Genomic DNA, 194,169 nt, shown 5'->3' with positions numbered 1-194,169 from the left:
GGATTTGAACCTGCGACCTCTGGGTTATGAGCCCAGCGAGCTACCGAACTGCTCCACCCCGCGTCGTTGTGTCTCCATTCAGGGGCTCGCACCCCCGGGAGTGAATCGGCCTTCCTCGCGAAAAACCGCCGGAGACTCCCTGACCCGCCAGTTTCCCGACCGGCCTTCAGCCACCCTACCAGGGCCTGAGCCCTGCTCCGCCCACCCGGACGCCCTCCTTGGAAGACATCCGACCGACCGGCAAAGGAAGGTGGCAAAAACCACCGGACCCGGGATTTCTCCCGAGTCCGGGTCTAGTAGCGGGGACAGGATTTGAACCTGCGACCTCTGGGTTATGAGCCCAGCGAGCTACCGAACTGCTCCACCCCGCGTCGTTGTGTCTCCACGTTAGCGCGCTTCGGACGAGAACCCAAATCAACGGATCGAGACGTGGACCACCCGGCTGACGAGCGTACCCGGACCGGGGAGAACGAGCGGGGCGGAGCCCGAAGGCCCCGCCCCGCGCCGTCCGGGACGACGAACTGCTCCCGGAATGAGGAACTACTCGTTCATCTGCTCCTCAAGGGCCTCCAGAGCCTCACGCAGGCGCTCGTTGGCCTCCTCGTTCGACTCCTGGGCCTCCTCCCAGGCCTCGACGGCCTCGTTGAGGGCGTCGGTGAGGTCCTGGTCGCCGCCGCCCTCACCCTCGCCGGCTCCGGCCTCCGGGGTCTCCTCAGGGGACTCCTCGGCGCCCTCCTCGGGAACCTGGGCCTCTCCGTCGAAGAGGTTGCTGAGCGCGTCCGGCAGACTGCTGCCGATCGCGACCTCCTCGCCGAAGCCGACCATGACCTGCTGCAACAGCGGGAAGGATGCGGCTCCGCCGCCACCGGCCTGCACGTACAGCGGCTCGACGTAGAGCAGGCCGCCCGAGAACGGCAGCGTGAGCAGGTTGCCCCGCGTCACCTCCGCGTTGGACTGCTCCAGCGGCAGCAGCACCTCGCGAACGTTGGCGTCGGCGTCGAAGGCGTTCTGCACCTGTCCGGGACCGAAGATCACCGTGCTCCTGGGCAGCTCCAGCAGCTTGAGCTGTCCGTAGTCGTCCGAGCGCGGATCGCTGTCCACCGCCATGAAGGCCGCCAGGTTCTCACGGCCCCGCGGCACGAAGGTGCTGGTCAGCGAGAAGGTGGCCTCTTCCTCGCCCGGGTAGTTGATGGTCTGGCGGTAGGGCGGCTCGGGAGCCTCGGTGCCGCCGGTCGGGTCGTTCGGAACCGACCAGAAGTCCTGACCGCCGTAATAGGCGGCGGCGTCCGTCACGTGGTACTCGCGCATGATCTCGCGCTGCACCTTGAACAGGTCGTCCGGGTAGCGCACGTGGTCGGTGAGCTCGTCGCTCATCTCGTCCTGGCTCTTGACGGCCCCCGGGAAGGCGTCCATCCAGGTCTTCAGGACCGGGTCCTCCTCGTCCCAGGCGTACAGGGTGATGGTGCCGTCGTAGGCGTCGACGGTGGCCTTCACCGAGTTGCGGACGTAGTTGACCTCGTTGCCCGGCAACGCGCCGACCTGCTGGGCCGACCCGTTGGTGAAGGAGTCGGTCACTGCCTGGTTGAAGTCGATCCGGTTGGCGTACGGGTAACCGTCGGACGTGGTGTAGGTGTCCACGATCCACTGGAGCCTGCCGTCGACGACCGCCGGGTAGGGGTTGCTGTCCACGGTCAGGAACGGTGCGACCTTCTCCACGCGCTCCAGCGGGTCGCGCTCGTAGAGGATGCGCGAATCGCCGGTGATGGCGCTGTTGAGTAGGATGTTCGGTTCCTGGTACTTGATCGCGTACAGGACACGGTCGAAGAAGGAGCTCAGCTGGACGCCGCCGCTGCCCTCGTAGCGGTTGTAGGCCTGCGAGCCGCCCTCGGCGCCTCCGCTCTCGGCAGGGGCCTCCTCCTCGGTCTGCTCGGTGCCCTCCTGGTCCGCGCCTTCCTGGTCCGCGCCCTCCTGGTCGGAGTCGGCCGGGGCGCGCGCCTCGTCCGGAGTCGGACTCACCTCGGGTTCGACGGCGTCCTCCAGGGTCGGCACGTCGCCGGTTCCCTCCTCGGCGTCGAGGGGGTAGTCGTACTCCTCCTCCGCCTGGACGATGGCGTAGTCGGCGCCCTCCCGGCCGTAGTAGACCCTCGGCTCGTACTCGCCGACGGCGTCGCTCAGCTCACCGCGCGGCGGAATGTTGTACTCGGTGAAGACCGGACGGCCCTCGGCGTCGATCTGGGTGCCCGCGGCGGCGACCATGCCGTAGCCGTGGGTGTAGATCAGGTGCCGGTTGAGCCAGTTGTCCTGGTCCGAGGGCGGCCCGTCCAGCTCGCGGACGGCCACGACCGTGTCGATCAGGTTGCCGTCGCCGTCCGGGTAGCGGTCGACCTCCAGCACCTCGGGGAACTGGTAGAAGCCGCGGACCTGCTGCATCTGCTGGAAGGTCTGCGAGACCACGGAGGGGTCGACCAGACGCACCGTGGTGCCCTGGGCCTCCTCCACCAGGTCCTGCGCGCTGAGCTCGGTGGTGGCGTCGTAGGCCTGCACATCGGCGTCGGCGATGTCGTAGGCATCGCGTGTGTACTCGATGTTGCGCTCGATGTAGGGGCTCTCCAGGCGCTGCTCGTTCGGGTCGACCTGGAAGTTCTGCACGACCGCGGGGTAGGCCACACCGACCAGCACCGCTGACAGCACCAGCAGACCGAGGCTGGCCATGGGAACCATGGTGTTCTTGAAGTAGATGTTGGCGAAGAACAGCACGGCGCAGATGACCGAGATGACCGTGAGGATCAGCAGGGCGGTCTTGACCGCGTTCACGTCGGTGTAGGAGGCACCGAAGGTGTAACCGCGATCGGAGAAGACCAGGCCGTAGCGGTCCAGCCAGTAGGAGCAGGCTCGCAGCAGCACGAACAGACCCAGCAGCACCGACAGGTGTACGCGGGCGGAGGGTGTGGCGCGCTGGCCGGAGTCGTTCTGTAGGCGCACGCCGCCGTACAGGTAGTGCACGATCACAGCGGCGATGAACGCCAGGATGACGGCCGCGTACAGATACCCGAGCAGGACTCGCAGGAACGGGTAGGTGAACGCGAAGAACGAGATGTCCATGCCGAACTCGGGGTCGTTCACCCCGAACGCGGTGCCGTTCATGAACTGTAGGTAGGAGCGCCAGTCACCGCTGGCCGCGGCTCCGGCCAGCAGGGCCAGGGCGCCCACGGCGATCCAGAAGAACAGCTTGCGGTGCGGGTCGATGGACTGCCGGTAGCGGTCCAGGCCCTGCTGTTCCAGACTCATCGGCCGGATACCGGGCCGGGAGCGGTAGGCGAAGAAGATGCTCGCGCCGACGATGACGGCCATGACCAGGCCGGCGATGGCGAACAGCAGCACGCGGGTCCACAGCTCGGTCAGGAAGACCGAGGTGTACCCGACGGAGCCGAACCATTTGTAGTCGGTCCAGAAATTCGCGGCGAGCATCAGCCCCGCGATGATGACGACCACGGTCGCTGCGACTGGCGCGAGCAACCTTGATCGGCGAGGCATACGCGCAGGTGGTGCGCCGGGCGATCGGAAGCTCACGCCTCTCCCTCGGTTTGCTTGGTAGGTGCGTTCGGTGCGCGGGTTAGCGCTCTGTCTCTGAAAAACTTAAACGGAGGCCGTCAGGTTCCCGGAACTGCCCTCGTTCGGGTGACAAGGCTGCATCGTTGGTGTATCGGAGCGACATCCGGGTCCCTATGGCGACCCTACTGTCCAAAAACGGAGACGGAAGGGCTCCCGCATCGGTCACTATGGAAACGTGTCGAACATTCGCGAAGCCGTCATGGACCTCGAACGCCACGCCGCGGAACAGGGCTGGGACCGACCAATCGGGCTGTATGCCCTGGTCCCCACCGCCGAGCTGCTGAAAGCGGAGCCCGCGCTGGCCGAACTGCTGGGGATCGACTCCCCCGAGGATCCCGACGAGTTGACCCCAGTCGAACAAGAGCAGTTGTCGGACGACGTCCCGCTGGAGGAGGCGTTGGGCCGCATCATGTGGCCGGAGGGCGTCGCCGGGTGCGCGCTGGTGATGGAGCGCCTGGTGGTGAAGGGCTCGGACGAGACCCTGGCCCTGGGTGAGGACCCGAGTACCTCCGACAAGGAGACCGAGGAGATCCGCATGGTCGCCGGGATCCTGCGCGACGGTTCACGGCACTGCGCGATGCGCATGCGCAGCCACGACAGCGACTCGGAGGTGCTCAACGGCGCGGACCTGGTCCCCGCGCTGACCTCGGCGCTGGCTCTGACCCTGGACATCGAGGAGGAGCCGGGGCAGGACTGACGGGGCGCCCGAGCAAGGAGGGGCTCCGCGCCGCAGGCGTCCGTTGAGGGTGGCGGAGGGCGACGGGCGGGCGGAGCGGAGCCCGAAGAGAACACCGCCCCGAAGACAACACTCCCTACCCCCTACTCGCAGCCGGGCAGCTCGCCCTCACCGGCACGGATGGTCCCGAGCGCGTCCACCGCGTCGGTGAGGGTCTCGATCCGCACCACGTCCAGTTCCCCGTAGGCGGCCGACTGGGACACCTGGGAGCAGCTGTCGGCGGCCACGAAGAAGTACTCGGCCCCGTCGCGCTGGGCGCTGACCATCTTCTGCTGGATGCCGCTGATCCCACCGACCTGGCCGTCGGCGGTGATGGTGCCGGATCCGGCGACGTGCGCCCCGCCGGTGAGGCCCTCCTCGCTGAGCCGGTCCATGATCCCGAGCGCGAACATCATGCCCGCGCTGGGTCCGCCGACGTCGCCGATGGTGATCTCCACGTCCACGGGGAAGTCCATCTCGTCGGCGATGAGCACGCCGATCGCCGCGCCGCCCGACTCTCCGTCCTCGGTGGTGACCTCCACGTCGACGGCCTCACCGCCACGGTCCAGGGTGAGCTCGACCGGCTCGCCGGGCTCGCGGTCGCCGACCATGTCCACGACCGCGGTACTGCCCACCGAGGTCCCGGCGTCGCCGCCCTCGGTGGGCAAGGGCTCGCCGTCCACCGCCAGGATGAGGTCGCCCTCCTCCACCACGCCGTGCGCGGGCATGCCCTCGACGGTGCTGTTGACCACGGGGACGGCCTCGTACCCCATACCGAGTTCGTTGAGCGCGGCCGCGGTGGCGTTGGTCTGCGAGTCGTTCATCTGCACGGTCTGCCGCTCGCTGACCTCCTCGGGCGTGCGTCCCGCGGGGAAGAGCAGCTCCTCGGGCAGGACCGCCTGGGTGGGTGAGAGCCACGCGGTGACGACGGTGAGGAAGTCGAGCCGGTGCTGGGGCCCGCCCGCGTACTGAACGGTCACCATGGACAGGGAGCCGTCGTGCTCGTAGTCCTGCGCGCCCTCGATCTGGATGACCGGCTCTTCCTGGGCCTCCCCGATCGTGTTCGCCGTGAGGCCGGGTGCGGCCACCAGGTAGGGGACGGGGAGGAAGAGGCTGCCGATCCCGAGCCCGACGAGAAGGACGAGAGCGACAACGAGGGTCATGACACGACGAAGCATGCGCACAGCCTATTGCGGCCGGAGACCCGGGGGCGTCCGTCCACAGCCCTGCTTCACGCGGCCCGCGCCGCGCCGCCCGTTCAGGGTGAGCCCACCCACTCGCTCTCGCCGTCCCCGAAGTCCTGCTGCTTCCAGATGGGCACCTGGGCCTTGAGGTCGTCGATGAGGCGGCGGCAGGCCTCGAAGGCCTCCTGCCGGTGCTCGGCGGCCGCGGCCACGACCACGGCGGTGTCGCCGATCTCCAGCCGGCCGACCCGGTGCGCCGCGGCCATCCTCACAACCGGGCGGTCCGGAACGGAGGTGTCACCGAGCACCTTCTCCATGACGGCGCGCAGACGCTCCTCCACCGACGGATGCGCGGTGTAGGCGAGCCGGGCGACGTCGCGGCCGTGGTCGCGGTCGCGAACGGTGCCGACGAACACGGCCGTGCCGCCCGCGCGCGGGTCGGAGACCGCGGCGAGGACCTCGTCCACCGAGAGGGGGGTGTCGCGTACGGACGCGAGAGTGATCTCTTCCACGCTATGACCGTACCAATCGGATGTCGTCCCATGTCGGAACGGGAACGTGCGGAACGCGCTCGCGGCGGCGCTCCGGGGTCAGACGCCCTTGCGCTTGCGCAGGTGGCGGATGGCGGCGGCGGTACCGATGGCCGCGGCGGCGGCACCGGCGGCACCGGCCGCGGTGATGGTGGCCTCCTTGCGGCCCAGGCTGCGGCCCACCAGAGCGGGCTTGCCGCTCCTGGACTCCAGGAGAGCCGCCAGGGCGGACTCGTTGTCGTATCCGGGCTTCCATCCGGCGTCGCGCAGCGTCGAGCAGTCCACCACACACGGGTAGACGAGGAACTGCAGCTCCCCCTCCGCGGCCGGGGTGATCCGAGCCTGGTGGAGGCGGCGGACGGCGCCGAAGGCCAGGTTGGCGGGCACCTCGAAGTGCTTCATCCCGGCGGTGCGCTCCACCTCGCCCTGTGAGAGGGAACCCTCGCTGGCCACGGCGACCACACCGTCGGGGCCGTCCACCCCGTGCATGGCGCAGAAGGCCAGGGCGCTGGCCAGGTCGTCCTCGTGGCAGAACTGCCAGTGCTGTTCGTGCCTCTTGACGGTGAGCAGGCGGGGCGCGGAGAAGTGGCGGCTGAGCAGGGTGTCGCGCTCGGGTCCCACGAGCGCCGCCGGGCGCACGACGGTCACGGCGAGGCTGGGGTGTGCCCGGCGGGAGCGCTCCGCGAGGGCCTCGATCTCGGCGAAGTCGCCCATGAGCCCCTCGCTGTTGTCGGACACGCGTGGGGCGTTCTCAGCGAGCGGCACGGGGTTGTCCGGGGCCGCGCCGTAGACCATGGTGCTGGTCACGAGGATGACACGCGGGACCCCTGAGGCGGCCGCGGCGGTGAGGACCGTCTGGACCGCGCGGATGTTGTGCGCACGGCGCCGCGCGGGACGGGTCTCAAGGGAGCGGTCGTCGGCGGTGTGCACGAGCACGTCGACCCCGTCGAGCCGGGAGACCAGTCCGGGGTCGCACACGTCGGCGATACGCCATGTGACCCCGCGCAGGTCGGCGAGCTCGTCGTCGATGGCGACAACCTCCCGGGGGAGCGCGGAACCTTCCGGCGTGGCCAGGCGTTGCACGAGGAGTCGGCCCACACCGGACGCGGCACCGGTCACAGCGATCACGCTGTCCGTGCCGCCCGGGGGGCTGTGCTCTGGGCGAACCTGGTTGCTTTCGGTACTCACTCCGGGCGACTCCCAGCTAACGTGACAGTGGAGACTAAACCTAATCCTGCCTGAGGTCTGATTGTGAGCGACCTGCCTTTCGGTTTCAGCATGCCGAACGATCCCGATGACGAGTCCGGACGCCACTCTGGCGACTCCGGCTCGGGTGCCGGCAGCGGCGGCCCGGGCGGAGGAGGCTCCGGAATGCCGGACGGCTTCCCGTTCGGCGACCCGCAGCAGATGGCCAACATGCTGCGCCAGTTTGCCGACATGATGTCGACCCAGCCCAGTCCTGGCACCGGCGGCGGGGACACCTCGTCGTCCTCCGGGGTGAACTGGGAGATGGCCAAGGACGTCGCGCGCCAGACGGTCGCCCAGGAAGGCGATCCGAGCGTGCCGGCCTCCGACTACGCCAAGGTCGAGGAGGCACTGCGCCTCGCCGACCTGTGGCTCGACCAGGCTACCGACCTGCCGTCGGGTGTCCACACCGCCCAGGCCTGGAGCCGGTCGGAGTGGATCGAGCGGACGATGGACTCGTGGGTCCAGCTGTGCGACCCGCTGACCAACAAGACCGTCCAGTCGATGGGGCAGAACCTGCCCGAGGAGATGCAGTCCGTGGCGGGCCCGCTGCTGGGCATGATCCAGCAGATGGGCAGCATGATGGTGGGCCGCCAGGCGGGACAGGCCGTCGGCGAGCTGTCCCGCGAGGTGGTCGGCACCGCCGACATCGGGATGCCGCTGGCCGGTGAGGGCAACGCCGCCCTGCTGCCCTCCGGCGTGGAGCGGTTCACCGAGGGCCTGGAGGTTCCCGAGGACGAGGTGCGGTTGTACCTGGCCGCGCGCGAGGCCGCCGTACACCGGCTGTACTCGCACGTGCCGTGGCTGCGCTCCCACGTGTCCCGCCTGGTCAACGAGTACGCGGACGGGATGTCGTTCGACGTCAGCGGGTTGGAGGACCGGCTCGGTGAGATCGACCTCACCAACCCCGAGGCGCTCCAGGAGGTCCTGGGCGGCGCCGGCGGCGAGGGACTGCTCCAGCCTGAGGACACCCCGCAGCAGAAGGCGGCGCTGAAGCGGCTGGAGACCGCCCTGGCGCTGATCGAGGGCTGGGTGGCCACCGTGGTCTCGTCCGCGGTGTCCGACCGGCTGCCGCAGGCGGGCGCCCTGGCCGAGGCGACCCGGCGGCGCCGGGCGACCGGCGGGCCCGCCGAGCACACGTTCGCCGCGCTGGTCGGCCTGGAACTGCGCCCGCGCCGCCTGCGTGAGGCCACCGCACTGTGGTCCGCCCTGGAGGAGGCCCGCGGCGTGGAGGGTCGCGACTCGGTATGGCAGCACCCGGACCTGATGCCCGGCAGCGACGACCTGGACGACCCGGACGCGTTCGTGCACGGGTCCGGGGAGTTCGGCGACGCCGACTTCGACATCTCCTCGCTGACCGGGGAGGCGCCCGGGCAGAGGAAGGACGAGGGGTCCGGGGACGACGACGGCGACGGGTCCGGGGACGGCCGCGGGGAGGACGCGTAGGTGTCACTGCACGCGGACGCCCGGGCGGTGTTGGGCGCGTGGACCGCGCCCGACGCCCGGCAGGAGGAGCTACGCCTCTCCTATCTCGAGCACTTGGAGACGCACGAGGACGGGATGTGGCGCGGGTGCCTGCCCGGTCACGTGACGGCGAGCACGGCGGTCATGTCCGCCGACGGCTCGCGGGTGGTGCTCACCCTGCACCGGATCCACCGGATCTGGTTGCAGACCGGCGGTCACTGCGAGCCCGAGGACTCCGCCTTGGGCGAGGCCGCCCTGCGCGAGGCCACCGAGGAGTCGGGGATCCGGGGGATCACCCTGCTCCCCCAGCCGGTCCGGCTGGACCGGCACCCCGTGCCCTGCGGCGGCGGGAGTCTCCATCTGGACGTGCAGTACGCCGCGGTCGCCCCGGAGGACGCCGTGCTGGTGCGCGACCCCGACGAGTCGACCGACCTGGGCTGGTTCCCGATCGACGACCTTCCGGAGCCGTCCGACGACGCGTGCCGCGCTCTGGTCCGCGCCGCCGCCGAGGCGGTGGCCGCGCACCGCGGAACGGGACGCCGGCTCACTCCCTGAAGGCGACCTCAGCGGTGTCGAGCTCCTCGTCCTCCTCGGCGGCGGAGGGGTCGCAGGCATCGAGGCGCGAGGCGGCGCTGAAGCCCTCCAGGTACCCGCGGGCACGCTCGGCCTTGGGGTAGCGGCGTACCAGGTCCCAGAACTCCCGGCCGTGGTGCGGGATGAACAGGTGTGCGAGTTCGTGGATGAGGACGTAGTCGACCACCCATGAGGGCATCCCCGCGACACGGCGGGAGATACGGATCGTGCGGGTGTCGGGGCTGCACGAGCCCCAGCGGGAGTTCTGGTTGTCCACCCAGCGCACGCTGTCGGGGAGTTCGGTACCGCCCAGGTAGCGCCGGGCCAGTTCCAACGCACGCTCGTGGAGTTCCCGGTCCCCGGGGTGGCGGCGCCCCTCGCGGGCCTCCAGCCGTTGCAGCATGCGGCCCACCCAGCGCTTTTCCTCGGCGCGGGAGAACGTGGCGGGCACGAGGACGACCGTGGTGTCCCCGTCCCTGTAGGCCGACACCGTACGTCGGCGACGAGGACTGCGTCGTACCTCGACTTTGGTGTTCGAGGGCACGAACTTTACGGTAGCCGAGCGAGGCGCTCCCGCACAGGTGTACCTTGTTCGGTTATGTCACTGGTTCTACCGGACCTCTGAATCTCGGAACGTAGCCGAAAAATCCGACCCCGTAGCACATTCCGCTCTGACCAGCGCCGTTTTTCGGCTGTGGAACAGGCCACCACCGGGGTTTTCGTAGCCCTTGGTTTGTCGTTTTGATATACGAAAGAGGCCAGACGGTTACCCAACAAAAGGGTCCCGTCCGGCCTCGGTCCGGGTCAGGTCAGGACGCCGGGCGCCCCGTCGCCGCTACCGGGCGAAGCGTCAACACAGACGTGACCACGCGATTTCCATGAGCCCCCGTCCCATCCGGCGTTCCTCGCGCTGGCGGGCGCGCAGCTGCCGGGCGGTGAGCTTCCTGTCCTGCACGTGCCGCGTCTCGACGTCCGCCATCTCGACCACACGCATGATCTCCAGCATCGTCATCCGTCTTCAGTCCTTCGGGGTTGTGTGCTTCGGAGGTCTTCTGTCCGGGCTCTGTCAGGCCGCGACCGGAGCGGGGTTCTTCCGGGGGCGGCCCCTGGGGCGCTTACGCGCCACGACCTGCCCGGAGACGAGCAGCTGCCCGCCCCAGACACCCCACGGTTCCCTGCGCTCCAGCGCGTCAGCCAGGCACTGCTCACGGGCGGGGCACGAGCCGCAGACGGCCTTGGCCGCCTCGACATCGGCGGGCGCCTCGGCGAAGAACAGGTCGGGCTCCATGCGGCAGGGAACTTCGGTGTCGGACAGCCAGGGCGTTTCCAGGACCGACGCAAGCATCGGTGCCCTCCAAGATCTTTGATCGTTTCGTACAACGCGGTCGGTGATCGTCCACCGGAACCGGTCCGGTGAGGGACCTGGACTTGCGATGCCGCCGTCTTCCCCCATCCCTGGGGGACGAGGAAACGAACGGAGATACAAAGAAAGCCGCGGCCCCTGTGTCGGGGTCCGCGGCCACGGTCGAAACTCTCGGCCTGTCCTGCTCTAGGCCGGAATCCTCCGTGGACACTCCCCCGATGCGCCGTAACGGCGCCGGGTAGCTTCTGCGTGTTCCGCCATGGACTTGTCGCGGTCAAGGACAAGCTCGAGCTCGGCGGGCACACCACTGCCGTTGCCGGGCTGCTCGACCCGGGACCCCAACAGCGGGAGACGGAAGCCGAGGCCTCCGAACCCACCGGTGGTTCCGCCGGTGCCCACGCCGGTACCAGTGGTGGCGCACTCGCCGGACGCGGCGGAGCCACGCACATGACCGTCCAGGGCGATGCCCGAAACAGCCGTCAGGGACAGCTGGCGCGACGGCATGGCAGAGACGGCATTGAAGCCGGTGGTTGCGATAGTGCTCGTCATTGGATCAGGCACCTCCTTCACGGTCGGGCGGCGGGAATCTCTCACCCGCGCCGGGAGCGGTCATTGCGACGGTGTACAGACTATGACTGCCCCAGAAAGTGAGCAACCTATTTTTGACCTGCGAAAACGTCCGCATCCGGCCACGGGTTCACGGGAATGGAGCGGCCCCTGGGAGCGTTGCCACACGGCAACCACGCCTCCATCTCCCCGTGGGTCCGGCCCACGAAGCGCACGAGGTCCCAGCCACCCGCGGTGGCCGGGGCCTCGTGCGCGCCGGGGGATCGTGTTCCCCGCGGGATCGCGTCAGCCGAAGCCGTCCGGATCGGTCAGGGCGTCGGACCACCCCTCGGCGTCCACCACACGGATCAGCCCCTCCTGCACCACCGAGCACACGAGCTCACCGTCGCGTGTGTACACCAGGCCGCGCGCCAGTCCGCGCGCACCCTGCGCGCTCGGGGCCTCCTGCGCGTACAACAGCCACTCGTCGGCGCGGAAGGGCCGGTGGAACCACATCGCGTGGTCGAGGCTTGCCATGGAGATGCCCGCGAAGGACCGGCCGTGCCGCAGCAGCACGGTGTCCAGCAGGGTCATGTCCGACGCGTAGGTCATCAGGCACACATGGGACAGCCGGTCGTCGGGCAGCTTGCCGTCCACCTTCAGCCACACCGGGTTGTTCGCGGTGCGCAGCCGCGGATCGCGCTCGGCCTCATAGGACATGGGGCCCACCGGGCGCAGCTCGATGGGATGCCAGCGCACGAACCCGGGCACCTTTCCGAACGAGTCCTGGAGGCGTTCGCGCGTGCTCGGCAGGTCCTCCGGCGGCGGGACGTCGGGCATCGGGATCTGGTGGTCCAGCCCCGGCTCCTCCTTGTGGAAGGAGGCTGACAGGGTGAAGATCGGCTTACCGTGCTGGATGGCCACCACCCGGCGGGTGGTGAACGAACGCCCGTCGCGGACCCGGTCCACCTCGTAGACGATCGGCGCCGAGGGATCGCCGGGGCGGATGAAGTAGGCGTGCAGGGAGTGCACGTAGCGCTCGGCGGGGACGGTGCGCCCCGCCGCGACCAGCGCCTGCCCGGCGACCTGGCCTCCGAAGACACGCTGCGGGCCCTCAGTGGGGCTGCTGCCCCGAAAGATGTTGTCCTCGATCTGCTCCAGGTCCAGGACGGTCAGCAGGTCGGCGAGGGACTGTCCCCGCAGCTGTGCGTCGGCGCGTTCACTCATCCGCTGTTTCCTCCCCGTTCTCTTCCGCCGGATCGTCCATGAGGTCCGCCGGGTCGGCGCCGGCCACCAGCGCGAGTACCGCATCACCGTAGCGATCGAGCTTCATGGAGCCGACACCGGACACGGCCGAGAGCTGGGTGAGGCTCGTGGGCTCCTGCTCGGCGATGGCCTGGAGGGTGGCGTCGGTGAAGATCACGTAGGCGGGCACCTTCTGTGCCTGCGCGCTCGTACGGCGCCAGTCGCGAAGCCGCTCCAGCAGTGCCTCATCGTAGTTGGACGGGCAGTCCAGGCAGCGGCCCAGCTTGCGCTCGGCCGCGTCGGTGAGGGTGGTCCCGCACACCCGGCAGCGGGTCACTCCGCCCTTGCGCCGCTCGGCACGCCGTGTGGAGGTGGACGGGGAGGCGGGCCGCAGCCCGTCCAGGAACCGTGAGGGCCTACGGGTCTTCCTGCCCCCGGGCGACCGGGCCAGCGACCACGACATCATCAGGCGCTCACGGGCCCGGGTGACGCCCACGTAGAACAGGCGGCGCTCCTCCTCCACCTGCTCGTCGGTCTCGGCGTAGATGATCGGCATCATGCCCTCGGTGAGGCCGACCAGGAAGACGGCGTCCCACTCCAGGCCCTTGGCGGAGTGCAGGGAGGCGATGGTGACTCCCTCGAAGCCGGGCGCGTGCTCAGTGGCCATGCGCACGTCCAGTTCGTCCACGAGGTCGGCCATGGTCACCGGACGGCCGTCGGGCCGCGGTTTGGCGGCCATGTCCTCGGCCAGCTGGGCGAGCGCGGACAGCGACTCCCAGCGCTCGCGGGCCTGGCGGCCCTCGGGCGCGCTCTCGGTCAGGCCGAGCTGGCCGAGCAGCTGGCGGACCGTGCGCACCAGGGGTTCGGGTTCCTCGCCCGCCGCTCCGTGCCGGGCGCCGCGCAGGGTGTGCACGGCCTGTTTGATCTCGGGGCGCTCGAAGAAGCGGGCGCTGCCGCGCATGGTGAACGGCACGCCCTCGTCGGCCAGGGCCTGTTCGTGGGCGGCCGACTGGGCGTTGGTGCGCACCAGCACCGCGATCTGGCTGGCCGGGGTGCCGCCCTCCATCAGGACGCTGATCTTGCGGGCGACCCCGGTGGCCTCGGCGGGTTCGTCCTCGTACTCCTGGTACATGGCGTCGGGACCGTCGGGGCGCTGCGCCTGGAGGGTCAGGTGCTGGGCGGAGGCGGTGCCGCGCGCCTGGGCGATGACGTGGTTGGCCACCCGCACCACCTGGGGGGTGGAGCGGTAGTCGCGTACCAGCTCGACCACGGTGGAATGCGGATAGCGGGCGGAGAACCCGGTCAGGTAGCTGGGGGTGGCGCCCGCGAAGGAGTAGATGGTCTGGCTGGGGTCCCCCACCACGCACAGGTCGTCGCGGTCACCCAGCCACGCGTCCAACAGGAGCCGCTGGAGCGGGTTGACGTCCTGGAACTCGTCGACGACGAAGTACCGGTACTGGTCGCGCACGCGCTGGGAGATGGCCGGGTACTCGTTGATCATGCCCGCGGTGAGCTCGAGCATCGACTCGAAGTCGAGCAGGTTGTGCTCGCGGCGCAGCTCCTCGTAGGCCTCGAAGACGCGGGCCACCTCGCCCACGGGCATCGGGGCCTGGCGGCCCGCCTTGACCACGGCCTTGTCGTAGTCGGTGGGGCGCACCTGGGTGACCTTGGCCCACTCGATCTCGCTGGCCAGGTCACGCAGGCCGGCGCGGTCGGGTTGCAGGCCCACCGAGTGGGCGGCGCGGGAGACGGCCTGGATCTTGCTCTCGATGAGAGTGGGTTTCTCACCGCCGACGACCTGCGGCCAGAAGAAGGCCAGCTGCCGTAGGGCGGCCGCGTGGAAGGTGCGTGCCTGCACACGGGGAGCGCCCAGGCCGCGCAGGCGTCCGCGCATCTCACCGGCGGCGCGGGCTGTGAAGGTGACCGCGAGGACCTGCTGCTCGGAGACCACCCCGCTGGCGACCGCGTACGCGATGCGGTGGGTGATGGCACGGGTCTTCCCTGTTCCGGCACCGGCCAGGATGCACACGGGGCCGCGCAGGGCGCGCGCCGCCTGGGTCTGCTCCGGGTCCAGTCCCTCCAGGACGCGGTCGGGGTCCATGGTGCTCCTGCATCGGGTCGGGGCGTGTGGGTCTGGCGGACCAGTCTCTCAAGTATCGGCCGTGCCGGGGAGCGGATCGGCCTCCGCCCCCGACGAACCGCAGGTCACGTGACACACCAGAGTTTCCGGAACCAGTTGGGCTTGTGAGGCGTCACACGTTGTGTCGCACGGCCGCGGGAAGCGGTTCGGTCCTCTCGGTGTTGGGATGACCGGACGCAACCACCGACCGTAGACGGAAAAGGACGTGAGCGAGATGACGAGCACTGCGACTGGACAGTTCACGATGTACACCACCCCGTGGTGCGGGTACTGCAAGCGGCTCAAGAGCCAGCTCTCCCGTGAGGGGATCACCGGTCGTGAGGTGAACATCGAGGAGCACCCCGAGGCCGCGGAACTCGTGACGGAGGTCAACGGAGGGAACCAGACGGTCCCGACGCTGGTCTTCGATGACGGGTCGGCGATGACCAACCCGTCTCTCGCTCAGGTGAGGCAGAAACTGGCCGAGCTGTCGTAGGACGGACGCGGACCACTGGTCGTGCCCTTACCCGGGCGCGACCACCGTTCGCGTCGTGGGGCCCGCCTCCGGCGGCGCACCTCCGACGGCGCTCGGGTCGTGAAGGGCTCGGATGATGACGACGGGGAGTGTTGAGTTGGGGGAGGACATGAGGTCCCATGACATAGCGGTCGCCGACACTGTGGACGTCGGCGTGGTCCGCCGCACCCCGACGGGGTGGCGGGTGGACGGCGGCGAGGAGCTGCCCGACCTGGTGAGTGCGATGGTCCTGGCGGACCTGTTGTCCGGGGAGTCGGCGATCCGGCTTCCGCGCGCGCAGGCGCCCGGCCGCGCTCCGGAAGGGGCCTCCGAGGTGGACCGGCTGCGGCACACCATCGCTCAGCTGGAGCACGCCCTGCACTCGCGCGTGGTGGTGGAGCAGGCCATCGGGGTCCTGGCGGAGCGGCACACGATGGAGCCCCGCGAGGCCTTCGAGCGGCTGCGCTCCTCGGCGCGCTCGCGCGGCAGGAAGGTGGCCGAACTGGCGCGGGAGGTGGTGGAGAGCAGCACGAGTCCCCTCACCGCCCTGCCCGAGGAGCTGAACTCCTCGTCCGAGACGCCTTAGGGGGATCCACCACGGCACCAGCGGTTCCCCGTCGCCCCCCGGGAGGTCGGCGAGCGCTCACCGGGCAGGCGCTGGGCAGCGGCCCGGCCGGACCGGTCACCAGCTGCCGGGGAGCTCGGCGCCGTACCAGTGCTCGATGAGGGTGCGGGCGATCGACACCCGGCCGGGCAGCGCGACCTCCTCGGAGTACACGGCCTCGGCCAGCTCGGAGCGGGTGAACCAGCGGGCGACGGCGATCTCGTCGTCGGTGCGCTCGGTCTCGCCCACGGCTCGCGCCGTGTAGCCCACCATCAGGCTGCGTGGAAACGGCCAGGGCTGGGACGCCAGGTAGCGCGGCCGCTCGACCACGATCCCCACCTCCTCCGCGACCTCGCGGACCACGGCCTGCTCCAGTGACTCCCCCGCGTCGACGAACCCGGCCAGCACGGAGAAGCGGTGGGCCTTCCACCTGGGGTTGTTGCCGAGCAGTATCTCCTCGCGCCCGTCGCGTTCGCGGTGCACCAGCATGATCACCGCCGGATCCATCCGGGGGTACTGCTCGCTGCCCTCCTTCTCGCACACGCGCACGTGCCCGGCGGCCGCCTGGACGGTGGGTGAGCCGCAGCGGGGGCAGAAGCCGTGGGTGGCGTTCCAGTTGGCCAGGGCGACGGCCCGGGTCAGCAGACCGGTGTCGCGGTCGTCGAGCAGGGCGCCGACCTCGCGCAGGGACGCGGGCTCGGCGTGCGGCGCGGCGGGCAGCTCCCGGGTCGAGCGCACCGCGAAGTAGGCGTGCTCGCCGTCGGTACCGAGCAGGTAGCGATCGCCCTCGGGCGCCTCCTGGGGCGAGGTGAACACGAGCTCGGGAGCGGGACCGGTGGTGACCAGGGCCCTGGACTGCTTGGCCATGAGCGCCCGCCAGCCGTGGCTGCCGGGATCGCCGCCCTCCAGAACCAGGACCCGCGATCCGGGGTCCGCCCACACCTCGGCCAGCCATGAGTCGTCCAGGCGCCGGTGCGCGACGGGATCGACGGAGAAGCGGGACAGGGAGGGAGTCGCGTCAGCGTCCATGGGTCCTTCCGGGGTTGGCGAGCCGCCGGGCGCGGTCCGTGTCTACAGGAGTAACACCGGTGGCGACCGCGCGCATCCGGTCCTCGGGAGCGGCGTACGCCCCTCGCCGTCCTCCGCCGCTCCCGACGGGCGTGTTCAGCGGGTGGGCTCCGTCAGGCCGACGGTCCCGAGCTCCTCCCACAGGTAGGCGGCGCTCTCGGCGCCCTTGAGCAACAGGGGGATCTCCACCTTCTCGTTGGGGGCGTGGATGCGGTCCTCGTCCAGGCCGACGGCGACGAACACCAGCGGGGCCCCGAGGATGTCGGCGATGTCGGCCTCGGGGCCGCTGCCGCCCTCGCGGGTGAACAGGACCTGCGTGCCAAAGGCGCGCTCCATGGCCGAACGGGCGGCCTTCAGGGCGGTGGAGGACAGGTCGGAGGCGCAGGCGCGCACGCCGGGGCCGCTGAACTCCGCCTCGGAGCGCATCCCCTCGGGGGTGTTGGCCTCGACGTAGGCACGGACGCGTTCCTGCACGTGCAGCGGCTCCTGGCCGGGGACCAGGCGGAAGCTGACCTTGGCGTGCGCGGAGCGGGGGACGATGGTCTTGCCTCCCGAGCCGGTGTGGCCGCCCCACATGCCGTTGATCTCGGCGGTCGGGCGCAGCCAGATACGCTCCAGCGTGGTGTGCCCCTTCTCACCCCAGGCGGCGGTGGAGGCGGCGGTGGCCAGCCACTCGCGTTCGTCGAAGGGCAGCAGGGCGATGAGGTCGCGCTCGGCCTGGCTGGCCTCGACCACCCCGTCGTAGAACCCGGGGACGGCGATGTGGTTGTCCTCGTCGTGCAGGCCCGACAGCAGATCGCTCATGGCCTTGAGCGGGTTGGGGACCGCACCGCCGAAGGAGCCGCTGTGCAGGTCGCGCTCGGGGCCGTACAGGCTGATCTCGACGTCGGTGACACCGCGCATGCCCACGCACATGGACGGGGTGTCGGCGGCCCACATGGTGGTGTCGGAGATGACGGCGACGTCACAGGCCAGACGTTCGCGGTTGGCCCGCATCAGCTCGGCGAAGTGCACCGACCCCGACTCCTCCTCACCCTCCACGAACAGCTTGATCGTGACGGGCGGGGCCTCGGCCCCGGACGCGGCCAGGGCGGCGCTCACTCCGAGGGCGTGGAAGAGCACCTGTCCCTTGTCGTCGGAGGCACCGCGCGCGTGCAGGGAGGTGCCGCGCTCAGTGGGCATGAACGGGTCGGTCTCCCACTCCGCGACCGGGTCGACGGGCTGGACGTCGTGGTGACCGTAGACCAGCACGGTGGGGGCGGCGGAGTCGGCGGCGGGCCATTCGGCGAACACGGCGGGCAGCCCGGGGGTATCCCACACCTCGACGGTGGGGAACCCGGTGGCGGTGAGGTGGTCGGCGAGCCACCGCGCGGATCGGCGCACGTCGCTGTGGTGCGCGGGGTCAGCGGAGATCGAGGGGATTTCCAGCCACTCCTTGAGGGAGGAGAGGAACTCGTCCCTGTGTGCCTCGATGTAGGCGCGTGCGTCCATATGGCCCGTCCTTCCTTGACGTCCTTGTCGGAATCGAGCCTAGAACCTGGACGAACCGTCCGAGACACCGCGTCCGACCTCACCGGATGGATGTCGGTGGGAACCTTTTCGGCCGCGGAGGACTCGAAGGGCACGGGGCGGGGCGCGCCCGCCCAACGACGAGAGGAATCCCCGTGGACACCGTTCCCGCCGCCCCGATCACCGAGAGGTTCGGGCGGCTCTTCGACGTGCTCGACTCCGACAGCGACACCTTCGTGACCTGGTCGGACTACCAGCGGCTCGTGGATCGCTACGTCGCCGGGTACGGGCTGGACCCGCAGGAGCGCCGGGCGCAGGCGGTCCAGGCGTCGTACCAGATGCTCTGGCAGGAACTGCTGCGCCACTCGGGTGTGGAGGAGGCGCGCCTGGAGCGGGAGGAGTTCGTCAGGGCCATGCACGCGGTGTCGGAGGACCGGAGCCGGTTCAACGCCGCGGAGAGCGTGGCCGAGGCGGTGTTCGACCTGCTCGACATCGCCGGCGACGACCGGATCAGCCTGGAGGAGTTCCTGCGTTACACGGACGCCCTCGGTGCGGAGACCGCCGACGCCGAGGAGCGGTTCGCGGGGGTGGACACCGACGACGACGGGTTCATCAGCCGCCAGGAGTTCGTACTCTCAGCACGGGAGTACCTGTTCGGGGACGACACGCGCTCCCCCGGAGGATTCGTCTTCGGCGTGGTCTGAGCCGGAGCACCGGTCAGCGGTTCCGCCGGCACGGCGGAACCGGTGACGGGGAGGGTGCTGGGAGTGGTCCCAGCGCCCTCCCCCGGACGGATCGACGCCCCGCTCTCCCGCCGGGTCCGGTGCCCCGCCCTCACCCGGGTTCGGGGACGGCCTCGATGAGCGCGGCCAGGCCCTCGGCGTCGAGCAGGTCGGCCGGGCGCACGGTCAGCCCGGCCCGCACGTAGTGGAAGGCGGCGCGCACCTCCTCCAGCGCCACCCCGGCGAGGTCCGCCCAGGCCAGGCGGTAGGCGGCCAACTGCACACCCACGGCTCGGCGCTCGGCGTCGCCGGAGGGCGGACTGCCGGTCTTCCAGTCCACCACGTCGTAGCGTCCGGTACCGGGATCGTGGAAGACCGCGTCCATGCGGCCCCGGATGAGCCGGTCGCCGATGACCGTCTCGAAGGGCACCTCCACCTCCGCCGGGACACGCGAGCCCCACTCGCTCTCCTCGAAGCGGCTCTGGAGCTCGGCGAGGTCCTCGTCCTCCCCCGCGGTCTCGTCGGCGGCGCCTGGGAGCTCGTCCAGCAGGGCGGCGCGTTGGCCGAACCGCTGCTCCAGCCAGGCGTGGAAGGCGGTACCGCGCCGTGTGTGCGGCGCGGGCGGGCGGGGCAGCGGCCGACGGATCTGCCGGGCCAGGGCGGAGGGGTCGCGTGCCAGCCACACCATGGACGACACCGACAGGTGTCCGGGCAGCTCGACCTGGATGGGGCCCTCCCCCCTGTCGGCCTCCTCGGTGCGGCGGTGCGCGAGCAGCAGTTCGGTGTCGCGTTCCCAGCCCCGCAGGCGACGGCGCAGCCCGGAGGGCGGCGCGGCCTCCTCCTCCGGGTCGGTCTCCCCCGCCAGCAGGCGGGCGCGGGCACGCTCGACGAGGTCGGCGCCGGCGAGGATCTCGGCACGGCGCCCGGAGGGCCCGTCCTCGGGGGCGGCCTCCTCCTCTGGCGGCCACACGGCCGTGTCGTCCTCTTCCTCCTCATAGGGGTTGTCCTCGGGATCGGGACGGGGCTCCCAGCGCACGACCTTCCCGGCACCGTCCTCACAGGCCTGCCGGACCTCCTCCAGGAAGGACGAGGGCCCGCGTTCGCTCGCGGCGTCGCGCCCCCACCAGTGGCCGGTGCACAGCAGGGCGAAGGAGGCACGGGTGACGGCGACGTAGGCCAGGCGCCGCTCCTCCAGCAGGTGGCGCTCCTGTTCGGCCGCCTTGAACTCGTCGATGCCCGACTTGTCGACCGTCAGGAGTTCGGGCAGGTTCTGGCGGTCGCCGCGCAGCCGGTAGGGCAGCAGGTGCTCACCCTTGATCCACATGTCGCCCTCGGACAGGCTCGTGGGGAACAGTGGGGCGTACTTGCCGCCGCTGACACCGGGCACGACCACCACGGGCCATTGCAGCCCCTTGGCGGCGTGCATGGTCATGAGCTTGACGGTGTCGCTGCCGCCGACGCGCTCCCCGGGGGCCAGACCGCTCTCCCGCTCGGCGGCGGCCCTGAGGTAGCTGAGGAAGCTGCCCAGCGTGGGGTCCTCGCTGTTGCCCGCGAAGCGGACCGCGTGGTCGACGAACGCGTCCAGGTCCGCGCGCGCGGACAGCGGGTCCCGGCCGATGCGGGCGCCCACCTCGATGTCCAGGCCGAGCATCCGCTCGGTCTCGGTGACCAGGTCCGGCAGCGGCTGACCGATGAGCTTGCGCAGGACGCGCAGCTCCTCAGCGAGCCGGCCGAGCCGTTCGCGGGCGGCCTCGGAGTAGTTCTCGGCCGGGCCGGGGTCGTCCAGGGCGTCCACCAGGCTGCCGCTCTCAGCGGTCAGGTCCAGGACGGTGCGGCGCAGGACGTCGTCCTCGGGTGCCGCGCCGGGGTCGGGTGAGGTGAGGTCGCGCCGGGTGTGGCGGGCCAGTTCGGCGGCCCGGGCGCCGAGCGCGGCGAGGTCCCGCGGTCCGATCCGCCAGCGCGGACCGGTGAGGATGCGGGCCAGCTCGTTGCCCGCGGAGGCGTCGTGGACCACGCGCAGGGTCGCGATGATGTCGCGCACCTCGGGCACCATCATGAGCCCGCCCAGGCCGACGACCTCCACGGGGACGTCGAGTTTCTCCAGGGCCTCGCGCAGTGCCGGGAACTGGGAGCGCTTGCGGCACAGCACGGCGACGTCGCCCGGACTGATCCCGCCGTCCTCCGCGCCGCCGGACTCACCGGGGGGCCAGGGCAGCCCGTCCGGCGCGGTCTCGGCGCCGCCGGGTCCGCCGGGGTCGGCGCGAAGGTATCCGAGAACCTGCTCGGCGATCCAGTCCGCCTCCTCCTGCTGTCCGGCGAACAGGCCGGTGCGGACGGTGCCGCGGCCGCGCCGGGACGGGCCGGGGTGCAGGACGGGCACCTCGGGGCTTTCGGCGCGCAGGGGTTCGGAGATGTGCTTGGCGACCTCCAGGACACGCTCACCGTTGCGGAAGCTGGTGGCCAGTCGACGCACGGGGGCGGCACGGCCCGGGGCGGCCGGGAAGTCGTTGGGGAAGTTGCTGAGGTTGGCCGCGACGGCTCCGCGCCAGCCGTAGATGGACTGGCAGGGGTCGCCGACGGCGGTGACCGCGTGGCCCTCGCCGAACAGGGCGCGCAGCAGCACGAGCTGGGCGTGGCTGGTGTCCTGGTACTCGTCCAGCAGGACCACACGGAACCGGCCCCGCTCGATGAGGCCGACCTCCGGGTGGTTCTGGGCGATGCGGGCGGCCAGGGACACCTGGTCGCCGAAGTCCATGGACTCGCGGACGTGCTTGGCGTGCTGGTAGCGCTCCACGAGCGGCAGGAGCTGCTCACGGCGCAGCTGGGCGTTGAGCAGGTTGCGGGTGGGCACCGCGGGCCTGCGCGGCAGGGCGTCGACGGATGCCCGCAGCCACCGGCCGATACCGCGCACCTGCTCGGTGGTGGTGAGGTGGTCGGCGATCTGCCCGGACAGGTCCAGGACCCGGCGGGTGACGGTGTCGGCTCCGACCGTGATCAGGTCCATGGGGCCGTCGTACTCGCCGACGATCCGGGAGGCCAGTTGCCAGGCCTGCCCCTCACTGAGCAGGCGGGAGGTGGGCTCGACGGCCTCGCGCAGGGCGTGGTCGGAGACGATGCGCCCGGCGTAGGCGTTGTATGTGGACACGGTGGGCTCGCCGTCGAGCAGCTCCTCGGGCAGCTGTTCCGTGGCGCGCAGCTGGTCCAGGCGCCCGCGCACGCGTTCGGCCAGCTCCGCGGTGGCCTTCCGGGTGAAGGTCAGGCCGAGGACCTGCTCGGGGCGCACATGGCCGTTGGCCACCAGCCACACCACCCGGGAGGCCATGGTCTCGCTCTTGCCCGACCCCGCGCCCGCGATGACCACGCCGGGTTCCAGGGGGGCGGAGACGACCTGGGACTGCTCGGCGGTGGGCTCCGGCTGACCGAGGAGGCGGGCGAGTTCCGACGGGGAGAAGCGGAGGGGGTGCGGGGGGCGGGGCTGGGAGTCCGGTCCGGGGCGGGGGTTCGGTTCGGGGTGGGAGCGGGGTTGGCGGGGTTGGGTTTCAGACATGTCTGCCCTCGTCCTGGATCGGGCAGCAGGCGCGGACGGCGCACGACCTACAGCCCTTGTTGCGTGTGGCGGTGAAGCGGGACCCGCCCATACCGGTGGCGACCTCGCGCACCAGGGTCCCGGCCCACCCGGGGTCGGGGTCGTCGCCCAGGGGCGGTTGGGGTTGTTCCCGTACCTTCTTGATCTTCTCGCCGACCTGCACGAGCGAGGCGCCGCCGGGCTCGGTGAGGTCGAGCTTGGCGAAGGCGCCCTTGAGGACCGCCATCTGGTAGACGCCGAGCTGGGGGTGGCGGGCCAGGTCGTCGGCCTTGTTCCTGCCGGTCTTGATGTCCACGACCACGGCGCGGCCCCGGTCGTCGCGTTCGAGGCGGTCCACGCGGCCGGTGATCTCGATGCCGCCCACGTCCACCCGGAACCCCTCCTCGGTGACGACCAGCTCGCGGTCGTTGGTCGCTTCCCAGTCGACGAGCTTGCGGACCATCGTGTCGGCGCGACCGCGCTGGGCCCTGGACTGCCAGGGGCCGCCGAAGTCCAGGTCGGCCCAGATCTCGTCCATGCGTCCGTTGATCTCCTCGGGAGTACTGCCCTGTGCGACCAGGACGGCGACGGCGTGCACGACGGTGCCCAGGGCCGAGGCGGAGTCTCCGGAGGAGGCACCGGCCGCGCGTTCGAGGAGCCAGCGCAGCTGGCAGTTGGTGAAGCTCTCCACCTGGGACGGCGAGACGCGGATGGTGTCCTCCGCCTCCGCCAGCGGGCGGTCGTCGGTGAAGGGGGTGAGCGCGTACCACTCCGAGGGGTCGGCGCCGCGCACACCCTCCTCCGCCAGGCGGGCCAGGTGGGTGGCGGCGGCCTCGCGCAGCGGTTCGGGTGCGCCTAGGTCGGTGACCACCGAGCGCAGGTCGGCGACGAGCGAGGGCAGGGACAGCCAGCGCAGGCCGGTGCTGACGGGCTCGGGGTCGCCGACGCCCATCTCGGCGAGGAAGCGCGAGGGACGCTCGTCGGTGTCCTCACCGCCCACGGCGGTCACCACCAGGGTGCGGCGGGCACGGGTCAGGGCCACGTAGAACAGGCGGCGCTCCTCGTCCAGGAGCTTGGAGGCCAGGGCGGCGCCGGAGGAGTCCGCGGAGTGCGCGTCGGTGTCGACGAGCTCCTCCACACCGAGCAGTGAGCCGCGCAGCCGCAGGTCGGGCCAGTCGCCCTCCTGGACCCCGGCGACCACGACCAGGCGCCACTCCAGCCCCTTGGAGCGGTGGGCGGTGAGGATGCGCACGGCCTCGCCCTCGGGCGCGCGCTCGGCGAGGCTGTCGCCGGGGATCTCCTGTGCGGCGAGGTCCTCCAGGAACCCGGCGGGGCTGCCCGGGGGCAGCCGGTCGCAGTAGCGGGCCGCGCTCTCGAACAGGGCGACCACGGCGTCCAGGTCGCGATCCGCCGACGCGCCCCGGCGGCCCCCGGCCAGACTGGCGCGCAGCAGCCGGTCCGCGAGGCCGCTGCCGCGCCACAGCTCCCACAGGACCTGTTCGGCGTCGGCCCCCTTGGCGGACAGGTCGCGGACGGTGCGCAGCGCCTCGGCGACGCGGGTGGCGGGCGCGGCGATCTCCGGCTCGACGAGGGTGAGCTCGGCCGGATCGCGCAGGGCGTCCACGAGCAGCTGGGAGCCGGGCCGGTAGGCACCGGCGCCCTCCCCCTCCCCGGGAGCGGCGCCCTGGGCCCGGTCCAGGTCCAGACGGCGCAGCGCCCGCACGAGCCTGCGCAGCCGCACCGTGTCGGCCTCGCCGAAAGGGCTGGTGAGCAGTTCGCGCGCGACCTCGTCGTCCAGTTCCTGCGGGGACAGGCCGTAACGGATCAGCGCGAGCATGGGGCGCACGAGGGGTTCGGCCGCCACGGGGAGGTCGTCGGCACCGACCGCGACGGGGACCGAGGCGGCGGCCAGGGCGCGGCGCAGCACCGGCAGCTGGCGGGCGGAGGAGCGCACCAGCACGGCCATGTCCGACCACGGGACACCGTCGACCAGGTGGGCGCGGCGCAGGGTGTCGGCGATGGCCGCGGCCTCCTGGGAGGCGCTGTCGGCCAGCAGTACGCGGACCTCGCCCTCGGGGAGGCCTTCGGCGGGGACCAGGTCGCGGTGCTCGTTGACGTGGCCGCGGGCGGAGGCGACCGCGGGCAGTCGCCGTGTCAGGCCGCGCGAGGCCGACAGCAGGACCGGACCGCTGCGGCGGCAGGTGCGCAGCGCGACCACGGGGGCCTCGGTGCGCCGCGCGGTCGGGAAGCGGCCCGGGAAGTCGAGGATGTTGTGGACCTCGGCGCCCCGGAAGGCGTAGATGGACTGGTCGGGGTCGCCGACCGCGACCAGGTCCCGGCCGTCCCCGGCCAGGGCGCGCAGGAGCTCCTCCTGGGCGGGGTCGGTGTCCTGGTACTCGTCGACGAACACGGCCTCGTGCGCGGCGCGCTCGCGCTCCTGGACCTCGGGGTCGGAAAGCAGGTTCGCGGCGACCCGCACCAGCTCGGCGTAGTTGAGCGTGGGCACGGGGGCGATGTCGAAACGCCCGGTGTAGCGGTCCAGGAATCCGGCGGCGGCGACCCAGTCGTCGCGGTCGCGCTCGCGGCCCAGCCGCTCCAGCTCGGCCGGTCCCATACCGCGCTCCTGGGCGCGCATGAGGAAGTCGCGCAGCTCCTCGGCGAACCCCCGGGTCTCCAGGGCGGGGCGCATGCGCTCGGGCCAGTCCGCGGCGCCGTCCAGGGATTCGCCGGTGAGGAGCTCGCGGACCTCCATCAGCTGCTCGGGCCCCGAGAGCAGGCGCGGCGGCAGGTCGCCCATGCGCTGGAACTCGCGGCGGATCAGGGCGTAGGCGTAGCTGTGGAAGGTCAGGGCCAGTGGCTCGCGGGTGGTGCGGCGCAGCCTGGCGGTGATGCGCTCGCGCAGTTCCTGTGCGGCCTTGCGGCTGAAGGTGAGCACGAGCACACGCGAGGGGTCCACGCCACGGTGGTCGATGCGGTCGACGACGGCCTCGACGACGGTGGTGGTCTTGCCGGTGCCGGGCCCGGCCAGCACCAGGAGGGGGCCGCCCCCGTGCTCGACCACGCGCCGCTGGTTGTCGTCCAGCACCGGCGGCGGCTGCACCTGGTGGGCGCGCCGCACGAGACGGTACGGAGATGTGTTCACCCCACCAGTTCACCAGAGGCTGGCGACCATCCCGCACGTCATCCTTGCCACAGGGACCTGCTCAGTCTCCGCTTCCCCCGCCCCACCGGGCCCGCCGCATGTCCACGCGGTCGCTCCCGCGGCGCAACGGGGTGCCCTCCGCCGCGTAGCGGGACAGCGCGCGGACCTCGTGCCCGGAGGCCGGGCGCCCGTCCGCGCGTACCACGCGCCACCAGGGCACTCCCCCGCCCCAGGAGGACATGACCGAGCCGACCTGGCGGGGCCCTCCCCTGCCGACGTACTCGGCGATGTCGCCGTAGGCCATCACCTGTCCGGGCGGGATCCGCTCGACGAGCGCCAGGACCTCCTCGGCGTAGTCGTCCGGCCCGCCCTCCTCGTTCGTGAACACCCCCGCAGCCTAGCGGCGGCCGCCGACAGGGTCCGGGCCCGGCGGAGCCTCGGAGAACGGGCGCCGGGTCAGGCGGAGGCGTCGTTGGCGTGCGTGCCCCAGACGAGTCCGGGATCGCGCCTGCGGGCCTGGGCCGCCTTCATCAGGCCGAACACCCCCAGCGCGACGAGGCCCACGCCGAGGATCCACGCCGTCCAGGCGGCGGCGGGCAGGTCCGCGAAGCCCAGCAGCCACGGCAGCACGAACGTCAAGGCACCGATCGCGAGGACCCCCACCTCACTCGACAGCGCGCCCGGACGGGTGATGGAGATGACGGCGGCCAGGATGGCCCCCAGGCCGAGGACGAACATCGCTCCCCCGCCGAAGCCGTACATCCCGTGCCAGAGCCAGCTCAGCCCAAGGGCCAGACCGACGAGGATCGCCGCCCAGTCCGCCCAACGTCCCTTCCGTCGCATGGAGCCACCTCCCAGCGTCAGAGCCGCCGCCCGCGGTCGGTCGGCGGCCTCTGAACGGTCCTTACCCAGTCGCGGGCCGAACCAGGCACGCGAGGAGGAGCGCGCAAAAGCGCGGGGCGGCGTCGGGAGAAGTCTCCCGACGCCGCCCCGCGCTCCTGTGCGGAACCCCGGAACGACCCGGTCCGGTCGAACGGCCCGGCCTAGTAGGAGGGCAGGCTCGGGTCGACCTGGTTGACCCAGGCCAGGACGCCGCCGCCCACGTGGACGGCGTCGGAGAACCCGGCCGTGTGCACCGCCGCCAGCGCCTCGGCCGAGCGCACGCCCGACTTGCAGTGCAGGACGATGCGCTTGTCCTGCGGCAGCTGCTCGAACGCCTTGCCGTTGAGGAACTCCCCCTTGGGGATGAGCGTGGCCCCCGGGATGTTGACGATCTCGTACTCGTTCTTCTCGCGAACGTCCACGAGGAAGATGTCCTCGGGCTTGTTGTCCAGCAGCGCCTTGAGCTCGGCCGCGGTGATCGTGGCGTCGGCGGCGGCCTCGGTGGCCTCCTCCGACACGGCTCCGCAGAACGCCTCGTAGTCGATGAGCTCGGTGACCGGCTCGGTGTCGGGGTCCTTGCGGACCTTGACCTCGCGCCAGGACATCTCCAGGGCGTCGAAGATGAGCAGGCGGCCCACCAGAGGCTCACCGATGCCGGTGATCAGCTTGACGGCCTCGTTGACCATGACCGAGCCGACCGAGGCGCACAGCACGCCCAGGACGCCGCCCTCCGCGCAGGAGGGCACCATTCCGGGCGGCGGGGGCTCGGGGTACAGGTCGCGGTACTGGGGCCCGTACTCGTTCCAGAAGACGCTGATCTGGCCGTCGAAGCGGTAGATGGAACCCCACACGTACGGCTTGTTCAGAATGACGCAGGCGTCGTTGACCAGGTAGCGGGTCGCGAAGTTGTCGGTCCCGTCCAGGATCAGGTCGTAGTCGGCGAGGATCTCCAACGCGTTGTCCGACTCCAGGCGTTCCTGGTGCAGGACCACGTGGGTGTTGGGGTTCACCTCCTTGATACTGTCCCGGGCAGACTCGGCCTTGGGACGGCCGACGTCGCTCTGTCCGTGGATGATCTGGCGCTGGAGGTTGGACTCGTCCACGACGTCGAAGTCGATGATGCCGAGCGTGCCCACACCCGCGGCGGCCAGGTAGAGCAGCGCCGGGGAGCCCAGGCCGCCCGCGCCGACGACCAGGACCTTGGCGTTCTTCAGGCGCTTCTGCCCACTCATGCCCACGTCGGGGATGATCAGGTGACGCGAGTATCGGCGCACCTCGTCCACGGTCAGCTCGTCAGCTGGTTCCACCAGCGGCGGCAGCGACACGGTGACTCCTCATGTCTGTTCGGTTGCTTCACACCGCCCCTACCGAGGGAACACCGGGCGAGGGGACGGAAGGTACGAAGCGTGCTTGCACTCATACCCAACCTAACGGGTGGGGTTTTCCATTCCCACCCCTGGGAGGTGTGGAGCACACACACGCTCACGCGTCCTGTCAGCAGCAACCAACACCGCCCACGGGTTCATTCCGCCGGGTTCCGCGTACCGGGCGGTGGGTAGTGGTTGTCTGTACGCTCGGCGACGACGTTGGGAGGCCCTGTGGCACAGGAGAACCGTTCCGCGAGGCAGCGCCCGGGCAACGGCGGGGGCCCCGCCCCGGAGGCGCCTGGGACCGACGAGGTGCCCGAGGCCGACGCGGCCGAACAGCGCACACCGGCCGGGGACGACGACACCGGGAACGGATGGGACGACCCGTCGGCGGAGAGCTTCGAACTGGCCTCCGAGGCGGACGTGGTGGAGCAGGCGCTCGAGGCCGGCGGCGATGACGACGAACGGCGGTGACCGCGCCCGGATCTGTTTCCTCGCTTTTGTCCGGCCTCCGATCACACCGCTGACCACCTGTTCGGCGGGTTCCCCGAGTGGGGCGCGCGGTCCCCGGACGGACCGCACCCTGCCCGCGGGGAACTTACGCCGGAGTAAGATGAGGGGAAAGCTGTGGAACGCGCCACTGGCCGCGTCCGGCAGCACTAGCCACGCAGATGTCCGGTGATGGCGTGCATCTGCCATGCCGAGTTCGGAGGGTGTGGGTGTGACAGCTCCTTCAGACGCCCGCGCCCGGGGCACTCGCCTGCCCCGGGTCAGGCGCCGCCGTCAACTCCTGGCCGCGGCGCAGGAGATCTTCGTCGCGCGCGGGTATCACGCGGCCGCGATGGACGAGATCGCCGATCGCGCCGGGGTCAGCAAGCCGGTGCTCTACCAGCACTTCCCAGGCAAGCTGGAGCTGTACCTGGCTCTGCTCGAGGAGCACTCCGAGGTACTGGTCGAGAAGCAGCGCGAGGCTCTGGAGAGCACCGCCGACAACCGCCAGCGCGTCATCGCGAGCTTCCGCGCCTACTTCGACTTCGTCGCCGGTGACGGCGAGGCCTTCCGCCTGGTGTTCGAGTCCGACCTGCGCAACCTGCCCGCCGTGCGGGAGAAGAGCGAGAAGACCTTCCAGCGCTGCGCCGAGCTGATCGGCGCGGTGATCCGGCAGGACACCAGCATCTCCGACGAGGAGGCGCACCTGCTGAGTATAGGGCTGGTCGGCATGGCCGAGACCAGCGCCCGGTACTGGCTCAACAACCACGGCTCCGTACCCAAGGACGCCGCGGAGCAGCTCGTGGCCCGCCTGGCCTGGCGCGGGATCAGCGGTTGGGACCTGCACCGCAGACCCGGGGAACAGGACTGAACCCTTCCACGAAAAAGGACCCCCGGGCGCCGAGCGCGCCCGGGGGTCCTTTTCGTCACGGAGCGAAGGGAAACACCCACCCATAATTTGGCAAGGAATTTCCCAAGAAAAGGTAATCGCATCAACGTATGTGGGACAAGCGATTCAATTGCCGCCCTCCGGGTATCGGCGGAATGAGAAGTAACGTGCTTCTCTTCGCCGTATCCGCCTGGTTCTTGTTCGGATCCCCGGCGGAGCAAGCGATTTGGGGGTGAAGACGTTATGGACATGGGTCAGGGACTGATGACGGCCTGGCAGGCGGTGGCAAGCTTCGTTCCGCTGCTGATCGGCTTCCTGGTGATCCTGGTCCTGGGTTGGCTTATCGCCTGGTTCGTGGGCAAGGCGGTCGCCAAGGGCCTGCACAGCGTCGGACTGGACCGTGCGCTGCACCGCGGGGGTGTGGGCGAGTACTTCGAGCGCAGCAACTGGAGCGCCAGCGAGCTGTGCGGAAAGATCATCTACTACGTCGGACTGTTGTTCGTGTTCACGCTCGCGTTCAACGTCTTCGGGCCGAACCCGGTCAGTACGCTGCTCAACGACGTCATCGCCTGGATCCCGCGCGGCATCGTCGCGTTGGTGATCGTCGTGGTGGCCGCGATGATCGCCAAGGCGGTCCGCGACGTCATCTCCGGTGCGCTGGGCGGGCTGTCCTATGGCCCGGTCCTGGCCAACGTGGCGGCCGTGTTCATCCTGGCCCTCGGTGTCATCGCCGCACTGAACCAGATGGGCGTCGCCGTGAGCGTGACCATGCCGGTCCTGATCGCGGTCCTCGCCACGGTCGGCGGCATCCTCATCGTCGGCGTCGGCGGCGGCATGATCGAGCCGATGCGGTCGCGCTGGGCCCGCTGGCTGGACGTGGCCGAGCGTGAGACCAGCCGGATCAGCGAGGAGAGCAGTTACCGCGCCGGACGGGAGGCGGCCATGGAACGCCCCGCCGCCGAGCGCGCGGAGCGACGCGAGGGGGCCACGTCCCAGTCCGCACGCCGCGGCGGGGGCGGCGAGCCGACCGTCCCCTAGCCGGACCGCGCGGCACGGCCGCGGACACAAGTGAGGGCGGGGCCGTCCGGATCCCGCCCTTCGTCGTGCGCGGCCGTGTGCACCGTACCCCGCCCCGGAGCATTCCGCCGGCGTCCCGGGGAAGTATTATCGCGGATGCTTTCCCGTATCGACGGGGCCGGCCCCGGCAGCGCTCCGAGAACGGCCTAGAGAAACTCGGAGTCGCGCAGTTCCAGGCGGGCGAGGTGCTCAACCCGCCGGAAGGCCAGTACCACGGAGGCGATGATCGGGAGGAAGGCCAGCCAGAAGGCGACACTCCCCGGCCCGGTGAAGACCATCGACGCCAGTGCGACGACGAAGATCAGTGCGAAAAGCGCGAAGTCGACGCGGTCCTGTTGAACCAGGACGCCGACCGGTGGGCGCGCCGCCCCATGCCGACCGCTCCTCATTCGCCTTCCTTTCTTGCGGCTCTGCGGGCCGCTCCGCCAGTTACAGCGCCTGCCGGTCCGATTTCCGGACCTCCATAACGCCGTCAGTCCCACGTTGCATTCCGCAGGGCCCTGGTTCGGCCACGAAGCGTCGGGCCGGCCTCGGCAGCTGTGGAGTCGCCGGTACGTTCTCAGCGTACGCCCGGCGCGGAGTTTCCACCGGAGAACCGGCAGGGCTGGTGGCCGCGAGGGGCTCGGGTTGTGGGCCACACCGGCCTACGGACGTCACCAACCTAGCGGACGAAACCGCGATCCCTGGCCAGTCGGCAGATGGCGAGGACGCGGAGGGTCTCCCAGTCGTACTCGACCGCTTCGGAGTCCCAGCCCTGTTCGAGGCAGCCGTCGAGGAAGCCGTGGAGATAGGTACCCAGGGTGCGGGCGTTGAGCTCGCTGCCGGAGGCGGCGATGCCCTCGCACACCTGTGCGGCGTGCTGGTCCAGTTCAGCGCACATCCAGGGCTCGACCGGACCGTCGAGGGGGCCGATCCGGTGAAAGTCACGGGTGAGTCCGGCCAGCGGATGGCGCACGGAGGTCCCACTGGGCATGGAAGTACCTACTCGCGTGGTCAGGAGACGGAAGCTTCATCGATTTTACGGGCATCGACCAATGGATCGTCACGGAAGTGTTGGATATTACCCGCGCTTGACCAAGGCACTCCAAGTCCGGGTCAAAGGTGCGTAAGTTCTGGAACCGGTCCCCGGCGGGCTCAGCCGGTCAGTCCCATCGCCTCGAGCCGGTCCGCGTGGCGATCGGTGAGTGAGGCGAACATCCTGCTGACCGCGGCGAGGTCGCTCAGACCAGTACCGTCGGCGGAGGTCCGGGAGCCCTTGGCCAGCAGCGTGGCGAGTTCGGGGCGTGCCACCGCCACCGACTGCGCCTGGCTGAGCGCCTCGCCGACCAGGCGACGGGCCCACAGGGACAGGCGCCCGGCCAACTTGGGGTCCTCCTCCACCGCGGCGCGCACCGTCTCCGAGACGAACTCGGCCCGGCCGCTCTCGGCCAGCACGCCCTCCACCAGGTTCCGCGTCTCCTCGTCGGCCAGCGCGGCGAGCTTGCGGTAGAAGTCCCCCGCGATGCCGTCGCCGACATAGGTCTTGACCAGGCTCTCCAGCCAGCTCTGCGGCGCGGTCCGGGCGTGCCAGGCGTCCATCGGGTCCACGAACGGCGCCATGGCCCCCTCGGGGTCGGTCCCCAGCTCCTCCAACCGGCCCCGCAGCGCCTGGTAGTGCGCCTGCTCGGTGGAGGCGAGCGCGGCCAGCTGCCCCTTCGAGCGCAGGGACGGCGCCAGCCCCGCGTCGTCGGCGAGGCGGAAGAAGGAGCCGAGCTCGGCGTAGGCGAGCAACCCGAGCAGATCGATCACGCCGGGGCTCGCGGAGGGGCCTTGGGTCATGACGGTCAGAGTATCGCCCGGCCGCCCGGACACCGAACCGGGGACTAAACGAACCGCTGACACGGTTGTACTCGCTGGGAGCGGGTACGGTCCACGCCGTCCACAGCCCGGTGAACTGCTATGTCCACCTGGCGCGTCACCAGCTAGACTCTGTGTGATGACCGGCGTGTGCGTCCGACGCGAACTCTCCTCACACACGCGGGGATCTCCCACGCGACGACGTTGCGGAGATGGCGCCCACACAGGTGCGGCCCCCACCACGGTGGCAGGGACCGCGCGAGAAAACGACGAACCACGGATGCTCCCCGTCCAATACGGGGACGGTCCCTATCCGCGGCGGGGAATCCCCGCGCCGCACGGATCCGGCAGGGCTGCGCCACCCGCAGCGCTTCGAGAGAGGCGATCGGTGAGCCGCGCCCGCGCGGCGGCGAGGGGCCGACCGCGACCGCATCCCGCCGCGGCCACGCCAACGTTGCGGCCCGCCAAGATGGAGGCTTGAGTCCTGAGCAGCACAGAAGAGACCACGAAACCAAAGACCACCTTCCGCGATCTGGGCGTGAGCACCGAGCTCGCCGACGCCCTGGAGGCGGAGGGGATCATCGAGCCCTTCCCCATCCAGGAGCTCGCCCTGCCGATCGCACTGAACGGCAGCGACATCATCGGCCAGGCCCGGACCGGTACCGGGAAGACCCTGGCCTTCGGCCTTCCCCTGCTCCAGTGGGCGCAGAAGGCACCTGGATCGAGCAAGCGGCCCCGCGCCCTGGTCGTGGTTCCCACCCGTGAGCTGGCCATCCAGGTCGCCGCGGACCTGACCACCGCCAGCAAGCGCAGCGGCGGCCGCATCCTGACCGTCTACGGCGGCCGTTCCTACGAGCCGCAGGTCAACGGCCTCAAGGAGGGCGTCGACGTAGTCGTCGGCACCCCGGGCCGCCTGCTGGATCTGGAGAACCAGAAGCACCTGCGCCTGGACGAGGCGTCCGCGGTGGTGCTGGACGAGGCCGACAAGATGCTCGACCTGGGCTTCCTGCCCGACATCGAGCGCATCCTCACCAAGATCCCGGACGAGCGCCAGACCATGCTCTTCTCGGCCACCATGCCGAGCGAGATCGTCACCCTGTCGCGCAAGTACCTGAGCCGTCCCACCCATGTCCGGGCCGGCGACGACGACGAGATCGACGGAACGGCCATCACGGGGCAGATCACGCAGCACGCGTTCCGCACCCACCAGATGGACAAGATCGAGATGCTCTCCCGCCTGCTCCAGGCGGAGGACCACGGCCAGAGCATGGTGTTCTGCCAGACCAAACGTGCCTGCGACCGGGTGGCGGGCGACCTGAAGACCCGCGGCTTCGCCGTCGCGGCCGTCCACGGCGACCTGGGACAGAGCCAGCGCGAGCGCGCCCTGCGCGCCTTCCGCAACGGCAAGATCAACATCCTGGTCGCCACCGACGTGGCAGCCCGCGGGCTCGACGTGGACGACGTCACGCACGTGGTCAACTACGAGACGCCCGAAGACGAGAAGACCTACACGCACCGCATCGGCCGCACCGGCCGGGCCGGGCGCAGCGGCACCGCCGTCACCTTCGTGGACTGGCAGGAGATGCCGCGCTGGAAGCTGATCAACGGCGCCCTCAGCCTGCCGTTCTTCGAGCCGGAGGAGACCTACTCCACCTCGCCGCACTTCTTCGAGGCGCTGCGGATCCCGGCTGGGACCAAGGGCAGGCTGGCCGCGGGCAAGCGCGACGAGCACGCGGGCCTGGAAGCCGAGGAGATCGAGGACATCGGCGACACCGGGGTGTCACGCGGCGACCGGAGCGACCGGGGCGGCCGGCGCGGCCGCGACCGGAGCCGCACCGAGGGCGGACGCGGTGAAGGCGGGCGCGGCCGAAGCCGCAACCGTTCGCGCCGCCGTACCCGGGGCGGCCGGGAGACGGCCGGAGCCGAGGGCTCGGCGGAGAAGGCGGGCGGCAGCGCCCCGGCGTCCTCGGACGCCTCCCACGGGGGCACCAGGTCCTCAGACGAGGGCACCCGCAAGGTCCGGCGACGCCGCCGTACCCGTGGTGGTGCCAGCGCCGCCCGACGGGACCCCGAGAACACCTGACCTTCTGGGCGCCCGCACGGATGGGCGCCGCTGTCGGCGCGGGGTGGGCACCACGCCTCCCCCGCGGTGCCGGTGGCCGTGGTTACGGCCACGGCCCGGGTTCGACCGGCCCGGGTCACCGATCGTCTAGGGTGGCCCGACGTGAGTACACCTCAGTTCATCGATCTGCCACCGGGCGTGCGACGCGCGGACCTGACCCTGTCGTATGGTCCGGTGGCCGCCCTGCGGGCGCTGCCCACCTCCGGCAGCCCCGAGCTGGCCCCCGCTGTCCTGGTGCACGGGTTCACCGGCAGCAAGGAGGACTTCATCGCCCTCTTCCAGAGCCTGGCCCAGGCCGGGCGGGAAGTGGTCGCTATCGACCTGCCCGGCACCTACCAGTCACCGGGCCCGGAATCCCTCATACCCCCGTCCGGCGTACGGCGGCCGGACTACCGCCTGCCCTCCCTGGGCGCGGTGGTCGCCGAGGTCCTGGACCAGATCGGCGACGGCGGCCCCGTCCACCTGCTGGGGCACTCCTTCGGCGGGCTGGTCTCGCGCGAGGCCGCGCTGGTGGAGATGGCGCCGCTGGTCTCCCTCACCCTGATGTGCTCGGGTCCCGGCGCCCTGAGCGGACCGGGTGCGGACGAGACCCGCAACCTCATCGCCGCCGTGTCCAGGAACCCCACCCCCGAGCGGCTCCGGGAGCTGTGGGAGGAACAGTTCGACGCCATGGCACAGGCGCGCACCCCCCAGCACGAGATCCGCGGCCTCCTGCGTGAGCGGCTGCTGTCCAGCAGCCCCGTGGGCCTGATGCACATGGCCGAGGAGCTGTTGGCCGCGCCTGACCGCGTGGACGAGCTGGCTCGGGTGGACGTCCCCAAGCTGGTCCTGTACGGCGAGAACGACGAGGCCTGGCCGCTGGAGGAGCAGGATCGGATGGCCGAGCGGCTGGAGGCCAAGCGTCTGGTGGTCCCCGGCGCCGGCCACTCCCCCAACGTGGAGGCCCCCGAGACCACGGCGAGCGCGCTGACCGCCTTCTGGAACGAGACGGAGTCGGTGGGCCGCCGCTGACCGCACCGCCCCGCCGCGCCGCCGGAGGACGGTGGCGCGGCGGGGATCCGGATGCCGGATGGTTCCCCGCCGTGCCCGGAGAACCATCCGGGAGGCTCTTGCTCCCAGTGGCACCGTCGGTGCTCCGCGGTGCCGCCAGGAGCCGGATCACCGGGGTTCTCGCACCGCGGCCAGCACACTAGACCCAGGAGTCGAAGTTCTTGCTCTCGGCGCCCGAGGTGGTGGCGGGGCCGCGGTCGGGCAGGATGCGGGTGTCCGGCGGCAGGGACAGCAGCGCCTCGCCGATGGAGGCGAGCTGCGTCGTGTAGTCGATGTAGGTGTTGCCGACCATGCCGGGCTCACCCTTGCGCAGGGTGTCGCCGCTGAAGACGACCCCGAGCTGGCTGATGTAGTAGCCGACGGTGCCGGTGGAGGTACCGGGCAGGGCCAGGACATCGATGTGCAGGTCGCCGATGTCGAGGGTTCCCTGGCCCTCCACCTCGATCTCGGGGCGGTGCTCGGCACCGTGGTGGCGGCGCCAGGTGCGCATCTCGCGCGGGTGCAGGGCGATGGGGGCCTCAGCCTCCTCGGCGACCGTGATGGCCGACTCGATGTGGGGGCCATAGGCGTTGGTGCAGGCCACGAGGTAGACCTCGCGCTCACCGACGGCCTCCATGATGGCCTCGGCATCGTGGGCGGGGTCGATGACGACGACGCCCTCGTCGTCGGCTTCGACGATCCAGGTGTTGCTGACGATGTCGCTTTTCTCGCCGTCGAACTCGAAGGCGCCGGCGGTGCGCACACGGGTGATCTTGTCAACGTCGGGACCGGTCACCCCGATCTCCTCACCCTCGTCGGCGAAGGTGTCGGCGGGCTTGTCCTCCTTGGCGGAGTCCTTCCCGTCCTCGGAGTCATCCGCCCCGGCGGAGTCCTTCTCCTTCTCGGAGTCGTCCGCCCCGGCGTCCGTGTCCTCGGTCCCGGCCGCCTTGTCGGTGCCCTCGGAGGCGCTGGTGTCCCCGGCCCCCGCGTCAGCCGTGTCGGCTCCGGCGGAGTCCTCCTCCGCGGCCTCCTCCTGGTCCGCCGCGGCCTCCGCAGCGGAGTCGGTGGCCTCCTGGCCGTCCTGCTTCTTCGGCTTCCGCTTCCAGAACACGGCGTCAGACCTTTCGCTTTCGTCCGGGTATGAGTGGGATCACGCTGCGACCATTGTCGCGCTCCCGCACAGTGATCGGTACCGTACCGGACTCCGGGGACCGACACGCGGTTCACCCCCGAAGAAGGGCCATCCCCGTCGCGGGCCCCACGAGCTGGTCGAACGCCTCCGGGGCGGTGGTCCTGCACCCCAGCCGACGCCCGGACAGGCTTCCGTGGTCGTCGCTGGAACCGGTGACCACCACTCCCAGGTCCCCGGCCGCCCCACGCCAGTACCTGGCCTGTGCCCGGTTGTGCGAGGGATGGTCGGCCTCGATCCCGCCCAGGCCCGCGACGGCCATGCGCTCCACCAGTTCGAGGGGGACCGCGCCGTTGAGGGAGCCCTCCGCCCGCGCCGGGTGGGCCAGCGAGCACACCCCGCCCGCCGCACGTACCAGCTCCACCGCGCGGACCGGGTCGATCGCGTACCGCGAGGCGTAGGCCGGGCCGCCCGAGCCGATCCACCGGTCGAAGGCGTCCTGCACGTCCTTGGCCGCACCCGCCTCCACGATCGCACGGGCCAGGTGGGGGCGGCCGATCGTGTTGGCGTCGGCGTACTCGTCGCGGCCCGCACCGGCGATCTCCAGCACCCGTTCCCAGGTGAGGCCCACCCCCTGCTCGCGGAGCTTGCGGACCATCTCCTCCGCGCGGGTGGCCCGGTCGGAGCGGACACGGCGCAGTTCCTCGGCCAGCCCCGCGTTGTCGGGGTCGAACAGGTAGGACACCAGATGCACGCTGGATCCGGCGTAGGCGCAGGAGAGCTCCATCCCGGGAACGAGGGTGAACCCCGGGGGCAGGTGTTTGGCGGCCTCCTCGATCCCGCCGACCGTGTCGTGGTCGGTGAGGGCGAGTACGTCGAGACCCGCGGCGACCGCGTACTCGACGACTTCGGCGGGAGTGTCGGTCCCATCAGAGACCGAGCTGTGTGAGTGCAGGTCGATACGTGTCACCGGGTGATTGTACGTAAGCCCCGGTTGCCACGCCCCGCGCGGGTGGGGCCGCACGGCCGGGATCAGTCCGTTTCGTCCCGGGGCGCCAGACTCCGGGCGAGGAAGGGGCTGGGCGCGCCGAAGGGCGGTTCCAGCGCTACACCGCCGCCCCCGATGTCGCGCAGGTCGCGCAGCGCGTTGATCTCGCACATGAGCATGCCGGTGTCAGCGGCCGCGAAGACCAGCCACAGCCAGTGGGCGAGCGCCTCGCCGGTGTACACGGCCCGGTCGCGCCCCACGTCCAGGTTCCACAGCGCGACCTCGTGGCCGTCGAAGCGCACCTTGGCGTCGGCCGCGGAGGCGTCGAAGCCGTCACCGGGATCAGGGCCCTCCAGCCCGGCGAGGCGCGCGCCGAGGCCCACACCCGGGTCCTCGGCGACGATGGCGATCTCGCCGACGCCACCGAGCGGATCGGGGCCGGACAGGGCCACGGCGGTGGCGACGGCGCCGCTGCGCTCGTCACCGCACTCGGCGAAGCCGGTGACCACCCAGTTGGTGGGCAGCGGCCAGGGTATCCAGACCGGAACGTGGGCCTGGGGTAGGAGTACCTCCAGGGTCGCGGTCCCGGGGGCGCGCACCGGCTGTAGGGGCGCCACCGATCCGTGAGCGTCACACTGCCAGGCGCTGGTCCACAGCCCCGGAGGCTGGACCGCGCGCCCGCAGCGGGGACACGTGGGCTCGGACTTCATGCTGATTACGGGTCTACCCGAGGCGTCCGGCCCGAAAACGCGTCGTGGGCGGACCGCACAAGCGGCCCGCCCACGCTCGGACTCGGCGGTGCTACTGCTGCTGGCGCTTCTTGTTGGCCGTCATCCGGCCGCGCTCCTTCTGGTCCAGGACGACCTTGCGGATGCGCACGTGCTCGGGGGTGACCTCCACGCACTCGTCCTCACGGCAGAACTCCAGGGCCTGCTCCAGGGAGAGCCTGCGCGGCGGCACCAGGCGCACCAGCTCGTCACCGGTGGACGAGCGCATGTTGGTGAGCTTCTTCTCCTTGGTGATGTTGACGTCCATGTCGTCGGCACGCGAGTTCTCGCCCACGATCATGCCCTCGTAGACCTCGGTGCCCGGCTCCACGAAGAGCGTGCCGCGCTCCTGGAGGTTGAACATCGCGAACGCGACGGCGGAGCCGGCGCGGTCGGCCACCAGGGCACCGCTGGGGCGGGTGCGCAGATCGCCGAACCACGGCTCGAACTTCTCGAAGACGTGGTGGGCGATACCGGTGCCGCGGGTCTCGGTGAGGAACTCGGTACGGAAGCCGATGAGGCCGCGGGAGGGCACCAGCCAGTCCATGCGCACCCAGCCGGTGCCGTGGTTGACCATGTTCTCCATGCGGCCCTTACGGACGCTGAGCAGCTGTGTGATGGCGCCCATGTACTCCTCGGGGGAGTCCACGGTGAGGCGCTCGACGGGCTCGTGCACCTTGCCGTCGACGACCCTGGTGACCACCTGCGGCTTGCCGACGGTCAGCTCGTATCCCTCACGGCGCATCTGCTCGACCAGGATGGCCAGCGCCAGCTCGCCGCGGCCCTGTACCTCCCAGGTGTCGGGACGCTCGGTGGGCAGGACACGCAGGGAGACGTTGCCCACGAGCTCCTTCTCCAGGCGGTCCTTGACCAGGCGCGCGGTGACCTTGGCGCCCTTGACCTTGCCGACCAGCGGAGAGGTGTTGGTACCGATGGTCATGGAGATCGCCGGCTCGTCCACCCGGATCAGCGGCAGCGGGATCGGGTTCTCCAGATCGGCGAGGGTCTCACCGATCATGATGTCCTCGATACCGGCGATGGCGACGATGTCGCCGGGGCCGGCCTTCTCGGCGGACTTGCGCGCCAGGCCCTCGGTCTTGAGCAGCTCGGTGAGCTTGACCTGCTGGACGCTGCCGTCGGTGCGGATCCACGCGACCTGCTGGCCCTTGTGCAGCTCGCCCTGCTTGATGCGGCACAGCGCCAGGCGGCCCAGGAACGGGGAGGCGTCCAGGTTGGTGACGTGGGCCTGGAGGGGTGCCCCGGGGGTGTACTCGGGAGTCGGAATGGTGTCCAGGATGGTGCTGAACATCGGCACGAGGTTGTCGCTGTCGGGCACGGCGCCGTTGTCCGGGCGCTCCAGGGAGGCCTTGCCGTCGCGGGCGCAGGCGTAGACGATCGGGAACTCGATCTGCGACTCGTCGGCGTCCAGGTCCATGAACAGCTCGTAGGCGTCGTCCACGACCTCGGCGATGCGGCTGTCGGGCCGGTCGACCTTGTTGATGACCAAAATGACGGGGAGCTTGGCCTGGAGGGCTTTACGAAGCACGAAACGGGTCTGCGGGAGCGGGCCCTCACTGGCGTCCACGAGCAGCACGACACCGTCGACCATCGACAGGCCCCGCTCGACCTCGCCGCCGAAGTCGGCGTGGCCGGGGGTGTCGATGATGTTGATGACCACGTCATCGCCCTCAGGCGTGGTGTAGTGGACAGCCGTGTTCTTGGCGAGAATGGTGATGCCCTTCTCGCGCTCCAGGTCGTTGGAATCCATCACCCGGTCGTCGACGTCCTGGTTCTCGCGGAACACTCCGGACTGCCAGAGCATGGCGTCAACGAGGGTCGTCTTGCCGTGGTCCACGTGGGCCACGATCGCGACGTTGCGGATGTCGCTGCGGCGTGCGGAGCCCTCGACGGGCGTAGCGCTGGACATGGGAAAGTCTCGATCTCCTGATGCTTGGAAGAGACCGCAGAGTGCCACGGCCCGTTACCAGTTTATGGGGTCAAAGCGGCCCCTTGGGGAAACGTGCAGGCCAACCCGTCTCAGGGCCGTGTGACGGCGCCCGGCGCGAGCAGGGGCTCGACGAGGTCGAGGAAGGGCACGTCGGCGGGCAGCCAGTTGAGAACGCGCAGGTCGGCGGCGGTGAGCCAACGCAGGGAGAGGTGCTCCAGGGGCTCGGGCTCCCCGGAGACCAGCTCCGTGTGCCACAACCGCAGCACGGCGGGACGCGTGTGGCCCCCGCCGGGCGCGGGGAAGGGCGCGTCCGCACCGAGCCGGCGCAGGGGCCGGATGAGGGCGCCGAGTTCCTCACTGCACTCGCGGACCACGGCCTGGGCCGAGGTCTCCCCCGGGCCGACCTTGCCGCCGGGGAACTCCCACCAGCCGCGCAGTGCCTCGGGTTCCGCGCGCTGTGCGGCCAGGACGCGGCCGTCGCGGATGACGACGGCGCCCACCACGATCAGAGTCTGCTGTTCCACGGTGCCAGCGTAGCGACGCCCTACGACGTTCCGGGGACCGTGTCCGGCTCGGTGGCCCCCCGCGGCGTCCACTGCGCGGACCGCAGCCGGTGCGCCAGTGCCGTGTACCTGCGCCCGGAGGAGGCGTTGCGGACCGCCTGGGCCAGGGCGCGCCGGGAACCGATGAGGACGACCAGCTTCTTGGCCCTGGTGACGGCGGTGTACAGCAGGTTGCGCTGGAGCATCATCCAGGCGCTGGTGGTGACGGGGACGACCACGGCGGGGTACTCGCTGCCCTGGGAGCGGTGCACGGTGATGGCGTAGGCGTGGGCGAGCTCGTCCAGTTCGGCGAAGTCGTAGGCGATCTCCTCGTCCTCGTCGGTGCTCACCAGGATCTCCTGGGCCACGGAGTCGATACCCGTGACCACACCGAGGGTTCCGTTGAAGACCCCGTTCTCCCCCTTCTCGTAGTTGTTGCGGATCTGGGTCACCTTGTCGCCGACGCGGAAGACGCGGCCGCCGAAGCGGCGTTCGGGGATGTGCTCGCCCGAGGGGGTCACGGCGGCTTGGAGCTTCGTGTTGAGGTTGGCCGCCCCCGCCGGGCCGCCCTTCATGGGGGTGAGGACCTGCACGTCCCGGCGCGGGTCGAGACCGAACCGGCGCGGGATACGGCGGGCGACCACGTCCACGGTCATCTCGGCGGCGTCCTCGGTCTCCTCGCAGGGAAAGAGGAAGAAGTCGGCCATGCCCTGGAAGTGCGGCGGCTCACCGCTGTTGATCCTGTGGGCGTTGGTGACCACGCCGGAGTGCTGGGCCTGGCGGAAGACGTGGGTCAGGCGCACGTTCGGAACGGGCGAGTCCTCGCCGAGCAGGTCGCGCAACACCTGACCGGCGCCGACGGAGGGCAGCTGGTCCACGTCGCCGACGAACAGCAGGTGCGCCCCGGGCGGGACCGCCTTTACCAGCTTGTTGGCCAGGAGCACGTCCAGCATGGAGGCCTCGTCCACCACCAGCAGGTCGCAGTCGAGCGGATTGTCGCGGTCGTAGGTGGCCTCGCCTCCCGGACGGAGTTCGAGGAGCCGGTGCACCGTGGACGCCTCGATCCCGGTCAACTCGGTGAGGCGCTTGGCGGCGCGCCCGGTGGGCGCGGCCAGGATGACCTTGGCGTGCTTGACCGCGGCCAGGGTGACGATGGAGGCGACGGTGAAGGACTTGCCGCAACCCGGCCCGCCGGTGAGCACGCACACCTTCTCGGAGAGCGCCAGGCGCACGGCCTCGCGCTGGGCCTCGGCGAGTTCGGCGCGGGTCCGGGCGCGCAGCCACTCCAGGGCCACGTCCCAGTCCACCCCCGCGAACGCGGGCATGCGGTCCGCCGGGTGGGAGAGCAGGGAACGCACTCCGGAGGTGAGGCCGATCTCGGCGCGGTGCATGGGCAGCAGGTAGACCGCGCGCACGGGCTCGCCCGCGGGTCCGGGGACGGTTTCGCGGACCACGCCCTCGGTGGCCACGAGCTCGGCGACGCACTCGATCACCAGGCCGGTCTCGACCTGGAGGATCTTCACGGCGGCGGAGATGAGTCTCTCCTCGGGCAGGTAGCAGTGCCCGTCACCGGTGGACTCCGAGAGGGTGAACTGGATCCCCGCCATCACCCGCTGCGGGCTGTCGTGCGGGATACCGACGGCCTGGGCGATGGTGTCGGCGGTCTTGAAGCCGATCCCCCACACGTCGGTGGCCAGTCGGTAGGGCTCCTTCTGCACGACGTTGACGGAGGCGTCGCCGTACTTCTTGTAGATGCGCACGGCCAGGGACGTGGTGACCTCGACCCCCTGGAGGAAGACCATCACTTCCTTGATGGCCTTCTGCTCCTCCCAGGCGTCCGCGATGAGCCTGGTGCGCTTGGGACCCAGGCCGGGGACCTCGATGAGCCGTTCGGGGTGCTCCTCGATGACGTCCAGGGCCTCGGTGCCGAAGTGGCCGACGATCCGCTCGGCCATCTTCGGACCGATGCCCTTGATCAGTCCGGAACCGAGGTAACGGCGGATGCCCTGGACCGTGGCGGGCAGGACGGTCGTGTAGTCGTCCACGTGGAACTGGCGGCCGTACTGGGGGTGGGAACCCCAGCGGCCGCGCATACGCAGCGCCTCGCCGGGCTGGACGCCCATGAGGGCGCCGACCACGGTGAGCAGCTCATTGCCGTGGCCGGTGTCGACGCGGGCGACGGTGTACCCGGTCTCCTCGTTGGCGTAGGTGATCCGTTCCAGGACGCCCTGGACGACGGCTGGTCGGGCGATCTTGTCGGACACGTGGTCGTCCTTTCCGGGGTCACACCGTCTTCGGGCCCTCCGCCTTCGGGGCGTCCGCGACCGCTCCGCCGATCCGCGGCACGTCCTCGCCCAGGGCGGCGAGCACGCGGTCGCGGTCGGCCCGGCGCAGGCTCCGGGCCGCCAGGACGTAGGAGTGCCTGAGCATCTCCAGGATCTCGTCATCGGGCACCGAGCCGTCCAGGAGCACGGAGTTCCAGTGCTTCTTGCTCATGTGGTAGCCGGGCGTGACGGCCGGAAACCGGTCCCGCAGCTCCAGGGCCAGCTCGGGGTCGCATTTGAGGTTAACCGTGGCCGGCCCGTCCCCGGTGATCAGGGCGAACATCTTCTGTCCGGCCATCTTGAAGACCAGGGCGCCCGGGCCGAAGGGTTCGCTCTCCCCGGCCTCGGGAAACCACAGGGCTGCGTCGACGAACTCTCCCGGGGTCATGGCGGACTCCCCTTCCTGTCACCTTCGACAGTGCCAGAGACCGCCGACGTTCGGGAGGCCCCCGCACCCGCCTGTGGACGGCCTCGGCCGGGAGGGGAATCGCGCATGCGCTCCGTCTCCGGGGCCGGAGCCGGATATGATCCGGCGTAGAGCCCCCTTGTGTCCCCCAACGAAGCGGGAGCCCCATGAAGGCGCGCGGCGTGCGCAGACTCGCCCCCCTGGAACCGGACGACCCGCGCGAGGTCGGCGGGCACCGGATCCGGGGGCGCATCGGCTCCGGCGGCATGGGCACGGTCTACGCCGCCGACTCCCCTGGCGTGCACGGCTACCTGGCGGTCAAGGTCGTCCACGCCGAGCAGGCCGCCGACCAGCGCTTCCGGGAGCGGTTCGCGCACGAGGCCCGCCTGCTGTCCCGGGTGAACAGCCCTTCGGTGGCGCGGTTCGTGCGCGCCGACGTGGAGGCGGACCCGCCGTGGATGATCACCGAGTACGTGCCGGGGCCCACCCTGCGCCACCACGTGGAGCGGCACGGCCGCCTGCGCCGGGGGATGCTGCTGGGCCTGGCCGTGGGCACCGCGGAGGCCTTGCGGGCCATCCACGCCGCCGGGGTGGTCCACCGCGACCTCAAGCCCAGCAACGTGGTGCTCTCCGACCGAGGTCCCAAGCTGTTGGACTTCGGTATCGCGCACCCGGTGGAGGACCCCGACCCGACCAAGTGGATCCGGCTGCGCAGGATGCGGCGCGCCTACCGGGACCTCAGGCTGCCGTCACCGGACTCGCTGCCCGACGAGCGGGTCGCCGGGCAGGTCGACAAGCTGGGCACACCGGGGTGGATCAGCCCCGAGCAGTACCGGCGCGAGCCCACGACTCAGAAGGCCGACGTGTTCCTGTGGGGGGCGACGGTGGCTTTCGCCGCCGCCGCGCACGACCCGTTCGGGCGGGCCGGGATCAAGGAGATGGCCCGGCGCGTGATGTTCGAGGAGCCGGACCTGGAGCACCTGCCGTCCGGCCTGGAGCGGTTGGTGCTGGCGGCGATGGCCAAGGAGCCCGATGACCGGCCCGACGCCGGGGAGCTGCTGCGCACCGCCCTGTCCTTGGACAGCCCCGCGGGCGGGGTGCTCCCGCCGGAGGAGGCCGCCGAGTCCGGGGCGGCGGCCGTGCGGCGGCTTCTGGAGCGCCGGTGGACGGAGGCGGCGGTGCGCCCGCCGCGGCCCCCGCGCGAGGGAGGGGGGCTGTTCGGCGGCCCCGGACGGGGCTGAGGGCGTCCGCCGGTCAGAGCAGCCCGTAGTGGGCGCGGGCCTCGCGGGAGAACATCTGTACCACCATCGTGGCGGCGAAGCCCAGGGGAACGGCCGCGAGGTAGTCCCCGGTGGACAGGTTCCACAGCAGGAGCGCGCCCGCAGCGGTCTGGAAGGCCACGACGCCCCAGAACACACCCACCGTACGGCGGCGGATCCTGCCGGCCAGGAGCGTGGACAGCAGTCCGTACACACCGGTGACCGCCGCCATGGCGATCATCATGGCGCGCACCGCCTCGACGCTGTGGGTGAGCTCGACGCCCTCCTCAGCGGCGAGGTCGCTCTGCTCCTGTAGGACCTCGGCCATGGCCTCGGACGGCACGCTCAGCCCCATGAGGAAGAGGGCGGAGAGCGCGAGCCCGCAGGCGCCGCCCACGAACATCAGAACGCGGACGAGCGCCACCTTCCTGGGCAGGGGCGCGTCGGGGCGGAGCGCATCGAAATGGGCCCCGAAGTCGGGCATCCCCCGCGGCGGTACACCGCCTCCACCCTGTGTCCCGTCGGGGTCATACGGGTCCTGGCCAGAGGAAAACACGGACGTCCTCCGAGGGATATCGAGCCGACTTGTCCCGCCCATGGTAGAGGGCCGTGGCGCGGAAGGCGCGGACCAGCCGGGAAAGCCATCCGTTCAGCGGGGCACGGCGAGCCGTGCGGGCACGTCACCCAGCGCGACCGTGAGGCCGCCTGCGTCACTCAGCGCTATACGGACGTGCCAAAAACCGGTATTGGTACCGCAGATTCTGCAAATCGTAACCCTGCGACACGTGAACCCTCACCCGCCCGCCTCTAAGGTGAACCATTCTGGTCCCCACCCGCCCCCGGCAGAACTCCCAGCCCCCTGATGACGTCCATCCCCCAAAGGAGGCCCGGAAAGATGTCCAGACTCGTGCGCGCCTCGGCCGCACTGGTGCTGACGGGCGCCCTGGCCGCCCCGTTCGCACCCACGGCGAGCGCGTCCGTCCCCGCCAACCCCGGGGGCGACGCCGACTTCACCCTGACGGTCCTGCACGCCAACGACCCCGAGTCCCAGCTGCTGTCCGCCTCCGGAGAGGAGGGCTTCGGCGGCGCCGACCGCTTCACCACGCTGCTCGACCAGCTGCGCGACGCTGAGAGCAGCGGCGCCGGCGCCGGGGACGACGAGGCCGACGAGCGCGGCGTCGTCACCGTCAACTCCGGCGACATGTACCTGCCCGGCCCGGAGTTCTCCGCCTCCCGTGACGAGGGCGCGCCCTTCTACGACGCCATCGCCGCCAACCACGCCGGCTACGACGCGATCTCCATGGGCAACCACGAGTTCGACTTCGGTCCGGACGTGTACGCGGACTTCCTCGAACAGCTGGACGGGGACACCACGGTGGTCGCCGCCAACGTGGACACGTCCGCCGAGCCCCGCCTGGCCGCGTTGGAGGAGGAGGGCCGGATCGCGCCCAGCAGCGTGGTCGAGGCCTCCGGCCACCGGGTCGGCGTCGTCGGCGCGCTGTACCCGCCGCTGGAGACCATCACCAGCCCGCGCGACGTGGCGGTGGACGACGTCGTCGCCCCGGTCCAGGCCGAGGTCGACCGGCTGGCGGAGGAGGGCGTGGACAAGGTCATCCTGCTCTCGCACCTACAGAACATCGCCTACGAGGAGCGGGTCGCCCAGGAGCTGACCGGCGTCGACGCCGTCGTCGCGGGAGGCGGCCACGAGGTGATGGCCGGACCGGACGACGCCCTGGTGCCCGGGGACGAGGTCACCGCGCATCCGGAGACCGGCGAGCCGCTGGCCTATCCGCTGGTCGCCACCGGTCCCGACGGCACCGAGGTGCCCATCGTCACCGCCGGGTCGAACTACAAGTACGTGGGCCGCCTGGTCGTGAACTTCGACGGCGGTGACCTGGTGTCGATCTCCGACCGCTCCGGCCCGGTCCGGGTCTCCGGTACCGGGGACGACGCGGTCGACCCGCACCCCGGGGTCGAGGCGCAGGTGACCAGGCCGGTCACCGAGTACGTGGCCGGACTGGCCGAGACCGAGGTGGCCCGGAGCGAGGTCGACCTGAACGGCGTCCGGGACCCCGGAGTGCGCACCGAGGAGACCAACCTGGGCGACCTGGTGGCGGACGCGCTGCTGGACACCGGTGTTCGCAACGCCGACGAGTACGGGGTACCCGCACCGCAGATCGGTATCCAGAACGGCGGCGGCATCCGCAACGACTCGGTGATCCCCGCCGGCCCCCTGACCGTGCTGGACACCTATTCGATCGCCCCCTTCGCCAACCAGGTGGCGGTGGTTCCGAACATCCCGCGCCCACAGGTCAAGGAGTTGCTGGAGCAGGGCGTGGCCGCGGCCCCCGCGGCCAGCGGTGCGTTCATGCAGGTCGCGGGGGTCAACTTCGCCTACGACCCGGAGCGCGCCATGCAGGTGGTCGACGAGGACGGCCAGGTGACCACCCCCGGTGAACGGGTCCGCAACGCGGTCCTGCACGACGGCACGGTAATCGTCGAGGACGGCGAGGTCGTGGACGGCGACCCGATCACGATCGTGACCAACGACTTCTCCGCCCGGGGCGGTGACATGTACCCGTTCCGCGGCGCGGACTTCACCGTGGTGGGCGCGACCTACCAGGTCGCCCTGGAGGACCTGCTCACCGGAACCCTGGAAGAGCAGGTCACCGAGGACGCCTACCCCGAGGGCGGTTCCGGCCGCATCGTCGTAGGCGACCGGGCCACCGTGCCGGACGGCGACGACGGCGGCACGCCTCCTCCGGGCACGGACCCGCCCGGCACCGACCCCCCTGGCACCGATCCCCCTGGCACGGACCCGCCCGGCACCGATCCTCCGGGTACCGACCCGCCCGGCCGGGGGGACGAGCCCGGCGGAGACGCCGACGGCTCCCTGCCGAGGACCGGCAGCGCGTTGTTCGGGCTGATCGCCGCCGCCGCTGTGGCCACCGGAGCGGGCGGTACCGCGCTCTACCTGGGCCGCAGGCGCAAGAGGGCGGCCGACGCGGGTGCCGCGGAGCTGGACTCCTAGGGCGTCCGCCGAACACGACCTAAGCGAGACGGGCCCGTCCGGGGCGTCAGGACACTCCGGACGGGCCCGCTTCCGTGTGCGGCAGCCGAAACGGGAGCCGGCCTCCGGTCAGAGGCAGCCCGCGATCTCCCGCGCGGCCCCCGTCATGTCGTCGCGTTCGCCCTGGTCCAGGCCGTTGTGACCGAACCACACCAGCACGAAGTGGCAGGCGTCCTGGATGTCCTCCGCCGCGTTGTCATCGCTCTCCAGCATGGCCATCGCCGCGAGCATGGCGATTCCGGCGTTCTCGAAGGCGGCCACCCGCACCAGGTTGGTCTCCATCGAGGAGGTGCACTGGAAGAGGTTGTCCTCCCCGCCCGTGGCGCAGACCTCACCGGTGATGTCCTGGCGGGAGTCGATGTCAAAGTCGCTCCGCAACTCGGCGACCAGCTCCTCGGAGGACATGAGGTCCTCCGGTTCGGGGGCCGGGTCCTCCGTCGGCTCCTCCGCGGGCTCCTCCGTGGGCTCCTCGGTCGGCGCGAAGGGCTCCTCTGCGGGGGCAGGAGGGCCGGTCGGCGACTCCGTCGGCGACGCCGGCTCCGACGGCTCCCCGCTGGGCCCCTCCGACGGCTCGGGCTCCCCGCCCGCCGCGACGCGGTCGGCCATCATCCCGCCGAGAGCGATCCCGCCGCCGAGGAAGGAGGCTCCGGCGAGCACCGCGATCACGGCGAGCACGGCCACCAGGCCGGTACCGTAGCGGCCCTGCCGGGGCGGTCGCGGCTGCTGGCCGAAGGGCACTTGAGGCCCTTGGGGCGGCCACGGAGGAGGGGGCGGCCCGTACGGCGCCTGGGGTCCTTGCGGTGCCTGGGGTCTCTGAGGATCATGGAACGGCGAACCGGATCCGCCGCCGTGCCCTGGCATGTCATGGGGGTTCACGTACAGTCTCCTCGCTGTCTTGGATGCCGGGCCAGGCGGGCGCGCGTCGACGGAGGCCAGATCAGTGGACGCCGGGCACCCAAACACACTTCAACGCCCGCTTCATGCCGCTTTGCTATACGTTTTGTTACGAATCATCCCACTTCCTCAAGCGCAGCGCCCATCCTGGGGAAGGCACAGGTTCAACCGACCCGGCATCCGGCGCACACATAACGCAAGCTTCCTGGTTTCACCATGTAAGTATAAAGAAAATACCAAAGGTGGCCAATTGGATGATTTGCCCGATATGTGATTAGCGTATTTTCAGCCAACCTTGGGACATCCGGCGCGCATAATAGGGAAATGCACGACCCCGGACCTACGATCGGCACCATGACCTGCGTTTTGCTGGCCGAAGACGATGTCTCGATCTCTGAGCCTCTCGCGCGCGCACTCCGACGCGAGGGTTACACGGTGGACGTGACCGTCAACGGCATTGAGACACTCGACCGTGCCCGTACGGGAGACCTCGACCTCATGGTCCTGGATCTCGGGCTGCCCGAAATGGACGGGCTCGAGGTGGCACGTCGGCTCCGCACCGAGGGCCACGGAACGCCGATCCTCATCCTGACCGCGCGCGCCGACGAGGTCGACACCGTCGTCGGCCTCGACGCGGGCGCCGACGACTACGTCACCAAGCCCTTCCGGCTGGCCGAACTGCTGGCCCGTGTCCGTGCCCTGCTGCGCAGGGGCGGAGCCGAGGTGCCCGTGGTGCACGGTGTGCGGATCGACAACGACTCCCGCCGCGCCTGGTTGGGCGAACGTGAGTTGCAGCTCACCACCAAGGAGTTCGACCTGCTGCGCGTGCTCGTCCGCGACGCGGGCAAGGTCGTCACCCGCGAGCAGATCATGCGTGAGGTGTGGGACACCAACTGGTGGGGGTCCACCAAGACCCTGGACATGCACATCTCCTGGCTACGCCGCAAGCTGGGCGACGACGCCAACCAGCCGTCGTACATCACGACCGTCCGGGGTGTGGGCTTCCGGTTCGAGCGAGACTGACACGACCTGGGTCCGAGGCGCCCCGCGCCGGTCGGCCGGCTCCGGGTCGGACGGACGGACATGAGGTGACATGCGCAGGCGGATGGTTTTCTCCACCCTTGTGGTGACCGTCATCGCCGTCATGCTGCTCGGGCTGCCTCTGGGGGCTCTCACGTACAAGCTGGTGCACGACGAGAGCGCCCGTCAGCTCCAGGGCGAGGCGGAGTTGATCGGCGCCGAGAGCGACACCATGCTGGAGGCCCACAACAGGATCCGCCTCGGAGAGTTCAACCGGGACCATCCGAACCGGTTCATCAGGATCACCCCCGCGAACGCGTCCACCGCGGTGACCGCGGGCGACCCCGCCCTCGACCCCGAGGCCCCCGACTCCCCGAGCATGCTGAAGGCCACGGCGACCACTGGCCGGGGCACACTCGTCGAGGTGTGGATGAGCGCCGACGGCGTGCAGCAGAGCGTGGTCCGCGCCTGGATGGGGATCGCGTCTCTCTCCCTGCTGGCCATCGGCGTCGCCGTGGGACTGTCGATGTTCCAGGCCCGCAGGCTCACACTGCCCCTGATCGACCTGGCCGTCACCGCCGAACGGCTGGGATCGGGGGTGACCACGCCGTGGGGCCACCGGTACGGGATCCCCGAGGCCGACCGGGTGGCGGAGGTCCTGGACCGCAGCGCCGAGCGCATCGCCGGGCTGATCGCCACCGAACGCCACTTCGCCACCGACGCCTCACACCAGCTGCGCACCCCGCTGACCGCGCTGACGATGCGCCTGGAGGAGATCATCGTCGAGGCCGACAACCCCGAGGCGGTCCGCGAGGAGGGCGAGGCGGCCCTGGCCCAGACCGAGCGCCTGGTGGAAACCGTGGAGAGCCTGCTGGGGCGGGCCCGCAAGAGCCAGAACCCCGAGGTGGAGGCGGTGGAGATCGATCCCCTCCTCAACCGCCTCCAGGCCGAGTGGCAGCCGGTCTTCCATACCGAGCAGCGCAGGCTTCTGGTCACCGGGGTCTCGGGGCTGACCGCCATGACCGTCCCCACCGACCTGACACAGATCATCGCGACCCTGGTGGAGAACGCCTACAAGCACGGTGCGGGCACGGTGACCATCCACCGCATCGACACCGGCCAGTCGGTGCGCATCGAGGTGAGTGACGAGGGCGAGGGAGTGCCCGAGCACTTGGCGGGCCGGATCTTCGAACGCGAGGTCAGCGGCAGCGGCGGTACCGGACTGGGGCTGGCCCTGGCCCGGCACATCGCCGAGTCCGAGGGGGCCCGGATCGAGCTGGTGCAGACCAAGCCGACCACCTTCGCGCTGTTCCTGCCCGCCGGGGCCGGCGGCCTGTCGAAGATGACCGGTCCGGTCTGAGCCGTGCCCCCGGAGCCCCGCTTCGCTCGTTCGCGTGTTCGGAAGGGCGGCGGTCCCCCGGGGCGGGGATCTGGTCCGGGCTCTGGCCCCGCCTCAGGTACCCGCCCTGACGGTGGACTGCTCCGTCTGGTCGGGCGCCTTGCCCCGCACCACCAGGTCGCTCCACAGCGAGCGCACCCGGCCCAGGCCGTAGGCCTTGGTGACCTCTCCGCGGGCCCGTTCCGCCTCGGCCGCGAACCGGCCCTCGCTCACGGTCGCGTGGATGGACTCGGCCATCGCCACCGCGTCGTCGTGGACCCAGTGGGGGTCGTAGATGGTGTCCGCGCCCGGCCACGGCAGCAGCGCGGGCACCCCGCCCGAGGCGGCGCACTCGGCCGGGGCCAGGTGGAACGACTCGTCGTCGCTGGTGGAGAGCATGAACCCCACCCGTCGCAGCCAGGTGGCCACGTCCGGGCCGAACGGGTCGAACACCACCCCTGAGGCGAGGCGCTCGTCGCGCTGGATCCGCCGGTACACGCGCTCGAAGTAGGCGCGCTCCTCCGGCCGGTTCCAGATCCACCAGTACTCCCACGGCTGCTTGGTCTTCACCGACAGCGTGTACCGCGGGTCCATGCGCCGCAGCTCGGACAGTACTTCCAGGCCCCGGTCCAAGCGCTTGCGCGACGGAGCGATCCCGACCATGCCCAGCGAGTACTCCACGCCGGAGAGTTTGGGCCGGTCCAGCTGCTCGTCGTCCACCCAGTTGGGCACCACGACCACCTTGTCGTCGGGCCACCCGGTCAGCTCCCGGGTCAGGGCGGCGTAGTGGGGACTCACGCACACCACGGCGTCCACCTTGTCGATGTCGAGCTTGCGCGGCCATTCCGCGTACAGCTCGAAGCGGTGCAGCCGCACGATCAGTCGCTGGTCGGGCCGCTTCCACTTGGCGTAGAACAGGGCGTTGGGTCCGCACCACTCGCAGATCACCACGTCCGCCCAGCCCGCGAGCTCGCGGGACCGGTACTGGTCGTGGGTGTTCAGCCCCTCCCACTCGTCCATGCGCACGTCGAGCCCGGGCAGCGAGTCCAGGTACTCGGCCAGGCGGGTGAAGAACTTCATGTCGTGCCCCGCCACGACCACCTTGAGCGGCCGGACCGGGTCGGCTCCCGCGGGTGCCGGCGGCAGGGCCTCGGTGAGGTAGCCGCGCAGCCGCTCGGCGGCCCGCTCCAGGGTGTGGTCGGCCGCGGCGTCGCGGCAGCGCGCGGCGGCGTCCGCGTAGACCGCGCGGTCACTGTGGGCGCGGGCCACCACGTCGGCGACCGAGGCGACGTCGGCCCCGGCGAACAGCGGGTAGTCGGCGCCCAGCATCGTCTCGTGCATGGGGGTGCGGTTGAGCACCACCGGCAGGCCGAGCGCGCCCAGTTCCAGCACCTTGGTGGACAGTTCCAGGCTGGCGTCCATGGACGGATCGCGCCAGGAGAGCCCGAAGCCGCACTCGGCGGCCTGGTGAAGTGCGTCGGCACGCGACGTCCCGCCGCGCCAGTCCACGCCCGGGGTCTCCTCCAGGGCCCTGCGCATGCGTTTGGCCCAGTCGGTGGGCTCGGCGTGGATCTTGTCGCCGATCATCACCAGTTCGGCGTCCACCCCGCGCCGCGACAGCTCCGCGGGCAGCTCGGTCATCTCCAGGGTGTTCCACCGTGGCGCGAACTTGCCCGTGTAGGCGAGGCGTGCCCGGGCGTGCGCCTCTCCGTCGGCACGCACGTCCTCGGGGACGACCACCACGGGCGGGAACAGGACCGCGCGGCCGCAGGCGGCGGGCACCGACGACTCCAGGAAGGCACGCAGCTCCTCGGTCTGGCAGAGCAGGAACCGGGAGGCCAGCGCGATCTCGGTGAGCTCGACGGTGGCGGTCGCCGACAGCTCCCCCACGCTGTGCGGGAAGTCGGTCAGGTAGGTCCACAGGCGTCCCGCCAGCGCCTCCTCCTGCGCGGCCAGCCCGGCCAGGCGGCGGCCGCGTACGACCACCAGGTCGAAGGCCCTGCGCTCGTGCTGCTTGGCCATCAGGGTGACGGCCTGCTCCGGGGTGAGCCCCCGCGGTCCCAGATCGGGCAGCGCCTTGTCCTCGTAGGGACGCAGCAACCGGATCCCGGGCGCCCTGGTGAGGGGCTCGGTGAGCCGGTCGGTGCGCACGGGCGCCTTCAGTAGCAGGGTGACCTCGCATCCGGCGGCGGCCAGGGCCTGTGCCATCGACTGCGCCCAGACCGCGGAACCGTCGATGATGTTGAGGTCCACGTCCCCGTACAGGAGTGCGCGCGGAGGCGGTGTACTCACGTTCTTCCCTTCGGATGCTTTCTCGTTGCCCGTGCGGGGCCGTCGGCGCGGTCGGTGGTCAACCGAACGCACCGGTCTGGGCGTCCGTGGCGTTGTACACGGTGTCCTCGGCGTCGGAGTCGGTGCCCGTGCCGTGGTCGGGGCCCAGGGCCAGGAGCCGGGTACCGCGGCGGTTCCACTCCGCCGGGTCCCATCCGCGCCGCAGCAGTCCGGTGCGGGCCAGCTCCGGAACGACCGCGCTGACGAAAACGTACTGCTGCCCGCCGGCGCTCGGGCGGTCGAAGAACCCGCGTGCCCCATCTCCCGACGGCTGGCCGCCCGGGTCGCCGCCCCCGTCGTCGGAGTCGGGGCCCACGGTGCCGACCGCGTCGGCGTCCGAGCACTCGACGGCGCACACCAGGTCGGCGAACCGCTTGCGGCCCACGGGCGCGGTCCACAGGTGCGACCAGGGCGCGGTGGCACGCTCGGCCAGGACCGCCCACCGTTCCGGGCCCAGTCCGCCGATCTGGGCGCCGGGCGCGCCCCGGGTCAGCTCCTCGGGGGTGTCCGGGGTGCTGAAACGCGCGGTGCGCACGGTGATGCCCTCGGTGCGCAGCCGCTGGATGCCGGGCAGGCGCGAGGCCGTACTGGGTACGACCACCTCCGTGGGCTTCAGGGCGGCGCTCAGCAGGTCGTCCGCGAGCAGGTCGGCGTCGGTGTCCCCCGCCGGGTCGGCGAGGACGGCCATGGAGCGGCCGCGCAGCGGCAGTTCCGCGCCCGGGGTCCCCGGCGGGAAGTCCAGGCCGTCCAGGATCTCGGCGAGGCGGACCGGTGTGGCCTCCCGCAGGAAGACCTGCCGGAGCATGCCCCGCTGCTCGGCCGGCGTGGGCTCCTCGGCGCGCAGGCGCGGCACCGTGACCGCCAGCCCCTCCGAAGCGGGGCCGGCCGGGTCCGGTACCGCCGCGTGGGCGACCACACGGGTACCGCACGCCCAGGCGCGGCGGCGCAGGCGGGTGTCCTCGGCCGGGAACCCGGGGACGACCGCGACGTTGGCGGCGCGCAGGGCGTCGGCCAGCTCGGAGGAGTCGGCGTCCACCACGCCCGTGTCCAGTTCGGTGAGTACCTCCGGGACGGGCTCGTCGCGGTGGCCGCGCACGAACACCGCCTTGGGGCCGGGTGTCAGGTGGGCGGCCACCGGGTTGAACAGGTGCAGCGGGACTCCGGCGTCCCCTCGGTGGACCCTGTCGAAGCCCAGCTCACGCAGAGCGGGAGGGGAGGGGGCGTCGTCGATCAGGACGGTGGGGATGCCCCGGGCGGCGGCGGACTCCAGTACCCAGTGCAGGGCACGGGTGCGGTCCGCCACCGCGGGGTCGCCCACATGCGCCCACGGCGAACCGGGGGCGGCGGCGGAGGCGGAGACCAGGAGCAGGTCCACGTCAACGCCGTCCATGACGATCTGGGCGTCGTGCGGGCGCAGGGAGACGGGGTGCATGTACGGGTCGATCGCCTCGGCGATGGCGGGTCCGACGACGGTGGCGGCCACGAGCATGTCCTCGCTGCCGCCCGGCACGCCCGTGAGGAGGCGGGCCTCCTGGCGGTCGGCGTCGAAGGAGCGGACCGGCTCGACGCCTCGGCGGCGCTCGGTGTGTCGGGTGGTTCCGCTGCGCCGCCAGAGTCGGTAGAGGTCACGCGGGAGTTTGACCAGGGACCGGCTGGGCTTCTTCGCGGCGGCCGTGAGCGCGCGCCCCACCTGGAGCGAGGTGGAGCCCTCTACGGCCGCCAGCCGTGTGCGCGCCTCCTGTAGCTGGGCCTCGCGCTCGGCCAGCGCCTGACGGAGCTGTTCGGTCTGGCTCTGTTCACGCCGTTTCACGGTCTGCCACCTTGTGTTCTGGTCGGATCGGCGGAACCACTGCGTCGGTCGGGCGCGATGGGCCCGTCGTCGTGAGGCGGTGTACCCGGCGCGTGCCCGGTCGGGTACGGATGCCCTTGGCGAGGCGTGTCGCGGGTCCGGATGGGCGTCTTGGCGGAGAGGGCTGATGGACGTTTGCCATGGTGGGTTACCTGGACCGCTGTGGAGGGATCGGGGTGGTACCCCGGCCGTCCGTCGGGGCCGGGGCGGAGGCGGCACGGTCCCGGATTCCCTCCCGGGTGTGCCTGGGTTCGGGGACGGGGCCGTGGTTCTCGTCTGGCATCGGGTTCACCTGGACCACTGGGTGAGGACGGAGGCGATGCGCTCCCCGGCGCGCCCGTCCCACAGGGGCGGGGTGTGGCCACCGATCCGCTCGGGGGTCTGCCCGTGCATGACCTTGGTGACGGCCTGGATGAGATCAGCCTCCGTGACGAGCTGGTTGGTGCCGTGGCTGATGGTGACGGGGCGTTCGGTGTTGGGGCGCAGGGTCAGGCAGGGGACCCCGAGGATGGTGGTCTCCTCCTGCACACCGCCGGAGTCGGTTACCACGGCGGCGGCGCCGCGGACGAGCGCGACGAAGTCGAGGTAGCCGAGGGGGTCGAGGAGGTGCACACGCGGGTGGTCGCCGAGCCCGGCCCGGTCGAAGGCGGCCTTGCCCCGCGGGTGCACGGGCATGACCACGTCGGTGAGCTCGGCGATCTCGTGCAGGCGCGTGGTGAGGCGGGCGACGTTGTCGGGGTCGTCCACGTTCGCGGGACGGTGCAGGGTGGCGGCGACGTAGCGCTCGGGCAGTTCGAGGCGTGCCCGCAGGGCCTCGGCGTCGAAACGGTCGAGGTTGCCCAGCAGGGTGTCGATCATGGGGTTGCCGACCAGGTGGATCCGGTCGGAGGCGACGCCCTCGGCGGCCAGGTGGCCCACGGCCTCCGGGCTGGTGGCGAAGCACAGGTCGCTGAGCTGGTCGGTGACCCGGCGGTTGATCTCCTCGGGCATGGTGTCGTCGAAGGAGCGCAGGCCCGCCTCCACGTGGGCGACGGGGATCCGCAGTTTGGCGGCCACCAGGGCGGCGGCGACGGTGGAGTTGACGTCGCCGTAGACGACCACCATGCCGGGCTGGCGTGCGGTGAACTCCTCCTCCAGACCGACCATGAGGGCGGCGGTCTGGGCGGCGTGCGAGCCCGAGCCCACACCGAGGTCGACGTCGGGGGTGGGCAGGTTCAGGTCGCGGAAGAACACGGCGGACATACGGTCGTCGTAGTGCTGCCCGGTGTGTACGACCGACTGGTGGGCGCCGCGCCCGCGCAGGGCGGAGACGACGGGCGCGGCCTTGACGAAGTTGGGGCGCGCGCCGACAACATGCACGATCCCGGTGTCCTGGCTCCCCAGGGGGGCGCTCGTTGCCACGACTCTCACGTTTCCTTCTGTTGGGGTGTCCCCGCCGTGACCGGCGGGCTGGTGTGGTTCGGCGGCGTTCTTTGCCCGAGCCGTCCCGTCCGTGTCGCCGTGGTGTCACCACATGGTCACGTCGGCGTGGTTGTGTGACTGACCGTGCATGACACCCAAACTTCCGAATCCCAGGTTCCGCGCCCACGCACCCGCTGGCCGCGGGCGGTGACGTTCACCCTGTCGTTGGCCTGGCAGCACCTGCGGTCCGATCCGGCCCGGCTGCCGCTGCTGGCGCTGCGGTTGGCGCCCGGTCCGCTGCGGCGAGCGGTACGCGCCCTGGCCGCACGTGCGGGCGGCAGGGCCCGCGCATACGCCCTGTGGGACCAGGGCAGGCGCGGTGACGCCCGCGAGGCGGTGCTCGCCGCGGCGAGCGGCGCCCCTCCCCGCCGGGTGGGCCGCCTGGTGGCGGCCTGCCTGGCGGCGGGAGACGCGGAGACCGCCCGTGATCTGGTCGAACAGCTCCCGGAGGGTGCCCTTCGGGAGGCCGCGGAGTACCGGACGGCCCTGGCCACGGGACGCACTGTCTCCGCGTCCCCGTCCACGTCGCCTGACCGTCACGGAATCACGTTAACCCGCGATGCCCGAACGCGACCCGACGACACGGTGAACGCTCGGCGACCGGAGGCTCCCGCCGGTGAACGTTGGCGTGTGGCCGAGGACCCGTCGGCGCCCGGGGCGGGGCTGCGGGTACTGCACCTGGTGACCAACGCGCTGCCGCACACCAACGCCGGGTACACGCAGCGCACCCACCGGATCGCGGTCGCCCAGCGCGAGGCCGGGATGGACGTGCACGTGGCCACGCGGGCGGGGTACCCGCTCACCAAGGGCGTACCCGACCCCCGCACGCTGGTGCGGTTGGACGGTGTCGCCTACCACCGGTTGCTCCCGTGGACGGCGCCCGCCGGCCCCGGGCGGGAGCTTGAGGTGGGGGTGCGGATGGCGTCGGAGCTGGTGGAGGCGGTGCGCCCGGATGTGCTGCACGCGGCGAGCAACCACCACAACGCCCGCCTGGCGCTGGAGCTGGGCCGCAGGTTCGGCCTTCCGGTGGTGTACGAGGTCCGGGGCTTCCTGGAGGAGTCGTGGCTGTCCCGCGACCCCTCCCGCAGCGTGGACGATGCCTTCTACCAGGCCGAGCGCGCGAGCGAGACCGAGTGCATGCTGGCCGCCGACCTGGTGGTGACCCTGGGCGAGGCGATGCGCGCCGACATCGAGGCGCGTGGGGTGGCGCGCGAACGCCTGCTGGTGGTGCCCAACGCGGTGGACGCCTCCTTCCTCGAACCGCTGCCGCCGGGCGACGGGGTACGCGGGGAGCTGGAGATCGAACGCGGGGAGTTCGTGGTGGGCACCACCACCAGCTGCTTCGGCTACGAGGGCCTGGACGTGCTGTTGGATGCGGTGGCACTGATGCGCGAGCGCGGGGAGCCGGCCCACGCCCTGGTCGTGGGGAGCGGACCGGAGCTGCCCGCGCTGCGCTCCCGCGCCGACTCCCTGGGACTGGCGGGGGCCGCGCACTTCCCCGGCCGGGTTCCCGCCGACCGGGTCCGCGCCCACCACGCCGCGCTGGACGTGTTCGCGGTGCCCCGTCGTGACGAGCGGGTGTGTCGTCTGGTCACCCCGCTCAAACCCGTAGAGGCTATGGCGGGCGGATTGCCCGTGGTCGCCAGTGATCTTCCCGCACTGCGAGAGATCGTGGAACCAGGAGTGACCGGGGAGTTAATTCCTGCGGGCGAATCGGCAAGTCTAGCCGATGTCCTGACAAAACTCGCTTACAGTCATGAAAAGCGGGCTTCCTACGGCCGTGCAGGTCGCAGCCTTGTTGGCGCGGACCGCACCTGGACCGAGGCCGCATACCGCTACAACCAGGCGTATCGGGTTCTGATTCGAAAAATGACCGAACCAGGCCAGAACCCGTAATCGGGGACAACGCCTGCCTACACTCAGGCGTCCAACGCACTGAGCAATGGCACTCCCCGCTATTTACGCCCGTTCACCAAATGAATGCGAGTGTGACCACAAAGTGGATGCCGCAGCCTCCAACCCAGCACCTGTTTCCGAGCAGCCCGTCGGCGCGGTCAGCGATCTCGTCGTCCTCGGTCTTGGCTATGTCGGCCTGCCGCTGGCGGCCGCGGCCGTGTCCGCGGGCCTGAAGGTCACCGGCCTCGACGTGAGCAGCCACGTCGTCGACGGGCTCAACAACGCGGTGTCGCACGTGGACGACCTTTCCTCGGAGGACGTCCACGAGATGCTGGACCGCGGTTTCACCGCGACCACGGACCCGGCGTGCCTGTCCACCGCGCGCACCATCGTGATCTGTGTACCCACACCGCTCTCACCCGAGGGCGGACCGGACCTGGGCGCGGTCACCTCGGCGGCCGCCTCGATCGCCAAGCAGCTGCAACCGGGCACCCTGGTGATCCTGGAGTCCACCACCTACCCAGGTACCACCGACGAGGTGGTCTGTCCGCTGCTGGAGGAGTCCGGCCTGGTCGCGGGCGCCGATTTCCACCTGGCGTTCTCGCCCGAGCGCATCGACCCGGGCAACCCGACCTTCGGCGTGGTCAACACGCCCAAGGTGGTCGGCGGGCTCACCATCGAGTGCGGGGAGGCCGCGGCGGCCTTCTACGCGCGTTTCGTGAACACGGTGGTGCGTGCGCACGGCACACGCGAGGCCGAGATGGCCAAGCTGCTGGAGAACACCTACAGGCACGTCAACATCGCCCTGGTGAACGAGATGGCCGTCTTCTGCCAGGAACTGGGCATCGACCTGTGGGACTCCATCGCGGCGGCCGCCACCAAGCCGTTCGGCTTCCAGGCCTTCTACCCGGGCCCGGGCGTGGGCGGGCACTGCATCCCCATCGACCCGAACTACCTGTCGTACAAGGTCAAGACCCTGGGGTATCCGTTCCGGTTCGTGGAGCTGGCCCAGGAGATCAACGGCCGGATGCCCTCCTACGTCATCCAGCGGGCGCAGGAGCTGCTCAACGACGCCGGTCTGGCGCTGTCGCGGTCCAAGGTGCTGCTGCTGGGCGTGACCTACAAGGCCGACATCGCTGACCAGCGTGAGTCTCCGGCCCGGCCGGTCGCGCGCAAGCTGGCCGCCAAGGGCGCCACGCTCACATACCACGACCCGCACGTGGAGTCATGGCAGGTGGACGGGGCGGACGTGCCCCGGTCCACTGATCTTGACCAGGCACTGGCCGACGCCGATCTGACCGTTCTGCTCACTGACCACAGCGAGTACCGGCCCAAGCGGTTGGAGGAGTACACACGGCTGCTTCTGGACACCCGGGGTGTGCTGCGCCGCCCCGAGCCCGAGACCGACTCCGTGGCCGGAGTTCCTCCCCAGGTGCGCCGCCACGCCCCACGCGAGGGGCTACAGGTCCTGTGAGCTGAGAGCACACCAGCCCCGAACCGGCACGCCGATCCGGACACCCGTGGTGTCCACCGGCGTGCCTTTTCGTGTTTACGCTTCCCTGACCAAAGGTTCATCTGCTGCACTCTGACCGGCCACCGGGCTTTCCTCGGAGCGACTTCCCCAGTGAATACCGTGTCGGAAGGCCCATACGGCTTCCCAAAAGTGGATGATCATCGTAGATCGCCACAAATTGCCCACATGGCAACACAGGTAGGTGAACTCGATGCACGCGCTTGTGGCCACGGTTGTGCACCACCCTGAGGACGCCCGGATCCTGCATCGCCAGATCCGCGCCCTGCTGGACGCCGGACACACGGTGACCTACGTGGCACCGTTCCGCGAGTGCGGTGTGACCCCGTGGAAGGAACTGCGCTCGGTGGACGTGCCACGCGCCTCCGGACGCGAGCGGCTGGCTTCTCTGCGCGTCGCACGGGCGGTGCTCGCCGAACAGGCTCCGCAGGCCGACCTGCTGCTCTTCCACGACCCCGAACTCCTGCTGGCCCTGCCCTCCAACCGTCCGGTGACGGTGTGGGACGTGCACGAGGACACGGCGGCCGCCCTGCTCACCAAGGCATGGGTGCCCGTACCCCTGCGGCGCCCGCTGGGCGCGGTGGTGCGCTCCTTCGAGCGGCGCGCGGAGCGCCGGATGCGGCTGCTGCTGGCTGAGGAGGGGTATCGTTCCAGGTTCCGCTGCGCACACCCGGTGGTGCCCAACACCACCGAGGTCCCGGAGGCCCCGTCGCGCGATCCGGGCAAGGACCGGGTGGTGTACCTGGGCCAGGTGTCGGAGGCACGCGGCGCGCGCGAACTGGTGGCACTGGGCCGCATGCTGCGCCCGCACGGGATGCGCCTGGAGGTGATCGGCGGCGCCGACGTCGGTGTGCGGCCGCTGCTGCGCGAGGCCCAGCGCGAGGGGGCCCTGCACTGGTACGGGTTCGTACCCAACGACCGGGCGCTGCGGATCTGCGCCGGTGCCGCGGCGGGGCTGAGCCTGCTGCACGACACCCCGAACTACCGGCACTCGATGCCGACCAAGGTCGTGGAGTACATGGCGCACGGCCTCCCGGTGGTGACCACGCCCAACCCCATGGCGCAGGACCTGGTGACCGGCCGTCCGGAGGGGCCGGCTGGCCTGGTCGTGCCGTTCGGCGACGTGTCGGCGTCGGCGGAGGCCGTGCTGCGGCTGCGCCAGGACGAGGGTCTGCGCCGGAGTATGGCGCGCACGGGGCACAGGATCGCGCGGACGTCCTTCCACTGGCCGGTCCAGGCACGGATGTTCGTCAAGCGGCTGGAGGCATGGGTGGACGAGGCGACCGGACCGGCCCCCGTCGTGCCACGTCAGAGGGGCCGCCAGCACCAGCGCACATCCGTTGGTGATTGAATCCACATTTGGGTTCTTAAGAAATATCTTCCTCAGCGAGAGGTGTTGTCGACCGTGCCGGAGCTCATCCGGCCCCGCCGCACCACGAGCAGGACGAGGAAAGACATGACTGACACGCTGGTTCTCGACAAGGTGGCCCAGGACCTTCTGTTCCGCGACGCCCGCACCGCCAACAGCTTCACCGACGAGCCGGTGACCGAGGAGCAGGTGCGCGCCATCCACGAACTGGTCAGGTACGGGCCCACCGCCATGAACAACCAGCCCCTGCGGGTCACCGTGGTGCGGTCCCGCCAGGCCCGAGAGCGCCTCGTGCCGCACATGGCGGGCAACAACGCCCCGAAGACCCTGACGGCCCCGCTGACGCTGGTCCTGTCCGCGGACACCGACTTCCACGAGCACTTCCCGAAGACCTTCCCGGTCGCACCCAACGCCCGGGACGACTTCGCCGGGATGCCCGTCGAGGACCGCGCGACCGCGGCCGACCAGAACGCGCTCCTTCAGATCGGCTACCTGATCATGGGCGTACGGGCCGCGGGGCTGGCCGCCGGACCGATGAGCGGCTTCGACGCCGAGGGCGTCCGCCGGGAGTTCTTCGGTGAGGACTCCTCGCTGCGTCCGCTCGTGGTCATGAACGTGGGCAAGCCGGGCCCGGACGCGTGGTTCGACCGCCTGCCGCGCCTGGAGCACGACGAGGTCTTCACCGAGATCTGATGCGCCGGGACCTGGTCCGCCAGGAGACCGGCCCACCGGGGCCGGGCACCGCCGGGTGCCCGGCCTCTGGCGTGCCCGGCCCTTCGGGGAGGGAGGATCCCGCCCCGGGCCTCAACCGGCCGTGCCCGGCCTCTCTCCGGCGAGGAAGACCAGCAGGCACACGTCGTCGTCGCAGTCCTGGTGCTTGATCATGGAGTCCAGCAGGTCGTCCGCCGCCTTCTCGGGGCCGCTCTCCCAGTAGGGCGGCCCGCCGAAGCCCTCCAACAGCCGGGCGATCCCGTCGTCGATGGACTCCCCGCGCCGCTCCACGAGGCCGTCGGTGTACAGCAGCAGGGCCGAGCCCGGCGGCAGCTCGACCGTCTCGTCGGTGTAGGACAGTTCCACCGGCAGGCCCAGCATTCCACCGGGGGGAAGCTCCACCGCCCGGGTCCTGCCCGTACCGTCCCGCCACAGCGGCGGCGGGTGGCCCGCGTTGGCCATCACCATCCGCTGGTCCCCCGGGCGAAAGCGCACGATGACGGCGGTCGCGAACAGGTCGGGTTCGAGACGGCCCAGGAGCCGGTGCAGGCGTTCCATCAGCACGGCCGGACTCCGCTCCTCCATGGCGTACGCGCGCAGGGCCGTCCGCAACTGGCCCATCATCACCGCGGCGTGGATGCCGTGTCCGGTGACGTCTCCCACCACGCCGATGAACTCGCCCTCATCCAGGGGAAAGACGTCGTACCAGTCACCGCCCACGTTCATGCCCCGCATGGCCGGGAGATAGCGGGCGGTCAGCTCCATCCCCGGGGTGCTGGGCAGTTCGGTGAGCATCGCTCGCTGCAAGGCGGCGGCCGTGTCGCGCTCACGCTCGAAGCGGCGCGCGTTGTCCAGCGACGCCGCGACCCTGTGTGAGAACTCGACCAGCACGACCTCGTCGTCGGGGTCCACCGCGCTCCCGCGCCGCAACAGCATCACACCGATGAGGTCGGTACCCGTGAGCAGCGGCAGGGCCAGCTGACCCTGATCCGCCAAGGCGTCCGTCGGCCTCCGCCGGGCCACGGACAGGAGCACCGCCCCCGGCGGTTCGGCTTCGGACGCGTCGGAGGAGCACAGCTCTCCGCCCTCCCCGAGGAGCCACACCTCGACCGAGTCGGCGTATCGGGGCACGAGGAGGTCCCGAAGTCGGGAGAAGATCTCCGTCTGGCTCAGGGAGGTCATCAGCCTGGCACTGGCCGTGGAGAGGAACGTCAGCCTGTTGCGCGAGGCCTCCGCCTCGTCCCGGGCCGCCCGTTCGGCCGCCAGGAGCCTCCTCTGCCCGTCGCTGGCCTCGGCGAGCTCGGCGTGCAGCGCGAGCACGCCCAGGTTGGTCTCCTCCAGCTCGCGCTGGTGCCACTCCAGGTCACGTGCGCGCTCACTCGACACAGCGGCCACCGCCCCGGCCCGGTTGGAGGTGCGCAGGAGCTCCGCCGAGAGCAGCTCGAGGTCCCGACGCGGTGCCCGGGGCTCCTCGGCCGCCTCCGTCAGGGGTTCGGAGAGGGTGAGCGTGGACGACCAGCGTTCCGTACCGGATCCGTCGCGGACCGCGGCCCTCAGGGCGAGCCCGTCCTCGGCCGACTCCACCACCAGCGAGGCCGTCCCCGCCCTCTCGACCTCCCGCAGCGCGCGCGAGGAGGCGTTGTCGAGGAACTCCAGCCCGGCCTCGTCCGAGATGCGTGCCGAGTCGAGCACGCGTGCCATGGCCGCCCGTGCCAGCGCCACGTCGACCATGCCGTGGCACGGGAGGTCGAACAGCGGTTCCACCATCATCCCCTCCCGTCAGAGCGTACGGTGTGCGTGACCACCGCGATGGCGGTGTCGTCCCTCGGCAGGCGTGCGGCGCTGCCCGCGTCCCGGTACACCGTCCCGGCGATGAGCCCCGCGTCGAGGTCGCGCAGGCGCTCGACGCCCCGAGGCGTCCATCGGCTCGGCAGTCCGTCACTGTGCAACACGAGCATGTCCCCCGCCTCCCACTCGTGCCGGGCCGGCAGCGGCGTGCGCAGGCTGAAGGCCCCCACGATCCCGGGACGGGAGATCAGCGTTCCCCAGCGCCCGCCGCCGTACAGGCGGGCACCGATGTTACCGACGCCGCAGAAGGTGAGGCGGTGCCTGGACTCGTCGATGTCGGCGATCGCTACGGCCGCGCCCCGTGTGCGGCGCAGGGAGCCGTGCAGCCCCCTCAACAGCGCCTCGGGGGCCTCTCCCCCGTTGTTCAGGACGAAGCGCGCCGCCAGGGTGGAGGCCTCCGCGGCGGCGTCTCCGTGCCCGAGCCCGTCCGCGAGCATGACCGTGCGGCGTCCCGCGCCGCTGCGGAAGGCCAAGGCGTCCCCGGAGCGCTTGTGGCCGCTCAGCGGTATGTGCACCCCGCCGGTCGCGAACCGGGTGTCGAAGCGGGAGCGGTCATCGGACCGGGCGAACCGGGCCACGGCGGCCGTGCCCCTTCCCGGGCTGCTCTGGAGCTCGAAGAAGTCGGCGGCCCGCGCGCAGGCTCCCAACCCGGTGCCCAGGGAGTCCTCGGTGGAGAAGCCGTCCTCCATGGCCCTGGGGACGTCGGGGATGCCCGGGCCGTGGTCCAGCGCGAGTATCTGCAGGGCTTGGGCCGTTCCCCAGGGCTCCCGGGCGGCCTCGGCCACGAAGCGTCCCCCTCCCGCGTACCTGCACATGTTGGTCGCCAGCTCGGAGGCGGTGAGGACCGCGGCGGCCGTCCTGGCGTCGTCGAGGCCGAGACTGCGCGCCGCTTCACCCGCGACCCTGGCGGTCTCGGGCACACGCGTGGCGTCACGGACCGTCAGTTCCCAGACTCTGGTCACTCAGACCCCTTGCCTCGCGGGGTACGGATCGGCCCACGAGGTGACCGTGACCCTCGTCCCGCCTTCGGGGCCGCTTTCGATCACGAATTCCTGCACCAGGCGCTTGGAGCCGCCCAACCCCATACCCAGGCCGCCCACCGTGGAGTAGCCGTCGCTCAGTGCGAGGTCCACATCAGGGATGCCGGGGCCGGAGTCAACGAAGCTCACCGACACCCCCTGGCCCGTCTGGCCGTGGACGACGCGGATCTCCGCGGTTCCCCCGCCGCCGTGCAGGAGGGTGTTGCGGGCCAGCTCGCTGGCGGCGGTTACCAGCTTGGTCTGCTGGACCAGGCCGAACCCGGTCCGCTGCGCCAGGGCGCGCACCTGCTGACGAACCGCCGTCATGTCGGTGTCCTTGCGGATAGGCACGTGTGCCGGCGGCTCTTGGGCAGGCCGGCTCACGACATCCCCCGTCGCGGCTGCCCCGTCTGCTCTATGGTGACCCCGAAGCTGGCCGCCGCCTCGGTGACCGTGCGGGCCGTGTCCATGCCCGGCAGGGTCAGACCCAGCTCGACCAGGGTGATGGCCACCGCCGGACGCATACCGACCAGCACGGTCCTGGCCGCGAGGAGGAGCGAGGACTCCGCGACCTCCGCGAGGACGCGCGCGAGGAAGGAGTCGACCATGTCGAGCGTGCTGATGTCGATGATGAGCCCGCGCGAACCGGTGTTCGCCACCGCGGCTGTGACGTCCTCCTGGAGGGCGACGGCCGAGTCGTCGGGAAGCTCGCCCTGGATACTGACGAGCAGCAGTCCGCCGAGGTCGAGGACGGGGATGGTGGAAGGGCTAGTCACGTGCCTGTCCAATCGGCTCTCAGGAGTTTCCTCGCGTGGGCAGTTCCCTGCTCTCCCTGCGTTCCATGGCCCACTCCAGCGCGTCGGCGAGGCTGGCACGGGTGGTGACCGAACTCAGGTCGAGTCCGAGTTGAACGATGGTCTGGGCGATGGCGGGCCGGATGCCGGAGATCACGCACTCCGCCCCCATGAGCCGTGCCGAGGCGACGGTCTTCAGGAGGTGGTGCGCGACGAGCGAGTCCACTGTCGACACACCGGTGATGTCGAGGATGGCGATGGTGGCCTTGTGTTCGACGATGGCTTCCAGAAGGTTCTCCATCACCACCTGGCTGCGAGCGCTGTCGAGCATGCCGATGAGCGGCACCGCGACGAGGCGGTCCCAGAGCTTGATGACCGGGGTCGCCATCTCCAGCAGCTGCTGGCGCTGGCGGGAGACGATCTCCTGGTTCTCCTGGAGCAGGGTGTCGAGGACCATGACCCGGAGGGTCGCGAACAGCGTGACGAGCTGCATGCGGATCTCACAGGCCTCCTCGTCCACGGGCCCGGGGGTGTCCGCCGCCAGCAGTTCCAGTGCTGCCTCGCGCAGGGCCCCGACCTCGCGGTCCACCTGGCCCGTGGACAGGCCCGATCTCGAACGCGAGGCGGTCATCGCTATGAGCTGTTCCCGGATGGGTTGGAAGCCGGCCGCATCCAGGTCGTCGACACGTCCGCTCCCGGCGACGGTGGCGAGGGAGTCCACGACCGCGTGGCAGGCCTCGACGGCCTCGTCCCGAGTGACCGTGAACACGGCCTGGAAGAACGAAAGGTCCGCCCACCGCTGGGCGAGTTGCTCCCTGCGGCGCCGGAGGAGGTCCGCCACGGCTTCCGTACTCGCCCGGGCGGGCCCGGTTGCTCCGTCAGTCATACATCTCCCCCGTGGTAGCTCGGTGTCATCGCGAAGGTGCACCGCGTGCGTTCTTTGCCGCCTGACAATTAACTACCAGACGACCGCCGGTGGTCCGCCGGGCGGACGGAACACGGCACGTGCCGAAGACCCCGGCGACCAGCCGGCACGCTGGATCAGCGGCGTTCACCTCCGTTCCCTCCCCCGCCAGTCGAGGCAGACCACGAGCGCGTCGTCGGTCGCGTCCCGCCCGCCCTGGTACGCGGACAGGTGGCGCAGGACCTCCTGGGGGACGGAGACGGCGGGCAGCAGCCTGGTGGCCAGGACCGCCCGGGCCAGCGCCCTGTCCCCGAAGGTCTCCTTCTCCGAGTTGCCCGGGGCGTCGAACACCCCGTCGCTGACGAAGACCAGCCGGTCACCGGGTTCGACACCGAAGCTCTGCGCGGTGTACACCGTGTCCTCGGCCATTCCCAGGGGGAGCTGTGCCTCGAAGGGCACCTGGTCCACCTGGTCGTTCCGCAGGACGTAGAGGCGGGGCGAGCCGGCGTCGACCGCCTCCACCGTACCCGTGTCGAGGTCGAAGCCGAGGGAGAGGACGTCCAGGTAGCACTCGCCCCCGTGCTGGGCGTAGACGGCCTTGTCCGCGAGGGCGACCTGGTCGGCGAGCGGCAGCCCTCCTCGGCGCGCGTTGCGCAGGGCGTTGACCGCTAGGTTGGAGAGGAGCGAGGCGTCGATGCCCGCGCCCATGCCGTTGGTGATGCTGAGGTTGAGCCGGTCCCGCTCGGCGGACCAGTCGAAGTTGTCGCCGCGTACGGCGTAGGCGGGTTCGAGCTGGGCGCCGAGACTGTACTCGGGGCACTCGTAGGCACGTCCGGGAAGCAGGTCCCACTGCATCTCGGCGGCCAGGGTGAGGCGGTCCCTGCGACGGACCGACCGGTAGAGGTCGGTGTCGCGTTCGGCCACGAGGATCTCGTGGCCGAGCGCGTTGGCGACGTGCGCCAGGTCGTCGAGCATCTGCTTGGAGGGATCGCCCGCCTTCAGTTCGACGGTGAGGACGCCCAACCGGTCACCGCGCGCGCTCACCGGGAGGTGGGCGGCCGTGACAGCGGACTCGGGATCGTCCTCGACGAAGCTCTCCTGGGAGCCGAAGACCCTTCCCACGACACTGTTGAAGACGGAGAAGTCCTCGGTGCACTCGCCCAGCCGCTCGGAGACGTGGCAGAGTACCTTGAGCCCGTAGTCGGCGAGGAGGAGTTCGGCGGACACCGCCCCGTAGTTCTCCGCGAGTGCCTCGCGCAGGACCGCCAGGAGCCCGTGGGGTGCGGCCCCGCGCAGGGCCCGCGCTACGGCCTCGGATCTGTTCACTGTGTCGACCTGCATTTTCTGTGCCTGGTGGGAATGCCCGCGCACCGGCACGGGTACGGTCAGCGGGCATGGAACAGGGTGTTCCGTTATGGTCGTAGAGATACCCGATAACCGGTCACGGCCGGGTATGACTCACAGAAATGACTTGTGAGAGTGGGAAGTGAGTCCTGAATCGCAGGAGCAGACAGCTGAGACGGCCCGTGCCGCCTCCGCCCTCACCGAGCTGATGGAAGTGCTCTGGGGACGTGGGCGTGAGGTCGCTTCCTCCCCGGTCTCTCCCTCGCAACTCAAGGTCCTCTTCGTCCTGGAGGAAGAGGACGGCGTAAACCTGCGAACCGTGACCGACCGCCTGGGATCCACCCCCCCATCCGTGAGCAGGTTGTGCGACCGCCTCCAGGCGGTCGGCTTCGTCAGTCGGACCGCGAGCCCGAACAGCCGACGGGAGCTGAGGCTCTGGCTCAGCGAGAGCGGCCGATCCTTCCTGCGTGACCTCAGGGCCCGCAGGGAGGCGGAGCTCCACGAGGTCATCGCCCGCATGCCCCCGAAGAAGCGGGCGATGCTCCTGGAAGGACTCGTGTCCTTCAGCGAGGCGGCGGGCCACTCCGACACGCGCTCCGGTGGTTCCGGACAGCCGACCTTCCGTACGGCCTGAGACCGCTGGCACACGAGTCGGACGGGCAGCCCGGCATCGCTCGCGAAGGGGTTTCCGCCTCCCCGCGCCGCCCGGGGCCGCGCCCGTCTGCCGGAGCAGGCGCCCCAGTCACAAACAATGCCGACAAGAGCAACTATTGTCAAACAGCAACAATTAACCATCGGCAGGGCGGCTTCTGTGTAGGCGCCCGTCGCGCTGGCTGGTGGGGCCGGTCAGCTCCGGGGGCGGTGACCGGCTCCTCCAAGGGGATTGCCGTGAGGATCAAGCACGACGACGGCGAGGCGGCCGGCTTCAGGTCCGCGCCCACCAGCCGCTCGCCGGACGCGCGGATCTCCTGCGGTGCGGACGGGACGGCTGCGCCGAAGGACCAGGACGCGTCCGGGTACCACCGCCGCGCCGGGGGCCGTAGGTGGTGTCGTAGCCGCCGGACAGGTCGCCGCCGAGGTCGACCCGCTCCTGGCCGCGGTGCGAGAAAACCACGGCGCACGCCGGCCGGCACCGGCCCCGGGGAGCGTTCGCCAGGTGCCGCAGCGGCTACAGCGAGGCGGGGGACACGCTGCCGTCGCCGAGGGGCGACGGTGATGGTGTAGTCGCCGAACGGCGCGCCCGTCCCACCGTCGGCGGTCAGTGACCGCCGAGCGGACCCGGGGCGGTCAAGGCGCCGTGTCCGTGTTCGGCCCGTCATGACCGTCAATCACAGAGCGGCCTTCGGCCCATGAACGGTGCCCGGCCCCTCTCCCGTCCCGACGGCTCCTGCCGCCGGGTCTCCCGGTCCGGCCCTTCCGTCGCCGCGAACGGCCACCGGGATCCCGGGCGGGTGCCCCACGAGCTGCTCGGCGGCGGCCACGACGCCGACCGCCAGCAGGGCTGCCAGGAGGAGGATGGCGACGGTGGGCAAGGAGATCATGTCTGCTCCCGGGGCGGAGTGACGGGATCGGTCAGATGATGGGCGGGCGGCCGGCCCGGGTCATCCGCCAGGCGGTCGACCAGCGGATCGGGGTGCGCGGGCCGGCGTTCTCACGCCAACCATCGCGGAAACCGGCGAACCAGGAGCGCAGCGCGGTCCGGTCCCGCTCCCGCAGCACGGTCAGCCCCATCCAGGTGGCCAGGTAGGCCAGGGCGAGGAGCCACGGCAGGTTGCGCCGGGCCAGCCACACCCGGTTGCGGGCGTTGAGCCGGTAGAAGTTCTCGTGCCGGGTCGGCGCCACCGCCGGGTGGTACATCACCGCGTCGGCGTCGTACTCGATCCGGTAACCGGCGTCCATGATCCGCCAGGCGAGGTCGGTCTCCTCGTGGGCGTAGAAGAAGTCGCCGGGCAGACCGCCCCCGGTCTCGAAGGCGGTACGGCGGATCGCGCACGCCCCGCCCAGGAACGTGGTCACCGCGCTCGACTTGCGGGAGTCCCCCACACGCAGGCGCGGCACGTGGCGGCGCTGGTCGGGGCCGCCGTCGGGGTCGGCGATCCGGAAGGACAGGGCGCCCAGCGACGGGTCGGCGGCGAAGCGCTCGCGCACGTGGCGGGCCAGGTCCGTGGAGCGGTACCAGCCGTCGTCGTCCAGGAACAGGATGATGTCGCCCCTGGTCGCCCGTACCCCTCGGTTGCGCCCCTCGGGGATGCCCACGTTCTCCGGCAGGCGCACCTGCGTGACGCCCTCGGGCAGCTTCGGCAGGTCCGCGCCGTTACTGACCACCACGACCTCGACGTCCGCGTCCTCCTGTTCGAACACGCTGGTGATCGCCCTGCGCAGTTCGGCTGGGCGGTTGCCCATCGTGAGCAGGATGCAGGACAGGGTTGGCGCGGACACCTGGGAACGGCTCCGTTCGGCTCTGGACGCTCGGGGGTGCTCCTCACCGGGCGCCCGGGAGGAGTTCTCGGACTCAGGGTTTCCGGAGCTCGACGAGGACGGAGTCACGGGTGTGGCCATGCTTGCGACCGTTCAGTGGACGACATGTTGCTGGAAGGTTGACACATGCCAACGCTCGCAGAAACAGACTAACGAAAGAATAAATAGAAGGTGTACGGGGCCGTAAACAGGGTAACCTGCACGGCCCCGTATATGACGCCAACGTCACTGGCGCGTTATCCGTGTCATCGGAAAACTATTCGAGGCGCCGAGAGGCGAGCACGCTCACGAAGTGCGCGAAGCTCATCAGCGCGCCCACGGCGGCGCACGCCGCCACGAGGATCCTGGTAGCCGTCAGGTCGCCGAGGAAGGCGTCCACGACGGCCGCCACCACGACGATCAGGGACAGTTCCACCGCCTGGATGAGGCGGTGGACCCTGAGCGCGGAGGCCGCGCGCCGGGCCAGGCTCAGACCGGACGAACGCGGACGCATCGCCTCGTCCGAGACCTTCTCCGGCAGCCCCGCCTTGGCGCGCGCCACCACGACGTTGTCGGTCTCGGCCTTGATCAGCGCGACGCCGATAGCGGCGGCCATCCCCAGGATGACCCAGCCGCCCGCTTCCCACTCGCCCTGGGCGCGCAGGCCCAGTCCGATCAGAAGCGCGATCTCGGATACGTAGTGGCCGATCCGGTCCAGGTAGATGCCGGCCACACTGGTGCGGCCGGTGTAACGGGCCACCTCGCCGTCGGAGCAGTCCAACAGCAGGTACACCTGCACGAACAGCGCCGCCACGATCGCCGACCACAGGCCGCCGAAGGCGACCACGACCCCGGCCAGAACGCCGAACACCATCATCAGGTAGGTGATCGGGTTCGGGGGGACGCCGAGCCGGACGAAGAACGTGGTCAGGTACGGGGACAGGTCGCGCATGTAGAGGCGGCCCGCCCAGTGCTCCTCGTTCGTTCTCTCCTTGATACCGGCGGGCTGGCCACCCGCGCGGACCTCAGTGACCGACGGCTTCGACATAGTCCTTGACGCTCCGTCCGATCTCGTCCTCGGAGAGGTTGAGGTGTTCCAGGATGGTGAATCGGCCCGGACGGGTGTCCGGCGCGTGGGCCACCGCCCGTGCGAACTCCGCGCCGTCGAGTCCGACGTCGGAGGGCACGATGGGCAGCCCGTGGCGAACCAGGCAGTCGCGGATCTCGCGCATCCGCGCCTCCGGCCAGTCCATGTGGCGCATTCGCAGGAAGGACGCGTACAGCGCGCCCATCCCGGCGAGCTCGCCGTGGTTGCTGGTGCCCGGGTAGAGCTGGGTGACCGCGTGCAGGATCTCGTGGCACGCGCCGCTGGCCGGGCGGCTGGACCCGGCCACCGACATGGCCATGCCCGAGAGCACCAGGCCCTCGGCGAGCACCGTGAGGAAGGCGTCGGACTCCACCGAGTCGGGCCGGTGCAGTACGGCCTCGGCCGCGACCCTGGCGAAGGTGACGGACATACCGTCCACCGGCTCGCCGTTCACCCGGCCCGCCAGCTCCCAGTCCTCGATGGCGGAGATGTTGCTGATCACGTCGCCGACACCGGACCGGACCAGGTGGGAGGGGGCAGCCTGGACGTAGTCGACGTCGATGACCACGGCGAGGGGCATGGTCACGCCGATGGACGGCTTGCCGCCCTCGTGCTCCAGGGAGCTGACCGGGGAGGCGATGCCGTCGTGCGCCAGGTTCGTGGCCACGGCCACCATGGGGATGCCCGCCATGGTCGCGGCGAACTTGGTGACGTCGATGGTCTTGCCGCCGCCGATCCCGGCGACCGCCTCGTAGGCACCGGAGCGGAGCTTCTTGCCCAGCTCGGTGGCGGCGTCGACGGTGCCCTCCTCCACCTGGAAGACCTCGCAGTGGGGCAGATCCAGCTCGGCGGCGATCTGCGCGCCCTGGCCCGGACCCACGGCCACGGCGATGCGGCCCTCGGTGGCGATCCTCCGGTCGGCGAGCAACGTCCCCAGGGAGGAGACGGCCCCCCGCCGGACGTCGATCGACAGCGGGGAGGGAAGCATGCGGGCTAGTAGTGGCATGCGATCTCCCTCGCCTTGGCCAGATCGTCGTGGTCGTCGACCTCGACCCAGTCCACCTCGCCGATGGGCGCCGCGGCGACCTTCTCTCCGCGGTTGACCAGCTCCTGGTAGCCGTCCTCGTAGTACAGCTGCGGGTCGCGCTCCCAGGTGGCCTTGAGGGCGTCGGCGAGACGGGCGTCCAGGGAGCCCTCGATGAGGGTGGCGCCGATGTACTCGCCCGCCGCGGCGGCCGGGTCCATGAGCTTGGTGATGCTGCGCAGGTGGCCCTCCCCGTCCAGGGTCACCTTCATCTCCTCGTCAGCGAGGGTTTTCACGTTGTCCACCGCGAGGAGGAGTTCCGGTCCCCGTGCGGCGAGTAGCGTTTCCTCGACGCTCACGGGGTGAACCGTGTCACCGTTTACCAGGAGGACGCCCTCGGAGAAGAACTCGCGCGCGGTCCACAGGGAGTAGGCGTTGTTCCACTCCTCGGCCTTGTCGTTGTAGCTGAGGGTGAGCTTGACTCCGTGGCGCTCCTCAAGGGCCTCCTTGCGCGCCTCGACCGCCTCGGCACGGTAGCCGACCACGACGACGACGTCGGTGAGCCCGGCCGCCGCCAGGTTGCGCAGTGAGATGTCCATGATGGTCGTCTCACCGTCAACGGGCACCAGTGCCTTGGGCAGAGTGTCGGTATAGGGACGTAGACGGCGCCCCGCGCCTGCGGCGAGAACCATTCCGAGCATGAGGGTGTGTTCCTCCTTAGGTCGGGAAGGCTCTCACGCCTCCCCGTTCGTTCCGGCGGCCGGTCGGCCCCCGTCTGCGTGGCCTGTCCTGGTGGTCCCGTGGTCGGCCCGGCCGCTGTCGCCGGGGGTGGCGCTGACGCGCACGTCGGCCACCGGTGTCGCACTCCAGGTACGCACGGCCTCGCGGACGAGCAGGGCCGCCAGGTATCCAGCGAGTATGCCGTAGGCGGGTGTGAGCGCGTGGAACGCGCCCCCGACCGCGATGACGAGCATGCGGCCTTCCCAGCCCAGAGCCGCAGCGCGCACGCTCGCCGCCCGGGCCGCGCCGGCCGCGGAGCGTGTCACGGCGTCGCGGTGGTGGCAGGCGACCACCATCAAGAGTACGAACACCAGGGGACCTGGTACGCCGGACGCCAGCCCCAGGACCGCCAGGTATCCGTACTCGGTGAAGCGCAGAACGGGTGGCACGAGCCAGTCGAACCGTCCGTCGTGGGGGTGGCCAGAGGCCAGTCCGGACAGTAGCAGGGCAGCGACCGGTGCGAACAGGGTAATGCCTGCCAGCCGTCCGTGGTCTGCCGCGAGGAGCGTCCCGACGACCAGGGCGCCCGTGAGCGCGGGAAGCAGTGGCGGTACCGCCCCCGGGGCGGCTCTGCCGAGCAGGGCTGAGAGAGGGCCGTCGTCGCGGAGGATCCTCAGGTCGGGGAGGACGGGGTCGATCCGCCCCCGGGCCTGTGCCCCGCCAGGCCCCGTGCTGCCCGCGTTCACTGGTTCGCCCCGAGACCGGCGGGGTTGGTGAGTCGGGCGGTGACCGCGACGGCGCAACCGACGATGAGGGTGACGAAGGCGACGCGCGCGTCCCACAACGTGGCGGTGACCGCGATGGCCAGGAAACGCGTGGGCTGGGAGAAGGAGAGGAGGCTGTAGGCCGGTGCGGGCACGAGCGCGGTGGAGCGTTCGGGGTGTCCTCCCGGCCTGTTCTCCCTGTCCTTCGCGGTCCGCGCCCTCGTTTCCCCAGCGGCCCCTCGGGGTTCGGAGGCCTCCGCCGTCCCAGACGTGGCCGTGTTTCCCGGGGCGTCGTCATCGAGGACCGTGACCGCGGTGGCGCCGAACAGGCGCGAGGTCAGTTCGGGGTCGCTCTCGCGTGACCCGTGGGTCGGTTGTGGCGTGAGAGCCCCCAGGAGGCCGCCAGTTCGCCTCTGGGGGGAGAATACGGGACGTTTCGAGTTCCAGTCCGGCTCCGGAGCTCCTGGGGCTGGTCCGGCGGCCAGAAGCGAGTCCCGCAGGGCCAGTGCGATGAGGGCTCCCGCCGCCCACCCCCACGCGCCGCTGGTCCCGGCGGCCACGGCGCCGGCCGCCAGCCCGAGGTGGACCGCGTATTCGCGCAACCGCGACAGCATCGCCACGAGCCACAGGGTGAGGGCGTCGCGGCCGTGCGCGCGCATGCGGTCGCGGACCGCGTCGCAGAACAGGACCGCGCCCAGGAACGCCGACCCCGCCAGACCGCCGACCGTGTCGGCCCGGGAGAACCAGACCGCCGCACCGACCGCCGCCAGGACCCCGATCCGGGCCATCCCGGCCCGAGTGACATGTCTGCCTTCCAGCATCCGCGCGGTCAGCCGCGCCACCGTGCCGCAGTCGGCCATGGACGTGCCCTCCCCAGTTCTGCTGAGGGACACCGTTTCTCACGTTGTGTAGTCATTCAACCACTGACACGCGTATACGGCCGTTCTGCCTTGGCGGAGGGGGTACGGGACCTTTGCGGACGGGTGCGGGCACAGGAAGCGCGCACCGCCGGAATCCTCCGGCGGTGCGCACATCGAAAGGCCCGGGCGGCCGGGGCCGGGACGGGGGACCGCCCCGTCCGTGCCCGGAACGGGGGCGGGCCGGTGGGAAAGGCCCGCTCAGGCGGCCTGGCCGCCGTCGTTGCCGTCGGTGCCGTCCTTGCCCCGCTCCGTCTGCTCCTTGGCCTGTTCCTCACGCTTCTTCTTGTCCGCGTCGCGCTTCTTGCGCTCAGCGATCTCCGCCTTGGTGTCCTCGTTGTAGGCGGCGAGCGCGGCGTCGATGTCGGTGTCCAGGGCGAGGCTGCCGCCCTTGACGTACAGGCCCCGGTTGCAGAACCGGCGCAGGTCGCTCTCGTTGTGCGACACCAGCACCATCGTGCGCTGGTTGGCCAGCATCCGGTCGATGGCCTCGTAGCACTTGCGCTTGAATGCCTTGTCCCCCACCGCGAGCACCTCGTCGACCAGCATGATCGGGTGCTCCAGCTGGGAGATCAGCGCGAAGCCGAGCCGCACCTTCATCCCGCTGGAGTAGTGGCGCACCGGGGTGTCCACGAACTTCGACTTGATCTCGGCGAAGTCGATGATCTCCTCGAAGCGCTCGTCGATCTGCTTCTCGGTCATCCCGTGCAGGGAACCGACCAGGTACACGTTCTCGCGCCCCGTGAGGTTGTCGTTGAAGCCGGCGCGCAGCTCCAACAGCGGCGCGACCTTGCCGTGGACGTGCACCTCGCCCTCGTCGGGGAGGAGTACCCCGGCGATCATCTTGAGCAGGGTCGACTTGCCGGTGCCGTTCTTTCCGACGATGCCGACGCACTCGCCCCGGCCGACATCGAACGTCACGTCGCGCAGCGGCCAGAACTCGTCGCCCTCGGCGTTGGGATCGCGCTTGGTGCCGTGGATGAACATCTCGCGCAGGCTGCGCTTGCGGCGGCGGTTCACGGCGAACTTGACACCGAGCCCCTTCGCCTCGATGACCGGCCCGGTGGTGAGCCCGGCGCCGTAGGTCGTCTGCGCCATCACAACTCCTTCAGGACGGACATCTCCAGACGGCGGAACGTCCAGTATCCGATGATCAGCATCAGAATCGAACCGACCACCGATGAAACCAACGCGAGAGTGGTCGGGGTTAGTTCCTCGAAGCCCGCGAACCACACGGCGCGGTGCATCTCGAAGATACCCAGCAACGGGTTGAGCTGGTACAGCGTCTTGGCCCAATCCGGAACGGCGTCGGCGGTGAGCACCAGCGTGGCCGGGAAGAGGATCGCCGAACCGTAGAACAGCAGGCGCGAGGCGATGCGCACCAAGCGCTCCACGTCGCGCAGCAGCACGTTGACCGCGGAGAGGAACAGGGTGAGGCCGAGCCCGAACACGAACTGCAACACGATGGCCAGCGGCAGCCAGACGAGCAGGCCCTCCCACGAGGGCCTGCCGCCGAGGGCGATCACGAAGACGATCAGCACCGGCCAGGTGAGCAGGTACTCGATGAGCTTCGTGCCGACGGTGGCGGTGGGGAAGATCTCCCTGGGCACCTTCATGGTGGTGATCAGTTTGGCGTGCGTGATCATCGCGCGCGGCGCTTCGGACAGGATCGCCCCGAAGGTGTTCCACGGCAGGATCCCGGCCACGAGGAACAGCAGGAAGCCGCCCTGTGCCTTCGCGTCATCCGGCATACCCCGGGTGGCGTCGAGGATGACGCCGAAAACGAAGAAGTAGACCATCGTCAGAGCCAGAGGCTCCAACATCGTCCACGCGTACCCCAGTACGGACTGCTGGTACTTGACCTTCAGGTCGCGCCGGACCAGGAGGCCGACGACCTTCCGGTGCTCCCAGACGGCCAGCGCCCTTGACGCCACCGCCACCTCCAAGGGTTGATGTCTCGTCCGGTCCGTGGTGTGCCGGACAGGCGTGCTCGTACTCGCCTGCGCGCACCGGTCGACGTACGCGGTCCACCCCGCACGTACAACGAGGCGGGGGAGCGTGTCCGGGCGACCGGGGGATGTCACGGACCGCGCCCGGTCCCACGACCGCATCTCGGAGGAGGTCTGTGCCGGGCACGCCATACAGGCGTCCACAGGTTACCGCTGCCAAAGACGTGTCGCGCCATCCCACCTGTCACGAATGCGTGGTCTGTCCCCTCCCCTGGTGCGGCCCCGAAACAGCCCGCCCGGGGTCGGCTGTCGACTGATGAGAGCGCGGCGAGAGCCGTGCGTGGACGAGAGCTGCGCGAAGCGGCCGTTGAGGGGTTGAGGGGTGTTGGGCGACGGGTGGGCGCGCAGCAGAGCACGTGTCCGCCGGACATGCCCTAGCCTCCGACGGAGAGGGTGGCCGCGGACGAGGGAAGAGGTGGGGTCATGCGCCCGCGTGTGATCGCGGCGGTTCTGGCCGGAGGGGTCGGCGCACGGATGGGTGCGCCCTCCCCCAAGCAGCTGCTGCCGCTGGCCGGGCGGCCCGTCATCGAGCACGCGATCGCCGCGTTCGAGGCGTGCCCGGACGTGGACGAGATCGTCGTACTCATGGTGGAGGAGTACCTGGAACGGGTCGGGGACATCGTCACCGCGGCCGGATTCACCAAGGTCGGCGCGGTACTCCCGGGCGGCGCGACCCGCACCGACACCTCCCGCGCCGCCCTGGCGGCGATGGGGCACGCCGCCGACACGGACCTGGCGCTGCTGCACGACGCCGCGCGCCCGCTCGTGCGCCCGGACACGGTCAGCGCGTGCGTGTCGGCGCTTCAGGAGGCGGGCGCGGTCGGGGTGGCGGTGCCCAGCGCCGACACCGTGGTGCGGGTGGCCCCGGGCCGGTCCGGCGGCGAGGCGATCGCGCAGGTACCGCCGCGCGCCGAGCTGCGCAGGATGCAGACCCCGCAGGGTTTCCGGCTCGGTGTGGCCCGACGTGCCTACGAGCTGGCGGCGGCCGACCCCGGACTGGTGGCCACCGACGACTGCGGCGTGGTGCTGCGCTACCTGCCGGAGGAGGAGGTCCGGATCGTGCCGGGCGATGAGGCCAACATCAAGGTGACGAATCCGGCGGACATCGAAATCGCCGAGACACTGCTGCGCCGGACGCACGGGCGCGCCACCATGCCGGAGGCGGGCGCGTGAGCCGGGTGTTCGAGGCGACGGAGGTGATCGGCCACCGGGGCGTGGGCCGCGGTGTGGTCGACGGTGTCCGGGAGAACACGGTGGAGTCCTACGCCGCCGCGGCACGGGCCGGGGCGGACTGGATCGAGATCGACGTGCGCCGCACCGCCGACGACGCGCTGGTGCTCCACCACGACGCCGCCCTGGACGACGGCCGGGCGATCGTGGACGTGACCGCGCGCGAGTGCGCCGAGGCCGGGCTGGCCGGACTGGACGAGGGGCTGGCGGCGGTCCCGGCGGGGACTGGCCTGGACGTGGACGTCAAGTCGGTGATGGAGGACGCGGTCGACGCTCCGTCACGGCGGACGGTCTCCCTCCTCCTGCCGTACCTGCGCCGTGAGGCGAGGCATCGCCGAGTGTTCGTCTGCTCTTTCGATCCCGGGGTCCTGCTGGCCGTCCGTGACGATGCCCCCGGAGTTCCGACGGCGTGGATGCCGTTCGTGCGCAACCCGCTGGACCAGGCGGTGGCGGGCGCCGCCGGGATGGGGTGCCCGATCGTGGCGATCGACGCGCGTTCGTTCGGGCTGACCGGGGACGCGCCCCGCCCGGGCCGCCGTCCGGTGGAGTACACCGTGGACCTGGCGCACCGGGCGGGGATCGAGGTGGTCTCGTGGTGCCCGGACCCGGTGGACGCGGCCCGGTTCGCCGGGGCGGGGATGGACGCGATCGTGGTGGACGACGTGCCCGGGACGGTGTCCGCCCTCAAGGGATCCGGCAGCGGCGCCGGGGGCTCCTGAGCCGCTCCGGCCCCGGAAAGGAGCGGCCGAGCCCGCCGGAGGCCTCAGATCCGGTCGAGGAGTTCGGCCTTCTTGGTGAAGAACTCCTCGTCGGTGAGCAGCCCCTTGGCGTGCAGCTCGCCCAGGCGTTCGATCTGCCGGAAGATCCACTCGTTGTCGGGGTCCTCGGGACCGGTTCCGATCCGGCCTACGCCCGCGGCCCACACGTGGGCGGTGATGGTCGCGGCCATCAGCAGGGTGTCGAAGGACTCGTCCCCCTCGTCGGCGAGGAGGACGTTGAGGTCCTGTTTGGGCTTGGCCGGCCTCTCGCTACCGCTGGTGGCGGTAACCAGACGAAGGTAGCCCCACTCCCAGCTGTCGGCGGGCGTCCACTCCGCGCCGGTGACCTCGGCGACGGCGTACTCGCGGCGCTGCACCTTGCGCTTGCGTCCGCTGGCGGCGCCGCCGGACCAGACCAGGCGCACGCGGGAGCCGTCGACGGTCGCGGTGCCCTCGGAGGTCTGGATGTGGAGGGGCAGCCGGGGGACCAGGCGGGTGGCCGTGTCGGGGGCGGGCGGACCGGTCTGCTGCTCCGCGGCGAACCGCATCTGGTCGGCCATGTACTCGGCGACCAGCTCGGTACCGGCCTGGCCGGTGAGCCGGAACGGCTGGGACTTCTCCCGGAGCATGGCTCCGACCGCCGTGTAGGGGTCCATCCGGTCGCGCAGGCGCAACTGGAGGAGCCATCCCTTCTTACGGCCCGCGCCGGGCTGGAAGTCGACCCCGGCGATCGCGCCCACGGGGATTTCGAGCTGGCCGAGCCGCTTGAGCAGCGGGTCCTTGAACCAGCCCCGGGTCTCGTACCTGATGGCGACCGACACACCGTCGAAACGCCACACGGCCTGGTCGCCGCGCAAGTCGTCCATGACGCCCACTCTCCGTTCCTGTTCCCCCTGCCTAGCAGAAGGCCCGTCCTCCCGCGAAGGCGGACCGGGGCCGGAAGCGGCCGACCGCGCCGCTTCCGGCGGCTGGCCGTCAGGCGCGGCTGGCCTGCGCGGTGCGCGAGTCCGAGCCGAGTCCGGGAGGACTGGTGATGAACCCCGCTCCCCACGACATGTGCATGGTGGCCAGCGCGAGCGGGATCATCGGCAGGCTGGCGGCGGGCAGTCCGCGGCCGAGCGGCACCGACGCGGCCGTGACCAGGGCCAGGTAGGCGGCGGGGACCAGGAACAGGGGCCAGAGGAAGAAGCCGCCGACCAGCCCGGTGGCCGCTCCGGCCAGGGCGACGGGCGGGGCCAGGTAGCGCAGGTTGATGGTGCCCCTGTGCTGTCGGGCGACCACTCTGCGCCAGCGGCCGTAGTGGAAGTACTGCTTGGCGAGCAGGCGCACGTTGCGGCGGGGGCGGTAGGAGACCCGCATGCGTGGTTGGAACCACACCGTGCCGCCGGTGGTACGGATGCGGTGGTTCATCTCCCAGTCCTGGGCGCGCAGGAAGGCCTCGTCGTAGCCGCCGACCCGCTCCAGCGCCGACCGCTGGAAGACGCCGAGATAGACGGTGTCGACCGGACCGCCCTCGCCGCCGGTGTGGAAGCGTGCGTTGCCCACGCCCACCTTGGAGGTCATCGCGGCGGCGACGGCCTTCTCCCAGGCGGAGACGCCCTCGGCGGCCATGATGCCGCCGACGTTGTCGGCACCGGTCTCACGGAGCGTCTCGACGGCCACTCGCAGGTAGTCCGAGGGCATCATGGCGTGTCCGTCGATGCGGGCGATGATGTCGTGCGAGGAGGCCGCGATGGCGGCGTTGAGCCCGGAGGGGGTCTTGCCGGTGGGGTTGTCGACCACCCTGACCCGGGGATCGGCGGCGGCGATGCCGTCAGCGACCTCGCGGGTGCGGTCGGAGGAGGGACCGACCCCGAGCACGACCTCCAGTTCACCCGGGTACTCCTGGGCGAGGACGTGCTCCACCGCGGCGGTGAGGTGGCGCTCTTCGTTGAGTACGGGCATGACGACGGAGACAGGCGGCCAGGACACGGGCACTTCCCAGGATCAAGACGTGTCGGGACTGCGTAGGAGCTTGCCGTACGCGCGTCAACGGTACTGCACACGCGCGGCCCCGTCGGCCCGGCGAAGCTCTCCGGACCTCTGCCCCGCCCATGCCGGTGCAGGCCGTTTCTCCGCTCCGACCAGGAGCTGCGGTTACGCGAAGGCCCCGGATGCGTCCCGGGGTCGTGTGGCGGGCGGGAACTGATCCACCATCCGCCGCGTCATACGTACAGGGCATGCGCACAAAGGGGAAAAACAACACGCCGGGACGGACATCCAGTGTGCTTGGACGCAACGGGTGACAACCTAGAGGTAAGGACACCGTTGATCGGGTGGGACGGGGACGCCGATGAGCGACGACAGCGCGGGACGGCACGGACCAGCGGGAGGGTTCCACCGCAAGCGCTCCCAGCCCCTTCCCCCCGAACGCTCCCCCAGGTCCGGGCGGGTGACCGTGCCCAGTCCCGCCGTCCGGCGCCGCCGTACCGGCCTGCTGCTGATGAGCGCGCTGTCGGTGCTGGTCCTGTTCGCCTCGGGGAGCTCGTGGGCGCTCACCGGCTGGATGTCGGGGACCCTGAACCGGTTCGACGTGTTCGGCGGGCTGTCCGAGGACGGCCGCCCCGATCCGACCGGCGGACTGACCTTCCTGGTGATCGGCTCCGACAGCCGGGACGAGATGAGCCATGAGGACCAGGAGGAGCTGAGCGTGGGCTCCACCCCGGGCCAGCGTTCCGACAGCATGATGCTGGTGCGGCTCAACCACGAACGCGACCGTGTCACCGTCGTGGGTATCCCCCGCGACCTGTGGGTGGACATCCCCGGCCAGGGCCGGGACAAGATCAACGCCGCCTACGCCTACGGCGGCCCACAGCTGGCCGTGCGGACCGTGGAGTCACTGAGCCGCGTCCGTATCGACCACTACGCCGAGGTGGACTTCCACGGCTTCGTGGACGTGGTGAACGCGCTGGGCGGTATCGAGGTGTGCCTGCCCGAGCCGATCAACGACCCCAAGGCCCAGTTGGACATGGCGGCGGGCACGCACCAGGTGGACGGGACCGAGGCCCTGGCCTTCGCCCGCACCCGCGCCACCGCGCGCGGCGACCTGGACCGGATCGACCGCCAGCAGCAGGTCCTGTCCGCGATGCTCGACAAGGCGCTGAGCACCGAGACCCTCTCCAACCCGACCAAACTGACCGAGTTCCTGGACAGCGCCCTGTCGTCGGTGACCGTGGACCAGGGGCTGGACACCCGCACGATCAACGACCTCGCCTACCAGATGCGCGACCTGGAGATGGGATCGGTCACCTTCACCCAGGTCCCCCTCGCCGACACGGAGTACTGGACCCCGCGCGGGGACGTCGCCCTGCTGTGGGACGAACCCGCCGCCCGCGAGCTGTTCGGCGCGGTCCAGGCCGACGAGCCGATCGCCGAGCCCTCACAGGGCCCCTCCGCCGAGGACGGGTCCGGGCCCGAGCCCGGCGACATCCGGGTGCGGGTCTTCAACGGGATCGGCGCGCCGGGCCTGGGCGCGGAACTGGACGGCGCGCTGGCCGACGCCGGGTTCGAGGTGACCGGCCCCGCGCAGAACTGGAGCTCCAGCGACGTCGCCAGGAGCCAGGTGCGCCACGGGCCGGACGACCGGGCCGAGGCGGAGTACATGGCCGGGATGGTCCCGGGCGCGGAGACGGTGGAGGACGGCACCCTGGACGGCGAACTACAGCTTGTGATCGGGTTCAACTACACGGCGTTCGAAGCCCCGGAGGCCGAGAGCGACTCGCCGGAGGAAGAGCCCTCTCCCGGTGAGGGCTCCCCGGCCGTCTCGACCGCCCGGGAGAACATCTGCGGATGACCCCGAGTAAGGAGGCTTTACCGTGTTTCACCACCTGGTCGGTCTGCTCGCGGGTGCCGCCCTGGCCCCCGTGCTGTGGATCGCCGCCGCATGGTCGGCAGACCTGCTCCCACGAATCGCCGAGGGCGACGTGAGCGTGACGACGGTGTTGTCGGTGGTGGTGCTGTGCCTGGTGGGGGCCGTGTGCGGCTACCTGGTGGCCTCCCGGGTCTCACCGCTGGCAGCCGGGGCCAGCGGGGCCCTGCTCGCGGCGCTGTGCCTGTGGCCGGTCCTGCACCCGGCGTCCATGGGCTCGGCGCTGTCCTGGTTGAACGAGGACAGCTTCCTGTATCCGTCCGGCACCAGCCTGGCCGTGGCACTGCCGCTGGGGACCCTGCTGCTGTTCTCCGCCGCGATGCCCCTCAGGTGGCGGGCCGCCCACGGCACGGAAGCGCCCCCCGGCGGCCGGGGCGTGGCCAGCGCCGACCGGGAGGAGCACCGACGCGCGCCGCACGAGGAGGATCCGCCCGGTGCCCCGTGGAGCGGCGACACCATCCCGGAGGCGGTCCCTGAGACCGTGCCGCCACCGGTCCCGGGCGGCGGCTTCGAGGACGACCCGGACAAGACCACCACGCCCTTCCACCGTGGCGAGGGCGGTGCCGTGTGGGCTCCCCTGGACGATGAGCACGAGGAGGCCAGAGCGCCGCGGGGCCGTCGGCGCTGAGCAACGGCCCCATTCCAGAGATCTCAGACTCACCGGTAACCTGAGCGCCTGACTGTTCACGCGGTGTTCGGTCATGCGCCGCACCCGGCGCGTAGGGTGATGCACCGCGCCCCGGGCACCACCCGCAGGCCGAATCATGTCCGCTTTCTGCCCTCAAACAGGGTGTTGACCGCCTTTGGCGGGCACAACAGCAGCACGGAAGCGGACGAAAGCGAGGAAGGACACAACCAGTGGTCGAAGCGGATCGTATGCGCGTCTCCGTCATCGGCACCGGATACCTGGGTGCCACCACCGCGGCCTGTCTGGCCGAGATGGGGTTCGACGTCCTTGGCCTCGATGTCGACGAGGCCAAGATCGACATGCTCCGCTCCGGCAGCGTGCCCTTCTACGAGCCCGGCCTCGACGAGCTGCTCACCGCCAAGCTCGAAACCGGGCTCCTGCGTTTCACGACATCCTTCGCCGAGGCCGCCGAGTTCGCCGACCTGCACCTGATCTGCGTGGGCACCCCGCAGCGCAGCGACTCCGGCGCCGCCGACCTGCGCTACGTGAACGCCGCGGTGGACCAGCTGGCTCCGCACCTGACCCGGCCCTCCGTGGTCGTGGGCCGCTCCACGGTCCCGGTGGGCACCGCCGCGACCCTGGCCGCCCGGATGGCCGCGCTGGCCCCCGCCGGTGAGGACGCCGAGCTGGGGTGGAGCCCGGAGTTCCTGCGCGAGGGCTTCGGCGTGAAGGACACGCTGCACCCGAACCGGATCGTGATCGGCACCGACTCCCCCCGGGTGGAGAAGGCCGTGCGGGCCCTGTGGCAGCAGCAGATCGACGACGGCACCCCCTTCCTGGTGACCGACCTCCAGACCGCGGAGCTGGTCAAGGTGGCGGCCAACGCCTTCCTGGCAACGAAGATCTCCTTCATCAACGCCATGGCGGAGGTGTCGGAGGTGGCTGGCGCCGACGTCATCCAGCTGGCCGAGGCACTGTCCTACGACGACCGCATCGGCGGCAAGTTCCTGGGGCCGGGCCTGGGCTTCGGCGGCGGCTGCCTGCCCAAGGACATCCGCGCGTTCATGGCGCGCGCCGACGAGCTGGGTGTGGAGCCCGCGCTGTCGTTCCTGCGTGAGGTGGACGCGATCAACCAGCGCCGCCGCGCACGCACCATCGACATCGCCCGCCAGCTGATCGGCGGCAGCTTCGCCGGCCGCACGGTGACCGTGCTGGGTGCGGCGTTCAAACCCAACTCCGACGACATCCGCGACTCACCCGCGCTGGACGTGGCCTCCACCATCGCCTCACTGGGCGCACAGGTGACGGTGTACGACCCGGCGGCGCTGGAGCGGGCGCGCGAGGCGCACCCGGAACTGAACTACGCGGACTCCATGCTGGCCGCGGCGCACGAGGCCGACGTGGTGCTGCTGCTCACCGAGTGGGCGGAGTTCCGCGAGGCCAACCCCGACGAGCTGGCCGAGGTCGTGTCCCGCAAGCGCATCGTGGACGGCCGCAACGCGCTCGACCCCACCTACTGGCGCGCCTCGGGGTGGACCTACCGAGCGCTGGGCCGCCAGTAACCCGACACGTTCGCGGACGGCCGGCCCCTCGGGGCCGGCCGTCCGGCTTCGCCGGCTACCCCGGTTGGGCCGCGGCGGTCTCGCCGGGGTCCGCGGGGTCCGCGGCGGATCCGCCGGTTCCGGCGGGCAGACCACGCAGGGCCACGGCGGCCAGGAGCGCCACCGCCGCCAGGACGCACGCACCGGTCAGGGCTGCTGCGTTGACCCCGGCGGTGTAGGCGGCGAAGGCCGTGTCGAGCAGGGCCGCGGGATCCTCCGAGCGCGGAGCGGCGGCCAGGGCACCGGTGACGGTCTCGGTCGCGGCCCCGCCCGACCCGGGCAGCTCGCGCTCCATCGCGGTGCGGTAGACGGTGGTCGCGGTGGTGCCGAGGACCGCGATACCCAGGGCCGCGCCGAACTCGGTACTGGTCTCGGAGATCCCGGCGGCGGCACCGGCGCGCTCGCGCCCGGCCGTGGCCAGGACCAGGGTGTTGGCCAGGGTCGCGACTACGCCGATGCCGGAGGTCAACAGGGTGTAGCCGCCGATGAACACCACCAGGCGCGTACCTGTGTCCACGAACCCGACGACGGTGAAACCCGCCGCGCCGAGCACCAGCCCCGCCGCCATGAGCGTGCCGGGGCGCGCCCGTGGCGCGGCCAGGCTCGCCAGGGTGGCGCCCAGGGCGGTGCCGACGAACGTGGGCAGCGCCCACAGGGCCGCGTGGAGCGGGCTCAACCCGTGTACCGCCTGGAGGAAGGTGAAGGTCAGCAGGCCCAGACCGGCGGCGGCGAAGGACACGGCGGTGTTGCCGCCGACCGCGGCGGTGAACGCAGGCCGGGTGAAGAGCGAGACGTCCACCAGGGGGTTCGCCGCGCGGCGCTGCCGGACCGCGAACAGCACCAGGAAGGACGCGCCGACCACCAGGGCGACGACGGCTCGGCCCTCGACCCCGTGCTCGGCCACGCGCTTGGCCGCGTAGACCAGACCGAGCACCGCGGCCAGCGAGAGACCCGCGCCCAGCAGGTCGAAGCCGTCGGCATCCGGGTCACGCGACTCCGGGACCAGGAAGGGCACGGCGACCACCAGCACGACCATGAACGGCAGGTTGACGAGGAAGACCGAGCCCCACCAGAGGAACTCCAGGAGCAGTCCGCCGAAGACGGGCCCGGCGACCGCGCCACCGGTGAAGGCGACCGTCCAGGCCCCGACCGCGATGCCGCGCTGCCGGGGGTCGGTGAACATATCGCGGATCAGGGACAGCGTGGAGGGTGCCAGGGTCGCCCCGGCCGCGCCGAGCAGGACCCGCCCCGCGATGAACAGCTCCGCCGTGGGCGCCAGCGCCACCAGCACGGAAGCGGCCCCGAAGAGCACGGCCCCGGTCAGCAGCAGCCGTCTGCGGCCGATCCGGTCCCCCAGGGCGCCCATCGTGACGAGTAGTCCGGCCAGCACGAAACCGTAGACATCCATCATCCACAGCCACTGTGCGGCCGTGGGTTCGAGTGCTCCGGCGATGGCGGGCGCCGCGACGAAGAGCACCGAGACGTCCATGGACACCAACAGCGCCGGGATCAGGAGTAAGGCCAGTCCGGCCCAGATACGGGCGGTGACGCGCTCGCCCCTCGGCCGAGACGGTGGATTCAGTGGGACTCGCATGGATTTGATCGTACGTACGTCAAAATACAGCGTCAATATGTACGTACGTCCAAATGTTAGGATCACGAGCATGAGCCAACGTGACGACCTGCTGATGGGCGCCAAGAAGTGCCTGGTGGAGAAGGGCTACAGCCGCACGACCGCGCGCGACATCGCCTCCGTGTCAGGAGCGCACCTGGCGTCCATCGGCTACCACTTCGGGTCCAAGGACAACCTGCTCAACACCGCCGTGCTCGAGGCCACCAGCGACTGGGGCGACGCCTTCGGGGCCGCCGTCAACGCCTCCCGCGCCGAGGACCCCCCGAACAGGCTGCGGGTGCTGCTCCACTCGCTGTTTCGGACCATGCCCGAGCAGCGCGACCTCCTCGTCGCCAGTGTCCAGGCCTACGCCCAGGCCCAGTTCGACGAGGGCATCCGCGACACCCTCGCCCAGGGCATCCGCGACGGCCGCCGGGAACTGGCCGCCCTCCTCCTGGACGTGGAACCCGACCAGGTCGGCCCCGCCGCCGTCGCCGGGCTGGGATCGATGGCCTACAACTTCGTCACCGGCTACGTCCTGCAATACCTCGTCGACCCCGAGGCGCTCCCGACCGTCGACCAGGCGGTCGAGGGCCTGCGCGTCCTGCTCCCCGCAGCGGACTGAAGCAGGACGGTCGCACCCCCGCCGCCGACGACGCCCCACGACCAACAGCGATGGTCTTGCCCGTACCGGCAATCTCGGCCGCCGACACCGCCAGTACGGGCAAGACCGTCCGGTGAACGTGCACGGTCAGCGGGCTAGAGACCGAAACCGGCGGGCCTGTCCCCGGCCGAGACCTCTCGGCGCAGCCGCTCACCCTTGGTGTGGGCCTGCTCCTTGAGTTCCTCCTGGAAGCGGGCCATGCGCTCGGTCAGCTCGGGATCGTTCGCGGCCAGCATCCGCACCGCCAGCAGGCCGGCGTTGCGGGCGGCGCCCACCGCCACGGTCGCCACCGGCACACCGGCGGGCATCTGCACGATGGACAGCAGTGAGTCCATACCGTCCAGGTACTTGAGCGGCACCGGGACGCCCACCACGGGCAGGGTCGTCACCGAGGCCAGCATGCCGGGCAGGTGAGCGGCACCGCCCGCACCGGCGATGACCGCCTTCAGACCGCGCCCGGCGGCCTCGGTGCCGTAGGCGACCATCTCGTGCGGCATGCGGTGCGCGGACACCACGTCGGCCTCGAACGGGATGTCGAACTCCCGTAGGACCTCGGCCGCCTCCCGCATCACCGGCCAGTCGGAGTCCGAACCCATCACGATGCCCACCACAGGATTCCCCGCGGGGCTCCTGTCCCGGCCCTGGTCCCGCTCGTTGGCGCTCTCGGTCACTGGTCGTCTCCTCGCAGATAAGTGGCGGCGTCCCGGGCGCGCTCCAGCAGGTCCTGGTAGTCCTCGCCCATCACGGTGACGTGCCCGATCTTGCGGCCCGGACGCACGTCCTTGCCGTAGAAGTGCACCTTCACCTCGGGGTCCTTGGCCATCACGTGCAGGTAGCGGCGGTAGACCCCGGGGTCCTCACCGCCCAGCAGGTTGGCCATGACGGTGTAGGGAGCGTTGGTGCGCGGCGATCCCAGAGGCAGGTCCAGCACGGCTCGCAGGTGCTGCTCGAACTGCGAGGTGCGCGCACCCTCGATGCTCCAGTGGCCGGAGTTGTGCGGGCGCATGGCCAGCTCGTTGACGACCACCCCGTCGGCGGTCTCGAACAGCTCCACGGCCAGCATCCCGGTCACCTCCAGCGCCTGGGCGACCTCGATGGCCAGCTGCTGGGCACGGACGGCCTTCTCCTCGGAGAGGTCCGGGGCGGGGGCGATCACCTCATGGCAGATGCCGCCGCGCTGCACGGTCTCCACCACCGGGTACACCGCGACCTGCCCGTGCGGGGACCGGGCGACCTGCACGGCCAGCTCCCGGGAGAAGCAGATCCTCTCCTCGGCCAGGAGCGGCACCTCCTCGGCGGCGGCGCGGTCCACGACCTCGCGGGCCTGCTCCACGCCGTCCACGATCCACACGCCCTTGCCGTCGTAGCCGCCCCGGGCGGCCTTGAGGACGACTGGCCAGCCGTGCCCGCCGCTCTCGCCCCCGGCGAAGTCGACGACGTGGTCCAGGGTGGTGACGGCCCGCCAGCGCGGCGAGGGGGCGTCCAGCTCGGCCATGCGCGTGCGCATGCGCAGCTTGTCCTGGGCGAAGCGCAGGGCGTCGCGGCCCGGGCGCAGCAGCCCGCCCGCCTCCTCCACCGCTCGCAGGACGGGCTCGGGTACGTGCTCGTGGTCGAAGGTGACCACGTCCTTGGCCTTGACGAAGGCCAGGACGTCGTCGAGTCCGCGGTCGTCGCCCAAGGCGACGTCACCACAGACCTGCGCCGCACTGTCGGCGGGGCCGGCCGCCAGTACCGAGAAGTCGACGCCCAGGCCGATGCCCGCCTGATGGGTCATCCTGGAGAGTTGGCCCCCTCCCACCATTCCCACTCGGGGGACGGTGCGGTTACGCTCGCTCACAGTTCCTCAACTCACATGCTGCTCGTCAACCGCGGTGACGGGACGGCCCCGCGCACGGCGGGACCTGGCCGGTTCGGCTCGGAACCCGCGGCCGGGGTCCTGCTCCAGTCCCCGGCTAGAGTCTAGGGCGTGCGCGTGCGACGGCCCGAAGCCCCACCACCCAGTCGGCGCCCCTCCCCGGTCGGCACCACCGATCGGCGCCCCGCCCGAGGCGGGCCATCCCGACCACACCACTGGAGGCTCAGGCCGTGCGTGACTTCCCCTCCCGACACCCCGGGCTCGCCAAGCTCGCCCGCGAACTGGGCAAGTTCGGCTCGGTGGGGGCCGTGGCCTACGTGGTGCAGCTGACGACGACCAACCTGCTGTGGAGCACGGCGGGCGCGGCTCCGCTCACCGGCCAGGTGATCGGGACACTGTGCTCCATCGCGGTGGCCTTCGTCGGCAACCGGTTCTGGACCTTCGGCGACCGGGCCCGTACCGGTTACGGCCGTGAGACGGTGCTGTTCCTGGTCATGAACGGTGTCGGAATGCTGATCCAGCTCGGCTGTCTGGGCTTCTCGGTGTACGCGCTGAACCTCGACGGCCCGCTGGCGCGCAACGTGGCGGGCAACGTGGTGGGTGTGGGGATCGGCACGCTCTTCCGGTTCTTCTCCTACCGGACGTGGGTCTTCCCCGAGCGGCCGGACCACCCGTCCCGCGAACCGGTCCCGTAGGGACGGCCGCGCGGCCGCGTCGGCGGTCGCCCGAGGTCTAGGGACGCCGGCCGGGAGCCGTGGCGGCCACGCTCCTGCGGCGCACCCCGCGACGGCCCGCCAACCACGTCACCATCAGCGCGTACAGCCCCGCCTGGACCACCGTCAGGATCAGGACCAGCGGCGAACCCGCTCCCAGGGGCAGTCCGGAACCGACCACCAGACCCGTACCGATCTGCTCCATGCGCCCCTCGAAGACGCACAGCGTGAACTGCACGAGGCTGTTGACCACGTGCAAGCCGATCGCGGCCTCCAGTCCGCCGGTGTGCCAGGTCAGCCAGGCTGTTCCCAGCCCCATGGCCGCGAGGGCCGCGGTCGTCCAGAGGTCGTCCGGATGCGTGGCCAGGTACAGCGCCGCGTACAGGGTTCCGCTGGCCAGGATCGCCGACCCGGGGGAGCGCAGCACCCGTGACACCGCCGACCCGCCGCCCCGCTCACCGGGTCGTGCGCCGATCGCGCCCACCATCTGCATGAGCAGGCCGCGCATGGTGAGCTCCTCGGCCGCCGACTGGAACGGCACCAGCAGCAGGACGACCACCATCGCCGCGGCGAACACCTCGGTCCCGCCCGCCGCCTCACGGATCACCGGGTCCGGCTGGAGGATCCCCGCCAGGGGCAGGAACGCCACGGCGCACAGAGCGACCGGGAAGACGGCCACCACCGTGCAGCGGACCAGCCAGTCCCAGCGCAGGCGGCCCTCCACCGACAGCAGGGAACCGACCCGGCGCCACTGCACCACGCGTACGAGGAAGAGGACGATGGGGATGAACAGTGCCGATGACAACAGGCCGAAGGCCAGTTCGGCGATCTCGCTGATGGTGACCGATTCCGGTGCCAGGCCGCTGCCGCCGGTAATCGCCACGATCGTTACCGACAGGAGGATCGCCATCCACAGGAAGAACACCAGGACCGCGAAGACGGCCAGGGTCAGCGGCACGGACCACCAACGGAAGCGGGAGGTGCGGCCGAGCCTGTGGTAGGGCTCACCCTCGGGGAGCTCCGCGCAGGCGAACTCGCTGGTGCGCACCGGCCTCGGCGGCGGCCAGGCCCACACGGCCGGATCCCCGCTGGCGAGGGGATGGCCCCCCGGCGGCGTCAGACTTCCCCCGCCCGGCGGACCCGCCCAGGTCTGCTCTTGCGTATAGGAACCGGCGGCCCGCCCCTCCGGCCCATCGGGCTCGGCGGGCCAGGACGAACCAGGCGGTGGCGGCACATTTCCCATCGTGCGCTGAGACTACTATCCGGGCATGTATTGCCAGTGTTAAGGCCACGCCGTTATGGCCTGGCCACGGTACGAACAACCCGCTGCGCACAGCGCGGCGCTGAGCGCCCGGCGTCACGCTCCGCCCCCGGAATGCGGGACGCTCCGCCCCCGTTGAACAGAACGGCCCGTTGGAGTGACACCGCAGGCCGTTGATCCCGTTCCGCTGACCTACGATTGAGTACATGTCCTCCACACCATCCACCGAGCAGGTGCAGCAAGCCCTGACCACGGTGCAAGACCCGGAGATTCACCGACCCATCACCGACCTCGGCATGGTCAAGAGTGTCGACGTCGCCGACGACGGTGCCGTACACGTCGGCATCTACCTCACTGTGGCCGGATGCCCGATGAAGGGCCGTATCGAGAAGGACGTGACCGAAGCGGTGACCAAGGTCGCCGGGGTCACCTCAGTGCGCGTCGAGCTCGACGTGATGAGTGAGGAGCAGCGCAAGGAGCTCCAGAGCAAGCTCCGTGGCGGCCAGGCGGAGAAGGAGATCCCCTTCGCCAAGCCGAACTCGCTCACCAGGGTCTTCGCCGTCGCCTCCGGCAAGGGCGGTGTCGGCAAGTCGTCCATCACCGTGAACCTGGCCGCGGCCATGGCCGCCCAGGGCCACAAGGTCGGTGTCGTCGACGCCGACATCTACGGTCACTCGGTACCGCGCATGCTCGGCACGTCGGCCTACCCGACCAAGGTCGAGGACATGATCCTGCCGCCGACCGCGCACGACGTCAAGGTCATCTCGGTCGGCATGTTCACCCAGGGCAACCAGCCTGTGGTCTGGCGCGGCCCGATGCTGCACCGTGCGTTGCAGCAGTTCCTGTCGGACGTGTTCTGGGGTGACCTGGACGTCCTTCTGATGGACCTGCCCCCGGGCACCGGAGACATCGCCATCTCCACCGCGCAGCTGCTCCCGAGCGCCGAGCTGCTCGTGGTGACCACCCCGCAGCAGGCCGCCGCCGAGGTCGCCGAGCGGGCCGGCGCCATCACCGCCCAGACCCACCAGCGGATCACCGGTGTGATCGAGAACATGTCGTACTACCTGCCGCCGGGCGGCGGGGAGCCGGTGCACCTGTTCGGCGAGGGCGGTGGCCGCACGGTCGCCGACGCCCTCAGCAAGACCCTGGGCACGGACATCCCGCTGCTGGGCCAGGTGCCGCTGGACACCCGCCTGCGCGAGGGCAGCGACGAGGGCAAGCCCCTGGTACTGACCGACCCCGACCTCGAGGCCAGCAAGGTGATCTCCTCGGTCGCCGAGTCTCTGGTCGGCAAACCGCGCGGACTGGCCGGCATGCAGCTGGGCATCTCCCCCGCGGGCCGCTGAGCGCCGGCCTCCCGCCGGACCAGCCCGGCCTCCGGGCAGTACTGGAAGCCATGGACGAGGCCCCCGAGCACCGCTCGGGGGCCTCACCTGTGCGTACGGGGCCGGGGCCGCCCGGTCAGTCCTCGTCGGAGGAGCCCAGTGTGACCGTGACGGTGTCCCGGTCGCCGTCGCGCTCGTACTCGATCTCGGCCTCGTCACCCGGGCTGAGACTGCGCAGCATCGCGAGCAGCTCCTGGCCCGAGTTCACCCGGCGGCCGTCCAGGGAGACGATCACGTCGCCGGACCGAAGGCCCGCCTCGTCGGCCGGACCGCCGCTCTCCACCGCGCCCGAGCCCTCGGCGATGACCGCGCCCGCGATCGGGCTGTCCAGGTCGATGTCGGCCCCGATGTCGGCGTAGCTGGTCGTACCGTCCTCGATGAGCCGCTCCACGACCCGTTTGACCTCGCTCGAGGGGATCGCGAAGCCCAGGCCGATGTTGCCCGAGGGCTCGCCCATGTAGCCCATGGTCACGATCATCGAGTTGACCCCGATGACCCGGCCCTGGAGATCCACCAACGGACCGCCGGAGTTGCCCGGATTGATGGCGGCGTCGGTCTGCAACGCGTAGAAGCGGCTGGCGTTCTCGCCCTCCCCCGAGGAGACCGGGCGGTTGACGGCGCTGATGATGCCTTGTGTGACGGTTGTGGCGAGGCCCAGGGGTGCCCCGATGGCGATCGCCTCGTCCCCGACGATGACTTCCTCGGAATCGCCGAACTCCAGCGGTTCGACGTCGATCGGGTCGTCAAGCGACAGCACCGCGAGATCGGAACTGGGGTCGGCGCCGACCACGGAGGCGTCGGAACGGCTGCCGTCGCTGTACTCCACGATGATGCCGTCCGACTCCAGTTCGGACGAGACGTGGTCGTTGGTCACCACGTAGTCGCCCTCGATGACGAACCCGGACCCGCCGCCCTGGACGCGGGGGTCGGCGCTCTGGATCGCCACCACGCTCGGGCTGACCCGCTGGGCCACACCCGCGATGCTCTCCGGGTCGCGCTTGGGTGCCTCGGGCGGCGGCTCGTTCATGACCGGGCCCTCCTCCGGCACCTCCTCGGCGGTGCCCGGACCGCTGAGGAAGGTGCCGGCGACACCGCCCGCGCCACCGGCGATGAGCGCGACGACGAGCATGCCGGTCAGCGCCATCCACGCCGGGACGCCGCGCCTCCGGGACACGGCGGGCTGGGGCTGCTGGGGCTGGATTGCGGGGTTGCCGGGGGCGGGGAACCCCTGCTGGAAGGACGCTGCGTGCTCACCGGGGCCCGCGGGGGCGTGGTAGGCGCCTGGAGCGCTCCGGCCGGCGGTGGGCGGCGCCTGACCGCTGGGACCGGTGTGCTGGGCGGGCTGCGCGGGCGGGACGGAGCCCGTGGGCGTGCCGGGACCAGCGGTGCCGGAGGGTCCCCCGCCCGGGGGGTGGGCCTGGTGCGTCCGTGGAGCACCGGGCTGCTGCTCCGGGTGCGGGGGGTGGTTCATGGGGGTTCCACTGCCGGGAGGCGGGGTGTGGGGGATCTGTGCGCCGGGGGTTCCCTGACCGGACGGCGGAACCGGGCCCGGGTGTCCGCCGGTGGGGGACGCGGGAGCGGACTCCGGGGTCGCGGAGGGGGGAGGCGGGGCCCCGGAGCCCTGGGGTGATGGTGTGTCGGCCCGCCCGGGCCGCGGGAGGTGTTCCGCAGGCGCCTGACCCGGCGCGCACGCCCCGTCCGGCGCAGCGCTTTCAGGGGGTGTTCCACCGTCCGGTGGGGCCGCCCGGCCGGGCTCTCCCCCGTGCTCCGGACGGCCACTTTCCTCGCTCAAGACCTGCTCCGTATGTCGCTTGGCTTCGGTCGACACGCGGCTCGGCAGAGGCCTAGAGGAACCCCAGCCGGGACAGACCGCGCCGCACTCTGGCCCAGAAACCGGAATCCTTGGGATCCGGCAACGCGGTCACGGCCGATGAGGCCAGCCCCGCGGGGGCGTCGGCGAGCACCGTGTAGACGAAGCCGTCCGCCTGCCACATGCTCTGGTACTGACCCGTGTCGCCGCCGAAGATCGTGTCGTGTTGTGTTGTGACGCCGTCTCCCCCCGTCCCGGTTCCGACGTATCCGTTCCGGAGTGTGGGGGAATGCTCGGTATCCAGCTTCCCACGTTGGGTGAAAACCGACACCTGGGACAGACCATCCGAATAAACCGCGTGTACGACGCGGCGTCCGGCGTGCTGGGTGGACCGGGCATCGACCAGTCGCAGGTTCCAGGACAGGTACTCGGGGAGGGGCCAGTCCTGCCCGCGCAGATCCGCGCGTTCGGCCGGGGTCAGGGCGTCCCCCCAAGGCGAGTCGCCCGCCTCACCGTCGGGCCAGTCGCCCTCCCCCAGGACGAGGCCGGTGAGGCGGACGCTGAGCGCGGGTTCTCCGCTGACCTCATAGACCGTTCGGCCCAGGAGCAGCCCGGTGTCGGTGTCCACCCAGAACCGCCCGGCGACGGTGTCGTCGGCGCGCGTGGCCTCCACCACGCGGGTCTCCCGGCCGTCCAGGTCGGCGACCCCCGCGTCCGAGACGGCGTAGGTGTCCTGGAGCATGCTCAGCAGGCGTTCGTCCAACGACTCCAGGGCGGAGGAGGCGCGCACCACGAGGGCGGCCCCCTCATCGCCGACGGAGGACAGGGCCATACCGTCACCGGGCCTGTTCACCACGCGCACGTGGAGCACCCGGCCCTCTCCGCCCTCCGGTCCGGTCATCTCGCGCACGGCGGAGTAGGCGACCTCGTCATCCGCTGCGGCGGCACGGCGCAGCACCGGCATCCCGTCGTCGGCCCCCTCAGCGGGGACCGCGACGGAGTCGGGGCACGCGGCGGCGGTGAGCAGTAGCGCGCACAGCAACGCCACGACGAGGAGTCTGACCGGAGCGGAGTTCGCGGAGGAGTGTCCCCCCGCGCTCACCGGGTGGTTTCGGAGGAGCCGTGCGGGGCGTCGGCGGTCGCGGGCGAGGAGTCGACCACCGGTATGTGACGGCTGGTAACGGCGTGCTCGACCGCGTAGTCGGACAGGCGGGGCTCGACCACCGGTGTCTCCTCGGAGTCGCCTCCGGCGACGAACGCGCTGCCGAGCAGGGCCGTGGCCACGGCGAACCCCGCGACGGCGTAGCGGCCGCCTGGGAGGTCCGAGAACAGGTGGGCGAGGCGGTCACCGCCGAAACGTCGGCGGTCGGACCGCGCCGCCCGGTTCGGCCCGTCCGGGGTCGAACCGCCCGGCACCGCGGGGGGCGCGGGGGGCGCGGCGGGTGCGGCAGCCGGGTGGCTGCCTCCGGGAAGGCCGCCGAGGGGGCGTGAGGAGCCCAGGGGCGGACGGGCCCCGAAGCCCGCACCACCGGCCGGCGGGCCGGAGGGGCCCCGGCCCGAGGGCCCGGGCCCGGGGTCGCGGGACAGGTTGGTGAGCCGTCCCATGAAGTCCATGTCGGGTTCGGGCTCGCCCAGGCCGTTCAGCCGGCGCTTGAGGCGGCGCATCATGTCGGCTTCGAAGCGGCACGGCTCGCACTTGGCCAGGTGGATGAGGGCTCTCTCGTGCTCGGCCGGGCCCAGTTCCCCGTCGACGAGCGCGGAGAGGCGCTCTCCGAGGTGTCCCATACTCACTCCGCCTCCCCGTTGATCACGTTTCCACCGCTGCGCGTCTTGCTCTTGGCGGCCAGGGACCGCCGGTGCTCCAGGGCCCTGCGCAGCTGGGCGCGGCCCCGGTGGATGCGGCTGCGGACGGTGCCGAGCTTGACGTCGAGCGTCGCCGCGATCTCCTCGTAGGAGAGCCCCTCGATGTCACAGAGGACGACGGGAGCGCGGAACTCGGCGGGCAGCGCGTCCAGCGCGGACTGTATGTCGGCGTCGAAGTGCCGGTCGTCGTAGCGCTGGGCGGGAGAGGGCTCGCGGCCCTCCAGGCGGTCGTCGGCGTTGTCGGCCAGGCCCTCGAAGCGGATGCGGGCCTTGCGCCGGGCCATGTCGAGGAAGAGGTTGGTGGTGATGCGGTGCAGCCACCCCTCGAAGGTGCCGGGGGTGTAGTTGGCCAGGGAGCGGAAGACCCGGATGAAGACTTCCTGGGTGAGGTCCTCAGCGTCGTGCTTGTTGCCGGCCAGCCGGTAGGCGAGCCGGTACACACGCGGGGAGTGGGTCCGAACGACCTCGTCCCAGCTCGGGGGTTCCCATGCCTCGAATTCCACGGCAGGGCCGGACTCTGGCACCGCTGCTCCCTTCATCCCGTCGATTCGCCGCCAGGCTGGTCGGGGGGAGTTTGCTTCGTGGCGATCAACGTACGTTCATCCCGGTTCAACGCCGGAGGACGTGAATTAAGTTCCCGCCGCCACGCTCGGAGTTCGGCCCGGAGCAGGCTAGTCTTTTGCCAGGGACATGACCTGGCCGCGACCACCATCCTACGGTGGGTGACCACCTCCTGGTCAGAGCCCCACCAGACATATGACCACCGCAGTGGGAGGCCGTCATCGCCAGCCCGGAGGAGACAGCGGCCCAGATCACCTGGGTCCGCGCCGAACAGGCCCGGTTCGAGCGGAACGCCATGGAGGACGAGCCACTGGCGGACGCCTATGAGACGGGGAGCCGCTCGGCGGCGCCGCCGGTGGACGCCGCGACGGGCACCGCCCTGCGCTTCCTGGCCGCGTCGATCGGCGCGCGGTCCGTGGTGGAGATCGGCACGGGGTGCGGTGCGTCGGGGATCTGGCTGCTGCGGGGCATGGCACCGGACGGGATCCTGACCACGGTGGACACCAACGCCGCCTACCAGGACTACGCGCGCTCGGCGTTCGCCCGTGCGGGTTTCGGGCCCGGACGCGCCCGCTTGATCCGGGGAACCGCTCTGGAGGTGCTGCCGAGGCTGACCGACGGCGGATACGACCTGGTGTTCGTGGACGCCGACACGGTGTCCTATCCGCTGTACCTGGACGAGGCGCTGCGCCTGCTCCGCCCCGGCGGGATGGCGGTGTTCAACGGCGCCATGGTGACCTCCTCAGAGCCCGACGGGCCGCTGCGCGTGCCCGACCCGCGCGAGAGCGCCGTGCGCGAGGTGATCCGCCGGGTGCGCGAGGAGGAGGAGTTCATCCCCATGCTGATGCCCGTCGGCGACGGGCTGCTGGCCGCCATCCGGTGACCTCGCGCCACCCTCTCGGAAGGGACCGGCCGGGGCGGCCGGTCCACACCCGAACCGCTCCGGAGGAACACCCCCGCGCGGGGCGTCGACCTCCGGTCCGACTACCGGTCGGCGAGCCAGCGCAGCAGGGTGCGCGTGGCGAAGGCCGTGCCGCCCTTGGTGAGCAGACCGTCCTCCTTCATCGACCGTCCGGGGCCGGCGATGTCCAGGTGGGCCCAGGGCACGCCGCCGGTGAACTCACGCAGGAACAGGGCCGCGTCGGTGGCGCCGGCCGGGCCGAACTCGGAGCGGGTCCCGATGTTGGCCAGGTCCGCCAGCCGGGACTTGGTCGTCTCGGCGTACTCCTCGGTCAGCGGCATCCGCCACAGGGGCTCGCCGGAGGACTCGCCCGCGCTCTCCAGCCCGGCGGCGAGCGCATCGTCGGTGCTGTAGAGCGCACCGGTTCCGGTACCGAGCGCGACCTTCGCCGCACCGGTCAGGGTGGCGACGTCCACCAGCTCGTCCGGTGCCAGCTCGGCGACCGCGTAACCCATGGCGTCGGCCAGGACCAGGCGGCCCTCGGCGTCGGAGTTGAGCACCTCGACGGTCGTGCCGGGGTAGGTGGTGAGTACGTCGCCGATCCGGGTGGCGTCGCCGGAGAAGGCGTTCTCCGCCAGCGCGAGCAGGCCGGTCACCCGGACCCGGGCGCCCACGGCCGACAGCGCCGAGAGCACTCCGAGCACGATCGCCGAACCGCTCATGTCGGTCTTCATCAGCGACATGTTGTCGTTGGGCTTGAGCGAGAGGCCGCCGGTGTCGAACGTGATGCCCTTGCCGACCAGCACGATGTGCGCTGTGGGGTTCTCGGGGGTGTAGGAGAGCTGGACCAGCCGAGGAGGGCGCGACGATCCCTGGCCGACGCCGAGGATGGCGCCGAAGCCGTCGTTCTCCAGGTCCTTCTCGTCCCAGACCCGTACCCGCAAGCCGGCTTCCCCGGCGACCTCGCGGGCGCGGGCGGCCATCCACTCGGGGTCCTTGGCCAGGGACGGGGTGTTGATGAGGTCGCGGGCCAGGGCGGTCGCCTCGGCCAGCCGGGTCCCGCGGACCAGGGCGTCAGCGAGGCCCTCAGCGCCGTCGCCGACCACGTCGATCACCGAGGCGGGGCGCTTGCCGGCCGGGGTCTCGGCGGTCTTGAGGCTGAAGGTGTAGGAGGCCAGGAGCGCGCCCTCGGCGAAGGCGGTGGCGGCGTCGCCGCCGGTCCCGGGCCAGGCGAAGGCCAAACGCTCGTTTCCCCGGGCGGCCCGGGACAGGGCGGCACCGGCCTTCCGGAGGTCGTCGGGTGAACCCGAACCGACCCCCAGAAGCGCCAGGCGGACCAGGCCCTGGTCCCGGGGCACCGGGAACTGGGCCAGCTCACCGGGTTTCCCGGCGAGCGAGTAGTGCGCGAACAGGTCGGTGAGCGGAGCAGGAAGCACCTGTGTCAGGCCGCTCTCGGCAACCCCTTCGACATCGGTCGGTCCGCCGTTTCCCGAGAGCACGGGAAGGACCAGCAGGTCCGCGGTGGATTCGGCGAGACTCCCCGGCTGGGGGCGGATCTCCGTGGCGAATGGCACAGGTCGCTCACAATCGTTCGCTGTCGTGGGGGTCTACGACCTCGGGGGTCGTCGGGGCGTTCCGGCCCGGTGGGGGAAGAACGTAGTGCGTCCAGGGAGCGTTCTGTGGACGATTTCGCCTACACAGGCGAAGCCGGTTCCCGCGGGTGCGGGAAGGGTCCAAGAAGCACGCCCTAGCCGACGACGCCCTTGAGCGCGTCCCGGAGTTCGGTCGCCTCGTCTCGCGTCAGCTCGACGACCAGGCGTCCGCCGCCCTCCAGCGGGACTCGCATGATGATGCCGCGACCCTCCTTGGTGACCTCCATCGGCCCGTCGCTGGTCCTCGGCTTCATCGCCGCCATGCCATTCCCCTTTCTAGGTGTTCCTCGCGGGTGACCGGGGCCGACCCACAGCACCGGCGCCGATCCGTTCTGGGCCCGTCTCGGCTCCGGAGCCGTAGACCGGCTTCCGTGTGACTCGTGTCCGTGTGGCTTGGGGGACGTGAATCACTCTTCGACCATTATCTCGGAGGTTCGCCCCCGTGTGTGCGCCAGGCGGCAGCCGGACCGTCGCCACGAGCACCCACCAACGAGGAATCGTCGGTCAGTAAGGTTATATCGGTCCTGACCGAAACCCGTTGAAAGCGTGAGGAGCCGAATGAACTCCTGCCCCGGGGCCATGGGTTGAACCACACGGCCCGCGGACACTCTTACAACGGCTCCGAACTGCGGTTTCGTCCTCTGGGAACGCCGGGGACCGCGTTCCGTGGAGGGGCCGGAGGGGTTTTCCGGGGGAGAACACCCACGACGGCCCCGTTCCGCGGCTGACCGGGCCGGTTGCCTCGATTCGGTCCGACTGCTCCGATCAGACCAGGTCACCCGTCGAGCTCATCCGGGTGCCCTCGTCGGTGACCGACGACCACTCCGCCTTCAGGCCGCCGTCCTCGGCGGGCCACACGGTCAGTTCGGCCTCGTCCACGCAGCGCTCCTCGGGGTCGGCGGTCTCGGTGTAAGCGTAGACGCGCCGGTCGTTGTCGCCCGCCGACAGCACGAGCGTCCCGGAGCAGGTGAAGGTCGTCCAGGCGGTGCTACCGCGCTCGGCGCCCTCCTCGATGCGCACCTCGGCGTGCCAGTCGGTGACATGGCTGCCCTCAGTGTCCACCTGAGTCATCTCACCGGCCCACGAGCCGACGAAGTCCTCGGCCGGTGCGGCCGCCTCGTCCGCGCCCTCGTCCGCGGCGTCGGCGAGCAGGGCCCACGCGGTGGCGCCGCCGCCGACCAGCAGAACGGCCAACACGGTCACGGCCAGGACGGTGACCTGGCGGCGGCGCCTGCCGCTGTGCCGTGTGGACCTGGGCGGCGGCCACAGGGACAGCTGTTCAACGGGGGAGGCGGGGGGTTCGCCTCCATCCCCAGCTCCCGACTTCAGTCCGGCTGCTGTGTCCATCCTCGCCATCCTCAACGGTGCTGCACCCGTTCCGGCGGAACGGGGGTACGCAGGTACAGCGACTGAGAATAGAGCACACGAACGCACCGATCCGCCCGGGAAGGGCACCGTGGATGTGATGCGCGACACAGGCGCGAAGAACTCCCAGGTCAGGGCTGAACCACCCCGAAAGGGGTCCGGCAAGCGAAGACGGCCTCGGGCGGGGTCAGCGGTCGTGGCCGCCGCCGGCCGGCGTGCCGTCGGCCTCGCGCGCTCCGTCGTCGTTCCCGGCACCGCCGTCCGCCCCGTTCGGGCTCTCCCCGGCCCGTACCGGGTCGGCCGCCCCGTGGCCCGGGTCCGCCCCCGCGGCCTCCCTCTCGGGGGCGTAGGCGTCGCCAGGCAGGCGTGAGCCGGGCCGGGGGCCGGTCCCCTCCGGAACGTAGGACGGGTCGAGGCGGGACAGGCGCCACTCCAGGTCCCGGATCCGCTCCTCGCGCCCGCGCAGCGTGTCGGTCAGGCGTAGCAGCAACTCGTCCACGGCGCGCACGTTGTAGCCCCACATGGCGAGGGGCAGCATCAGGCGGCCGAGATCGAACGCCTGGACGGGTCGGTCCTCGGGCAGGGCGAGCGGGGGGTAGTCGGCCTCGAAGCGGGCGAGCTGGCCGCCCTTGCCCAGCACGACGTACACGACGCCGACGAGCACAGCCAGCGCGGCAGCGGCAACGAGGACCATGATGAGAACAGGCACGGACACGATCGTGCCACACCCCGTTGGCGGGGAGGGCCGGGCAGGAGGGGCACGGCGGGCTCCGGGGCCGTGACGGCCCGCGCGCGTCGGCCCGCCGTACCGCTCCCCTACTGCTCGGGGCCGGGTCGCTGCTGGGACTCCTCGTGCTGGCGGGCGATGTCCAGGTGGGACTTGCGAATGATGTCGACGACCTCGTCGGGGTCGTCGACGACCTGGACCAACTCCATGTCGTGCGGCTTGATCAGCTCGTTCTCCATCAGGCTGTCCCGCACCCAGTCCCTCAGCCCGCCCCAGAACTCGGTACCGATCAGCACGATGGGGAACCGGGTGACCTTGTTGGTCTGCACGAGGGTGGACGACTCGAACAGCTCGTCCAGTGTGCCGAAGCCCCCGGGCAGCACCACGAAGGCCTGGGAGTACTTCACGAACATCGTCTTGCGAACGAAGAAGTACCGGAAGGTCATGCCCATGTCGATGTAGTCGTTGAGCGACTGCTCGAACGGCAGCTCGATACCGAGCCCGACGGACAGCCCGCCCGCCTTCTGGGCACCCTTGTTCGCGGCCTCCATGATCCCCGGCCCGCCGCCGGTGATGGTGGCGTACCCGGACTCCGCGAGCTTGGCCCCCATCTCGACGCCGAGGTCGTAGTAGCGGTTGCCGGGCCTGATCCTGGCCGACCCGAACACGCTCACCGCCGAGGGCAGCTCCGACAGCAGGCCGAAGCCCTCCACGAACTCCGACTGGATGCGCAGCACGCGCCAGGGGTCGGTGTGCACCCAGTCCGTGGGCCCCCGCTGGTCGAGAAGCCTCTGGTCGGTGGTGGTGTTGGGGATGGACCGGCCCCGGTAGGTGAGAGGGCCCGCCCGTCGTACCTGCTCTTCTTCTTCCGTCATGCCGTAAAGCTATCCGCGTGGAACCAGCTCACACCTGAACCACGCATGACGCGACGATGACCACAAGCGGCCGCTCCGCCCCGACCGCCGACCCCCGACCCCCGGCGCCGGAGCCGAGGCGGGCTGCGCGGAGCGGGTCCGCGCAGGCCGGGACGGACGTGGATCCGGGGGAGGAGGGGACGCGGGAGCGCCCGTGAAAGGCCCGGGACTCAGCGGGTTCCGGTCAGCCAGGCGACCATGCGCTCCTCGGCCTCGTGGATCCTGGCGGTCTCGACGTACTCGTCCTTGGTGTGGGCGAGCATCGGATCGCCGGGACCGTAGTTGACGGCGGGTACGCCCAGCTCGGAGAAGCGGGACACGTCGGTCCAGCCGAGCTTGGCCCGGGCGCTGCCCTCCCCCACCGCGGCGACGAACGCGGCGGCCGACGGGTCGTCCAGTCCGGGGCGCGCGGGGGCGGCGGCGTCCACCACCGTCACCTCGAACCCGTCGAAGAGCTCCCGCAGGTGCGCCTCGGCGCCGGCGACCGACAGGTCGGGGGCGAACCGGTAGTTGACCTTGACCACGCACTCGTCCGGGATGACGTTGCCCGCGACCCCGCCCTCGATGAACACGGCGTTGAGGCCCTCGTGGAAGCGCAGCCCCTCCACCTCGGGCTCGCGGGGGGTGTAGGCGCGCAGGACGTCCAGGACGGCCCCGGCTCCGTGGATCGCGTTCTCGCCCATCCAGGAGCGGGCGCTGTGGGCGCGCCTGCCCCTGGCGGTGACCTCCACACGCATGGTGCCCTGGCACCCGCCCTCGATGACGCCGCCGGTGGGCTCCATGAGGACCGCGAAGTCCCCGGCCAGCCACTCCGGGTGGTGGCGGGCCATGCGGAACAGGCCGTTGCGGGAGGCGTCGACCTCCTCGTTGTCGTAGAAGACGTAGGTGACGTCGTGCACCGGCTCCGCGACCAGGGCGGCCATCCTGAGCTGGACGGCCACACCCGCCTTCATGTCCGAGGTACCGCACCCGTAGAGGCGGCCGTCAGCGGTGTGGGAGGGGACGTTGTCGACGATGGGGACGGTGTCGATGTGCCCGGCGACGACGACGCGGCGGGGACGGCCGAGGTCCGTGCGGGCGATGACGGCGTCGCCGTCGCGTGCGACGGTGAGGTGGGGAAGGTCCGACAGGGCGTTCTCGACCGCGTCGGCGAGGACCTTCTCGTCACCGCTCTCGGAACGGATGTCCACGAGGGAGGCGGTCAGGGACGCCGCGTCCGAGGTCAGGTCCAGCATGTGTCGCCCCGTTTCGGTGAGGTTGGATAGCTGTTCCTACATCTACCGCATCCCGTCCCCCCGCCTATCGCAACCCTGTCCCCGCGCCCCCACCGCACGGCGGAAACGCACCGGGGCGCCCCTTCTCCCGTGTACGGAGGGGACGCCCCGGCGCGGCGGAGGCCGAAAGGACCTCTAGGCGTTGACGCCGTGCTCGCGGAGCAGGTCGTTCAGGGCGAGCTTGTCGTGCTCCTGCCCCTTCTCCAGGCGCTTGAGCACGAGCAGCACCGGCATGCCGAAGTCACCGCCGGGGAAGCTCTTGGTGCGGTTCGCGGTGACGCACACCGACCAGGCCGGGGCCTCGCCGCGCGGGAGCTCCTCGCCGGTCTCGGCGTCGAACACGCGGGTGGAGGAGGTCAGGATGGTGCCCGCGCCGAGCTTGGCGCCGGTGCGCACACGGGCGCCCTCGACGACCATGCTGCGGGACCCGAGGAACGCCTCGTCCTCGATGATCACCGGGGAGGCCTGCGGGGGTTCGAGGACACCGCCGACGCCGACGCCGCCGGACAGGTGGACCCTCTCGCCGACCTGGGCGCAGGAACCGACCGTGGCCCAGGCGTCGACCATGGTGCCGGAGCCGACGTGGGCGCCGATGTTGGTGAAGGACGGCATCAGGACGACGCCGGGGGCGAGGTGGGAGCCCCAGCGGGCGATCGCGCCCGCGACGACGCGGACGCCGTCGAAGCGGGTCTTGAGCGGCATGCGGTCGTGGTAGTAGAAGTCGCCGACCTGCGACTCCTTCATGTCCAGGACCTTGAAGCCGAGGAGGATGGAGCGCTTGGCGCGCTCGTCGACCACGACCTCGTCGGTGGAGGGGTCGACGAAGGCCACACGGGCCTTGCCCTCGTCGATCTGGTCGATCGCGCCGGTGATGGTCTCGCGCGCTTCGGCGTGGTCCGGTGTGAGTTCGGTGCGCCTCTCCCAGAGTTCGTCGATCTGGTCGGGCAGCGGACTGGAGTACGAGCTGGTCATGTGCACCCACGTTAGCCGCTCCCGAGCATGCGGGTGCATCCCCCTCACCGATGTGCCGGTCACCTCCGTTCGAGCGCACCGACGCTTTCCGCGGCGGCGACTACAATTCGGCCGTGGCGCCGCGTGCGCCCCTCGCGCGGCACGGGAGACCCGTCTCCCCGGGCAGCGCGCCCACCCCTGTCGCCGACCCCTTGGTTCGCCTGTGCCCAGTAAGCGCCGGAGATTCTCCGCCTTCGTCAAGATCCTGTTCTCCCTCACCCTCGTGTGCGGCGTCCTCGTCGCCGGGGCGTACTACGTGCTGACCACGTTCGAGCCGCTCGACACGACCCCGCCACCGGAGCCCGGGTGCCGCCTGGAGCTGTCCGACGGCGAGTACCTGGTGGAGGACACACAGGCCGTGAGCGCGGCCGTCGTGGGCGGTGTGGCCTTCAGCCGGGACCTGCCGCCCGAGGCGGTGACCGTCGCCTACGCGACGGTGTGGCAGGAGTCGGCCTTCTACAACGTGGAGTACGGGGACCGGGACTCCCTGGGCCTGTTCCAGCAGCGTCCGTCGCAGGAGTGGGGCGATCCGGAGGAGATCCTCGACCCGGTGTTCTCCAGCCGCGCGTTCTACGACGAGCTGGTGGAGGTGGACGGCTGGGACGCCATCCCGGTGTTCGAGGCGGCCCAGGCGGTGCAGCACAGCGCGGACGGCTACGCCTACGACCAGCACGAGCCCCTGTCCGAGCGGATGGCCGAGGTGTTCACCGGTGCCCGGGGTCCGGCGGTGACCTGCTGGTACGACGCCGAGACCGTGGACTCGCTGCGGACCGGCGACGCGGACGTCGCCGGTGCCGAGGAGGAGATGGCCCGGGTGTTCGGCACCGACCCGGCCGCCCTGCCGGTGGACGAGGACCAGGAGCCGCGGACCGGCGACCTGGGATGGGCGATGGCCCTGTGGGCGGTGGCCCACGCGGAGGAGTACGGGCTGACGTCGGTGGCGTACGGCGACCAGCGGTGGCACGTTTCGGACGGCGCGGACGGCGCCGAGAGCTGGAGCACGACCGAGGACGCCGTCACCGAGGGCCGCGTCGTCATCGAGTAGGCGGGCCCCCGGGGGACGCCGTCCCCGCCGAGAGTGCCCGTCCCGACGCGGTGCCGTGTCCTCGGCGCCGGGCGAGGGTACGCTGTCGGCCCTCCCCGGCTCAGGCCAGGCGCTCGGCGGCGGCCTCCACCCGTTCGTCTGTGGCGGTGAACGCCACGCGCACATGGCCGGCGCCCGCGGGGCCGTAGAAGTCGCCGGGGGCTACCAGCACACCGCGTTCGGCGAGGTGGGCGACCGCGCCCCAGGCGTCGTGGTCGGGGTGGCTCGCCCACAGGTACAGCCCTGCGTCGGAATGCTCGATGCGCCAGCCCGCGCCCTCGAAGGCCTCTCGGAGCCTGGCGCGGCGGTACCGGTAGCGCTCCTTCTGCTCGACGGCGTGAGCGTCGTCGTCCAACGCGGCCCCCATGGCGGCCTGGACGGGCGCCGGGACGATCATCCCGGCGTGCTTGCGCACCGCCAGCAGCTCTTGGACCAGTGCGGGGTCGCCGGCGACGAAGGCCGCGCGGTACCCGGCCAGGTTGGAGCGCTTGGACAGCGAGTGCACGGCCAGCAGGTTCTCGTGGGAGCCACCGCACACGTCCGGGTGCAGGACGGACACCGGCTCGGTGCCGTCCCAGCCCAGGTCGAGGTAGCACTCGTCGGAGGCGACGATCACGCCGCGTTCACGTGCCCACTGGACGACCTTGCGCAGGTGTGGAACGCCCAGCACCCGCCCGGTCGGGTTGCTCGGAGAGTTCACCCACACCAGCCCGACCCGCGCGGGGCCGAGGGCCGCCAGGCCGTCGGAGGCCACCGGGGCCGCCCCCGCGATGCGCGCGCCGATGTCGTAGGTGGGATAGGCCAGCTCGGGGTGGACGACCGTGTCGCCCTCGCCCAGCCCCAGAAGGGTGGGCAGCCAGGCCACGAGCTCCTTGGAGCCCACGGCCGGCAGGACGGCCCCCTCCGCCACGCTCACGCCGTGGCGGCGGTCCAGCCATCCCTCGATGGACGCGCGCAGCCTCGGGGTGCCCCAGGTCTGCGGGTAGCCGGGCGCGTCGGCGGCGTCGGCGACGGCCTTCTGAAGGATGGCGGGCACCGGGTCGACGGGGGTGCCGACGGACAGGTCGGCGATGCCGTCCGGATGCGCGGAGGCCTTCTGCTTGTACGGCGCCAGCCGGTCCCACGGGAAGGTCGGGAGCCGGTCCGCCACGGGTCGCCGCTCGGCCATCGGTGCACACTCCATCCAGTTCGGGTCCGCCCGGAAACCGCGCCGGCCCCGCCACACGGGGCCGACGCGGCGCGTTGCCTCAGGGCCGCGCGTTCGCGCACCCTCTGCGCCATAAGGGTGCGTACCGCTTCGGCGGGGCCGCCGGGACCCGCCCGGCGCACCGCAGAACTACTCGGCCTGCGGCGGCAGCTTGGCCACGATCGGGTGGTCGCGGTCGATCTTGCCCACCTTGGAGGCGCCGCCCGGGGATCCCAGGTCGTCGAAGAAATCGACGTTGGCCTTGTAGTACTCAGACCACTGCTCGGGCAGGTCGTCCTCGTAGTAGATGGCCTCGACCGGGCAGACCGGCTCACACGCACCGCAGTCAACGCACTCGTCCGGGTGGATATAGAGCATGCGGTCGCCCTCGTAGATGCAGTCCACGGGGCACTCGTCAATGCACGCCTTGTCCAGCACATCAACACAGGGCTGCGCGATGACGTAGGTCACGTCGTACTCCTTGTCTCACCCCCGCGTTCCCACGGGGGAGGCGGGACCTTCAGAGTCTCCGGACGGGGTCGGCGTGCGGGCGCCCTGCCCCGTGCCCGGCCTCTGCAAGCGATTGGCACAGATGTCGTACTCCTAGTATGACGGCGAAGAACACCCAGCGCACATTCGGGGGGCATTTCCATGCACATGGGCGGGCGTTTCGTCCACCGGATCTCCTCGGAGGACGTTGATCGGAGAGTCTCCATACGAATCCGCCTCCCCGAGGGCGGGTTCACCGATATCGTCGGTGTCGTGGAGTCCTGGGACGACGGCGTCCTCACCGTACGCCGACGCGACGGCTCCGCGGTGGAGGTCGTGGAGTCGACCATCGTCGCGAGTCGGATCGTTCCCCCCGTCCCCCCGCGTCGTCGCGGCGGGCGCCCTCCGCAGGCGCCCTGACACCCGTGCCGTCCCGGGGCCACGCCAGTGGCGAACCACAGTGCCGTCCGCCCGGCGGACGGTACGCGGCGCGTATGTCGCGCCTGAACAGAGGCATTCTTCACCCCATGCGGGGTAGGACACGCACAGCCCCGGGGGCGGGCCCGATCAGCCCGCCGGGGAACCGACAACGAAGCATCGCGCCCCCCAGCGGGACACCCACGCGGAAGCGGGCGCCCGGTACGCGGGGAGGTGGTGAGCGCCCATCATGCGCGAAGCAGTAGCGTCCGCCCTCGCCGAATTGGCCCGGCGGGACGAGCGGGCGGCCGACATGGCACGGTCGGCGTTGGACACGTTGGCACCGGAACAGAGGATCGAAGGGCTCAACCAGCACACCGTCCAGCGGTTCTGTTGGTTCGAACTACCGGTTCGCTTCCAGGACTCCACCGAGGACCAGCTGTTCGCGGCCCGTTCCCTCGGCAACCTCCTCGCTCTCCTCCAGCTGTACAGGTACGCGCAGATCTGCACGGCCCCGGAGACCGCGACCCTGATCACCGTCTACGCCGAGGACCACACCGCCGGGCTGACCATGTACGAACGGCTCATGTGGGAGTCGGGTGTGGAGCCGCCGGATCTGCCCGAGCTGACCTGGGGGACAGCGGTCGGCGACGCCGAGATCCGGGCCCGCCACGAGGCCGCGTCCGCTCTGGAGCTGGCGATCACGCTGGGAGACGTACGGCCCGGCAAGCGCGGATGGCGGCCCGCGCAGGAGCGGTTCGCCCGGTCGTTCCTCACCCAGCCGGACAACCGGGGGCTGAGCCACCTGGACCGCATACGGGAGGAGCGGGTGCGGGCCTGGCTGAGCTCGTCCGCGTACCCGCACCGGCAGCGCCTGTGGCCGCTGGTGGGCCAGATCATCGCGGGCGCGGACGTGCCGCGCGCCGCGGACGCGGCGATGGCGCCGCTGCAACGGCTGCTGGACCTGGCGGCGGACGGTATCGCGCTCACCCAGATCGGCTACATCTCGCCGAGCGTGGTGCGGCAGATGTGCACGGACTTCGGGTGGCGGACCTCGCCCGAGCCGCCGCGCAGCGAGACCGACGCCACCCAGCTGATCGCCCTGCACCAGGCGCTGCGGGGCATGCGCGCGGTGCGCCGGTCGGGCCGCCGCCTGGTGCTGACCCGGCGCGGCCGGCAGCTGCGGAAGGACCCCGAGGCGCTGTGGCAGGCGGCCACCGAGACTCTGTGCCGTACCGGCGGTCTGGAGCAGGCCGCCGCGGAGACGCTGCTGGGCATGCTGCTGGCACGCACCCCGCAGGGCACGGGGTCGCACGCGCGCCGCGGTGAGTCGGACGTGGAGACGGCCGAGCGGGCGCTGACCGAATCGGGATGGGTTCCGGTGGAACCGCCGGTGGCCGCGGGCAGGCACGCGGCGTCGCACCGGCGGACCGCGGAGACGGCCTCGGACCAGGTGCGCGCTCTGGTGATGGCGGTGGGCTGGCTGATGGAGGCCCTGGGGCTGCTCACCGACGACGACGGTACCGGGCGCCGGGAGCTGACCGCCTCGGGGCGGGCGTTCGCGATCGCCTGTCTGCACCAGTCGGCGGTGGCTCCCCGGGCAGTGGTGTAACCGGGGCCCCGCGGCTCGCGGAAGCCGGGACGCCCTGGTCCCCGGCCGGTCGACGGGTACTTCGGGGCCCGGAGTGCACGGCTGAGGCGCCGGGCGGCACCCGCTGCGAAGGGGTGCCGTGCAGGGCCTAATCTGGACGCGGACCACCCGCGAGCCGCAGGAGCACCATGCCCACGCCCGAGCCGCCGCAGAAGGCGGAGACAACCGACGTGCCCGAGAGGGGCGGGACGGTCGGCGCCGACCCGTGGGAGCAGATGCCCGAGGACGCCCTCAACCGGCCGGGGCTGGGCGAGGACGCCGACGGCGCCGACGCTCCCGAGGCAGAGGCCGACACGGACACGGGGGGCACCGCGAAGCCGGACGAGCGGGTCCCGTCCGACGACGCGGACGGGCCTTCTGAGAAGGGCGCCGACGGCGTCACGTCCGGTAGCTGGGTGGACTTCCTGCCCAGCCCGGTGTTCGTCATGCTGCTGGGTCTGACCGGGTTCGCGGGCTGGCTGTCGTGGCGGGCCGTCGAGTTGGACTGGGCCGCCGACGGCACGGACGTCACCCCGCTGGTTCCACCGCTGCTCATCCTGCTCGGATGGATCGCGTCCGTGGCCGTCCACGAGTTCGCGCACGCGCTGACCGCCTACCTGGCCGGTGACCGCTCCCTGCGCGGCAGCGCCTACCTGCGGCTGAACCCGTTCGCGTACCAGCAGGCCTTCGCCGGCCTGGTCCTGCCCTCGGCCTACCTCGGCCTCGGCGCCTTCGGTATGACCGGCCCGCCCACCTACGTGGACTGGGACCGGATCCCGCACCGGGGCCGCCGCGTACTGGTGGCGCTCGCCGGACCGCTGGCCAGCCTCCTGCTGGCCGCCGCCCTCGCCGCCGCCGTGTCGGTCCTGGTGCCCCCGGGCAACGACACCACCAACTGGGCGATCTCGGCGATGGCGTTCCTGTGCTTCGCGAACCTGACCGCCGCCCTGGTCAACCTGCTGCCGGTCCCGGGCCTGGACGGCTTCGAGGTGTTGGCCGCCTGGACGCGGGGCAAGTGGGTCCCCGCCGCGCGCGCCAACGCGCTGTTCGGCTCGGTCGCCGTGTTCGCGGTCCTGTGGTTCCCCGGCCTCAACGACGCCCTGGTGAACCAGGTCTACGCCCTGTTCGACCTGGTCCTGCCCAACCCGGTGTTCGCCGGGATCGCCTTCTACGGCGAACTGCTCCTACAGTTCTGGACCTGACGCGCCTTGTGCCCTGCGTCTGCGGTGACCGGAAGCACTCACCGGATGATCTTGCCCGTACTGGCGGTGCCGGCGGTCGAGGTTGCCAGTACGGGCAGGATCATCGCTGTCGGGCACCTCGGTGCTGGCGGGGCGGATCCGTCACGAAGGCGAAGACGCCGCTGCGGATAACCGCGAACATCAGCACCAGCATCGACCCGAACAGGTAGGCGTTGTGCATGATGTGGTTGGTGAGCACCAGGTCCCCGCCCGGCCTGTAACCGATCAGGGCGATCACCGCAGCCAGGTAGCCGACCGCGAAGACCGCCGCAGCGGAGGGGCGGCGGCCGCCCCACGCGCACAGGCGGCAGGCGCCGTACAACAGCGCCAGGAAGGCCAGCAGCCCGGCGGCCATCAGGACCGGAGCCGGCTGGCCCGCGTCCCAGTACAGGTTCAGCCAGCCCGCGCCGGTGGTGGCGAACAGCCCCACCGCGGTACCGAGCAGCAGCAGGACCACGAGGGTGGCCGCGGTCAGCACCGGCGACAGGGATCTACGGGAGGCCCCGCCCTCCGCGGGTGGGCCGGTCTCAGGTGTGGTCACAGTAGACGAGGGTAGACGGTCCGTCCCACCGGCCGCGGTCACAGCCCGGCGAACAGGTCGGTCTCGTACTCGCCGCGGCGGACGCGCGGCGTCGGGCCCATCAGCAGGGTGAAGTACTCGACGGCGTCGATCTCCTGCGCGATGCCGTTGGACAGGGCGAAGCGCTCGCCCTCCACCGTGATCTGGGTGGCGTGGGAGCGCATCGCCAGCGCCTTGGCCGCCCAGTGGCCGGTGGCGTCCACACGGGTGGTCACCATCGTGTCGGAGGTGCCCCTGGCGATGTCGGATATCCGCGCGGGCGGGGTGAAGGGACCCGCCTCCTCGTTGAGCCGGGCGATGGACTCCTCGATGCGCGAGACCGGCTGGGCGATGGCGTAGAGCTTGCGTACCCGCCAGGGCGTGCCGGGCACGGAGCGGTCCCCGGCCCGGGAGAAGGCCCGGCGTGCGACCCGGTGGGCCTGGATGTGGTCGGGGTGCCCGTAGCCGCCGTGCTCGTCGTAGCTGACCAGCACGTGCGGGCGGACCTCGCGGATGATCTCCGCCAACCGTGCGGCGGCCTCCTCCACGTCCGCGTCCCAGAAGGCCTTCGGGTGCTCGTTGGTGGGCGCGCCCATCATCCCCGAGTCCCGGTAGCGGCCGGGGCCGCCCAGGAAGCGGTGGTCGCGCACGCCCAGGGCGAGGCAGGCCTTGTCGAGCTCGCCGATCCGGTGCTCGCCGAGGGTGTCCTCGCGGTCGGACGCCAGGTGCGCGAGGTCCGACGGGATGACCTCGCCCTCCTCCCCCAGCGTGCAGGTCACCAGGGTGACACCGGCCCCCTCCGCCGCGTACCTGGCCAGGGTGGCTCCGGTGACAATGCTCTCGTCGTCCGGGTGCGCGTGCACCATCATCAGTCGCCTGTCAGTCACGCAGCGAACGATACCGGTCGCACACGCGGGCCACCCACCACATCGCGCACTCGCCCAGGCCCGAGAGGCGTTTCGCCCGCTTTTCTGACGGCCTCCCGCGTCCGGGGCGGGCAGCAGCGCCCGGGCCGTCCGCGATATGGGACACAATCTGCTTATGAGCTTTCCTCGCCAACAAGCCCGCACCCAACGCTTCACGACCGGTGTTCCGCGCGCGTTCGAGATCTCTCCGGACGGAAGCCGCGTCGCTTTCCTCCGGGGCCGCGACGGGGTGGACGCCGCCACCTGTCTGTGGATCCATGAGGCGGAGGGGTCGGGGACCGCCACGGTGCTCGCCGACCCCAGGACCCTGGGCGCCGACGACGAGTACCTTCCCCCCGAGGAGCGGGCCCGCCGTGAGCGGCTGCGCGAGAGCGGCGGCGGCATCGTCTCGTACACGGTGGACGAGGCGTTCACCCGTGCCGTGTTCACCCTGTCCGGACGGCTGTTCTACGTCGACCTCGTCGGCGACGACACCGTCCCCCGCGAACTGCCCGCCGTCACCCCCGTCGTGGACCCGAGGATCAACCCGGCGGGTGACCGGGTCGCCTACGTCAGCGGCGGCGCCGTACACGTCATCGAGATCTCCGGCGCCGATCCCGACCACGGCGACCGGGTGATCGTCGAACCGGAGGGCCCCGACGTCACCTGGGGTCTGGCCGAGCTGGTGGCCGCCGAGGAGATGAGCCGCTACCGGGGCTTCTGGTGGGCTCCGGACGGCTCCACCCTCGCCGTCACACGCGTGGACGAGTCCGAGGTGAACACCTGGTACGTGTCCGACCCCGGCAACCCCGGCCAGGAACCGACCGCTCTGCGCTACCCGCCCGCTGGCGGGACCAACGCGGACGTGCGCCTGGCCGTGTTCCCGGTCGGCCGGCCCTCGGACGAACGGCCCGAGCCCGTCTGGATGGAGTGGGACCGCGAGGCCCTGCCCTACCTGGCGACGGTCGGCTGGACGACCGGCCCCGACGGCACGCCGACCCTGGTGTTCACCGCGCAGAGCCGCGACCAGCGCACACTGGCCCTCTTCAGCGCCGATCCGGCCACGGGCCTGGTCGTGCGGGTGCGCACCGAGTCCGACGACGTGTGGGTCGAGCTGATGCCGGGCGTGCCCGCCTACACCGGTTCGGGCGAGCTGGTGTGGATCGGCCGCGAGGCGGGCGGTGAGCCCCGGGTCCATGTGGGAGACCGCCCGGTCAGCCCCGCCGACGTGTACGTGCGCGGCGTGGTGGACGTGGACGGCGACCGGGTCCTGTACTCGGGTTCGCCCGCGGGCAGCCCCGGCGACGTGTCCCTGTGGCTGGTCGAGCTGGACACGGGCCTGTCCGCGCCGGTGGAGGTGCCCGGGCACGGGGGCGGCGCCACCGGCTCGGGCGCGCACAGCGGCGTGCGCTCGGGTCGGCTGCGCGGCGACACCCTGGTGGTGCAGCACAGGTCGATGGAGTTCTCCGGCGTGCGCACGATGGTGGTACGCGGAGCCAGTACCGAGACGCGCCGCGCCCGCTCCGAGATCGAGAGCCTCGCCGAGGTCCCGGACCTGCCGGAGCCGCGCGTGGAGTTCTGGCGCGCCGGTGAGCGGCGGATCCCGGCCGCGCTCGTACTGCCGTCCTGGTATCACGGCGACCAGCGCCGGCTGCCGGTGCTGGTGGCGCCCTACGGCGGTCCGCACGCGCAGCGGGTGCTGTACGCGCGCGGCGCGTACCTGTCCGCCCAGTGGTACGCCGAGCAGGGGTTCGCGGTACTCATCGCGGACGGCCGCGGCACCCCGGGCCTCGGTGTGGAGTGGGAGCAGAGCATCCACCTCGACCTGGCCGGACCGGTCCTGGAGGACCAGGTGACGGCGCTGGAGGACGCGGCGGAGCGGTTCGACTGCCTGGACCTGTCCCGGGTGGGCATCCACGGCTGGTCGTTCGGCGGGTACCTGGCGGCGCTGGCCGTGCTGCGCCGTCCGGACGTGTTCCACGCCGCGGTGGCGGGCGCGCCCGTCATCGACTGGACTCTGTACGACACCCACTACACCGAGCGCTACCTGGGCACCCCCGAGGAGGAGCCCGGCGCCTACGAGCGCAGCTCGCTGCTGGACGAGGCGGCCGGACTGGAACGGCCGCTGATGATGGTCCACGGGCTGTCGGACGACAACGTGGCGTTCGCGCACACGCAGCGGATGTCGTCGGCGCTGATGGCGGCGGGCCGCCCGCACACGGTGCTGCCGTTGTCGGGGGTGACACACTCGCCCTCGGACCCGACCGTCGCGGAGAACCTGGTGCTGCTCCAGGTGGAGTTCCTCAAGGAGAGCCTCCGGAGCAAGGAGTAGCCCCGTCCGGGTACCGGTGCCGTGCGCGTTCTCCGCGTACGGCACCGGGGCGGGGCACCGCCCGGGCGGTCCGCCCCGTCTACGTCTCCTCCCGGGAGGCGGCGATCTCCGACTCGTCCGGGACCTCGATCTCCACGGGGCCGTTGAACCCGAGGAAGCCGAGGACCGTGGAGAAGCCGTCCTCGTAGGTGCCGTTGATCCCTTCCCCCTCCCAGGACTCGTAGGTCTGGAAGTGCTGGGGACAGCCGTCCCCGTCGATCCACAGGTCGAAGGCGATCTCGGTCCCCTGGTCCGGGGCCTGCACGGAGTCGCCGAGGTAGGTGCCGGTGTAGTGGTGTCCCGTCCGGCCTCCCAGTTCGATCCCCTCGGCCATGTCCTCGGGGTAGTCCGTGGCGGGGGGCGCCGACTCCCCCTCGTAACTGACCCGGGCACCCTCGCCGGAGAGCGCGCCGAGGGACTCCACCTCCGACGTCCAGCGCTGCCGGGGCCCGCCCTCGGTCTCCTCCGGCGCGGGACGGTAGAAGTCCCCCTCGACCACCCCGACGAGGTTGGAGTCGGTGCGGGCCAGGACGTCGTCCGGCCCCTCGCCGATCTCCATGACCGTGTACGTGGCGGGGCCCTGGTAACTGGTCTCCAGGTACCTGGGTTCGGGATCCTCGGTGTAGAAGAAGCGGTTGGTGGCCCCCGTGGCCGTCTCGGCGTCCCTCGTCGCGGAGTAGGCCAGGAAGCTCGACGCGCCCAGGGCCAGGTCGACGGCCTCCTCCACCACGGCCTCCGTGTCCTCGGGGCCGGCCTGGACGGCGGGGACCTGCTCCTCAGTCCGGCCGTCCGCGCCGCCCCCTCCCGGCTCCTCCTCCCCAGCGGCGGTCTCCCCCTCCTGTCCCCCATCGGGCCAGGCGACCCAGGCCCCGACCAGGGCCGCGACCAGCACTGCGGCCACCACCGCGAGCAGCGGCGCACGGCCGGAACGGCGCACCCGCCGGGGCTCCGGCGCGCGCACACCCTGCCACTCGGTGGCCAGCAGGCCGGGGACGACCTCGGTGACCGCGTCCCCCTGGACCGGCTGGACCCGGGTGGCGTTCCAGCCGCCGCTGAGCTCGGTGAGCGCCTCCAGCGCCGTGGGGCGCCGCCGCGGGTCCTTGTCGAAGGCCCGCCGCACCGGGTCCAGCAGCTCAGGCGGGACACCGTCCAGGTCCGGCTCCCCGTCGCGGATCCGGCGCGAGACCGCGTCGGCCGTGTCCTTGCCGAAGGGGTCACGGCCGGTGGCGGCGAAGGCGACCAGGCCCGCCCAGGCGAACATGTCGGACCGGTCGGTGGCCTCCTGCCCCCGTACTGCTCGGGCGCCACCCATCCCGGGGTGCCGAACAGGCCGCCGGTGCGGGTGAGGGCGGTGCCGTCGACCGCCCGGGCGATGCCGAAGTCGAGCACCTTGGGCCCGCCCGGGGACAGGATCACGTTGCCGGGCTTGAGGTCGCGGTGCACCACGCCCGCCGCGTGGACCGCCGCCAGCGCCTCGGCCGCGCCCAGAGCGAGCGCGGTGAGGGCTCTGCCTCCGAGCGGGCCGCGCTCGCGCACGTGGGTGTCCAGGGTCGACCCCGGCACGTACTCGGTGGCCAGACACGGCGTGTCCGCACGGGTGTCCGCGCCCAGGAACCCGGGGAGACAGGACGCGCGCACCCGACGCACCAGGGCGACCTCACGGGCGAACCGCGCGCGGAACTCCTTGTTCCCCGCGTAGGCGCGGTGCACGCACTTGACCGCCACGCGCCGGTCGGAGCCGTCCAGCGCGGCGTAGACCACCCCCATGCCGCCCGCGCCGATCCGGCCGACCAGCCGGAAGGGGCCGACGTGCCGGGGCTCGTCGGCGGCGAGCGGACGCATGCCACGCGGGAGGGGAGACGGTTCCGCGTCCGTGGGCGGGGGCGGGGGAACGGCGTTCAAGGCGTCAGCGATCTCCTGGAATCCGGGCTCGAACGGGACTCGGTCAGCGCTCGGTGTCGGCGGTCCGGCCACCACCAACGTAGGACACCGCTCCGCCGGCGTTGGTTCGCGCCCGGCCGCGGACCGGGGCCGCGACCGCGCCCCGCCCCTCCAAAGGACCCGGGAGGACCACGCGTAACCTGGCCGCATGCGTTCCTCAACGGTGCCACGCGCCCTCGTCGCCCTGTTGGCCGACCTGGCCTGCGTGCTCGCCTTCGTCGTGATCGGCAGGGCCGACCACGAGACCGGCACGGCGCTGGCCTCGATCGCCTCGACCGCGTGGCCGTTCGCGGCCGGAACGGTCCTGGGCTGGGTGGTCACCCTCGCCTGGACCGCCCCTGTCCGGATCTGGCCGGTCGGTGTGTTCGTGTGGGCCGTGACCGTGGCCGGGGGGATGGTGCTGCGCCTGCTCACCGGCGGGGGCGCCCCGCTCAGCTTCGTCCTGGTCACCTCCCTGTTCCTGGCCGCGACCATGCTCGGCTGGCGCGCGGTGACCCTCTTTCTGACCGGAAGAAGGCGACAGCGCCGGTCCTGACGGGGAGACTGGGGGAAGGAGACACCCCGACCCGAAGGAACGCACCCCATGGCCGATCCCGCCGCCCTCGCCATCGCCACCGCTGTCGCCAGCGGCGCGGTAACCAAGATCACGGAGTCGGCCACCGACGTCACCGTCGCCGCCTTCAAGTCCCTGTGCGCGAGGGTCTTCGCCCGTTTCCGCTCGGTCCCCGAGGCCCAGGACGCCCTGGACGGGGCCCGTCTGGACTCAGGCGACCAGGCGGCCCTGGCCACCGTCGCCGCGCACCTGGAGCACGCCGAGGGGGAGGACCCCGAGATCGGCCGCCTGATGGGAGAACTGCGCCGGGAGTTCGTCCAGGAGGGCGACGGCGCCGTGCACAACAGCATCCAGGGCGACGTGAGCGGCAGCGCCCGGGTCCTCCAGGGCAGGGACTTCCACGGGGACATCACCCTCTGAGCCGTGCCTGGTGAAGGGCCGCGCTCCGCCAGGCGGCCCTTCACCGGACAAGCTCCGGGCGTGCGCTCCGGTACGGGCGGCTCGTACCGTGGGACGTTCGTAAGCTGGAACGGATGAACGAGCACCCCGTACCCTGGTCCGCCTCCCCGCCGTCCGCCCTGTCCACACCGTCCGGCGCGGACGGGGAATCCGCGTCCCGCGCGCCCGCGAACGGTGAGGACGAGGCACGTGAGGTGGGTGTGGGCCCGTGGGACGGCCCTTGGCCCGAGGGCGACCACTACGACCCCGAACTGCTGGCCGAGGGCGACCGCCGCAACGTCGTGGACCGCTACAGGTACTGGCGGCGCGAGGCGATCGTGGCCGACCTCGACACCATGCGCCATCCCTTCCACGTCGCCGTGGAGAACTGGTCGCACGACTTCAACATCGGCTCGGTCGTACGCACCGCCAACGCGTTCGGGTGCGCGGCCGTGCACATCGTGGGCCGCCGCCGCTGGAACAAGCGCGGCGCGATGGTGACCGACCGCTACCAGCACGTCCACCACCACCCCGGCACCGAGGCGCTGGTGGCGTGGGCGGGCGAGCGCGGGCTGCCGCTGATCGGGATCGACAACCTGCCGGGGGCCGTACCGCTGGAGACCTACCCCCTGCCGCGGAACGCCGTGCTGGTGTTCGGCCAGGAGGGCCCCGGCCTGTCCGAGGAGGCCCGGCGTGTGTGCCAGGCCGTGCTGTCGATCGCCCAGTTCGGTTCGACCCGGTCGATCAACGCCGGGGCCGCGGCCGCGATCGCCATGCACGCCTGGGTGCGCGCGCACGCGTTCGACCAGCCGGTCCCAGGCACCACATCCGCCGCTTCCGTCGCTCCGGCATCCATCACCACACTGTCGTGACAGTTCCGTGATCTACCATGGGCGAAAGGCCCCTAATCAGAGAGAACCAGGGATGAGTCCGAGCGTCACAGCAGCCGCACGCCCCGCCACGATCGACGACGTAGCCGGTGTCGCACGAGTCATGAGCAGATCAGCGCACGAGGATCCGTTCTTCCGCTGGCTCTTCCCCGACGACGAACTGCGCGTGGCCAGGACCCGCCGCTTCTTCGCCCTGACCGCGGGTTTCGGTTACGTCCCCTCGGGCGGGACGCGGGTCACCGAGACCCGGGACGAGTCCGAGGACGCGCCGGTGGTGCGTGGCGCGGCGCTGTGGGCGCCTCCCGCCGCCAACCCCGAGGGCCAGCTGGTGTCGCTGCGCACCTGGCCGCACTGGGCGCCCCTGATCGGCCGCTCACGGCTGGCCGCGTTCGTCCGCGTGTTCGCCGAGTGGAAGCTGGCCGCGCCCCAGGAGCCGCACCTGTACCTGGCCGCGCTGGGTGTGGACCCGGCGGTCACCGGTACCGGGATCGGGGGCGGGCTGCTCTCCGCCGGGCTGGACAGGGCGGACTCCGAGCGGCTCCCGGTGTTCACCCAGACGCTCGGCGACAAGACCGTCGGCTTCTACGAGCGGTTCGGCTTCCAGGTGATCCGCGAGGTGGAGAGCCCCGACGCGGGGACCAACTACTTCCTGCTGCGCGACCCGTCCTGAGCCCGACCGCGTGCCGTCGGACCGAGAAGGTTCGCCGGTACGCCCTGGAGACCGCCGACGAGGACGCCGGGCTGCTGGCGAGGCTGGCCGGGTGACGCGCTACCTCACGAAGGCCGACGTCTCCGCGATCATCGACGTCACCACCGGCGGCCTGGTGGACGTCCCCGAGATCGCCGAGCGGCTCGGAAGGCCCATGCCTCCCGCGCGGTGACCGGTCCGGGAAGACAGCGGGGGCCGCGCTCCCGAAGGAACACGGCCCCGTGTCGCGCGAAGGACCCGAAAGGTCAGCCGCCCTTGCTGAGCGATCCCAGCAGGTCGCGGTTGAGCTGCGAGATCGTGTCCAGCGGGATGCCCTTCGGGCAGACCGCGGCGCACTCACCGATGTTGGTGCAGCCGCCGAAGTCCTCCTCGTCCTGCTGGTTGATCATCTGCACCACGCGCGAGGCCCGCTCGGGCTGCCCCTGCGGGAGCATGCCCAGGTGGGTGACCTTCGCGGCGGTGAACAGCATGCTGGAGGCGTTCGGGCAGGCCGCCACGCACGCGCCGCAGCCGATGCAGGTAGCGGCGTCGAAGGCGCGGTCCGCGTCCGGCTTCGGGATCGGGTTGGCGTGGGCGTCCGGCGCGGTACCCGTCGGGGCGCTGATGAAGCCGCCCGCCTGGATGATGCGGTCGAACGACCCGCGGTCCACGACCAGGTCCTTCACGACCGGGAACGCCTGGGCCCGCCACGGCTCCACCGTGATGGTGTCGCCGTCCTTGAAGCTGCGCATGTGCAGCTGGCAGGTGGTGGTGCGCTCGGGCCCGTGGGCCTCGCCGTCGATCACGACGCCGCAGGCTCCGCAGATGCCCTCACGGCAGTCGTGGTCGAAGGCGACCGGGTCCTCGTTCTCCAGCGTGAGCTTCTCGTTGAGAACGTCGAGCATCTCCAGGAACGACATGTCCGGGGAGACGTCGGTGAGCTTGTAGGTGGCCAGGCGGCCCTCGTCGTCCTGGCCCTTCTGACGCCATACGCGCAGAGTGATGTTCACTTGTAGCTCCGCTGCTTCATCTCGACGTACTCGTACTCCAGGGCTTCCTTGTGGAGCACGGGCTTGCTGTCCTCGCCGCCGAACTCCCAGGCCGCGACGTAGGCGAACTCGTCGTCGTGGCGCAGTGCCTCGCCGTCCTCGGTCTGGCTCTCGGAGCGGAAGTGGCCGCCGCAGGACTCACGGCGGTGCAGGGCGTCGACGCACATGAGCTCACCCAGCTCCAGGAAGTCGGCCACGCGGTTGGCCTTCTCCAGAGCCTGGTTGAACTCGTCGTTGGTGCCGAGCACCTTGACGTCGCGCCAGAACTCCGCGCGCAGTTCGCGGATGCGCTCGATGGCCTTGGACAGGCCCTCCTCGTTGCGCTCCATGCCGCAGTACTCCCACATGATGTGGCCGAGCTCCTTGTGGAAGGAGTCGACGGTACGGGAGCCCTGGATGGAGAGCAGCTTGTCGATGCGGGAGGTGACCTGCTCCTTGGCGGCCACGGCCTCCGGGTGCGACTCGTCGAGCTCGTCGAACGGGCCGTTGGCCAGGTAGTCGTTGATGGTGTTGGGCAGGACGAAGTAGCCGTCCGCCAGACCCTGCATCAGCGCGCTGGCGCCCAGGCGGTTGGCGCCGTGGTCGGAGAAGTTGGCCTCACCGGTCACGAACAGGCCGGGGATGGAGCTCTGCAGGTCGTAGTCGACCCACAGCCCGCCCATGGTGTAGTGCACGGCCGGGTAGATGCGCATCGGAACCTCGTAGGGGTTCTCGCCGGTGATGCGCTGGTACATGTCGAACAGGTTGCCGTACTTGGCCTCGACGGCCTCCTGCCCCAGGCGCCCGATGGCGTCGGCGAAGTCCAGGTACACGCCCAGGCCGCTGCTACCGACGCCGCGGCCCTCGTCGCAGACGTTCTTGGCGGCGCGGGAGGCGATGTCGCGCGGCACCAGGTTGCCGAAGGCCGGGTAGATGCGCTCCAGGTAGTAGTCGCGCTCCTCCTCGGGGATCTGGCGCGGGTCGCGGGTGTCCCCGTGCTTCTTCGGGACCCAGATACGGCCGTCGTTGCGCAGCGACTCACTCATCAGGGTCAGCTTGGACTGGTAGTCACCGCTGACCGGGATGCAGGTCGGGTGGATCTGCGTGTAGCAGGGGTTGGCGAAGAGCGCGCCCTTGCGGTGCGCACGCCAGGTCGCGGTGACGTTCGAGCCCATCGCGTTGGTCGACAGGTAGAACACGTTGCCGTAACCGCCGGTGGCCAGCACCACGGCGTCGGCGAAGTGCGTCTCGATCTCTCCGGTGACCATGTCGCGGACGATCACGCCGCGCGCCTTGCCGTCCACGACGATGACTTCCAGCATCTCGTGGCGGGTGTTCATCTGGACGGTGCCCGCGGCGACCTGGCGCTCCAGGGCCTGGTAGGCGCCGATCAGCAGCTGCTGTCCGGTCTGGCCCCGCGCGTAGAAGGTACGGGAGACCTGCACGCCGCCGAAGGAGCGGTTGTCGAGCAGACCGCCGTACTCGCGGGCGAAGGGCACGCCCTGGGCGACGCACTGGTCGATGATCTCGACACTGGCCTGGGACAGGCGGTAGACGTTCGACTCGCGGGAGCGGAAGTCGCCGCCCTTGACGGTGTCGTAGAACAGCCGGTAGATGCTGTCGCCGTCGTTGCGGTAGTTCTTGGCGGCGTTGATGCCGCCCTGCGCCGCGATGGAGTGCGCGCGGCGCGGGCTGTCCTGGTAGCAGAACGAGGTGACGTTGTAGCCCGCCTCGCCCAGGGTCGCGGCCGCGGACGCGCCGGCCAGGCCGGTGCCGACCATGATCACCGAGAGCTTGCGCCGGTTCGCGGGGTTGACCAGTTTGGCCGAGAAGCGGCGCTTGTCCCAGCGCTCGTTGATCGGTCCCTCCGGGGCCTTCTCGTCCCGGATCGGGTCTCCTTCGAGGAAGAAGTCGTTCGCAGACAATTAACTCACCAGTCCAAAGGTGACCGCCAGAGGCGGAAGCAGGAAGCCGACGGTCACGACCAGCGCGATGCCCAGGGCGATCGCGTTGAGCCTGCCCTGGCGGCGCGACATGTTGGCGCCGAGGGTGGCCAGGCCGCTCCAGATACCGTGCCGCAGGTGGAGGCCCACCATGATCACGGATAGGACGTAGAACAGGGTCACGTACCAGTACTCGGGCTGGAACCCGTTCACGAGCCGTTCGTAGGGGCTGTCGGACCTGCCGCCGGGCGCGATGTCGTTCGTGGTCATGTGCAGGATGTGGAAGACCACGAAGAACGCGATGAGCAGGCCGCCGTAGCGCATGGTGTAGGAGGAGTAGCTGCGGGCCACCCGCTTGTTCACCTGGTAGCGCTGGGCCGCCGGACGCGCCCTGCGGGCCCGGGCCCACAACGTCACCGCCGCGTAGATGTGGATCAGGACGCTCGCCAGTAGGACGAAACGGAAGATCCACAGGAATCCGCTCTCGGGCAGCAACGGGTAGCCCAGCTCACGCAAGCTGTGGGCGTAGCCGTCGAAGGCCTCCTGTCCCGAGAAGATCTTGAGGTTGCCGTACATGTGCGCGATCAAATACAGCACAAGGATCGCCCCGGTGATCGCCATTGCTGCCTTGAGCGCCACCGTGGACCCGTAGGCCGTAGACCGCTTCTTGGTCAAGGTACTGTTCGCCACAGCCTGCCACTTTAAGTTCGAGTTAAGCCTGACGTCCAAGTCATCGCGATGCTGGCGTCGATAGCCATAGGCTATGGAACATGCAGTTCCAGCAGCTGGCTTACTTCGTCGCCGTGGCCCGCACGCGCCATTTCACCCGTGCAGCAGAGCTTTCCCGCGTTGCCCAGCCGAGCTTGAGCAAACAGATTCGTAGCCTTGAGCAGGAGTTGGGCGCACCGTTATTCAGTCGTGCCAGGGGGAACATCACACTCACGCCGGCGGGCGAGGCGCTGCTCCCGCTGGCCCAGCGCATGCTCACCGACATGGAGACGGCCCGCCGGGAGGTCGCGGAGCTGGCCGGGGTACGCAGGGGCCGTGTGCGCCTCGGCGCGACCCCGTCGCTGTGCGGGGGCCTGCTGGCCGACGTGCTCGCCGACTTCCACACCGGCTACCCCGGGATCGAGCTCCAGGTGGAGGAGAGCGGCTCGCGCGACCTCATCCGCGACCTGGGGCGGGGTGAGCTGGACCTGGCCCTGATCATCCTGCCGCTGCACAGCAGCGACCCGGACTTCTCCACCACGCCGATCCTGCGGGAGAACCTGGTGGTGGCGAGCCCGATGTCGGGCCCCTCGCCCAACGGGCGGGCGTCGATCCGCATCACCGAACTCAAGGGGCGCCCGCTGGTGATGTTCCGGCGCGGCTACGACGTGCGGGAGGCGACACTGCGCGCGTGCCGCGCGGCGGGGTTCGAGCCGGAACTGGCCGTGGAGGGCGGCGAGATGGACGCCGTACTGCGGTTCGTGGAGGCGAGCCTGGGGCTGGCGGTGGTGCCGAGCATGGTGCTCAAGAACCGGCCGGGTCTGCGGGGTACGCCGCTGGCCAGGCCGCGCCTGCTGCGGACGGTGGCGCTGGCGCGGCGCAAGGACGTGGAGCCCTCGCACTCGGCGGACGCGTTCCGCCGCCACCTCAACGAGTACCTGCTGGGGATGTCGCCGCAGGAGCTGGGACCGGACCTGGAGGTGCTGATCGCCGGGGAAGAGGCGGACTGACACCCGTGGGCACGGCACCGACGGAGCGGAACGAGCTCCACGGCACCTCCTGGGTCACCAGAGCAACTCTTATACCACATGCCACTCGTGCTCCTGCGATGACGGGATCCACGCAAGGGACTTTTCGCCTCATTAGGTGGCAAAACACCCCAAAAAGGCGGCCAGAAGTGGCGTAATTCACATTCCTTTCCCGGAAGTTTCCCGCCCCCTGGGACGTGACCGTGATCACAACGCCCTAACGTTGCGTTGCAGACAGGTTCGCCACGGCTTCTCCCCGAGCCGCCCGGCGCAGCCGCCGCGGCCGAAGGAGGCGGATGTGGTGGTACTCAGCAGCGGCAGCCACACCCCGCGCGCCCCATCCGGCCCCGTCGGGACCTCATGGAAGAACCCGCGCCCGCGCCAACGGGCGCACGGGCGGACGGTTACGGCCAAACCACGCTGAAGGAGGCAGGGGCTTCCCCTCCCGCCCGGAGGCGGGGGCACGCGCCCCACACCAGATGACAGCGACCGACAGCACGCAGTCCGGAGGTGGACGGGCGCGCATCCCCCAGCGGACACTGCGCACCGACCGCTGGTGGCTGGGCCCGCTTCTCACCACGCTGGGCCTGGCCGCCTTCGTCGTCTACTCGACCCTGCGGGTGTTCCAGCAGGACCACTACTGGGTCCAGGAGCACCACTACCTGACCCCGTTCTACTCGCCCTGTATCGCCCAGCAGTGCGTGCCCGACGCGGCGCTGTTCGGGCGGCTGCCCGTGGAGTTCCCGCCGCTCTTTCCCTACGCCCTGGTCAGCCTGCCGATCCTGCTGCTGTTCCGGCTGACCTGCTACTACTACCGCAAGGCCTACTACCGCTCGATCTGGCAGGCGCCCACCGCGTGCGCCGTGCGCGAGCCCCACCGGACCTACACCGGTGAGACCAGGCCGCTGATGCTGTTCCAGAACGGCCACCGCTACTTCTTCTACGCCGCCTTCGCCATCACCGCCGTCAACACGTGGGACATGCTGGTCGCCTTCCTCCACGGGACCGGCGGCGGCTTCGGCGTCGGGCTCGGCAACATCATCATGCTCGTCAACGTGCTCATGCTGTGGGGGTACACGCTCAGCTGCCACTCGTGCCGCCACGTCTTCGGCGGGCGGCTGCGCAGTTTCGGCACACACCCGGTCCGCTACTGGATGTGGAGCCGCATCTCCACGCTCAACAACCGCCACATGCTCTTCGGCTGGTTCAGTATCGCCACGCTGATGACCACGGACGCCTACATCGCCCTGATCGCCAGCGGCACCATCGACGACCTCCGCATCCTCAACTGACCCGAGGGGAAGGAAGGCACGACCACATGCCCCCCACAGCAGAACCCGAGATCACCCGGTACGCCTACGACGTCGTGGTGATCGGGGCGGGCGGAGCCGGGCTGCGCGCCGCGATCGCCGCCCGCGAGCAGGGCAAGCGCACCGCGGTCATCTCCAAGTCGCTGTTCGGCAAGGCCCACACGGTGATGGCCGAGGGCGGCGCGGCCGCCGCCCTGGGCAACGCCAACGCCGGCGACGAGTGGCACGTGCACTTTCGCGACACCATCCGCGGCGGCAAGTTCCTCAACGACCCGCGCATGGCCGAGCTGCACGCCCGCGAGGCGCCCGAGCGCATCCTGGAACTGGAGTACTGGGGCGCGCTGTTCGACCGCACCGAGGACGGCCGGATCAGCCAGCGCAACTTCGGCGGACACGAGTACCCGAGGCTCGCGCACGTGGGCGACCGCACCGGCCTGGAGATGATCCGCACCCTCCAGCAGCGGGTCGTCGCGCTCCAGCAGGCCGACGCCGCTGAGCTGGGTAATCCCGAGGCACGCATCCGGGTGTTCGCCGAGACCGCGGTCACCCGGCTGATCACCGCGGGCGGGGAGGAGGCCGAAGCCCCCGGCGGGGGCGGGAACGGCCCGGAGCGGATCGTCGGCGCGTTCGGCTACCGACGGGTGGACGGCGGCTTCGTGCTCTTCGAGGCGCCCGCGGTCATCCTGGCCACCGGAGGCATCGGCAAGGCCTTCCAGACCACGTCCAACTCCTGGGAGTACACCGGCGACGGCCACGCGCTGGCGCTGCGGGCCGGGGCCGCCCTGATCAACATGGAGTTCGTCCAGTTCCACCCCACCGGGATGGTCTGGCCCCCGTCGGTCAAGGGCATCCTCGTCACCGAGTCGGTGCGCGGCGACGGCGGCGTACTGCGCGACGCCGGGGGGAGGCGGTTCATGTTCGACTACGTGCCGGACGTGTTCCGCTCCCAGTACGCCGAGAGCGAGGAGGAGGCCGACGGCTGGTACGCCGACCCCGCGAACCACCGCAGGCCGCCGGAGCTGCTGCCCCGCGACGAGGTCGCGCGGGCGATCAACACCGAGGTCAAGGAGGGGCGCGGCTCACCGCACGGCGGTGTGTTCCTGGACGTGTCCTCGCGCCTGCCCGCCGAGGAGATCCGCAGGCGCCTGCCGTCCATGCACCACCAGTTCAAGGAGCTGGCGGACGTGGACATCACCGCGGAGCCCATGGAGGTGGGTCCGACCTGCCACTACGTGATGGGCGGCGTGCGGGTGGACGCCGACACCGCCGCCTCCGACCTGCCGGGGCTGTTCGCCGCGGGGGAGGTGGCGGGCGGCATGCACGGCTCCAACCGGCTGGGCGGCAACTCGCTGTCGGACCTGCTGGTGTTCGGCCGCAGGGCCGGCATGGGAGCCGCCGCCTACCTGGACGGGCTCGGCGACGGCACGCCCCCGAGGGGATCCGTGGACCGGGCCGCGACGGAGGCGGCCTCCTACGCTCTGGAGTTCCTCAAGCAGGGGGAGGGGGAGAACCCGTACACACTGCACACCGAACTACAGCGGACCATGAACGACCTGGTCGGCATCATCCGTCGGGGACCGGAGATGGAGCAGGCCCTGGAGCGCCTGGACACGCTGGAGGAGCGGTCGCGCATGCTCAGCGCGCCCGGCGACCGGGTGTACAACCCGGGCTGGCACCTGGCGCTGGCCCTGCCCAACATGATCCTGGTCGCGCGCGCGGTCACCGCGGCCGCGCTGGAGCGGACCGAGTCGCGCGGCGGGCACACCCGTGACGACTTCCCCGACATGTCGCCGGAATGGCGCAGGGTGAACCTGGAGGCGAGGTCGGACGCGTCCGACCGTGTGGCGCTGTCCCGGCGCCCGGTCACCGACATTCCGGCCGGGCTGCTCACCCTCTTCGAACGCGACGAGCTGACCAAGTACCTGACCGAGGAGGAGCTGCCCGGTACCGGGGCGGCGGGCGACGCGGCCGAGGAGGGCCAGTCATGAGCGAACGTGTGTTCCGGGTGTGGCGGGGTTCCGGCGAGGGAGGACTCGCCGAGTACCGGGTGGAGGCCAACGAGGGCGAGGTGGTGCTCGACGTCCTCCACCGGCTCCAGGCCACGCAGACGCCGGACCTGGCGGTGCGGTGGAACTGCAAGGCGGGCAAGTGCGGTTCGTGCTCGGTGGAGATCAACGGCCACCCGAAGCTGTCGTGCATGACGCGGATGAGCGTGTTCGACGATGACGAGGCCGTGACGGTGACGCCGATGCGCGCCTTCCCCGTGGTCCGGGACCTGGTGTGCGACGTGTCGTACAACTACCAGAAGGCGCGGGAGATCCCCTCCTTCACCCCGGACCCGAAGAAGTCGCCCGGCGACTTCCGGATGCAGCAGGAGGACGTGGAGCGCCAGCAGGAGTTCCGCAGGTGCATCGAGTGCTTCCTGTGCAACAACACCTGCCACGTGATCCGCGACCACGAGGAGAACAAGGAGCACTTCTCGGGTCCGCGCTACCTCATGCGGGTGGCGGAGCTGGAGATGCACCCCGAGGACACCGCCGACCGCAGGCTCATCGCCCAGGACGAGTTCGGGCTGGGCTACTGCAACATCACCAAGTGCTGTACGGACGTGTGCCCGGAGAACATCAACATCACCGACAACGCGCTGATCCCGATGAAGGAACGGGTGGCCGACCGCAAGTACGACCCGCTGGTGTGGCTGGGGTCCAAGATCGGCATGAGGCCGAAGGACACCCCGCCGGTGCCCAACGTCGGGAGCCACTCCGACAGGACCTGATCCCCGTGGGCGGACGGCCGTCCGCCCACGGGCACCGCTCGCCCCCCGGGGTCAGCCGGTGAACGCGAAGGGGCGCGGTCCGTCGGGGACCTCGGCGGGGTCCAGGGCGAAGGAGGCCCGCACCAGCATCCCCAGGCCCGACCACACCGGCCAGGAGTAGTGGTGCCAGCCGGTGGCGAGGTTCTCCACCAGGAGGAGGCCGCGCTGGCCCTCGGCCCAGACCCACTCCTCACCGGTGCGTTCGGTGGGGACGCGCGGGACCGCGCCGGGGGCGGAGCCGTGGTCGTTGCCCACGGTCAGGGTCAGGACGTGGCCGGTGTTCACGTCCAACTGGCGGGAGACCTCACCGCCCGCACGGCCGTACTTGCAGGCGTTGGCCTGGAGCTCGTGCAGGCACAGCTGGACGGTGGCGACCAGGTCCGGGTCGAAGCCGGCCATGTCCCCGGCCAGGTCCCCGCGCGCGGTGGACAGGTCGGCCAGGCCGCCCCGGTAGAGACGGGGTTCCCAGTACAGGAGGCTGCTCATGCCGGAACCCCCTGGCGCCGCTGCTCGATCCAGACGCGGGTCAGGGAGGTCAGCTCGTCCCACTCGGCGTACCGGGTGGGGCTGGTGGTGCTGGTGGGGCGCACGGCCCCGAACCGGGGTGCGGGTTCGCCGAGCAGGTCGCCGCCGGGGTCGTCCCTCCACTGCTGGAGCAGGGCGGCGGCGCGTTCCCGGACACGGTCGAAGGCGCGCTGGACCTCGTCGGGTTCGGCGCTGCGGGTCGCGGGAACGCGGGGCGGGGGAACGGGGTTCGCGGATGCGCGCAGGCGCTCGTGGGCGGCGTAGTAGGGCCGCACGAGGGCGACGGGTTCGGCGGGGACGGCCTCGCTGGGCGGAGCCAGAGGCGCCGGAGGCGACGCGGCTTCGGCGGAAGCGGGCAGTGGTGCGGGTGCGTAGCGGCGCACGCGCGTGGAGCGGCGGCGACGGCGGCCGGCTACGTTCGAGTGGCGTCCGCACGGGGAGGAGAAGAGCGCGATCAGCGGGCCGAGGGCACGGCTGAGAAGCGCAGCGCTAAACTGGAGCACGCTGGCAATCCTTGTCTCTAAAGGTACGAAGTTGCTGGCCACGACCCCGGGCGGCGTTCAACCGTCGCGGGGTCATCGTGTGGATTGAGTTGTGTGTTCGCAGCCAGATTAGAGCACAGCCGAACAATCCAGGCGCGGCTTTCGCAGAAACAGCCGAAAAAAGTTCGCCCGTAGCGTGTCTGCCCAGCTCAGAGCATACAGAAAAGGGGACAGCCGTATTTGCTACCCCCATCCAAAGTATTCCTCTTGTCCGGATTTATTGTTTTTGCGGTCTCCGGAAAGCGTCGGCCCCCCGAGGGCGGTCCTCGGGGGTCCGACGGGGCGGGAGGCCCAGCTCGGCCCGGGCGGGACCAGCACGGTGACCGTAAAGGGTCACCGGCGCGCCCTCATCCGCCGTGATCTTGTACTTATAGCGAGGTTCGGCGCTCCAACCTCGCTATAAGTACAAGATCATCCGGGGGTGGAGCACTCCAGTCACACCGGCAACGTATCCGGTCAGCCCACTAGCGTGCGGCGGCGTGTACCAGAGCGGCCCACTCCGAGCGGTCAAAGGTCAGGTGCCCGGACTCGCGGTTCTGGGTGTCGCGCACGTCCGCGCCGTGGGTACCCTCGCGCGCCGAGCCGAGCGCCTCGACCTCGGGCAGCTCGTAATGACAGAGAGCCCTACGGCCTGAACCGGTAATGACGAAGCGCCCCCGTCCCAGGAGTCCCAGGAGCGGGGGCGCAGTCACGTCGGATCGGCCTGTGCGGTGGCCGGGTTCGACGATCCATCGTTGAACGACGACGCGCGAAAATCGTTGCCGTACCTGTAAATCCTGGTAGCAGGTGGCGCACCTGGTGATCTGCGCTGAGATCATCCAAGCGGCCGAGCGCGGCGCGCTACACGCGCATCTGGCTCCCCACGCTCGCCAGTTCGCCTCGGAGTTGCTGACGGCACCGCAATAGTCGCACGTGACAGGGCCTTGCTCGGTGGTCCGGTCGAGGCCCTTCATCTCATGGTGCGGGCACCGCTCCGTGGGGCGGCGTCCGGGTCAGGGGGAGTTCGTCCGGGGCGCCGATCCCCGGTGGCGAACGTCTCTGGGCGGGGCGGCGACGGTACCGGGTCAGAAGCCGCGCGCGGCCCAGTCGTCGAGGTGCCCGGCGACCTCGGCGACGGTGGTGGACTCGCCGTGGCCGGGGCGGACGACCGTGTCCCCCGGCAGCTCCACGAGGTGGTCGCGGATCGAGGAGATGATCGTCGAGAAGTCCGAGAACGACTGGCCGGTGGCGCCGGGACCGCCCGGGAAGAGGGTGTCGCCGGTGAAGACCGTCCCGAGCCTCGGCGCGTACAGGCACACCCCGCCGGGTGTGTGGCCCGGCGTGTGCAGAATGCCCAGTTCCACGTCGCCGACCACCAGTGTCTCGCCATGCAGCAGCGGGGCGTCGGGCTCGCGCTGCGGGTGCACGCGGTGCCACAGCTCGGCGTCGTCGGGGTGCAGCAGGATCGGGCAGTCGGCGAGGTCGGCCAGTGCGACGGCCGCGTTGACGTGGTCGCTGTGCCCGTGGGTGGACACGATCGCCATCAGCTCGCGATCGCCCAGACCGCGCGCGATCGCCTCGGCGTCGTGCGCGGCGTCGATGACGATCGCGCTGTCCTCGTCGCCGACGATCCACACGTTGTTCTCGACGCCGAGCTCTCCTCCCTCCAGGCTGACGACGCCCGAGGTGCGCAGACGCTGGAGGGGGGAAGGGATGCTCACCGACTCACCACCTGTCCTCTCGCTGACTGGACCGATTCGTTCGAGCCTATCCCCGCCGGCCCCTCCCGCACACGTGCGCCCGAAGCGGGGCGAGCGCTGGTTCAGCCCGCGGGCTCGAAGTTGCGGCGCAGAGCGTAGGGCTGGATGAGCCCGAGGCCGTGCGCGTGACGGGCACGCACCTTGACCACCTGTAGGCCCTCCTCGTCGGCGAGGTTCTCAGCGAGGTTGTCGTCGATCAGGACCGTGCCGGGACGTGCGAAGGAGGTCAGGCGGCTGGAGCGGTTGACGGTCGTGCCGAACACGTCGCCGTGCAGGGTCAGGACGGGCCCGGAGGCCAGGCCCACCCGGACGTCGGGTACCTCCACGTGGGTCTTGACCCCCGAGGCCAGGCGCAGCGCGATGTCGGCGGCCTCGGCCGGGGAGTCGGCCACGTAGAGGACCTCGTCGCCGAGGGTCTTGACAACGCGGCCGCCCCCGGAGGCGACGATGTCGGCGGCCGTGGCCTCGAAGCCCTCGACCACCCCGGCCAGCTCGACCTCGTCCAGTTCGCGGCTCAACGTGGTGAAGGAGACCAGGTCGGCGAACCCCACGATCAGCGGGTAGTAGTTGGGCACGGTGTCCTGGCCGTTGGACATCACCGCGAGGGTGCGGGCCGCGGAGGCGGAGAGCTGGCGGCGCCAGATGTGCAACAGGAGCCGCTCGACGTCCGGCAGCAGCTCCTTGACCTGCCCCATCAGCGGGCTGACGGCGTCCTCGCCCTCCTGGAAGATGAGCGTGCTCAGGATGCTGGTCTGCCAGTCGGCCAGGCGCGCCATGGTCTGCCCCATCGCGCGGGCGAAGCGGACCACGCCCTCCTCGTCCAGGACGCCTTCCTGGAGCAGGGAATTGGCGATACGCAGCGACTCGACGTCGCTCTCAGCGAAGGTGACCGTGTCGTCGCCCTGGTTGGGGAAGCCGAGGGCGCGCCAGATGCGCCCGGCCAACTCGGCGTCGGCGCCGGCGAGTTCGATCGCTTGTTCCCTTGTGTAGACCGCCTCACCGCCGAGCAGGGCGGACTCGATCGCTTTCGGGTCGGGACGCGACGACATACGTTCTCTTTCACGGGCCATCCCCGTCGGAGCGGGGAGCAGTCACTTCGTCACCGGCCGGTGGCACGGCACTGGATTCCCCTCCAGCTTACGCCCGCGGTCACTCCCCGGAAGGGCAGGGCGCGTTCGGAAGGGGTTCACCCTTGCGGCCCGGAGGGGTACTCCGGCCTCTGGGCGTCGTTGACCTGCCGGTAGATCTCGGCCTGGAACCGCTGGGGGCGCGGTACTCGCCGCAGGACCATCCCCTCCTGCTCGGAGGCCGACTGGACGGACAGGGTTCCGTATCCCATGAGGTTCCCAGAGACCGATGCTGAAGGCGACGTCGTTGACACGGGTGAGCGGCATGTCGCGGCCCTTGCGGGAGACGATGCCGTCGCGCATCATCAGCCTCCGGTCGGTGAGGATGTAGACGGTGGACGACCACCTGAGCATGGGCACGAACCACAGGACCAGCGCGGCGACCAGTCCGACGGCGGCCACGCCCCCCGCGGCCGCGAGGCTCCAGTCCTGGTCCCAGGGCACGAACCAGAGAGCGGCGCCCACGGCCGCGATGATGAGGACGAGCGCCGCGAACTCGCCCGCCAGGACGGTCCAGTGCTGGCGCGCGACGTGGACGGGTTCCTCGTCGTCGGAGAGGTAGCGGTCCGCGATAGCCATACCGGTGATCATGGCACAAGGCGGGCGGGCGCGTGGGTGGGGCCGCGCTCAGGAACCGGGGCGTACGTGCACGACGTCGCCCGCGCTCAGCGCCCGTTCCCCGCCACGGCCCTCCACCAGGAGCCGGGCGTCGGAGTCGACGCCGGTCGCGGTGCCCTCCAGGAACCGGTCGCCGGGCAGGTGCACCCGCACGCGACGGCCGATGGTGGTGCACATGTCCCGGTAGACGGCGGCCAGGCCGCTGGCCTCGGCGTCTCCGCCGGCGGCGGTCCACACCGTGTACAGCTCCTCGAACTCGCCCAGGACGGAGGCGAGCAGGGCGCCCCGGTCCAGGCCGCCGGAGCCCTCCCCGCGCAGGGAGACGGCGGTGTCCACGGGCAGTTCGGCCCGGCTCTGGGAGACGTTGATCCCGATCCCCACGACCACCCCCGCCGTGTTCGAGGAGAAGTCGGCCTCGGAGAGGATGCCGGCGAGCTTGCCGTCGGCCGACCCGGGCTCGGAGCGCAGATCCGCGGGAACGATGAGGTCGTTGGGCCACTTGAGGGCGGCTTTGACCCCCGGCACCCGGCGTACGGCGCCGACGGCGGCCACGCCCATGAGCGAGGACAGCCAGCTCAGTTTCCCGGCGGGCACCTCGGGCCGGGCCAGTAGGGAGAAGGTGAGTGCGGCGCGAGGCGGGGTGGAGAAGCCGCGCCCGAGGCGGCCGCGCCCCGCGGTCTGGTGCTCGGTGACCAGCACACTTCCGTGCGGGGCGCCCCGCCGGGCCCGCCCGGCCAGCTCGGTGTTGGTGGACCCGGCCTCGGAGAGCACCTCGATCCGGTGCCACATGCCGCCCGGGCGGACGAGGACGGCGTCGAGCGCCGCCGCGTCGAGCGGGGGGCGCGGAAAGGAGTCGGGTGCGATGGCCATACCCCCATTACAGCAGCGCCCCGGCCCCACCGGAAACCGGTGCCCGCGGGGCGGCCCGAAACCAGCACGCCGGCGACCGTGCGCCCTCACCGTCCAGCCGCCGGAGGCGGGGCTCCGCTGGAGGCTTCGGCCGGTCCGGGTCCGACCGCGGCACGGACGCGCGACGGCGCCCCGCACCTCTTCCGGGTGCGGGGCGCCGTCGCGCACGGGCGGGGTCAGCCGGTGTTCTGCAGGCCGGCGGCCACACCGTTGACCGAGAGCAGCAGCAGCCGCTCCAGGTGCTGCTGGTCCTGCTCGGACAGCGTGTCGGCCTCCTCGCCCCGCAGGGCTTCGAGGGCGCGCAGTTGCAGATGGGACAGCGCGTCCACGTACGGGTTGCGCAGGTCGACCGCGCGGGAGAGCACCGAGCGGTTCTCCAGCAGGCGGCTGTGCCCGGTCACCTTGAGCACCAGTTCACGGGTGAGGTCGTACTCCCTGAGCACCCGCTCGGTTAGCTCCGGGCGACCGCCCAGGGCCAGGTAGCGCTCGGCGATGGTGCGGTCGGTCTTGGCCAGGCTCATCTCGGCGTTGTCCAACAGGGACGAGAACATGGGCCAGTCGCGGTAGGCGGCTTGGAGCATGCCCGTGTCCTCCACCGAGGCCAGGCCCGTGCCGAGGCCGTACCAGCCGGGCAGGTTGACCCGGGTCTGGGTCCAGGCGAACACCCACGGAATCGCGCGCAGGTCGCCCAGCCCCCGTGCGGCGCCGCGCCGCGCCGGGCGCGATCCCAGGCGCAGCTCGCCCAGCTCCTCCAGCGGACTGACCTGGGAGAACCACACCGCGAAGTCCTCGGTGTTGATCAGCTCCAGGTAGGTCTCCTGGGCCGCGCCCGCGATGGTGTCGGCGTAGCCGCGGTACCTGCGCTCGGCGGAGCGCTCGCGCTCCTGGACGGCGTCGGTGGAGGCCATCAGCACCGCGTGGCCGACCTGTTCGATGTGGCGGCGGGCGATCGCGGTCTGGCCGTAGCGGGCGAAGATGACCTCGCCCTGCTCCGTGACCTTGAACCGGCCGCCGACCGAGCCGGGCGCCTGGGCCAGCAGGGCGCGGCTGGCCGGTCCACCGCCGCGGCCGAGGGAGCCGCCGCGGCCGTGGAAGAGGGTCAGGCGCACGTCGTGCTCGCGCGCCCACGCGGACAGGCGGGCCTGGGCGTCGTACAGGCGCAGGGTGGCGCTGACCGGGCCGACGTCCTTGGCCGAGTCGCTGTAGCCGAGCATGACCTCCACCCGGCGTCCGGCCTCCTCCAGCCGCCTCTGCACCTGGGGCAGCTTCAGCATGCCGTCGAGCACCTGGGGCGAGGCGTCCAGGTCGGCGCCGGTCTCGAACAGCGGGATGACGTCGAGGACGGGCACGCGCTCGGGCGGCAGCGCGTGGGAGGCCAGCTCGTACACGGCCGCGATGTCCTCGGCCGAGCGGGTGAAGCTGACGATGTAGCGACGGCAGGCCTCCACGCCGAAGCGCTCCTGGATCCAGGCGATCACCCGGATGGTGGCGAGGACCTCCTCGGTGCGCTCGGAGCGGGCCCCGCCCTCGCGCAGTTCGGCCAGCGCGGCGGCGTGCACCTCGCTGTGCTGGCGGATCTCCAGTTCGGCGAGGTGGAAGCCGAAGCTCTCGGCCTGCCAGACCAGGTGCTGCAACTCGCCGTAGGCCTGGCGGAGGGCGCCGGCGGCGACCAGGGACTCCTGCACGGTACGCAGGTCGGCCAGGAAGGCGTCGGCGTCGGGGTAGGCCAGGTCGGCGTCGCGCTCGCGTGTCGCGCGCAGGCGTGCGGTGGCCAGCAGCAGCATCTGGCGGTGCGGCTCGTTGGGCGAACGCGCCCCGATGTCCGCCGTCAGCGCGGGCTGTCCGGCCTTGGCCGCGGAGAGCGCGTCGAGTAGCGCGGGACTGGCGGGGGTGAGGTTGGAGTAGGCGGTCAGGGTGCGGGCCACCTTGTCGCAGGCGGCCTCCAGGCCGCGCAGCACGTGCTCGGACTGGATGAGCATGGCCTCGCGGGTCACGTCATGGGTGACGTAGGGGTTGCCGTCGCGGTCGCCGCCGATCCAGCTGCCGTAGCGGACGAAGGGGGTGGCGCGGGGCGGGCGCACACCGGTGCCGTCGGGGTCGATGGCCGCGTCCAGGCTCCGGTAGACCTGCGGGACGACGGAGAAGATCGTCTCGTCGAAGGCGGCCAGAGCGGTGCGCACCTCGTCGAGCGGGTCGAGCTTGGTGTAGCGCAGCTGGGAGGTGCGCCAGAGCAGGTCGATCTCCTCCAGCAGGCGCCGGTGGGCCTCGGCGGCGGTGCTGCTGCCCTCGTGGGAACCGTGCCAGGCGTCCAGCTGGGCGCTGATGCGCAGGATGGATGTGGAAACGGCACGGCGGCGGGCCTCCGTGGGGTGCGCGGTGAACACGGGGTGGAACTCCATGTCCGCGACCAGCTCGTTGAGGCGCTCCTCGCCGCCGTCGGTCTCGCGGACGGCGCGCACGGCCGCCGCGAGGGACTCCCGGGGCGGGTTGGCGGCGTCGTCGCGCTCGCGCAGGGCCCGCATCCGCTGGTGCTCCTCGGCCAGGTTGGCCAGGTGGAAGTAGACGGTGAAGGCGCGGGCCACCTGCTTGGCGCGCTCCAGCGGCCAGGCCGCGACGATCGCGGTGATCTCCTTCCCCGTGACGGAGCCGTCGCGGGCACCGATCACCGCGCGCCTGAGCTTCTCGACATCGGCGAGCAGGTCCTCGCCGCCGCTTTCGGCGAGGACCGTTCCGAGCATCTCGCCGAGCAGTTTGACGTCATTCCTGAGTTGTTCGGGAACTTCCTGCCGGGCACTGTCACGTTCTGCGCTTACCGCTGTCATGGTCCCTGACCCTACAGAGATCGCACCCGCCGCCAGGTGCGCGGGGGCGCATTTTCGATGTTTTGCCCGAGCGTTAAGAATTGTTGCTCCGGATAAAGGGATGCACATTCCCTCACGCCGTTTTCCGGTCGCGGGCCCCTTCCGTTCACGCGGAGCACCAGACTCCGGGGAGGGCTGTGCCGAAGCCCACCTACCGACGAGTAACCCAGGGCTCGGTTCCCGGGCGCGGCGAGCGCGCGGTTAACCTGCGTAGTTATGGCCACCGAAGCCCCTGAACCACTGTCCGCGGACGAGATCGACATCCACACCACTGCGGGCAAGCTCGCCGACCTGCAAAGACGCCGCTACGAGGCCGTACACGCCGGATCGGCGCGAGCCGTTGAGAAACAGCACGCCAAAGGCAAGATGACCGCACGCGAGCGGATCGACGCCCTACTCGACCCGGGATCGTTCGTGGAGTTCGACTCCCTGGCCCGGCACCGCTCCACCAGCTTCGGTCTGGAGAGGAACCGCCCCTACGGCGACGGCGTGGTCACCGGCCACGGAACCGTCGACGGACGCCCCGTCGCCGTGTTCAGCCAGGACGTCACCGTCTTCGGCGGGTCGCTGGGCGAGGTCTACGGCGAGAAGATCCTCAAGGTCCTCGACCACGCCCTCACCAACGGGTGCCCCGTCGTGGGCATCAACGAGGGCGGCGGCGCGCGCATCCAGGAGGGCGTGGTCGCGCTGGGCCTGTACGGCGAGATCTTCAAGCGCAACACCCACGCCTCGGGCGTCATCCCCCAGATCTCCCTGATCATGGGCGCCGCCGCGGGCGGCCACGTCTACTCCCCCGCCCTGACCGACTTCATCGTGATGGTCGACGAGACCTCGCAGATGTTCATCACCGGCCCCGACGTCATCAAGACGGTCACCGGCGAGGACGTCTCCATGGAGGAGCTGGGCGGCGCCCGGACCCACAACGCCAAGTCGGGCGTGGCGCACCACATGGGCTCCGACGAGCAGGACGCGATCGAGTACGTGCAGACGCTGCTCTCGCACCTGCCCGACAACAACCTGGAGGAGGCGCCGGTCCTGCCGCCCGAGGACGCCCCGGGCGACGAGGCCACCGACGCCGACCTGGCCCTGGACACCTTCATCCCGGACTCGGCCAACCAGCCCTACGACATGAGGACGGTCATCGAGGCCGTCCTGGACGACGGCGACTTCCTGGAGGTCCACTCCCAGTTCGCCACCAACATCGTGGTGGGCTACGGCCGCGTGGACGGCCGGTCCGTCGGCGTCGTGGCCAACCAGCCCATGAGCTTCGCGGGCTGCCTGGACATCGACGCCTCCGAGAAGGCGGCGCGCTTCGTGCGCACCTGCGACGCCTTCAACATCCCGGTGCTGACCTTCGTGGACGTGCCCGGCTTCCTGCCCGGCACCGACCAGGAGTGGGACGGCATCATCCGCCGCGGCGCCAAGCTGCTGTACGCCTACGCCGAGGCCACGGTCCCCCTCATCACCGTGATCACCCGCAAGGCCTTCGGCGGCGCCTACGACGTCATGGGCTCCAAGCACCTGGGCGCGGACGTCAACCTGGCCTGGCCCACCGCGCAGATCGCGGTCATGGGCGCCCAGGGCGCGGTGAACATCCTGCACCGGCGCACCCTGACCGCGGCCGACGACGTCGAGGCCGAGCGCACCCGGCTCATCGGCGAGTACGAGGACACCCTCCTCAACCCCTACTCCGCCGCCGAGCGGGGGTACGTGGACGGGGTCATCATGCCCTCCGAGACCCGCGTGCAGATCACCAGGTCCCTCAAGGCGCTGCGGAACAAGCGCAAGCAGCTGCCGCCCAAGAAGCACGGGAACATCCCGCTGTGAGCGCGCCGGAGAACCCGCCGCACCTGACCGTGGTGCGAGGCGAGCCGACCGACGAGGAGCTCGCGGTCCTCACCGCGGTGCTCAGCGCGCGTGCCGCCGCCGCCCGGGCCGCCGAGAAGCCGGCTCCGGAGCGCCCGTCCGGGTGGCGGGGCCGCTCGCGGGGGCTGCGCGCCCCCCTGCGGCCCGGCCCCGGTGCTTGGCGGCTGAGCACGAGGTGACCCCTGTGCTCCCCCGTCCCCAGACTCTTCACCAAGCGGTCGGCGCACTACCCCGCCCCACGCCACAGCAGAAGGATTTCCCACCGTGCGTAAAGTACTGATCGCCAATCGCGGCGAGATCGCCGTGCGCATCGCCCGCGCCTGTCGCGACGCCGACCTGGCCAGCGTCGCCGTCTACGCCGAACCCGATCTGAACGCCCTGCACGTCAAGATCGCCGACGAGGCCCACGCCCTGGGCGGGTCCACCCCCGCCGACTCCTACCTGGACGTCGCCAAGCTCCTGGCCGTGGCCGCCCGGACGGGCGCGGACGCCGTCCACCCCGGCTACGGGTTCCTGGCCGAGAACGCCGACTTCGCCCAGGCCGTCATCGACGCCGGGCTGACCTGGATCGGCCCGCCCCCCGCCGCGATCACCGCGCTGGGCGACAAGGTCCAGGCCCGCCACATCGCCCAGAAGGTCGGTGCCCCGCTGGTCGCGGGCACTCCCGACCCGGTGGAGTCCGCTGAGGAGGTCGTGGCCTTCGCCGAGGAGCACGGCCTGCCCATCGCGATCAAGGCCGCCTTCGGCGGCGGCGGACGCGGGTTGAAGGTCGCCTACTCCCTGGAGGAGGTCGCCGACGCCTACGAGTCGGCCGTGCGCGAGGCCGTCACCGCCTTCGGCCGCGGCGAGTGCTTCGTCGAGCGCTACCTCGACAAGCCGCGGCACGTGGAGACCCAGTGCCTGGCCGACACCCACGGCAACGTCGTGGTCGTCTCCACCCGCGACTGCTCGCTCCAGCGCCGCCACCAGAAGCTGGTGGAGGAGGCCCCGGCCCCGTTCCTGACCGCGGACCAGATGGAGCGGCTGTACGCCTCCTCCAAGGCCATCCTGGCCGAGGCCGGGTACGTGGGCGCCGGTACGTGCGAGTTCCTCGTGGGCACCGACGGCACCATCTCCTTCCTGGAGGTCAACACCCGCCTACAGGTCGAGCACCCGGTGACCGAGGAGGTCACCGGCATCGACCTGGTCCGCGAGATGCTGCGCGCCGCCGACGGCGAGGAGCTGGGCTACGGCGACCCCCAGGTCCGCGGGCACTCCTTCGAGTTCCGCATCAACGCCGAGGACGCCGGACGGGGCTTCATGCCCGCCCCGGGCACCATCACCGAGCTGGCGCTGCCCACCGGTCCGGGCGTGCGCGTGGACACCGGCTGCGAGGCGGGGTTCACGGTGCCCCAGGCCTTCGACTCCATGGTCGCCAAGCTCATCGTGACCGGGCGCACCCGTCAGGAGGCGCTGGCGCGCTCCAAGCGCGCGCTGGCGGAGTTCCGGGTCGGCGGGATGCCCACGGTCATCCCCTTCCACCAGGCCGTGGTCTCCGATGAGGCGTTCGCTCCCCGGGACGCGGACCAGGAGTTCGGGGTCTACACCCGGTGGATCGAGACCGAGTTCGACAACCGGATCGAGCCGTGGTCCGGTGAGCCGGGCCAGGCCCGGGAGAGCGAGCGCGAGACCGTCACCGTGGAGGTGGGCGGCAAGCGCGTCGACGTGGTACTGCCCGCCGGCCTGGGCGCCTCGGCCGCCGCGGCCCCGGCGGCGGGCGGCGGCAGGAAGAAGCGGTCCTCGCGCAAGGGCGGCGGTGCCGCCGCGGCCAGCGGTGACTCGCTGGTCTCGCCGATGCAGGGCACCGTGGTCAAGCTGGTGGCCGAGGAGGGCCAGCAGGTCGCCGAGGGCGACACCGTCGTGGTCATCGAGGCCATGAAGATGGAGCAGCCGCTCAACGCGCACAGGGCCGGCACGGTCACCGGTCTGAAGATCGCCGCGGGCGAGACCGTGGGCAACGGCGCGGTGGTCTGCGAGATCAAGGACGCCTAGGTGTGTCGTCCCGGCACGCTGGTAACAGGTGAAACACCCTGATGGGTGCTGGACACAGGTGAGGGCCTCCGGTATCGGTGCGGATCGCGACGTCCCACCGGCTACCAGGAGGCCCTCTACGGCTCGCACGACCCACGTCGGCGCGGCCCGTATCGGCGGCCGCCTGGGCACGGCCCTCCACGGTGTGCTCGGCGGCCCTCCCGCCTCCCGCGTACCTAACCTCTCAAGTCAGTACACCTAGGCGTCGACGGTCAGTTCGCCCATCCGGTCCCAGCCCTCGCCCTCGACGACCCGGCTGATGATGAGCGGGGTCTCGGTGAGCAGCGGCTTCATGGCGGCCAGCCCGTCGCGGAAGTGGTCGCTGTTGACGTGCGCCTCGGCAGCGCCGTCCTCGAACGCCTCGACGAGCACGAACTCGTTCTCGCGTTCGACGCTACGGGACCACTCGAACCACAGGTTGCCCGGCTCGGCGCGGGTGGCCGCGGTGAAGTCGGCGACCGCGTCCAGGAAGCCGTCCCCGATCTCGGGCTTGACCCGGAACTTGACGACGATGAGGATCATCGTCCCTCCTTCTGTTGGTGCTGAGAGGCACGGTGGCGCCGTGCTCCCGCCCCACCTTGCCAGAACCGGAGGCCGCGACGGCTCCTCGGCCAGCTCCGCAGGACGTCGGCCCCGTCACTCGCCACCGCCCCGCCGAGGGTGATCCTTGCCGCACCCTCGGCTGGGAAGACGCGCCACGATGCCCGCACATTGGACGATGTGGCTCCGGGGACAGAAAGTTGTCGACACTCATGTATGGAACAGACGGGCAAAGAGAGTTATTGTCCTTGTTTGTGACGAACATCTGGGGACTGACGCGAAGGTGGCACATCGACCTGTGCCGCCGAAGCTCTCAAGCGTGTAGCTAGGTTCACGCGCGCCCGTCCGGGCAGCGCGCCGCACACCCTGCCCCGTGCCGTCCCCCTTGGTGGCAACCGTTCATTCCCCGAGTCGGAACCCCGCCGCGCCGACCGCGCCGGGTGCGTTTCCGGCTGCCTTCACCGTCCTCTGGAGTCCCAACCCGTGTCCGCACAGAGCACAGGCACTTCCAGCAAGCGCAGAACGCTTCGCTTCCCGTTCGCGGCCCAGGTCCTCACCGGCCTGGGCCTCGGCGTCGTCCTGGGCATCGTCGCCCTCCAGATCGGCCCGGTCGGCGACGACCAGCCGAACTGGCTCGCCGTCACCCTTCAGACCGTCGGCTCGACCTTCGTCACGCTGTTGCAGACGATCGTGCCGCCGCTGATCGTCCTCGCCGTCATCTCCTCCATCGCCAACCTGCGCAACGTCACCAACGCGGCACGGCTGGCCTGGAAGACCCTGCTGTGGTTCGGCGCCACCGCCCTGATCGCGGTCGCCATCGGCATCACGCTCGGCCTGACCGTCCGGCCCGGCGTCAACAGCGCCGTGGACGCCACCACGGCCGAGGACCCCTCCGGCACCGGCTCCTGGATGGCCTTCATCGAGAGCATCGTCCCGGCCAACTTCCTGGGCCTGGGCGCGAACGTCTCCGCCGCCGACGACGGAAGCCTCAACGCCGGACTGAGCTTCAACGTCCTACAGCTGATCGTCATCGCCATCGTCCTGGGCATCGCCGCGGTGAAGGTCGGCAAGGCCGCGGAACCGTTCATCAACTTCGCCGACTCCGCGTTGCAGGTCGTGCTCAAGGCCCTGTGGTGGGTCATCCGCCTGGCCCCGATCGGCACCGTCGGCCTGCTGGGCAACGCCGTGTACAGCTACGGCTGGACCACCATGGGCGCACTCGGCAAGTACGCGCTGACCATCTACCTCGGCCTGCTGCTGGTGCTGTTCGTCGTCTACCCGGTGCTCGCCCGCCTCAACGGCCTGTCCCCGGTCAAGTACTTCAGCGGCGTGTGGCCCGCGGTCCAGCTGGCCTTCGTGTCCCGCTCCTCGATGGGCACCATGCCCGTCACCCAGCGGGTCACCGAGCAGAACCTGGGCGTCCCGCGCTACTACTCCGCGTTCGCCGTGCCGTTCGGCGCCACCACCAAGATGGACGGCTGCGCCGCCATCTACCCGGCGATCTCGGCGATCTTCATCGCCCAGTTCTTCCCGGGGATCAGCCTCGGCCTCACCGACTACCTGCTGATCGTGTTCGTCTCGGTGATCGGCTCGGCCGCGACCGCCGGTACCACCGGCGCGACCGTCATGCTGACCCTGACCCTGTCCACCCTGGGCCTGCCCCTGGAGGGCGTGGGTCTGCTGCTGGCCGTCGATCCGATCCTGGACATGGGCCGCACGGCGGTCAACGTCGCCGGTCAGGCGCTGATCCCGACCATCGTCGCCAAGCGTGAGGGCATCCTGGACGTGGCCCGCTACCACGCGCCGCGCGACGCCTCCGGCTTCGTGCCGCTGGACGAGGCCCACGCCGACGCCGGGACCGAGGAGGCCGAGGACGACCCGGACGTCCGCAAGGTCCCCGCGGGATCCGCCAGCCGGGGCTGAGGCCCGCTCCCCACGTCCGCCGCGGCCCGCCGGAGTCCCCCGGCGGGCCGCGCGGCTTCCCGTCGTCGGTGAGAACGGGTACACCGGGAACCGCGAGGGGGTGTCCGTTCGTCATTGTGATGAGGGAGGCGAGAAAAACGATCATGCTGCGCCACTTGGTAACACCCACAGTGCTGACCGCCGGGCTCGCGGCGGCGACGGTGAGCGCCGCGGTGGTGCCCGCCTCGGCCGACACCCAGCCCGAGCTGCCGGACACCCAGGCCGTCGTCGACGAACTCGAGGGCGACGGCGTCTTCATCGACCCGAGTATCGACCAGATCCCGGCCTCCGACGAGGAGGCCCTGGAGACGGCCGCCGCGGACGCGGGCGCGGACGTCCCCGTCTACTACGTGATCATCCCCAGCGGCAACGCCACGTCCAACGCCGGGGTCGAGTCCTTCATGGACCCGGTCATGGCCGAGGTCGGCGACGGCGCTTACGGCGTGCTCTCCGGGTCGGACTCCTTCTTCGTCACGTCCCCCAACATCACGGACACCGAGGCGGTCCGCGAGACCGCGCTGGCCAACGGGAACCAGAACCCGATCGACACGCTCGTGGCCGTGCCCGACGCGGCCGAGTCCCAGACCGCCCAGGAGGCCCCCTCCGAAGGCATCACCGCCTCCGGCCTGGTGCTGATCGGCCTCCTCCTGGTGATCGTCGCCGCGGGCGGCTGGTTCGTCTACAACAGCCGCAAGAAGCGTGAGGCGGAGAAGGCCAAGCAGCTTGAGGAGATCAGGCAGATGGCCACCGAGGACGTCGTCCGGCTCGGCGAGGACGTCGCCCGCCTGGAGATCGACGTGTCCGAGGTCGACGAGGCCACCCGCAACGACTACTCCCAGGCCATGGACGCCTACGACCAGGCCAAGTCGCTGCTGGACACCATCAAGGAGCCCGAGCAGGTCCGGCTGGTCACCAGCGCCCTGGAGGACGGCCGCTACTACATGACCGCCACCCGGGCCCGCATGAACGGCGACCCGGTACCCGAGCGGCGCGGCCCCTGCTTCTTCAACCCGCAGCACGGCCCGTCCGTGGAGGACGTCGTCTGGGCCCCGCCCGGCGGCGCGCCCCGCGAGGTCACCGCCTGCGCGGCCTGTGCCCAGGCGGTGCGCACCGGCGGGCAGCCCGACGTCCGCCTGGTCGAGGTGGACGGCGAGCGCCGCCCGTACTACGACGCCGGGCCGGCCTACTCGCCCTACGCCAGCGGCTACTTCGGCATGAACATGATGATGGGCATGTTCACCGGCATGATGATGGGCTCCATGATGGGGTCGATGATGGGCATGGGCATGGGCATGGGCGCCGGGGACGTCGGCGGCGAAGGAGACCTCGGCGGCGGGGACGACTTCGGCGGAGGCGGCGACTTCGGGGACTTCGGCGGCTTCGACTTCTGAGCCCCGCCGGACCTCGGCCGTCCAGAGGCCCCGGGCCCGGTGCCCGGGGCCTTCTCCATGGCCGGAGCGGGCCGGTGCGGCGGGGAGCGGCCGGCGCCGCGAGCCGTGTGGCGCCGCCCGTCACGGGCGGCCGGCGCCCCCAGGGGTCACTCTGGGAAGGACGCCGGTTCGGGGCCGGCGGCCGCCGCGTGCACGTCCTCGATCCACCGGCACACGGCCGCGGCGGTGTCCGCGGGCTCGGTGTGCGTGGTGTCGACCAGGGTGAGCGGGGGCCGCATGAGGCCGGCCTCGGCCTCCACCCAGGCGGCGAACTCCAGGTTCTCCCGGATCCGCTCCCCGTCCCACCCGCGCCAGGCGGGGCGGGCCCGCAGGCGCGCGGCCAGGACGTCGGGTTCACATGTCAGCGCGAGGTAGTGGACGTCGCTGAACAGGGCGCGCTCGGGCAGGGGCTCCAGCTCCGGCGGAACCACGGTCCCGCACAGCACGACGGGCCGTCCGCTCTGCTGGACCATGGCGGCGGTGCGCAGCCATGTGGAGCGGAACAGACGGTGGTGGTCGGCCGGATCACGGAGCCCGCCGACCCACAGCAGGTCCTGTTCCAGGACGACGAAGCGGTCCCGGAGCCTGTCCAGCAGCATTCCGGCGATGGTGGACTTGCCGGTGCCGCTGGGCCCCGACACGCAGTACAGGGGTAGGCGCAGGAACGGCCGGGTGCGCTGGCAGGACGCGCAGCGCAGCACGGAGACCCCCGCGGCGGTGTCGGGGGTCTCGTCCAGCTCCCCGCAGTGGACGCAGATCAGCGGGTGCACGGATTTCCTCGGTCGGGTTGTGAAGGGCGCTCGGCCGGGCCGGCTCAGTCGAAGAGCTGTTCCAGGAAGCTCTTCTTGCGGCGGTTGCGGTAGGGACGGGGGGAGTCCCGGTAGCCGCTGTATCCGCGCGGCGAGTCCTGGTAGCCGCCCCGGTAACCGCTCGGGGAGTCCGGGTAGCCGCCCCGGGGGTAGGCGGGCGGCGGGGCCTGGGGGTAGGACTGCGGCCGGACGTGGGGATCCGGGGGCGGCGCTACACCGTAATGCCGCTGCTCGGCGTCCACGATGCTCTCCAACTCACCGCGGTCCAGGAAGACACCCTGGCAGCCGTCACACCGGTCGATGTGGACGCCCTGTCGGTCGAACGTTCGCATGGGGCTTTGACACTTGGGACAGATCACACCAAGACGTTACTCGATGCGGGTCAAGACCGGGTAAGGAGGTGAGGTCCCGCCGGTGTTCCCGGGGCCCGCGGCGAGCGTCGCGGCCGGACGCTCGGCGGACCCCGAGGGACCGTAGGGGCGGGGGTCTACTCCGGGGAGGCCAGCATCAGGGAGCGGGCGGCCTCGGTGACGCTGCCGGACAGCGACGGGTACACCGAGAAGGTGTGCGCGAGGTCGTCCACGGTCAGGCGCTGCTGGACGGCGATGGACACGCCCAGGATGAGCTCGCTGGCGCGCGGGCCGACGATGACGCCGCCCAGCACGATCCCGGTGTGCTGGCGGCAGATCAGCTTGACGAAGCCGTCCTCGACCTCGTTCATCTTGGCGCGAGGGTTGGTGTTGAGCGGCAGGGTGACCGACCGGCCGTCGATCCGGCCGCTGCGCACGTCGTCCTCACTGGCGCCCACCGCCGCCAGTTCGGGGTGGGTGAACACGGTGGAGGCCACGGTGGACAGCTTGAGCGGGGCGACGGCCTCACCAAGCGCGTGCCACATGGCGATACGGCCCTGCATGGCCGCCACGGAGGCCAGCATGTTCACACCGGTGCAGTCACCCGCCGCGTACACGCCGGGGACGGTGGTGCGCGAGACCCGGTCGACCTCCACGAACCCGCCGCCGCCCAGGCGGACACCGGCCTCCTCCAGCCCCAGGTCGTCGGTGTTGGGGATCATGCCGACCGTCATCAGGCAGTGGCTGCCCTCCACGGTGCGACCGTCGGAGAGGGTGACGAGCACGCCGTCGTCGGTGCGCACGACCGACTCGGCGCGGGTCCGGTTCAGGACGGTCATGCCGTGGCGCATGAAGACGTCCTCCAGCACCTCGGCGCCGTCGGGGTCCTGGGTGGGCATGACCCGGTCCCGGGAGGAGACCAGGGTGACGTTGGCCCCCAGGGACTGGTAGGCGCTGGCGAACTCGGCGCCGGTGACACCGGAGCCGACCACGACCAGCTTCTCCGGCAGCTCCTCCATGTCGTAGAGGTGGCGCCAGGTGAGGATGCGCTCGCCGTCCGGTTTGGCGGTGGGCAGCTCACGGGGATGGGCGCCCGTGGCGATGAGGACGACGTCGGCGCGCAGGCGCTGGTCGCCGACGGCGACGATGTGCGGGTCGACCAGGCGGGCCTCGCCGCTGACGACCCGCACGCCCTCCTTGGTCAGGCGGGCACGGGTGTCGTCGGACTGCGCCTGGGCCAGGCGTTTGATCCGGGAGTTCATCTTGTCGGTGTCCACCTCGACCGCGGCCTTGCCGTGGGCGTCGTGGATGTGGATACCGAGGCTGTCGGACTCGCGTACGTACGTGGTGCGGGTGGACGTGGCGATCAGGCTCTTGGACGGAACGCAGTCGGTGAGGACGCAGGCACCGCCGATTCCGTCGCGTTCCACCACCGTCACGTCCGCGCCGAGCTGCGCCGCGACCAGCGCCGCCTCGTAGCCCCCGGGTCCGCCACCGATGATCACGACCTTCGTCACGCTGCCTCACTCCCTCTGCGGCTGGGCCGCCACGCGCGTTTGCCGGTCTGGACGATATGCGAGCATGGCGGAGCACCACCTGGTTTCATCGCTTCCCTCCATTGTCGTCCATGCCGACCGGCGGAAATAGCAGGCGCCCCGGACAGAGCGGTCCACGATGCCGCCCGCGTCCGTCCACGCCGCGCGGAAGCCGGCCCCGCCCCTGGTCAGGCGGCCCGTGGGTGAGGCGTTGGTTCCGATCGGACCTCTGAATCCGGGAGTTCGCGCGCGAGTTCCGCGAAGTGGGACACACGCACCCGCGTTCCGGATCATTCCGGTCCTCCGGCTGTAGCATCCGTCGTGTGATGGAACGAGAGCAGCGGCCGAAGACCACTGGTGAGGCGAAGGAGCTGGCGGCCGACGCGGCGCGGGAACTGCTGTCCCGTGCCGGAGCCGACCGCTTCGACATGCTGGTGGTACTCGGCTCGGGCTGGGCGGGCGCGGTGGACACACTGGGCTCGTACGACATCGAGTTCGACGTGACCGAGCTGCCCGGTTTCCACGCACCCACAGCCGAGGGGCACTCGCCCAAGGTCCGCAGCATGTGGGTGGGTGACAAACGGGTGGCCGTGTTCATGGGACGCGTCCACCTCTACGAGGGCTACGACCCGCTGGAGATCGCCCACACGGTACGCACGGGCGTGGCCGCGGGCGCGACGACCGCCGTGCTGACGGGATCGGCCGGGTCTTTGCGCACCGACTTCGCCCCGGGGCAGCCCGTGGTGATCCGGGACCACATCAACCTGACCGCCCGGTCCCCGCTGGTGGGCGCCTCGTTCGTGGACCTGACCGAGGCCTACAGTCCCCGGCTGCGACAGGTCGTCCACGAGGTGGACGTGACACTGACCGAGGGCGTGTACGTGTCCACGGTCGGACCGCAGATGCAGACCCCGGCGGAGCTGAAGGTGCTGCACCAGGCGGGCGCGGACATGGTGGGGCGGTCGATCGCCCTGGAGGCCATCGCGGCCGTGGAGATGGACGCCGAGGTGCTGGGACTGGCGATGATCAGCAACGACGCCGTCGGCGCGGTCCTCGAACCCTTCGATCCCGAGCGTGCCCTGGAGGTCGTCACCCAGCGGGCGCGCAGGCTGGGCGAACTGCTCAACAGGGTGCTCACCCGGGCATAGGCCCGGCGGAGCCGGTGCGGACGAGCGGCCGTCCGGGCCGCGCGTCCTGTGGTGGGGCACCTCCGGCCGGGCCGCTCGGTACCGGCGTGGCGAGCGTACACCCCGAGGCCATGGGGTGGACGGCACCGACCGCGGTCCGGCCGGAGGTAGTGCTTGCCCCGGTGCCTCGTGTCGCGCGAGATCCCCGCAGATCCCGTTGGACTGGCGACCCGGACACCTTTCTCTTCTTCCCGTTATTCAGTTGGACCGCGCGCGTGCCCTGGGGAGCTCCCGGGTGGATGGCCATCCGCGCGAAGCCCGCCCGCCCGGAACCTTCCCCTTAGGCATGCCTTACCTAACCAGATCTACGTGGGTGCGTCAACCCCGTACCCGGCGAACAGCGGACCCGGCCGCCACACGGGGGTGGGGCCGGGTCGGGTCCGAAGGGGGCAGCGCTCAGGCCAGCAGGAACACCGCTATGAGAAGCACCGCTGTCGCGGCCATGACCACGATCACTTCCAGGGGCACCATGGTCTGCGGCTCGTCCTCAGCACCCAGCGCGGCGGGCCCCGCCTCGTCCACGTCCTTGATCGGTCCGCTGAGCGGACGCGTCTTGTACCGCTCGGCGTCCTGACGCAGCTGCCGGGCCGCCAGGTCCACCGGACGCATCCCGGCCGGGTCCTCGTCCTCGTTCCCCGGATCGAGGTAGCCCGAATCGCGCCGCATGTTGTCACGGACCTTCCGGCGCTTGGTCTCGCGCAGCGGCCAGGAGCGCACGATGCGCCGCGGGGTGTGCACCCGCAGGACGTCGGTGACGTCCACCCAGGACACCGAGGCCCACGGCACGAAAGTCTCACGCAGCGGGTTGATCACCCTCAGACCGCGCTCGGTGGAGACCACGCGCGGGCGCAGCCACACGAGGTAGACGACGGAGACCGTCGTGACCAGCAGCGCACCGGCGATCCAGGCCTGACGGCCCTCACCGCGCCAGACCACGTCCAGCAGGAGCAGGACCGCGACGACGATCCACACGATCGCCGCCACCCGCGTGACGGTGGAGTAGTGGGTGGTGGGGTTCGGTCCGTCCATCAGGTGGTGGCCCACTTCAGCTGCGCGAAGCCGGGCTTGATGATTCCGTTGATCAGCGCCAGGCGCTCGTCGAAGGGCAGGAAGGCCGACTTCATGGCGTTGACCGTGAACCACTGCATGTCGTCCCAGCCGTACCCGAATGCCTCCGAGAGCCGGGCGAACTCCTCCGACAGGCTGGTACCGCTCTGTAGGCGGTTGTCGGTGTTGACTGTGATGCGGAAGCGCAGGTCGTGCAGCATCCCGATGGGGTGCCCGGCGATCGACTCGGCGGCCCCGGTCTGCACGTTGGAGCTGGGGCACATCTCCAGCGGCACCCGCTTGTCACGCACGTACTGGGCCAGGCGCCCCAGCCGGGGCGCGCCGCCGGACTCGTCCACGGTGATGTCGTCGATGATGCGCACGCCGTGGCCCAGGCGGTCGCACCCGCACCACTGGAGGGCCTCCCAGATGGAGGGGAGCCCGAACGCCTCACCCGCGTGGATGGTGAAGTGGAAGTTCTCGCGGCGCAGGTACTCGAACGCGTCCAGGTGGCGGGTGGGCGGGTTGCCCGCCTCAGCGCCCGCGATGTCGAATCCGGACACGCCGGCGTCGCGGTAGCGGACCGCCAGCTCGGCGATCTCCGACGAGCGCGCGGCGTGCCGCATCGCGGTGACCAGCTGCCCGGTGCGGATGCTGCGCCCCTGTTCGGCGGCGCGCTTCTCCCCCAGTTCCAGGCCCTCCTGGACGGCCTCGACGACCTCCTCCAGGGTGAGCCCGGCCTCCAGGTGCTGCTCTGGGGCGTAGCGCTGCTCGGCGTAGACCACACCGTCGGCGGCCAGGTCCTCGGTGGCCTCGGCGGCGACCCGGACGAGGGCGTCACGGGTCTGCATGACCGCCGTGGTGTGCGCGAACGTCTCCAGGTAGCGCTCCAGGGAGCCGGAGTCGGAGGCGTCGCGGAACCACCGGCCCAGTTCCTCCGCATCGTAGGTGGGAAGACCGGTGTAGCCGGTCTCCCTGGCCAGTTCCACGACGGTGGCCGGACGCAGACCGCCGTCGAGGTGGTCGTGCAGGAGTACCTTCGGCGCCCGTCGGATCTGCTCAACTGTGAGTGGCTGGTTCATGGGTTCAGGATGCCACCAGCCCGGGAGGGGCCCCGCCACACCGGAGCGAAGTTGTCGAAAATCCGGTAGATGCCGGTGGGGGCTTACACGCCCGGTTCAGGCCAGCGCCTCCTCACTGTCCCTGCGGCCCTCGCGGCGGATGTCCTCCCACAGCGCCGTCAGGGCGGTGGTGACCATGAAGCGCGTGCCCGTGCCGATGGCGCGCTCGTCCACGTCGAAGGTGCCCCGGTGCAGGTCCAGCATGGGACCGCTCCAGTCCGGGGAGTGGGTCCCCAGGCGGGCCAGCGCGCCGGGGACCTGTTCCAGGTACCAGGCGAAGTCCTCCCCGCCCAGGCTCTGCGGGGTGGAGGCCGCCGCGTCGGCGCCCAGGGACAGGGCGACCGCCTCGCGCATGATGTCGACGCTGGCCGACTCGTTGATGGTGGGCGGAACGCCCCTCCGGTAGGTCACCTCGGCCTCGGCGCCGTAGGCGGAGGCCACCGACTCCACCAGGCCCTTGACGATGTCGGGGGCCGCGTGCCAGGCCTCGTCGTCCAGGCAGCGCACGGTGCCCTCGGCGACGGCGTCGTCGGGGATGACGTTGGGCGCCGACCCCGCGCTGATGCGCCCCCACACCAGGCTGAACCCGGCCCGGGGATCGACTCGCCGGGAGAGCGCGGCGGGCAGCTCGGTGACGACCTTGCCCATGGCGTAGACGAGGTCGGAGGTCAGGTGCGGACGGGCGGTGTGCCCTCCCGGACCCGACAGGCGCACCATGAGCTGGTCGCAGGCGGCGGTGATGCCGCCCGTGCGCAGCCCGACCTGGCCGACCATCAGCCGGGGGTCGCAGTGCAGGGCGAAGATCCGGTCCACGCCCTCCAGAGCCCCGGCGTTGAGCACCTCCACGGCGCCGCCCGGCAGCTCCTCGGCCGGCTGGAAGACGAGCCGGACCCGGCCGGGCAGGGCGCCCGCCCGCTCCAGCTGGGCGAGGAAGACCCCCGCCGCCAGCATGACCGTGGTGTGCACGTCGTGCCCGCAGGCGTGGGCGACCCCGGGCACCGTGGAGCGGTAGGGGACGTCCTTCTCGTCGGTCAGGGGCAGGGCGTCGATATCGGCGCGCAGGGCGATCAGGGGACCGCTCCCGGAGCCGACATCGCAGATCAGGCCGGTCCCCTGGGGTAGCTCCTGTGGTTTGAGGCCGACGTCGCGTAGGCGCTCGGCGATCCGCCCGGTGGTGCGGTGCTCGGCGAAGGCGAGTTCGGGGTGCATGTGCAGGTCCCGGCGGAAGCCGCTCAGATCCCGCCCATGGCGCGCCAGGAAAGCGGTCAACTGTTCCGGCAGGTCATGTCCCTGCATGCGAGGGTCCCCTCTTCTCCACGTCTACCGCGTGCCGGCTCCGTCGCCGACACCGACCTGTGCACGGGTGGGACCGCCGTGGAGCTCGGCGGCGAGCATGTCCACGACGTCGTCGAGGGAACCGCCCCCGGCGATGACCGCGCGCTGGCGCTCGTAGGAGGCACCCTTGTCCAGGATCTCGGAGACCAGGTCCAGGTCCTCGGCGCAGCCCAGGCGGTCCGCGACCGGTTTCAGCTCGCGGACCAGCTCGTACAGGTCGTCCCGCAGCGGAACGGTGGTTCCGCGCGAGTCCGTGATGACACGAGCGTCGAGTCCGTAGCGGGTGGCACGCCACTTGTTGTCCTTCACCACCCAGGACGGCGGGCTGGGCAGTCCGTACCCGCGGTCGAGCTGATGATCGAACAGTTCCACCAGGCTCTGAGAGAGCGCGGCGGCCATTCCCACCTCGCGCAGGGTGGGAATCCCGTCGAACATCCGGATCTCGACGGTGCCGAAATCAGGATGCGGACGGATGTCCCACCACACTTCCTTGATAGAGGCGATGGTACCCGCACGGAGAAGCGTTTCGAGGTATTCCTCGAAAGCAGCCCAGTGCGGCAGGTTCGGCGGCGGCCCGGAGGTGGGAAGCGCACCGAAGACGACCGACCGGGTGGAGGCCAGTCCGGTGTCGTGGCCGCCCCAGAAGGGACTGGAGGCGCTCAGGGCCAGGAAGTGCGGCAGGTACCTCGCCAGGGCGTTGACCATCGGAATGGCCTTGTCCCTGTGGCGCACCCCCACATGGACGTGGACGCCGCAGGTCAGAATGCGCCGGGCCAGCCACTGCATCTGCTCGATCAGTTCGCCGTAGCGCTTTCCGGGGCTGAGCTCCTGGTCACGCCAGTCGTCGATGGGGTGGGTTCCGGAGCAGGTCAGCGTGGTCCCCCATGGCGTCAGGACCTCACGCATCCGGTCGACGTTGCCGCTCAGGTCGCGCTTGGCCTCCGCCACGGTCTCGCAGATCCCGGTCACGACCTCCACCTGGGACTGCATGAGTTCGTGCCTCAGCGGAGGAACGGACGCGTCCGAGCTGAGTTCGGGCAGTTCGGAGAGGAGTTTCTGAGCTTCCTGCCTCAGATGCCGACTGCGCTGGTCGACGAGCTGGAGTTCCCACTCCACGCCGATCGTCGCGCGTTCGGACGAGTTGAATGCGATTCCCATCTGCCCTCCGGAGGGGGTGATTGCCGACCGCCGCGGCCGACGCACCGTCACGCCCGGCGAACCGGTCAACCGGGACACGGGAGGACTACCCGTAACGCGCCGCTCACATACGGGTTAAGTGCCTCGTGTAAGGCGAATTTCGCGAAAAGAATTTCTGCTTACACGTTACCGACCGGGCCGGTCATCCACGGCCGCCGGCGCGGTGGCGCAGTGCCCACGCCGCGGCGCCGGCCGCGCCCACCGCTCCCAGCAGGGACAACGCCACGGCGAGCACACGTCCGGCCAACCGGCGTTCAGCCGGCTCCCGCTCCGAGGCGCCCGGGGCCGGGACCGGCCGGGTCCAGTCCATACCGTTCTCCTCCGGCAGCGGAATCGAGCCGGTGTAGGGCGGCGGCACCAACAGCCATGTGGCCGTCCACGCCGCGCTGAACACGACCAGGCGCATCACCAGGTTGATCCACACCAGCAGCCCCACCAGGACGGCGAATGAGGCGTACACGGGATTGGTGAGCGTCCCGGCCAGCAGCACCGCCGCGGCGGCCTTGAGGATCTCGAAGCCGACCGCGCCCAGCAGGGCGCCCCGCCACATCATCCAGGCCGGCCGCCCGCTGCCCGACAGCAGTGCGAACGCCAGCATGAAGATCCCCATGTTGACGCACACGGCGATCACCAGGGCCAGGCCGCGCAGGGACAGGCCGGCCAGGAGGGAGCCCTCCAGGCCCACCAGCGACAACAACCACTGCGTGGCGGCCTGCGCGACGCTGGTGAAGGCCACCGTGACGAGCAGGGCCACGCCCAGGCCCAGCATGACCAGCAGGTCGGCCGCCTTGCGCAGGAGGAGGTTCGGACCCTCGCGGGGGCTCTTCAACCAGATGGAGTGCAGGGCCTCACGCAGTGCCGAGACCGAGTTCAGGCCCGCGTAGAGCAGACCGGCCACGCCGAGGACGCTCGCGCCCACGCGTGCCTGGGCGATCTGTTCGATGGGCAGCTGGCCGGCCAGCCCGGGCAGCGCCTCGTCCAGCGCCTGCTGGAGGTAGTCGCCGACCTCGACCTGCACGTTCGCCAGGAAGCCGACCGCGGCGAAGGCCAGGGCCAGCAGCGGGAAGAAGGACAGGAAGGCGAAGTAGGTGACCGCCCCGGCCAGCTGGTTGCCGTTGCGGTCGGCGTAGCGCGCGTAGGCGCGCACCAGGTGGTCGAGGGCGGGACTGCGTCGCCGCAGCTCCCAGTACGTGTCCATGGCCATGTTCTGGTAGTGCCGGGCCGTGTCCTTGGCCCGGTCCAGCACTGCGGCCAAGAGCCCTCCCCCGCGCTGCCTGTCGCGTGTCCCCTCCGGCGGCTCGGCCGGCGCTCCCGGAACGGTCACCAGTGAACCGAAACCCTAGCCGCGCCTTGGTCCGCCCACGAAACCTCCACGCCGATCGGATCGCGCAGACCAGGACAAAACCCTAAGCGGGGGGTGATCCCGGACACACCCCGGGCTTGGGCACACTTGAGGAAACAGAGTCATCCGGGGAGGGGGGCGCCGGTGGGCGGCGCGGGGGCACGGCTGCGTGCCGTGCTGGGTGTGCGTTCGGCGGGTCCGCTGGGGGCATGGCCCGAGCGGGAACCGGACGCCGATGCACTGGTACGGGGATTCCGGGCGCGGTTCGGCGCACCGCCGGCGGGGGTGTGGCACGCGCCCGGGCGGCTGGCGGTCATGGGTGAGCACACCATGGCCAGCGGGGGTATCGGACTGTACACGGCCCTGCCTTGGGGGGTGACCGCGGCCGTCGGTCCCGTACCGGGTCCCGGCGTACACGTGGCGACGCTCAACGGCCCCCTGCGGGCCCGGCGGGGGGCGGCGCGAGCCGTGGCGGGGGCCGTGGCCGAGGCGCGCCGGACCGGCGTTCTGGAGGCCGGCACGGGGGTCCGCGTCGTCCTGGGCGCGGACCTGCCCGAACACGCCTCCCTCGGCCACACGGCCGCCGTGGGGGCCGCGGTGGCGCTGGCCCTCGCCGACCTGGACGGCGGTCCCCCGCCGGAGGGAGCCACCGTCGACCAGCGGGTGGCCCTGGCGGCCAGGCCCGGATGCGCGGTCCGGGTGAACCTGAGGAGCATGCGTACCACCGTGCTGCCCTTCGACCTCTCCGGGGACGGGCTACGGCTGATGGTGGTGGACACCGGCGCCCTGCCCCGGCGTGACCTGCGGGCGACGCGCTCGGCCGAACTGGAGCGCGCGCAGGAGATCCTGGGGCCGCTGCGCTCGGTCCAGGACCTGCCCGGATCACTGCGGAGGCTGCCGGACCCCGTACTGCGCCGCCGGGTGGAGTACGCGGTCACCGAGGTGCACAGGCTCAACGCGGCGGTCGGACTGCTGCGCGCCGGGCGCCCCGGGGAGACGGGCCCCATCCTCTCCGCCTCCCACCTGTCGCTGCGCCGGTTCGGACTGCCCACCCCGGAGGCGGACCTGGCCGCGGAGACCGCCGCGCGGGCGGGGGCGCGCGGGGTACGGATGTCCGGGTGGGCGGGGACGGTGCTGGCACTGGCCGCCGAGGAACGGGTGGACGGCGTCGGGGAGGCGCTCGCCGCGGAGTTCGGCGCCAGGGGTTGGGCACCGCCGCGGGTACGCGCCGCCGTGCCCTCCGCCGGCGCCCACCGGCTTCGCTGAGCGGCCCGGTCCGCCCCCCGTGGGCCTCACGGAGACCGTGGGCGGGGAACATTCGGACGAACCCGGCTACCCTTTTCGCGATCACACAGAATGAAAGTAGCGACGATGCGTTCCACGGCGCTGAGCAGATAGGCGATGCGATGCCTGACCGACGGAACCGGGGAGAGAGCGGCCGGACCGGTGAACACGACAGACAGGGCGTGTTCCGGCGCGGTGGCACCCCGGGCAGACCGGATGCATTCGAGAGGCTCTACCGCTCTCATGAGTCCGAGCAGCGGACGCTCGGTGAGACTCGTCGGCTCCCGACGGCCGACGAGGTCCCTCCGGTCCGGCCGGGCAAGCCCAGGAAGCGCACCCACGGCGCCGGGCGCGAGTACGACGGCCGCGGCATCGAGCGCAGGAGGAAGGAGCGCCGCCGCAAGCGGGCCACCACGGTCGTGGTGACCGTGCTGGTGCTCCTGCTGGTCCTACCCCTGGGGGCCGTCGGCGGGTTCTACCTGTACGCGAACTCGCGCCTGGACCGGGTGGAGGCCCTGCTGGACTACGAGGGACGCCCGGACGACCAACCCGGCACGACCTACATGGTCGTCGGCTCCGACAGCCGCGACGGGATGGACGACGAGCAGATGCGGGATCTGGCCACCGGTTACGCGGAGGGCCGCCGAACCGACACCATCATGGTGCTCTACGTCCCCGAGGACGGCGAGCCCACCATCGTCAGCGTCCCCCGCGACTCCTACGTGCCCCTGGCCGTCCCCGGCTACGCCGACAACAAGATCAACGCCTCCTTCGCCGACGCCGTGTGCGGCACGGACGAGGAGGGCGAGGAGGTCTGCGGCGGCCCGGCACCCCTCGTGGAGACCTTCGAACGCGCGTCCGGTGTGCGTATCGACCACTACGTGGAGATCGGCATGGGCGGTTTCGTCGACATCGTGGACGCGGTCGGCGGTGTCGAACTGTGCCCCGAGGAGCCCATGGCCGACCCCAAGGCCGGCCTGGACATCGAGGCGGGCTGCCAGGAGATGGACGGCGGCACCGCCTTGGGCTACGTGCGCACCCGTGCCACCATCCGCGCCGACCTGGACCGCATCGCCCGCCAGCGCGAGTTCTTCTCAGCGCTGGTCCAGGAGGCCAGCGCCCCCTCCACCCTGTTCAACCCCTTCCAGTCCGTTCCGCTGGTGCTCGCGGGCACCGACACGTTCATGGTGGACGAGGGCGACAAGCTGCGGCACCTGGCCAGCATGCTCCTGGCGATGCGCGGCGGCACCCGGACCACCGCGATCCCCGTGGGCAGCACCCCGAACCTGGACGGCGTCGGTTCGGTGGTGCTCTGGGACGAGACCCTCTCCGAGGAGATGTTCACCGCCATGCGCGCCGGAGAACCCATCCCCGAGGACACCTTCCAGGAATAGCGGAGCGGGCCTGACACGCGTCCGCCCGACGGTGGCGCCCCGCCGGGCGGCGGGGCGCCACCGGGGCGCCGGCCCGCGAGACGGTGCCTCTGTCCGGGGCGGCGGAACATGCCTTTGAGCAGTCCTCGGACGGGAACGCCCGGTACGGCAAAAGCGAAGGGCCCGTCGCCGAGGCGACGGGCCCTTCTTCGTGACGTTCCGTACTGTGCGCGCCTACCCCCCAGCGGGCGCACGGCCGGCACGTCGGTCCATGGTGGCAGAGGGGCGGTAAACCCGCTCTGGCCTGCCGGTTCTCACCGGCACGTCTCCACAATAGGTCAAAGCTCTCTTAAGGTGCGAATCCAGTCCACGTGGTCTATGTCGCACCTTCGAACCGCACCGGTCATCCGGCCCTGCCATCCTCCCACCACCGACCAGCGCGTGTATGCCGAACACGGGAAACACGTCGGAAAACTTCGTGTGTCCCAAACACCCAAAACCCCGTGAACAAGGCGTTCGGGGCGCCCTGCCCTCACTCCGGGCCGGACACGACGACGCCCGGGCGCCTCCCCTCGGAGCCGCCCGGGCGTGTTCCGCGTCTCACCGGACCGCCGGCCCCGGGTGATCAGGACCACCCGGGATCAGTCGCGGGACTCAGGCCAGGCGCTTGGCGAGGTTCTCGTCCAGGGCGGCGAGGAACTGCTCGGTGGTCAGCCACTCCTGGTCGCCGCCGACCAGCAGCGCGAGGTCCTTGGTCATCTGGCCGCCCTCGACGGTCTTGACGACGACGTCCTCCAGGGCGTTGGCGAACTCGACGACCTTCGGGGTGTTGTCCAGCTTGCCCCGGTGCTCCAGACCGCGGGTCCACGCGTAGATGGAGGCGATCGGGTTGGTCGAGGTGGGCTTGCCCTGCTGGTGCTGGCGGTAGTGACGGGTCACCGTGCCGTGGGCGGCCTCGGCCTCGACCGTGCGGCCGTCGGCGGTGCGCAGGACGGAGGTCATCAGGCCCAGGGAGCCGAAGCCCTGCGCGACCGTGTCGGACTGCACGTCGCCGTCGTAGTTCTTGCAGGCCCAGACGTAGCCGCCCTCCCACTTGAGCGCGGCGGCGACCATGTCGTCGATGAGGCGGTGCTCGTAGGTCAGGCCCGCGGCGTCGAACCGCTCCTTGAACTCGGTGTCGAAGATCTCCTGGAACACGTCCTTGAACATGCCGTCGTAGGCCTTGAGGATCGTGTTCTTGGTGGACATGTAGACCGGGTAGTTGCGGTCCAGGCCGTAGTTCAGGCTCGCGCGCGCGAAGTCCTCGATGGACTTGCGGAAGTTGTACATGCCCATCGCGACGCCCCCGTCCTCGGGGAAGTTCGCGACGTCGAACTCGACCGGCTCGCTGCCGTCGGCCGGGGTGTAGGTCATGGTGACCGTACCGGGGCCGGGCACCTTGAAGTCGGTGGCCTTGTACTGGTCGCCGTGGGCGTGGCGGCCGATGATGATCGGCTTGGTCCAACCGGAGACCAGGCGGGGCACGTTCTCGCAGATGATGGGCTCGCGGAAGACGACGCCACCGAGGATGTTGCGGATGGTGCCGTTGGGCGAGCGCCACATCTTCTTGAGGCCGAACTCCTCGACCCGGGCCTCGTCCGGGGTGATGGTGGCGCACTTGACGCCGACGCCGTGCTCCTTGATGGCGTTGGCGGCGTCGACGGTGATCTGGTCGTCGGTGCGGTCGCGCTCCTCGATGCCCAGGTCGTAGTACTTCAGGTCGACGTCGAGGTAGGGGAGGATCAGGCGGTCCTTGATAAAGGACCAGATGATCCGGGTCATCTCGTCGCCGTCGAGCTCGACTACGGGGTTCTCGACCTTGATCTTGGCCATGGCTGTGTGGCTGTCCCTTCAGTCTTCGCTACCGCCTCGTGCGGCGGAGACCGACAACCGGTTCGTGGCCGGAGCCGGTCCGCACGCGCGGCAATCACCTGATCCCGCCCGGGGTCCGTGCTCCCCGGGGAGGCGGTGGCTTGTCAGTGTCGCGGTATCTCGACGTCAAGCTTATTCGACGCCTAGGAGGATAGTTGCGGCGCCACCCATGCCAACACGATCAACAGGACCGCGAGGGTGACCAGGGTGAGCAGATCGATCCAGCGACGGCGCACGGCGAGCATGCCGATCCAGTCCTCCGGCAGGAAGAGCCGGAAGGCCGTCGCCAGCAGCAACGCGCCCGCGATGATCGCCGGGCCGCGCTTGAAGTAGGCCGCGGCCACGACCACGATCCCCGCCGCGAGCGCCGACATGACGAGGAAGTACGGCACCTGGGAGAGCCAGTACGGCACCTTCGGCCGCACCGGGACCTCCGGGGCCCCGCCGGAGTCCCGGTCCCCGTCGCCGTGTCCCCCGTCGGGTCCGTGCCCCTCGCGATCCGCCTTCTCGGGCGTCCTCTCCTCCGGCACGCCCTCGTCCGCGTCCGCCAAATTCGCCTGCCCCGCCTTGTCCACCGCGTCCCGACCTGTTCGGTTACGAATTGCTTGGCCGCCTCGCGGCTCGTTCACGGTCTTCCCCGGCGATGGCGCGGATCGGCCACCCGTTGGAGGCGGGCTGTCCGAAACCGAACACCGCTCTGGAGGCTCATGTCCTTGAGGGCTTCGGCGACGCCGTGCGGGAAGCTCGGCTTCCCGTCCGGGAGAGATGGGCCCATTGTAGTGATCCGCGTCGCCGACGCCTCAGGGCTCACGGAAACGGGCTTGCACCCGGCCACCTCCGCTGGTGTCCGTTTCTCGCTTCCGGTCCGGCCACAGAGCCGTATTTCCGCGCCTTATCCGGCTAACTCCGGAGTAAGCGCGTAGAACGCGTACCACCCGGGTAACCCAGCTGGAGATGAGTGCACAGGTGAGCGAGGACCACCCCCATGAAGCCCACTCAACGAGCGGACCGAACCGCCGCCCCCCGACAGTCATCCCTCCACCACCGTCGCCCACACCCCCACCGGCAGCGTCACCCCAGCCCGGGAGGAACCACCGTGGACGGGCCCTACCTCCGTACAGAAGAGACCGGGGACATCCGCCAGCTCGCCGGAGAGGTCACCACGATCGGCCGCGGAGAGGGCGCCGACATCCGGCTCAACGATCCGAGTGTCTCCCAGCTGCACGCCGAACTGGTCCGCCGCGGCCCCTACGTCTACGTGGTCGATCTGGGGCTGTCCCGCAACGGGACCCGTGTGAACGGGCGCCCCATCGCCCGCCGGGTCCTGGAGGAGGGCGACGTGGTGACCTTCGGCACCGCCCGCTGCCGGGTCGGCGGGCTCCACCGGGAGCAGATCAGCCCCGACATCGAGCTGCGCCGCGGCGCCGCCCCCGAGCTCACCCGCCGGGAGCTGGACGTGCTGACCGCGCTGTGCCAGCCCGCGCTGTCGGAGGAGGCCTTCGTCGCCCCCGCCACCGCACGCGACATCGCCGAGGCGCTGGTGGTCACGGAGGCGGCGGTCAAACAGCACCTGCTGCGGCTGTACCAGAAGTTCCGCATCCCCGAGGGGCAGAACCGCAGGACCCGGCTGGCCAACGAGGTCGTGGCCCTGGGACTGGTCCGGCCGATGCCGGTGGGCGGCTCGGCCCGCAAGGCCAGCTGACCGCCCCCGGGTGTCCCCCGCCCGCGGAGCGCGCCCGGGGACGAGTGGACCCGGCGACGCTACGCACCGTCAGGGCCCATGCCCGTGGGTGAGGCCCCGTGGGCGGCTCCCCGCGCGTGTCCTCCCCACGCGGATCCCGCGCGGGGAGGACACGCGCTCACACGCGCGCGGGGCACGGCCCGCTATCCGGCGGCCTGGCGCTCGGCGGCCTCCACCACGTTCACCAGCAGCATCGCCCGGGTCATGGGGCCGACGCCGCCGGGGTTCGGGGAGAGGTGGCCGGCCACCTCGGCCACGTCGGGCACGACGTCGCCGACAAGCCCGGACTCGGTCCGGGTGACCCCGACGTCGAGCACGGCCGCGCCCGGCTTGACCATGTCCTTGGTGACCAGACCGGGCACACCGGCACCGGCGACGATGATGTCGGCGCGGCGCGTGTGCTCGGCGAGGTCGCGGGTGCCCGTGTGGCACAGGGTGACGGTGGCGTTCTCCGACCGGCGGGTCAGCAGCAGGCCGAGGGGGCGGCCCACGGTCACACCACGGCCCACCACGACCACCTCGGCGCCCTTGAGCGGCACGTCGTAGCGGGTGAGCAGCTCCACGATGCCGCGCGGGGTGCACGGCAGCGGCGCCTCCTGCATCAGCACCAGCCTGCCCAGGTTCGAGGGCTGGAGGCCGTCCGCGTCCTTGCCCGGATCGACCAGGCCCAGTACCCGGTTCTCGTCCAGGCCCTTCGGCAGCGGCAGCTGCACGATGTAGCCCGTGCACGCCGGGTCCTCGTTCAGCTCGCGGACGGCCCGCTCCACGTCCTCCTGTGTGGCGTCGGCGGGCAGGTCGCGGCGGAGGCTCTCGATGCCCACCTGCGCGCAGTCGCGGTGCTTTCCGCGCACGTAGGTGTGGCTGCCCGGGTCGTCGCCGACCAGCACCGTGCCCAGTCCGGGGGCGACCCCCTGCTCGTGCAGCCTCGCCACCCGCTTGGAGAGGTCCTCGCGGATGGACTTCGCGACGGCCTTGCCGTCCAGAACGGTCGCGCTCATTCTTTGCTCCTCGCTCAGTGGAAGAAGTGCCGGGTGCCGGTGAGGTACATGGTCACTCCGGCGTCCTTGGCCGCGGCGATGACCTCCTCGTCACGGACCGAGCCGCCGGGCTGGACGACGGCGCGGACCCCGGCGTCGGTGAGGATCCGCAGGCCGTCCGGGAACGGGAAGAAGGCGTCGCTGGCCGCCACGGAGCCGGTCACGCGGTCGCCGGCACGGGTCACGGCCAGGCGCGCGGAGTCGACCCGGTTGACCTGGCCCATGCCCACCCCCACGGTGGCACCGTCGGAGGCCAGCAGGATGGCGTTGGACTTGACCGCGCGCACGGCCTTCCAGGCGAAGGCCAGGTCGGCGAGGACCGCCTCGTCCGCGGCCTCCCCGGTGGCCAGGGTCCAGGTGGAGGGATCGTCGCCGGGGGCGTCGATGGCGTCCCGGGACTGCACCAGCAGGCCGCCGCTGATCTGTCGGTTCTCCACGCCCGTGCCGAAACCGGTGTCCTCCACGACCAGGAGGCGGATGTTCTTCTTCCTGGTGAGGGTCTCGACCGCCTCGGGCTCGAAGGCGGGGGCGATGACGACCTCGGTGAAGACCTCCGCGATCTGCCCGGCGAGCTCCGCGCCGACCGGGCGGTTGGTCGCGATGACCCCGCCGAAGGCCGACACCGGGTCGCAGGCGTGCGCCTTGCGGTGGGCCTCGGCGTTGTCGGCTCCGACCGCGATCCCGCACGGGTTGGCGTGCTTGACGACGGCCACGCACGGCCCGTCGAAGTCGTGTGCGGCGCGCAGAGCGGCGTCGGCGTCCACGTAGTTGTTGTAGGACATCGCCTTGCCGTGCAGCTGCTCGGCCCCGGCCAGGCCGGTCTCGGGGGCTCCCGCGGCGGTGTACAGCGCCGCCTTCTGGTGCGGGTTCTCGCCGTAGCGCAGCACGTCCTTGCGGCTGTGGGCGCTGCTGAGGAAGGTGGGCCAACCCGACTGGCCGGCCTCCTCGTCGGGTGCGTAGGCGCCGGAGAACCAGCTGGCGACGGCCGCGTCGTAGGTGGCGGTGTGCTGGAAGGCGAGTCCGGCCAGGCGTTTGCGCTGCTCCAGGGTGAACCCGCCGTCGCGGACCGCCTCCAGGGCGGCGTCATAGCTGCCCGGGTCGACCACGATCGCGACGCTGCCGTGGTTCTTGGCCGAGGCGCGCACCATGGCGGGGCCGCCGATGTCGATCTTCTCGATGCAGTCGGCCTCGGAGGCACCCGAGGCGACGGTGTCCTGGAAGGGGTAGAGGTTGACCACGACCAGGTCGAAGGGGGCGATGCCCAGTTCCTTGATCCTGGCGACGTGCTCAGGGTTGCCCTGGTCGGCGAGGAGGCCGGCGTGCACGGAGGGGTGCAGGGTCTTGACCCGACCCTCCATGATCTCGGGGAAGCCGGTCACGTCCTCCACCGGGGTGACGGGGATGTCGGCGGCGCGCAGCCGCGCGGCCGTGGAGCCGGTGGAGACGATCTCCACCCCGGCCTCGGCCAGGCCGATGCCCAGCTCCTCCAGACCGGTCTTGTCGTAGACGCTGATCAACGCACGCCTGATGGCCTGCTGGGTCACCGGTTCTCCTTCGTGTCGGTCGCGTCGGCGACGCTCTGCTCGGTGCGGCCGAACCGCACCTGCCTGCCGTCGATGGTCCAGCCCTCGCGGGCGAGCCTGCCGACCGTGTCGACCAGCATCCGCCGCTCCACGCCCTTGATGCGCCCGTGGAGGCTGGACTCGTCATCGTCGTCCTCGACGGGAACCGCCACCTGGTCGATGATCGGCCCGGAGTCGACGCCCTCGTCGAGGAAGTGGATGGTGGTGCCGGTGATGCGGACACCGTGGGCGAGCGCGTCACGGACGGCGTGCGCGCCGGGGAAGGAGGGGAGGAGCGCGGGGTGGATGTTGACCGCCGGTTGGCCGCCGATGACGGCGGGGCCGAGGATGCGCATGAACCCCGCGGAGACCACCAGGTCCGGGCGGTGCTCGCTGATGCGCTCGGCCATGGCGGCGTTCCACCGCGAACGGTCGGTGTAGTCGCGGAAGGGGACGACGAATGTGGGCACCCCGGCCTCCTCGGCCAGTTCGATGCCGCGGGTCCCCCCGCGATCGGAGCCGACGGCGACGACGCTCGCCCCGTACCCGGGGTCCCTGGACGCCTCCAGCAGGGCCGCCATGTTGCTGCCCGTGCCCGATATGAGGACCACCACTCGCGCGGACAATGCTTCTCCCATGTGTAGAGAACGGTGCGGAAGCCGTCTCCCGCCTCCGGGGGCGCCGGGGGACGGCGCAGCATCCGGATTTCGCGTACGCCCGGTGCAGGCGCCGGGCTCGTGCCGACCGCGCCGGAGGCGTCGCTCGGGGTGTGGCCCACTCATCTCCCGCGTGGCCCTCGTGGGAGGTTCTGCGCCGGAGGCGTCCGTTGAGGGCGGTGGCGGATGATGGGTGGGCGGATGCCGGACGGGCCTGCTCGACCCGTCCGCGTTCCCACCCTATCGGGCCAGGTAGCGTCTACCCACGGGGAGTGGGTGTTGTCCGTCCTGTGACGGAGGCCCCGACGGGCTCCGGCCGCCCCGAGACGATGGACACCGGGTACCCTCCGCGCAGGCGGAAGCGGACCACGGCGCCCCAGGCGGGGCGTCCCGAAGGAGTGAACCTTGACCGACAACAGCCCGGAGCCGCGATCCGACGGGCAGCCACCCAAGGCCGAGCGGGGTGGCCTGTGGGGCCTGTTCTTCGGCGCTGCCGGCCTGCTGCTTCCTCCCTACGGGGTCGTGCTGTCCGTGTTCGGCGTCGTGCAGGGCTTCCGCGCACGGCGGTCCGCGCGGACCAACCGCACCGAGGCGCCGGGCGCGCTGCTGAGCGTGGTCGTGGGCGTGCTGGGGATCGTGATGTCGCTGGCGCTGCTCTCGGTCACCGTGGTGTACCGGGAACAGGTGACGCAGTACCGGGACTGCTCGGCCCGCGCGCACACGGTGTCCAGCCAGAACGAGTGCGACGAGGCATGGGAGTCCTCCACCGGTCTTCCGCCCACGGTGGTTATCGGCTGACGGACCCGGCCGAGGGGTCCGGTCTCCCCGACGGTACGTGATGGGGCGGTGGGAGAGGTGTCCCGCCGCCCCATCGGCGCGTCCGGGAGACCACGGCCGTGCGCCCGTGGAGTCCACAGCGGCGGGCCCGCCCCGGAGGGGTCGCTCCCGCACGCCCTCCGGGGCTTTCCGGTCACTTCCCGATCGAAGAAACGGCTGTTTCCCCAAGCGTTGAACACACCCCAAGGGACTACACTAAGTATGTAATCAATTACTAAAGGTGCGGCCCCTGTCTGCGCGGAGAGGACTCGATGGACACCGACACCCCCGGCCCGTCCGGACCGGAACTCAGGGAGCACACGGCACTGCTACGCCGCCGCTGGCGTCTGGTCGGTGCCGGTGTGCTCGGCGGGCTGGTCCTCTCCACCGCCGCGGTGCTCGGTCTCCCCTCCGCCTACACCTCCGTCACCGCCGTCCAGGTCCAGCCCAGCGGGATGGACGAGTTCACCGGCGAGCGCTCCGGCCGCCTGTCCGGGGACGTCAACCTGGACACCGAGGCGCAGGTCCTGGTGTCGGACCGGGTCTCCTCCGTCGTAGCCGAGACACTGGCCGGGGAGAACCCCGCGCCCGCCACCGACGAACTGCGCGAACGCGTGGACGTGAGCGTGCCCCCCAACAGCAGCGTGCTGGAGATCAGCTACTCCGCGGGGAGCCCGGAGGCCGCCCGCGCTGGGGCGGGGGCCTACGCCGACGCCTACCTGGACCTGCGCCGGGACCAGATCGACGAGCTGATCGACAGCCACCTGGAGGCGCTGCGCGACGAACGGGAGAGCCGCTACGAGGCCCTGGCCGAAACCGCCTCCGATGACGCCTCCTCTCCCGTGGCGAGCGCGCGGGCCGAGGCGCTGCGCCAGGAGATCACCGAACTGGGCGGCGGGATCGGTCCGCTCAGCGCGCTGCGGGAGACCGTCCAGCCCGGGCGGGTCATCACCCCGGCCAGCCTCCCCGAGGACGCCAGCAGCCCCATGCCCCTCCTGTGGCTGGTCGGCGGCGCCGCGCTGGGCCTGGTTGCGGGCCTGCTCGCCGCCGTGGTCCGCGACCGTTCGGATCCGCGCCTGAACGACACGGAGGACACCGCCCGTATCGGCGCGCTCCCGGTGCTGCTCGACCTTTCCGACCGCGCGCACCGGGGCGACCGCTCCCCCGGGCTGCTGGGCGAGGGCGACCGCACGGGCCAGCGGGTCAACGAGTTCGCCCACCTGGTGCGCGCCCGCCTCCGCGCCGGCCCCGCCGCCCCCTCGGCCCGGAGGACCGACGGCGCCCTCGGAGAGGGCACCACCGAACCGGCCGGACTGCTGGAGGAGGTCGAGGAGGAGTCCGCGCCCGGACGCGTCCTGCTCGTCGCCGCGACCACTCCGGGACGCGCGGGTACGGCGACCGCCGTGAACCTGGCCGCCGCCCTGGCGCGGACCGGGTCGGAGACGCTGCTGGTGTGCGCGGACCCGTGCACCGACACCGTCGGCGAGCTGCTGGGCCTGCCGGAGGGGCCCGGACTCGCCGAGGCGCTGCTGGAGGGCGAGGCCCCCGACGACCTGGAGGTACGCCCGGATTCGGTGCCGCTCCTACGGGTCCTGCGGTACGGGGTCCCGGGGCTGAACGCGCCGGTCCAGGGCACCGCCATGCCGGAACTGCTGCGGCTGCTGCGCGCGAACACCGAGTACGTGGTGATCGCCGCCGCGCCCGCGAGCGAGCGCGCCGACGTACACGCCCTGGCCGGGTCGGCCGACGCACTGCTGCCGGTGGTCGAACTGGGACGTACCCGCCGCGCGGACCTGACCGGACTGCTCACCCTCGCCGACCGGTTCGGCGTAACCGCCCCGGGCACGGCCGTCCTGCCCCGCCAGCCCCCGTCCGGGCCCGAGCCGGCGGCCGCGCCCTCCGTCACCGACGGCTCCCGCGCCCCGGAGCGAGGTGACGAGTCCCCCACCGGTGATGGGGGCACCGAGACGGCCGAGGGCGCTGGCGGGGACACCGAACAGGGAGAGCCCGTGTCCGCCGACACGGGCTCCGGAGCCCGGAACTGATGGCCCGAGGCGCCTTCGCCCCCGGCTCCCGACAGGCCGTGGCCCAGGCCACGGGCCTCCGGACGGCCGGAGGCCCGTCAGCGGTCGGCCGCTCCCCCGTCACCGGTCAACCCCTGGTCTGGCTGCTGGCCGGGTACCCGCTGTGGTGGGCCGCAGGGCTGGGCCAGTTCGCGTACTGGCTGTTCGCGGTGCCGATGGCGGCCGAGCTGGTGCGCCGCCACAGCACCGTGGGGCTCCGTGTCCCACCGGGGTTCTGGCTGTGGGCGCTGTTCCTGCTGTGGACCGTGCTGGGCCTGCCCCTGGTCCTGCTGGAGGTGCCGGGCACGGTACCGGACAGCGGCGGGTACGGCGGCGCCCTGCTCCGGGTGGCCAACTACCTGGTGCTGACCGTCTTACTGCTCTACGTCGGCAATCTGTCCGAACGCGAGCTTCCCACCCGCACGGTCGTACGGGTGCTGGCCGTACTGTGCCTGGCCACGATCGCCGGCGGCTACCTGGGCGTACTCGCGCCCCGGTTCGAGTTCACGGCTCCGCTGGAATACCTGCTGCCCGCCCCCTTGGCCTCCGACGACTACATGCGGGCCCTCGTCCACCCGGCGTCCGCGCAGATCATGGACATCTTCGGGTACGAGGCGGCCCGGCCCAAGGCGCCCTGGGAGTACACCAACGTCTGGGGGTACATGCTCTCCCTCCTGGTGGTGTGGCTGGTCGTGGGCTGGGCGGCCCCGGGGCCGGGCTGGGTGCGCTGGAGCGCGCTGGCCGCCGCCGCGCTGTCCGTGGTGCCCGCCGTGTACTCGCTCAACCGCGCCCTGTGGGCGGGGCTGGCGCTGTCCCTCGTCTACGCGGCCGTGGTGGCCCTGCGCCGGGGCCGGGTGCTCCTGGTGGGCGCCTGCGCGGCCGCGGTCCTGGTCGCACTGCTGGCCCTGGCCGCGTCGCCGCTGGCCGACGTGGTGCGGGCGCGGGCCGAAAACCCGCACAGCGACGGCGGACGGGCCGCCACCAACGCGGCCTCCGTGGAGGCCGCCGGACTGTCACCGGTCATGGGATGGGGCACCACCCGGGAGGACCGGGGCAGCTCGGAATCGATCGCGGTCGGCCCCACCGCCGAGTGTCCCGGCTGCGGCCAGCACGTCATCGGCAACGCCGGTCAACTGTGGATGTCCCTGATCGCCAACGGATGGGTGGGCACCCTCTTCATGCTCGCCTTCTTCGCGCAGGCCGTGTGGCGCTACCGGTCGGCGCCCTCCCCGGCCGGCCAGGGCGCCCTGCTGACCGTGCTGCTGCTGTTCTGGTACATGTTCTTCTACGTCGCGCTGATGTCTCCGTTGGCCGTCACCATGGTCGCCGTCGCCCTGCTGTGGCGGGGCGAGGAACCGGCGCTCCGGCGGCGGGAGGCCGCGCGCACCCGCGGGGGGCCCTGGTGAACAGCGAGACGACCTACCTGACCGACCTCGCCGCCGTGCTGTGGCCGTGCGGCGGGCTGCTCGGCCCCGGCGACAGCGGTATGCGGCGGCTGGTCCGCCGCGACCGGGGCAACCAGTACCTGCCGGTGCCCAACGCGCAGAACCCACGGGTGATCCTGCCCGCCCACGACCGTGCGGCGGCCACCCGGGGCATCGCGTCCTTCGCGCAGGGGCACTCGCTTCGGGAGAGGGCGCGCGCACTGCTGCTGACCGGGGCGTTCGCCACCGGGATGGCCCCCTTCCTGCTGCGCGACCGGCTGTACGTGGGGGCGGGCCCCGGTATAGAGCACGCGCTCGCCTCGGCCCTGGACCGCGAGCTGGCCATCGCCATACACGTGGGTCCGCCCAGAGCCAACCGCAAGCCGGTACTCCTGCTGCTCACGCCCGGCGGCCGGACGATCGGCTACGCCAAGGTGGCCGTCAACGACCTGACCTCGCGCCTGGTGCGCTCCGAGACGCGGGCGCTGCGCCACCTGGCCGACACACGCCTACGGGACGTGACCGTCCCCCGGCTCCTGTACGAGGGCGAGTGGAACGGCCATCCGCTGCTGGTGCAGGAGGCCCTGCCCGTCGGCGGCCAGACCGACCGGCCCACCCGGCGCCAGCTGCTGCGCTGCGTGACGCAGATCGTCGGACTGACGAAGGTGCGGCGGCGCAGGCTGTCCGACAGCCCCTACCGGAAGGCGCTGGAGGAGCGGATCATGCGGCTGGGCGCGCGTCCCGAGGTGCCGCCGCTGCGCGCGGCGCTGCGCCGCCTGCCGGACGTGCACATTCCGTTCGGCGCCTGGCACGGGGATCTGACCAGGTGGAACATCGCCAGCACCGCGCGGCGGGCGTTCGTGTGGGACTGGGAGCGGCTCGCCCTGGACGCACCCGCGGGCTTCGACGCGCTGCACTACGACCTCAACGAGTGCGTGCAGTCCGGTGTCCATCCGGGCGTGCACCGGTGGTTGGAGAGCGGGTCACGGCTGCTGCGCGACCCGCTGATGTCCGAGACCGGGGTACGCCCGCACACGGTATCCACGGTGATGGCGCTGTACCTGATCGACCTGGCCACCAGGTACCTGCACGACCGGCAGGACGAGAGCGGCGGCTACCTGGCGGCCGTGGACGACTGGCTGCTCCCCGCCCTGGAGGGGCTCCAGGAGAGAGCGGCCCACGAGGCCGCCCACCGGGTCTGACCGGAGCGCCGCCGGCCCCGGAGAACGAACGGGCCCGGACCGGCCGCCGGACACCGGCGACCGCGACGACCGAACTCCCGAGAGAAGGACCACGCGATGCCCCGGAGCACTCTTCCCGTCCTGTTCCACCGCCTGGCCGTCCCGGCGCGCCGGGCCCTGCTGCCCCTCGCGGACGGGCTGGGCGAGATCACCAGCGCCTCCCGGACGCTGCCCGACTTCCTCGTGTGCGGGGCCCAGCGCTCGGGAACGACCTCGCTGTTCAAGTCGCTGTGCCGACACCCCGCCGTCACCGGACCCACGCTGCGCAAGGGGGTGCACTTCTTCGACACGGGGTACCGCCACGACCTGGGCTGGTACCGGGCGCACTTTCCGACACGCGCGTTGCTGCGGGCCCGTCGGGGACGTCCCCGGGTGCGGGTGGTCGAGTCCAGCCCCTACTACCTGTTCCACCCGCTGGCCGCCGAGCGGATCGCCCGTGACCTGCCTGACGTGCGGGTGGTGGTGATCCTGCGTGATCCGGTGGAGCGGGCCTACTCGGCGCACGCGCACGAGACCGCGCGGGGGTTCGAGACCGAGACGTTCGCACGAGCCGTGGAGCTGGAGCCTCGGCGGCTGGCCGGCGAGGAGGAGCGGATGACGGCCGATCCGGGCTACCGCTCGCACTCCCACCAACACCACGGATACGTGGCGCGCGGCCACTACGTGGACCAACTGGTGCGGATGGAGAAGCACCTGGGGCGGGACCGCATGCACGTGGTGGACTACGCCGACCTGTTCGACGGCACGGCGCTGGCGCTGGCCGAGGTCGAACGGTTCCTGGGTCTGCCGCCCGGGCCGGGCGCCGCCCCGGGACGGCACAACGCACGCGTCCGGGCGGGGATGCCGGAAGGGCTGCGCGCGGAGCTGGCGGCCAGGTTCGCCGACAGCGACAAGCGCCTGGCCGCCTGGTGGGGGCGTACGCCCTCGTGGTGTGAGTGACCACCCCGGTCGATGAGGGTCCGGGGCTGCGCCGCGTACTGCGCGGCGGGGTGGTCAACATGGCGGGGGCCGTGGTCGGCGCCGGGCTCAACCTCGCACTGATCGTGGCGATCACGCGGGCGTTCTCCCAGGAGACGGCGGGGCTGCTGTTCTCGGCGACGTCGGTGTTCCTGATCGCGGCGGCGGTGGCGAACCTGGGCACGTCGGACGGATTGGTGTACTTCATCGCCCGGATGCGCGTGTACGGGGGCGCCGGGGGCGTGTCCCGGCTGCTGCGGCTGGCCATGGGACCGGCGGTGGTGACGGCGTGCGTGCTGGCCGCGCTGCTGCTGGTGTTCGCCGGTCCGCTGGCGGACGCGCTGGGCAGCGGGGAGGCGAGGGTCTACCTGCGGCTGCTGGCGGTCTTTCTGCCGTTCGCCGTGCTGACCGAGGCGGCCCTGGCGGCGACGCGGGCCCACCACGACATGGCCGGGACCGTGCTGGTGGACAAAGTGGGGCGGCCCTTGGCGCAGTTGGCGCTGGTGGGAGCGATCGCGGCCACCGGCTCGGCGGGGCTGCTGACGCTGGCGTGGGCGGGGCCGTACCTGCCCGCGGCGGTGCTGGCGTGGTTCTGGCTGGGCGGGATCCTGCGCCGGGCCGTCCCCGGGGAGAGCGAACGGGAGACGGCCGGCGGGGCCGCGGGGCCCGAGGAGGAGGTGGATCCACGGACGTTCTGGTCGTTCGCGCTGTCCCGTGCCGTGGCCGGAGTCGCCCAGATGGGGGTGCAGCGCGGCGGGGTGGTGTTGGTGGCGCTGCTGAGCGGGCTGACCGGCGCCGCGGTGTTCACGGCGGTCACGCGGGTCATGGTGGTCGGCCAGTTCGGCACGCAGGCGGTGCTGTACGCGGCCCAGCCCCGGTTCGCCGAGCAGCTGGCGACGGACGACCACGCGGGGGTCCGTGACCTGTATCGGGCGGGGACGTCGTGGCTGGTGTGCCTGACCTGGCCGCTGTACCTGTCAGCGCTGGTGTTCGCCCCCGAGGTGATGCGGCTGTTCGGAGCGGACTACGCGGCGGGGGCGACGGCGCTGGCCGTGGTGTGCGCCGGACAGCTGCTGGCCGCGGGTCTGGGCATGGGCGACCTGGTCCTGACGATGACCGGTCGAACCGTGCTGAACCTGTTGAACAACGTGCTGTCGCTGGTGGCGAGCGTACTGGTGTGCCTGCTGCTGGTGCCCACGACCGGTGCGACGGGTGCGGCCGTGGCGCTGGTGGCCGCGATGCTGGTGCGCAAGGTGCTGCCGCTGTGGCAGCTGCGGTCCCGGGTGGTGCTGCACCCCTTCAACCTGCCGGTGGTGGCCGCGATGGCCAGCGCGCTGGTGTGGTTCGGCGCCCTGCCGTTGCTGGCGGAGGCGGTGCTGGGCGGAGGGCTCACGACCCTGGTGACGGCGGTGTCGGCGGGCACGGCGGGGCATCTGGTGTCGGTGTGGTCACTGCGCGTCCCGCTGGGCCTGCGTCGCTGAGCCCCGCCCCAGAGGGTCGGGGAAACCTGGAGCGGTGACCCCGAACGGTGTACGCCCAAGCTGGTGCGGTGACCGTAAAGGTGAGCCGGACCGCTTCCGCCTGCGTTGATCTTGTACTTATAGCGCGACTCGACGGTCCAACCTCGCTATAAGTACAAGATCAACGGGCGTGGAACCTCCTGCTCCACACCCGCAACGTCTACGGCCAGCCCGTGAGGGGCTTCCCTGTGACCGATGCCCGACAGCCGTATACCCCCGTCTGCGCATGGTGCAGGACGCGTGGCCGTGATCTCCTGCACGTCCCCTACGGCGAGCCACCGCTCACACTCCCCCAACCCCTTCGGCGCGCCATCCGCACCAACTCCACGGGGAGCGCAACACGGCATCGACCGTTCCTCAGCGGTCACCCATTGATTACTGTGGGTTATGGAATGATGGCTTCATGTCTTCGCGACCGGTTCTCCTGGTGGCCTCCAGCGGGGGACACCTCACCCAGCTCTACTCGCTGCGTCCCTGGTGGCGGGACCGGGAACGCCTGTGGGTGACCTTCCGAACCCCCGACGCCGAAGCCGCCCTCGACGGCGAGCAGGTCCGATGGGCCTTCCACCCCACCACCCGACACCTCGGCAACCTGTTCCGCAACACCCGGCTGGCCGCCCGTGTCCTGCGTGAACGGCGGCCCGACGCGGTCGTCACCACCGGCGCGGGGGTGGCCCTGCCGTTCTTCGTCCTGGCATGGCTGCTGCGGATCCCGACCGTCTACATCGAGGTCTACGACCGCATCGACACCCCCACCCTCACCGCCCGCCTGTGCCGTCCCTTCACCCGCCTGTTCCTCGCCCAGTGGGAGGAGCAGCGCACCTTCATGCCGACCGCCATCACGGTAGGACCGCTCCTGTGACCGAACAGATCACCCGTCCCGTCCCGCGCCCCGACGACAGCGACCACCCCGACGTGGTGGTCAGCCTCGGCACCGACCACCACGCCTTCGACCGGCTGGTCCGCTGGATCGACGACTGCGCCCGTCGCCGCCGCGACCTGCGCTTCCTGGTCCAGTACGGACACAGCGCCGCGCCCGCGGTGGCCGCGGGCACCCCGTTCCTACCCGGCGAGGACCTGGGGGAGCACATGCGCCGGGCCCGGGTGGTCGTCACCCACGGTGGTCCGGGCACCATCGTCCAGGCCCGCGGAACCGGTCACCTGCCCATCGTCGTCCCCCGCGACCCCGAACTGCACGAGCACGTCGACGACCACCAGCTCCTGTTCGTCCAGCGCTTGGAGGAGGCGAGCCGGGTGCGCGCCTGTGTCACCCCCCAGCAGCTGTCCGAGCTCATCGACAAGGCACTCGCCTCACCCGACGGCTTCCAGGTGCGCCCTTCCGACGACGACGGCGCCGAGCGGGCCGCGCTACGCGCCGGGGAACTCATCGACCTGCTCATCGGCGCGGAGGGCTCCTCCGCCACGGGCGCTTCCACCGAGCCCCTCGGATCCGCCGCCACGGGGGTCTCCGCGTCCGCGCCGGCCGACGATGCCTCCGCGGACACCGCCGCCGCGGTCGAGGAGCGCGCCACCGAGACCTGGCCCGAGGTAACCGTGGTGGTGCCCACCCGGGACCGGCCCGAACTACTGCGCCGGACCCTGCGCGCGATCACCGAGCAGGACTACCCGGGCCGCATCACCACGATCGTGGTCTTCGACAACGACCAGCCCGACCCCTCCCTGACCCGCTCCGGGAACGACCGTCCCGTGCGGGTGGTCACCAACACCCTCACCCCCGGCCTGGCCGGGGCCCGCAACACCGGGGTGCTCGCCGCGGACACCGACTTCGTCGCCTTCTGCGACGACGACGACACCTGGCTGGCCGACAAGCTCCGCGCGCAGGTCGAGGTCATGCTCGACGAGCCCGGAACCGAGATGGTGTGCTGCGGTATCCGGGTGGTCTACGACAAGGCCGAGGCCGTCCGCACCCTGGACCGCACCAGCGTCACCTTCGGCGACCTCCTGGGATCGCGGCTGACCGAGTTGCACCCTTCCACGTTCCTCATCCGGCGCCAGGCCATGATCGGCGGCTGTGGAACGGTCAGCGAGGAGATCCCCGGCAGCTACGCCGAGGACTACGAGCTACTGCTGCGCCTGGCCCGGCGCGGTCCCATCCGCAACATCCCCACACCGGGCGTGCGCGTGCTGTGGCACCGCAGCTCGCATTTCTCGGGCCGGTGGCGAACCATCTCCACCGCCCTGCGCTGGCTGCTGGACCGCTACCCCGAGTTCGCGCTGGTGCCGCGCGGCTATGCGCGGGTGGCCGGGCAGATCGCCTTCGCCGAGGCCTCGGCCGGACGCCGCCGCGCGGCCCTGCGGTGGATCGGCACCACGGTCCGACGCAGGCCCGCCGAGGGCCGCGCCTACCTGGCCCTGATAGTGGTGTTCGGGGTGCCCGCCGGATGGATCACCCGTATGCTCCACCTGAACGGCAAGGGTGTGTAGTCTCGACCTCTCGCCACGGCGGTCCCGATGAGGCGCACATGGTCCAAGAGGTCCCGGCTCCGGCCCGTGGGCGGCTGACCGGCCTTCCCGCCGGTCCCGTCAGTCCCGCTGCTGGGCGTACTCGGCCAGACGGCGCACCCGCTCGGGCAGGTTCACGTACGGGTCCTGTCCTGCCGCCTCGAAGCCCTTCCGGGCGTACTGGTCGGCCCGGATCCGGAAGTCGCAGCCGGAGGAGACCTTGTTGTCCCACACCTTCACCGCGCGCACCCGCTCGTAGCGGCGCAGCACCTCGGGGATGTCGGTGTACCACTTCAGGGTCTCCCGCGCCCCGATGTGGGTGGTGCCCATCTCGCCGATCATCACCGGCTTCTCCGGGTCGATGCCGTGCTCGGCCCCCTCGCTCTGGATCCACTCGTAGGCCGGGCGCAGCCCGTCCTCGAAGGAGTGCACCTCGGTCCAGTGCGGCTGGGTGTCGCAGCCGGTCATGTTGTACGCCTCCCAGCTGAGCCAGTCGACGTAGTCGTTGCCCGGCCACAGCCCCGGCAGGCGTTCGAGGTTGCCCTTCCACCCGGTCACGTTCCACACCCAGATGGCGTTGTCGGCGCCCTCCTCGCGGTACAGGTCCACGATGTGGCGCCAGGCCCCCACGAACTCCTCCGGGGTTCCGCGCTCGTTGTAGCGCTTGTTGGCGTCGGCCTCGTGGTCGAAGGTGACGAAGTAGGGCACGTCCAGCTCCGCGATGGCGCGGGCCTGCGCCCGCAGCGACCGGTCGAAGTCGCCTCCGATGACGGAGCGGTACGAGACCGCCGGGTGCCCGGACCGGGTGAAACGGCGGGCCTCGATGTTGGTGTGGACGAACCGGCCCTCGGCGATCAGGTTCCGTTCCCGTGCGCCGGGCACGTCTGCCTGGTCGATGCCGCGCCAGGTGTAGACGATGTCCATGTGCCGGTCGACCGCCTCCTCCAGCGGCTTGATCCGGTTCTGGTAGGGGCTGGCCCCCCACCAGACCCCGCAGGAGGGTTCGAGGATCTCCGAGACCGCGCACTCCGCGTCGGAGCCGTATCCGTCCGGGAGGTATCGCGTGGCGCCCGAGGGCCGGTCCGGCAGGTCCTGCCGTGGAGCGTGGGAAGCCCGGCCGGCGGGGGCGTCCCCCACCCCCGCCAGTGTCAGGACGAGGACCATGGCCCCCGTCGTCGCTACTGCCCGTATCGGTCCCCTGTCCACGGCAAACTCCCCCTAGCTCTCCAAAATATGACCTAGCGTGTTCACATGAACACCATACGTCATATTTGGGGCAGGCGACAGCCTCGAACTGGCATAACGGACACCAGTGGACGTCAGTATCCGTAACGTCTCCGGGACGGCGCCGTCGCGGCGGCCACCAGGTGTCGCCGCCAGGAGGGCATCGCCTCGCGCCAGCCGTGGTCGGCCCGCACCCCGACCCGCCCGGTCGTGAACCGCATCGGGTTGCCCGAGACCGCGTGCCCCTCCGACAGGTCCACCCGCCCCTCCGCCACGTTCAGCGGGTCGCCCGTGTACCCCGCGAACTCCGAGATCCGGGCGAACTCCCCGCCCGGGTCGGCGACGAAGTCCTCGTAGCGGACCCGCAGGGTCGGGGTGCCGCGCTGGGCCAGCGCGTCGAGGCACGCGTTCTGGGCCATCCACTGCACCGACGCCCGGCCCGCCGAGTAGCGGGCCATCTCCGGCTCACTGCTGCCCGGGGAGGCGTCCGGACGGGCCACCCGCTTGGCCCAGGCGTGGGCCACCGCCCTCGGGTCGCGCACCACGTGCAGCAAGCGCATCCGGGCGCCGTAGCGCCAGCGCAGGCAGGCGGCCAGCGAGGCGTGCTTGCTGGCGTCGACGATCACGTCGGCGCCGCTGACCAGGGAAACAGCCGAGTACAGCCGGTGGTAGAGCTCGGTGTAGCGCTCACAACGGGAGGCGAGTCGGCCCTCGTGCGCACCGTTGAGCAGCACCGGCAGGAAGCGGGTGCGGTCGACACCGCCCTTGAGCCGCAGCACCTGCCCGGCGTCCAGGCGGTTCCAGCCGCCGAAGGCCTCCTTGCCCACGTCGACCCAGAAGCCGCATTCGGAGAACGGCCGGCCGCAGCCGCACCGCTCGTCCTCCACCAGTCCACGCCGCCACAGGTGCACGGTCTCGCCGACCGAGCAGAACCCGGGCAGCTCGCCGAGGAGCCGCTCGATCAGGGTCGAGCCGGACCGGCCCATCCCGCCGACGAACACCAGTCGATAACCATCATTCACACGGACAGGTTATTACTTTCGGTCATAATGTGAGCTCGAAAAGTCACACCCGGGTGTGCCGGGCCACGGGAGGACCCGGGCAGAGCGAAGGGGCCGCCCGGAGGCGGCCCCTTGGAGCCCTGTGTCCCGCCGCGTCCGGGGCCCGCGGGATCAGTCGGCCTTGACGACCATCCCCGCGCCGACCGTGGCGTTGGTGGCCTCGTCGATGAGGATGAACCCGCCCGTCTGGCGGTTCTTGTTGTACTCGTCCACGAACAGCGGCTGGGTGGAGCGCAGCCGCACACGGCCGATCTCGTTCAGCGCCAGGTGGTCGGCCTGCTCGTCACGGTGCAGCGTGTTGACGTCCAGCCGGTACCGCATGTCCTTGACCATGACCTTCGCGCTGCGGGTCGTGTGCTTGAGGATGAGCTTGGAGCGCGGCGTGAGCTTACGCGCGTCCGTCATCCAGCACACCATCGCCTCCAGGTCCTGTGTGACCGCCGGGGCGTTGTTGGGGCGGCAGATCATGTCGCCCCGCGAGACGTCGATCTCGTCCTCCAGCAGGAGGGTGACCGACATCGGCGAGTAGGCCTCGGCCACATCGCCGTCCGCGGTGACGATCCTGGCGATCCGCGTGTTCAGCCCGGAGGGCAGGTGGACGACCTCGTCGCCCGGCCTGAGCACGCCGCCCGCGAGCTGGCCCGCGTAGCCCCGGTAGTCGTGCAGTTCGGGGTCGGCCGACTTGTGCGGCCTGATCACGTACTGCACGGGGAAGCGCGCGTCGATCAGGTTGCGGTCGGAGGCGATGTGCACGTTCTCCAGGTGGTGGAGCAGGGAGGGCCCGCTGTACCAGGGCATGTTCTCCGAACGGCTCACCACGTTGTCGCCGTGCAGGGCCGAGATCGGCACGAACGTCAGGTCGCGCGCGTCCAGCTTGGCGGCGAAGTCGGTGAACTCGGCCTTGATCTCGTCGAAGCGCTCCTGGGAGTAGTCCACCAGGTCCATCTTGTTGACCGCCAGCACCAGGTGCGGCACCTGGAGCAGGGTGGTGAGGAAGGCGTGGCGGCGGCTCTGCTCCTGTAGGCCCTTGCGCGCGTCCACCAGGATGATCGCGAGGTCGGAGGTGGAGGCACCGGTGACCATGTTCCGGGTGTACTGGATGTGCCCGGGGGTGTCGGCGATGATGAAGGTGCGCTTGGGGGTGGCGAAGTAGCGGTACGCCACGTCGATGGTGATGCCCTGCTCGCGTTCGGCGCGCAGGCCGTCGGTGAGCAGCGCCAGGTTGGTCTGCTCCTCGCCGCGCGCGACGCTGGTGCGCTCCACCGCGTCGAGCTGGTCCTCGAAGATGGACTTGGAGTCGAACAGCAGTCGGCCGATCAGGGTGCTCTTGCCGTCGTCGACGGAGCCCGCCGTCGCGAACCGCAGGATGTCGTTGCTCATGCTTGCCTGGTCCAATGTGGAGTGAGTGGTCTGCGAGGGGCGGGGTCCGACGGGCTGCCGCGGGTCGGCGCGGGCGCCGTGGCCGCCGGGCGGGAGACACCGCCTCCGGGGCCGTCCCTCCCGGGGCGGACGGCCCGTCCGGTGGCGTCGGTCGGGGGCCTAGAAGTAGCCCTCGCGCTTGCGGTCCTCCATGGCGGCCTCGCTCGCACGGTCGTCGGCCCGCGTCTGTCCGCGCTCGGTCACCCGGGTCGCGGCGATCTCGGTGATGATGTCGTCGATCTCCACCGCCGTGGACTTGACCGCTCCAGTGCAGGTCAGGTCGCCGACCGTGCGGTAGCGGACGGTCTCGGTGAACGGGACCTCGGTCTCGTCGCGGGTGATGAGGGGCGAGTTCGTGAGCAGGATGCCGTCACGCTCGAAGACCTCGCGCTCGTGGGCGAAGTAGATGGAGGGCAGCTCCAGCCGCTCCCGCTTGATGTAGGACCACACGTCCAGCTCGGTCCAGTTGGAGATCGGGAAGACCCGGATGTGCTCACCGCGGTCGATGCGGGTGTTGAACACACTCCACAGCTCGGGCCGCTGGCTCTTGGGGTCCCACTGGCCGAACTCGTCGCGGAAGGAGAAGACCCGCTCCTTGGCGCGTGCCTTCTCCTCGTCGCGACGGGCTCCGCCGAAGGCCGCGTCGAACTCGTTCTCCTCGACGGCCTCCAGCAGAGCCGAGGTCTGGAGGCGGTTGCGGCTGGCCCAACGACCGGTCGGCTCGGTGACCTTGCCCGCGTCGATCTGTTCCTGCACCGAGGCGACGACCAGGCGGACCCCGGCCTCGGCGATCCGGCGGTCGCGGAACTCGATGACCTCGGGGAAGTTGTGGCCGGTGTCCACGTGCATCACCGGGAACGGAACGGCACCGGGCCAGAAGGCCTTCTCGGCGAGACGGAGCATGACAATGGAGTCCTTGCCGCCCGAGAAGAGCAGTACCGGCCGCTCGAACTCCGCGGCCACCTCGCGCATGATGAAGATCGCTTCGGCTTCCAGGACGTCCAGCTGGGAGAGCTGGTAGCGCCCGAGTGCCTGCTGACTCGCCTGACCCATGAACCCGCCTTCGTAAGTATCGACAGGGCCGACGGCGGAGGGGCGGTTCGCTCAGCCCCCCGCGTGCGGACCCGCGCTGTCCAGGTCCGCGCCGTCGCGGATGCTTGCCAACAACATACCCGACAATTCCGGTCGACATACAAGGACATCGGGCAGTAGCGGATCGGCTACGTTGTAGCGCAGCTGGGAGCCGTCGATTCGGGAGGTGTGCAGACCCGAGGCCCGGGCTACGGCCACCGGGGCCGCGCTGTCCCACTCGTACTGGCCGCCCGCGTGCACGTAGATGTCGGCGATACCGAGCAGCACCGCGCAGATCTTGGCGCCCGCCGAACCCATCGGGACCACCTCGGCACCGAGCTGGGTGGCCATCCGGTGCACGAACGCGGGGGGCCGGGTCCGGCTGGCGGTGATGCGCAGCCGCTGGTCCGAGGGCCGCTCATCGGGCAGCCACGGCGGGTCGACCGTGGACAGCGTGCTGCCCTGCGAGGGCAGCGCCACCGCGCCCGCGACCAGGTCGCCGTCCTCCCACAGCGCCACGTGCACCGCCCAGTCCGTGCGGCCGGCCTCGGCGAACTCGCGGGTACCGTCGAGCGGGTCGATGATCCACACCCGGCGCGCTCTCAACCGGGCGTGGTCGTCGGCGCCCTCCTCCGAGAGCACGGCGTCGCTGGGCCGCAGCCGCCCCAGCGCGGAGAACAGGAACTCGTGCGAGGTGCGATCGCCCAGGGTGCGCAGCACGTCGGGCTCGTCGAAGCCGTGCCGGGCGCGCAGGCGCAGCAGCAGCTGCCCCGCCTCGCTCGCCAGGTCGCGGGCCACCTCATGATCGTTTCGGATGCTCTTCACCGGCTAGTATGCTCCCGCCCCACGGATCACCGCTGACCACGTCTTCCACAGGATCTGGATGTCCAACGTCAGCGACCAGTTTTCCACGTACCGCAGATCGAGGCGGACCGATTCCTCCCAGGAGAGGTCGGAACGACCGCTGACCTGCCACAGGCCCGTCATCCCCGGTTTGACCACCAGCTTGCGGCGGACGTCGTCCCCGTACTGGGCGACCTCCTCCGGAAGCGGCGGTCTGGGACCGACGAGCGACATCTCTCCCCGTACCACGTTGACGAGCTGGGGAAGCTCGTCGAGCGAGTACCGGCGCAGCCATGCCCCCACGGGCGTCACCCTGGGATCGCGACGCATCTTGAACAGCACACCGTCGTGCTCGTTGCGTGGCCGGAGCATCGTCTTCAACGCCTCGGCCCCTACCACCATCGTACGGAACTTGTAGACGGTGAACTCGCTGCCGCCCCTCCCCACCCGCGTCTGGGCGAAGAGGGCGGGCCCGCCGCCCTCGTGGCGGATGAGGACGGAGAGCACCAGGAACAGCGGGGACAGCAGGATCAGCGCGAGGGCCGCGGCGCAGCGGTCGAAGGCGCCCTTGAGGACACGGCGGGCGCCCACCAGCTCCGGGTGCTCCACGTGCAGCAGGGGCAGCCCGGCGACCGGGCGGATGGAGGTGCGCGGCCCGGCCACGTCCATGAGCGCGGAGGCGACGATGAGGTCGGTGTCGGTCTTCTCCAGCCGCCAGGCCAGGCGGCGCAGCTCGGCCCCGCCCATCTCCGGGCAGGCCAGGACCGCGACCGTGTCGGCACCGACGAGGGCGGCGGCGTCGGCGGCGTCGGTGAAGGTACCCAGGACCGGGCAGCCCTCCACACCGTCGCCCCGGACCGCCTGGTCACGCGGCAGGCACACGCCCACGACGCGCATGCCGTGGTAGACCTCGCCGCGGAACCGGCGGATGAGGTCGCGGGCGGCCGTCCGGTAGCCGACGACCACGACGCCGCTCATGCACTGGCCGGAGCGGCGGCTCCTGTGGAGGGCCTTGCGGCGCGCGTACCGCAGGCCGAGGCTGAGCAGGAGGATGAGCGGCAGGGCGACGAGCGCGTAGCCGCGCGCCAGGTCGAACCCGACGGCGTAGGCGGCGACGGCGACCGCCGCGCCCAGCATGAGCCCGGACGTGGTGACGCGGCGGTACTCCTCGGTGCCCACCCCGAGGAAGCGTCGGGCGTAGCCGCCGCCCAGGCAGACGGACAGGACCCACAGCGGGGGCAGCAGGAGTGAGAGGAGGAGGTAGGGAAGCGTGGTGCCCGCGCCGAGGGCGGCGTGGAAGCGGACGACCGTGCCGCTGACGGTCGCGGTGAGGGCGGCGACCAGGTCGAGGCAGACCAGGCTCGCGACGTAGGGGCGGACCCAGGCGCCGGAACGGGTGGCTGGAGCGTCGAACCCGACCCCTCCGGTCGCGCCGGGGAGGAGGGAGGCGTCGGTGATCCGTGCCGACTGTTCACGGGCGGTTTTCGCCCGGCTGGTTGTGACCACGTATCCCCCCAGGACCACAGCTCAGGAAACCTCACTTTGAGTCACTGCCCCTACGCCAGGGGGTCGGGTTCAGAGGGCGTGGGCAGGGCGCACGTCGAGCACGAGCATGGATCGACAACCTGAACAGTAACCAAAAGTAGCGGAAAAGTCGCGCATCGTTGTGGCCTGTTGGTCAAGAAAGATCTGTCGGCCCGGGAATGTGTCCGCGCCGGAACAGGCCCGCCCCCAAGGGCGGGCCGATAGGGACACTGACATCCGGGCAAAGAGATTGACCGAAACCTGGTGTGGAACGCCACGGACCCCGGGGCGGGCGCCCGGGTCAGGCGTATTCGGGGACCATCGCCCCCGCCAGACGGAGGTGGGGCCCGGCCCGCCCCCGTTCCCCCTGCCTCTGGAGCGTGCGACCCAGCAGCAGGTGGGCGTACGCGTCGTCCGGGTTCTCCGCCACGAGGGCCTCCAGCGTCCGGCGGGCGCGTCCCAGCTGGGCGGAGCGGTAGTGGGCGCGGGCGGCGAGCAGCAGCACGTTCCGGTCGGCGGAGTGCTCGTCGAGCATCGGGCGGAGCAGGGAGAGCGCGCCGAGGGGGTCGCCCGCCCGCAGCAGGGACTCCGCCTGGCGGAAACGCTCGACCTCCCCGGGGAGCCGGCGCGTGGTGTGCGCCGCGGCGTCGGCCAGAAAGTCCCGGATGGCGTCGGGGTGCCGGGCCCCCTCCAGCGCCCGGCCGTTGGCCACGAGGGTCGGGGAGGTGCGCACGCCGATCGCCCTGCCCCGCAGGAGGAGTTCACGGACGCGCTCCTCCCCCGCACCCTCGCGCAGAAGGCGGCCGCCGTCGGGGAACCCGGCCTCCCGGGCGACGTGTCCGAGGACCTCGGCGGAACCGATGTCGGCGGCCTCCCTGAAGTGGGCGCGCAGCACGCCCTCCGCCACCGCGCCCTGTAGGCCGGGGCCACCGGACTCCAGAGCGATGGCGACGAGCCGGTGGGCGTCGTGGCTGCTCACCCGCCAGACCGCGCCCCACTGGTCGCCGAGCCCCTCGGCCGCCGCGGCTTCGGCGACGCGGACGCGGTTCTCGGCCGGGGTGATACCGGGGGCGCAGGCCCGCAGGGCGGTGTCCACGAAGGGGTCACGCAACAGCTCGTCCAGGGGTTCGGCCTCGACGGGGGCCACGGGATCGATCCGGTAGGGGCGCCAGACCACCTCCGCCGCCTCGCCCGCCGGGCCGCCGGGCCCGGTGAGCGCCCGTTCCAGACGCCGCTTGCCGATGTACATCCACGGGCAGACCATGTCCGCCCAGATCTCGATCCTCATGCGGACAACTTATACGACACTTGACGCTTAAACAACAGATGTTGTTTAAAGCTCGGATGCCGGCTGGCTGGGAGGTGCCGTAATCTGTGCCCGTGAACCCCGACGACCCCCGCGTCCAGCGGACTCGCGACCGTCTGCGCGCCTCCCTCCTGTCCCTGGCCGCGGAGACCGAACTCGACGACGTCACGGTGTCGGCCCTCGCCACACGGGCAGGGGTCAACCGGGCGACCGTGTACCAGCACTACGCCGACTTGGACGCCCTGGTCGCCGATGCCATGGAGAACACCGTCTCGTACGTGGCGCGGTGCGCGGCGCTGTGCCCCCTGGACACACCGCGGGAGCAGCCTCCGGGTCCGCTGGTCGACCTGTTCGGGCACGTGGAGGACAGCGCCGTGCTCTACCGGCGGATGCTCTCCGCCCACGGCAGCGCACGTTTCGCGAACCGGCTGCGGGAGCGGCTGGCCGAGGAGTTGGCCGCACGCCTGGAGGAGGGCGCCCGGCCACCGGGGTTCGACGACGTCCCGGTACGGACGCACGCCGCCTACCTGGCGGGGGCTCTGGTCGGCGTGATCACCGACTGGGTCGGCTCCGGGGCGCCCGGAACCCGCGAGGAGGCCGCGCTGGCCACCTGGCGCCTGCTGCGCGGCTGAGGCCCGCGTTTGGCAGAGCCTCCAACAGACCCCGGCCGTGTGCCCTCGGGGGTAGAGCGTCCAGGCGGCGCTCCGCCCCAGGGGGTTGGTAGAGCCTCCAGCGGTGGCCCGCGCCCCAGGGGGTTTGGGCAGGGCCTTCAGGAGACCTCAGCCAGGCACCCGTAGGGCCCGGGCTGACGTGTCACCATAGTTTCCGGTTACTCGCCGTTGCATACTCTACGGGCGCGTGGTCGGGGTCTGCTGGAGGCTCTACGGGTGCGTGGTTGCGCGCCGCTGCGCGCTCTACCCGACCCCTCTGCGGCGGGCCACCGCTCCAGGCTTCCCCACCCCCCTGCGGTGGAGCGCCGCTGCCAGCCCTACGGGTGCCTGGCTCGGGTCTGCTGCACGCCCTGTCCCGGCACGGACCACCAGCCCATGTTCTACGGGTGGTCTATCCGCGCCGGGCGGGACGGGTGAAGTGCCATCCGTCGGACCGCAAGGCCGGGACGATCCGGGCCACGGCGGCGACCGTCTGGCTGCGGTCACCTCCGCCGTCGTGCAGGAGCACCACTGATCCCGGTGTGATGCCCTCCTCCAGGCGCCGGACGAGCTCACTGGTGCCGGGCGGCACCCAGTCCTCCACCGCGAGGCTCCAACCGAGCGGCTGCATGCCTAGTTCCGCCGCCGTCCCGGGCGTCTGTCCCCAGGCGCCGTAGGGTGCCCGGAAATAGGGGACACGTGCGTGTGGCACCGCCTCGCGGATCGCCGCGTCGGTCTCCAGCAGGTCCGCGCGGACGTCCCGCGCCGACCAGGTGCTCATGTCGTCGTGGCTCATCGTGTGGTTGCACAGCGTGTGCCCCTCCGCCGCGATCCGCCGCACGATCTCGGGGTGCTGCCGCACGTGGTCGCCCCACAGGCAGAACACGGCCTTGACGCGGTGCTCTCGCAGCACGTCGAGCAGTTGGGGCGTGTGGCGGGGATCGGGGCCGTCGTCGAAGGTGAGGGCCACCGAGCGACCGCCCCGCCGCGCCGAGTCGACGATGTCGGGGGTGGCGGGCCCCTTGGCGGTGCTGGAGGGCGGCGTCGCGCGCGAGGCGGGACCGTGGGGGACGGCCGTGTGGGCATGCGCCGGGGCCGTGGCGCAGAGGGCGAGGCCGATGGTGAACAGGGTCGTCAGGAGGCGGCCCCGCGTTCGGGAACGTCCGTGAGTGCTCGTCACACAGGTCTCCTTGGCCGCGGAGCTCAGGGGGTTCCGGAAGCTTCCGAAAATCAAAGGCAGCTTAAAGAGCACCGCGCCGTAGTGTCAACGACCCTGCGCGGTCCGTGTCGCCGCCCGCGGCGGGGGGAGACGGTTCACGGTGGCGGAGCGGTACTGTCCCGGACGACGAGGTCGGTCGCCAGCTCCACCCTCGGGCTCTCGATCGTCTCGTGCTGCACGAGCCGGTGCACGGTGCGCACCGCGAGCCTGCCCATGTCGGACAGCGGCTGGCGCACCGTGGTCAGCGACGGTGAGGACCAGCGCGCCTCCGGCAGGTCGTCGAAGCCCACCACACTGACGTCGTCGGGGACCCGCAGGCCCCGCCGCCGCAGCGCCTCGTAGACGCCCAGGGCCATCTGGTCGCTGGCCGCGAACACGGCCGTGGGCGGATCGGCGAGGCCGAACAGGCGCTCCCCCGCCCGGAAGCCGGACTCGTAGCCGAACTCCCCCGGTACCACCAGACCGTCCTCGACGGCCAGACCGGCGGTCTCCAGACCGGCCCGGTACCCGTCGAGCCGGGCACGGCTGCACCACAGCTCGGGGCGTCCCGCGATGAAGGCGATGCGCCGGTGCCCGAGGTGGATCAGATGCTCGGTGGCGCTCAGCCCCCCGGCCCAGTTGGTAGCTCCTATCGTGGGCGTGGCCAGGTCCGGAACGCCGACCGGGTCCACCACCACCGCGGGCACGTGCAGCTCTCCCAACTCCGCTTGCAGGGCCGGGTCCAGGTCGGTGGTCACGAGGATGGCGCCGTCGCTGGCGCGCGAGCGGACGTTCTCCAACCACTGGCGGGTCGAACTGGCCCGGCGGTGGATGGCCGACACCACGATGCCGGTGTCCGCCGCGTGCGCGGCGTCCTCCACGCCGCGGATGATCTCGACCGCCCACGGGCTGTCCAGGTCGTTGAAGACCAGGTCGAGCAGGCCTATCCGCTCCCGAACGCGGCTGCCACGGCGCCGGTAGCCGTGGGACCGAATCAGGTTCTCGATGCGCTCGCGCGTGGCGGGGGCCACGTCGCTTCGCCCGTTGAGGACGCGCGACACCGTCGGTGCGGACACGCCTGCCTCAGCGGCGATGGCGGAGATGGTGACGTCTCGTGACGGGCTGTCGGCCACTGATCCTCCCTCGTACTCACCCAGAGTACGAGCACCGGCGGCGGTGACGGCACGTGCGTACGGCCGACCTTGACGCTTCGCACGTCAACGGCTTAGTGTCCGTTTCCCACATGTTACGGAATTTTCCGGAAATTCCGTCGGTGCGAGAAGTGGAGACCCCCCATGAAGCCAGTCCGCCTCATCACCGCCGTGCTCACCGCGGCGGCGCTGTCGGTACCCCTCCTGGCCGCTCCGGCGGCCGCGGAGCCCTCTCCCGGCCACTGGCCACCGGACCACCCCAAGCACGCCAAGCCCGGCACGCTGCGCTGGGCCGCTCCCGAGGACCTCGTCATCGGCACCGCCGTCGCGGGCGGCGGCCACCACGAGGAGCAGGACTACCCCGACCCCTTCACCTCGGACAGGAAGTACCGCAAGCTCCTGGCGCGCCACTTCGGCTCGGTCTCCCCCGAGAACCAGATGAAGTGGGAGTACATCCACCCCGAGCAGGGCGAGTACGACTTCGACATGGCCGACTCCATCGTGGAGTTCGCCGAGCGCAACGGTCAGGACGTGCGCGGGCACACGCTGTTCTGGCACAGCCAGAACCCCGAGTGGCTGGAGGAGGGCGACTTCTCCGACGAGGAGCTGCGCGAGATCCTGCACGACCACATCACGACCGTCGCCGGGCGATACGCGGGCCGGATCGACCAGTGGGACGTGTCCAACGAGATCTTCGACGACGCGGGCGAGCTGCGCACCGAGGACAACATCTGGATCCGTGAGCTCGGACCGGAGATCATCGCCGACGCCTTCCGCTGGGCCCACGAGGCCGACCCGTCGGCGGAGCTGTACTTCAACGACTACGGCGTCGAGGACGTCAACGCCAAGAGCGACGCCTACTACGAACTGGTCCAGGACCTGCTCGCCGAGGGCGTGCCCGTGCACGGGTTCTCCGCGCAGGTGCACCTGAGCACCCAGTACGGCTTCCCCGGAAGCCTTGAGGAGAACCTCCGGCGCTTCGACGACCTCGGCCTGGGCACCGCCCTGACCGAGGTGGACGTGCGCATGCGGCTGCCCGAGGGCGGGAGGCCGGCCCCGGAGCAGCTGGAGCAGCAGTCCAGCTACTACGAGCAGGCGCTCTCAGCGTGCCTGAACGTGGAGGGCTGCGGTTCCTTCACCATCTGGGGCTTCACCGACAAGTACTCCTGGGTGCCGGTGTTCTTCGAGGGCGAGGGCTCCGCGACGGTCATGGACGAGGGGTTCCGGCCCAAGCCCGCCTACTTCACCCTGAAGTCCACCCTCCTGGAGGCCGGGGGCGGCTGGGGGGGCCGTCCGCCCCGGGCCGTCGGCGTCCGGTAGCCGGACGGCTCTCCGGCGCCACCGCGTCCCCGTGCCCGCCGCCGGTCCGTCGGCGGCGGGCACGGCCCGCGCGCTCCGGAGCGCACCCGAGCCGCTCAGGCGGCGGTGTGGTAGATGTTCTGCGCCCGGCCCAGACCGTCGGTGAGGACCGTACGGACCGCGTCGGCCGCGCGCTCGGCGTTCAGGTCCAGGTCAGCGCGCTCGGCGGAGGAGAAGTCCTTGAGCACGTACGCGGCCGGGTCCGTCCTGCCGGGCGGGCGTCCCACCCCGAAGCGCACCCGGATGTAGTCGGGGCTGGACAGGGACGAGCTGATCGACTTCAGGCCGTTGTGCCCGCCCGGGCCGCCGCCCTTCTTGAGCTTGAGCGCGCCGTAGTCGATGTCCAGCTCGTCGTGCACCACGATGATCCGCTCGACCGGCACCTTGTAGAACCGGGCCAGCCCGGCCACCGGGCCGCCCGACAGGTTCATGAAGCTCCGCGGCTTGGCCAGCACCACCGGCACGCCGTCCAGACGGGTCTCCACCACTTCGGCGTGCGTCTTGTGCGCCTTCCAGCGCTCGCCCGCGGCGAGCGCGTCCACCACCAGGAAACCGGCGTTGTGCCTGTTCCCGGCGTATCTGGGGCCCGGATTGCCCAGTCCCACGACGAGCCAGCGCTCGGTCTCAGCCATGTCCTCGTTCTTTCCGTCAGCGCTCGCACCGTCGGCCCCGCTCTTGCCGGCGCCGCCGCCGAACAACCTGCCCCACCAGTTCCCCATGGGGCACGACCCTATCGACACGGCCGCCGACACGACGAACGCGCGGCCCCTTTCCGGGAACCGCGCGTTCTTCGAGTGCGAGGAGCACGCACGCCCTACTCGGCGGCGGCCTCCTCGGCCTCAGCGGCCTCCTCGCTGGTCTCCGGCTCGTCCGACACACGCGGAGTGGAGACGGTCAGCAGGACGGTCTCGGGGTCGGAGACCAGGGAAGCGCCGGTGGGCAGATCGAGGTCGGCGGCGGTCTTCGTGGTGCCGGCCTCCAGACCCTCGACGTCGAAGTCCACACCCTCGGGGATGTGGGTGGCCTCGGCCTCGACGGCCACGGTGACGAGCGCCTGGGTGAGCACACCCGGGGCCTGAACCTCGCCGGTCAGGTGGACCGGGATCTCGACCTCGACCTTCTCGCCCTTGGAGACGACCAGCAGGTCGACGTGCTCCAGGAAGCCCTTGATGGCGTCACGCTGCACGCTCTTGGGCAGGGCCAGATTGTCCTTGTCCACGCCGTCGAGACGGATGAGGACGTTGGGGGTCTTCAGGGCGAGCATGAGCTCATGGCCCGGCAGGTTCAGGTGGCGGGGCTCGGTGCCGTGGCCGTAGAGGACGGCCGGCACCTTACCCGCGCGGCGGGCGCGACGAGAGGCGCCCTTGCCGAATTCCGTGCGGGGCTCGGCAGCGATACGTACCTCGGACACGACAAAACTCCTCGGGTTCAACCCCGCAGCACGGGGAACACGACTCCAGTAGTACGAACGATTCCCGCACTCGGCGGGGAATGCGGCGGGGTCACCCCGCGGTTCGGGGGACGCGACCGCCCTGGTTCCAGGCGTGCCCGGCGAGCCGCCACCGGACCCGTCCGGCCCGGGAACGCTCGTCGCGCACCCCTGCCCGTACTTTCACACGCAGCCTCACGGGACTCCGCCTGGGCACGGGGACACTCGGCCAAGTCTACTGGCTCCACCGACGACTCCGAACATGCCCCGCTCGCCCTCCCCTCGGGGGCCCGGAAAAGGGCGGCGGGCGTGTCGACGGAACCGGCGACCCGCGAGCGGGACGAACGCACGCCCCGCTCGTCGGCCTACTCGAACAGGCTCGTTACCGAGCCGTCCGTGAAGACCTCGCTGATCGCGCGGGCCACCAGCGGAGCGATCGAGAGCTGGGTGAGCTTCTCGAAGGAGCGCTCCTCCGGGATGGGCAGCGAGTTGGTGATGATCACCTCGGAGATCCGCGAGTTCTGCAAGCGCTCGGCCGCCGGGCCCGACAGCACGCCGTGTGTGGCGGCCACCAGGACCTTGGCCGCGCCCTGCTCGAACAGTGCCTCCGAGGCCTTCACGATGGTGCCGCCGGTGTCGATCATGTCGTCGACCAGCACACAGGTGCGGCCCTCGACCTCACCGACGACCTCGTGGACCTTCACCTGGTTGGCGACGTCCGGGTCGCGGCGCTTGTGGATGATCGCCAGCGGCGAGCCGAGCCGGTCCGCCCAGCGGTCGGCGGTACGCACACGGCCCGCGTCCGGGGAGACCACGGTGATCTCGGCCGGGTCGACCCGGCCGGCGATGTGGTCGGCCAGTATCGGCAGCGCGAACAGGTGGTCCACCGGGCCGTCGAAGAAGCCCTGGATCTGGTCGGTGTGCAGGTCGACGGCCATCATCCGGTCCGCGCCCGCGGTCCGGAACAGGTCGGTCACCAGACGGGCCGAGATCGGTTCGCGGCCACGGTGCTTCTTGTCCTGGCGGGCGTACCCGAGGAACGGAGTGACCACGGTGACCCGCTTGGCGGACGCGCGCTTGAGCGCGTCCACCATGATCAGGTGCTCCATGATGGACTCGTTGACCGGATCGAAGTGAGGCTGGATGACGAACGCGTCACAGCCGCGCACCGACTCCAGGTAACGCACGAAGATCTCGCTGTTGGCGAAGGTGTCGAACCGGGTGGGGACCACGTCGATCCCCAGTTCCTTCGCGACCTCCTCGGCCAGGCTCGGGTGCGTGCGCCCCGAGAACAGCATCAGGTTCTTCTGGCCGGTGGCCTTCATCCCGGTCACGTGTTTCTCCCCCACAGTCACTGCTCGTCGTCGGCTCTGTGCCGATCGGCTTTGTCCGCCGCCTCGGCGGAGGCCGTCCCGGGGCGCTTGCGCCGGGTCCAGCCCTCGACGTTGCGCTGGCGATGCCCCTCGGAGACCGCCAGCGCGCCGGGCGGCACGTCGTCTCGGACCACGGTCCCCGCCCCGGAGTAGGCGCCGTCGCCCACGTGGACCGGAGCGACGATGGTGTTGTCGCTGCCGACCCTGACGTGGTCGCCGATGACGCTCCGGGACTTGTTGACCCCGTCGTAGTTGACGAACACCGAAGAACAGCCGATGTTGCTGCCCACCCCGATGTCCGCGTCGCCGACGTAGGTCAGGTGCGGGATCTTGGACTCGGTGCCGACGTTCGAGTTCTTGACCTCGACGAAGGCACCGGCCTTGGCCCGCTCGGCCAGGCGGGTGCCCGGCCGTAGGTAGGTGTAGGGGCCGACGCTGGCCCCGGGGCCGATCTCGGCCCGGTCCGCGGTGGTCTCGCTCACCGTGGCGCCCGCGCCCACGACCGTGTCCCTCAGGTCCGTGCGGGGGCCGACCACCACGTCCTCGTCGACGGTGGTCGCGCCCATCAGCCGGGTGCCCGGTTCGAGCACGGTGTCCCGGCCGATGGAGACCTGCGCGTCCACCCAGGTGGTGGCGGGGTCGACGACGGTGACCCCGGCGAGCATGTGCTCGGTGAGCAGGCGGTCGTTGAGGACGCGGCGGGCCTCGGAGAGCTGGACGCGGTTGTTGACGCCCTGGACCTCGTGCCAGTCGCCGGCGATCCAGGCGCCGACCCGGTGGCCGTCTCCGCGCAGCAGGGCGACGGCGTCGGTGACGTACTCCTCGCCCTTGGCGTTGTCGGTGGACAGGCGCTGGACGACCTCGGAGAGCAGCGCGCCGTCGAAGGCGTACATGCCCGAGTTGATCTCGTCGATCGCGTGCTGCCCGGGGGCGGCGTCGGCGTGCTCGACGATCTCGGTGAACTCACCGTCGGTGTCGCGGACGATGCGGCCGTAACCGTGGGGGTCGGGCACCCGCGCCGAGAGCACGGTGACGGCGTTGCCGTCCTTGTCGTGGGCGGCCACGAGCTCGGAGAGCGTGGAGCCGCGCAGGAGCGGGGTGTCGCCGCAGGTCAGGACCACGGTGCCGCTGAGCTTGGTGCCCTTGGCAGCCAGGTCCTCGACCGCCATGCGCACGGCGTGGCCGGTGCCGTTCTGCTCCTCCTGGACCGCGGTGGTGGCCTCGGGCGCGATCTCCTCCAGGTGGGCCCTGACCTGGTCGCGGGCGTGGCCGACGACCACGACGGAGTTCTGGGGGTCGAGTTCCCGCGCCGACGCGAGCACATGGCCAAGCATGCTGCGGCCACTGAGTTCGTGGAGAACCTTGGGAAGCTTCGATTTCATTCGGGTGCCCTCGCCCGCCGCGAGGACGATGACGGCAGCCGGACGGTTCACGCTCACTGAAGGAGACCCCTCGTGATAGCTGGTGACTGAGCTGTCGGCTCACCCCTCGGCGGCGCGCCCCGCATGCCGCACGGGCGGCCGTCGGATGACCAGCGGCCGACATGGGAAGGATACATGCGCGTCACCGCACCCCAACGGGCGCGTGGCGCCGGGGTGAGCGGCCGGTGTCCGGCCCACCGCCTGTGACTCGGCTTCCGGCGTGTCGCGCGAGAGGCGTGTGAGATGTGACGCTTCACCCCTGCGCACGCCGGCCGTCCACCCCGGGTGACGTCCCCGGCACGGTACGGGCGCTCCCGCTTTGGTCGCGGAGCGGACCCGCGATCGCGCCGAGGGCCTTTCCCGCGCGTACACGCGGAGCCGGAACAGCTCCCGGACCAGGGCTCGAACCTGGACGATGGGGACCAAAACCCCACATGCTGCCGATTACATCATCCGGGAACGCGTTGGGTTGGAACATGCCGCACCCGTACGCCAGCCACCAAGATAGCGCCTCTTGTGCGGAGCTTGCCAAACCTACGGGGTCGTAGGTTACGGTTACGTAGGAATAGGTTGGGTCGCCGCGACGGGTGCTTCCGCACCCCTCAGACGCCGTCCTGACCGCGACGACGTTGCCTGACGGTCCGACGGACGGGGAAAAATCCATGACAGCCGCTCCCGAGATGCCCACCAAAAACACCGGGAAAAAACGTGAGACGATCCCTGAGTACGAACCCGAACTGAGGGGCAGGGCCGAGCGATACACGGTCTTCGCCTTCGTGTTCGTCCCGCTGATCGCCCTGCTGGCGTCGGTGCCCTTCTTCTGGGGCTGGGGGCTGAGCCTCACCGACATCGCCATCGCCTCGGTCTTCTACGTGATCAGTGGCCTGGGGATCACGGTCGGCTTCCACCGGCACTTCACGCACGGCTCGTTCAAGGCCAAGCGCCCGCTGCGTATCGCGCTCGCCGTCGCCGGCTCCCTGGCCATCGAGGGCAGCGTCATCAAGTGGGTGGCGGACCACCGCCGCCACCACAAGTACGCCGACGCCGAGGGCGACCCGCACTCGCCGTGGCGCTTCGGCGACGACTGGAAGTCGGTGGCCAAGGGCCTGTACTACGCGCACATGGCGTGGATGTACCTGGACGACAAGAAGACCTCGCCGCGCCGCTTCGCGCCCGACCTTCTCAAGGACAAGGACATCGTCCTCGTCGACAAGCTGTTCCTGCCGCTCGTGCTCTTCTCCCTGGGAGCGCCGGCCCTCATCGGCGGCCTGGTGACCATGTCCTGGTGGGGCGCGCTGACCGCGTTCTTCTGGGCGAGCCTGGTCCGTGTCGCCCTGCTGCACCACGTCACCTGGTCGATCAACTCCATCTGCCACACCATCGGCGAGGAGAACTTCGAGGTGCGCGACCGCTCCCGCAACGTGTGGTGGCTGGCCATCCCGTCCTTCGGCGAGTCCTGGCACAACCTGCACCACGCCGATCCCACCTGCGCCCGCCACGGCGTGCTCAAGGGCCAGGTCGACATCTCCGCCCGCGTCATCTGGGCGTTCGAGAAGTTCGGCTGGGCCACCAAGGTCCGCTGGCCCAACAACGAGCGACTCGCCGCCAAACGGGTCAGCCTCTAGGATCGGTAGCCATCATGGGAGTAGCCGACAGCGATCAGAGGATCCGCGTGCGCCGCAAGCGCATGACGGGCAAGGAGCGTCGGCAACAGCTTGTGGAGATCGGCCGGGAGCTGTTCGCCGAACGCGGGTTCGACGCGTCCTCCGTTGAGGAGATCGCCGCACGGGCGGGCGTGTCCAAACCCGTGGTGTACGAGCACTTCGGCGGCAAGGAGGGCATCTACGCGGTCGTGGTCGACCGGGAGATGCGCACCCTCCTGGGGATGATGGGCGAGGCCCTCACCGCCGACAACGCGCGGAGCAAGATCGAGAGCGCGGCGCTGGCCCTGCTGCGGTACGTGGAGGAGAACACGACGGGGTTCCGGGTGCTGACCCGCGACTCCCACGTGGCCTCCGGCACGGGAAGTTTCGCCAGTCTGATCAACGACATCGCCAGCCAGGTCGAGCACATCATGGTCGACGAGTTCGCCGAGCACGGCTACGACCCGGCGCTCGCGCCCATGTACTCCCAGGCCCTGGTGGGCATGTGGGCGCTGACCGGCCAGTGGTGGCTGGAGGTGCGCAAGCCCAAGCGCGAGGTGGTCGCGGCGCACCTGGTCAACCTGGCGTGGAACGGGCTGTCGAGCCTGGAGCCCAAACCGAGGCTACAGAGCAAGCGGCGCAGGTCGGGCTGACTCCCCGGCGTCTGTTGACATGTGGGGCGGGTATGCGTGTCATACCCGCCCCACTATCTTGATGTCAAGAGATAAGCTGTCCCCATGCGCGATGAGGTGGATGGGCTGATCGAGGCGTGGCGCTCCGAACGCCCGGATGTGGACGTGACACCCCTGGAGGTGTTCAGCCGGGTGTCCCGGCTCGCCCGCCACCTGGACCGTGCCCGGCGCACGGTCTTCACCGAGCACTCACTGGAGCCCTGGGAGTTCGACGTGCTGGCCGAGCTGCGCCGCTCCGGACCGCCCTACGAGCTGAGCCCCGGACGGCTGCTGCGCGCCACTCTGGTGACCTCGGGGACCATGACCAACCGGGTGGACCGGCTGGCCGCGGCCGGGCTGGTGCGGCGTCGCCCCGACCCCACCGACAAGCGCGGAGTGCTCGTCCGGCTGACCGAGCGGGGCACCGAGCGCATCGACACGGCCCTGGCGTCGCTGGTGAGCTACGAGGAGGGCCTCCTGGCTCCGATGGCCGACGGCGACCGGGAACGGCTGGCATCGTTACTCAGAAGCCTCCTGGTCCCCCTCGACAGGGGCCCGGGCGGTCCGCAAGGGTAGTTA

General features: G+C 71.1%; 170 protein-coding genes, 1 tRNA gene and 2 pseudogenes. 64 read left to right on the top strand and 109 right to left on the bottom strand.

All coding sequences use genetic code 11. The features are described 5' to 3' along the window. Positions 1-297 precede the first annotated feature (297 nt). Positions 298-371 (bottom strand) — tRNA-Met (locus AC0T5L_RS01095). A gap of 169 nt (positions 372-540) precedes the next feature. After that, entirely contained in the window at positions 541-3,492 is a 2,952-nt protein-coding gene (locus tag AC0T5L_RS01090) for a UPF0182 family membrane protein (protein ID WP_476163422.1), read from the bottom strand. 295 nt (positions 3,493-3,787) lie between these two features. Here AC0T5L_RS01090 and AC0T5L_RS01085 point away from each other — a divergent pair, with 295 nt between their 5' ends. Then, positions 3,788-4,309 (top strand): PPA1309 family protein, encoded by a 522-nt coding sequence (locus tag AC0T5L_RS01085; protein ID WP_476163404.1) that lies wholly within the window; start codon positions 3,788-3,790, stop codon positions 4,307-4,309. Positions 4,310-4,431: 122 nt separating this feature from the next. On the opposite strand, the gene AC0T5L_RS01080 is transcribed toward AC0T5L_RS01085, so the two are convergent. The 3 genes from AC0T5L_RS01080 to AC0T5L_RS01070 form a co-directional block, all read right to left on the bottom strand. After that, positions 4,432-5,490: a YlbL family protein gene (locus tag AC0T5L_RS01080; protein ID WP_476163421.1), complete on the bottom strand. Its 1,059-nt coding sequence runs from the start codon at positions 5,488-5,490 to the stop codon at positions 4,432-4,434. Positions 5,491-5,585: 95 nt separating this feature from the next. Continuing rightward, complete coding sequence (locus AC0T5L_RS01075) at positions 5,586-6,023, bottom strand: molybdenum cofactor biosynthesis protein MoaE (protein ID WP_476163403.1); 438 nt, start codon at positions 6,021-6,023, stop codon at positions 5,586-5,588. Between the two features lie 78 nt (positions 6,024-6,101). Beyond that, entirely contained in the window at positions 6,102-7,169 is a 1,068-nt protein-coding gene (locus tag AC0T5L_RS01070) for an NAD-dependent epimerase/dehydratase family protein (RefSeq protein ID WP_476163420.1), read from the bottom strand. A 123-nt stretch (positions 7,170-7,292) separates the two neighbouring features. On the opposite strand from AC0T5L_RS01070, the gene AC0T5L_RS01065 reads away from it, so the two are divergent. After that, positions 7,293-8,732, top strand: a complete 1,440-nt coding sequence (locus AC0T5L_RS01065) for a zinc-dependent metalloprotease (RefSeq protein WP_476163402.1) — start codon at positions 7,293-7,295, stop codon at positions 8,730-8,732. Beyond that, complete coding sequence (locus tag AC0T5L_RS01060) at positions 8,733-9,305, top strand: NUDIX hydrolase (RefSeq protein WP_476163401.1); 573 nt, start codon at positions 8,733-8,735, stop codon at positions 9,303-9,305. On the opposite strand, the gene AC0T5L_RS01055 is transcribed toward AC0T5L_RS01060, so the two are convergent. The 6 genes from AC0T5L_RS01055 to AC0T5L_RS01030 form a co-directional block, all read right to left on the bottom strand. After that, entirely contained in the window at positions 9,295-9,867 is a 573-nt protein-coding gene (locus tag AC0T5L_RS01055; RefSeq protein WP_476163400.1) for a M48 metallopeptidase family protein, read from the bottom strand. The genes AC0T5L_RS01060 and AC0T5L_RS01055 overlap by 11 nt on opposite strands. A gap of 306 nt (positions 9,868-10,173) precedes the next feature. Then, positions 10,174-10,335, bottom strand: coding sequence for a hypothetical protein (locus tag AC0T5L_RS01050; RefSeq protein ID WP_476163399.1), 162 nt, complete (start codon positions 10,333-10,335; stop codon positions 10,174-10,176). Between the two features lie 54 nt (positions 10,336-10,389). Further along, positions 10,390-10,668 carry a WhiB family transcriptional regulator gene (locus AC0T5L_RS01045; protein ID WP_476163398.1) on the bottom strand — a complete coding sequence of 93 codons (279 nt, stop codon included), beginning with the start codon at positions 10,666-10,668 and terminating at the stop codon, positions 10,390-10,392. 204 nt (positions 10,669-10,872) lie between these two features. Beyond that, positions 10,873-11,235: a hypothetical protein gene (locus AC0T5L_RS01040; RefSeq protein WP_476163397.1), complete on the bottom strand. Its 363-nt coding sequence runs from the start codon at positions 11,233-11,235 to the stop codon at positions 10,873-10,875. Between the two features lie 303 nt (positions 11,236-11,538). Continuing rightward, positions 11,539-12,459: an acyl-CoA thioesterase II gene (gene tesB / locus AC0T5L_RS01035; RefSeq protein ID WP_476163396.1), complete on the bottom strand. Its 921-nt coding sequence runs from the start codon at positions 12,457-12,459 to the stop codon at positions 11,539-11,541. Further along, positions 12,452-14,578 (bottom strand): ATP-dependent DNA helicase UvrD2, encoded by a 2,127-nt coding sequence (locus tag AC0T5L_RS01030; protein ID WP_476163395.1) that lies wholly within the window; start codon positions 14,576-14,578, stop codon positions 12,452-12,454. The genes tesB and AC0T5L_RS01030 overlap by 8 nt, the downstream gene beginning before the upstream one ends. 253 nt (positions 14,579-14,831) lie before the next feature. On the opposite strand from AC0T5L_RS01030, the gene AC0T5L_RS01025 reads away from it, so the two are divergent. Then, the gene (locus AC0T5L_RS01025) at positions 14,832-15,092 is read left to right on the top strand and encodes a mycoredoxin (protein WP_476163394.1); all 261 of its coding nucleotides are present in this window, start codon (positions 14,832-14,834) and stop codon (positions 15,090-15,092) included. 148 nt (positions 15,093-15,240) lie between these two features. Beyond that, positions 15,241-15,696 carry an ANTAR domain-containing protein gene (locus AC0T5L_RS01020; protein WP_476163393.1) on the top strand — a complete coding sequence of 152 codons (456 nt, stop codon included), beginning with the start codon at positions 15,241-15,243 and terminating at the stop codon, positions 15,694-15,696. 96 nt (positions 15,697-15,792) lie between these two features. On the opposite strand, the gene nudC is transcribed toward AC0T5L_RS01020, so the two are convergent. Then, positions 15,793-16,743, bottom strand: a complete 951-nt coding sequence (nudC, locus tag AC0T5L_RS01015) for an NAD(+) diphosphatase (RefSeq protein ID WP_476163392.1) — start codon at positions 16,741-16,743, stop codon at positions 15,793-15,795. Between the two features lie 135 nt (positions 16,744-16,878). Beyond that, a complete protein-coding gene (locus AC0T5L_RS01010) occupies positions 16,879-18,273 on the bottom strand; it encodes a dipeptidase (protein ID WP_476163391.1) in 1,395 nt (464 codons plus the stop codon). A 173-nt stretch (positions 18,274-18,446) separates the two neighbouring features. Between AC0T5L_RS01010 and AC0T5L_RS01005 the strand changes: the two genes are divergently transcribed. After that, on the top strand, positions 18,447-18,995 hold the full coding sequence (locus AC0T5L_RS01005; RefSeq protein ID WP_476163390.1) for an EF-hand domain-containing protein: 549 nt from the start codon (positions 18,447-18,449) through the stop codon (positions 18,993-18,995). A gap of 130 nt (positions 18,996-19,125) precedes the next feature. Here AC0T5L_RS01005 and AC0T5L_RS01000 read toward each other — a convergent pair whose 3' ends face one another. The 5 genes from AC0T5L_RS01000 to moeZ all read right to left on the bottom strand — a co-directional run bounded on the left by AC0T5L_RS01000 (position 19,126) and on the right by moeZ (position 27,927). Continuing rightward, positions 19,126-22,560: an ATP-dependent helicase gene (locus AC0T5L_RS01000; protein WP_476163389.1), complete on the bottom strand. Its 3,435-nt coding sequence runs from the start codon at positions 22,558-22,560 to the stop codon at positions 19,126-19,128. Further along, the gene (locus tag AC0T5L_RS00995) at positions 22,553-25,696 is read right to left on the bottom strand and encodes an ATP-dependent helicase (RefSeq protein WP_476163419.1); all 3,144 of its coding nucleotides are present in this window, start codon (positions 25,694-25,696) and stop codon (positions 22,553-22,555) included. The genes AC0T5L_RS01000 and AC0T5L_RS00995 overlap by 8 nt, the downstream gene beginning before the upstream one ends. Before the next feature lie 85 nt (positions 25,697-25,781). Further along, positions 25,782-26,108, bottom strand: a complete 327-nt coding sequence (locus AC0T5L_RS00990; RefSeq protein WP_476163388.1) for an MGMT family protein — start codon at positions 26,106-26,108, stop codon at positions 25,782-25,784. Between the two features lie 68 nt (positions 26,109-26,176). Beyond that, on the bottom strand, positions 26,177-26,563 hold the full coding sequence (locus AC0T5L_RS00985; protein WP_476163387.1) for an SPW repeat domain-containing protein: 387 nt from the start codon (positions 26,561-26,563) through the stop codon (positions 26,177-26,179). Between the two features lie 200 nt (positions 26,564-26,763). Beyond that, positions 26,764-27,927: an adenylyltransferase/sulfurtransferase MoeZ gene (gene moeZ / locus AC0T5L_RS00980; protein ID WP_476163386.1), complete on the bottom strand. Its 1,164-nt coding sequence runs from the start codon at positions 27,925-27,927 to the stop codon at positions 26,764-26,766. A gap of 273 nt (positions 27,928-28,200) precedes the next feature. Here moeZ and AC0T5L_RS00975 point away from each other — a divergent pair, with 273 nt between their 5' ends. The 3 genes from AC0T5L_RS00975 (at position 28,201) to AC0T5L_RS00965 (ending at position 30,385) form a co-directional block, all read left to right on the top strand. After that, on the top strand, positions 28,201-28,443 hold the full coding sequence (locus AC0T5L_RS00975; protein WP_476163385.1) for a hypothetical protein: 243 nt from the start codon (positions 28,201-28,203) through the stop codon (positions 28,441-28,443). 247 nt (positions 28,444-28,690) lie between these two features. Continuing rightward, the gene (locus tag AC0T5L_RS00970) at positions 28,691-29,329 is read left to right on the top strand and encodes a TetR/AcrR family transcriptional regulator (RefSeq protein WP_476163384.1); all 639 of its coding nucleotides are present in this window, start codon (positions 28,691-28,693) and stop codon (positions 29,327-29,329) included. 261 nt (positions 29,330-29,590) lie between these two features. Continuing rightward, positions 29,591-30,385, top strand: coding sequence for a mechanosensitive ion channel family protein (locus AC0T5L_RS00965; RefSeq protein ID WP_476163383.1), 795 nt, complete (start codon positions 29,591-29,593; stop codon positions 30,383-30,385). Between the two features lie 185 nt (positions 30,386-30,570). Here AC0T5L_RS00965 and AC0T5L_RS00960 read toward each other — a convergent pair whose 3' ends face one another. The 3 genes from AC0T5L_RS00960 to AC0T5L_RS00950 all read right to left on the bottom strand — a co-directional run bounded on the left by AC0T5L_RS00960 (position 30,571) and on the right by AC0T5L_RS00950 (position 32,242). Continuing rightward, positions 30,571-30,813: a hypothetical protein gene (locus AC0T5L_RS00960; protein WP_476163382.1), complete on the bottom strand. Its 243-nt coding sequence runs from the start codon at positions 30,811-30,813 to the stop codon at positions 30,571-30,573. Between the two features lie 272 nt (positions 30,814-31,085). Further along, positions 31,086-31,397 carry a DUF6401 family natural product biosynthesis protein gene (locus tag AC0T5L_RS00955; RefSeq protein ID WP_476163381.1) on the bottom strand — a complete coding sequence of 104 codons (312 nt, stop codon included), beginning with the start codon at positions 31,395-31,397 and terminating at the stop codon, positions 31,086-31,088. A 161-nt stretch (positions 31,398-31,558) separates the two neighbouring features. Further along, a complete protein-coding gene (locus AC0T5L_RS00950; RefSeq protein ID WP_476163380.1) occupies positions 31,559-32,242 on the bottom strand; it encodes a ferritin-like fold-containing protein in 684 nt (227 codons plus the stop codon). A gap of 556 nt (positions 32,243-32,798) precedes the next feature. Here AC0T5L_RS00950 and AC0T5L_RS00945 point away from each other — a divergent pair. Both AC0T5L_RS00945 and AC0T5L_RS00940 read left to right on the top strand, forming a co-directional pair. After that, positions 32,799-34,343, top strand: a complete 1,545-nt coding sequence (locus AC0T5L_RS00945) for a DEAD/DEAH box helicase (protein WP_476163379.1) — start codon at positions 32,799-32,801, stop codon at positions 34,341-34,343. Between the two features lie 141 nt (positions 34,344-34,484). Continuing rightward, complete coding sequence (locus AC0T5L_RS00940; RefSeq protein ID WP_476163378.1) at positions 34,485-35,393, top strand: alpha/beta fold hydrolase; 909 nt, start codon at positions 34,485-34,487, stop codon at positions 35,391-35,393. A 178-nt stretch (positions 35,394-35,571) separates the two neighbouring features. On the opposite strand, the gene AC0T5L_RS00935 is transcribed toward AC0T5L_RS00940, so the two are convergent. From AC0T5L_RS00935 to AC0T5L_RS00905, 7 genes are all read right to left on the bottom strand, one after another. Further along, the gene (locus AC0T5L_RS00935) at positions 35,572-36,522 is read right to left on the bottom strand and encodes an MBL fold metallo-hydrolase (protein ID WP_476163377.1); all 951 of its coding nucleotides are present in this window, start codon (positions 36,520-36,522) and stop codon (positions 35,572-35,574) included. 112 nt (positions 36,523-36,634) lie between these two features. Beyond that, positions 36,635-37,510, bottom strand: coding sequence for a PHP domain-containing protein (locus AC0T5L_RS00930; RefSeq protein WP_476163376.1), 876 nt, complete (start codon positions 37,508-37,510; stop codon positions 36,635-36,637). 62 nt (positions 37,511-37,572) lie between these two features. Continuing rightward, entirely contained in the window at positions 37,573-38,238 is a 666-nt protein-coding gene (locus tag AC0T5L_RS00925) for a DUF6758 family protein (RefSeq protein WP_476163375.1), read from the bottom strand. 91 nt (positions 38,239-38,329) lie between these two features. After that, positions 38,330-40,222, bottom strand: coding sequence for a translational GTPase TypA (gene typA / locus AC0T5L_RS00920; RefSeq protein ID WP_476163374.1), 1,893 nt, complete (start codon positions 40,220-40,222; stop codon positions 38,330-38,332). Positions 40,223-40,332: 110 nt separating this feature from the next. After that, entirely contained in the window at positions 40,333-40,767 is a 435-nt protein-coding gene (locus AC0T5L_RS00915) for a (deoxy)nucleoside triphosphate pyrophosphohydrolase (RefSeq protein ID WP_476163373.1), read from the bottom strand. Positions 40,768-40,787: 20 nt separating this feature from the next. Then, entirely contained in the window at positions 40,788-43,049 is a 2,262-nt protein-coding gene (gene recD2, locus AC0T5L_RS00910; RefSeq protein WP_476163372.1) for an SF1B family DNA helicase RecD2, read from the bottom strand. Between the two features lie 19 nt (positions 43,050-43,068). Beyond that, a complete protein-coding gene (locus AC0T5L_RS00905; RefSeq protein WP_476163371.1) occupies positions 43,069-43,497 on the bottom strand; it encodes an MmcQ/YjbR family DNA-binding protein in 429 nt (142 codons plus the stop codon). 185 nt (positions 43,498-43,682) lie between these two features. Between AC0T5L_RS00905 and AC0T5L_RS00900 the strand changes: the two genes are divergently transcribed. Further along, on the top strand, positions 43,683-44,756 hold the full coding sequence (locus tag AC0T5L_RS00900) for a serine/threonine-protein kinase (protein WP_476163370.1): 1,074 nt from the start codon (positions 43,683-43,685) through the stop codon (positions 44,754-44,756). 13 nt (positions 44,757-44,769) lie between these two features. On the opposite strand, the gene AC0T5L_RS00895 is transcribed toward AC0T5L_RS00900, so the two are convergent. Continuing rightward, positions 44,770-45,330, bottom strand: a complete 561-nt coding sequence (locus AC0T5L_RS00895) for a hypothetical protein (protein ID WP_476163369.1) — start codon at positions 45,328-45,330, stop codon at positions 44,770-44,772. Positions 45,331-45,669: 339 nt separating this feature from the next. Here AC0T5L_RS00895 and AC0T5L_RS00890 point away from each other — a divergent pair, with 339 nt between their 5' ends. Next, positions 45,670-47,805 (top strand): bifunctional metallophosphatase/5'-nucleotidase, encoded by a 2,136-nt coding sequence (locus AC0T5L_RS00890; RefSeq protein ID WP_476163368.1) that lies wholly within the window; start codon positions 45,670-45,672, stop codon positions 47,803-47,805. A gap of 108 nt (positions 47,806-47,913) precedes the next feature. Here the strand turns inward: AC0T5L_RS00890 and AC0T5L_RS00885 are convergent, their stop codons facing one another. Continuing rightward, the gene (locus tag AC0T5L_RS00885) at positions 47,914-48,582 is read right to left on the bottom strand and encodes a hypothetical protein (protein WP_476163367.1); all 669 of its coding nucleotides are present in this window, start codon (positions 48,580-48,582) and stop codon (positions 47,914-47,916) included. A gap of 510 nt (positions 48,583-49,092) precedes the next feature. On the opposite strand from AC0T5L_RS00885, the gene AC0T5L_RS00880 reads away from it, so the two are divergent. Both AC0T5L_RS00880 and AC0T5L_RS00875 read left to right on the top strand, forming a co-directional pair. Next, positions 49,093-49,761, top strand: coding sequence for a response regulator transcription factor (locus AC0T5L_RS00880; protein ID WP_476163366.1), 669 nt, complete (start codon positions 49,093-49,095; stop codon positions 49,759-49,761). A 70-nt stretch (positions 49,762-49,831) separates the two neighbouring features. Next, positions 49,832-51,118, top strand: a complete 1,287-nt coding sequence (locus AC0T5L_RS00875) for a sensor histidine kinase (RefSeq protein ID WP_476163365.1) — start codon at positions 49,832-49,834, stop codon at positions 51,116-51,118. A gap of 93 nt (positions 51,119-51,211) precedes the next feature. On the opposite strand, the gene AC0T5L_RS00870 is transcribed toward AC0T5L_RS00875, so the two are convergent. The 3 genes from AC0T5L_RS00870 to wecB all read right to left on the bottom strand — a co-directional run bounded on the left by AC0T5L_RS00870 (position 51,212) and on the right by wecB (position 56,717). Then, positions 51,212-53,428: a glycosyltransferase gene (locus AC0T5L_RS00870; protein WP_476163364.1), complete on the bottom strand. Its 2,217-nt coding sequence runs from the start codon at positions 53,426-53,428 to the stop codon at positions 51,212-51,214. 58 nt (positions 53,429-53,486) lie between these two features. Continuing rightward, a complete protein-coding gene (locus AC0T5L_RS00865) occupies positions 53,487-55,277 on the bottom strand; it encodes a hypothetical protein (RefSeq protein ID WP_476163363.1) in 1,791 nt (596 codons plus the stop codon). A 327-nt stretch (positions 55,278-55,604) separates the two neighbouring features. Next, a complete protein-coding gene (gene wecB, locus AC0T5L_RS00860) occupies positions 55,605-56,717 on the bottom strand; it encodes a non-hydrolyzing UDP-N-acetylglucosamine 2-epimerase (protein WP_476163362.1) in 1,113 nt (370 codons plus the stop codon). A 207-nt stretch (positions 56,718-56,924) separates the two neighbouring features. On the opposite strand from wecB, the gene AC0T5L_RS00855 reads away from it, so the two are divergent. The 4 genes from AC0T5L_RS00855 (at position 56,925) to AC0T5L_RS00840 (ending at position 62,266) form a co-directional block, all read left to right on the top strand. Then, a complete protein-coding gene (locus AC0T5L_RS00855) occupies positions 56,925-58,673 on the top strand; it encodes a glycosyltransferase family 4 protein (protein WP_476163361.1) in 1,749 nt (582 codons plus the stop codon). 103 nt (positions 58,674-58,776) lie between these two features. Beyond that, positions 58,777-60,147 carry a nucleotide sugar dehydrogenase gene (locus AC0T5L_RS00850; protein WP_476163360.1) on the top strand — a complete coding sequence of 457 codons (1,371 nt, stop codon included), beginning with the start codon at positions 58,777-58,779 and terminating at the stop codon, positions 60,145-60,147. A gap of 250 nt (positions 60,148-60,397) precedes the next feature. After that, on the top strand, positions 60,398-61,555 hold the full coding sequence (locus tag AC0T5L_RS00845) for a glycosyltransferase (protein WP_476163359.1): 1,158 nt from the start codon (positions 60,398-60,400) through the stop codon (positions 61,553-61,555). Between the two features lie 105 nt (positions 61,556-61,660). Then, positions 61,661-62,266 (top strand): malonic semialdehyde reductase, encoded by a 606-nt coding sequence (locus tag AC0T5L_RS00840; protein ID WP_476163358.1) that lies wholly within the window; start codon positions 61,661-61,663, stop codon positions 62,264-62,266. 111 nt (positions 62,267-62,377) lie between these two features. Here AC0T5L_RS00840 and AC0T5L_RS00835 read toward each other — a convergent pair whose 3' ends face one another. The 6 genes from AC0T5L_RS00835 to AC0T5L_RS00810 all read right to left on the bottom strand — a co-directional run bounded on the left by AC0T5L_RS00835 (position 62,378) and on the right by AC0T5L_RS00810 (position 68,175). Continuing rightward, positions 62,378-64,051 carry a PP2C family protein-serine/threonine phosphatase gene (locus AC0T5L_RS00835; RefSeq protein WP_476163357.1) on the bottom strand — a complete coding sequence of 558 codons (1,674 nt, stop codon included), beginning with the start codon at positions 64,049-64,051 and terminating at the stop codon, positions 62,378-62,380. Continuing rightward, positions 64,051-65,094 (bottom strand): ATP-binding SpoIIE family protein phosphatase, encoded by a 1,044-nt coding sequence (locus AC0T5L_RS00830; protein ID WP_476163356.1) that lies wholly within the window; start codon positions 65,092-65,094, stop codon positions 64,051-64,053. The genes AC0T5L_RS00835 and AC0T5L_RS00830 overlap by 1 nt, the downstream gene beginning before the upstream one ends. Continuing rightward, complete coding sequence (locus tag AC0T5L_RS00825) at positions 65,095-65,478, bottom strand: anti-sigma regulatory factor (RefSeq protein ID WP_476163355.1); 384 nt, start codon at positions 65,476-65,478, stop codon at positions 65,095-65,097. A 53-nt stretch (positions 65,479-65,531) separates the two neighbouring features. Continuing rightward, positions 65,532-65,927: an STAS domain-containing protein gene (locus AC0T5L_RS00820; RefSeq protein ID WP_476163354.1), complete on the bottom strand. Its 396-nt coding sequence runs from the start codon at positions 65,925-65,927 to the stop codon at positions 65,532-65,534. A gap of 19 nt (positions 65,928-65,946) precedes the next feature. Next, positions 65,947-66,831 carry an STAS domain-containing protein gene (locus AC0T5L_RS00815; protein ID WP_476163353.1) on the bottom strand — a complete coding sequence of 295 codons (885 nt, stop codon included), beginning with the start codon at positions 66,829-66,831 and terminating at the stop codon, positions 65,947-65,949. Positions 66,832-66,996: 165 nt separating this feature from the next. Further along, a complete protein-coding gene (locus tag AC0T5L_RS00810) occupies positions 66,997-68,175 on the bottom strand; it encodes a PP2C family protein-serine/threonine phosphatase (RefSeq protein WP_476163352.1) in 1,179 nt (392 codons plus the stop codon). 160 nt (positions 68,176-68,335) lie between these two features. Between AC0T5L_RS00810 and AC0T5L_RS00805 the strand changes: the two genes are divergently transcribed. Further along, a complete protein-coding gene (locus AC0T5L_RS00805) occupies positions 68,336-68,827 on the top strand; it encodes a MarR family winged helix-turn-helix transcriptional regulator (protein ID WP_476163351.1) in 492 nt (163 codons plus the stop codon). A 694-nt stretch (positions 68,828-69,521) separates the two neighbouring features. Here the strand turns inward: AC0T5L_RS00805 and AC0T5L_RS00800 are convergent. The 9 genes from AC0T5L_RS00800 to AC0T5L_RS00760 form a co-directional block, all read right to left on the bottom strand. After that, entirely contained in the window at positions 69,522-69,734 is a 213-nt protein-coding gene (locus AC0T5L_RS00800; RefSeq protein WP_476163350.1) for a hypothetical protein, read from the bottom strand. Between the two features lie 31 nt (positions 69,735-69,765). Then, entirely contained in the window at positions 69,766-70,632 is an 867-nt protein-coding gene (locus AC0T5L_RS00795; RefSeq protein ID WP_476163349.1) for a glycosyltransferase family 2 protein, read from the bottom strand. 295 nt (positions 70,633-70,927) lie between these two features. Continuing rightward, a complete protein-coding gene (locus AC0T5L_RS00790) occupies positions 70,928-71,698 on the bottom strand; it encodes a CDP-alcohol phosphatidyltransferase family protein (RefSeq protein ID WP_476163348.1) in 771 nt (256 codons plus the stop codon). Further along, the gene (locus AC0T5L_RS00785; protein WP_476163418.1) at positions 71,676-72,725 is read right to left on the bottom strand and encodes an iron-containing alcohol dehydrogenase family protein; all 1,050 of its coding nucleotides are present in this window, start codon (positions 72,723-72,725) and stop codon (positions 71,676-71,678) included. Before AC0T5L_RS00785 ends, AC0T5L_RS00790 begins: the two co-directional genes overlap by 23 nt. A 5-nt stretch (positions 72,726-72,730) precedes the next feature. Further along, positions 72,731-73,462: a phosphocholine cytidylyltransferase family protein gene (locus AC0T5L_RS00780; protein WP_476163347.1), complete on the bottom strand. Its 732-nt coding sequence runs from the start codon at positions 73,460-73,462 to the stop codon at positions 72,731-72,733. Between the two features lie 33 nt (positions 73,463-73,495). After that, on the bottom strand, positions 73,496-74,227 hold the full coding sequence (locus AC0T5L_RS00775) for a DUF5941 domain-containing protein (protein WP_476163346.1): 732 nt from the start codon (positions 74,225-74,227) through the stop codon (positions 73,496-73,498). Further along, on the bottom strand, positions 74,224-75,105 hold the full coding sequence (locus AC0T5L_RS00770; protein WP_476163345.1) for a hypothetical protein: 882 nt from the start codon (positions 75,103-75,105) through the stop codon (positions 74,224-74,226). Before AC0T5L_RS00770 ends, AC0T5L_RS00775 begins: the two co-directional genes overlap by 4 nt. Before the next feature lie 258 nt (positions 75,106-75,363). Then, a complete protein-coding gene (locus AC0T5L_RS00765) occupies positions 75,364-76,260 on the bottom strand; it encodes an ABC transporter ATP-binding protein (protein WP_476163344.1) in 897 nt (298 codons plus the stop codon). Next, a complete protein-coding gene (locus AC0T5L_RS00760; protein WP_476163343.1) occupies positions 76,260-77,108 on the bottom strand; it encodes an ABC transporter permease in 849 nt (282 codons plus the stop codon). Before AC0T5L_RS00760 ends, AC0T5L_RS00765 begins: the two co-directional genes overlap by 1 nt. A gap of 486 nt (positions 77,109-77,594) precedes the next feature. Between AC0T5L_RS00760 and AC0T5L_RS00755 the strand changes: the two genes are divergently transcribed. Together AC0T5L_RS00755 and AC0T5L_RS00750 are read left to right on the top strand one after the other, a co-directional pair. Then, the gene (locus AC0T5L_RS00755; RefSeq protein ID WP_476163342.1) at positions 77,595-78,344 is read left to right on the top strand and encodes an IspD/TarI family cytidylyltransferase; all 750 of its coding nucleotides are present in this window, start codon (positions 77,595-77,597) and stop codon (positions 78,342-78,344) included. Next, positions 78,341-79,120, top strand: a complete 780-nt coding sequence (locus AC0T5L_RS00750) for a glycerophosphodiester phosphodiesterase (protein WP_476163341.1) — start codon at positions 78,341-78,343, stop codon at positions 79,118-79,120. The genes AC0T5L_RS00755 and AC0T5L_RS00750 overlap by 4 nt, the downstream gene beginning before the upstream one ends. Positions 79,121-79,164: 44 nt before the next feature. On the opposite strand, the gene AC0T5L_RS00745 is transcribed toward AC0T5L_RS00750, so the two are convergent. After that, complete coding sequence (locus AC0T5L_RS00745) at positions 79,165-80,025, bottom strand: DUF4429 domain-containing protein (protein WP_476163340.1); 861 nt, start codon at positions 80,023-80,025, stop codon at positions 79,165-79,167. A gap of 109 nt (positions 80,026-80,134) precedes the next feature. Beyond that, positions 80,135-81,130, bottom strand: a complete 996-nt coding sequence (locus tag AC0T5L_RS00740) for a glycosyltransferase family 2 protein (RefSeq protein WP_476163339.1) — start codon at positions 81,128-81,130, stop codon at positions 80,135-80,137. Positions 81,131-81,491: 361 nt separating this feature from the next. Between AC0T5L_RS00740 and AC0T5L_RS00735 the strand changes: the two genes are divergently transcribed. From AC0T5L_RS00735 to AC0T5L_RS00725, 3 genes are all read left to right on the top strand, one after another. Then, positions 81,492-82,991, top strand: a complete 1,500-nt coding sequence (locus AC0T5L_RS00735) for an LCP family protein (protein WP_476163338.1) — start codon at positions 81,492-81,494, stop codon at positions 82,989-82,991. A gap of 22 nt (positions 82,992-83,013) precedes the next feature. After that, positions 83,014-83,694: a YIP1 family protein gene (locus tag AC0T5L_RS00730; protein WP_476163337.1), complete on the top strand. Its 681-nt coding sequence runs from the start codon at positions 83,014-83,016 to the stop codon at positions 83,692-83,694. A 230-nt stretch (positions 83,695-83,924) separates the two neighbouring features. Continuing rightward, the gene (locus AC0T5L_RS00725) at positions 83,925-85,256 is read left to right on the top strand and encodes a UDP-glucose dehydrogenase family protein (protein WP_476163336.1); all 1,332 of its coding nucleotides are present in this window, start codon (positions 83,925-83,927) and stop codon (positions 85,254-85,256) included. A 55-nt stretch (positions 85,257-85,311) separates the two neighbouring features. Here AC0T5L_RS00725 and AC0T5L_RS00720 read toward each other — a convergent pair whose 3' ends face one another. Beyond that, on the bottom strand, positions 85,312-86,889 hold the full coding sequence (locus AC0T5L_RS00720; protein WP_476163335.1) for an MFS transporter: 1,578 nt from the start codon (positions 86,887-86,889) through the stop codon (positions 85,312-85,314). 70 nt (positions 86,890-86,959) lie between these two features. On the opposite strand from AC0T5L_RS00720, the gene AC0T5L_RS00715 reads away from it, so the two are divergent. Continuing rightward, positions 86,960-87,532, top strand: a complete 573-nt coding sequence (locus AC0T5L_RS00715; protein WP_476163334.1) for a TetR/AcrR family transcriptional regulator — start codon at positions 86,960-86,962, stop codon at positions 87,530-87,532. Between the two features lie 134 nt (positions 87,533-87,666). Here AC0T5L_RS00715 and purE read toward each other — a convergent pair whose 3' ends face one another. Further along, complete coding sequence (gene purE / locus AC0T5L_RS00710) at positions 87,667-88,242, bottom strand: 5-(carboxyamino)imidazole ribonucleotide mutase (RefSeq protein ID WP_476163333.1); 576 nt, start codon at positions 88,240-88,242, stop codon at positions 87,667-87,669. Further along, a complete protein-coding gene (locus AC0T5L_RS00705) occupies positions 88,239-89,408 on the bottom strand; it encodes a 5-(carboxyamino)imidazole ribonucleotide synthase (protein WP_476163332.1) in 1,170 nt (389 codons plus the stop codon). The genes purE and AC0T5L_RS00705 overlap by 4 nt, the downstream gene beginning before the upstream one ends. A 248-nt stretch (positions 89,409-89,656) precedes the next feature. Here AC0T5L_RS00705 and AC0T5L_RS00700 point away from each other — a divergent pair, with 248 nt between their 5' ends. Then, positions 89,657-90,121, top strand: a complete 465-nt coding sequence (locus AC0T5L_RS00700) for a GtrA family protein (protein ID WP_476163331.1) — start codon at positions 89,657-89,659, stop codon at positions 90,119-90,121. 37 nt (positions 90,122-90,158) lie between these two features. Here AC0T5L_RS00700 and AC0T5L_RS00695 read toward each other — a convergent pair whose 3' ends face one another. Beyond that, positions 90,159-91,187, bottom strand: coding sequence for a lysostaphin resistance A-like protein (locus AC0T5L_RS00695; RefSeq protein ID WP_476163330.1), 1,029 nt, complete (start codon positions 91,185-91,187; stop codon positions 90,159-90,161). Positions 91,188-91,606: 419 nt separating this feature from the next. Here AC0T5L_RS00695 and AC0T5L_RS00690 point away from each other — a divergent pair, with 419 nt between their 5' ends. Further along, a complete protein-coding gene (locus AC0T5L_RS00690) occupies positions 91,607-92,746 on the top strand; it encodes an Mrp/NBP35 family ATP-binding protein (RefSeq protein WP_476163329.1) in 1,140 nt (379 codons plus the stop codon). Between the two features lie 115 nt (positions 92,747-92,861). Here the strand turns inward: AC0T5L_RS00690 and AC0T5L_RS00685 are convergent, their stop codons facing one another. The 4 genes from AC0T5L_RS00685 to sigE all read right to left on the bottom strand — a co-directional run bounded on the left by AC0T5L_RS00685 (position 92,862) and on the right by sigE (position 96,997). Further along, positions 92,862-93,914 (bottom strand): S1C family serine protease, encoded by a 1,053-nt coding sequence (locus tag AC0T5L_RS00685; RefSeq protein WP_476163417.1) that lies wholly within the window; start codon positions 93,912-93,914, stop codon positions 92,862-92,864. A 715-nt stretch (positions 93,915-94,629) separates the two neighbouring features. Continuing rightward, positions 94,630-95,697, bottom strand: coding sequence for a transcriptional regulator (locus AC0T5L_RS00680; RefSeq protein ID WP_476163328.1), 1,068 nt, complete (start codon positions 95,695-95,697; stop codon positions 94,630-94,632). Then, on the bottom strand, positions 95,694-96,380 hold the full coding sequence (locus AC0T5L_RS00675) for an anti-sigma factor family protein (RefSeq protein WP_476163327.1): 687 nt from the start codon (positions 96,378-96,380) through the stop codon (positions 95,694-95,696). Before AC0T5L_RS00675 ends, AC0T5L_RS00680 begins: the two co-directional genes overlap by 4 nt. A 2-nt stretch (positions 96,381-96,382) precedes the next feature. Beyond that, positions 96,383-96,997, bottom strand: a complete 615-nt coding sequence (sigE, locus tag AC0T5L_RS00670; RefSeq protein ID WP_476163326.1) for an RNA polymerase sigma factor SigE — start codon at positions 96,995-96,997, stop codon at positions 96,383-96,385. A gap of 317 nt (positions 96,998-97,314) precedes the next feature. Between sigE and AC0T5L_RS00665 the strand changes: the two genes are divergently transcribed. Further along, positions 97,315-97,902: an O-methyltransferase gene (locus tag AC0T5L_RS00665; protein WP_476163325.1), complete on the top strand. Its 588-nt coding sequence runs from the start codon at positions 97,315-97,317 to the stop codon at positions 97,900-97,902. Positions 97,903-98,003: 101 nt separating this feature from the next. Here the strand turns inward: AC0T5L_RS00665 and AC0T5L_RS00660 are convergent, their stop codons facing one another. The 7 genes from AC0T5L_RS00660 to AC0T5L_RS00630 form a co-directional block, all read right to left on the bottom strand. Further along, positions 98,004-99,494, bottom strand: coding sequence for a leucyl aminopeptidase (locus tag AC0T5L_RS00660; RefSeq protein WP_476163324.1), 1,491 nt, complete (start codon positions 99,492-99,494; stop codon positions 98,004-98,006). A 173-nt stretch (positions 99,495-99,667) separates the two neighbouring features. Further along, positions 99,668-99,835 carry a DUF3117 domain-containing protein gene (locus AC0T5L_RS00655; protein WP_476163323.1) on the bottom strand — a complete coding sequence of 56 codons (168 nt, stop codon included), beginning with the start codon at positions 99,833-99,835 and terminating at the stop codon, positions 99,668-99,670. Positions 99,836-100,337: 502 nt separating this feature from the next. Next, positions 100,338-100,919, bottom strand: a complete 582-nt coding sequence (locus tag AC0T5L_RS00650) for a hypothetical protein (protein ID WP_476163322.1) — start codon at positions 100,917-100,919, stop codon at positions 100,338-100,340. Positions 100,920-101,124: 205 nt separating this feature from the next. Further along, positions 101,125-101,646 carry a hypothetical protein gene (locus AC0T5L_RS00645; RefSeq protein ID WP_476163321.1) on the bottom strand — a complete coding sequence of 174 codons (522 nt, stop codon included), beginning with the start codon at positions 101,644-101,646 and terminating at the stop codon, positions 101,125-101,127. A 107-nt stretch (positions 101,647-101,753) separates the two neighbouring features. Further along, the gene (locus AC0T5L_RS00640; RefSeq protein WP_476163320.1) at positions 101,754-102,539 is read right to left on the bottom strand and encodes an LOG family protein; all 786 of its coding nucleotides are present in this window, start codon (positions 102,537-102,539) and stop codon (positions 101,754-101,756) included. Positions 102,540-102,748: 209 nt separating this feature from the next. After that, entirely contained in the window at positions 102,749-103,813 is a 1,065-nt protein-coding gene (gene dapE / locus AC0T5L_RS00635) for a succinyl-diaminopimelate desuccinylase (protein ID WP_476163319.1), read from the bottom strand. A gap of 174 nt (positions 103,814-103,987) precedes the next feature. Continuing rightward, a complete protein-coding gene (locus AC0T5L_RS00630) occupies positions 103,988-104,824 on the bottom strand; it encodes a 2,3,4,5-tetrahydropyridine-2,6-dicarboxylate N-succinyltransferase (protein WP_476163318.1) in 837 nt (278 codons plus the stop codon). 202 nt (positions 104,825-105,026) lie between these two features. On the opposite strand from AC0T5L_RS00630, the gene AC0T5L_RS00625 reads away from it, so the two are divergent. Further along, positions 105,027-105,908, top strand: coding sequence for a hypothetical protein (locus tag AC0T5L_RS00625; RefSeq protein ID WP_476163317.1), 882 nt, complete (start codon positions 105,027-105,029; stop codon positions 105,906-105,908). A 100-nt stretch (positions 105,909-106,008) separates the two neighbouring features. Here AC0T5L_RS00625 and dapC read toward each other — a convergent pair whose 3' ends face one another. Both dapC and fdxA read right to left on the bottom strand, forming a co-directional pair. Continuing rightward, positions 106,009-107,115 (bottom strand): succinyldiaminopimelate transaminase, encoded by a 1,107-nt coding sequence (dapC, locus tag AC0T5L_RS00620; protein ID WP_476163316.1) that lies wholly within the window; start codon positions 107,113-107,115, stop codon positions 106,009-106,011. Between the two features lie 168 nt (positions 107,116-107,283). Next, positions 107,284-107,604: a ferredoxin gene (fdxA, locus tag AC0T5L_RS00615; protein ID WP_476163315.1), complete on the bottom strand. Its 321-nt coding sequence runs from the start codon at positions 107,602-107,604 to the stop codon at positions 107,284-107,286. Positions 107,605-107,784: 180 nt separating this feature from the next. On the opposite strand from fdxA, the gene AC0T5L_RS00610 reads away from it, so the two are divergent. The 3 genes from AC0T5L_RS00610 (at position 107,785) to AC0T5L_RS00600 (ending at position 110,871) form a co-directional block, all read left to right on the top strand. Next, positions 107,785-108,042, top strand: a complete 258-nt coding sequence (locus AC0T5L_RS00610) for a putative acetyltransferase (protein ID WP_476163314.1) — start codon at positions 107,785-107,787, stop codon at positions 108,040-108,042. A gap of 247 nt (positions 108,043-108,289) precedes the next feature. After that, positions 108,290-109,651 carry a hypothetical protein gene (locus AC0T5L_RS00605; protein ID WP_476163313.1) on the top strand — a complete coding sequence of 454 codons (1,362 nt, stop codon included), beginning with the start codon at positions 108,290-108,292 and terminating at the stop codon, positions 109,649-109,651. A 167-nt stretch (positions 109,652-109,818) separates the two neighbouring features. Further along, positions 109,819-110,871 (top strand): site-2 protease family protein, encoded by a 1,053-nt coding sequence (locus tag AC0T5L_RS00600; protein ID WP_476163312.1) that lies wholly within the window; start codon positions 109,819-109,821, stop codon positions 110,869-110,871. Positions 110,872-110,971: 100 nt separating this feature from the next. On the opposite strand, the gene AC0T5L_RS00595 is transcribed toward AC0T5L_RS00600, so the two are convergent. After that, positions 110,972-111,451: a hypothetical protein gene (locus AC0T5L_RS00595; protein ID WP_476163311.1), complete on the bottom strand. Its 480-nt coding sequence runs from the start codon at positions 111,449-111,451 to the stop codon at positions 110,972-110,974. 38 nt (positions 111,452-111,489) lie between these two features. Further along, positions 111,490-112,356, bottom strand: coding sequence for an N-acetyl-1-D-myo-inositol-2-amino-2-deoxy-alpha-D-glucopyranoside deacetylase (gene mshB, locus AC0T5L_RS00590; protein WP_476163310.1), 867 nt, complete (start codon positions 112,354-112,356; stop codon positions 111,490-111,492). Positions 112,357-112,510: 154 nt separating this feature from the next. On the opposite strand from mshB, the gene AC0T5L_RS00585 reads away from it, so the two are divergent. Then, the gene (locus tag AC0T5L_RS00585) at positions 112,511-114,706 is read left to right on the top strand and encodes a S9 family peptidase (RefSeq protein ID WP_476163309.1); all 2,196 of its coding nucleotides are present in this window, start codon (positions 112,511-112,513) and stop codon (positions 114,704-114,706) included. Between the two features lie 79 nt (positions 114,707-114,785). Here the strand turns inward: AC0T5L_RS00585 and AC0T5L_RS00580 are convergent, their stop codons facing one another. Both AC0T5L_RS00580 and AC0T5L_RS00575 read right to left on the bottom strand, forming a co-directional pair. Continuing rightward, the gene (locus tag AC0T5L_RS00580; protein ID WP_476163308.1) at positions 114,786-116,057 is read right to left on the bottom strand and encodes a serine/threonine-protein kinase; all 1,272 of its coding nucleotides are present in this window, start codon (positions 116,055-116,057) and stop codon (positions 114,786-114,788) included. 41 nt (positions 116,058-116,098) lie between these two features. Then, positions 116,099-116,512: pseudogene (locus AC0T5L_RS00575) on the bottom strand (protein kinase domain-containing protein); the annotation flags it as partial. A gap of 322 nt (positions 116,513-116,834) precedes the next feature. Between AC0T5L_RS00575 and AC0T5L_RS00570 the strand changes: the two are divergent. The 4 genes from AC0T5L_RS00570 (at position 116,835) to AC0T5L_RS00555 (ending at position 119,237) form a co-directional block, all read left to right on the top strand. Beyond that, on the top strand, positions 116,835-117,221 hold the full coding sequence (locus AC0T5L_RS00570) for a DUF3054 domain-containing protein (RefSeq protein ID WP_476163307.1): 387 nt from the start codon (positions 116,835-116,837) through the stop codon (positions 117,219-117,221). 48 nt (positions 117,222-117,269) lie between these two features. Beyond that, positions 117,270-117,659, top strand: coding sequence for a hypothetical protein (locus AC0T5L_RS00565; RefSeq protein ID WP_476163306.1), 390 nt, complete (start codon positions 117,270-117,272; stop codon positions 117,657-117,659). Between the two features lie 113 nt (positions 117,660-117,772). Beyond that, positions 117,773-118,549: a TrmH family RNA methyltransferase gene (locus AC0T5L_RS00560; RefSeq protein WP_476163305.1), complete on the top strand. Its 777-nt coding sequence runs from the start codon at positions 117,773-117,775 to the stop codon at positions 118,547-118,549. A gap of 52 nt (positions 118,550-118,601) precedes the next feature. Further along, entirely contained in the window at positions 118,602-119,237 is a 636-nt protein-coding gene (locus AC0T5L_RS00555; protein ID WP_476163304.1) for a GNAT family N-acetyltransferase, read from the top strand. A 284-nt stretch (positions 119,238-119,521) separates the two neighbouring features. Here AC0T5L_RS00555 and AC0T5L_RS00550 read toward each other — a convergent pair whose 3' ends face one another. Genes AC0T5L_RS00550 through AC0T5L_RS00540 form a run of 3 tightly spaced genes read right to left on the bottom strand, consistent with a single transcriptional unit; the run spans position 119,522 to position 122,865 of the window. Then, entirely contained in the window at positions 119,522-120,265 is a 744-nt protein-coding gene (locus AC0T5L_RS00550; RefSeq protein WP_476163303.1) for a succinate dehydrogenase/fumarate reductase iron-sulfur subunit, read from the bottom strand. Then, entirely contained in the window at positions 120,262-122,208 is a 1,947-nt protein-coding gene (locus AC0T5L_RS00545) for a fumarate reductase/succinate dehydrogenase flavoprotein subunit (protein WP_476163302.1), read from the bottom strand. Before AC0T5L_RS00545 ends, AC0T5L_RS00550 begins: the two co-directional genes overlap by 4 nt. Continuing rightward, entirely contained in the window at positions 122,209-122,865 is a 657-nt protein-coding gene (locus AC0T5L_RS00540) for a succinate dehydrogenase cytochrome b subunit (RefSeq protein WP_476163416.1), read from the bottom strand. Between the two features lie 131 nt (positions 122,866-122,996). Here AC0T5L_RS00540 and AC0T5L_RS00535 point away from each other — a divergent pair, with 131 nt between their 5' ends. From AC0T5L_RS00535 to AC0T5L_RS00520, 4 genes are all read left to right on the top strand, one after another. Further along, a complete protein-coding gene (locus AC0T5L_RS00535; protein ID WP_476163301.1) occupies positions 122,997-123,944 on the top strand; it encodes a LysR family transcriptional regulator in 948 nt (315 codons plus the stop codon). A gap of 497 nt (positions 123,945-124,441) precedes the next feature. Next, entirely contained in the window at positions 124,442-125,254 is an 813-nt protein-coding gene (locus tag AC0T5L_RS00530; protein WP_476163300.1) for a hypothetical protein, read from the top strand. A 26-nt stretch (positions 125,255-125,280) separates the two neighbouring features. Next, positions 125,281-127,260 (top strand): fumarate reductase/succinate dehydrogenase flavoprotein subunit, encoded by a 1,980-nt coding sequence (locus tag AC0T5L_RS00525; RefSeq protein WP_476163299.1) that lies wholly within the window; start codon positions 125,281-125,283, stop codon positions 127,258-127,260. Continuing rightward, positions 127,257-128,048: a succinate dehydrogenase/fumarate reductase iron-sulfur subunit gene (locus tag AC0T5L_RS00520; protein WP_476163298.1), complete on the top strand. Its 792-nt coding sequence runs from the start codon at positions 127,257-127,259 to the stop codon at positions 128,046-128,048. The genes AC0T5L_RS00525 and AC0T5L_RS00520 overlap by 4 nt, the downstream gene beginning before the upstream one ends. 51 nt (positions 128,049-128,099) lie before the next feature. Here AC0T5L_RS00520 and AC0T5L_RS00515 read toward each other — a convergent pair whose 3' ends face one another. From AC0T5L_RS00515 to AC0T5L_RS00480, 8 genes and pseudogenes are all read right to left on the bottom strand, one after another. Next, complete coding sequence (locus AC0T5L_RS00515; protein WP_476163297.1) at positions 128,100-128,573, bottom strand: ATP-binding protein; 474 nt, start codon at positions 128,571-128,573, stop codon at positions 128,100-128,102. Continuing rightward, positions 128,570-129,115 carry a hypothetical protein gene (locus tag AC0T5L_RS00510; RefSeq protein WP_476163296.1) on the bottom strand — a complete coding sequence of 182 codons (546 nt, stop codon included), beginning with the start codon at positions 129,113-129,115 and terminating at the stop codon, positions 128,570-128,572. Before AC0T5L_RS00510 ends, AC0T5L_RS00515 begins: the two co-directional genes overlap by 4 nt. A 503-nt stretch (positions 129,116-129,618) precedes the next feature. Beyond that, positions 129,619-129,846, bottom strand: a complete 228-nt coding sequence (locus AC0T5L_RS00505) for a DUF397 domain-containing protein (protein ID WP_476163295.1) — start codon at positions 129,844-129,846, stop codon at positions 129,619-129,621. A 372-nt stretch (positions 129,847-130,218) separates the two neighbouring features. Further along, a complete protein-coding gene (locus AC0T5L_RS00500; RefSeq protein ID WP_476163294.1) occupies positions 130,219-130,854 on the bottom strand; it encodes an MBL fold metallo-hydrolase in 636 nt (211 codons plus the stop codon). Positions 130,855-130,955: 101 nt separating this feature from the next. Continuing rightward, the gene (locus AC0T5L_RS00495) at positions 130,956-131,942 is read right to left on the bottom strand and encodes an adenylate/guanylate cyclase domain-containing protein (RefSeq protein WP_476163293.1); all 987 of its coding nucleotides are present in this window, start codon (positions 131,940-131,942) and stop codon (positions 130,956-130,958) included. Between the two features lie 137 nt (positions 131,943-132,079). Then, positions 132,080-132,599: pseudogene (locus AC0T5L_RS00490) on the bottom strand (PH domain-containing protein). A gap of 48 nt (positions 132,600-132,647) precedes the next feature. Then, on the bottom strand, positions 132,648-133,508 hold the full coding sequence (locus AC0T5L_RS00485; protein WP_476163292.1) for a biotin--[acetyl-CoA-carboxylase] ligase: 861 nt from the start codon (positions 133,506-133,508) through the stop codon (positions 132,648-132,650). A 215-nt stretch (positions 133,509-133,723) separates the two neighbouring features. After that, complete coding sequence (locus tag AC0T5L_RS00480) at positions 133,724-136,369, bottom strand: phosphoenolpyruvate carboxylase (protein WP_476163291.1); 2,646 nt, start codon at positions 136,367-136,369, stop codon at positions 133,724-133,726. Positions 136,370-136,624: 255 nt separating this feature from the next. On the opposite strand from AC0T5L_RS00480, the gene AC0T5L_RS00475 reads away from it, so the two are divergent. From AC0T5L_RS00475 to AC0T5L_RS00465, 3 genes are all read left to right on the top strand, one after another. Further along, positions 136,625-138,235: an acyl-CoA carboxylase subunit beta gene (locus AC0T5L_RS00475; protein ID WP_476163290.1), complete on the top strand. Its 1,611-nt coding sequence runs from the start codon at positions 136,625-136,627 to the stop codon at positions 138,233-138,235. Beyond that, positions 138,232-138,453: an acyl-CoA carboxylase subunit epsilon gene (locus tag AC0T5L_RS00470; protein WP_476163289.1), complete on the top strand. Its 222-nt coding sequence runs from the start codon at positions 138,232-138,234 to the stop codon at positions 138,451-138,453. Before AC0T5L_RS00475 ends, AC0T5L_RS00470 begins: the two co-directional genes overlap by 4 nt. An 85-nt stretch (positions 138,454-138,538) precedes the next feature. Continuing rightward, positions 138,539-140,305 carry an acetyl/propionyl/methylcrotonyl-CoA carboxylase subunit alpha gene (locus tag AC0T5L_RS00465; protein ID WP_476163288.1) on the top strand — a complete coding sequence of 589 codons (1,767 nt, stop codon included), beginning with the start codon at positions 138,539-138,541 and terminating at the stop codon, positions 140,303-140,305. Positions 140,306-140,542: 237 nt separating this feature from the next. Here the strand turns inward: AC0T5L_RS00465 and AC0T5L_RS00460 are convergent, their stop codons facing one another. After that, the gene (locus AC0T5L_RS00460; RefSeq protein ID WP_476163287.1) at positions 140,543-140,866 is read right to left on the bottom strand and encodes a putative quinol monooxygenase; all 324 of its coding nucleotides are present in this window, start codon (positions 140,864-140,866) and stop codon (positions 140,543-140,545) included. A 501-nt stretch (positions 140,867-141,367) separates the two neighbouring features. On the opposite strand from AC0T5L_RS00460, the gene AC0T5L_RS00455 reads away from it, so the two are divergent. Beyond that, positions 141,368-142,807 (top strand): dicarboxylate/amino acid:cation symporter, encoded by a 1,440-nt coding sequence (locus AC0T5L_RS00455; protein WP_476163286.1) that lies wholly within the window; start codon positions 141,368-141,370, stop codon positions 142,805-142,807. Positions 142,808-142,977: 170 nt separating this feature from the next. Continuing rightward, positions 142,978-144,237: a chemotaxis protein CheA gene (locus AC0T5L_RS00450; protein ID WP_476163415.1), complete on the top strand. Its 1,260-nt coding sequence runs from the start codon at positions 142,978-142,980 to the stop codon at positions 144,235-144,237. 146 nt (positions 144,238-144,383) lie between these two features. Here AC0T5L_RS00450 and AC0T5L_RS00445 read toward each other — a convergent pair whose 3' ends face one another. The 3 genes from AC0T5L_RS00445 to AC0T5L_RS00435 form a co-directional block, all read right to left on the bottom strand. Continuing rightward, on the bottom strand, positions 144,384-145,046 hold the full coding sequence (locus AC0T5L_RS00445; protein ID WP_476163285.1) for an AAA family ATPase: 663 nt from the start codon (positions 145,044-145,046) through the stop codon (positions 144,384-144,386). Positions 145,047-145,090: 44 nt separating this feature from the next. Beyond that, positions 145,091-145,444 carry a TFIIB-type zinc ribbon-containing protein gene (locus tag AC0T5L_RS00440; protein ID WP_476163284.1) on the bottom strand — a complete coding sequence of 118 codons (354 nt, stop codon included), beginning with the start codon at positions 145,442-145,444 and terminating at the stop codon, positions 145,091-145,093. Positions 145,445-145,572: 128 nt separating this feature from the next. Next, positions 145,573-146,952, bottom strand: a complete 1,380-nt coding sequence (locus AC0T5L_RS00435; RefSeq protein ID WP_476163283.1) for an NAD(P)H-quinone dehydrogenase — start codon at positions 146,950-146,952, stop codon at positions 145,573-145,575. A 344-nt stretch (positions 146,953-147,296) separates the two neighbouring features. On the opposite strand from AC0T5L_RS00435, the gene AC0T5L_RS00430 reads away from it, so the two are divergent. Then, positions 147,297-148,118 (top strand): purine-nucleoside phosphorylase, encoded by an 822-nt coding sequence (locus AC0T5L_RS00430; RefSeq protein WP_476163414.1) that lies wholly within the window; start codon positions 147,297-147,299, stop codon positions 148,116-148,118. A 435-nt stretch (positions 148,119-148,553) separates the two neighbouring features. Here AC0T5L_RS00430 and AC0T5L_RS00425 read toward each other — a convergent pair whose 3' ends face one another. The 5 genes from AC0T5L_RS00425 to AC0T5L_RS00405 form a co-directional block, all read right to left on the bottom strand. Further along, a complete protein-coding gene (locus AC0T5L_RS00425) occupies positions 148,554-149,186 on the bottom strand; it encodes a PH domain-containing protein (RefSeq protein WP_476163282.1) in 633 nt (210 codons plus the stop codon). Continuing rightward, on the bottom strand, positions 149,186-150,286 hold the full coding sequence (locus AC0T5L_RS00420; protein ID WP_476163281.1) for an adenosine deaminase: 1,101 nt from the start codon (positions 150,284-150,286) through the stop codon (positions 149,186-149,188). The genes AC0T5L_RS00425 and AC0T5L_RS00420 overlap by 1 nt, the downstream gene beginning before the upstream one ends. Positions 150,287-150,382: 96 nt before the next feature. Next, complete coding sequence (locus AC0T5L_RS00415) at positions 150,383-151,621, bottom strand: M20 family metallopeptidase (protein WP_476163280.1); 1,239 nt, start codon at positions 151,619-151,621, stop codon at positions 150,383-150,385. Between the two features lie 24 nt (positions 151,622-151,645). Then, complete coding sequence (locus AC0T5L_RS00410; RefSeq protein ID WP_476163279.1) at positions 151,646-152,818, bottom strand: glutamate--cysteine ligase; 1,173 nt, start codon at positions 152,816-152,818, stop codon at positions 151,646-151,648. A 181-nt stretch (positions 152,819-152,999) separates the two neighbouring features. Further along, complete coding sequence (locus AC0T5L_RS00405) at positions 153,000-154,103, bottom strand: YihY/virulence factor BrkB family protein (protein WP_476163413.1); 1,104 nt, start codon at positions 154,101-154,103, stop codon at positions 153,000-153,002. A 240-nt stretch (positions 154,104-154,343) separates the two neighbouring features. On the opposite strand from AC0T5L_RS00405, the gene AC0T5L_RS00400 reads away from it, so the two are divergent. Together AC0T5L_RS00400 and AC0T5L_RS00395 are read left to right on the top strand one after the other, a co-directional pair. Then, positions 154,344-155,465, top strand: coding sequence for a galactokinase family protein (locus AC0T5L_RS00400; protein WP_476163278.1), 1,122 nt, complete (start codon positions 154,344-154,346; stop codon positions 155,463-155,465). Between the two features lie 140 nt (positions 155,466-155,605). Then, entirely contained in the window at positions 155,606-156,877 is a 1,272-nt protein-coding gene (locus AC0T5L_RS00395) for an LCP family protein (RefSeq protein WP_476163277.1), read from the top strand. A gap of 633 nt (positions 156,878-157,510) precedes the next feature. Here AC0T5L_RS00395 and AC0T5L_RS00390 read toward each other — a convergent pair. Both AC0T5L_RS00390 and AC0T5L_RS00385 read right to left on the bottom strand, forming a co-directional pair. Then, a complete protein-coding gene (locus AC0T5L_RS00390; protein WP_476163276.1) occupies positions 157,511-158,728 on the bottom strand; it encodes an NADP-dependent isocitrate dehydrogenase in 1,218 nt (405 codons plus the stop codon). 182 nt (positions 158,729-158,910) lie between these two features. Beyond that, positions 158,911-159,342 carry a DUF3017 domain-containing protein gene (locus AC0T5L_RS00385; RefSeq protein ID WP_476163412.1) on the bottom strand — a complete coding sequence of 144 codons (432 nt, stop codon included), beginning with the start codon at positions 159,340-159,342 and terminating at the stop codon, positions 158,911-158,913. Between the two features lie 521 nt (positions 159,343-159,863). On the opposite strand from AC0T5L_RS00385, the gene AC0T5L_RS00380 reads away from it, so the two are divergent. Beyond that, a complete protein-coding gene (locus tag AC0T5L_RS00380; protein WP_476163275.1) occupies positions 159,864-160,469 on the top strand; it encodes an FHA domain-containing protein in 606 nt (201 codons plus the stop codon). A 182-nt stretch (positions 160,470-160,651) separates the two neighbouring features. Here AC0T5L_RS00380 and AC0T5L_RS00375 read toward each other — a convergent pair whose 3' ends face one another. Genes AC0T5L_RS00375 through purN form a run of 3 tightly spaced genes read right to left on the bottom strand, consistent with a single transcriptional unit; the run spans position 160,652 to position 163,721 of the window. Then, a complete protein-coding gene (locus tag AC0T5L_RS00375; RefSeq protein ID WP_476163274.1) occupies positions 160,652-161,506 on the bottom strand; it encodes a bifunctional methylenetetrahydrofolate dehydrogenase/methenyltetrahydrofolate cyclohydrolase in 855 nt (284 codons plus the stop codon). Between the two features lie 14 nt (positions 161,507-161,520). Continuing rightward, positions 161,521-163,089, bottom strand: coding sequence for a bifunctional phosphoribosylaminoimidazolecarboxamide formyltransferase/IMP cyclohydrolase (gene purH / locus AC0T5L_RS00370; RefSeq protein WP_476163273.1), 1,569 nt, complete (start codon positions 163,087-163,089; stop codon positions 161,521-161,523). Next, a complete protein-coding gene (gene purN, locus AC0T5L_RS00365; RefSeq protein ID WP_476163411.1) occupies positions 163,086-163,721 on the bottom strand; it encodes a phosphoribosylglycinamide formyltransferase in 636 nt (211 codons plus the stop codon). The genes purH and purN overlap by 4 nt, the downstream gene beginning before the upstream one ends. Before the next feature lie 447 nt (positions 163,722-164,168). Between purN and AC0T5L_RS00360 the strand changes: the two genes are divergently transcribed. From AC0T5L_RS00360 to AC0T5L_RS00325, 8 genes are all read left to right on the top strand, one after another. Then, on the top strand, positions 164,169-164,561 hold the full coding sequence (locus tag AC0T5L_RS00360) for a DUF4190 domain-containing protein (protein WP_476163272.1): 393 nt from the start codon (positions 164,169-164,171) through the stop codon (positions 164,559-164,561). 290 nt (positions 164,562-164,851) lie between these two features. After that, positions 164,852-166,624: a hypothetical protein gene (locus tag AC0T5L_RS00355; protein WP_476163271.1), complete on the top strand. Its 1,773-nt coding sequence runs from the start codon at positions 164,852-164,854 to the stop codon at positions 166,622-166,624. After that, complete coding sequence (locus tag AC0T5L_RS00350) at positions 166,624-168,048, top strand: ligase (RefSeq protein ID WP_476163270.1); 1,425 nt, start codon at positions 166,624-166,626, stop codon at positions 168,046-168,048. Before AC0T5L_RS00355 ends, AC0T5L_RS00350 begins: the two co-directional genes overlap by 1 nt. Next, positions 168,045-169,268 (top strand): phosphotransferase, encoded by a 1,224-nt coding sequence (locus AC0T5L_RS00345; RefSeq protein WP_476163269.1) that lies wholly within the window; start codon positions 168,045-168,047, stop codon positions 169,266-169,268. The genes AC0T5L_RS00350 and AC0T5L_RS00345 overlap by 4 nt, the downstream gene beginning before the upstream one ends. Positions 169,269-169,364: 96 nt before the next feature. Next, positions 169,365-170,246: a sulfotransferase domain-containing protein gene (locus tag AC0T5L_RS00340; protein WP_476163268.1), complete on the top strand. Its 882-nt coding sequence runs from the start codon at positions 169,365-169,367 to the stop codon at positions 170,244-170,246. Positions 170,247-170,305: 59 nt separating this feature from the next. Then, entirely contained in the window at positions 170,306-171,745 is a 1,440-nt protein-coding gene (locus AC0T5L_RS00335; protein WP_476163410.1) for a lipopolysaccharide biosynthesis protein, read from the top strand. 442 nt (positions 171,746-172,187) lie between these two features. Next, the gene (locus AC0T5L_RS00330; RefSeq protein WP_476163267.1) at positions 172,188-172,646 is read left to right on the top strand and encodes a UDP-N-acetylglucosamine--LPS N-acetylglucosamine transferase; all 459 of its coding nucleotides are present in this window, start codon (positions 172,188-172,190) and stop codon (positions 172,644-172,646) included. Next, positions 172,643-174,229, top strand: coding sequence for a glycosyltransferase (locus AC0T5L_RS00325; protein ID WP_476163266.1), 1,587 nt, complete (start codon positions 172,643-172,645; stop codon positions 174,227-174,229). The genes AC0T5L_RS00330 and AC0T5L_RS00325 overlap by 4 nt, the downstream gene beginning before the upstream one ends. Before the next feature lie 99 nt (positions 174,230-174,328). Here AC0T5L_RS00325 and AC0T5L_RS00320 read toward each other — a convergent pair whose 3' ends face one another. The 7 genes from AC0T5L_RS00320 to AC0T5L_RS00290 form a co-directional block, all read right to left on the bottom strand. Continuing rightward, on the bottom strand, positions 174,329-175,411 hold the full coding sequence (locus AC0T5L_RS00320) for a glycoside hydrolase family 26 protein (RefSeq protein ID WP_476163265.1): 1,083 nt from the start codon (positions 175,409-175,411) through the stop codon (positions 174,329-174,331). 155 nt (positions 175,412-175,566) lie between these two features. After that, on the bottom strand, positions 175,567-176,457 hold the full coding sequence (locus AC0T5L_RS00315; RefSeq protein ID WP_476163409.1) for a sulfotransferase: 891 nt from the start codon (positions 176,455-176,457) through the stop codon (positions 175,567-175,569). A 186-nt stretch (positions 176,458-176,643) separates the two neighbouring features. Beyond that, positions 176,644-177,912, bottom strand: coding sequence for a sulfate adenylyltransferase subunit CysN (cysN, locus tag AC0T5L_RS00310; RefSeq protein WP_476163264.1), 1,269 nt, complete (start codon positions 177,910-177,912; stop codon positions 176,644-176,646). 159 nt (positions 177,913-178,071) lie between these two features. Then, positions 178,072-179,004: a sulfate adenylyltransferase subunit CysD gene (cysD, locus tag AC0T5L_RS00305; protein WP_476163263.1), complete on the bottom strand. Its 933-nt coding sequence runs from the start codon at positions 179,002-179,004 to the stop codon at positions 178,072-178,074. A 51-nt stretch (positions 179,005-179,055) separates the two neighbouring features. Next, entirely contained in the window at positions 179,056-179,847 is a 792-nt protein-coding gene (locus tag AC0T5L_RS00300; protein ID WP_476163262.1) for a 3'(2'),5'-bisphosphate nucleotidase CysQ, read from the bottom strand. A 3-nt stretch (positions 179,848-179,850) separates the two neighbouring features. After that, positions 179,851-181,371, bottom strand: a complete 1,521-nt coding sequence (locus tag AC0T5L_RS00295; protein ID WP_476163261.1) for a sugar transferase — start codon at positions 181,369-181,371, stop codon at positions 179,851-179,853. Between the two features lie 319 nt (positions 181,372-181,690). Continuing rightward, positions 181,691-182,677 carry a DsbA family oxidoreductase gene (locus AC0T5L_RS00290; protein WP_476163260.1) on the bottom strand — a complete coding sequence of 329 codons (987 nt, stop codon included), beginning with the start codon at positions 182,675-182,677 and terminating at the stop codon, positions 181,691-181,693. A gap of 92 nt (positions 182,678-182,769) precedes the next feature. Between AC0T5L_RS00290 and AC0T5L_RS00285 the strand changes: the two genes are divergently transcribed. Then, positions 182,770-183,327, top strand: coding sequence for a TetR/AcrR family transcriptional regulator (locus AC0T5L_RS00285; RefSeq protein WP_476163259.1), 558 nt, complete (start codon positions 182,770-182,772; stop codon positions 183,325-183,327). 430 nt (positions 183,328-183,757) lie between these two features. Here AC0T5L_RS00285 and AC0T5L_RS00280 read toward each other — a convergent pair whose 3' ends face one another. Then, a complete protein-coding gene (locus AC0T5L_RS00280; RefSeq protein ID WP_476163258.1) occupies positions 183,758-184,525 on the bottom strand; it encodes a polysaccharide deacetylase family protein in 768 nt (255 codons plus the stop codon). Between the two features lie 134 nt (positions 184,526-184,659). Further along, positions 184,660-185,676: a LacI family DNA-binding transcriptional regulator gene (locus AC0T5L_RS00275; protein WP_476163257.1), complete on the bottom strand. Its 1,017-nt coding sequence runs from the start codon at positions 185,674-185,676 to the stop codon at positions 184,660-184,662. Between the two features lie 162 nt (positions 185,677-185,838). On the opposite strand from AC0T5L_RS00275, the gene AC0T5L_RS00270 reads away from it, so the two are divergent. Next, on the top strand, positions 185,839-187,014 hold the full coding sequence (locus tag AC0T5L_RS00270) for an endo-1,4-beta-xylanase (protein ID WP_476163256.1): 1,176 nt from the start codon (positions 185,839-185,841) through the stop codon (positions 187,012-187,014). A gap of 95 nt (positions 187,015-187,109) precedes the next feature. Here AC0T5L_RS00270 and pth read toward each other — a convergent pair whose 3' ends face one another. The 4 genes from pth to glmU form a co-directional block, all read right to left on the bottom strand. Further along, the gene (gene pth, locus AC0T5L_RS00265) at positions 187,110-187,772 is read right to left on the bottom strand and encodes an aminoacyl-tRNA hydrolase (RefSeq protein ID WP_476163255.1); all 663 of its coding nucleotides are present in this window, start codon (positions 187,770-187,772) and stop codon (positions 187,110-187,112) included. A 95-nt stretch (positions 187,773-187,867) separates the two neighbouring features. Then, a complete protein-coding gene (locus tag AC0T5L_RS00260) occupies positions 187,868-188,464 on the bottom strand; it encodes a 50S ribosomal protein L25/general stress protein Ctc (protein ID WP_476163254.1) in 597 nt (198 codons plus the stop codon). Positions 188,465-188,847: 383 nt separating this feature from the next. After that, a complete protein-coding gene (locus AC0T5L_RS00255; protein WP_476163253.1) occupies positions 188,848-189,816 on the bottom strand; it encodes a ribose-phosphate diphosphokinase in 969 nt (322 codons plus the stop codon). A 17-nt stretch (positions 189,817-189,833) separates the two neighbouring features. Continuing rightward, complete coding sequence (gene glmU / locus AC0T5L_RS00250; RefSeq protein WP_476163252.1) at positions 189,834-191,294, bottom strand: bifunctional UDP-N-acetylglucosamine diphosphorylase/glucosamine-1-phosphate N-acetyltransferase GlmU; 1,461 nt, start codon at positions 191,292-191,294, stop codon at positions 189,834-189,836. 644 nt (positions 191,295-191,938) lie between these two features. Between glmU and AC0T5L_RS00245 the strand changes: the two genes are divergently transcribed. The 3 genes from AC0T5L_RS00245 (at position 191,939) to AC0T5L_RS00235 (ending at position 194,166) form a co-directional block, all read left to right on the top strand. Next, positions 191,939-192,901 carry an acyl-CoA desaturase gene (locus AC0T5L_RS00245; protein ID WP_476163251.1) on the top strand — a complete coding sequence of 321 codons (963 nt, stop codon included), beginning with the start codon at positions 191,939-191,941 and terminating at the stop codon, positions 192,899-192,901. A 14-nt stretch (positions 192,902-192,915) separates the two neighbouring features. Continuing rightward, positions 192,916-193,572, top strand: a complete 657-nt coding sequence (locus AC0T5L_RS00240) for a TetR family transcriptional regulator (RefSeq protein ID WP_476163250.1) — start codon at positions 192,916-192,918, stop codon at positions 193,570-193,572. Positions 193,573-193,656: 84 nt separating this feature from the next. Then, positions 193,657-194,166 (top strand): MarR family winged helix-turn-helix transcriptional regulator, encoded by a 510-nt coding sequence (locus AC0T5L_RS00235; protein ID WP_476163249.1) that lies wholly within the window; start codon positions 193,657-193,659, stop codon positions 194,164-194,166. Positions 194,167-194,169 lie beyond the last annotated feature (3 nt).

The sequence above is a fragment of the Nocardiopsis sp. TRM 82005 genome (assembly GCF_056312425.1).
The sequence above is the reverse complement of the archived record's forward strand: the minus strand, read 5'-3'. Positions and strand labels throughout refer to the sequence as shown.

Bases quoted from the DNA above. Each gene is read 5' to 3' on its own strand.
- AC0T5L_RS00585 (WP_476163309.1), top strand. From the start codon at position 112,511: ATGAGCTTTCCTCGCCAACAAGCCCGCACCCAACGCTTCACGACCGGT.
- AC0T5L_RS00845 (WP_476163359.1), top strand. From the start codon at position 60,398: ATGCACGCGCTTGTGGCCACGGTTGTGCACCACCCTGAGGACGCCCGG.
- AC0T5L_RS00960 (WP_476163382.1), bottom strand. From the start codon at position 30,813: ATGAGGAGCGGTCGGCATGGGGCGGCGCGCCCACCGGTCGGCGTCCTG.
- AC0T5L_RS00235 (WP_476163249.1), top strand. From the start codon at position 193,657: ATGCGCGATGAGGTGGATGGGCTGATCGAGGCGTGGCGCTCCGAACGC.
- tesB (WP_476163396.1), bottom strand. From the start codon at position 12,459: ATGAGTGAACGCGCCGACGCACAGCTGCGGGGACAGTCCCTCGCCGAC.
- AC0T5L_RS00785 (WP_476163418.1), bottom strand. From the start codon at position 72,725: ATGCTTCCCTCCCCGCTGTCGATCGACGTCCGGCGGGGGGCCGTCTCC.
- cysN (WP_476163264.1), bottom strand. From the start codon at position 177,912: ATGAGCAACGACATCCTGCGGTTCGCGACGGCGGGCTCCGTCGACGAC.
- AC0T5L_RS00570 (WP_476163307.1), top strand. From the start codon at position 116,835: ATGCGTTCCTCAACGGTGCCACGCGCCCTCGTCGCCCTGTTGGCCGAC.
- AC0T5L_RS00790 (WP_476163348.1), bottom strand. From the start codon at position 71,698: ATGTCGAAGCCGTCGGTCACTGAGGTCCGCGCGGGTGGCCAGCCCGCC.
- AC0T5L_RS00665 (WP_476163325.1), top strand. From the start codon at position 97,315: ATGGAGGACGAGCCACTGGCGGACGCCTATGAGACGGGGAGCCGCTCG.
- AC0T5L_RS00340 (WP_476163268.1), top strand. From the start codon at position 169,365: ATGCCCCGGAGCACTCTTCCCGTCCTGTTCCACCGCCTGGCCGTCCCG.
- AC0T5L_RS00270 (WP_476163256.1), top strand. From the start codon at position 185,839: ATGAAGCCAGTCCGCCTCATCACCGCCGTGCTCACCGCGGCGGCGCTG.
- AC0T5L_RS00315 (WP_476163409.1), bottom strand. From the start codon at position 176,457: ATGGGCCGGTCCGGCTCGACCCTGATCGAGCGGCTCCTCGGCGAGCTG.
- AC0T5L_RS00605 (WP_476163313.1), top strand. From the start codon at position 108,290: ATGCGCGAAGCAGTAGCGTCCGCCCTCGCCGAATTGGCCCGGCGGGAC.
- AC0T5L_RS01020 (WP_476163393.1), top strand. From the start codon at position 15,241: ATGAGGTCCCATGACATAGCGGTCGCCGACACTGTGGACGTCGGCGTG.
- typA (WP_476163374.1), bottom strand. From the start codon at position 40,222: ATGTCCAGCGCTACGCCCGTCGAGGGCTCCGCACGCCGCAGCGACATC.
- AC0T5L_RS00330 (WP_476163267.1), top strand. From the start codon at position 172,188: ATGTCTTCGCGACCGGTTCTCCTGGTGGCCTCCAGCGGGGGACACCTC.
- AC0T5L_RS00640 (WP_476163320.1), bottom strand. From the start codon at position 102,539: ATGACGGAAGAAGAAGAGCAGGTACGACGGGCGGGCCCTCTCACCTAC.
- AC0T5L_RS01045 (WP_476163398.1), bottom strand. From the start codon at position 10,668: ATGCTTGCGTCGGTCCTGGAAACGCCCTGGCTGTCCGACACCGAAGTT.
- AC0T5L_RS00925 (WP_476163375.1), bottom strand. From the start codon at position 38,238: ATGAAGTCCGAGCCCACGTGTCCCCGCTGCGGGCGCGCGGTCCAGCCT.
- AC0T5L_RS00425 (WP_476163282.1), bottom strand. From the start codon at position 149,186: ATGGACGGACCGAACCCCACCACCCACTACTCCACCGTCACGCGGGTG.
- AC0T5L_RS00950 (WP_476163380.1), bottom strand. From the start codon at position 32,242: ATGACCCAAGGCCCCTCCGCGAGCCCCGGCGTGATCGATCTGCTCGGG.
- AC0T5L_RS00410 (WP_476163279.1), bottom strand. From the start codon at position 152,818: ATGGGAATCGCATTCAACTCGTCCGAACGCGCGACGATCGGCGTGGAG.
- dapE (WP_476163319.1), bottom strand. From the start codon at position 103,813: ATGCTGGACCTGACCTCGGACGCGGCGTCCCTGACCGCCTCCCTCGTG.
- AC0T5L_RS00745 (WP_476163340.1), bottom strand. From the start codon at position 80,025: ATGGACGACTTGCGCGGCGACCAGGCCGTGTGGCGTTTCGACGGTGTG.
- AC0T5L_RS00430 (WP_476163414.1), top strand. From the start codon at position 147,297: ATGGAACGAGAGCAGCGGCCGAAGACCACTGGTGAGGCGAAGGAGCTG.
- AC0T5L_RS00515 (WP_476163297.1), bottom strand. From the start codon at position 128,573: ATGAGCAGCCTCCTGTACTGGGAACCCCGTCTCTACCGGGGCGGCCTG.
- AC0T5L_RS00610 (WP_476163314.1), top strand. From the start codon at position 107,785: ATGCACATGGGCGGGCGTTTCGTCCACCGGATCTCCTCGGAGGACGTT.
- AC0T5L_RS00525 (WP_476163299.1), top strand. From the start codon at position 125,281: ATGCCCCCCACAGCAGAACCCGAGATCACCCGGTACGCCTACGACGTC.
- AC0T5L_RS00765 (WP_476163344.1), bottom strand. From the start codon at position 76,260: ATGGCGCAGACGACCTACGGCGCCGGGCTCACCACCGGGCCGGTCATC.
- pth (WP_476163255.1), bottom strand. From the start codon at position 187,772: ATGGGGAACTGGTGGGGCAGGTTGTTCGGCGGCGGCGCCGGCAAGAGC.
- AC0T5L_RS00555 (WP_476163304.1), top strand. From the start codon at position 118,602: ATGAGTCCGAGCGTCACAGCAGCCGCACGCCCCGCCACGATCGACGAC.
- sigE (WP_476163326.1), bottom strand. From the start codon at position 96,997: ATGAAGGGAGCAGCGGTGCCAGAGTCCGGCCCTGCCGTGGAATTCGAG.
- AC0T5L_RS00905 (WP_476163371.1), bottom strand. From the start codon at position 43,497: ATGACCCCGGGAGAGTTCGTCGACGCAGCCCTGTGGTTTCCCGAGGCC.
- cysD (WP_476163263.1), bottom strand. From the start codon at position 179,004: ATGGGTCAGGCGAGTCAGCAGGCACTCGGGCGCTACCAGCTCTCCCAG.
- AC0T5L_RS00650 (WP_476163322.1), bottom strand. From the start codon at position 100,919: ATGGACACAGCAGCCGGACTGAAGTCGGGAGCTGGGGATGGAGGCGAA.
- AC0T5L_RS00880 (WP_476163366.1), top strand. From the start codon at position 49,093: ATGACCTGCGTTTTGCTGGCCGAAGACGATGTCTCGATCTCTGAGCCT.
- AC0T5L_RS00800 (WP_476163350.1), bottom strand. From the start codon at position 69,734: ATGATCTCCTTGCCCACCGTCGCCATCCTCCTCCTGGCAGCCCTGCTG.
- AC0T5L_RS00375 (WP_476163274.1), bottom strand. From the start codon at position 161,506: ATGAGCGCGACCGTTCTGGACGGCAAGGCCGTCGCGAAGTCCATCCGC.
- AC0T5L_RS00520 (WP_476163298.1), top strand. From the start codon at position 127,257: ATGAGCGAACGTGTGTTCCGGGTGTGGCGGGGTTCCGGCGAGGGAGGA.
- dapC (WP_476163316.1), bottom strand. From the start codon at position 107,115: ATGGCCGAGCGGCGACCCGTGGCGGACCGGCTCCCGACCTTCCCGTGG.
- AC0T5L_RS00840 (WP_476163358.1), top strand. From the start codon at position 61,661: ATGACTGACACGCTGGTTCTCGACAAGGTGGCCCAGGACCTTCTGTTC.
- AC0T5L_RS00290 (WP_476163260.1), bottom strand. From the start codon at position 182,677: ATGAGGATCGAGATCTGGGCGGACATGGTCTGCCCGTGGATGTACATC.
- AC0T5L_RS01025 (WP_476163394.1), top strand. From the start codon at position 14,832: ATGACGAGCACTGCGACTGGACAGTTCACGATGTACACCACCCCGTGG.
- AC0T5L_RS00580 (WP_476163308.1), bottom strand. From the start codon at position 116,057: ATGGGTGGCGCCCGAGCAGTACGGGGGCAGGAGGCCACCGACCGGTCC.
- AC0T5L_RS00395 (WP_476163277.1), top strand. From the start codon at position 155,606: ATGCCTGACCGACGGAACCGGGGAGAGAGCGGCCGGACCGGTGAACAC.
- AC0T5L_RS00335 (WP_476163410.1), top strand. From the start codon at position 170,306: ATGGCGGGGGCCGTGGTCGGCGCCGGGCTCAACCTCGCACTGATCGTG.
- AC0T5L_RS00900 (WP_476163370.1), top strand. From the start codon at position 43,683: ATGAAGGCGCGCGGCGTGCGCAGACTCGCCCCCCTGGAACCGGACGAC.
- AC0T5L_RS00690 (WP_476163329.1), top strand. From the start codon at position 91,607: ATGTCCTCCACACCATCCACCGAGCAGGTGCAGCAAGCCCTGACCACG.
- AC0T5L_RS01040 (WP_476163397.1), bottom strand. From the start codon at position 11,235: ATGACGAGCACTATCGCAACCACCGGCTTCAATGCCGTCTCTGCCATG.
- AC0T5L_RS00390 (WP_476163276.1), bottom strand. From the start codon at position 158,728: ATGGCCAAGATCAAGGTCGAGAACCCCGTAGTCGAGCTCGACGGCGAC.
- AC0T5L_RS00755 (WP_476163342.1), top strand. From the start codon at position 77,595: ATGCGCCCGCGTGTGATCGCGGCGGTTCTGGCCGGAGGGGTCGGCGCA.
- AC0T5L_RS00715 (WP_476163334.1), top strand. From the start codon at position 86,960: ATGAGCCAACGTGACGACCTGCTGATGGGCGCCAAGAAGTGCCTGGTG.
- AC0T5L_RS00735 (WP_476163338.1), top strand. From the start codon at position 81,492: ATGAGCGACGACAGCGCGGGACGGCACGGACCAGCGGGAGGGTTCCAC.
- AC0T5L_RS00770 (WP_476163345.1), bottom strand. From the start codon at position 75,105: ATGGCCGACTGCGGCACGGTGGCGCGGCTGACCGCGCGGATGCTGGAA.
- AC0T5L_RS00355 (WP_476163271.1), top strand. From the start codon at position 164,852: ATGGACACCGACACCCCCGGCCCGTCCGGACCGGAACTCAGGGAGCAC.
- AC0T5L_RS00780 (WP_476163347.1), bottom strand. From the start codon at position 73,462: ATGCTCGGAATGGTTCTCGCCGCAGGCGCGGGGCGCCGTCTACGTCCC.
- AC0T5L_RS00530 (WP_476163300.1), top strand. From the start codon at position 124,442: ATGACAGCGACCGACAGCACGCAGTCCGGAGGTGGACGGGCGCGCATC.
- AC0T5L_RS00485 (WP_476163292.1), bottom strand. From the start codon at position 133,508: ATGGCCATCGCACCCGACTCCTTTCCGCGCCCCCCGCTCGACGCGGCG.
- AC0T5L_RS01010 (WP_476163391.1), bottom strand. From the start codon at position 18,273: ATGGACGCACGCGCCTACATCGAGGCACACAGGGACGAGTTCCTCTCC.
- AC0T5L_RS01050 (WP_476163399.1), bottom strand. From the start codon at position 10,335: ATGACGATGCTGGAGATCATGCGTGTGGTCGAGATGGCGGACGTCGAG.
- AC0T5L_RS00890 (WP_476163368.1), top strand. From the start codon at position 45,670: ATGTCCAGACTCGTGCGCGCCTCGGCCGCACTGGTGCTGACGGGCGCC.
- AC0T5L_RS00460 (WP_476163287.1), bottom strand. From the start codon at position 140,866: ATGATCCTCATCGTCGTCAAGTTCCGGGTCAAGCCCGAGATCGGGGAC.
- AC0T5L_RS00835 (WP_476163357.1), bottom strand. From the start codon at position 64,051: ATGGTGGAACCGCTGTTCGACCTCCCGTGCCACGGCATGGTCGACGTG.
- AC0T5L_RS00685 (WP_476163417.1), bottom strand. From the start codon at position 93,914: ATGCTCGTCGTCGCGCTCATCGCCGGTGGCGCGGGCGGTGTCGCCGGC.
- AC0T5L_RS00415 (WP_476163280.1), bottom strand. From the start codon at position 151,621: ATGCAGGGACATGACCTGCCGGAACAGTTGACCGCTTTCCTGGCGCGC.
- AC0T5L_RS00675 (WP_476163327.1), bottom strand. From the start codon at position 96,380: ATGGGACACCTCGGAGAGCGCCTCTCCGCGCTCGTCGACGGGGAACTG.
- AC0T5L_RS00320 (WP_476163265.1), bottom strand. From the start codon at position 175,411: ATGGTCCTCGTCCTGACACTGGCGGGGGTGGGGGACGCCCCCGCCGGC.
- nudC (WP_476163392.1), bottom strand. From the start codon at position 16,743: ATGGACGCTGACGCGACTCCCTCCCTGTCCCGCTTCTCCGTCGATCCC.
- AC0T5L_RS00350 (WP_476163270.1), top strand. From the start codon at position 166,624: ATGGCCCGAGGCGCCTTCGCCCCCGGCTCCCGACAGGCCGTGGCCCAG.
- AC0T5L_RS00720 (WP_476163335.1), bottom strand. From the start codon at position 86,889: ATGCGAGTCCCACTGAATCCACCGTCTCGGCCGAGGGGCGAGCGCGTC.
- AC0T5L_RS00825 (WP_476163355.1), bottom strand. From the start codon at position 65,478: ATGACGGCGGTTCGTCAGCAGGTGCGCGCCCTGGCGCAGCGGACCGGG.
- AC0T5L_RS01000 (WP_476163389.1), bottom strand. From the start codon at position 22,560: ATGTCTGAAACCCAACCCCGCCAACCCCGCTCCCACCCCGAACCGAAC.
- AC0T5L_RS00815 (WP_476163353.1), bottom strand. From the start codon at position 66,831: ATGACTGACGGAGCAACCGGGCCCGCCCGGGCGAGTACGGAAGCCGTG.
- AC0T5L_RS00955 (WP_476163381.1), bottom strand. From the start codon at position 31,397: ATGCCCAGTGGGACCTCCGTGCGCCATCCGCTGGCCGGACTCACCCGT.
- AC0T5L_RS00630 (WP_476163318.1), bottom strand. From the start codon at position 104,824: ATGACCAGCTCGTACTCCAGTCCGCTGCCCGACCAGATCGACGAACTC.
- AC0T5L_RS01080 (WP_476163421.1), bottom strand. From the start codon at position 5,490: ATGACCCTCGTTGTCGCTCTCGTCCTTCTCGTCGGGCTCGGGATCGGC.
- AC0T5L_RS01030 (WP_476163395.1), bottom strand. From the start codon at position 14,578: ATGGACCCCGACCGCGTCCTGGAGGGACTGGACCCGGAGCAGACCCAG.
- AC0T5L_RS00240 (WP_476163250.1), top strand. From the start codon at position 192,916: ATGGGAGTAGCCGACAGCGATCAGAGGATCCGCGTGCGCCGCAAGCGC.
- AC0T5L_RS00475 (WP_476163290.1), top strand. From the start codon at position 136,625: ATGGCCACCGAAGCCCCTGAACCACTGTCCGCGGACGAGATCGACATC.
- AC0T5L_RS00245 (WP_476163251.1), top strand. From the start codon at position 191,939: ATGACAGCCGCTCCCGAGATGCCCACCAAAAACACCGGGAAAAAACGT.
- AC0T5L_RS00560 (WP_476163305.1), top strand. From the start codon at position 117,773: ATGAACGAGCACCCCGTACCCTGGTCCGCCTCCCCGCCGTCCGCCCTG.
- AC0T5L_RS00875 (WP_476163365.1), top strand. From the start codon at position 49,832: ATGCGCAGGCGGATGGTTTTCTCCACCCTTGTGGTGACCGTCATCGCC.
- AC0T5L_RS00480 (WP_476163291.1), bottom strand. From the start codon at position 136,369: ATGACAGCGGTAAGCGCAGAACGTGACAGTGCCCGGCAGGAAGTTCCC.
- AC0T5L_RS00655 (WP_476163323.1), bottom strand. From the start codon at position 99,835: ATGGCGGCGATGAAGCCGAGGACCAGCGACGGGCCGATGGAGGTCACC.
- AC0T5L_RS00495 (WP_476163293.1), bottom strand. From the start codon at position 131,942: ATGTCGTCGCGTCCCGACCCGAAAGCGATCGAGTCCGCCCTGCTCGGC.
- AC0T5L_RS00965 (WP_476163383.1), top strand. From the start codon at position 29,591: ATGGACATGGGTCAGGGACTGATGACGGCCTGGCAGGCGGTGGCAAGC.
- AC0T5L_RS00565 (WP_476163306.1), top strand. From the start codon at position 117,270: ATGGCCGATCCCGCCGCCCTCGCCATCGCCACCGCTGTCGCCAGCGGC.
- AC0T5L_RS00600 (WP_476163312.1), top strand. From the start codon at position 109,819: ATGCCCACGCCCGAGCCGCCGCAGAAGGCGGAGACAACCGACGTGCCC.
- AC0T5L_RS00420 (WP_476163281.1), bottom strand. From the start codon at position 150,286: ATGAACCAGCCACTCACAGTTGAGCAGATCCGACGGGCGCCGAAGGTA.
- AC0T5L_RS00535 (WP_476163301.1), top strand. From the start codon at position 122,997: ATGCAGTTCCAGCAGCTGGCTTACTTCGTCGCCGTGGCCCGCACGCGC.
- AC0T5L_RS00985 (WP_476163387.1), bottom strand. From the start codon at position 26,563: ATGCGACGGAAGGGACGTTGGGCGGACTGGGCGGCGATCCTCGTCGGT.